Below are 225,291 nucleotides of genomic sequence, written 5' to 3'. Positions count from 1 at the left end.
GCGGTCGACCCCGAGACCCTGGACGAGGCGCTGGCCCGCCTCGCCGAGGCCGGCGTCGACCCGGCCGGCGCGACGGTCGTGCAGCGGCGGGTCTCCGGCCAGGACGCCGACCTCGTCGGCGCATTGGGCAACATCAAGGTCGACGGCGCCCAGCACGACGTGCTGGTCCTCGACCGCGGGCTGGTGCTGATCGCCGACCCGGGCAAGGCGAGCAAGGGCGAGGAGCGGCTGCGGGCGCTGCTCGGATCCGTGCCGGTGGCCGAGCTGGCGGCCCGACACACCTTCCTGCCGTACGAGGAGATCACCTCGGTCGCGGTGAAGCGGGAGGTGCCGCTGAAGGCCGAGCTGGCCCTGCACGGCGGGCGGACGATGGAGATGCAGGAGCTGTTCTCCAGCGAGCTGCTGGGGAAGCACAGTCGGGACGCGCTGCTGACGGTGTTCCGCCGGATCGGCGGGTGACCTCCGCCGGTGCCCCGGCCGGCCGGGGCACCGGCGTACCCGCTCGACTCAGGGCAGGGCGAGGCGCGCGGCGACCGCGGCGATGTGCTCGTCGGACTCGGTCAGCGCCGCCCGGACGTGCTGCGCGCCGCCCGGGCCGTAGAAGACGCCGGCCGCGACCAGGATGCCCCGGCGGGCCAGCCAGTCCACCGTCGCCCAGCAGTCCTCGCCCCGGGTCATCCACAGGTAGAGCCCGGCCTCGGAGTGCTCGACCGTGAACCCGGCGCCGGTGAACGCGGCCAGCAGTTGCTCCCGCCGGGCCCGGTAGCGCTCCCGCTGGGCGTCGGCGTGCTCCTGGTCGCCGAGCGCGGCGATCATCGCCGCCTGCACCGGGGCGGGCACGATCATGCCGGCGTGCTTGCGCACCTTCAGCAGCTCGGCGACCAGGGCGGGGTCGCCGGCGACGAGGCCCGCCCGGTACCCGGCGAGGTTGGAGCGCTTGGACAGCGAGTGCACCGCCAGCAGCCCGTCGTACGACCCGCCGCAGACCTCGGGCGCGAGCACGGAGACCGGTTCGGCGGCGGCCGACCAGCCCAGCGGCAGGTAGCACTCGTCGCTGGCCACCACGGCGCCCCGCTCGCGGGCCCAGTCGACCACCTTGCGCAGGTGGTTGGCGGGCAGCACCCGGCCGGTCGGGTTGCCGGGCGAGTTCACCCAGACCAGGCGGACCCGGGGGTCGGGGCCGAGCGCGGTCAGCGAGTCGGTGCGCACGGTGGTGGCACCGGCGAGCCGCACCCCGTCCTCGTACGTCGGGTAGCAGACCGACGGCACCACGACGACGTCACCGGGGCCGAGGCCGAGCAGGGTGGGCAGCCACGCCACCAGCTCCTTGGAGCCGATGGTGGGCAGCACCCCGAGGCCGTCGACGCCCGCGCCGCAGACCCGGGCCACCCAGTCCGCGATGGCGGCCCGCAGGGCGGGCGTGCCGGCGGTCAGCGGGTAGCCGGGGGCGTCGGACGCGTCGGCCAGGGCCTGCCGGATCACCGGGGGCACCGGGTCGACCGGGGTGCCGATCGAGAGGTTGATCAGCCCGTCCGGATGCGCCGCGGCCACTGCGGCCGCGGCTTCCAGGGTGTCCCAGGTGAAGTCGGGCAGCCGTGACGAGATCGGCGCGGGCCGGTTCAGTGGCCTTCTCCGCGCGGCGGCTGGCCCGCGACGAAGGTCGCGTCCTTCTCCACCTTGCCGATCTTCGAGGCGCCACCGGGCGAGCCCAGGTCCTCGAAGAACTCGTAGTTCGCCCCGGTGAAGTCCTTCCACTGCTCCGGGACGTCGTCCTCGTAGAAGATTGCCTCGACCGGGCACACCGGCTCACAGGCACCACAGTCGACGCACTCGTCGGGGTGGATGTAGAGCATCCGGTTTCCCTCGTAGATGCAGTCGACCGGGCATTCCTCGATGCATGCCTTGTCGAGCACATCCACGCATGGTTCGGCGATGATGTAGGTCACCGGTCTTCTCCTCCGCAAGACACGTCGCGATCACCCGCGACGGTTAGAGCCTAGTATCTCGCCGGGGAGGGGGTCGATCGTGCTCCGACAGCAGGATGTGGGACACCGGATCGTGGTTCGCCGGATTGTGGGGATTCGCGAAGGCCGGCCGCTCTTCTCGGACGCCCTCGGCGAGTTGGTCGAGCTGACCGAGACCCATCTCACCCTGACCACCGCGCAGGGGCGGCTCCGGGTTCCGGTGGGCGAGGTGCACCGGGCCAAGCGGGTGCCGCCGACCCGCCGGCCGACGGCCGCCGCGGTGGTGGCGCTGGAGCTGGCCGCCGACGCGGCGTGGCCGGCCCCGACCCGGGGCCGGCTCGGCGACTGGCTGCTGCGCAGCGCCGAGGGCTGGACCGGCCGGGCGAATTCGGCCCTGCCGGTCGGCGACCCGGACCGGCCGCTGCCGGCCGCACTGAACGCCGTCGAGCGCTGGTACGCCGACCTCGGGCAGCCCGCCATGGTCAACACGCCGCTGCCACTCGCCGCGCCGGTCGGCGCCGAGCTGGACGCACGGGGCTGGGGCGCCCGGCCGCCGGTGCTGGTGCAGACCGTGCCGCTGGCCACGCTGCGGGCGGACCACGCCGGACTGCCGCCGGTCGAGCTGACCGCCGCGCCGTCCGACGACTGGCTCGCCGTCGCCGCCGGGCGCAAGGGCGGCCTCCCGGACGCCGCCCGGCACGTGCTCACCGCCGTGGAGCAGGTCCGCTTCGCCCGGGTGTACGCCGACGGCGAACTGCTCGCCGTCGGCCGCGGCACGGTCACCGGCGCCCGGCGGCTGCTCGGCCTGACCCTGATCGAGGTCCTCCCGCACGCCCACCGGCAGGGCCTGGCCACCCGGGTCATCCGGGCCCTGGCCGACTGGGGCGCGGCCCTGGGCGCCACCGACGCCTTCCTCCAGGTGGAGCAGAGCAACGCCCCGGCGGTGGCCCTCTACCGCTCGCTGGGCTTCACCACCCACCACACCTACCTCACCCGCGTCGCCCCCTGACCGGACCGGCGCGGGCCGAGGGGGCGGCCGGGGCGGGTGGTCAGCGGCGGACCGGGCGGTGCGGCTTCGCCGCCTTGATCTCGGCGTACCGCTTGAGCATCAGGGAGCGGTGGTCGCGGCCCAGCGTGGTGAGGGTCAGGTAGCCGACGAGCACGCCGGCGGCGGCGGCCAGCAGGTAGAGCCCGGCCTGGGCCAGCAGCGTGCCCGCGTCGCCGTCGAACGGGTTCTGCCCGACCAGCAGCGGCCCGACCAGGACGGTCAGCAGCAGCGCGACCCCCACGGCGGCGGCCATCTCGCCGGCCCAGCGGGCCACCGGGCGCTCCTGCCCCCAGCGGAACGCCAGCGCCGCGAGGATCGCCCCGATCACCAGGAACATCGCCAGCGAGACCCGGTCGGCCGCCGCGTCGTCGGAGTCGAGACCGAACTTGATGACCACCCGGGCGATCACGTTGACCACGAACAGCGCCGCCGCGAGCACCCCGACCGACAGCCATCGATTCTTCATCGCACGCCTCTCGCCGCACCGCCCGCCGCGACGGCGAGCCTCCTGGCAGGAATATCTACCACCGGAAGCTGAGCGCTGTCATCACCCGTCCCGGCGGACCGGCGGCGGAGCCAGGACCTGCCGGAACCCCAGCACCGCGAAGGTCATCGCCCCCACCACGATCATCGCGAGCCCGACCCAGTTGTCCCCGGCGAGCAGCAGGTCCCCCTCGCTGGTCCGGACGGCCGCCGCGCCCATCAGCACGAACCACGGCGTCGCCGGCAGGACCACCGCCCACCGGCGGCCGACCGCCGCGTACGCGAACCAGCCCAGCGCGATGTTGGCGACGATGGCCACCAGCACGGACACCCCGATCAGCTGCCCGCCGACCCGGGCGGTCGACAGGATCAGCTCCAGCAGGCCGGTCGCCACCGCGCCGACCACGGCCACCAGGCCGCCGACGACCCGCAGGGCGACGTCGAGCAGCCGCTGCGCCCGGCGCGGCGGGGTCGGGGCAGGGGCCTGGGGCGGGACGACCGACATCGGCGCGGCGGGCAGGGTCACCGGACGCCGGCCGCCGAGACCGGGGCGCGGCCGGACCCGCCGTCGTCGAGGTCGAGCCCGGCGAAGAGGTCGTCCTCCCAGCCGTACGGGCCGGCACCCGGCCCCTTCTCCCCCACCGCCAGGGTGAAGTACTCCACCCCCATGAACTCGGCGCCGAAGTTGCCGGCGATCGAGTAGAGCCAGGAGGTGGCCGGGATCTGGGTGGCGTGCGCCCGCATCGCCGCCTCCTTGGCGGCGTGCTGCTCGGTGGCGTCGATCCGGGCCGCGATCTCCGGATCGGGGGTGCCGAAAGGCAGGTCCTCGATGCTCTCGATACCGTCGAAGGGGTTGTCCGACGACTCGGTGAAGTGGCTCAGGCCGGCCTCCAGCACGCTGCGCGGCATGGCCGTCCAGTAGACCTTGGCCGGGGCGATCCCCTCCACGGCGGCCAGCTCCACCGCCCGCATCGCCACCCGGTGCGCCTGGATGTGGTCGGGGTGGCCGTAGAAGCCGTTCGGGTCGTACGTGATCAGCACCTGCGGGCGTACCTCCCGCATGACCTCCACCAGGTACCCGGCGGCGGTGTCGAGGTCGGCCTGCCAGAACGCCCGGGGGTGCTCGTTGGTGGCCAGGCCCATCATCCCGGAGTCGCGGTAGCGACCCGCGCCGCCGAGGAAGCGGTGATCGGCGACGCCGAGCGCGGCGCAGGCGGCGGCCAGCTCACCGATCCGGAACCCGCCGAGCTGGTCGGCCTCGGCGGCGGCGAGCTGGGCCAGCTCCGGCACGTGGATCTCGCCCTCCTCGCCGAGGGTGCAGGTCACCAGCGTGACGTGGGCGCCGGTGGCTGCGTAGTGGGCCATCGTCGAGCCGGTGCCGATGGCCTCGTCGTCGGGGTGCGCGTGGACCAGCAGGAGGCGGTGGTCGGGCAGCGTCGTCACGACGGTCACTCTAACCGGCGGTGGATTCCCCGCCGTTCCCGACGCGTCCGCGCAGGTCGGCCACATCATCGCCGGCCCCGCTCTACGATCCGACGTGTGGACTTTCCGGAGCTGGCCGCCCGTACCCGCCGGTTCTCTCACGGGGCGCCGCGCGCCGTCTCCGTGGCCGGCGACGGCGCCCGGGTGATCTTCCTGCGCTCGGCCGGTCCGGAGGATCCCGCCGACGCGCTCTGGCTGCTCGATCCGGCCAGCGGCGAGGAGCGGCTGGTCGCCGACCCGGCGAGGCTGCTCGGCGCCGGCGCCGACCCGTCGGCCCTCTCCCCCGGGGAGCGGGCGCTGCGCGAGCGGCGGCGGCTCAGCGCCGCCGGCATCGGCTCGTACGCCCTGGACGGGGCCGGCCGGGTGGCGGTGTTCGCGCTGGCCGGCCGACTGTTCCGGGCCGACCTGGTGCACGGGGACGTGGTCGAGGTGGCCGTCGCCGGCCCGGTCATCGACCCGCGGCCGGACCCGACCGGCGAACGCCTGGCATACGTCACCGACGCCGCCGACGGGGTACGCCGGGGCGAGCTGCGGGTGGTGTCGCCCGACGGCACCGACACCCTGCTGGCCGGCGAGGACGCCGGGGTCACCTGGGGGCTGGCCGAGCACGTGGCGGCCGAGGAGTTCCACCGGTTCCGGGGCTACTGGTGGGCGCCGGACGGGCGTGGCGTGCTGGCCGCCCGGGTCGACGAGTCCCGGCTGCCCCGCTGGCACCTGCACGACCCGGCCGACCCGGCGAGCCCGCCGACCAGCATCGCGTACCCGCAGGCCGGCGGGCCGAACGCCGAGGTCAGCCTGCACCTGCTCGACCTCGACGGCGGCTGGGTCGACGTGCACTGGGACCGGGAGACCTACCCGTACCTGACGTCGGTCGACTGGGCCGACGGCAACCCGCTGATCACCGTGCTGCGCCGCTCCCAGCAGCACGGCCTGGTGCTCGCGGTGGACCCGCGCACCGGGGAGACCCAGGTGCACGCGGAGCTGGCCGACCCCCGTTGGGTGGAGCCGATCCCCGGCACCCCGGCGCACCTGCCGGACGGCCGGGTGCTGGTCGGCGGCGAGCTGGCCCACGACGGGTACGACGCCCGCTGCCTGTTCGCCGACGGCACCCTGCTCACCCCACCCTCGCTGTACGTGCGCCGAGTGGTGGGCCGGCTCTCCACCGGCAACGGCCCGGCCGATCTGCTGGTCGAGGCGAGTGACGGGGAGCCGAGCCAGCGGCACCTGTACCGGGTCCGGACGCTGATCGGCGGCGGGGTGGACGCCCGTCGGATGAGCGGCACCCCCGGCTGGCACACCGGCGCGGTGGGCGGGGACACGCTGGTGGTCGGCACCGCCTCGCTGGAACAGCCGGGGACCACCTGGTCGGTGTGGCGCGGCGACCGGGAGGTGGCGCAGCTCCGCTCGTCGGCCGCGACCCCGCCGTACGCGCCCCGGCCGACGATGGTGCGGGTGACCGACCGGCGGCTGCCGAGCGCGGTGCTCTACCCGACCGACCACGTCAAGGGCACCCGGCTGCCGGTGCTGCTGGACGTCTACGGCGGCCCGGGGCACCAGGAGGTGGTGGCGGCCCGGTCGGCCTGGTTGGAGCGGCAGTGGTGGGCCGACTCCGGCTTCGCGGTGGTGACGGTCGACAACCGGGGCACCCCCGGGGTGGCCCCGTCCTTCGAGAAGGCGGTGCACCGGCGGGTGGCCGACGTGGTGCTGACCGACCAGATCGACGCGCTGACCGCGCTCGCCGGCAAGCACCCCGACCTGGACCTGGGACGGGTCGGCGTGCGGGGCTGGTCGTTCGGCGGCTGGCTGGCCGGGCTGGCGGTGCTGCGCCACCCGGAGCTGTTCCGGTGCGGGATCGTCGGCGCCCCGGTCACCGACTGGGCGCTGTACGACACCGCGTACAGCGAGCGCTACCTGGGGATGCCGGAGGACGGGGTGGACGTCTACGCGCACCACTCGCTGCTGGAGCTGGCCGCCGAGCGGCCGGTGTCCGGCGAGCCGGCCCGGCCGTTGCTGCTGCTGCACGGCCTGGTCGACGACAACGTGGTGGCCGCGCACACGCTGCGGCTGTCGGCGGCGCTGCTGGGCGCGGGCCGGCCGCACTCGGTGCTGCCGCTGGCCGGGGCCACCCACCTGGCCGCGGGCGGCCTGGCGGAGCGCCTGCTCCGCCTGGAGTTGGACTTCCTCCGCACCCACCTCGGGTGACGGCGGACGAAAGGGCCCCCTCGCACGGCGCTGTGCGAGGGGGCCCGGCCGTCGGCGGTCAGCCGAGGGTCACGGCTTGACGTGTGCGTTCACGAAGGACGGGTACCCGAAGACGCTGGAGACGAAGACCCCGCCGGCCTTCGAGCCGTGCACGAGGAAGGCCACGTCGACGTAGAGCGGCACCACCGGGGCCTGCTCCTTCATGATCCGCTCGTCGAGCTTGGCCCACTCCGGTCCCTGCTTCGCCGGCTCCAGGGCGAGGATCCGGTCGAACTCGGCGTTGATCGCCGGGTCGTTCAGGTACGACTGGTTGCTGTTGCCCTCGGCCTTGATGGTCCGGCCGTCGTAGAGCACCGGCAGGATGGACGCGCCGCTGGGCCAGTCCGCCGCCCAGTTACCGATGTACAGGTCCCAGGGGTTGTCCTTCTTCTTGATCTCGTCGAGCTTCGCGTCGTCCGGGATGTTCCGGACGGTGATCTTGAAGCCGGCCCGCTCCAGGTTGCCCTTGAGCTGGATCGCCATCTTCTGCTCGCCCGTGTTGTCGGCCACCCCGAGGACCAGCTCCGGGGTCTGGCCGCCGAGCAGCTCCTTGGCCTTGTCGACGTTGCCGTTGGCCCCGGCCGGGTACACGTCGAACGCCTTGAAGCCGATGGTGGACGACGGCATCAGCGTGGTCATCGGCTGGGCCACGGTCTGCCCGCCGACCGCCTTGATCAGGCCCTCGCGGTCGATGGCGTAGTTCAGCGCCTGGCGGATCTTCAGGTCCTTGACCCGCTGGTTGTTGATCACGAGCTGGTTGGCGCTCGGCGTCGGGGAGAGGATGGTCCGCGACTTCAGCGCCTGGTCCTGGGCCACCTTGGCGACCAGCGAGGACGGCACGTAGTTGAAGGCGAGCGCGCTCTGGTCGGCACCGTTGTCGGCGATCACCCGGTTGTTCGCGGCGTCGGCGGTCGGGCCGAAGCTCCAGACGAACTGGTCCGGGTACTGGTGGCGCACCGGGTCGGTGTTGGCGTCCCAGTGGGGGTTACGGTCCAGGGTGAGCTGCACGCCGGCCTGGTTCTTGGCGACCTTGTACGGGCCCGAGGAGAACGGTCGCTGGTCCAGGTTGACCCCGGTGTCCTTGTCGGCCTTCAGCGGCGCGCTGGTCGGCAGCGACACCGCGAACGGCAGGTCGCAGCGGGGCTTGGCGAACTCGAAGCGCAGGGTCTTCGGGTCCGGCGCGGTCAGCCCCGGCGGCAGCGAGGCCTGGTTCTTCTTGAAGTCCCACTTGGTGTCGTACTCCGGGCTGTCGGCCAGCCACTCCTGCACGTAGGTCGGGCCGCCGGCGAGGTCCGGGTTGAAGGACCGGGCGATGCCGTACGCGATCTCCTTCGAGGTGATCGGGCTGCCGTCCTCGAACTTCACCCCGTCCTTGATCTTGAACTCCCAGACCTTGCAGTCGGAGTTGACGTTGGTGCCCGGGGTCTCGGCCAGGTCGCCGACGAGGACCAGGCCGCCCTTGCCGTCGTCCTTCCAGGTGGTCAGGTAGCGGGAGAAGAGCGGGTTGGCCATCAGGCCCGCGAACGAGTACGTCCGCTGCGGGTCCAGGTGGGAGATCGGGGTCTCCCGGATGATGGTGAAGGTGCCGCCCTTCTGCGCCCCGCTCACCTCGGCCGCCGGGCCCTTCGAGTCCTTCGGGTCGGTGGCGATGACCCCGGTCTGCTGCCGGGTGTTGTCCACCGTGGTGCCCTCGCCCGTGTTCTCCGAGCACGCCCCCAACGTCACCACCAGTGCGATGGCGCCGCCTGCGGCGACCGCTGCGCGTGGTCTCATCTGCTACCCCCTCCACCCGGTGCCGCCGGGCGGAAACGCCGACGTCCCGAGGATCGTAAAGAAGAAAAACTGCGAATTGTGTAACGGTTTTCGATAACTTCTGCCGCGGTCGGGGAAGCTGACCCGCCGGGGGTCAGCGCAGCCGCACCCGGGGGTCGATCACGGCGTAGAGCAGGTCCACCAGGACGTTGGCCAGCACCACGAAGACCGCGGAGATGAGCACGGTCGCCATGATGGTGGGCAGGTCACCGTCGCTGACCGCGTTCACCGCGGTACGCCCCAGCCCCTGGATGCCGAAGGTGGTCTCGGTGATGACGGTTCCGCCCAGCGCCCCACCGACGTCCAGCCCCGCGATGGTCACCACCGGGGTTATCGCCGCGCGCAGCGCGTGCCGCCCGTACACCTTGGGTTTGGCCAGGCCCTTGGCCCGCGCGGTGCGGACGTAGTCCTCGGAGAGCGTCTCCAGCATCTGCGCCCGGGACAGCCTCGCGTAGATGGCGGAGTAGAGGAAGGCCAGCGCGACCCAGGCGAGCACCAGGCCGCTGGCCCACTTCGCCGGACTGTCGAACAGTGATGTGTAGCTCGGCACCGGTAGCAGCCGCAGGTTGTAGACGAAGACCAGCAGCAGCACCGCGCCGACGAAGTAGAGCTGCAACGACGCGCCGGTCAGCGAGAAGCCGATGGCCACCCGGTCCAGCCAGGTGCCCCGGCGCAGCGCCGAGATCATGCCGAGGCCGACGCCGAGCAGCAGCCAGAGGATCGCCGCGGGGATCACGATGCTCAGGGTCACCGGCAGCACCCGGGCGATGGTGTCGCTGACCGCCTCGTTGTTCACGTACGACCAGCCCAGGCAGGGGGCGTCGCACCGGCCGCCCTGGGCGCTGCCCAGGTCCCGACCGGTCACGATGCCCTTCATGTAACCGGCGTACTGGCTGACCAACGGATCGCGCAGGCCCAGTTCCTGACGGACCCGCTCCAGTCGCTCCGGGTTGCAGTTCTTCGGGCACATGCCGGTGACCGGGTCCCGGGGCAGGGCGAAGAACATCAGGAAGCTGAGCACGCTCACCGCGAACAGCGTGACCACGGCGGAGAGCAGCCGCTTGACCAGGAATCGCGCCATGGTAAACCCCTACCGGGACGACTTCGGGTCGAGCGCGTCGCGCAGCGCGTCCCCGAAGAGGTTGAAGGCGAGCACCAGCGCGAAGATCGTGATGCCGGGAAAGAAGACGTACGCCGCATCGGTCTGGAGGTAGTCCAGGCTGCGGTAGATCATCCGGCCGAAGCTCGGCGTCTCGTCGGTGAGGCCGACGCCGATGAACGACAGCGCCGCCTCGCTGGTGATGTACGAGGGCACCGCGAGGGAGAACGACACCAGGATCGGCGCCCAGATGTTCGGCAGGAGCTGACGGAAGAGCATGTGGCCCAGCCCGGCCCCGCTGGCCCGGGCCGCCTCCACGAACTCCCGCTCGCGCAGCGCGATGACCTGCCCCCGGACCAGCCGAGCGGTGCTGGTCCAGCCGAACAGGGCGAAGATGGCGATCAGCACGCCGATCTGGAACGCGGGCGGCACCGCCTCGCGCTGGCCGTAGAAGCGCAGCGCGACGGTCGGGGTCAGGGCCAGCGCGATGACCAGGAACGGCATGGCCAGCGTCAGGTCGGTGATCCAGTTGATCACCGCGTCGATCCAGCCGCCCAGGTAGCCGGCGAGGGTGCCCAGCAGGATGCCGAACGCGGCGGTGATCACGGCGGCGGCGAACGCGATGAACAGCGACGTCCGCAGGCCGTGCACCATCCGGATGAAGATGTCCCGGCCCAGGCCCGGCTCCAGCCCGAACCAGTGCTCGCCGGTGATGCCCCCGGCGTAGCCCAGCGGCATGCCGAAGCCGTCGAGCCGGTCCTGGAACTGCTCGCGCGGGCCCACGCCGTACAGCGCCTCGATCAGCGGCACGGCGAGCGCGAGCAGCACGAAGAAGACCAGCATCGCGGCACTGATCATGGCCGTGCGGTCCCGCCGCAGCCGGACCCAGGCGAGCTGGCCGGGCGACCGGCCGACGAAGCCCTTCGCCTTCGGCGCGTCGCCGTCGCCGGTGGACTCGATCTCCGCCAGCGCCACACCCTCGACCGGGGACAGGCTCACCTCGTCACCTCCGCACCACTCACGCCGGCCCGCTCGGACTCCGGGAAGTGGCAGGCCGTCGACTGGGCGCCGCCGTCCCGGGGCTTCAGGGCCGGTTCCTCGGTGGCGCAGACGTCCTGCGCCTTCCAGCAGCGCGTGCGGAACCGGCAGCCCGACGGCGGGTTCAGCGGGGTCGGCACGTCGCCGGTCAGCCGGATCCGGCCGCCCGGCCCGAGCGTCGTCACGTCCGGGATCGCCGACAGCAGGGCCCGGGTGTACGGGTGCTGCGGGCGCTCGTAGATGTCCGCCCGGTCGCCGATCTCGACGATCCGGCCCAGGTACATCACGGCGACCCGCTGGCAGAAGTGCCGCACCACGGCCAGGTCGTGGGCGATGAAGACGAACGCCAGCCCGAGATCCCGTTGCAGGTCCCGCAGCAGGTTGACCACCTGCGCCTGGATCGAGACGTCCAGGGCGGAGACCGGCTCGTCGGCGACGATCAGCTTCGGTCGCAGGGCCAACGCCCGGGCGATGCCGATGCGCTGCCGCTGCCCGCCGGAGAACTCGTGCGGGTAGCGGTTGTAGTGCTCGGGATTGAGCCCGACCAGCTCCAGCAACTCCTGGACCCGCTTGCGCACCCCGCCCGGCGGGTTGATCCCGTTGACCTGCAACGGCATCGCCACGATCCGGCCCACGGTGTGCCGGGGGTTCAGCGAGGCGTACGGGTCCTGGAAGATGATCTGGAGGTCCTGCCGCAGCGGGCGCAGCTCGCGCCGCCCGGCGTGGGTGATGTCCCGCCCGGCGAACTCGATCTTCCCGGCGGTCGGCTCCAGCAGCCGCACCAGCATCCGGCCGGTGGTGGTCTTGCCGCAGCCGGACTCCCCCACCAGGCCCAGCGTCTCGCCGGGGCGCACCTCGAAGTCCAGGCCGTCGACCGCCTGGACCAGACCGGTGCTCCGGAACCCGGCGCGCACCGGGAAGTGCTTGGTCAGCCCGCTGACCCGCAGCAACGGCTCACTCACCTGAGCCACCTTCGTTCGCGACTGCGGGACTCCGCTTCGCTACGTTCCTCGCGCTCACCGACGCACCCTCGTTCGCGACTGCGGGACTCCGCTTCGCTACGTTCCTCGCGCTCACCGTGCCACCCCCACATGTGCGACGTCCTCGCGGTACAGCTGGGTGCGCTCCCGCGCGGACAGGTGGCAGGCGACCAGGTGACCCGCCTCGCCGGCCGGGCCCAGCGTCGGGGCCTCGGTGCGGGAGCGGTCGCCGTTGCGGTCGGCGTACCGGCAGCGGGGGTGGAAGGCGCAGCCCGACGGGAGGTTGATCAGGCTGGGCGGGTTGCCCGGGATGGGGATCAGGTCCGCGTCCGAGTCGCCGTGCAGCGACGGCACGCTGGAGAGCAGACCCCAGGTGTACGGATGCTGCGGGCGCCGGAGCACCTGCTCCACGGCGCCGTGCTCGACGGCCCGTCCGCCGTACATCACCAGCACCTCGTCGGCGACCTGGCTGACCACGCCGAGGTCGTGGGTGATCAGGATGATCGCGGAGTGGAACTCGGCCTGGAGGTCGGCGAGCAGGTCGAGGATCTGCGCCTGCACGGTGACGTCGAGCGCGGTGGTCGGCTCGTCGGCGATCAGCAGGTCCGGGTCGTTGACCAGGGCCATGGCGATCATCGCCCGCTGCCTCATGCCGCCGGAGAACTCGTGCGGGTACTGGTCGTACCGCTTCGCCGGCTGCGGGATGCCGACCCTGCCGAGCATGTCCACGGCCCGCCGCCGGGCCTCCCGCCTGCCGGCCCCCGGGTGGTGCACCCGGAACGCCTCGGCGATCTGCTTCCCCACGGTGTAGTACGGGTGCAGCGCGGACAGCGGGTCCTGGAAGATCATCGCCATGTCCCGGCCGCGCAGTTGGCGCACGTCCTCCTCCGGCAGGCCGATGAGCTGCCGGCCGCCGACGGAGATTCCGCCGGTGATGGTGGCGCGCTTCGGATCGTGCAGGCCGAGGATCGCCAGCGAGGTGACGCTCTTGCCCGAGCCGGACTCGCCGACGATGCCGAGGGTGCGCCCGCGCTCGACGGCGAAGGAGACGCCGTCCACCGCGCGGACCGTGCCGTCGGAGGTGGCGAACCGCACCCGCAGGTCACTCACCCTCAGGTACGGACCGTCTCCGCGCTGCTCCGGCACGCCGGGACGGTCGCCCGGTTGCCCGGACGGCGCTGGTGCTGGCTTGTCCACGACCGCCTCCCTCAGTGACGAAGAGAACCTACAACAGATCACTGAGGCTGAAAATAAGCTACAAAACGGGAGCTGTCAGCGGGGGTCAGCGTAACGACTCGGCATCTACCTCCGACACCCCTCACCAGGACATCGAAGTGATGCGTACCCCCCGGTCGCACCTCGGGTGCGACCATGGTGGCGGCAACCGGGAGACGATCCGCGCCGGATCGAGGTGGAGGTGACCATGACCGCGGCGGTGTTCGACCACGACGGCCCGTGGACCGAGGAGGAGTACCTCGCCCTCGGCGAGACATCCCAGCGGGTCGAACTCTTCGACGGGAGCCTCCACGTGACCCCAGCCCCCACCCCCCGGCACCAGAACATCTCAGGCGAACTGCGGGCCGCCCTACGGACGCCGGTCCGCAAAGCTGGCCTGCGCGTGCTGGAAGCCGTCAACGTCCGGCTGAAGCCAGGTCGCATCCCCATTCCGGACCTGGTGATCACCGGCGAGATCGACTTCGACGATCCCAACATCGAGGCGCGCGACGTGCGGCTGGTCTGCGAGATCATCTCACCGAGCAACGCGGCCACCGACAAGGTGCTCAAGATGCACTACTACGCCGCCGCCGGCATCGAGTGGTACCTGCTGGTCGAACAGGAGAACGGGACGCTGCACCTGTACCGCAGGCAAGGCCGTCACTACATCGAGCAGTCGGTCACCAGGATGGGCGAGGTGCTGGAGCTGATCGAGCCCGTCCAGGCGACGGTCCGGCCGGAGGATCTCGTCCCCTGACGGATGTCGGTCCCGTCACCTAGGGTCGGGCCATGACCGGATTCGACGCGGCGTCCGCGGCCGTGCAGGCCGCCCTGGACGCGGGGGCCCGGTACGCCGACGCCCGGGTGATGCACCGCCGGTACGAGTCGATGTCCGCCCGCAACGGCGACGTCGAGGAGCTGACCCAGGACGAGAGCCTCGGGCTGGGCGTCCGGGCGCTGGTCGGGTCGAGCTGGGGCTTCCACGCCGTGCCCGACCTGTCCGACGCGGCGGCCCGCGACGCCGGCCGGCGGGCCGCGCGGACCGCCGCCGCGAGCGCGCGGGTCCCCGGCCCGCCGATCGACCTGGTGCCGGCCGAGCCGACCGTCGCGAGCTGGTCCTCGCAGTGCGAGGTGGACCCGCTCGGGGTGGCCCTGTCCGACAAGGGCGACCTGCTCGTCGGCGCGACCGCCACGATGGCCGCCCACGGCGCGGACGTGGCCGAGGGGCTCTACCAGGTCTGGGACACCACGAAGTGGTTCGTCTCCAGCGAGGGCCACCGCATCGACCAGCACATCCGCGAGTGCGGCGGCGGCATCTCGGCCACCTCGATCGGCGACGGCGAGACCCAGCGCCGGTCGTACCCGAGCTACCGGGGCCAGTACGGCACCACCGGTTGGGAACTGGTCACCTCGCTCAACCTGGCCGCGCACGCCGCCCGCATCGCCGAGGAGAGCCGGGCGCTGCTCACCGCCCCGCGGTGCCCGGCCGGCGAGACCGACCTGATCCTCGGCGGCGAGCAGCTCGCGTTGCAGATCCACGAGTCGGTCGGGCACGCCATCGAGCTGGACCGCATCCTCGGCTGGGAGGCCGCCTTCGCCGGCACGTCCTGGCTGGACCTGGCCCAGCTCGGCTCGCTGCGCTACGGCTCCGAGCTGATGAACGTCACCATCGACCCGACCATCCCCGGCGCGCTGGGCAGCTTCGGCTTCGACGACGAGGGCTCCCCGGCGGTGCGGCGGGACGCGGTGCGCGAGGGCCGGTGGGTCGGGGTGCTCGCCGGCCGGGACTCGGCCGCCGTCGCCGGCCTGGACCACGGCGGCAGCGTACGGGCCGACGGCTGGGCCCGGCTGCCGATGGTGCGGATGACCAATGTGGGCCTGGAGCCCGGCCCGCACACCCTCGACGAGATCGTCGCGGCCACCGACGACGGCGTCCTGATGGACGTCAACCGTTCCTGGTCCATCGACGACAAGCGGCTCAACTTCCAGTTCGGCTGCGAGATCGGCTGGGAGGTGAAGCGGGGGCGGCGGGGACGGATGCTGCGCAACCCCACCTACACCGGCATCGGGCCACTGTTCTGGCGCTCGATGGACATGCTCTCCTCGGAGACCGTCGCGTGGGGCACGCCGAACTGCGGCAAGGGCCAGCCCGGCCAGACCGGCCACACCGGCCACCCGGCCGCGCCGGCCCGATTCCGAAACGTCCGAGTGGGGGTGACCGCATGAGCGAGCGCAGCGAGCGAATCATTGGTCGCAGTGCGGTAAGGCCTCATGCGGACGCCGAGCGAAGCGCGGTGACCGCATGAGCGAGCGGCACGCGCTCGACCTCGCCGGCCGGGTGGTCGACCTGGTCCGCCGGCTGGGCGGTCCGGGGGCCGAGGCCGAGGTGGTGGTCACCCGGTCCGAGCTGGCGCTGACCCGGTTCGCCAACTCCTTCATCCACCAGAACGTGGCCGAGTCGGGCACCGGGGTGCGGCTGCGGCTGCACGCCGACGGGCGTACGGCCGCCGGCAGCGGCAGCGTGGTCACCCCGGACGGGCTGGCCGCCCTGGTCGAGCGGACCCTGGCCGCGGCCCGGCTCTGCCCGCCCGACCCGGCCTGGCCGGGGCTGACCCCACCGACGTCGGTGCCGGCCGTCCCAACGTGGGACGAGGCCACCGCGTTCGCCGAGCCCGACGAGCGGGCCGAGCGGGTACGCGCGTTCGTGGCCGCCGTCGACGGGCTGGAGGCCGCCGGTTACTGCCGCACCGCGTACCGGGCGGCGGCGTTCGCCAACTCGGCCGGCCACTCGACGCAGGGCAGCGCGGCCGAGGCCGCGATGGACGGCATCGCCCGGGCCGGCGCGGCGGACGGGGTGGCCCGGCTCTGCGCGGACCGGCTCGCCGACCTCGACGGGGCGGCTCTGGGGCTCCGGGCCGCCACGAAGGCCCGCGCAGCCGTGGACCCGGTCGAGCTGCCGCCCGGCCGGTACGAGGTGGTGCTGGAGCCGGCCGCCGTGGCCGACCTGCTGCACAACTTCGCCATGTGGGGCTTCAACGGCAAGCGGTTCGCCGAGCGGCAGTCGTTCGCCGAGCCGGGCGTCGCCCAGTTCGACCCGGCGGTGACGCTCGTCGACGACCCGCTCGGCGGTTCCGGGCTGCCGTTCGACGCCGAGGGCACCGGCCGACGGGCGCTGACCCTGGTGGACGCGGGCACCACGGTCGCCGTGGCGCACGACCGGCGCAGCGGCGCGCAGGCCGGCGCGGGCTCCACCGGGCACGCGGAGCCGGGGGCGGCCACCTTCGGCCCGACGCCCAACAACCTGCGGCTCACCGGCGCCAGCGGGGCGGTCGGCGCCGGCGCCACCCGGGCTACGGGCACCACTGTGGCGGGTGCCACTGCGGCCGGCGGCGGGGCGGAGACGCCGGGCGGGCCGGTGCTCGATGCCGAGACCGCCGCCCTGGTCGCCGGGATGGAACGTGGCCTGCTGGTCAGCGACCTCTGGTACACCCGAGTGCTGGACGCCAAGAGCCTGGTGGTCACCGGGCTGACCCGCAACGGGGTCTGGCTGGTGGAGGGCGGCGTGCCGGTCCGGGCGGTACGGGACTTCCGGTTCACCGAGTCGTACCCCCGGGCGCTGGGGCCCGGGGCGGTGCTCGGGATCGGCCGCCGCCCGGTCCGGCAACCGGACCGGGTCGACGGCGTCTGGTGGGATGCCCCGGCGCTGCGGCTGGCCGCCTGGAACTTCACCGGCGGGGCCTCCGGCTGAGCCCACGCCGCGACGGGTCGGCCGGCGTGGTGCGGTTCTTGACACCCGGAAATCGCACGTGTTGCGAGGGCTTTTCGGGGCCCAGGACACCCAGGACACTCCCTTGCGCGGACGGCCAGCGGAGATCGGCGTAACGTGTGTCATTTAGCTGCGCCGGCACACCGGCGCGGTCGTTGGCTTGCGCGCGACGTGGCAGCGGGTACGAGGTTCGCCGGTCCGCGTGCCGGCCGGAACATGATGCCGCCCGTCAGGGCCCCGTCAGGGAGACGACTCGAATGACATCAACGGCAACGAGGCCGCGGGGAGCGCGAGCACGCGCCGCCATAGCGGCGAAGACGTTGCGGACCGACCGCTGGTGGCTCGCCCCACTGATCACCGTCGTCGGGCTCAGCGCCTGGATCGCGTACGCGACGGTCCGGGTCTTCATGCACGACAACTACTGGGTCGACGAGTACCACTACCTGACCCCGTTCTACTCCCCCTGTGTGACCGAGCGGTGCGCCGAGGCGGCCTCGCACTTCGGCCGCTTCCTGCCCGGCTGGTGGATCATCCCGGACGCGGCGCTGACCCTGCCGTTCCTGCTGCTGTTCCGGCTCACCTGCTACTACTACCGCAAGGCGTACTACCGGTCGTTCTGGCTGTCGCCGCCGGCCTGTGCGGTCCCGGACGGGCACCAGACCTACTCCGGCGAGACCCGGTTCCCGCTGCTCGGCCAGAACCTGCACCGCTACTTCTTCTACGCCGCCGCGGTCATCTCGCTGATCAACACCTGGGACGCGATCCTGGCCTTCCACTCGCCGAAGGGCTTCGGCTTCGGGCTGGGCAACATCGTCCTGCTGGTCAACGTGATCATGCTGTGGGCGTACACGATCTCCTGCCACTCCTGCCGGCACATCATCGGCGGGCGGCTCAAGCACTTCTCCAAGCACCCGGTGCGGTACAAGGCCTGGACCGGCGTGTCCTGGCTGAACGTCCGGCACATGCAGCTCGCCTGGATCACCCTCGGCACCCTGGCGCTGACCGACTTCTACGTCATGGCGGTCGCCGCCGGCTGGTTCAACGACCTGCGGTTCATCAACTAGAGGGCCTGACATGACCACCACGAATCGTATCGAACGACACCACTACGACGTCGTCGTGATCGGGGCCGGCGGCGCCGGCCTGCGCGCGGCGATCGAGGCCCGGCTCGCCGGCAAGAAGACCGCGATCATCTCGAAGTCGCTGTTCGGCAAGGCGCACACGGTGATGGCCGAGGGTGGCGCCGCCGCCGCCATGGGCAATGTGAACAGCCGGGACAACTGGCAGGTGCACTTCCGCGACACCATGCGCGGCGGCAAGTTCCTCAACAACTTCCGGATGGCCGAGCTGCACGCGAAGGAGTCGCCGCAGCGGATCTGGGAGCTGGAGACGTACGGGGCGCTCTTCGACCGCACCAAGGACGGGAAGATCTCCCAGCGCAACTTCGGCGGCCACGAGTACCCGCGGCTGGCACACGTCGGCGACCGGACCGGCCTGGAGCTGATCCGCACCCTCCAGCAGAAGATCGTCTCCCTCCAGCAGGAGGACAAGGCGAAGCTGGGCTCGTACGACGCCCGGATCAAGGTGTTCGACGAGACCACCATCACCGAGCTGCTGCTCGACGGCGAGAAGGTCGCCGGGGCGTTCGGCTACTACCGGGAGTCCGGCGAGTTCATCCTGTTCGAGGCCCCGGCGGTGGTGCTGGCCACCGGCGGCGTCGGCCGGTCGTACAAGGTCACCTCGAACTCCTGGGAGTACACCGGGGACGGGCACGCGCTGGCGCTGCGCGCCGGGGCGACGCTGATCAACATGGAGTTCCTCCAGTTCCACCCGACCGGCATGGTCTGGCCGCCCTCGGTGAAGGGCATCCTGGTCACCGAGTCGGTGCGCGGCGACGGCGGCGTGCTGAAGAACTCCGACGGCAAGCGGTTCATGTTCGACTACGTCCCCGACGTCTTCCGCAAGCAGTACGCGGAGACCGAGGAGGAGGCGGACCGCTGGTACACCGACCCGGACAACAACCGGCGCCCGCCGGAGCTGCTGCCCCGCGACGAGGTCGCCCGGGCGATCAACAGCGAGGTCAAGGCCGGTCGGGGTACGCCGGCCGGCGGCGTCTACCTGGACATCGCCTCCCGGCGCTCGGCCGAGGAGATCCGCCGTCGCCTGCCGTCGATGTACCACCAGTTCAAGGAGCTGGCCGACGTCGACATCACCAAGGAGCCGATGGAGGTCGGCCCGACCTGTCACTACGTGATGGGCGGCGTCGAGGTGGACCCGGACTCCGGGGCCGCGTTCGGCAGCGTGCGCGGGCTGTTCGCCGCGGGTGAGGTCTCCGGCGGCATGCACGGGTCGAACCGCCTCGGCGGCAACTCGCTGTCCGACCTGCTGGTCTTCGGCAAGCGGGCGGGCGGCCACGCCGCGTCGTACACCGATCAGCTCACCGCGCGCCCGAAGGTGGCGATCAGCGCGGTGGAGGCCGCGGTGGAGACGGCGCTCGCGCCGTTGCAGCGCGACACCGGGGAGAGCCCCTACCACCTCCAGCAGGACCTCCAGGCGGTGATGGGGGATCTAGTAGGAATCATCCGGCGTGAGGGCGAGCTGGCCGACGCGTTGGGCCGGCTGGCCGAGCTGCGCGAGCGGGTGGCGAAGGTCAGCGCGGTGGGCGGCCGGCGGTACAACCCGGGCTGGCACCTGGCGCTCGACCTGCGCAACATGCTGGTGGTCTCGGAGTGCACCGCGAAGGCGGCGCTGGAGCGGCAGGAGTCGCGCGGCGGGCACACCCGGGAGGACTTCCCCGCGATGGACCCGATGTGGCGGCGGGTAAACCTGGTCTGCTCGTTGAACGGCGACGCCGTGCGGCTGACCCACAAGCCGCTGCCGAAGATGCGGTCGGAGCTGATCGGCCTCTTCGACCGCGCGGAACTGGCCAAGTACCTGACCGACGAGGAGCTGGCAGACTTCGACGCCCTCGCCTCGGACGCCGACGCCGAGGAGGCGGGGAACTGATGGGCACCAAGCGTCACTTCAGGGTCTGGCGCGGCGACGAGAGCGGCGGCGACCTTCAGGACTACCAGGTCGAGGTCAACGAGGGCGAGGTGGTCCTCGACATCATCCACCGGCTCCAGGCCACCGACGCGCCGGACCTGGCCTGCCGGTGGAACTGCAAGGCCGGCAAGTGCGGCTCCTGCTCCATGGAGATCAACGGGATGCCCAAGCTGGGCTGCATGACCCGGATGTCGACCTTCGAGGAGACCGAGACCGTCACGGTCACCCCGCTGCGCACCTTCCCGGTCATCCGGGACCTCGTCACCGACGTCTCGTTCAACTACGAGAAGGCGCGGGAGACCCCGGCGTTCGCACCGCCGGCCGGGGTGGCCCCGGGCGACTACCGGATGCAGCAGGTGGACGTCGAGCGCTCGCAGGAGTTCCGCAAGTGCATCGAGTGCTTCCTGTGCCAGAACACCTGCCATGTGATTCGGGACCACGACGAGAACAAGCAGGCCTTCGCCGGCCCCCGGTACTTCATCCGGGCCGCCGAGCTGGACATGCACCCGCTCGACGCGCGGACCGACCGCAGGGAGTACACGCAGGCGGAGCAGGGGCTCGGCTTCTGCAACATCACCAAGTGCTGCACCGAGGTCTGCCCCGAGCACATCAAGATCACGGACAACGGGATCATCCCCATGAAGGAGCGGGTCGTCGACCGCAGGTACGATCCCCTTGTGTGGCTCGGTAACAAGATCTTTCGGAGGGGTCAGGTGCCTCAGACCTTCGTGACCAGCGCGAAGCACGGCGATGCGGTGCACTCCCACGCCGCACACGGCGGGGTGCACTCGCACGCGGGCGACTCGCACGACCCGGCAGCCGAGGCCCAGGCCCAGGCCGGCGTCAATTGGCACCGCGAGGTGCCGAGGCCGACCGCCCCGGCCGTGGACGACAACGGCAGGCTCCCGCTGACGGAGCTCACCTTCGACCGGGCCGCCGCACCGTCGCCGTTCGGCGACGACGTGACGTTCCCACTGCCCCCGGAGCACCTGAACTTCGCCCACCCGGAGCAGGACAAGCACTGAGCACGGCGACACGGACGGGGGCCACGGCACACGCCGGCGGCCCCCGTCCGCATTTCGCCCGTACGCCCCGCTACCGCCGGTCAGTCGGCGGTGAGCAGCGGGCGCAGGGCGGCGACGATCGGGGCGTCGGCGGGGAGCCAGGTGACCGAGTCGAGTTCGTGGGCGGCCAGCCAACGCAGGGCGGAGTGTTCCAGGGCCTGCGGCTGGTCGCCGTGCAGCAGGCTGGCGGCGTACACCTTGAGCACGGAGCGGCCGTGGGCCATCCGCACGTTGCGGCCGACCCGGTCCCCGACCGCCACGCGTACGGCTAGTTCCTCGGCGCACTCGCGGACGAGCGCGGCGGTCTCGCTCTCCCCCGGCTCCACCTTGCCCCCGGGGAACTCCCACATCCCGGCGACCTCGGGCGGGGCGGACCGGGCGCAGGCGAGCACTCGCCCGCCCTCGATGATCGCCGCGCCGACGATCACCTTTGGTTCCTGTCGTTCGGTCTGTCCGCCCTCGCTGGCCCGTTCGGTCTGCACGGGCATCCAGGGTGCCAGATCAATCGGCGGTTTGGGTACCGTGACCGTCCGCCAGGCTAGTAGAAGTAGGAAGTGTGGGCGTGGACACACCGTCAGTCGGACGACAGACTTAAGCCACCGGCATAGACACGGGACGGCGACGATTTGGCCACAAGCCGGCAACGACGCCTGGGAGGTGCAGTGATGCGCGTGCTGTTCAGGGGGCGGACCAAGCACGACTACCTGAGCGACGCACTGACCCTGTTGACCGGATGGACCCGGGAGGGTGAACAGATCCGGCGCACGCTGGTGATGGACGACACCCAGCACGCCGCGCTCACCGAGCGGGTCAAGGTGGTCGCCGACGCCCTGCACCTGCGTCCCGAGATCAGCCGCCGGGACGACCGGACCCAGATCCGGGTCGGGCACGGCGACGGCGAGCCGCTCACCGAGGGCGAGGTCCTGCTGGCGGCCCGCATCGAGGACGTGTACCGGGCCGTCACCAGCGCCTGAGAGCTTCCTGAGAACCTTTGTTTCGCCCGAAGGGTGCAGGGGTAATGAATCGGTGCGGGACGAGACAACTTTCCCGCAAAGGTTCAACCTGACGAATCGCATTTATTCGGGAGCTAATATGACTGCGCCGACCACCAGCACCAAGCACGTGACAGACCACGCCGACCGGCACCCGGGCCACGACGTCCACCACGCCGCCCGGCACGGCGACGAGACGAAGCCGTCGTGGAAGACCACCGAGCTGGCCGTCTACCTGCTGGCGGTCATCGGCGTGCTGATCGCCTCGCAGACCGTCGGTGACGGCGCGGCCAACAACGGCGCGGACTACTTCGCCGCCGACAAGGCCTGGTGGTACATCACCCTGCTGACCATCGGTTACCTGGTCAGCCGGGGCCTGGCGAAGTCCGGCAGCCGCACCCACGACAACGACCCGCGCACCAACCGGTAAGCACATTCGTCACGGAGCCCCGCCGACGCATCGACGATGCCCGGCGGGGCTCCGTCGCGTCCGCGCCCCGCCACTACCATTCCCGGATGCGGCACGGCGAGTTCCTCGATCCTCTGCTGGTGCCGGTCTACGACGCCGAGTGCACCTGGGGCCCCGACGACGACTTCTTCCTGTCGCTGGTGGGCGACACCCCGGCCGCCCGCGTGCTCGACCTGGGCTGCGGCACCGGCCGGCTCACCGTCGCCCTGGCCGCCGCCGGGCACACCGTCACCGGCGTGGACCCGGCCGGCCCCGCCCTCGCGGCGGCGCGGCGCAGGCCCGGCGCGGACCGGGTCACCTGGATCGAGGGGACGTCCGCCGGACTGCCCGCCGGGGCGTACGACGTGACCGTCATGACCAGCCACGTGGCGCAGGTGTTCGTGACCGACGAGGAGTGGAACCGTACCCTCGCCGATCTGGCGCGGGCGCTCGCGCCCGGCGGCCGGCTGGCGTTCGACTCTCGTGACCCGGCGGCGCGGCGGTGGGAGCGCTGGAACCGGACCGACTCGTCCCGGCCGGTCCGCCTGCCGGGCGGCCGGACGGTGCGGGCCTGGACGGAGGTGACCGGGGTACGCGACCGGACGGTCAGCTTCACCCACCACTACGTGTTCCCGGGCGGCGAGGAGCGGCTCAGCTCGGCGACCCTGCGTTTCCGCAGCGAGGCGGAGTTGCGCGGATCCCTGCGTGACGCCGGCTTCACCGTCGAGCGGGTCCACGGCGGCTGGGACGGGCAGGCCGTGGGCGAGGGCGACGGGGAACTGGTCGTCGTCGCCCGGACGTAGGCACGGCGGGGCCGACCGGGGTCGGATCGGTTGGCCGGGGCGGCGGGCACGGCGCAGAAGGCGGTGGAGGGCGGGGGCGACTGACAGCGGCGGGGCGGGCTGGCGCGACCTGCCTACCGTGGGACGCATGGCCAACGCGACGTACGACCGCAAGGAGCAGTTCCAGCAGATCCAGAGCGGACTCCTCGACGGTGAGCAGATCATCTCCGTCTACGACGCCGTGGGCACCGGTACCGGGTTCATCGGCCTCACCGACCGACGCGTGATCATCCAGGACCGGTCCTTCGTCGGCAAGCGGTACGCGATCACCAGCATCCCGTACTCGAAGATCACCAGCGTGAGCGTGGTGAGCAACAAGTCGTGGGGTGGGTCGTTCTTCTCCACCGGCGCGATCGCGATCCACGTCGGCACGCACACGTACGAGGTCGAGTTCCGGGGCGCGGAGAAGAGCCACCACGTGCACAACGTGATCCTGCACTACATCTCCTGACCCTCGCCGGGCGCAGAGCACGAGCGACCTGCCGGTGGCGGGGCTCGCCCGCAACCCGCTAAGCCTCGTCGTCGAGCCACAGTTCCCGGCATACGCGACACCTGCCGCCCCACTCATCCCGGTCCCAGTCGTGCTCGGTCCGAACCTGGGTCACCTCGTCACAGACCTCGCAGACCTGTGCGTAGTCGCAGGGCTCGGGAGAATGAAACCGTCGCTGGGGTGCGGGCAGATCAGCCACCAGCACGGAACGAGTCCGGTTGTGCTGGCGCCACCTCGACTCGTGCCCGCACCGGACGCAGTCGGCAATCCGCTCGCAGGGATCCGTCGCACTACGGGCCCGGCCGTACGTGTGTACCACCTCGGCGGAAAAGAACTGCCCGCAGTGCCGGCACCGCCGCTCGTGGCGGCACGGGTCGTCGGAGTCGGTGAACTCGGACGGGATGTGCAGCCTGAGCCGGCAGAGGGCCCGTCGAACCCTGCCCGTCCGCTGCGGAACTGGCATCGCGCGTCCTAACCTCGGAGGCGAAAAGGTGTCGATGACACTACGCCCCACCCATTGCATGACGACAGTGATGGTTATCTTCGGGTCGGCCCTGGCGCTGGCCGTGGCCGCGTTCGTCGTGGTCACCTGGCTAAGCGCTGCCGGCGCACCCGTTCGTCGAGGGTCAGCGGCTCGGCCGGCGGGTGCAGGGGCCGTCGTGGTCGGCCCGGAGCAGGCAGCGCCGACCGCCCGACAGGCGCAGGTCGCAGAAGACCCGATGCCGTACGCCCTGCTCGTCCTCGGCCGACACGGTGGTCTCCCCCGGGTCCGCCGAGGAGAGTACGCCCGCCCAGCGCGCCACCACGCGGGCGAGCCGCACCGCGCCGGCCAGGTCCGGGGCGAGCACCGGCAGGTGGATGACGAACCGCCCCCGGGCCGCCATCATTGCCGGCCCGCGTTGGGTCGGCGAGCCTGCTCGGCCCGCAGCCGCCGCAACTCGGAGCCGAGCCGCGCCGTCTCCAGCCGGGACGCCCGCAGCGCGTCGTAGTGGACGGCCAGCTCGGTGGCCAGCCGGTCCATGAACGCCTGCACCTCCCCCGGGTCCAGGCCACGTCGGCCGAACCGTGCCGACCGGAACCGCTGCGTCCGCACCTGCCAGGGCAGCAGCGACACCGATGTCGAGGAGCGCGGGCAGGGCGACGCCCCGCGCCTCCACGACGCCCACCCCGGCCCGCCGGACCACCTGAAGAAACCCCGCACCACCGACCACCCCTCCCCGCATCGGACCAGCGTCATTCGGTCGAACTCGGCGCACCTCAGCGTTTCCGCCCAGACACCCAATGCAACTGGAACCATAAGCGTAATGCCCTTAAGGCATTAAGGCCTTATAGCCACATAGCCACAAGCCACCCTGGCCACGAGGCCATCACGCTGATGCCATGACCATCGATCCGCGTTCTCACACGCCCGTCTACGTGCAGCTCGCCGACCTGCTGCGGGAGCGGATCGAATCCGGTGCCCTGCCGGCGGGTTCGGCCGTCGGCAGCGAAGCCCGGCTGACGCAGGAGTACGGCATCGGACGTGACGCCGTCCGCATGGCGATCTCGGTCCTTCGCTCCGAGGGACTCGTCACCACCAATCGCAGCAGGGGCAGCGTCGTCCGGGAGGCACCTGAGCGGCGGCGGGTGGAGTTGCCGCCGGGAGCTTCCGTGATCGCGCGGGTGCCCAGCGTGAACGAGCGCCGGGCCATGCAGCTCGACGAGGGCGTACCGGTCCTTGAGGTGCGCGGCCCGGATGGCGACGTGGAGGTCCTGCCCGGCGACGAGGTCGAGCTGACCCGCCCACCGTCCTGACCCGCCGGCGGCACCGCCGCCGCCACGGGTGGATCAGCGATCGCCCTCGTCGGAGCCCGAGGGCCGGTAGCGGTCGAACACGGACGGGTCGGCGAGCCACGCGGCGACCATCCGCTTGCCGTTGCGGTGGCGGAGGTAGTCCTCCGCGTCGATCCGGCTTCCCCCGTGCCGTTGGAGCACGGCGAGCACCTCCTCCGGCGGGACCGTAAAATCGTCCAGGTCCAACAGGGTGTAGACGCGTTGGCCGTTCTTCCTGGTGGCCCAGCGGCCCCCCAGCCGCGTCCCGGGGGCCAGCCGGATCTCCAGGGGCGGATGCGTCCATCCCTCCCCGACCTTGACGACGTTGATCGATTCGACCGATGCCCACGGCAGGACGGTGGTGGACCCCCTCGCCAGGACGGTCAGGCCGTCCGCGTCGACGTCGAGCCGGAACGGCCACAGCAGCGACACCCACGCCGCCCCGGCGAGCAGCACCATGAGGTACGCCAGGATCTCGTAGAACGAGACGGTGTCGGGCCAATGGTGGCCGGACTTGGACTCTCTCGCCTGCGCCGCCGCCCAGACCCCCACCCCGAACACACCCCATGTGAGGCAGGTGTTGCGTAGCCCGCCGGTCTTCCGCAGGAATCGCACGCCCTGATCCACCTCGTCATGGTGATGCTCTGCGGCAACCTGGCAGGCGCGGGCCGGCAGCGGCCGGACACGACCGGCGGGCAAGATCGGTTGTTGGCGGCCCTGGGATACTTGCCCCATGCGCGTTCGGCTCTCCACTCTGATCCGTCGGCTGCGCCCGGCCGGCGGCAGGCGTACGCGCTGGCTGCGCCGCGCCGTCGTCGCGGCCCTCGTCGGCGCGGTGCTCCTGACCGGTGGCACCGTGGCCAGCGTGCAGTGGATCCGCGGCGGTGCGGAGGGGCACATCTTCGCCGAGCAGGACGTCCCCGACGCGCCGGTCGCCCTGGTGCTGGGCACCAAGGTCCACCCCGACGGGACTCCCTCGCCGTTCCTCACCGCCCGCCTGGAGATCGCGCGGCGGCTGCTCGCCGCCGGCAAGGTACGCGCCGTCCTGCTCTCCGGCGACAACATGAACCCGGACTACGACGAGCCGACCGCGATGCGGCGCTGGCTGCTCGACCAGGGCGTGCCGGCGGAGCGGGTGGTGCTGGACTACGCCGGCTTCGACACGTACGACTCGTGCGCCCGCGCGAAGCGGATCTTCGGGGTGGAGCGGGCGACGGTGGTGACCCAGTCCTTCCACCTGCCCCGCGCCGTGGCGGTGTGCCGGCAGCTCGGCGTCGACGCCAGCGGCGTCGGCGACGAGACCGCCCGCGAGTACGACCGGACGTGGCGGATCAGCTCCACCCGCGAGTACGGCGCCTGCCTGAAGGCCGCCGTGGACCTGCTGTCGGGCCGCGACCCGGCCCACCTCGGCAGCCGGGAGACCGGCGTCGAGGACGCGCTGCGCCGCACCTGACCCGGTGGATCGAGCACGATCTTGCACTCCTGGACGATCGCCGGTGGCTCCCGGGAGACCGCCCGGCCCCGGCAGGCTCCTGAGCTGGTAGGTCTCCGCTCGTCGTCAGGGCAGCGGTCGGTTTCGGTTGGGGGCGATGGCGCTTGCCTGCCGCCGGAGACGTGGCCGTGCGTCTCCCGCACCTCGAAACACGCCTAACCGGCGGGCAGCAGGGCGTCGAGCCAGCTCAGCATCGTGGCGGCGTACTGCGGGCTGATGCTGTCGAGATCCTCGCCCTCGCCGAGGGTGGGAAAGTGCCCGCAGCCGTCGAGCCGGCAGACGGTGGGCGGGGTGGCGGCTCCGGCGGCGGCCCGCCGCCAGGCGGCGACGCTGGCGTCGATCGGGACCCACGCGTCAGTCGTACCGTAGAAGAGCAGCACCGGGCAGGTCACCCGGGCGAACACCGGAACCGGGTCGAAGTCCATGTCCCGCCAGGTGCCCGGCTCGTCGGGCAGTTCGCGCGGCAGGTAGACCAGCGGGAACCAGGGGCGTTCGGCGGCCCGGTCGATGGCCGCCTGCGCGGGCGCACGGTCGAGGTCGCCCCGCAGGTACGCCTCCATCGTGGCCCGCACCCGGCCCAGTTCGGTCAGGTCGACGTCGCCGTAGCCGTGCAGGCGGAGCTGCTCGGCGGTGCCGTAGCGCATCTGGGCGGCGGGGCTGACCCCGCTGGAGGAGACGAGCACGAGGAAGGCGACCAGGCCCGGACGGAGCGCGGCGGTCAGCGGCGCCGCCCAGGCGCCCTGGCTCAGCCCCCACAGCCCGACCGGCACGTCGCCGACCTGCCGACGCAGGACACCGACGGCCGCCGCCGCGTCGGCGGCCTGGTCGGCCAGGGGAACGTCGTGGCCGTCCAGCCGGGGCCGGCGGTCGAAGCGCAGCACCGCGATCCCCGCGCGGGGCAGCAGCCGGGCCAGATGCTCGTAGCAGAAGTACGACCGGTGCCCGGCCTCGGCGCCGTGCAGGACCACGATCCCGCCCCGGACCGGGCCGACCGGCAGGTCCAGCGTGGCCGCCAACCGCACCCCGCCACCGTCGAACTCAAGCTCCACGCAGACACCCAACCACACGCAGCCGCCCCCGCCGCCTGTCGCCCCCGCCGCTTTAGTCGCCCCTAGCGGAGACCTTGGACGGTTACCGTCGGCACGCGACGACAACTGTCCGACATCGCGACTCGGCAGGTGGGGTGGGGTGAGTGTCGCTGACTCGGGCGTCAGGAGACGTCGCTGAAGCGGCGCAGGGTCCACCGGGCCGGCGGCCAGCCGGTGGGGTCGTCGTCGGTGGTCCACTCAGTGATCGAGGCCGGGGCCACCGCCACGTCGAACGCCCGGAACATCGGCTGGGCGGCGAGGGCGTGGAAGGAGCCCTCGACCGTCTCGGTGTGCCCGACCAGCACGACGGTGCCGCCCCGGTGCCGGTGCGCGATGTCCATGATCGCGCGGCTGACCCTCACGATCAGCTCCGCCCAGGTCTCGTTGCCCTCCTCGAACGGCCGGAACACCCCACCGCCCGCCGTCGCGTGGTCGGTTTGGAACCGGGTAGTCGACAGCCCGTCGGCGTACGGCGGCGTGTGCCAGGCGCACAGCCCGCAGTCCGCCACCGGGCTGACGCCCAGCGCCGAGGCGATGGGCCAGGCGGTCTCGACCGCCCGGCGCAGCACGGAGGAGTAGACGGCCACGGGGCCGGAGACCGCGAGTTCGTCGGCGAGCCGCCCGGCCAGCCTGCCCGCCTGCTGGTGTCCCACCTCGGTCAGTCCCCGGCAGCCGTGCGGGCCGCCCACCACCCCCTCGACCTGGTGTACCGACTCACCGTGTCGGACGAAGAGCAGCCGAGTTCGCATCAGGTCATCATGCAGCGAGTTCGCTGACCTGTCGATCAACGAATGCGTATCGGTCGGAGTCGGACACCGGAAGCGGGCCGCGCCGGCGGCCCCGACGACGCCGAAGCCCCGGCTCGTCCGCTGAGTACGCCGACTCATGCCCTCGGGGGCGTTCCGGTCCAGGCTGGGCACCATGGCGTCCTCCACCCCCACCCCGACCGCGCGGCACAGCGGTCCCGTCGTCGGGCTCCTGACGCTGCTCTGGGTCGGGGGCCTGCTCGCGCTCATCTACCGGTGGTTCGCCATCGGCATGGAACGGTGGGGCACCTCGTCCTCCTCCCCGAGCAGCGAGATGGAGTACCTGGGCCGCCAGATGTCCCAGGCGGTGATGGCCGCGCTCCTGCTGGCGGCGACCGGGCCGGCGGTGATCGCCGCGGTGGCGTACGGGATGCGGCTGGCCCGCACCGCGATCGTCTTCCTGGTGCTGGCCGTCGTCCTCGGTGTCCCGGCGCTGACGCTGGCCGCGCACGCCTACCGCGACCTGAACCCGCCGCCCCCACCGCCGGCGCCGGTGCCCGGATGCCACGAACACAGCGGGGGCGACACCCGTTGCCCGGGCGGCTGAACCGCCGCCGGCCAGATCGGGTACGGCATCCGGCCGTCCGCACGGCGGCGGTGCCGGGCCACCTGGGCGCTGGGCCGGATGCCCGGCACGGCGCGAGGGCTCGGCCTGAAGATCAGACGGTGGACCGCGACCGGACTACACGTTGAAGCGGAACTCGACCACGTCGCCGTCCTGCATGACGTACTCCTTGCCCTCGATGCGGACCTTGCCGGCCGACTTCGCCGCCGCCATCGATCCGGCCGCGACCAGGTCGCCGAAGGAGACCACCTCCGCCTTGATGAAGCCGCGCTGGAAGTCGGAGTGGATGACCCCCGCGGCCTCCGGGGCGGTCGCCCCGACCGGGACGGTCCAGGCCCGCGACTCCTTCGGCCCCGCCGTCAGGTACGTCTGGAGCCCGAGCGTGCGGAAGCCGATCCGGACGAGCTGGTTGAGGCCGGGCTCGGCCTGACCGATCGACTCCAGCAGCTCGCGGGCCTCCTCCTCGGGCAGGTCCACCAGCTCGGACTCGATCTTGGCGTCCATGAAGACCGCCTCGGCCGGGGCGACCAGCGCACGCAGCTCGTCGAGGAACTCGGCGTTGGCCAGCTCGGCCTCGTCGACGTTGAAGACGTACAGGAAGGGCTTGGTGGTGAGCAGGTGCAGCTCGCGGAGGTGCTCCAGCTCGATCTTCGCGGCGGCGGCGCCCGCGTACAGCGTGGTGCCGCCGTCGAGGACCTGGACCGCCTGCTGCGCCGCGGCCACGGCGGCAGCCCGGTCCTTGCGGAGCTTGGCCTCCTTCTCTAGCCGGGGCAGCGCCTTCTCCAGGGTCTGGAGGTCGGCCAGGATCAGCTCGGTGTTGATCGTCTCGATGTCGTCGGCCGGGGAGACCTTGCCGTCGACGTGCACCACGTTCGGGTCGGAGAAGGCCCGCACCACCTGGCAGATCGCGGACGCGTCGCGGATGTTCGCCAGGAACGCGTTGCCCCGGCCCTGCCCCTTCGAGGCGCCCCGGACCAGGCCGGCGATGTCGACGAACGACACCGGCGCCGGCAGCACCTTCTGCGAGGAGAAGATCTCGGCCAGCTTGTTGAGCCGCTCGTCCGGCAGCCCGACGACGCCGACGTTGGGCTCGATCGTGGCGAACGGATAGTTCGCCGCGAGCACGTCGTTCTTGGTCAGCGCGTTGAACAGGGTGCTCTTGCCGACGTTGGGCAGGCCGACGATCCCGATGGTGAGGCTCACGGGCGGCCAGTCTACGCGGCCGGCACCGGCCGTCTGCGGTCAGCTCAGCAGACGCGGCTCGATCCGGGTCTCCCGGACCCCGCCGTCCCCCGACCGGGCGACCTCGTACGCCGCGACGCCCTCGCGGTCGGCGACCGCCTCGACCAGCCGGGTGCCCCGGTAGACCAGCCCGACCCCGTCGTCGGTGCAGTGGCTGGTCGGGAGCGTGCCGTCGGCGACCAGCGCGTGCATCAGCGGTCGCCGCTGGTCCTCGCTGTCGTAGTGCACCCCGTTGCCGTACGGCAGCCAGCCCAGGCCGTCGGTGAAGCCGCGCAGCCGGGGGCCGAAGCTGTCGGTGGCGCCGCCGAGGTGCCAGCAGATCGAGCCGGCGGAGACCCCGGCCAGCACCACCCCGGCCTGCCAGCACTCGTGCAGGATCTCGTCGAGGCCGTGCACCCGCCACACCGCGCACAGGTTGGCCACGCTGCCGCCGCCGACCCAGATCACGTCCTGGGCGAGCAGGTGGGCCCGGACGTCGTCGACGTTCGGCATGGGGAACAGCGCCAGGTGCGACGCCCGGAACCGGGTGCCGGCGAACGCCGCGTGAACGGCGGCGATCGAGGCGTCCCGGTCGCCGACGGCCTGGCCGAGGTAGCACAGTCGCGGCTCGGGGCCGGCCTGGGCCAGCTCGGCGGCCAGCTCGAACACCGGCCCGGGGCGCAGGTCGTTCGGGCCGCGACGGCGGCTGAAGAAGCCCATGCTGGTGGCGACGATGGTCGGCTCGCTGGCGGGCACGGCGGTCCTCTCCTCAGGGTTCTACCCCGGCATTGTGCCCCACCTCGCACCGGGTCAGCCGGCCAGCAGGCGTCGCTCCCCGGCACCCGGCCCGACGGCTCCCCGCCCGGACCCGGCCGAGCCGGGTGCGGTCCCGGGCCGCTCCCCGGTGGGCAGCTCACGGCCGGTGGCCCCGGACAGCTCGTGGGTCGTGAACTCACCACGGGCCGTCGGCGGCAGCTCGCGGGCCGCCGACGCCGGCAGCGTGAACCGGTACGCGGCGGACGGGCCGGCCGCCGCGGACTCGCCGAGCATCCAACGCACCTCGTCGACCGTCCAGCCCAGCCCGGAGCGGCCGGCGATCTCCCGGACCAGGCGCAGCCCCACCCGCGTGTCGTCGTCGTAGAAGCGCATGCACCAGTGGTGCGCCCACATGCCGAGTGCGCGCAGGCCAGCGGCGTCGAGCGACGCGGCGAGCCGGCCGCAGGCCGTGTCCCGGAACGCCCGCCCCGGGTCACCGGCCCGGTCCCGCTCGATCGCGCCGTACGCCGCCGGGGCGACCGCCCGCATCCGGTCGTAGAAGCCCTGAACCACCGTGCGGTCGAGCCTCGCCCGCCCCGACCGCATCAGCGGACACCTCGCCCGGCCACGCTCGCCATCGCCGCACCCTTCTTGAGTTGGTGGCGGAGACCGTACCGGCGCCTACCGACACTTTCGGCCCGGATATCCGTTCCCGGGCCGGGACGGGCCGGCCGAGGTGGAGCGATGTCGCGAGGGCTCCTGCCCACCCGCACGGCCAGGTCCGATTTCCGCGAGCCGGAGGGTCGGCCGGCGGGGCAGTATCGGTGTCGTGGAATTGGACTTCGAGCGGTGCTACCGGGCGGTCGACAGCCGTGACCAGCGATTCGACGGCTGGTTCTACACGGGCGTGACGTCGACCGGGATCTACTGCCGGCCGTCCTGCCCGGCGATGACGCCCAAGCGGCACAACGTCCGGTTCTTCCCGTCGGCCGCCGCCGCGCAGGGAGCCGGGCTGCGGGCCTGCCGCCGCTGCCGGCCGGACGCCGCCCCGGGCTCGCCCCAGTGGGACGTCCGGGCGGACGTGGTGGGGCGGGCCATGCGGCTGATCGCCGACGGGGTGGTCGACCGGGACGGCGTGCCGGGGCTGGCCACCCGGCTCGGCTACACCGCACGTCACCTGCACCGGATGCTGCGCGCCGAGTTGGGCGCCGGGCCCCTGGCGCTCGCCCGGGCGCAGCGTGCGCAGACCGCCCGGATCCTGATCGAGACGACCGACCTCGGGATGGCCGAGGTCGCGTTCGCGGCCGGGTTCGGCAGCGTCCGGCAGTTCAACGACACGGTCCGCGAGGTCTATGCCGCCGCCCCGTCGGAGCTGCGCGACGCCCGGGGACGGGCACCGGTGGCCGGAGGGCCGGGCACGATCGCGCTGCGGTTGGCGTACCGGCCGCCGTTGCACGCGGCGGCGCTGCTGGACTTCCTCGCGCTGCGGGCCCTGCCCGGGGTGGAGGAGGTGCGCGACGGGACGTACCGCCGGGGGTTGCGGCTGCCGCACGGCGGCGCGGAGGTGGCGCTGACCCCGGTGGCCGGGCACGTGGCGGCCACGCTGCGGCTGGCCGACATGCGCGACCTGGCCCCGGCGGTGGCCCGCTGCCGCCGGCTGCTCGACCTCGACGCCGACCCGGCCGCCGTGGACGGCACACTCGCCGCCGACCCCGCCCTCGCCCCGCTGGTGGCGGCGGAGCCCGGGATCCGCGTCCCGCGCGCCGTCGACGGCTTCGAGATGCTCGTCCGCGCGATCGTCGGCCAACAGGTCTCGGTCACCTCAGCCCGAACCACCCTCACCCGGCTCCTCCTCCCCACCCCGGCCCCCCTGTCGGTTGATCAAGAGGTTCATGTCGCCGAACCCGCTCCTCCGGGACACGAACTTCTTGATCAACGCGGGGAGCCGGGTGGGGCGGCCGGTTGGGTGGGGTGGGGACGGGGGTTTCCTACGGCGGAGGAGGTGTTGGGGATCGCCGACGGCGGGTTCCGGATGCCGGTGGGGCGGCGGGAGACTATCCGGGCGGCGGCGCGGGCCGTCGTCGACGGGGAGTTGGACCTCGACCCCGGCGGGGACCGGGAGGAGACCGTTCGGCGGCTGCTCGCCGTCCCCGGGATCGGCGCGTGGACGGCCGGCTACGTGGCCATGCGCGCCCTCGGTGACCCCGACGTTCAGCTCCACACCGACCTGGCCGTGCGGCGCGGCGCCGCCGCGCTCGGCCTCCCCGACGACCCGAAGACCCTCGACGCGTACGCGGCACGCTGGCGCCCCTGGCGCTCGTACGCGGTGATCAGACTATGGAGAGCAGCATGAACATCACCCTCGACGGCACGGTCACGGACACCCCCGCCGGCCCGCTGAGCATCCTGACCGGCCCCGACGGCGCGGTCCGGGCCGCCGGTTTCACCCCCGAACCGGAGACGTTGCTACCGCTGGTGCACTCCGGCCTGCGGGGGCCGGTCCGGCGGCGGACGGAGCTCGGCCCGGTCACCGCGGCGGTCGCCGCCTACCTGGACGGGGAGCTGACCGCGATCGACACGGTGCCGGTGGAGCAGCACACCGGCGGCGCGTTCATGGCGCACGCGTGGCGGGTGCTGCGCGAGGTCGGTCCCGGCCGGCCGGTCACCTACACCGGGTACGCCGGGCTGGCCGGCCGGCCGGCGGCGGTCCGTGCCGCGGCGGCTGCCTGCGCGCGCAACGCCGCCGCCCTGTTCGTCCCGTGTCACCGGGTGCTGCGCACCGACGGCGGCCTCGGCGGCTACCGCTGGGGGCTGGACGTGAAGCGGTGGCTGCTCGCCCACGAGGCAGCCGCCGGACGCTGAGCGCACCGGGCGCGACCGAACCGGCCTGGGCCGAGGGCGGGCAGGGTTCAGACGTGCCGAAGGACGTGCTGAAAACTGACAGCGGCGACAGTCCCGTTTGACGCTACCGTCGGGAAGTGCCTGCCGAGAGCGACGGCGACCCCGCCCAACCGGCCGACCGCGCTCGCCCGCTGCGCAACCTCTGGCGGTTCCGCCCCTACCTGCGCCCGTACGCCGTCCAGTTCTACTGGTTGCTGGCGGCGGCCCTGGCCGGCACCGGCGCGAGCCTCGCCGTGCCGCTCGTGGTGCAGCGGGTGGTCGACGGCCCGATCGCCCGGCACGACCCGGGCGGCCTGGTCCGGCTCGGCGGCCTGGCCCTGCTGCTCGGCCTGGCCGAGGCGCTGCTGATCTTCATCCGCCGGTGGACGCAGTCCTCGTCGTCGGTGGGCATGGAGGCGGCGATCCGCGCCGACGTCTACGCCCACCTGCAACGACTGCCGCCCGGCTTCCACGACCGGTGGCAGACCGGGCAGTTGCTCTCGCGGGTCACCAGCGACCTGTCGGTGATCCGCCGGTTCCTCTCCTTCGGCCTGCTGTTCCTGGTGCTCAACCTGGTGACGTACGCCGCCGTGGTGGTGCTGCTGATCCGGCTGCATCCCGCGCTCGGGGCGCTGGTCGCGGCCAGCGCCGTGCCGCTGTTCCTGATCAGCCGCAGGTTCGGGCGGCACTACCACGACACGTCGCGCCGGATGCAGGACCAGCAGGGTGACGTGGCCACGCTGGTCGAGGAGACCGCGCAGGGGCTACGCACCATGAAGGCGTACGGCCGGGGGCCCGAGCTGGCCAGCCGGTTCGCGGCCGGCGCCCGGGCGCTGCACGACACCGGGGTCGCCAAGGGGCGGCTGCTGGCCCGTACCTCCGCGCTGTTCGACCTGGTGCCGAACCTGACCCTCGGCGTGGTGCTGGTCGCCGGGGCGATGGCCGCCGCCCGGGGCGCGCTCACCATCGGCGAGCTGGTCGCCTTCGTCAGCCTGCAACTGATGCTGATCTGGCCGGTGCAGTCGCTCGGCTGGATCATCGCCAACGGCCAGGAAGCGGCGACCGCCGCCGACCGCATCCAGGAGGTCCTGGACACCCGGCCGTCCATCGTGGACGCGCCGGACGCGGTCGCCCTGGCCCGGCCGGCGGTCCACGGCCGGCTGGTCTTCGACCGGGTGTCGTTCCGCTACCCGGGCACCCCCGCGCCGGTGCTGCGGGAGATCGACCTGACCGTCGAACCGGGCGAGACCCTGGCCCTGGTCGGCGCGACCGGCACCGGCAAGAGCACCCTGCTCTCCCTGGTCCCCCGGCTGCACGAGGTGACCGGCGGGCGGATCACCCTGGACGGCCACGACCTGCGCGAGCTGCGGCTGGCCTCGCTGCGCCGGCTCGTCGGGGTGGCCTTCGAGGAGCCGACGCTGTTCTCCATGTCGGTGTGGGAGAACCTCACCCTCGGCCGCCCGGACGCCGACGAGGACGACGTCCGGGCGGCGCTCGCGCTGGCCCAGGCCGACTTCGTGCACGAGCTGCCGTGGGGGTTGGCCACCCGGGTCGGTGAGCAAGGGCTCACCCTCTCCGGCGGGCAGCGGCAGCGGCTGGCGCTGGCCCGGGCGGTGCTCGGCCGGCCCGCGCTGCTGGTGCTCGACGACCCGCTGTCCGCCCTCGACGTGCACACCGAGGCACTGGTGGAGACCGCGCTGCGGCGGGTGCTGCGGGACACCACCGCGCTGCTCGTGGTGCACCGGCCGTCGACCGTGGCGCTGGCCGACCGGGTCGCGCTGCTGGAGCGGGGCCGGATCACGGCGATCGGCACCCACTCGCGACTGCTGGCCGAGGTGCCGGCGTACCGGGCGGTCCTCTCCGCCGCCCCGACCAATCCCTCCGATGCCGCGACCGCCCCGACCGCGCCCTGCGCCGGCCCGGCGGTGTCGGCTGCGGGCCCGGCCGGGCCGGCAGCCGGACCGGACGAGCGAGGGCTGGTGCTGTCGTGACCGCCGCCGACCCCACGGTCCGCCACGCCGGGGACGATCCCGCCGACGGGCCGGGCGGCCCGCCGGGCGCGACCGGCCGACGCGGCCGACGCGGCCGGGGCGCGGCGGGCCGGCAAACACGGGGCGCGGCGGACCGGCCGGCGCGGACCGCGCCGGACCTGGACCGGTGGCGAGGGCGGGCCACCGACCCGGAGGCCGACCGCAGCCGGGCGGAGGAGGCAACGCCGGAGGCGCTCGCCCGGCTACGCGTCCGCAGCCGGGCGCTGCTGCGGGGCCTGCTGCGCCCACACCGACGCCGGCTCGGGGCGGCCGTCGGGCTGCTGCTGGCGCAGAACGCCGCCGCCATGGCCGGGCCGTACCTGGTGATGCTCGGCATCGACCGGGCGATCGTTCCGCTGCGGTCCGGGGACAACGGGCCACTCGTCGCGATCGCCGGGGCCTTCGCCGCCGCCGCGCTGGCCGAGTACGCGGCCCGGCGCGGCTTCCTCGCCCTCTCCGCCCGGATCGGCCAGGCCGTCCTGCTGGAGCTGCGGCAGCGGGTGTACGGCCACTTCCTGCGGTTGTCCGTCGGCTTCCACGAGCGCTACACCTCGGGCCGGATGATCTCCCGGCTGACGAGCGACCTGGACTCCATCGCCGAACTGGTCAACGGCGGCGCGGACAGCCTCGTCCTCGCCGCCCTGTCCATCCTCTCCGTGGCCGGCATCCTGCTCTGGCTGGACCCGCCGCTGGCCGCGGTGACCCTGCTGGCGTTCCCGTTCCTGTTCTGGCTGTCCCGCTGGTTCGCCCGCGCGTCGGCCGGGGCGTACCGGCGGACCCGGGAGGCGGTGGCGCTGCTGATCGTCCACTTCGTGGAGTCCCTGCGCGGCATCCGCGCGGTGCAGGCGTACCGGCGGGAGCCACGCAACCAGCGGATCTTCGCCGCCGTCAACGACGACTACCGGCGGACCAGCCTGCACGCGTTCCGGCTGATCGCCACGTACTCGCCGGGGATCAAGGTCATCGGCAACGTGACCGTGGCGGTGGTGCTCGGCTACGGCGGGGCCCGGGTGCTCGGCGGCGGGATGGAGGTGGGGGTGCTCGCCGCGTTCCTGCTGTACCTGCGCCGGTTCTTCGAGCCGATGCAGGAGCTCAGCCAGTTCTACAACTCGCTCCAGTCGGCGACGGCGGCGCTGGAGAAGCTGGCCGGGGTGCTCGACGAGCGGCCGGCGGTGGCCGAGCCGGCCCGCCCGACGCCGCTGCCCGACGGCCCGGGGCGGGGGGCGGTGGAGTTCCGGTCGGTCTCGTTCGGGTACCGGGCCGACGCGCCGATCCTGACCGGCCTGGACCTGACGGTGCCGGCCGGACAGACCATCGCGATGGTCGGCCCGACGGGCGCGGGCAAGTCGACGGTCGCCAAGCTGTTGGCCCGCTTCCACGACCCGGACGCCGGCACGGTCCACCTGGACGGGGTCGACCTGCGGGACCTGGCCGACGCCGAGCTGCGCCGGGCGGTCGTGCTGGTCACCCAGGAGAACCACCTGTTCAGCGGCTCCGTGGCGGAGAACATCCGGTTCGGCCGGCCGGGCGCGGACGACGCGGCGGTGCGGGCCGCGGCCCGGGCGATCGGCGCGCACGATTTCATCACCGCCCTGCCCGACGGGTACGACACGCAGGTGCGCCGTCGCGGCGGCCGGCTCTCGGCCGGGCAACGCCAGCTCGTGGCGTTCGCCCGGGCGTTCCTCGCCGACCCCCGGGTGCTGGTCCTGGACGAGGCGACGTCGTCGCTCGACGTGCCCACGGAGCGGTTGGTGCAGCGGGCGCTCGCCACCGTGCTGCGGGACCGGACGGCGCTGGTGATCGCGCACCGGCTGTCCACCGTGGAGACCGCAGACCGGGTGCTGGTCCTCGACGGCGGCCGGATCGTGGAGGACGGCCCGCCGGACCGGCTGGCCGGCGCCGACGGCCGGTACGCGGCGCTGCACCGACAGTGGCGCGACTCCCTGGTCTGACGGCACGGCGACGGGCCGCTGAGCGGCCGGGCCGGGTGAGGGAGGCGTCGACGGGGTGCCCGTCAGGGCGGGCCGGGGCCTGTCACACGCTCCCGCCCGGCCGCTGCCCCCCCGTCGACGGTGGGTGAGCGGGGGCGGCGGCAAGGCCCCTGGGCCGCTAGCTGGCGAATCCGCCCTTGGGCTGGATGATCTCCAGGTTCGTGCCGTCCGGGTCGTTGAAGTAGGCGACCCTGGTGCCGAGCGCCTCGTCGGGGGTGACCTCGCCCGCGGTGAATGTGTAGTCGTCGCCGAGGAAGTCGTAGCCGGCCTCCTCCATCCGCTGGTACACGGCGTCGAAGTCGTCGACCCTGAAGCACAGATGCATGGAGCCGGGGCGGTTCGCCTTGCCGTTCGTGCGTTCACCGACCGGTTCCTGGAACTGGATGAGGTCGATGCCGAGGCCGTCCAGGTTGATCGTGGCGTACCGCAGCTTCGCGGCAGACAGCCCCTGCGCCGTGCCGAACGGCACACTGCTCATGGTCCCCTCCGCGACGGGCTCCCGCCCGGTGAGAGCCGTGTAGAACGCGATCGAGGCGTCCAGGTCCGAGACCGAGATCCCGACATGGGCGGCCCGGGTGAGGTTCATCGGAGTGGCGGAAACGGTCATGACGCAGCCCTTCTCCGTGCGCCCTGCCACCCCGGCGAAACGCTCGCGCGCGCAGGGCTCCATGAGGTACCGGACGAGACGATTCGGCGGTCGGGCGGCGGAGCGCGCACCTCGCCGACGGTCCGCCCGACCCGGGGCGGGAGCTGCGCCGGGTACCGGAGGACATGAAGCACCGCTACGGCCACTGGGTGGGCGGCCTGACCGATGACTGGCTGGTCAGGCCGCAGCGCTTCCTCGGCGTGCCGGGCCGGTGTGGTGCCGGCTCGACGACACTGGCGAGCCGGACCTTTCCCACCCTCTCACACCCGACCAGTCGGCGCTGCCAGTCGACCCGACCAGCACGCCGCCGCCCGGGTACGACGAGTCCCGGCGTGGCCGGCCCGGGGGTTTCGTCGGCGACCCGGACGTGCTGGCCACCTGGGCCACCTCGTCACTGACCCCGTAGATCGTGGGCGGCTTCGCCACGATCGTCCGTTCGCACCTGGAACTCGGCGTGCTGCCCCGGCGGGACCCGGTGTTCTCCGGCTGGATCCTCGACCTGAACCGGAAGAAGATGGCCGACTCCACGGGGAACGTGGTCACCGCCCGGCATCACCAGCCGCGCAGCATGCGGACGCCGAGCAGGGCGGCGACCACGGCCGGCCCGACCAGCAGGGTGACCGCCTGGAGCCGGTACGGCATCCGGTGCCGGGCCAGCTCGACGGCGTTTCCGCAGACCACCACCCCGGCGAGCAGCACGTACCCGCCCCACCAGTGGGTCTGCCCCGGGTCCACCAGCCGGGCGCGGATGAGGAACAGGGTCACCCCGACCAGGGCGCCGGCCAGGGCGAGCAGGGCGACCGTCCGGTGCAGCCCCCGGGCCAGCGGGTCGGCGGACCGCCACAGGTAGGTGCCGGCGACCGCCAGGCAGGGCAGCGTGACCAGGGCCGGCCAGCCCCGGCCGGTCGTGCCGGTCATCAGCAGCGCCCCGACCGTGAAGATCAGTAGGCCGACGCAGGCCACGACGTACCCGACGAACGCCCGCCCGCCGCCGCGGGCCAGCAACACCCCGCCGCCCGCGGCGGTCAGCGCCCCGGGGACCAGGACGAAGCCGGCCCACCAGTGGTAGTCGCCGATCGACTGGGCCACCGTGGTGGCCGCCGCCGCGGCCGTCCCGGCGATCGCCAGGCTGGCCCCCCAGTGCCGGGCACTCTTCGGGTACCGCCGGGGCGTCGCCCGGCCTGTGTCCGCCACCATGGCCCCCAGCCTGCCGTAGCGGGCCCGGCCGGGTCCATCCGGCCAGCCCTACCATTCCGCGACCAGTCCTATCATTCCGACCGCCCCGGGGAAGGCCGACGGACGGGGGCGGGGCCGCCCGGGTACGGAGGGCCGCCGCCGGGGGCGGCCCGGACCCGACGGCGGCGGGTCCGGCGTGCTGCCCGCCGGACCCCGCCCCGTCGGGTTCAGCCGCCGGTGATCACCTCGTTGTCCCGGAGGCTCTCCGTCCGCTGCTTCACGAGGGTGCGCAGCCGGTCCGCGTCGACGTCCACGGCCGTCGCGTCGGCCCCGTCCACCGTCTTGAGGACCGTGGTGATCGCGTCGAGCGACCCGGTGGCCCGCCCGCCGGCGTACACCTGCTGGTAGAGCGCGCGGTACGCGTCCTCGTAGACGCCCTTGAAGGCGTCGCTGGCCAGGAAGCGCTCCTTGAGCTTGTGGCCCGACATCATGCCGCCGGGCCGGCCCCGCTCGGCGTCTCCGCCCTCCCGCCCCGCGTCCGCCCCGCCCGGCGGCTGCGCGCCACCGGGGAGCCCCGCCCCACCGGGCGGCTCCACCCCCTCAGGAGCCTCCACCCCCTCAGGAGCCTGCGCGCCCTCGGGCATCCGCATCCCGCCCGGCATGCCGCGGCCGCCGCTGTCGTGCGGCCCCTGGGCGGCGTCGCCGCTGAAGGTGAGGTTGTGGTCCCAACTGATCACGCTGAACTTCTTCGTCTCCAGGTCGTACCAGAGGTAGTAGTTCTTCCCCGGTCCGGACATGTCGTCGAAGTTGAGCAGCAGGTTCTGGAGGGCGACATAGCGGGCGAACGACTCCACGTCGACCCGGTCGGCGAGCTGCGCGTCGAACTCCTCGTCGCTCGCCGAGTTCACCCATTTGATCAGGTTGATCACGGGTTGCAGGTCCTGACTGCCCTGCATGGTGATCTGCTTGAAGTCGTCCTGGTAGTCGGTCTGGTCGTCACCCTGATCGGTGAAGCTGCTGCTGGCCAGGGACTTGTAGAGCACCCCGGTGCCGTCCAACTGGTCGGCGAAGTGCTCGTCGGGGTGCTCGACCAGCAGCCGGGCCGTGGTCGGCCGGCCGTTCACCGTGAACGAGGAGTACGCGTACCGCTGGGCCGCCTCGCCGACGCCGGCGAGCAGGGACAGCGACAGCGCCTCGTTCAGCACGGTGGAGCCGCCGCCCATGCCGGAAACCCGGACGGCCACCTCGCGGTGCCCCTGGTACCGGCGGCCGTCGACGAACTCGTCGAAGCTGATCAGCCAGGGCAACGTCTCCGGCTCCTCGGCCTTCAGGGAGGTCCGGGCCATCCCCCCGCCGGGAAACCCACCCCGAGCCGGCTGCTGACCCTGACCCTGGCCCTGCTGACCCTGCGGCTGGCCGGCGCCCGGGGCGGGGCGTCCACCGCCGGGGGCGGCGCCCCCACCGGGGACGTCGCCGCCGCCCTGTCGCGGCTTGCTCTCGCCCTTCCAGGTCAGCGCGCTCAGCGTCGAGTTGCCCTTGAGCCGGATGCCGACGCTGGGGACCGTGGTGCCGTCGACGGTCAGGTCCGCCTCGACGTACTCCTTCTCCCCCTCCTTCCAGTAGGTGTCGAGCATCCGCTCGTAGTCGACGTCCCGGAAGGTGAGCCGGATCGAGTGGGCGACGGTCGCGTCGAAGAGGTCCGTCGCGCCGGCGATGTCCACGGTCACCGCGTCCGCCCCGGTGTCGCTGGCGCTGGTGACGTACGGACGGATCCGCGCCGTGCCCAGCACCAGGGTCAGGACGGCGACGAACGCCACGCAGGTGGTCAGCAGCTTCCAGTTCTGCCGCACCCGCACCGGTAGGCGTCGCCGCAGGGCGCGGGGCAGCAGGGACCGGGTGCGCAGCGGCTCGGACATCACAGGTCCGTCTGGTCGTAGCCGGTCAGCACCGTCACCCGCTGGCCGGAGGTCCGCTCGCCGAGCGCCGAGATCAGTTCGCCCGGCTCGCTGCCCTTCTTGAGCCGGACCGTGTACATCAGCTCGGTGAGCGCGCCGGCCCGGATCGTCTCCAGGCTGACCAACTCGAACTCCGTGGTGTAGCGGACCAGCACGTCCTGAATGGCGGCGGTGTGGTCCCCGCCGGCCGGGACCTGGACCTTGACCACCTGACGCTGCACGTTCAGGGCGAACCAGTTGAACCGGTACATCACCACGATGATCAGGCTGATCGCGACGGCGGCGACGACGGCCAGGGTGTAGAACCGGGTGCCGCAGGCCATCCCGACGCCCATCACCAGGAAGATGAACCCGACGTCCCGGGTCTCCTTGATCGCGTTGCGGAACCGCACCACCGACAGCGCCCCGACCAGGGCGAACGCCCGCGCGATGTTGGAGCCCACCACCAGCATGATCAGTGAGATCAGCATGCCGAGGATGATCAACGTCTGCACGTACGACTGGCTGTACGACACGTTGCGGTGGGTGGCCCGGTAGACCCAGCCGATCATGGCGCTCAACAGGAAGGACAGCGACAACACGAGGGCGATGTCGCCGACGCTGAACGTGCCGGACAGGTCCTGGAAGGTGATGTCCATCGGTGCTCAGGCCTCACTTCTCGTGGGGGTGACCGCCGCCAGGCCGGCGGCGGGGTCGTCGTCCTGGACGTGGAAGACCGAACGCGGCGCCCGGCCGAACGCCTCGACGCTCTGGCAGTACTTGGAGACCCGCACCACCTGAAGCTCGGCGCGGGCGGCGAGGTCGGTGAGCCAGTACGGGACCCGCTCGTTGGCCTTGATCTCGACGATCGACAGCCCGGCCGGGACGATGAGCCGGTTCTCGGCGTCGGCCCCGAGGTGGAAGTCGCGGTCCCGGCCCCGGATCCGGTGGTCGAGGGTGACCCGCAGCCCGAGGTCGGCGTCCTGGCCGACGAACGCCTCGCGCTGGTAGCCGGTCATCGCCACCGGGCGCAGATCGAGGCCGGCGACGAGTTCGAGCACCTCCTCGACGAACGCCCGCTGGGCGGGGTCGTGCTCGACCGCCACCCGCTCGTCGCAGAGCCGCCGGGCCAGCCGGTACGGCAGGGCGATCCGGCGCTTCTGGGTGACCCGGTTGACCCGCTGCTTGATCTCGACGTACACGGTGGTGTCGTCGTCGACGGTGGAGCGGTCGCCGTAGTGGCGTACCCGCAGCTTGCGGCGGAACCGCAGCCCCTCGATCTTCTCCCAGTAGAACCGCAGGTCGGTGGTGTCGTAGTAGACACTCCACACCCCGTACCCGCCGTCGTCGCCGTGGCTGTCCGGGGCGAGCCGGCCGGCCAGTTCACGCCGGAGCGCCGGCACCTTCGTCGTCGCGACCAGGTACTTGATCTCGTACCGGTTGAACGCGTGCAGTTTGCTCGGCGCCCGCAGGGCGTGCCCCGCGTGGTCCGGGCCGGCCGTCGAGGGGCCGGGATCCGGTGTCGGGTCGCCTCGGTGGTCAGCAGCCGGGTCTGGGGGACGGGCTCGGCGGTTGAACCGTAGACGCATGGACACGCTTCCTCCGGTCGGGTTCCTCGGGTGACGGAACGGCTGGAGGCCAAGGAAAGCGAACGGTCATGGAAACGGCGTATGAGCAAGCTGTGGATGAGCTTTGGACCGCAGGTGAACGGCAGCGGGGATCGCCGCCCCGCCCGCCTCGCGCCGTCCGTGACCGACGGCACCTCGGCGCTTCGCCGGGGGCGCCGGCCGAGCGGTCCCGGCATACTCCACCCCCGGTAGGGGGAATGGCGCTCTCGACCGATCGCCGGTCGACTGAGAAACTGTGTGCCGGCCAGTAGTGGGGGGTGCGATGAGTAACGGGTGGGTGCTGCCCGAAGAGGTGCTGCGGGACGCTCCGGCGTACACGCCGCGGCCCGGGGAACTGGCCGATCTGGAGTTGCTGCTGACCGGGGCGTACACGCCGCTCGCCGGCTTCATGACCAGGGCCGACCTGATCGGCGTCGGCCGGCGGGGTCGGCTCGCCGACGGCACGCCCTGGCAGGTGCCGGTGACCCTCCAGGTGCCCGCGGCGCTCGCCGACGGCCTGGACCCGGCCGACCCGCAGCGCCGGGCGCTGGTGCTGACCGACGGCGAGGGCGCCCCGATCGCCGCGCTGGAGGTCACCGACGTCTGGCCGGCCCGGGACGGCGTCGCCGGAATCGGCGGCCCGGTACGGCGGCTCGGCGACGGCGGCCACGGCCCCTTCCAGCGGCTGCGCCGCAGCCCGGAGGAGATCCGGGCGCTGCTGCCCCCGGGCCGGGTGCTCGGCGTCCTCGCCGACCGCCCCCTGCACCGCCCGCAGCTCGCCCAGATCGCCCACGCGGTCCGCACCCTGGGGGCGCACCTGCTGGTGATGATTCCGGTGGGCGAGGGAACGACCAACGGGCTGCCCTCCGAGGCGCTGGTCCGGGCGGTCTTCGCCGCCCGGGACCGGATGCCCCCGGCGACCCTGGTCGCGGTGCCGCTGTCCCGCCGCCGCGACGAGATCAGCGACGCGCTGATCCAGGCCCGGGTGGCCGCCGCGTACGGGGTGACCCACCTGCTCTCCACCGGCGAGATGCTCTCCGGCGCCGGTCTGCGGGTGCTGGTCCCCCGCGATCTGGCCTACGACAACCGGGACGGGCAGTGGCGCTGGCGGGAGGACATCCCGCCGCGCAACCGGCGGCTGGCGCTCAGCCAGGCGGAGCTCGATGACCTGCTCGACCGGGGTTTCCCGCTGCCGGAGTGGCACACTCCCCCGGCGGTGGCCAAGGAACTCGCCCGGGCCCGCCCGGCCCGGCGGCACCGGGGGCTCGTGGTGTTCCTGACCGGCTTCTCCGGCTCCGGCAAGTCGACCATCGCCCGGGGCCTGACGGACGTGCTGCGCGAGGGCGGGGACCGGACGGTGACCCTGCTCGACGGCGACGTGGTGCGCCGGGAACTCTCCGCCGGGCTGACCTTCAGCAAGGCGGACCGGGACCTCAACGTCCGGCGGATCGGCTGGGTGGCCGCCGAGATCGCCCGGCACCGTGGCGTCGGCGTCTGCTGCCCGATCGCCCCGTACGCGGCGGCGCGGGCGACCGCCCGGGAGATGGCCCACGCAGCCGGGGCGGGCTTCGTGCTGGTGCACGTGGCGACCCCGATCGAGGTCTGCGAACAGCGCGACCGCAAGGGCCTGTACGCCCGGGCCCGAGCCGGCCTGCTCACCGGGATGACCGGCATCGACGACCCGTACGAGGTGCCGGCGGACGCCGACGTGGTGGTCGACACCACCGACCTGTCGATCGACGAGGCGGTGCACGCGGTGATGCATCACCTGACCGAGACCGGGTGGGTGGAGCCCCGCCTCCAGTCCACCTGACGCCGGCCGCGCCGACGAGAAGAGGAAACGGCGGAGTGAAGCGCACGACGATCGAGCTGGCCGACGGTCGGGAGCTGATCTACTTCGACGAGCGGGACGACGCGGTCCGCGACCAGCCGGACCGGCGGGAACTGCCGCCGCCCCCGCCCGCGTCCCAGCTCCGGTACGACCCGCTGACCGACGAGTGGGTGACCGTCGCCGCGCACCGGCAGACCCGCACCTTCCTGCCCCCGGCCGACCAGTGCCCGCTCTGCCCGTCCCGGGGCGACCGGCTCAGCGAGATCCCGGCGCCGGACTACGACGTCGCCGTGTTCGAGAACCGGTTCCCGTCGCTGAGCCAGCGGACCGCCGAGGAACCTGCGGAGATCACCCCGTTCACCCCGGTCCGGCCCGGCCGGGGGCGGTGCGAGGTGGTGTGCTTCACCGACGACCACAACGCGTCGTTCGCCGGCCTCCCGCCGCACCGGGTCCGCACCGTGCTGGACGCCCTCGCCGACCGCACCACGGCGCTGGCCGAGCTGCCCGGGGTGGAGCAGGTGTTCTGCTTCGAGAACCGGGGCGTGGAGATCGGGGTGACCCTGCACCACCCGCACGGCCAGATCTACGCGTACCCGTTCGTCACGCCACGCACCCGGGCGATGCTCGGCGCGGCCCGTCGGCACGCGGGGCGCACCGGCGGCGGCAACCTCTACGCCGACGTCCTCGCCGCCGAACGCGCCGCCGGGGCCCGCGTGGTCACGAGCAACGAGCACTGGACGGCGTACGTGCCGGCGGCGGCCCGATGGCCGTTCGAGGTGCACGTCGCCCCGCACCGGCCGGTGCCGGACATCCCCGCCCTGACCGACGAGGAGCGGGACGCCTTCGGCCCGCTCCACCTGGACCTGCTGCGCCGCTTCGACGGGCTGTTCGAGCTGCCGATGCCCTACATCGCCGCCTGGCACCAGGCCCCGGTACGGATCGACCGCGAGCTGGGGCACCTCCACCTTGAGCTGTTCAGCATCCGGCGTGCCGCGGACAAGCTGAAGTACCTGGCCGGCTCGGAGTCGGGCATGGGGGTGTTCATCAACGACATCGCCCCGGAACGCGCCGCCGAGTTGCTCCGCGCCGCCTGACCGGAGATTCGGCAGGGACACAGGGCGCGGGGGGCCCGGAACGGGCCCCCCGCAGGGAAGGGACGGCTGGCTGTGTGCGACAGCCGGGAAGGCTGGCTTATCGGCACTCGCGCCGCGAGGCGACCCGCGGTCAACCTTCCTGGACGCGACTGGCACCACGTCCACCAGGCTCAACGAGCAATCTCACGCACGGTGACGGCAGGCGCACAGGGAAGGCCGCCGCCCGGACACCACGGAGCCCGGACACGATCGAGCCCGCCGGCACGGGGCCGGCGGGCTCGGTCGGTGACGCACTCCCCGCGCGGGGACGGACGGTCAGGCGGCGAGCCGACGCGCCAGGTTCTCGTCCAGCGCGTTCATGAACTCGTCGGTGGTCAGCCACGGGGCGTCCCGCGAGATGAGCAGCGAGAGATCCTTGGTCATCTGGCCGCCCTCGACGGTGTCGACGATGACCTGCTCCAGGGTGTTGGCGAACTCGGTGACCGCCGGGGTGCCGTCCAGCTTGCCCCGGTGGGCCAGGCCCCGGGTCCAGGCGTAGATGGAGGCGATCGGGTTGGTCGAGGTCTTCTCGCCCTTCTGGTACTGCCGGTAGTGCCGGGTGACGGTGCCGTGTGCGGCCTCCGCCTCGACGGTGCGGCCGTCCGGGGAGAGCAGCACCGAGGTCATCAGGCCGAGCGAGCCGAAGCCCTGCGCGACGGTGTCGGACTGCACGTCACCGTCGTAGTTCTTGCAGGCCCAGACGTACCCGCCCTCCCACTTGAGGGCGGCGGCGACCATGTCGTCGATCAGCCGGTGCTCGTAGGTGATGCCGGCGGCCGCGAACTCCGACTTGAACTCGTTCTCGAACACCTCGGCGAAGAGGTCCTTGAAACGACCGTCGTACGCCTTGAGGATGGTGTTCTTGGTGGACAGGTAGACCGGGTAGTTGCGGTCCAGGCCGTACCGGAACGAGGCGCGGGCAAAGTCCCGGATCGACTCGTCGTAGTTGTACATGCCCATGGCGATGCCGCCGCCGGGGAACTTGGCGACCTCCATCTCCACCGGCGCGGAGCCGTCGGCCGGGGTGTAGGTGATGGTCACCGTGCCCGGGCCGGGGACGACGAAGTCGGTGGCCTTGTACTGGTCACCGTGGGCGTGCCGGCCGATGATGATCGGCTTGGTCCAGCCCGGGACCAGGCGCGGCACGTTGGACATGATGATCGGCTCGCGGAAGACGACGCCGCCGAGGATGTTGCGGATGGTGCCGTTCGGCGACCGCCACATCTTCTTCAGGCCGAACTCCTCCACCCGGGCCTCGTCCGGGGTGATGGTGGCGCACTTGACGCCGACGCCGTGCTCCTTGATGGCGTTGGCGGCGTCGATCGTGACCTGGTCGTCGGTCTCGTCGCGGTGCTGGATCGAGAGGTCGTAGTAGTGCAGGTCGACGTCGAGGTAGGGCAGGATCAGCTGCTCCCGGATCTGCTTCCAGATGATCCGGGTCATCTCGTCGCCGTCGATCTCCACGACCGGGTTGTTTACCTTGATCTTCGCCATCGACCGGCGCTCCTCTCAGGGGACACGTGCTCAAGCAGTACGAGCGTACTGGAAACTGGCCGGCAGTCCCCAGCCGGCCTCGGTGGGCCGGCGAAAACGGGGTGCACGGCACGGGAGATCACTGGCACCATCACCGGATGCCGCCGCGCCGCACCCTCGGGTCTATCACGGTCACCGCGCTGGCCGACGGGGAGGGCCCGTTCTTCCAGCCCCGTGAGGAGGCGTTCCCGGGCGCCACGGCCGAGCACTGGCGCGCGGCCGACGATCGGGATCCGGCCGCGGTCACCGACGACGGGCGGTGGTGGCTGCAGTTCCGCTGCTTCGCCCTGCGCGCCGGGGACGGCCCGGTCACCCTGGTCGACGCCGGCATCGGCCCGGCCGGCTCCCCCGCCGCGAGCTGGGCCCCGGTGCCCGGTCGGCTACCGGCCGAGCTGGCCGCCGCCGGCATCGACCCCGCCGACGTCCGCACGGTGGTGCTGACCCACCTGCACACCGATCACGTCGGCTGGGCGGTCACCGGCACGGCCGGCACACCGTGGTTCGGCAACGCCGACTACCTGGTGCAACGTGCCGAGCTGGACGCCCTGGGGTCGGTCAATCCGTGGCTGGTCGCCGGGCTGGTCGCGCCGTTGCGCGCCGCCGGCCAGCTCCGGGTCCTCGACGGCGACACCCCGCTGACCCCGGGGGTACGCGTGCTGAGCACGCCGGGGCACACCCCCGGTCACCAGTCGGTGCTGGTGGACGCGGGCGACGAGCGGCTACTGGTCACCGGCGACCTGCTGGTGCACGCGGTCCAGCTCGTCGACCCCGGCCTGGCGTACGCCCACGACGAGCAGCCGGCCACGGCGCGCGACACCCGCACGGCCCTGCTGCGCACCCTGCTCGCGCACCCCCCGACCACCCTGGCCACCCCGCACCTGGGCGAGCCCTTCCTGGCGCTGCCCCACCGGCAGCGTTGATCAGGAAGTTTCCGTCGGGATCCGGGCTTGGTGGGACACAAGCTTCTTGATCAACGGCGAAAGGGGCCGCGGGCTGGGTTACATGTCGGTGATGTCGGACTGTTTGGTGCGGACGGCTTCGGCGGCGGACTTGAGGCTGGCCAGTTCGTCGGGGTCCAGGTCGGTCTCGATGATTCGCCGGACGCCCCCGGCGCCGATCTCGGCCTCGACGCCGAGGTACACGCCGGAGATGCCGTACTCGCCGTCGACCCAGGCGCAGACCGGCATCACCTCCCCGGAGTCCTCCGCGACGGCCCTGGCCATCCGGGCGGCGGCGGCCGACGGGGCGTAGTACGCCGAGCCGGTCTTCAGCAGGGCGACCACCTCGGCGCCGCCGTTGCGGGTCTTGACCACCAGCTCCTCGATCTGCTCGGCCGGCATCGCCTCGCGCAGCGGCCTGCCGTCGACGGTGCTCCTCGACGGGACCGGCACCATGGTGTCGCCGTGCGAGCCGAGGGTCAGGGTCTTCACCGACCGCACCGGCACGGCCAGGGCCTCGGCGACGAAGTTGGTGAACCGGGCGGAGTCGAGCATGCCGGCCTGGCCGAGCACCCGGTTCTTCGGGAACCCGGTGGCGAGCTGGGCCAGCGCGGTCATCTCGTCCAGCGGGTTGGACACGACGATGACCACGGCGTCCGGGGCGTGCCGGGCCACGTTCTCGGCCACCTGGCGGACGATCTTGGCGTTGGTCTCCAGGAGGTCCATCCGGCTCATGCCCGGCTTGCGCGGCAGGCCGGCGGTGACCACCACGACGTCCGAGCCCGCGATGGCCTCGTACCCCTCGCCGTTCCGGCCGGTGGTGACACCGACGACCGTGGTCTCGAAGCCCTCGACGGGGCGCGACTGGTTGAGGTCCAGGGCCAGGCCGGCCGGCTTGCCCTCCACGATGTCGGTGATCACCACGGTATCGAAGACGTCGTACTCGGCCAGGCGCTGCGCGGTGGTGGAGCCGTAGAAGCCGGCCCCGACGACAGTGACCTTCTTACCCATGGTCATCCCACTCCCTGATACCCGGCGGATTACCGGCCCGCATCAGTCATCCTGGCACCGATCGGGGCATAACCGGCGACCTTTCGACAGGATGGGTCGAGGCCCCGCCGCCGGCCCCGGACGGCAGCCACGGACCGGACGGTGGCCACGGGACCGGACGGTGGCCACGGGACCGGACGGTGGCTCAGTTGCCCTCGGCGCGCTCGACGACGTTGGTGAGCAGCATGGCGCGGGTCATCGGGCCGACGCCGCCGGGCATCGGGACCAGCCTCCCGGCCACCTCGGCCACCTCGGGGGCGACATCACCGGTGTAGCGGCCCTTGCCGTCCTCGCCGATCACCCGGGTGATGCCGACGTCGACCACCGTCGCGCCGGGGGTGACCAGGTCCGCGGTGAGCAGCCCCGGCACCCCGGCCGCGACGATGACGACGTCCGCCGCCCGGGTGTGCGAGGCCAGGTCGAGGGTGCCGGTGTGGCACAGGGTCACCGTGGCGTTCTCGCTGCGCCGGGTGAGCAGCAGGCCGAGCGGGCGACCCACGGTGTTGCCCCGGCCGACGACGGCGACATTGGCGCCGCGCAGCGCCACGTCGTGCCGGCGGAGCAGCTCGACGATGCCGCGCGGGGTGCAGGGCAGCGGGCCGGGGTAGCCGAGGACCAGCCGACCGAGGTTGACCGGATGCAGCCCGTCGGCGTCCTTGTCCGGGTCGATCATCTCCAGCGCGCGCTGGGTGTCGAGGTGACCCGGCAGCGGGAGCTGGACGATGTACCCGTGGCAGGCCGGGTCGGCGTTCAGCTCGGCCAACGCGTCGTCGACCTGCTGCTGGGTGGCGTCGGCGGGCAACTCGCGACGAAGCGAGGCGATGCCCACCTCGGCGCAGTCGCGGTGCTTGCCGTTGACGTACGCCTGGGAACCGGGGTCCGCCCCGACCAGGACGGTACCCAGTCCCGGGGTGATGCCGCGCTCCGCCAGTGCTTTGACCCGCGTCCGCAGCTCGTCCTTGATCTCCGCCGCGGTCGCCTTGCCGTCCAGGATCGTCGCCGTCACGTCCAGATCGTCTCACGCCCCGGACACGCCGACCCGGGGACCCGCGCCCGCCGCGACGGGCGGCCGGCCCGGCCGGCGCCCGGGGCCGACCCACCACAGTCCGTGACGATGAGACCACGTGGGCATTGTCACTGATCGTGACGATCTGTGGACCGCGTCACCGGCCGATCCGGGCGGCCTGGCCATCGGGGCCACAAACCGGACTCTCGGCGGTCGGCGGACACGGGTCGCGTACTGGTGCCATCTCGGCTCGATCCGCACCCCCGAGGGCTGTTGACAGCCCATTTCTCCGACAGGACGTAGCAGGGCCGGCGGCTGCGGGCAAGGCCGGAGACCCCGCTCCGTTACCGGTTCGCCACGGCTCCGTTGCCGATCGCCACTCCCGCGACCTACCGTTACCGATCGTTGCGCAGCGTTACCCAGCGCCGGGCCTGACCGCGCAGCGTAATGGAGATGAGGAGACCGAATGCGAGTTCGTAGGCTTGCCGCCTGGACCGCCCTCCCGCTCGCGGTGACCCTGGGCCTGGTGGCCTGCGGCTCGGGCGGCGACGGCGGATCCGGCGAGAGCGACCCCAGTGCGGCCGTGCGGATCGAGATCGCCGAGCCGCAGCACCTGGTGCCGACCAACACCAACGAGACCAGCGGCTCGCAGGTGCTCAGCGCCCTGTTCAGCCCGCTCGTCGACTACGACGAGGCGAACAAGCCGTACGAGGTGGCCGCCGAGTCCGTGACGTCGTCGGACAACAAGGTCTGGACGGTCAAGCTCAAGGACGGCTACACCTTCCACAACGGCGAGAAGGTCACGGCCGAGAACTACATCGACGCCTGGAACCACGGCGCGTACGCCCCCAACGGGCAGAACTCCAGCTACTTCTTCGAGAAGATCGCCGGCTACGACGACCTCCAGGGCGAGCAGCCGAAGGCGAAGACGCTGACCGGCCTGGAGAAGGTCGACGACCTGACCTTCACCGTGACGCTGGCCCAGCCGTACAGCGAGTTCCGGACCATGCTCGGCTACACAGCGTTCTACCCGCTGCCGAAGGCCGCGTTCTCCGCCCCCGGCGTGCTCGCCGAGGGGTACGAGCAGGCCCCGATCGGCCAGGGCCCGTTCCGGATGAAGGGCTCGTGGCAGCACGACGCCAAGGTCGAGGTGGAGAAGTACGACGCCTTCCCCGGCCAGCAGCCGAAGGTGGCCGGCGTCGAGTTCCGGATCTACCAGCAGCTGACCGCCGCGTACGCGGACGTGCTGTCGGACAACCTCGACGTGATCAAGACGATCCCGACCGAGAACCTGTCGACCGCCGGCACCGACCTCGGCGACCGGTTCAAGCAGAGCCCCGCCTCGTCGCTCCAGGTGCTGGCCTTCCCGACGTTCCAGGAAGAGTTCAGCAAGCCCGAGGTGCGCAAGGCGATCTCCATGGCGATCGACCGGGACGAGATCACCAGGTCGATCTTCAAGGACTCGCAGCAGCCGGCCCGCTCGTTCGTCTCGCCGGTCGTCGCGGGCTACCGGGAGGACACCATCGGCGCCGCCGGCGAGTTCGACCCGGCCAAGGCCAAGGCGGCGTACGAGGCCGCGGGCGGCCCGAAGAAGATCGAGCTGTCGTACAACGGCGACGGCGGCCACAAGGACTGGGTCGACGCGACCTGCAACCAGCTCAAGGCCAACCTGGGCGTGGATTGCGTGGGCAACGCCGAGCCGAAGTTCGCTGACCTGCTGACCAAGGTCAAGGCCAAGCAGCCGGTCGGCCTGTTCCGGATGGGCTGGGTCATGGACTACCCGTCGATGGAGAACTACCTGGGCCCGCTGTACAGCACCAACGGTTCGTCGAACTACTACGGCTACAGCAACCCGGAGTTCGACAAGCTGCTCGCCGAGGGCGCCAAGGCCGCGAACGAGGAGGAGGCCGTCAAGAAGTACCAGGCCGCGGAGGACCTGCTGGCCGAGGACATGCCGGTGATCCCGCTCCGGTACGGCCAGAACAACCTCGGCCACTCGACCAAGGTCACGAACGTGGAGATGGACCTCTTCGACCGCATCGACCTGCTGAAGATCGAAGCCATCAAGTAGCTCCCCCGGGAAGACGGGTCGGGTCACCGCGAGGTGACCCGACCCGCCACCGCTTTGCCCCTTTTCAGGAAGACTGCTCAGTATGCTCCGCTTCATTCTGCGGCGACTGCTCCAGATGGTCCTCGCCTTCTTCGGGACCACGCTGATCGTCTACGCGCTGATGTTCGCCGGTCAGGGCGACCCGATCCAGGCGCTCGCGGGGGAACGCCCGGTCACCGCCGCCCAGCGGGCATACCTGACGGAGAAGTTCCACCTCGACCGGACCGGTGTCGGCGGCTTCTTCTACCGCTACTTCGACTACCTGAAGAACCTGCTCCAGGGCGACCTGGGACAGTCGCTGACCGGCCGGCAGATCGGCGACATCCTCGCCGCCGCCTGGCCGGTCACCGTCAAGCTCGCCCTGATCGCCATGGCGGTGACGGTCGTCTTCGGGGTCACCGCCGGGGTGATCGCCGGCATCCGGCGGGGCAGCGTCTTCGACAACGCGACGCTGGTGCTCACCCTGCTGGTGCTCGGCATCCCCACGATCGTGCTGGCCCCGCTCGCCCAGTACCTCCTCGGCGTCAAGTGGCAGCTCTTCCCGGCCACCGCCGGCGCCGATCCCGACCTGTACGCGCTGCTGCTGCCCGGCATCGTGCTCGGCTCGCTGTCGCTGGCCACCGCGCTGCGGCTGACCCGGACCTCGGTCGCGGAAAACCTGCGCGCCGACTACGTCCGCACCGCCCGGTCGAAGGGCCTGGTCAAGCGGCGGATCGTAAGCGTGCACGTGCTGCGCAACTCGCTCATCCCGGTGATCACCTTCCTCGGCGTCGAGCTGGGCAACCTGATGAGCGGCGCGATCATCACCGAGGGCGTGTTCAACATCCCCGGCGTCGGGTTCAACCTGTTCCGTGGCATCCGCACCGAGGACGGCCCGCTGGTGGTGGGCATCGTCAGCGTGCTCGTCGTGGTCTACCTCGTCTCCAACCTGGTAGTGGACGTCCTGTACGCCGTACTCGATCCGAGGATCCGCTATGAGTGAGCGCAGCGAACGAATCATCGGCGCAGCGTGCACAAGTGAGCGCAGCGAGGTGGCGTCATGAGCGACTTCGAGACCGTGGCGGCCACCGAGAACCAGGCCGCGCGACGGGGGCCGTCGGGCGAGCCCGGGGCGCCCAACCAGGTCGGCGTGCCGCGGAAGCCGCGCAGCCTGGCCGGTGACGCCTGGCGCGACCTGCGCCGCAAACCGATCTTCTGGATCAGCCTGTTCCTGGTCGTCCTGATCGCCGCGATGGCGGTCGTCCCGGCGCTGTTCACGGCCAACGATCCGCGCGACTGCGTGCTCTCCCGCCAGCACGCCGGGCCGTCCGGCGGGGCCATCTTCGGGTACGACTTCCAGGGCTGCGACACGTACGCCCGGGCGGTCTACGGCGCCCGCGCGTCGCTGCTGGTCGGCGCGCTCTCGGCGCTGTTCACCGGGCTGATCGCGGTGGTCGTCGGGATGCTCGCCGGGTACTTCGGCCGGTGGGTCGACGCGGTGCTCTCCCGGGTGATCGACATCGTGCTCGGCATCCCGCTGCTGCTCGCCGCGATCGTACTGCTCAAGCGGGTGAGCGCCAGCAGCGACAACGTCCGGCTGCTCGCGGTGATCTTCGTGCTCGCGGTGCTCGGCTGGACCACGGCGGCCCGGGTGATCCGCTCCTCGGTGATCACCGCCAAGGAGCAGGACTACGTCGCTGCCGCCCGGATGCTCGGTGCCGGCAACGGCCGGATCATGTGGCGGCACATCCTGCCGAACGCGCTCGCCCCGGCGATCGTGGTGCTCACCATCGCGCTCGGCTCGTTCATCTCCGCCGAGGCGACGCTGAGCTTCCTCGGCATCGGCCTCAAGGCGCCGACCATCTCCTGGGGCATCGACATCGACGCCGGTCGGGTGCACATGCGGGAGTCCGCCACCCCGCTGGTGGTGCCCTCGACCTTCCTCGCGCTGACCGTGCTGGCCTTCATCATGCTCGGCGACGCGATCCGTGACGCCTTCGACCCGAAGCTGCGGTGATCCCCTCATGAGCCACTCCGCCGTCAGGCCGACGCCGGCCTCCCCGACGCCCGAGGGCGGCCACCTCCTGGATGTCCGGGACCTGCACGTCGAGTTCCGCACCAGCGAGGGGGTGGCCCGGGTGATCAACGGCGTCTCGTACCACCTGGACGCCGGCGAGACCCTGGCCGTGCTCGGCGAGTCCGGGTCCGGCAAGTCGGTCACCGCGCAGGCGATCATGGGCATCCTGGACACTCCCCCGGCGCACGTCCGCTCCGGGCAGATCCTCTACCGGGGCCGGGACCTGCTCGGCCAGTCGGAGGAGCAGCGTCGCCAGGTGCGCGGCAAGGAGATCGCGATGATCTTCCAGGACGCCCTGTCCGCGCTGAACCCGGTCTTCCCGGTCGGCTGGCAGATCGGCGAGACGCTGCGCCACCGGGAGGGGATGTCCCGGGGCGACGCCAAGGCCCGGACCGTCGAGCTGATGGACCTGGTACGGATCCCGGCGGCGGCCAACCGGCTCGGCGACTACCCGCACCAGTTCTCCGGCGGGATGCGGCAGCGCGTCATGATCGCGATGGCGCTGGCGCTGAACCCGAAGGTGCTGATCGCCGACGAGCCGACCACCGCGCTTGACGTCACCGTGCAGGCCCAGATCATGGACCTGCTCGCCGACCTGCGGCGGGATCTGGACATGGCGATGATCCTGATCACCCACGACCTCGGCGTGGTGGCCGGCGTCGCGGACCGGATCGCCGTCATGTACGCGGGCCGGATCGTCGAGCACGCCGACGTCCGCTCGCTGTACCGGGCGCCGGCCCACCCGTACACGAAGGGGTTGCTGGAGTCGATCCCGCGCCTGGACGTGCGCGGCCAGGCCCTGTCGACGATCAGGGGGCTGCCGCCGAACCTGATGCGGATCCCCTCCGGCTGCCCCTTCCACCCCCGGTGCCCGTACGTGCAGCAGGTCTGCGTCGACGTGGTGCCGCACGACCTGGTCCTCGGCGACGGCCGGACCAGCGCGTGCCACTTCGCGCAGGAGGTCCGTGATGACAGCGCCCGCTAGCCCGGCCAAGGTGCGGGGCGAGACCGTCCTCGCCGTCGACAGCCTGGTCAAGCACTTCCCGATCACCAAGGGGGTGCTGTTCCAGCGCCAGGTCGGCGCGGTGCGTGCCGTCGACGGGGTCAGCTTCGAGCTGCGCCGGGGCGAGACCCTCGGCGTGGTCGGCGAGTCCGGCTGCGGCAAGTCCACCCTGGCCCGGCTGCTGATGCGGCTGGAGACGCCCACCTCCGGCCGGGCCACGCTGGAGGGGAAGGACCTGTTCAGGGCGTCCGGGGCGGAGCTGCGCCGGCTGCGACGCAACATGCAGATGGTGATGCAGGACCCGTACACCTCGTTGAACCCGCGGATGACGGTCGGCGACATCATCGGGGAGCCGTTCGACATCCACCAGGACGCCGCGCCGAAGGGCAGCAAGCGCAGGCGGGTGCAGGAACTGCTGGACGTGGTCGGGTTGAACCCGGAGCACGTCAACCGGTACCCGCACCAGTTCTCCGGCGGCCAGCGCCAACGTATCGGCATCGCCCGGGCGCTCGCCCTGCGCCCGGAGATCATCGTCTGCGACGAGCCGGTGTCGGCCCTGGACGTCTCCATCCAGGCCCAGGTCATCAACCTGCTGGAACAACTCCAGGACGAGTTCGGGCTGTCCTACATTTTCATCGCCCACGACCTGTCCGTGGTGCGGCACATCTCCGACCGGGTCGCGGTGATGTACCTCGGCAAGATCGTCGAGGTCGGCACCGAGGACGAGATCTACGAGCGGGCCACCCACCCGTACACCCAGGCGCTGCTGTCGGCGGTGCCGGTGCCCGACCCGGACGCCCGCGACGACCGGACCATGATCCGACTCGTCGGCGACGTGCCCAGCCCGGCGGATCCGCCGAGCGGCTGCCGCTTCCGCACCCGCTGCTGGAAGGCCCAGGAGGTCTGCGCCCGCGAGGAACCCCACTCGGTCCCCCGGGCGGCCGACCCCCACCCGTCGGCCTGCCACTTCGCCGAGCTCCGCCCCACCGCCTGACCCGCCGCCGCCTGCGGGCGGCGGGCGGGCGGGCGGGAAGGGTCAGTGGAAGAAGTGGCGGGTGGCCGTCAGGTACATGGTGATCCCGGCCTCCTTGCAGGCGGCGATCACCTCCTCGTCGCGGATCGAGCCGCCCGGCTGGACGATCGCCTTCACCCCGGCCTCGATGAGGATCTTCGGGCCGTCGGCGAAGGGGAAGAACGCGTCCGAGGCGGCGACCGAGCCCCCGACCCGTTCGGCACCGGCCCGGGTGACCGCAAGCTGCGCCGAGTCGACCCGGTTGACCTGGCCCATGCCGACCCCGACGGTCGCGCCGTCCTTGGCCAGCAGGATCGCGTTGCTCTTCACGGCGCGCACCGCCCGCCAGGCGAACGCCAGGTCGCGCAGCGTCGCCTCGTCGGCCGCCTCGCCGGTGGCCAGCCGCCAGTTGGCCGGGTCGTCGCCGTCGGCGTCGATCCGGTCGGCCAGCTGGACCAGGATGCCGCCGGTGACCTGCCGCCACTCCGCCGGCAGCGGGGCGTACGCCGGGGCGCGCAGCAGCCGGATGTTCTTCTTGCCCTGGAGGACCTCCACCGCGCCGGGCTCGAACTCCGGCGCGACCAGCACCTCGGTGAAGATGTCGGCGACCTGCCGGGCCAGCTCCACGGAGACGGGCCGGTTGACCGCGATCACCCCGCCGTACGCCGACACCGGGTCGCAGGCGTGCGCCCGGCGGTGCGCCTCGGCCACGTCGACGCCGACCGCGATCCCGCACGGGTTGGCGTGCTTGATGATCGCCACGGCCGGCTGGTCGGCGAAGTCGTTCGCCGCCCGCCACGCGGCGTCCGCGTCGACGTAGTTGTTGTACGACATCTCCTTGCCGTGCAGCTGCTCGGCCTGGGCCAGGCCCGCCGGGCTGCTCGGGTCGGCGTAGAGCGCGGCGGCCTGGTGCGGGTTCTCGCCGTAGCGCAGCACCGATCCGCGGCGCAGCGCCAGCCCGGCGAACTCCGGCCACCCCCCGGCGTCCGGCGCCAGGGTGACGGCGCACCACTCGGCCACAGCCACGTCGTACTCGGCGATGGCGGCGAACGCGCGGGCGGCCAACGCCCGGCGCTGGGCCAGGGTGAATCCGCCCTCGCCGAGGGCCGCCAGCACGGCCGGGTACCCGGCCGGGTCGGTGACCACGGCCACCGAGGCGTGGTTCTTGGCGGCGGCGCGGACCATCGCCGGGCCACCGATGTCGATCTGCTCCACGCACTCCTCGACGCCGGCGCCCGAGGCGACCGTGGCCTGGAACGGGTAGAGGTTGGACACCAGCAGGTCGATCCCGGCGATGCCGTGCTCGTCGAGCTGGGCGGCGTGCGAGTCCTTGCGCAGGTCGGCCAGGAGGCCGCCGTGGATCGCCGGGTGCAGGGTCTTCACCCGGCCGTCGAGGATCTCGGGGAAGCCGGTCACCGACTCGACCGGGGTCACCGGCACCCCGGCGTCGGCGATGGTCGACGCGGTGCTGCCGGTCGAGACGAGCTCCACGCCGGCCGTGTGCAGGGCCCGGGCCAGCTCGACCAGGCCGCTCTTGTCGTAGACGCTGACCAGCGCCCGCCGGATCGGGCGGCGCTCGGCCTCAGTGGCACTCACGGAAAGGTGACCTTTCGTCCGGTGATCGTCCAACCTTCGCGGACCAGCCGACCGACCTGCTCGACGAGCTGGCGCCGCTCGGCGGACTTGATGCGCTCGGTGAGCGCGTCCTCGTCGTCGTCGTCGAGCACCGGCACGGCGACCTGGGCGACGATCGGGCCGGTGTCCATCCCGGCGTCGACGAAGAAGAGGGTGGCCCCGGTGATCTTCACGCCGTAGGCGAGGGCGTCCCGGGGGCCGTGGATGCCGGGGAACGCCGGCAGCAGGGTGTTGTGCGTGTTGAGGTAGCGGTCGCCGAACGCGGCGAGGAAGTCGGGGCCGACCAGCTTGAGGAAGCCGGCGGAGACCACGAGGTCGGGGCGGTGCGCGGCGACCTGCGCGGTGAGCGCGGCGTCCCAGTCCGCCCGGGTCGGGTGGTCGGAGACCCGCTCGACGAAGGTCGGCACCCCGGCGGCAGCGGCCCGGGCCAGGCCGGCGATGCCGTCCCGGTCCGCGCCGACGGCGACAACCCTTGCCCCGTACGCCGGGTCGACGGCGGCGTCGAGCAACGCCTGGAGATTGCTGCCGGAGCCGGAGACGAGGACGACGATGCGGGCGACGGGCGCGGGCTCGGTCACGCCGCCACCCTATCGGGCAGGTCGGGGCCGCCATCGTGTGGGCGGGCAGGCCGGACGCCCGTCGGCACGGGCGATCAGGATCCGGACAACGACGAATTGCTGACCTCCGTTGTCGCCCCCACCCTGTACGCTGCCGGTCGCTCGGTGCCCGGCACAAGCCTGGCCCCGCACCCGTCAGTGACCCGACATGCGCGTTGTGTCGATGGATTAAGGAGCAGGCCGCGATGCAGCCCGACTACAAGTCCCCCCAGCCGCAACAGATCAATAACAACATGACGATGTCCATCGTGGCCATCTTCCTCTTCTGGCCGTTGGCCATCCCGGCGATCATCAACGCGTCGAAGGTCAACCCGCTCATCCAGCAGGGCAACTACGCGGGGGCGCAGGCGGCGGCCGCCGAGTCGAAGAAGTGGTCCAAGTGGGCCCTGATCGTCGGCATCGCCTGGTACGTGATCACCATCGCGTGCTGCGCGCTGGGCGGCATTGGGGCGATCATGGGTGCGGATACCAGCACCACCAGCTACTGACAGCAGCCTCAGGCAAGGAGCGCCAGCGAATGCAGCCCGGTCAGGACCCGTACGGCCAGCAGCCCAACGACCCGAACCAGCCGCAGTACCACGACCCGTACGCCCAGCAGCCCCCGCAGGCGCCGTACGGGCAGCAGCCCACATCGGGGCAGCCGTACGGGCAGGACCCGTACGGCCAGCAGCCGCAGGCGCCGTACGGTCAGCAGCCCGCCGCCGGTCAGCCGTACGGCCAGCCGACGTCGGGGCAGCCCTACGGTCAGCCTGCCTCGGGCCAGCCGTACGGGCAGGACCCGTACGCCCAGCAGCCCTACGGAGCCGCGCCGGGCTACCCGAACGCCGGCTACCCGCAGGCGCAGGGCCAGCAGAACACCCTCGGCCTGGTGTCGATGATCCTCGGCATCGCGTCGATCCCGCTGGTCTGCTGCCTGTACCTGGGCGTCCCGGTCGGCATCGCCGCGGTGGTCACCGGCTACCTCGGCCGGCAGAAGGCGAACCAGGGCCTGGCCAGCAACGACGGCCAGGCCAAGGCCGGTCTGATCTGCGGTGCGGTGGGTGCCGGGCTCGGCATCGTGCTGTTCATCCTCGGCATCGTGGCGAACGTCAACCTGCCTACCACCTGAGCCGACAGCACCACCGAGGGGCGCTCCGGGACCGTTCCCGGGGCGCCCCTCGGCGTCAGGAAGGCGTCCGGCCCTTGGACAGGGAGCGGGTGGCGGCCGCGCCGAGCAGAGCACCGGCCGCGATCACCGCCGTGGCCGTCCCGGCCACCTGCCACGGGACCGGGCCGATCTCGGCCAGCCGCCCCCCGCCGAGCGGCCCGCCGGAGGCCCCCGCGAGCACCCCGAGCAGCAGTCCGGCGACCGGGCCGGCGAGGGCCGCCGGGATCAGCAGGGCCCGCCAGGTGACCTCCGTCCGGTCCTCGGCGGCCCGCCGCAGCAGCCGCCGGGCGAGCAGGCAGCCGGCAGCCATGCCGGCCAGGACCGGGATCGCGAGCAGGGCCGCCCCGAAGTCGTCCACCGGCCCGCTGGGCAGGCCGGCCAGCAGCGGTACGGCCGGCAGCGCGCCGAGCGAGACCTCGCTGGTGCGTACGGCGGTGTCGGTGCCGACGGCGAACCCGGGGCCGAGCAGATAGCTGGTGGACCAGACCGTGGCGTTCGGTGCGTAGGCGAGGCTGACCAGGGTGATCCCGGCCTGACCGGCCACCCCCGTGCGGTACGCCCCGATCATGTCCGCGGCGTCCCCGCCGCCGGTGGCGATCGCCAGCCCGGCTACTCCCGCCCCCGCCCCGAGCAGCAGCAACCCGGCGACCAGGCCGGTACGCAGCCCGTCCCGCACCGGGGCGGGCGCCCGCTCGACGAGCAGGCCGGCCACGCCGGTGGTGCGGGCCGCCCCGGCCAGGGCCGCGAACGCGCCGAAGACCGCGAAGGTGCCGCCGGCGCGGATCGGGGACACCGCCGGCCCGCCGACGCCGGCCAGCACCGCGGCGAGGGTGCCGAGCAACGCGTACCCGACGCCGACCGCGCCCGCGGCGGTGAGCGCCTGGCGCGGCGACCGCCCGCCCCTGGCCCCGATCGCCCGGCTGGTGTGCACGCCGGCCCGGAACAGCCGCCAGACCGCCAGCACCGTGAGCGCCACCGGGGCCAGTCCGACCGGGCCGGCGTCGGTGTTCAGCGGGACCCCGTGGCCGAGCAGCCAGCCGCCCAGGCCGGCGCGCAGCGCCCCGGCGACGGAGCCGGCGTCCTCGCTGAGCTGGGCGAGCCCGAGCACCAGCGCGACCGGTAGGTACGACGTGAGCGCGGCCCAGGCGGCGGCTACCCCGGCGGCGACCGCGAGCGGGGCCCGGCTGCGGCGGGCCTCCCCGGCCCGGGGTGCGGGCACCCGGGGACCCGGTGGGCGGCCGGCGGACCGGTCGTCGGCGCCCACCCCGGTGGCCGGACGGCGGGGCTGATCAGGGGTGACGGAGGACATCGCGTCTACTCTGGCACGCCGCGCCGTCGGGGGCAGTCCGATACCGCACCCGATCGGCCGCAAGTTCGTGATCCACCGACTTGTCGCCCGCGATCCGGTCTAGCCTCGGCCCAGGACACGAACTTTTCCTGTCGCGGCCTCTTCCGGGTGCCGGTCTGTGTCGGCCGGCTGGAGCCGGCCGACACAGACCGCTCGGAGGTAGCCGTGAACGCTCCGTATCCACCGCCGCCGCCGGCCGCCGGCCGGGACCGCACCACGCTGTGGGGCGTGCTCGGCATCGTCCTGGGCCTGATCTGCTGCGGCGTCCTCGGCATCGTCTTCGGGTACCTGTCTGTCCGGGACGCCAAACGGTACGGCCAGTCGCCGGTGCTGGGCTACCTCGCCATCGCGTTCGGCGTGATCAACATCATCGGCAGTCTGATCCTGCGGGCGAGCGGCAACTACCCGTTCTGGAACAACGACTGATCTACATGACACGAGGGGGCCGACCGCCCGGTCGACCCCCTCGGCGTCTCAAGCGGCTCAGCCGGCGGACATGATCTCCCGCATCAGCTTGGCGGTCTCGGTCGGGGTCTTGCCGACCTTCACGCCGACGGCCTCCAACGCCTCCTTCTTCGCCTCGGCGGTGCCCGCCGAGCCGGAGATGATCGCGCCGGCGTGGCCCATGGTCTTGCCGGGCGGGGCGGTGAAACCGGCGATGTAGCCGACCACCGGCTTGGTCACGTTCGCCTTGATGAAGTCGGCGGCCCGCTCCTCGGCGTCGCCGCCGATCTCGCCGATCATCACGATGGCGTCGGTCTCCGGGTCGGCCTCGAACGCGGCCAGGGCATCGATGTGGGTGGTCCCGATGATCGGGTCGCCGCCGATGCCGACGCAGGTCGAGAAGCCGATGTCACGCAGCTCGTACATCATCTGGTACGTCAGCGTGCCACTCTTGCTGACCAGGCCGATCCGACCGGTGCCGGTGATGTCGGCCGGGATGATGCCGGCGTTGGAGGCGCCCGGCGAGGCGATGCCCGGGCAGTTCGGCCCGATGATCCGGGTCCGCTCCCCCTTGGCCACGTTGTACGCCCAGAACGCGGCGGTGTCGTGCACCGGGACGCCCTCGGTGATCACGACGGCCAGCGGGATCTCCGCGTCGATGGCCTCGATCACGGCGGCCTTGGTGAACTGCGGCGGGACGAAGATCACCGTGACGTCGGCACCGGTCTGGGCCATGGCCTCGGCGACGGTCGCGAAGACCGGCAGCGCGGTGCCGTCGAAGTCCACGGTCTGGCCCGCCTTGCGCGGGTTGGTGCCGCCGACGACGTCGGTGCCGGCGGCAAGCATCCGCCGGGTGTGCTTGGAACCCTCGGAACCGGTCATCCCCTGCACGATGACCTTCGAGTCCTTGGTCAGCCAGATAGCCATGATCAGACCCCCGCAGCCGCCAGCTCGGCGGCCCGCTCGGCCGCGCCATCCATGGTGTCCACCCGCTGTACCAGCGGGTTGTTCGCGCCGTCGAGGATCGCCCGACCGGCCTCGGCGTTGTTGCCGTCGAGGCGGACCACGAGCGGCTTGGTGACCTTCTCGCCGCGCTGCTCCAGCAGGGCGAGCGCCTGCACGATGCCGTTGGCGACCTCGTCGCAGGCGGTGATGCCGCCGAAGACGTTGACGAACACGCTGCGCACCGACGGGTCGGACAGGACGATCTCCAGCCCGTTCGCCATCACCGCGGCGCTGGCGCCGCCGCCGATGTCGAGGAAGTTGGCCGGCTTGACGCCGCCGTGCCGCTCGCCCGCGTAGGCGACCACGTCGAGGGTCGACATGACCAGACCCGCGCCGTTGCCGATGATCCCGACCTCGCCGTCGAGCTTGACGTAGTTGAGGTCCTTCTCCTTGGCGGCCTGCTCCAGCGGGTCCACCGCGGCCTGGTCGATCAGGGCCTCGTGGTCGGGGTGCCGGAACCCGGCGTTCTCGTCCAGGGTCACCTTGGCGTCGAGCAGCAGCAGCTTGCCGTCGCTCGTCGTCGCCAGCGGGTTCACCTCGACCAGCGTGGCGTCCTCGGCGACGAACGCCTGCCACAGCCGGACGGCGACGTCGACGACCTGGTCGGCGACCCCGGCGGGGAAGTTGGCGGCGGTGACGATCTCGCGCGCCTTCGCCTCGTCGACGCCCTTGACGGCGTCGATCGGGGCCTTGACGACCTTGTCCGGGGTCTCGGTGGCGACCTGCTCGATGTCCATACCGCCGGCGACGCTGGCGATGCAGAGGAAGGTGCGGTTCGCCCGGTCGAGCAGGTACGAGAAGTAGTACTCCTCGGCCACGTCCGCGGTCACCGTGATCATGACCTTGTGGACCGTGTGACCCTTGATGTCCATGCCGAGGATGTCGGTGGCGCGGGCCACCGTCTCACCCGCGCCCTCGGCCAGCTTGACGCCGCCGGCCTTGCCTCGGCCGCCGACCTTCACCTGTGCCTTGACGACCACGCGACCGCCGAGGCGTTCGGCGATCGCGCGGGCCTCCTCCGGGGTGTTGGCGACGCCGCCGGCGAGCACGGGCAAACCGTGCCGCTCGAACAGGTCCCGCCCCTGGTACTCGTACAGGTCCACGATTGCGCGTCCCGTCCCGTCTCCGCGGCGCGCCGTCGCGCCGCCACCAGCGTGTGAAAACAGTTTGATGCCTGTCATCAGTTGAAACAGGCCATTGGGCGCAGCCTAGCGAGGTCGGCACGGCCGGCAACCGAGCGGGTGCACGGTGTGCCCTAATCCACAACCGGCCCAGCGCTCCCCCGTGCGCCCCGGATCCGGGCAGCCCCGCACGGTCGGCCGGCTCGTTCCGTCGGGCGGCCGTGCGGGGCCGACGGGCGGGTGGGGCCGGCTGTGGGATTCCTGTCGACGATGTTCGGCGGGCCGCGTAACCCCCTGGCCAGGGCCTCGTTGAGTCAGATGTCGGAGCGCTGCTGGTCAGCGCGACGGCGGGAGACGGCCGATGCCCTGTCGGTCGAGGGGTGGCGGCGGGGCATCGTGCATAGAGGGGCCGGACGTGTGAGGGGTGCGTCCGGCCCCTCCCCCGTGTCCGGGGGAGGGTGGCGACCGCCGGGTCAGGCGACCGGCTGGGCGACGTTGGCCCGGACCCACTCCACGATCGACCGGGTGGTCGCGCCCGGGGTGAAGACCTTCGCTACGCCGAGCCGCTCCAGCTCGGGCAGGTCGGCGTCCGGGATGATGCCGCCGCCGAAGACGACGATGTCGCGCGCGTCCCGCTCACCGAGCAGCTCGATGACCCGCCGGAACAGCGTCATGTGCGCCCCGGACAGCACGGAGAGCCCGACAGCGTCGGCGTCCTCCTGGATGGCGGTCTCCACGATCTGCTCCGGGGTCTGGTGCAGGCCGGTGTAGATGACCTCCATGCCGGCGTCCCGCAGGGCACGGGCGACCACCTTGGCCCCTCGGTCGTGGCCGTCGAGGCCCGGCTTCGCGACGACGACCCGGATACGAGAGCTCATCAGCGGACACCTTTCGAGGCGCTACGACTGTCACCTGAACGAACGGTAACCCGACGGGCCGGGACCGGGGAATCCGGGCGTCCGAACCAGGAGAAGCGTAGGGGTGCGGGCCGGATTCGGATATTCGGTGGGCGACGTCACCCTGCGCGACGAACGGGCAGCTACAGGGGCATACGTCGACCGTGACGAGGCATGACAATAGCGGACACAAACGGACGGATCGACACGCCAATTACCCCGTCTGGCTTGTGACCGGCGTGGTGGTTGGCTAACGTGACCACGGTTGTCATCAGGTCCACCGACGGGTGACGACGCGGCCAGCCGACGTTCACCACCGCTTCACGGGGTGTCGGCCGACCGCTTCGGAACCCCGACAACGGAGGGTGTGCGTGCGCCAGCGCCTGTCGTCTGAGCCCGATCGATATCGCGGCCGCCGCCGCGTACCCACCCCCCCGCGCAGCCGCTACGCAGCCGTCGTCACCACCGCGTTCGTCGGTGCGGGCATGGTCGCCCTCGGCGCGGCCGCGCTGCCGGACGCCAAGAGCGTCAGCCCGTCGGTCCTCGACGAGCTCAAGCAGGCGTCCATCACCAGCCAGGACGTCGCGGCCCGCACCGACTCCGCCGAACCGGCCTCCCGGGACAGCCGGGCGGAGACGAAGGTCGCCACCGAGCAGGACGTCTGGCTCCTGCCCCTGCAGGACTACGACTTCAACACGCCCTACGGCATGCGCTGGGGCAAGCTGCACACCGGGGTCGACCTGGTCGCCCCGGAGGGCACCCCCTACGTCGCCATCCACGGCGGCACCGTCACCAAGGCCGGCTGGTTCGGCGGCTACGGCTACACGGTCATCGTCAAGCACACCGACGGCAGCGAGGCCATCTACGGCCACTCCTCGACGGTGACCGTCAAGGAGGGCCAGCAGGTCAAGGCCGGGGAACAGCTCGGCCTGGTCGGCAACACCGGCCACTCCTACGGCGCGCACCTGCATCTGGAGATCCATGTCAACGGGGAGCCACGGGACCCGGTGCCGTGGCTCCAGAGCCGCGAAGTGGACATCAAGATGCAAATCCAGGCGCTCTACAGCGACGTGACCACGCCCTGACCCTGAGCATCGCCCGTTGACCGCCCGGATCAGTCGATCCGGGCGGTTTTTTCGTCGTCCGGTGGGCCGAATGTCTGCTAGGCCACACCGACAGCTGTGACCGGCGACACGTCGACCATGATCAGTTATCGGGACGAAGTCCTGCTAAGCGGGAGGGAACGGGCGGGATCCGGCTGCGGACGGGCCGGCGGAACCCCGCCCCCTACCCACCGCCCACCAGCGCAAACACCAGGATTTCGAGGTCCCTGCCCCTCGAAGACGTGAAGGTCCCCCCGTGCAGGAAGAGAACATCCGCAACGAGAGCACCCCCGACGCGCCGCTCCGCCGCCGACTGCGCCCCCGGCGCGGCGGACGGGCCCTGGTGATCGGCGCGGCGGCCCTGGTCGGGCTCGGCCTAGCCGGCGTCGCCGTCGCCACCACGGGCGGCGGGAACGAGCCGACCCCGGCCGCCGTGGCGATCGACGCCGAGGCCCGCGCCGAGGCCGCCGAGCGCGCCGACCGGGCCGTCCGCGGGTCGGTCGCCCCGGTCACCCCGTCCGCCAGCCCCACCACCCCGTCGCCGAGCCCGTCGAGCGCCAACGCCAGCGCCAGCGCCAGCGCGACGAAGCAGGTCACCACGAAGCCGAAGCCGAAGCCCACGCCGAAGAAGACCAGCAAGCCCGCGCCGGCCTGGGTCATCCCGATGTCGGGCGCCCAGATCACCTCCTGCTACGGCCAACGGTGGGGCACCCTGCACGCCGGCATCGACTTCGCCCTGCCCGCGGGCACCCCGATCCGCGCCGCCGCCGCGGGCACCGTGGTCAAGGCCGGTGACGTCGGCGACGGGTACGGCATCTCCGTCTTCGTCGACCACGGCAACGGCTACCTGACCCACTACGCCCACCAGAGCCGCACCGCCGTCGGCGTCGGCGCGAAGGTCAAGGCGGGGCAGGTCCTCGGCTACGAGGGCTCCACCGGCGACTCCACCGGCCCGCACCTGCACTTCGAGGTGCACCAGGGCGCGATGTGGAACCAGATCGACCCCGCGCCGTTCCTGCGCGCCCGGGGCATCGACGTGGCCTGCTGACGGCTCGCCGCCGGGCGCGCCCGGGCCCGGGGGCCCAGCCGCCCGGCCCGGCAGCGCAACCCGCCCGCCGGCCCGGCCCGGCAGCACGCACGCCGGCCCGCAGCACGCCGGGCGGGCGGGCCGGGCGGGTTGCGCTGCCGGGCGGGCCGGCGGGTCAGAGCTTGTCGACCGGGGCGTGCCGCAGCACCAGCCACATCGTCTGGTCGCCGAAGTCGATCTGCGCCCGCGCCCCGGGGCCGTGCCCCTCGACGGCGAGCACCCGGCCCAGGCCGTACCGCTGGTGGTTGACCCGGTCCCCGGCCGCCACCTTGGGCCCCTGGGGCAACTCGCTGGCCGTGGTCAGCCGGCTGCCGTCCACGCCGAGCCGCTTGGCCAGCTGGGCCGCCTTGGGCGTCCCCCCGGCGAAGCCGCCGGGGCGGTCCGCGCGACCCCCGACGCCGCCGCCACCCCCGGCCCACGAGGTGTACGTCCCCTCGGTGCGCTCCCAACGGACCAGCTCCGGCGGCAGCTCCTCCAGGAACCGCGACGGCGGGTTGTATGCCGGCTGCCCCCACGCCGAGCGGGTCACCGAGCGGGACAGGTAGAGCCGCTGGCGGGCCCGGGTGATGCCCACGTACGCCAGCCGACGCTCCTCCTCCAGCTCCCGGGTGTCGCCCAGTGAGCGCAGGTGCGGGAAGACGCCGTCCTCCAGCCCGGTGAGGAACACCACCGGGAACTCCAGCCCCTTGGCGGTGTGCAGGGTCATCAGGGTGACCACGCCCTGGTGGTCCGGGTCGTCGGAGGGGATCTGGTCCGCGTCCGCGACCAGCGCGACCTGCTCCAGGAAGCCGGCCACGGTGGCCCGCTCGCCCTCGGCGCCCAGCGCCTCGATCCGCTCGGTGTACTCCCGGGCGACGCTGACCAGTTCCTGGAGGTTGTCCACCCGGCCGGCGTCCTGCGGGTCGAGGCTCTCCTCCAGCTCGCTGAGGTAACCCGAGCGGGTGAGCAGCGCCTCCAGCACCTCCTCCGGGGTGCCGGTCTCGGCCAGCTCCCGCGCCCCGTCCAGCAGCGCGATGAAGTCGCCGATGCCGTTGGCGGCCCGGGTGGAGATGCCCGGGGCGTCCTTCGCCCGGCGCAGCGCCGCGCCGAAGGAGACCCGGTCCCGGCCGGAGAGCGCCTCGACGCACGCCTCCGCGCGGTCGCCGATGCCCCGGCGGGGGGTGTTCAGGACGCGGCGCAGGCTGACCGTGTCGTCGTCGTTGACCACCGCGCGCAGGTAGGCCAGCGCGTCGCGGACCTCCTTACGCTCGTAGAAGCGCACCCCGCCGACCACCTTGTAGGGCAGGCCGATGCGGATGAACACCTCCTCGAAGACCCGGGACTGGGCGTTGGTGCGGTAGAAGACCGCCACGTCGCCGGGGCGGGCGGCCCCGTCGTCGACCAGCCGGTCGACCTCCCGGCTCACCCAGTCCGCCTCGGCGTGCTCGGTGTCGGCGACGTACCCGACGATCTGCTCGCCCGCCCCCGCGTCGCTCCACAGCCGCTTGGGCTTGCGGGAGGTGTTCCGGTCGATCACCGCGTTGGCGGCGTTCAGGATGGTCTGGGTGGAGCGGTAGTTCTGCTCCAGCAGGATCGTCCGGGCGTCGGTGAAGTCCCGCTCGAACTCCAGGATGTTGCGGATCGTCGCGCCCCGGAACGCGTAGATCGACTGGTCGGCGTCGCCGACCACGCACAACTCGGCCGGCTCGATCCCCTCGGTGCCGGAGACCAGCTCCTTGATCAGGGTGTACTGGGCGTGGTTGGTGTCCTGGTACTCGTCGACCAGGACGTGCCGGAACCGGCGGCGGTAGCTCTCCGCGACGTGCGGGTGCGACTGGAACAGGTGCACCGTGGTCATGATCAGGTCGTCGAAGTCCAGCGCGTGCGCCTCGCGCAGCCGCCGCTGGTAGAGCGTGTACGCCTCGGCGAGCGCCCGCTCGTTGGGGCCCTTGGCCCGCCCGGCGAACTCCTCCGGGTCGACCAGCTCGTTCTTCAGGTTGGAGACCTGGGCGGCCAGCCCGCGCGCCGGGTAGCGCTTCGGGTCGAGGTCCAGCTCGCGGGCGACCATCTGCATCAGCCGGCGGGAGTCGTCGGCGTCGTAGATCGAGAAGGTCGACTTCAGGCCGGCGTGTTCGTGCTCGGCCCGCAGGATCCGCACGCAGGCCGAGTGGAACGTCGACACCCACATCAGCCGGGCGCGCGGGCCGACCAGGTGGGTCACCCGCTCCTTCATCTCGCCGGCGGCCTTGTTGGTGAAGGTGATCGCGATGATCTCGCCGGGGTGCACGTCCCGGGCGGCGAGCAGGTACGCGATCCGGTGGGTGAGCACCCGGGTCTTGCCCGAGCCGGCGCCGGCCACGATCAGCAACGGCGAGCCGGCGTGGGTGACGGCGTCACGCTGGGGCCCGTTCAGGCCCTCCACCAGCTGCTGTGGGTCGAGCCGGACCGGCGGGCCGGCGCGGCGCGGCGGGGCCGACGCGGGCTCGGGCTCGGGCGGGGACGCGGGGATGTCGAAGAGAGGCTGCATCGCAGGGCGAGTCTATGCCGCCCGCCGGACACTTCCCGAGTCACCGCCCCGCCCGCCGCCGCCCCGTGGCCCGGCGCGCGGCCCGAAGAGACCAACCCGTCACCCGACCGGCTCTGGCGTCTCCGTCCCCGATCCACGACGATGGCCGGGAAACCCCGGATCCCTCCCCCGTACACGATTTGGGAGAAAAACCATGAGTCAACCGCGCTCGCGCGGTCGGGCGGTGCTGCGTCACCTCGCCGCACCGGCCCTCGCACTGGCTGTCGTCGCCACGCTGCCGGCCGCCACGCGGCCCGCGCCGGCCCCGGCCACCGACCCCTGGGCGGCTCTCGCCCCGGTCTCGGTCTCCTACGCCAAGCCGCTCGGCGGCGAGGTCAAGGGCAACTTCCTCAGCTACAACGACTTCCACGGCGCCATCGACCCGCCCGCGGGCAGCGGCGCCACCGTCAACGGCACCCCGGCCGGCGGCGTGGAGTTCCTCGCCACCTGGCTGAAGAAGCTCCGCGCCGAGGCGAAGGCCGAGGGGCGGACCAGCACCACCGTCGGCGCCGGCGACCTGGTCGGCGCCTCCCCGCTGGTCAGCGCCGCGTTCCACGACGAGCCGACGATCGAGCTGATGGACGAGATCGGGCTCCAGGTCAGCTCGGTCGGCAACCACGAGTTCGACGAGGGCGTCAACGAGCTGATCCGGCTCAACAAGGGCGGCTGCCACCCGGTCGACGGCTGCCAGGACGGCGACGGCTTCGCCGGCGCGAAGTTCACCTACCTCGCGGCCAACACGGTCAGCAAGAAGACCGGCCTGCCGATCCTGCCCCCGGTCGACGTCAAGTTCGTCAACGGCGTGCCGGTCGGCTTCGTCGGGGTCACCCTGGAGGGCACCCCGGGCATCGTCAACCCCGCCGGCATCACCTCGGTCACGTTCAAGGACGAGGTGGAGACCGCCAACAAGTGGGGCGGGCTGCTCAAGCTCTTCGGCGTCAAGGCGATGGTGCTGCTGGTGCACGAGGGCGGCGCGCAGTCCCCGCCGCCGAGCACCCCGGGCGTCTCCGACTGCGCCAACTTCTCCGGCCCGATCGTGGACATCGTGCGCGGCCTGCGGCCGGAGTTCGGCCTGGTCGTCTCCGGCCACACCCACCGCTTCTACTCCTGCTCGCTGCCGAACTCGGCCGGCCAGCAGAGCGTGGTCACCAGCGCCGGCACCAACGGCCAGTTGGTCACCGACGTGGACTACTCGCTGGACCGCCGCTCCGGCCGGTTCACCGGGATCTCCGCCCGCAACGTGGTCGTGGAGAACGGCGTCCGCAACGCCGACGGCACCTGGCAGCAGAGCGCCCCCGGCGTGTTCGCCCGCAACCCCGCGCTGGTCGACGCACGCGCGAAGGCGCTGTCCGACAAGTACCGCACGGCGGTCGCCCCGATCGCCAACCGGGTGGTCGGGAGGATCAGCGCGGACATCGTCCGGGACGTCCGGCCCAACGGCGAGAGCCCGCTCGGCGACGTGATCGCCGACGCGCAGCTCGCGTACACGGCCGGCGACGGGGCGCAGATCGCCCTGATGAACCCGGGCGGCGTTCGGGCCTCCCTGTCGTACGGTGCGTCGGCCGGCGGCGAGGCGCCGGGTGAGGTGACCTACGGCGAGGCGTTCAGCGTTCAGCCGTTCAACAACCTGGTGGTCACCCAGACGTTCACCGGGGCCCAGCTCAAGAACGTGCTGGAGCAGCAGTTCCCGGGCTTCAACGGGCAGACCGCCCAGCGGATCCTCCAGGTCTCGGCCGGGCTGACCTACTCGTACGACAGCACCGCCCCGGCGGGCTCCCGGGTGAGCGCCCTGGCGCTGAACGGGACCCCGGTCGACGCGGCGGCCAGCTACCGGGTCACCACGAACGACTTCCTGGCCAACGGCGGCGACGGCTTCACCGAGCTGGCGGGCGGCGCCGGCCGTACCACCGCCCCCGGCTTCGACGTCGACGCCCTGGTGTCGTACGTGGGCGCGGGTGCCCCGGTGGCGCCGGGCCCGGCCGATCGGATCACCCGCCTCGGCTGAGGTGCGCGCACGGACCCCTTCTCCCCGCCTGGCACCCGCCCGGAGAAGGGGTCCCCGCACCGCGGATCCCCGTGGACCCGGCGCGAATCCTTGCGGATCGGGTCGGCGGGTGGGCATACTCGACGACGTGTTCGGTCAGCGCTTCTACTTTTACTACGGCACCGGGAGTCCGGCAGTCGTGGGTCGCGCCTGATCAGATCAGACCTACGAAAAGCCCCGGGCTCTGGAGAGCCCGGGGCTTTTCCGTCCCGGGATCCGGGCACCGGGCCCGACGTCCGAGGGGTACGGCGATGATGGCAGACGTGGTGGAGCAGAGCGGCAGCGTGGCACAGTCCCGGCCGGGCGACGAGCACGAGGCCGGCGGGTCGGCCGGCGATGGCAGGACGGAGCCCGCGTCGGCGGCCGGCGCGACGCCCCGGACCGGGACCGACGACTCGGCGGCGGCGGCGCGGATCGTCGCCATCCGGGAACGGATCGACGAGATCGACCGCACCCTGATCGAGCTGTGGCAGGAGCGGGCCGCCCTGTCCCAGGAGGTCGGGGTGACCCGGATGGCCTCCGGCGGCACCCGGCTGGTGCTCAGCCGGGAACGGGAGATCCTGGAGCGGTTCCGCCAGGCCCTCGGCGCCGACGGCACCCAGCTCGCCCTGCTGCTGCTCCGCGCCGGCCGCGGCCCGCTGTAGCCCGGCCGTACCCCCGAGGCGCCCGCCACCGGTCGCGTGGGCGGGGGACGGTCGGGAGACGGAGGACCGCCTGCCGATGTCGCTCGGACGCCGGCAGGCGGTCGGGGGCGGTCAACCCGGGAGGCTCAGGCCTCGTGGATGGCGAGGATCTCGCGCTTCTCCGCGAAGTGGCAGGCGCTCGCGTGGTCCGAGCCGGAACGGATCTCCAGCAGCGGAACCTGCTCGGCGCAGACGTCCTGCGCCTTCCAGCACCGGGTGCGGAACCGGCAGCCCGAGGGCGGGCTGACCGGCGAGGGGACGTCACCGGTGAGCCGGATGATCGCCTTCTGGTCGCGCAGGGTCGGGTCCGGCACCGGCACCGCCGACAGCAGCGCCTGGGTGTACGGGTGGGTCGGCCGCTCGTAGATCTCGTCCTCGGTGCCGACCTCGACGATCTTGCCGAGGTACATCACCGCGACCCGGTCCGACAGGTGCCGGACCACCGACAGGTCGTGGGCGATGAAGACGTACGACAGGCCGAACTCGTTCTGGAGCTTCTCCAACAGGTTCATCACCTGCGCCTGGATGGAGACGTCCAGGGCCGACACCGGCTCGTCGCAGACGATGATCTCCGGGCGCAGGGCGAGCGCCCGGGCGATGCCGATGCGCTGACGCTGGCCCCCGGAGAACTGGTGCGGGTACCGGTGGATGTGCTCCGGGTTCAACCCGACCAGGTCGAGCAGTTCCTTGACCTTCTGCCGCCGGCTGCCCTTCGGGGCCACCTCGGGGTGGATCTCGAACGGCTCACCGATCAGGTCGCCGACCGTCATCCGCGGGTTCAGCGAGGTGTACGGGTCCTGCATGACCAGCTGGATCTGCCGGCGCAGCCGGCGCAGCGCGCCGCCGGACAGCTTGGAGATGTCCTGCCCCTTGTAGAGCACGCTGCCGGCGGTCGGCCGCTCCAGGTTCATCAGGACCCGGGCCAGCGTCGACTTGCCGCAGCCGGACTCGCCGACCAGGCCGAGCGTCTCGCCGGACTTCAGCTCGAACGAGACCCCGTCGACGGCCTTGACCTGACCGATGGTCTTCTTGAAGACGATGCCCTGGGTGACGGGGTAGTGCTTGACCAGGTCACGGACCTCGAGGATGTTCTCAGTCACGGTTAACCAGCTCCTCGGCGAAGTGGCAGGCGCTGGCCCGGTTGCTGCCGATCTGCAGCAGCGGCGGCACCTTCTCCCGGCAGACCGGCTGCGCCATGGGGCAGCGCGGGTTGAACGGGCAGCCCGGCGGGATGTTCATCAGGTTCGGCGGCAGACCCTTGATGGTGCGGAGCTGCTGCCCCCGCTCGTCCATCCGCGGGATCGAGTCGATCAGGCCGATGGTGTACGGGTGCGCCGGCTTGGCGTACAGCTCGAAGACGTCGGCTTCCTCGACGATCCGCCCGGCGTACATGACGGCGATCCGGTCCGCGACGTCAGCGACCACGCCGAGGTCGTGGGTGATCAGGATCAGGCCCATCTGCCGCTCGCGCTGAAGCTCGGCGAGCAGGTCCATGATCTGGGCCTGCACGGTCACGTCGAGCGCGGTGGTCGGCTCGTCCGCGATCAGCACCTCCGGGTCGAGCGCCAGCGACATCGCGATCATCGCGCGCTGCCGCATGCCGCCGGAGAACTGGTGCGGATAGTTGCTGAACCGGCCCTTGGCGTTCGGGATCTTGACCTGGTCGAGCATCTCGATGGCACGCTTCTTGGCCTCGGCGCGGCTGAGGCCACGCCGGACCCGGAACTGCTCGGCGATCTGGAACCCGATGGTGAAGACCGGGTTCAGCGCGGAGAGCGCGTCCTGGAAGATCATCGCGATGCCCTCGCCGCGGATGCGGCGGCGCTGCTCCCCGGACATGGCGAGCATGTCCTTGCCGTGGAAGCGGACCTGGCCCCCGGTGACGAACCCGGGCGGCGTGTCGAGGATGCCCATGACGGCCTGGGCGGTGACGCTCTTGCCGGAGCCGGACTCGCCGAGCACGGCGAGGGTCTCCCCCGCGTCGACGTGGTAGGTGACCCCGTTGATGACCTTGGCGACGCCGTCCCGGGTGCGGAACTCCACCCGCAGGTCCTCGACCTCGAGGAGACGGCCTGAGGGGCGGCCGGATCCGTCGGCGCCCGGCTGGGACTGCTCGGTCACGAGAATGTCGGACAACTCAATCTCCCCTAGCGCAGTTTCGGATCGAGGGCCTCGCGGACCGCCTCACCGAGCATCACGAAGCTGAGGACGGCGGTGACGAGGAACGCGGCGGGGAAGAAGAGCAGGAAGGGCGAGACCCGGATGTAGTTCTGCGCTTCGCTGATCATGATGCCCCACGAGACCACCGGGCTCTTCAGGCCGATGCCCAGGAAGGACAACGTCGCCTCCGCGCCGATGAACGACCCGACCAGGATGGTGCCGTAGACCAGCAGCGGGGCGAGGCAGTTCGGCAGCAGGTGCTTGATGATGATCCGGCCGGTGCCGGCTCCCAGCGCCCGGGCCGCCACGATGTAGTCGGCCTCCCTGGTGGCCAGCACCGAGGAGCGCATCAGGCGCATCACGACCGGCCAGCTCAGCACGACCAGGGACATGATGACCAGACCCATGATGTACCACTCGTTGTTGCTCGACCCCGCCCCGTTGAAGGTGGTCAGGATGACGATCGCACCGAGAACGAAGGGCAGGCCGAAGAAGATGTCGCCGAAGCGGGAGAGCAGGGAGTCCACCCAGCCGCCGCGGTAGCCGGCGATCATGCCGATCGTGCCGCCGATCAACAGCGTGCCGATGGTGGAGACCAGGGCCACGATGATCGAGGCGCGGGCACCGTAGATGACCCGGGCGAAGACGTCCCGGCCCTGCACGTCGTACCCGAACCAGGCGTCGCCCGACGGCTCGACCCGGCTGTTCGCCAGCGCGCCGTTGACCGCGTCGCCGTTGGTGAACAGCGACGGGAAGGCCGCCATCAGGATGAAGATCAGGATGAACGTCGCCGAGATCCAGAACAGCGGCTTGCGGCGCAGGTCACGCCACGCGTCGCCGAGCAGGCCGCGGGGCTTCTCCCTGCGCACGTTCTCCGGCAGGCCGGCGTCGACGGGGGCGCTGGGCTCGGCCTCGGTGGACGTGGTCGCTGACGGGGTCGAGACGATCGATGCGGTACTGGGGTCACTCATGCCGCCACCTCGCTCCGCTGGGTGCCGGGACGGTGGTCACGGCACGCTGCGTTCAGAATTCGTTCGCCACGCTGCTCACTCATAGCGGATCCTTGGGTCCAGGGCGGCGTAGAGCAGGTCCACCACCAGGTTCATCAGGAGGTAGACGAGCACGAGGACCACCACGATGGAGACAACGGTAGCGCTCTCCTTGGTGACGATCGCCCGGAGGACGGAGCGGCCGATGCCGTTGATGCTGAAGATGCCCTCGGTGACGATGGCACCGCCCATCAGCGCGCCGAGGTCGGTTCCGAGCAGGGTGACCACCGGGATCAGCGAGTTGCGCAACAGGTGCACGCCCACGACACGGCGCATCGGCAGGCCCTTGGCGATCGCGGTCCGGACGTAGTCGGCCCGGCGGTTCTCGGCGATGCTCGTCCGCGCTACCCGGGCGACGTACGCCATGGACGCGCTGCCCAGGACGAAGCCCGGCATGAGCAGCTCCGACAGCCGCATCTCGCTGGAGACGGTCGGGTTGACGATGCCCCACTTCACGCCGAGCAGCCACTGCAGGATGAAGCCGACGACGAACACCGGCAGCGCGATCAGGAACAGGGTGGAGACGAGGACCAGATTGTCGAGGAAGCCGTTGCGCCGCAGGCCGGTCAGGACGCCGGCGGACAGGCCGATGATCGCCTCGATCGCCAGGGCCACCACCGCGAGCTTCAGCGTGTTCGGGTACGCGGCGGCGATGATGTCGCCGACAGCGATGTTGTTGTACGTGACGCCGAAGTCCCCCTGGAACAGGTTCTTCATGTAGGTGGCGTACTGCACCCAGATCGACTCGTCGAGCTGGTACTTCTCGGTCATGAAGTTGATGTACGTATCCGGACACCGGCGGTCGCCGCACTTGCCGGCGAACGGGTCGCCCGGCACGGACCAGACGAGCCAGTAGATCAGGAAAGTCGTACCGATGAAGACCGGGACGAGTTGCAGTAGCCGTCTCAACAGGTAACGGCCCATGGGGTGGTCCTCCTGACAGGGGGCGCGTCGGGCGAGGGGGCCGACACGGATGGCGTCAACGTGGCGAGGAGTGTTGTACACCCCTCGCGAGACGGCCCCGGGCCGGACCCACCTGTAGGTGAGCCCGACCCGGGGTCAGACCGTACGGATCAGAGCTCGACCGAGGTGATGTCGAGCTCGCCGACGTTGGTCAGCTCCATCTTCTTGATCTTGTCCGAGCGGCCGGACTGCTGGCCGCTGAAGTAGACCGGGATCGACGGGGCGTCAGCGTCGATCAGCTTGACGGCCTCGGCGAACTTGGCGTGCGAGGCGTCCAGGCTCGGCGCGGCGCTGGCCTCCTTGGCCAGGGCGTCGACCTGCTTGTTGCTGTACAGGCCGTCGTTCGAGGAGCCACCGGTCACGTAGAGCGGGTTGACCCAGTTCTCGACGTCCGGGTAGTCCTGCTGCCAGCCGGCGCGGTACGGGCCCTTCATCTTGTGGGCGTTGATGTTCTGCCGGAACACCGCGAAGGTCGGCACGCCCTCGGCGCGGGCGTTGATGCCAAGGTTGGTCTTGACCTGCTGCGCGACGGCCTCCATCCACTCCTTGTGGCTGGCGTCCGCGTTGTAGTAGAAGACCATCTCGCCGCTGAAGCCACCGGCCTCGGCGAGGAGCTTCTTGGCCTCGTCGATGTTGAACTGGCAGGCGGTGCAGTTGCCCGGCGCCGCGCCCGGGGCCAACGGGTTGGCCCAGCTGTCGGCCGGCTTGCGGTTGCCGAAGAAGATCTTGTCGGTGACCTCCTGCCGGTTGATCGACAGGGAGACGGCGCGACGCAGCTTCGGGTCGGCGAAGCGCTTGTCGTAGATCGGGAAGGCGATGATGCCGGTGACCGGAGCGACCGACGAGATGGCCCGGTCGCCGAGGTCGGTCTTCCACTTGTCACCCGCGAGGGAGGAGACCGGAACCTGCTGCTGGAAGTCGATGTTGTTGGAGACCAGCTCGCTGTAGACGGCGTCGTCGTTCTGCGAGAGCTTGACGTTGACGTCCTTGATCTTCATCTTGTCGCGCAGCTGGTAGTCGTCGAACCGCGTGAGCTTGATGAGGACGTTGTTCTCCCACGACACGAACTTGACCGGGCCGTTGCCGATCGGCTTCTTGCCGAAGTCCTCCGCGGTGCCCGCGAAGAACGCGTCCGGCAGCGGCATGAAGGTGCTGTAGCCGAGCTTGGTCGGGAACACGGCGGTCGGCGCGGCAAGCGTGACCTCGAAGTTCCAGTCGTCGACGACCTTCAGGCCGGACATCTCCTTGGCCTTCGGCTCCGGGGCCTTCTGCGGGCCGTCCGCGCCGTCGGGGTCGGCGGTGTTGACCTCGTCGAAGCCCTGGATGTCCGCGAAGAAGCTGGAGTTCTGCGCACCGTTCGGCGAGTAGGCACCCCAGTTCCAGGCGTCCACGAAGTTCTTCGCCTTGACGGCGGTGCCGTCGTGGAACTTCGTGCCCTGCTTGATCTTGATCTTGTAGACCTTCGAGTCGGTCGTCTCGATCGACTCGGCGAGGGCGTTCCGCGGGGCGCCACCGTCGTTGGGGTACTCGACCAGGCCGGTCCACAACCAGTCGATGAGCTTGCCACCGTTGGTCTCGGTGGTGTTCGACGGGACCAGCGGGTTCTCCGGCTCACCGCTGTCGATCGTGATGACACCGTCCGCGCTATTGCCGGCGTCGCCGCCGTCGTCGCTGCTGGAGCAGCCGGACACGACGAGCGCGAAAGCCGCACCCAACGCGATCGCGCCACTCGCCCGCTTCGAGACTCTCATTCCGAGGGGCCTCCTCTTTCTAGCCTGGTTCCGTCGTGAGTTCTCACGTACGTATGGGGGTGACACCGCCGGCGACCGCAACCGCTCACCGCCGGTTTAACGCAGAAAAATCGGGACACCCCTGATGCACCGATCCGCCGGGCCACCACACCGCACCGGGCTCGGCTCCGCGCAGGGCCGGGCGGCCACGAACCGTGACTGCTCAGCGGCTTCCGTGGTCGCGGGGCCATGCGTGGGTGCCTCACGCCGGGGGTGAGGTGCTGCAACTGTGACACCTACCGGCCCGTTACGTGAAGGTGCCGTTATCAAGCCGTTAGTTGGTCGCAGCGTTGCCGATACTTGAGAAAAGATCATGATACGACATGACAGCATCGCTCTGACCAGGGAAAACGTGCTCGACTCCCCTCGCCCAGGTCGGCGCGTAGGCTCGGCTCTGTGAGCTTCCCCGCCTCCGCCCCGGCGCTCGCCGGCATCCACCGTGCGCTGGCCGTATTTGCCCATCCGGACGATGTCGACTTCGGCTGTGCGGGCACCGTAGCCGGCTGGGTGGACGAGGGGACGGAGGTGGCCTACCTCATTGTCACTCGGGGTGACGCCGGCGGGTTCGACGACGACACGCCCCGCGCGGAGGTGCCCCGGCTGCGCGAGGAGGAGCAACACGACGCCGCCGCGGCCGTCGGGGTGCGCCGGGTCGAGTTCCTCGACGGGTACGTCGACGGCGCCCTCGCCCCGACGACCGCGCTGCGCCGGGACATCACCGCGGTGATCCGCCGGTTCCGACCCGACCGGGTGCTGACCAGTTCCCCGCTGCGCCGCTGGGAGCAACTGGCCGGCCCGAGCCACCCCGACCACCTGGCCGTCGGCGAGGCCACCACCTGCGCGATCTACCCGGACGCGCGCAACCGGTTCGCACACCCCGAGCTGCTGGCCGTCGGGCTGGCGCCGTGGGTGGTCCGCGAGGTCTGGTACGCCGGCGGCCCCGGCCCGGACCACGTGGTCGACGTCACCGACCGGTACGACCGCAAGGTCGCCGCGATGCGCGCGCACCGCTCGCAGACCGCCCACCTGGACGTGGAGACCTGGGTCCGGGACCGGCTCACCACGGTCGCCGACAACGCCGGGCTGCCGCCGGGCCGGCTGGCGGAGGCGTTCACCGTCCTGCGGACGGAGTGACCGGGCCGACCCCGGCCGGCGTCAGACCAGGCGGCGGTCCGCCGCCCAGCGGGACAGCTCGTACCGGTTGGACATCTGGAGCTTGCGCAGCACGTTCGACACGTGTGTCTCGACCGTCTTGATCGAGATGTAGAGCTCCTTGGCGATCTCCTTGTACGCGTACCCCCGGGCGAGCAGGCGGAGCACCTCGCGCTCCCGGTTGGTGAGCAGGTCCAGCTCCGGGTCGGCCACCGGGGCGTCCGGTCGGGCGGCGAAGGCGTCCAGCACGAACCCGGCCAGCCGGGGGCTGAACACGGCGTCCCCGTCGGCCACCCGGCGCACCGCCGCGGCCAGATCGTCCGGGGAGATGGTCTTGGTGACGTAGCCCCGGGCACCGGCCCGGATGAGGCCGATCACGTCCTCCGCCGCGTCGGAGACGCTCAGCGCCAGGAACCGCACCTGCGGGTGGGTCCGGCGCATCGCCTCCAGCACCGCCCGACCGCCGCCGTCGGGCATGTGCACGTCCAGCAGCACGACGTCGGGACCGGTGGCGGCGATCCGAGCAACCGCCTCGGCCACCGTGCTGGCCTCGCCCACCACCTCGACGTGGGCGCCCAGCTCGGCGCGGACCCCCGCGCGGAACATGGCGTGGTCGTCGACGAGGAAGACGCGCAGCCGCTCGGGGCGGCCCTGTGCCCCCTCGACCGGCCCGTGCTCGGCCATGGTCATCTCTCCCTTTCCGTCGTGGACTGGTCGCGGGGGATCGGCAGGATCAACCGGACCTCGGTCCCCTCACCCGGCTCGGAGCGAATCTCCGCCCGGCCGCCGTGCCGCTTCATCCGTCCGATGATCGACCCCCGGACGCCGTGCCGGTGGTCTCCCACGGTATCCGGGTCGAAGCCCTTGCCCCGGTCCCGGACGAAGGCGCTCACCTGGTCCGGCTCCACCTCGGCGTACAGCGAGACGGTCCGCACCCCGGCGTGCCGGGCCGCGTTCACCAGCGCCTCCCGGGCCGCCGCGACCAGCGCGCTGATCCGCTCGTCGGTGTCCCGGTCGCCCACCACCACCGCTTCCACGGTGATCGCGAAAGTGTCCTCGACCTCGGCCGCGGCCTGCTCCAGGGCCGCCGCGAACCGTTCCGTGGGCGAGGCGGCCGGCTTGTAGAGCCAGTTGCGTAGCGAACGCTCCTGGCCACGCGCCAGCCGCTGCACGGTCGTCACGTCGGCGGCGTTGCGCTGGATCAGCGCGAGGGTGTGCAGCACCTGGTCGTGCACCATGGCGGCCAGCTCCGCCCGTTCCTGCTCGCGGATGCGCCCCTCGCGCTCCGAGCGGAGCTGGTTGTACGTCCGCCAGAGCACCGGTGCCGCCACCACCCCCACGCCGGCCAGCCCGACCAGCGCGAAGATGACGCCGTTGAGCACCGCGTCGAAGTTCTGCACCGGCGAGTAGACCGCCACGACGCCGATGATGCCCACCGCGACCAGCACCCCGCCGCCGATGAACCGCAACACGAAGGCCCGCCGGTCGCTCTCCTCCACCACCGCGCCCAGCCAGGGCACCGGCATCGACTCGCCCCACTGCCGGCGGCGCTCCGGCGCGGCCTGGTGCCAGATCACCCCGGCGCCCACCGCGATGATCGCGACCAGCCAGCCGGCGGTGCCCGCCGCGCCGACCGAGTCGAAGACCATCACCTGCACCAGCAGCACCCCGAGCCCGATCGCCACGAATGGCAGCAACTGCCCGATGTCCCGCCGGGGCGGGACGGCGGTGTCGCCCGGCCGAAGCGGGACGACCGCCCAGAAGGCGGCATAGAGCAGCATCCCGAGCCCGCTGAGGCCGAGCAGCACCGTGAAGGCGATCCGTACCCGCACCACCGAGATGCCCAGGTGGTCGGCGATGCCGGCGGCGACACCGGCGGCCATCCGGTGCTCGGGCACCCGGTAGAGCCGGGGCGGCTGGATCACGGTGCTGATCGGATACTCCCTGTTCAGGTGCGACGGGCAGGCGCCGGACCGGCGTGCCGGTCTCGATCGTCACACGCGGGGGCCCCAACGGACCACGGGGACGCCCCCGACATCCCGGCCGCCCGGATCTCAGGGTGGGGTCAGGGTCGGGTCCTGAGGCCACCCAGCCGGTCGGGGCAGCAGGATCGAGGCATGACCGAGGAAGCTGCCCCGCCGCCCCGCCCCGGGGCGGCCTGGCCGGACGGGCCGCCACCGGCGGATCCGGCGCCCACCACGCCCGCCAGCTGGACCGCACCGACCGTCTTCGGGCCGGCGAGACCCGCCGGGCCGGGGCCGGGCGCGACCGGCTCCCCCACGACACCGGATGCCGCCGCGACCGGAACCCCGGCGGGACCGGGCACTCCCGGCGCCGCCGACCCGAGGGCATCCGCGCCGGGCGGCTGGCCGCCGCCGACCGCCGGCGGCGACCCGGCCTGGTCGCCGCCGGCCGGGGAGGTCCCCGGGCCCCACGGCCCGGGACCGGGCGGCCCGCCGCCACCACCCCCCGGGGGGTACGCGGTGCCACCCCCGCCGCCCGAGGGCGCCGGCTTCACCTCCCGGTACGGGCTGGTCCGGCCCCGCGAGGGCCGCTACCTGGCCGGCGTCTGCGCGGCGATCGGCCGGGCCACCAACACCGACCCGGTGCTGTGGCGGGTGCTGCTGGCCGTGCTCGGCTTCTTCGGCGGTATCGGCATCCTGGTGTACGTCGCGGCCTGGCTGATCATCCCAGGCGAGGGCGACAGCGCCTCCCCGGTCGAGTCCATGCTGGGCCGGGGCCGGTCCAGCATGTCCCCGCTCACCGTGATCGTCCTGAGCATCCTGGTGGCGGTGAGCTTCGGGTACATCGTCACCGACGCGTTCCGGGCGGTGCTGCTGGGCGCGGCCATCCTGGTCGGCGGCGCGCTGCTGCTCAACCGCGAGCGCGGGACGTTCGGCCGGGGCGGCCCTGGCCCGGTGCCCGGCGCACCGCCCGCCAGCCCGCCCGGCCCGGTGCCGCCGGTCGCGTGGCCCGCGCCCGGCCTCTTCACCCCGCCCGCCGGCCCCGGGCTGCCGCCGGTCGGGCCTCTGGTCCCCGGTCAGCCCTCCTGGGCGCCGTTCGCCGGGCAGCGGTCCGGGACGTCGGCGCCCGGGCAGCCCGCCGCCGCGTGGACGGCCGCCCCGGTCGCGCCGACCGTCGGGCTCCCCGCCTGGCCGCCGGCGGGCACGTCGACCGGAGCCCTCCCCCCGGTCGGCTTCCCCGCGACCGGCTACCCGCCGGTCGCCGCGCCCCAGCCGCCGGCCGGCTACCGGCCGCCGTTCGCCCCGCACGGCCCGTACGCCAGGGCCCCGCAGCCGGCTCCCCCACCGCCCCGCCCGGCCAAGCCCCCGAAGCCGCCCCGGGAACGTTCCCCGCTGGGCGCCGTGACCTTCTCGCTGGTCTTCCTGGCGCTCGGGGTGGTCGCCGTGCTCGACCTGCTGGACGTTGTCCACGTGGGCGCGGCGGCGTACTTCGCGGCGGCCCTGGCGACGATCGGGCTCGGCCTGCTCGTCGGCGCCTGGTTCGGCCGCGCCCGCTGGCTGATCGCCCTCGGGCTGGTCACCGCGGCGGCGCTCGGCATCGCGACCGTCGCCGAGTCCTACGACCGGATCCGGGGCATCGACGGGAACGTCACCTGGGCCCCCACCGACCGTCGTGACCTGGCCGACCGGTACGAGAACAACTTCGGCGACGCCGTGCTCGACCTGCGCGGAATCGACTTCGACAAGCAGGACACCCAGATCACCGTCGAGATCAAATTCGGGACGGCGACCGTGGTGGTGCCGGCGAACGTCGACGTCACGACGATCGCCGAGGTCAACGCCGGGGACGCCAAGATCTTCGGCAAACGCTCCGGAGGGCTGGACGGCCGGCTCCGGGAGAGCACCGACCTCGGCGCGGACGGCGCCGGGGGCGGGAAGCTGCGCCTGTACGTCCACATCAACGCCGGCAACCTGGAGGTGACCCGGTGAAGGCCCACCGCACCGATGTCGTGTCGCTGGGCTTCGGCCTGGTCTTCGTCGCCCTGGCCGGGTGGTGGCTGCTCGCCCAACTGCTCGGCCTGGACCTCCCGCCGGTCGGCTGGTTCCTGGCCGGCGGGCTGATCCTGATCGGCGCGCTGGGCCTGGTCGGCGCGCTGCGCTCCGGCCGGGGCGACCGGCGCGACGCCGAACGGCCGGCACAGGCGGACGCCGTGGACGCGGGCTCGGGCGACCGGCGCGACGCCGATTGGCCGGCACAGGCGGACGCCGTGGACGCCGGCTTCGGCGACCGGCCGGGCTCCGAACGGCCGTTCACCGAGGCCGGGGCGCCCTCGGCCGACGAGTGGCCCACCTCGGCGGTCACCGACGAATGGCGGGGCGCAATCGAGGACCGGCCGGTCAGCGACGGCGGGCCGGCCCGCTGGTCGCCGGCGGATCCGCTGGATGCCGACCCCGCCGGCGGGCCACCGCCCGGCCCGGCCGCCGAGCGGGTCACCGAGCCGCTGCCCCGGTCGACGGCCGATCCGACCGGCGTGGGGCCGACGTCCGACCCGGCCGCGCCGTCCGACCCGTCCGACCCGGCCGCGCCGTCCGACCCGTCCGACCCGGCCGCGCCGGACGCGCCGCGCCGCGGGTCGCAGCGGGCGGACGGCTGACCACGGCGGTGCGGTCGTCCGCGCCGGGCGCATATGCTGGCCGGTGGAGAGCTTCGCCTCCGCCGGCCGGCACGGGCCGCGCCCGCGGCCGCTTCGGCAGGTCGCCGGCCCGTTCTGCGGCCGACCCGACCGGGTCGCCGTGGCGGTCCCGCCGCGATTCCGTCTCTACCCCGTCAGGAGCCCGTCCGAGATGACCCAGTCCCCCGCCGTGCGAACCTCCGGCCAGCCTGGTCCGGTCCGCATCGGCGAGCGCGCCGCCCGTACCCTCGTCACCGAGCTCGCCCGGCGCAACGACCCGAAGGGCGCCCTGCTGGTCGGCGCGACCCCGGCGTCCGCGGTGCTGGCCGCGGCGATCGACGCCCTGTTGCCCGGCGACTCCCTCACCGTGGTGCCGTCCGCGACGGCCACGCCCGCCGCGCTGCGCGAGCACGTGACGGCCCAGGGCCGTTGGGTCGCCGACCGGGTTCGGGTGGCGGACTCCCTCGCCGAGGCCGACACCGCCGAGGTGGTGATCGCCGCCGAGCCACTCACCGGCACCGCCGAGGAGGCCCGCTCGACCATCGACGGCCTGACCAAGTACCTCGCCGACGGCGCGGTACTCAGCCTCGCCGCGCCCGCGGCCCCGGGGCGCACCGCCGGCGCCGCCGCCGAGATCGAGCGGCAGGGCGCGCTGCACGGCGTCGGGGCGGACCTGGTGTTGCGCAACTCCCCGCCGGTACGGGTGCACCGGCTCCGCTTCACCCCGGCCAGCACGGCCGTCGCAGCCCGGCTCGCCCCGGCCCACCGGCCGTCCAGCGTCCCGCTGACCAGGGGCATGCACATCGACTCCAACGGCGTGGCTGCGGCCGGGATCGCCCTCGGGCTCGCCGCGCTGACCCGGGCCGTCCGGCCGAAGTCGAAGCTGTGGCTGCTGCCGGCGCTGGCCGCCGTCCCGGTGGCCGCGTTCTTCCGGGACCCGGAGCGGGACGTCCCCGAGGACCCGTCGGCCGTCGTCGCGGCCGCCGACGGGCAGGTGCTCTCGGTGCAGCGGCTGCACGACGAGCGCTTCGGCGACGGCGAGTGGCTGCGGGTCGCGGTCTTCCTCTCGGTGCTGGACGTGCACGTCAACCGGGCCCCGGTGGCCGGCAAGGTGGTCGACTACTTCGTCGCCGACGGCGGCTTCGTCAACGCGATGAAGCCGGACGCCGAGCACAACGTGGCGGCGTACACGGTGCTGGACACCGGGCACGGCACGGTGGTCGTCGCGCAGCGCACCGGGCTCATCGCCCGGCGGATCGTGCAGCGCGCACCGATCGGGTCGCTGCTGGCCAGGGGCGAGCGGTTCGGCCTGATCCGGTTCGGCTCGCGGACCGACGTCTACCTGCCGGCCGACGCGGCCGACCCGCTCGTCGGGCCGGGCGACAAGGTCATCGGCGGTTCCACGGTCATCGCCCGCTGGCGCTGATCCCGAGGACGACGAAAGGGGCGCCGCTGTCCGCGGCGCCCCTTTCGGGTAGATCGGTCGGTCAGGCGGTGCGGCGCTGGTGCAGCCAGAGCAGCGGGCCGCTGACCAGGTAGCCCATCACGACCAGGGCGAAGGTCAGCCGGACGTCGACGAGCCCGCCGATCACCGGGGCCAGCCAGAGCCACGGCGGCAGCTTGAGCAGCCGGGCCAGCTTCGCGTAGGGGAAGCTGGAGACCATCGCGACGGCCAACAGCGCGACCCCCGCGATCTGCACCAGGCCGGGCAGGGGCAGCCCGATGGCGACAGTCAGGGCGAGCACGGCCGCGGCCATCGTGGTCGGCACGCCGCAGAAGAAGCGGCCGTCCTTCGGCGAGACGTTGAACCGGGCGAGCCGGATCGCCGCGCAGGCGGCGACGAGCGCTGCGGCCACCGCGGCGGCGGCGGGCGGGGCCTCGCCGGCCAGCGAGGCGTAGACCACCACCGGGGCGGCGAGGCCGAACGAGCACATGTCGGCCAGCGAGTCCATCTGGGCGCCGAACGGGCTGGCCACCCCGAACTTGCGGGCGAGCGCGCCGTCGAGCCCGTCGAACACGACGCAGGCGATGAGGAGGAGCGCGGCGATGCGCACCTCACCCTGCATGGCCAGGAAGATGGCGTTGATCCCGAGCACCAGGCTGGCCAGGGTGCAGGCGTTGACCAGCGCGAACTTGGCCCGGCGGGCCGCCGTCCGGTCGCCCGGCAGCAGCGGGATCGACATCGCCGCCCCGTCGTCGACCGGGGTGCTGGGGGCGAGGGCCGGGCTCACCGGCACGATCGCCGAAACCTCGGTGCGCTCGTACCGGTCGAGGCCGTACCGGCGGCGCTGCCGGTCGAGGTAGCGATGCTCGGGCGAGGCCAGGTCGGTGCCGGCGGCGGCGACGCCGTCGCGGCGACCCACCCGGACCAGCAGCACCTGGCGGGCGAACGTGCTGCTGCGGCGCAACGGGCCCGCCCAGCGACGCCCTGCGGGGCGCGGACTATCAGTCGTACGACGCCGGCGCCATGGGGCTCTCGGCACGTTTTCCTCCATCACCGGATCGACTGGCCGCCACGGGGGCGGGCGTCCGGCTGTCTCGTGCCGGACCGCTTCTGGCCCGGCAGCCGTTCAAGCGGAGTACACCATTGCACAGGGGAGTGGGGCTTGGCGATAGCTGCCGGCGGTACTTGCATCTTGGCAAACCGCGCGAAACGCCTTGTTATTCCTGTCTCGGGCTTCATCGCCCGTTTCTCCACCAACCCTGCTCCACAGACTACCGGAGCCGGTCGATGTCGGCTGAGCGGGCGGGTGCTATACGGCGTGATGTCCGGTTGCCAGGGCCGCGACCTCGGTCATGGGCAGCCCTTCGAGCCGGCCGGGCGGGAACCAGGCCGCCGCGGCCGTCGATCCCCCGGCCAGCTCGGTGACCCGCGCCTCGGTCGGAATCTCGACCTGCACCCGGTAGACCACCCGCACCCCGTGCCAGTCCAGCGGCCGGCCCTCCGGCCCCAGCGCGGCGGGATTGTGCAGGTTGTGCACCATCAGCAGCTCCACCACCCGGCCGAGCTGGCCGGCCTCCTCGACCAGCTCGCGGAGCAGCCCGCCGGTCGGCTGCTCGCCGTGGTCGGTGCCGCCGCCGGGCAGGTGCCACCGCCCGGCCCCTGGGTAACCGTCCGCGATCATGGTGAGCAGCACCCGGCCGGCCGGGTCGGTGACCAGGCCGTACGCCGCGAAGCGCTGGCACCGGTCGGCCGCCGGCGGCGGGTACGACGCGCGCGGCGCGGCGCCGGGCGCAACCCGCCGCAGCGGGGTGACCGGCAGGCCGAGCGCCTCGGCGGTGAACGGCAACAGCGGCAGCCCGGCCGCCTCCTCGATGCTCGACCAGCGCACCAGGTCGGTGGTGCCGTCGGCCTCGTCCCGGAGCGCACCGCCGCTCACCCGCACGGCGAACACGATCCGGTCGGTGTGCAACTCGACGCCCGCGCCGGGTAGCGGTGTGACGTCCGCGACAGCGGCGAGCAGGCCGGTCACCTCGACGGCGAGGCCGGTCTCCTCGGCGAACTCCCGCAGCGCGCCGGCCTCGGGGTGTTCCCCGTGTTCCAGACCGCCCCCGGGGAGCTGCCACACCCCCGGGAAGTCGGCCCGGTCGGACCCCCGCACGAGCAGCACCCGCCCGGCCCGGTCCCGACAGACCCCGTACGCCCCGACCCGCCGCCGCTGTTCCATCGCCCACCCCGTCCGCCCGGACCGCGTACCCGGTCGATCATGAAGCTATCGCCTCCCGCGACGACGTGTCGCGGCGACAACCCGACGAGCGACCGGCCCGCGTGGGCGCGGCCGGGCGGCCGACCTCCGTCAGCGGGCGCGCGGCAGACGGACCGGGCCCGCGCGGGCGGGGACGGGAGGAGGGACGCTCAGGTGAGCTGGGCGGCCTGGACTGCCTCGGCCGTGACCTCGGTGAGCCGGTCGGTGGGCAGGGCGCCGAGCTCCTCGCGGGCGAACCAGCGGGCCTCGCAGGTGGAGCCGCCGACATCGGTCACGGTGGGCGGGGCTGGCTGGTCGACCGCCACCCGGTAGAAGGCGCGCACGCCGTGCCAGTCGATCGGGTAGCCCTCGGGGCCGAGCGAGGCGGCGTCGCGGTGGCTGGCCACGCCGAGCAGCTCGACGAGGCGGCCCCGCTGGCCGGTCTCCTCGACCAGTTCCCGGATCAGCGCCGCGCCCGGCTGCTCGCCGTAGTCGGTGCCGCCGCCGGGCAGGTGCCAGCAGCCGGCGCCCGGGTACCCGTCGGAGACCCGGGTGAGCAGCACCCGACCCTCGGGATCGGTCGCCACCGCGTACGCGGCGAAGCGCTGGGCCCGGTGCAGCCCGTCCGGGCCCGGGACCGCGTAGAAGGAGGGGAACTCCGGCGGCTCGTCGGGCACCACGTCGGCCGAGGAGGCTGGCAGTCCGAGGGCGCGCGCGGTGAACGCGCGCAGCGGCAGCTCGCGGGCCTCGGTGCGGGTGAACCAGCGGGCCAGGTCGGTGGGCCGGTCGACCCGGTCGGTGAGCGTGCCGCCCCGCACCGAGACCTGGTAGATGAGCCGGTCGGTGTGGATGGTGATGCCCCGCTCGGGCAGGGCCCGCATGTCCGCGAGCACGTCGTCCAGCCCGGCGACGGCGACCGAGAGCCCGGTCTCGGCGGCGGTCTCCCGGACGACGGTGTGGTTCGGGTCCTCCCCGTGGTCGACCGCCCCGCCAGGGAGGGACCACGTTCCAGGGGTGCCGGAGCGCTGCGACGCGCGGACCAGCAACAATCGGCCGACTGAATCAGCACAAACTGCGTATGCCGCGATCCTGCGGAGCGGCTCCAGCATGGTGGTCACGGGGGGGAATTCTCCTCGGCCGGCGTTACCTGGATCGAAAAGAGTCAGATTCCTGACTGATGACTGGATCATCAGGGATCGGTCAGGGTAATGATCCGGGCCGTCACCGAGGTCGCCACGCCGCCCGGCGCGGAACCTGGGGACATGACCTCGACACCGCCGCACCAGGCCCCGTACAAGCAGCTCCGCCGCCCCACCACCGACCGGATGGTGGCCGGGGTGGCCAGCGGCGTCGGCCGCTACTTCGCCGTCGACCCCACCCTCGTCCGGGTGGCGTTCGCCGTCGCGACCGTGCTCACCGGCGGGCTCGCCGCGCTGGCGTACCCGATCATGTGGTTCCTGATGCCGGAGGAGCCGGCCGGCGCCCCGGCCTGGCCGCACCCGGCGGGCCCCGCGACGCCCGGCCCGTCGCCCACCCCGGGGTACGGCCCGCAGCCGACCTGGCCGCCGGCCCCGGCGACCGCGCCCGGGGCGGGCGGGGCGCCGGACGGGCCGGTGCCGCCGACGGCCGGCTGAGCCGGCGTCACTCCCACTCGATGGTGCCCGGCGGCTTACTGGTGACATCCAGGACCACCCGGTTCACCTCGGCCACCTCGTTGGTGATCCGGGTGGAGATCCTGGCGACCACCTCGTAGGGCAGCCGGGACCAGTCGGCGGTCATCGCGTCCTCGCTGGAGACCGGGCGCAGCACCACGGGATGCCCGTAGCTGCGCCCGTCGCCCTGCACGCCGACGCTGCGCACGTCGGCCAGCAGCACTACCGGGAACTGCCAGACGCCCCGGTCCAGGCCGGCCGCGGTCAACTCTTCGCGGGCGATCAGGTCGGCCTGACGCAGCAGTTCGAGCCGCTCCCGGTCGACCGCGCCGATGATCCGGATGGCCAGGCCGGGGCCCGGGAACGGGTGCCGCCAGACCATCGCCTCGGGCAGGCCCAGCGCCAGGCCGAGCGCCCGGACCTCGTCCTTGAACAGCGTGCGCAGCGGCTCGACCAGGGCGAACTTCAGGTCCTCCGGGAGGCCGCCGACGTTGTGGTGGCTCTTGATGTTGGCGGTGCCGGTGCCACCGCCGGACTCCACCACGTCCGGGTAGAGGGTGCCCTGGACCAGGAACTCGACGTCGCCGTGCGAGGCGATCTCCCGGGCGGCGGCCTCGAAGACCCGGATGAACTCCCGGCCGATGATCTTCCGCTTCTGCTCCGGGTCGATCACCCCGGCCAGCGCGCCGAGGAACCGGTCCTGCGCGTCGACCACCTTGAGTTTGATGCCGGTGGCGGCGACGTAGTCCTTCTCCACCTGCTCGGCCTCGCCGGCTCGCAGCAGGCCGTGGTCGACGAAGACGCAGGTGAGCTGGTCGCCGACGGCCTTGTGCACCAGCGCGGCGGCGACTGCCGAGTCCACCCCGCCGGACAGGCCGCAGATGACCTCCTTGTCGCCCACCTGGGCGCGGATCCGGGCGACCTGCTCGTCGATGATGTTCGCGGGGGTCCAGGTGGGCTCGATGCCGGCGATGTCGTACAGGAACCGGGTAAGCATCTCCTGGCCGTGCGCGGTGTGCCCGACCTCCGGGTGGAACTGCACCCCGGCCCGGCGGCCGGCCAGGTCCTCAAACGCGGCGACCGGTGCCCCCTCCGACTCGGCGGTGACCGTGAAGCCGGCCGGGGCCTCGGTGACGCAGTCGCCGTGGCTCATCCAGACCGGCAGGTCGGCCGGCAGGTCGCGGAGCAACACACCGGGTTCGAGGAGGCGGGGGCGCAGCGGGGTGCCGCCGTACTCCCGGTTGCCGGTGCGTGCCACGGTGCCGCCGAGCGCCTGGGCCATCGCCTGGAAGCCGTAGCAGATGCCGAACACCGGGACGCCGGCGTCGAACATCCCGGCGTCGATCTGCGGGGCATCGGGGGCATAGACGCTGGCCGGGCCGCCGGACAGGATGATCGCGGCCGGATTCTTCGCCAGCATCTCGGCCACCGGCATCGAGTGCGGCACGATCTCGGAATAGACCCGCGCCTCACGCACCCGGCGCGCGATGAGCTGGGCGTACTGGGCTCCGAAGTCCACCACGAGGACGGGACGAGGCGTGCTCATACGCAGGAAGCCTACCGACAGTCACACTCGCTCCGGTGCGCGGGCGGCCCTCCCGCGCGGATGTTCCGGCGACAGGGGAGCCATTCCCTGCCGGGGGCGTCGAGAAGGTGTCCTTCCGCTCACGCCCGCAGGGCGCCGGGGGCGTCCGCCGGGACGGCCGGATGGGCCGGCGGCACCGGGCCGAGGCGCCGGTACGGCTCCCCGAGCGGCGGGCGAGGGTCGGCCTCGCCTTTGTTGGGCCAGAGGGACATCGCCCGTTCCGCCTGGGCGGTGATGGTCAGCGAGGGGTTCACCCCGAGGTTCGCCGAGACGGCAGCGCCGTCCACCACGTGCAGCCCGGGATGGCCGTGCACCCGGTGGTACGGGTCGATCACCCCGTCGGCCGGGGTGACGCCGATCACCGCCCCGCCGAGGATGTGCGCGGTCATCGGGATGTTGAACGGCTCGGTGAGCGCCCCGCCGGGCGTGCCGCCGATCTCCTCGGCGAGCAGCCGGGCGGCGGCGTTGCCGGCCGGGATCCAGGTCGGGTTGGGCTCGCCGTGGCCCGCGACGGCGGCCAGCCGCCGGCCGAACAGGCCGCGCCGCCAGCGGGTGGTCAGCGAGTTGTCAGCGGACTGCATGACCAACGCGATGACCGTCCGCTCCGACCAGTTGCGGACGGTGAGCATCCGGGCGGCGGTCCCGGGCTGGCGCAGCAGGGTGGCCACCCAGCGCCGGGCCCGGTGCGGGCCGCCGTCGACCAGTAGCGACTGGAGCAGCCCCATCGCGTTCGAGCCGCGCCCGTAGCGGACCGGCTCGATGTGGGTCTGCGGGTCGGGGTGGAACGAGCTGGTGATCGCCACCCCCTCGGTGAAGTCCAGCCCCTCGGCGCGGGCCCGCCCGGGGGGCACCGACGCGCCGAGGATCGCCTCGGAGTTCGTCCGGGTCAGCTCGCCGAGGCGGGGCGACAGGGCGGGCAGCGCCCCGGTGGCCTTCATCTCGTGCAGCAGCCGCTGGGTGCCGAGCGACCCGGCGGCGAGGACCACCTGGTCGGCGTGGAACACCTGGCGGCGCCGGCGCAGCCAGGCCCCGGTGCGGACGGTCTCCACCCGGTAGCCGCCGCCGTCGGCCGGGCGGACGGCGGTGACCGTGGTCAGCGGGTGCACCCGCGCGCCGAGCCGTTCGGCCAGCCACAGGTAGTTCTTGACCAGGGTGTTCTTCGCCCCGTGCCGGCAGCCGGTCATGCACGCCCCGCAGTGCGTGCAGCCGGTGCGCTCCGGGCCGGCCCCGCCGAAGTACGGGTCGGCGACCCGCTCCCCCGGCCGGCCGATGTGCACCCCGACGGGGGTGGAGTGGTAGGTGTGGCCGACGCCCATCCGGTCGGCCACCGCCCGCATCGCCCGGTCCGCCCGGGTCTGCACCGGGTACGTGGTGACGCCGAGCATCCGCTTCGCCTGGTCGTAGTGGCGGGCCAGCTCGGCACGCCAGTCGGTGACGTCCCGCCACTGCGGGTCGGCGTAGAACGCGTCGAGCGGCTCGTAGAGGGTGTTCGCGTAGACCAGCGAACCGCCGCCCACCCCGGCCCCGGACAACACCAGCACTCCGCCGCCGGCCCCGCGGCCGGCGGACCGGAGCAGGGTGATCCGTTGCAGCCCGTAGCAGCCGAGGCGCGGGGCCCAGAGGAACCGGCGCAGCCGCCACGAGGTCTCCGGGAACTCGTCGTCGGCGAAGCGCCGCCCGGCCTCCAGCACGCCGACCGAGTAGCCCTTCTCGGCCAGCCGGAGCGCGGTGACGCTGCCGCCGAAGCCCGACCCGATGACGAGCACGTCGTACCGCATGGAGGCATCATTACCGACGGGTAGCTATCGCGCCAGGGCCCGTTTTCGCGGCATCATGCACCCCGCCGCCGGCGATCCGTCGCTCAGCGGCCGCAACCCGGCGACTCGGTCGGAGCGTTGTACGAACGGGGGTGTGACATGGCCGGACAGGCGGGAACCGGACGCCGGAGGTGGCGGCTGGGGCTGGCTGTCCTCGCGGCCCTGGTCCTGGTGGCGGGCGGCGCCACGGTGGCCGTCCGGCTGGTCGCCGACCGGCAGCCCGAGCGCGGGGCGGGGCGGGTCAGCGCCGCGCCCACGCCGTCGGCGGCCGCGCCGAGCCCCACCCCGCCGCCGGGGGCCGACGTGACCGGGCCGCTGAACCTGCTCATGGTCGGCGTGGACACCCGGGTCAGCGTGCCCGGCTGGGAGCCGCACGGCGACGCCGTACTGGTGGCGCACGTGACGAAGGAACTGGACCGGGCGTACGTCTTCTCGCTCCCCCGCGACCTGCTGGTCGACATCCCCGCCTTTCCGAAGGCCGGGTACAAGGGCGGAAAGACAAAGCTCACCCACGCGATGAGCTACGGCAGCCGGGTGCCCGGCAAGCCGAAGGAGCCGAGCGCCGCCCAGGGGTACGAGCTGCTGCGCAGCACCGTCAGCGGGTACACCGGGCTGCGCTTCGACGCCGGGGCGGTGGTCACCTTCCAGGGCTTCGAGCGGCTGGTGAACGCCGTCGGCGGCATCGACGTCTACATCGACCAGCGCACCGTCTCGCTGCACCGGCAGCCCAACGGCCGGCACCGCGACCCGGCGCCGGGCGGCGGCGGCTACGTCGGCCCGCAGATGGTCTACGAGAAGGGCGAGCGCCACCTGAACGGCTGGCAGGCGCTGGACTACTCCCGGCAGCGCTACGGCCTGGACGGCGGGGACTACGCCCGGCAGCGCCACCAGCAGCAGCTCATCCGGGCGCTGGTGACGAAGATCCAGGGCGAGGGCCTGGCCCGGCAGCCGGACCGGGTCGAGCAGGTCGTCGGCGCGCTCGGCGACACCCTGATCTACGCGGGCGGGCCGAGGATCGTCGACCTCGCGTACGCCCTCGGCGGGCTGCCCGCCGACCGCCTCGTCCTGGTCAGCCTGCCCGGCGAGGGGGTCGGCAAGGGCAGCGCCTACCGCGGCGAGCAGCTCAAGCCGGTCGGCCGGGAGTTCCTCACCGAACTGAAGGCGGGCCGCGCCGAGAAGTACCTGGCCGCCCACCCCGAGCTGGTGGTGAAGAAGTAACCCGGCGACGAGCTGCCCGACGGTGATCGAGCTGAGGGGCGGCTCGTCCAGCGGCGGCCGGGGCGACCGGTGTCCACCGGCCCGCCGCGCGGGCGGGCCGGGTCAGCGGGCCGCGGGTCGCGCCGGCCGCTCCGTGCCGTAGAGCCACGCGTCGAAGAGCGTGTCGAGCTGCTTGCCGGAGACCTGCTCGGCGAGGGCGACGAACTCTGCGGTGGTGGCGTTACCGTCGCGCTTGTCCGCCGCCCAGGTCTTCAGCAGCGCGAAGAACGCCCGGTCGCCGACGGCGACGCGCAGCGCGTGCACGGTCATCCCCCCGCGCTGGTACACCGACTCGCTGAACAGGTTCGCCGTCCCCGGCTTCCCCGGCGGGGTCCGCCAGACCTGACCGGACGCGCCGAGGTACGCCGCGTCGAACGACTGCCGCGCCGTCCGCCCGCCGCGGTGGTCCTCCCACAGCCACTCCGCGTACGTGGCGAGCCCCTCGTTGAGCCAGATGTCCTGCCACCCGGCCAGCGCCACACTGTTGCCGAACCACTGGTGGGCCAGCTCGTGCGCGACCACCCCGGTGTTCTCGCCCCCACGGAAGAAGTTGGCCGAGTAGACCGGCCGGCTCTGCGTCTCCAGCGCGTACCCGATGCCCGGCTCCGAGACGACCACCCCGCCGTACGCGCCGAACGGGTACGGCCCGAAGACGCCCTCCAGGTAGTCGGCCACCTCGACGGTGCGGGCGATCGACGCGTCCGCTGCCCCCTTGGGCAGCTTCGTGGTGACCGCGCTGAACACCGGGCGGCCCTTGTGCTCGGCGCGGGTCACCCGGAACTCGCCGATCGCCAGAGTGCTCAGGTAGCTGGCCATGGGCGAGCGCTCTGCCCACTTCCAGGTGGTCCAGCCGGCCCGGGTGGTCTTCCCCAGCGGCACCCCGTTGCTGATCGCGGTCAGCCCGTCCGGCACGGTGATCTCGAAGTCGTACGCGGCCTTGTCCAAGGGGTGGTCGTTGACCGGGTACCAGGTGCTCGCCGACTCGGGCTGGCCGAGGGCCACCGCGCCGTCGGAGGTGGCCCGGAACCCGCCCTCGCCGAGGGCCTCGTTGCGCAGCAGCTTCGGCTCGCCGTCGTAGCCGATCTCGGCGGTGAAGCCGTTGCCGGAGGTCAGCCCGACGGCGGGGGTGACCACCAGTTCGTCGTCGGCGCGGGCGTGCCGGGCGGGGACGCCGTCCACGGTCACCTTCCGCACGGTCAGCCCGGCCAGGTCCAGGTTGAACGAGGACAGGTCGGCGGTGGCCGTGGCCTGCACGACGGTGGTGCCGGTCAACCGGTCCTTCGCCGGGTCGTAGCGGACCCGCACGGTGTACCGGGTCACGTCGTACCCGGCGTTGCCGTACCGGGGGAAGTAGTCGTCGCCCACCCCGGCCGCGCCGGGCCTGAACTGCCGGGCCGAGGTCGCCGACGCGGCGGTCTCCGGCGCGGACGGCTCAGTCGGCGTCGAGGAGCAGGCGGCCAGCCCCAGCGCAACCGCCAGCAGCAGCCCGGTGCCGGGGCGCAGGCCCCGCAGGGTCAGCGTCATAACGTCGTTCCTCCCGGCGGAGGTCCCCGGACCGCCCGACCCCGGCCGGCCGCTCCGCCCGCGGCAGCCTACCGACCGCCGGCCACGGTGCGGTCACGCCGGGTGGGATCAGGGCAGGGCGGGAGCGGTGCCGCCGACGAGCCAGGCGTCGAAGAACGCGCCGAGCCGCCGGCCGGAGACCCGCTCGGCGAGGGTGACGAAGTCCGCGGTGGTGGCGTTGCCGCCGCGCCGCTCGGCGGTCCAGGTGCGCAGGGTCCGGAAGAACACCTCGTCGCCGACGGTACGCCGCAGCGCGTGCACCGCGAGCGCGCCCCGCTGGTAGACGGCGGCGCCGAACATGTCCGCCCGGCCCGGGTCCACCGACGGCCGCGACCAGTCGGTCGCGGCGTGACGCAGCTCGAAGGCGCGCTGCGCGGTCCGGCCGCCGCCGTGCTCCGTCCAGAGCCACTCGGCGTACGTCGCGAAGCCCTCGTTGAGCCAGATGTCGCCCCACCGGTCCAGCGAGACGCTGTCGCCGAACCACTGGTGGGCCAGCTCGTGTGCGACCACCTCGGTGTTCGGGCCGCCGGCGAGGAAGAAGCCCGGCCCGTAGACCGGGCGGGACTGGGTCTCCAGCGCGTACGAGATCCGCCCGTCGGCGAGCGCGATCCCGCCGTACGAATCGAACGGGTACGGCCCGAAGCGGTCGGCCAGGAAGTCGGCGATCTCCCCGGTGCGGGCGATCGAGGCGGCGGCCGGACCGTCCGCCGGCAGGCCCGCCGCGACGGCGGTGACCATCGGCTTGCCGGCGTGGGTGCTCGTGGTCACCCGGTAGTCGCCGATCACCAGCGTGCACAGGTAGCTGGCCATCGGTGCCCGCTCGGCCCAGCGCCAGGTCGTCCAGCCGTCGCTGCTGCTCCGCCCCGCCGGCACCCCGTTGCTCAGCGCGGCGAGCCCGTCCGGCACGGTCACCTCGACGTCGTAGGTGGCCTTGTCGGACGGGTGGTCGTTGACCGGGAACCAGGTGGCCGCCGAGTCGGGCTGGCCGAGGGCCACCGCGCCGTCCGGGGTGGCCAGGAGGCCGCCCACGCCCAGCTCGCTCTCGACCGGTGCGGGCACCCCGGCGTACTCCACGTCGACGGCGAACCGGGCACCCCTCGCCAGGCCGCGCGCCGGGGTGACCACCAGCTCGCGCCCGGCCCGGGCGTGCCGGGCGGGAGTCCCGTCGACGCGGACCGCGGTGACGGTCAGGCCGGCGAGGTCCAGGTCGAACCGGGACAGGGCGGTGGTGGCCGTGGCGGTGACCGTGGCGTGGCCGGTGAGCCGGTCGTCGGCCGGGTCGTAACGGACCCGCAGCCGGTACGCGGCCACGTCGTAGCCGCCGTTGCCGTAGCCGGGGACGTACGGGTCGCCGACGTCGACCGGGCCGGGGCGGGGGCGGTCGGGGTCCGGGGGCGCCCCGGTGCAGCCGGCGAGGGCGACCACGGCGAGACACCCGGCCCACAGCCCCCGCCCCGGCCACCTCCCCGTTCGAAACACCCCTCACCTCGCCCTGCTTCGAAACACCCCCGCCCCACCCCACCCCGCCGCACCCCCACCCCGGGCACTTTTACGGAAAGAGTGGCCATCCCGGGCGGAATGACCACTCTTTCCGTGGAAGTGCGAGCGGGTGCGGATGCGGGGGTGCGGGTGGGTCAGCGGTCGAGGACGAGGCCTACCTTTTGGAATTCCTTGAGGTCGCGGTAGCCGCACTTGGCCATCGCGCGGCGTAGGCCGCCGAACAGGTTGAGCTGGCCGTCCGGTTCGTCGGCCGGGCCGAACAGCAGTCGCTCCATCTCGCCGAGCGGCTCGCCGGCCACCTCGAACGCCCCGCGCGGCAGGGACGGGTGGCTCGCCGCCGAGTGCCACCACGCGCCGCCGGCCGGGGCCTCGTCGCACAGCGTCAGTGGCTCGCCGAGCATCACCGCGTCCGCGCCGCAGCCCAGCGCCTTGGCGATGTCGCCGGAGGTCTGGATGTCGCCGTCGGCGATCAGGTGCACGTACCGGCCGCCGGTCTCGTCCAGGTAGTCGCGACGGGCTGCGGCGGCGTCGGCGATCGCGGTGGCCATCGGCACCCGGATGCCGAGCACCGACTCGGTGGTCGACCAGTCGTCGCCGCCGATGCCGACGATCACGCCCGCCGCGCCGGTGCGCATGAGGTGCAGCGCGGTCTTGTAGTCGGTGCAACCGCCGACGATGACCGGGAGGTCGAGGTCGGCGATGAACTCCTTGAGGTTCAGCGGCTCGTCGGTGGTGGAGACGTGCTCGGCCGACACGATGGTCCCCTGGATCACCAGGATGTCCACGCCCGCGTCGAGGATCACCGGGGCCAGCGCCAGGGTGTGCTGGGGGGAGACCCGGACCGCCACGGTGCCGCCGCCGGCCCGCAGCTCGCGGACCCGCTCGGCGATCAGGTCCGGGCGGATCGGCTCGGCGTACACCTCCTGGAGCCGCTTGGTGGCGCGGGCGTCCTCGCCCAGCGCGGCCAGCTCCTCAAGGATCTTGGTCGGGTTCTCGTACCGGGTCCACAGGCCCTCGACGTTGAGCACGCCGAGCCCGCCGAGCTGGCCGAGCCGCACGGCCGACTGCGGGCTCATCGTCGCGTCGGAGGGATGCCCCACGCACGGGATGCCGAACGGGTACGCGTCGAGCTGCCAGGCCGTGGAGACGTCGTCGACATCCCGGGTGCGGCGGCTCGGCACGATGGCGATGTCGTCCAGGTGGTAACCGCGCTGCGCGGTCTTCCCCTGGCCGATCTCGACCACATCACGCATGGGGGCTCCAGGTGTCTTGAGGGGATGGGGTCAGCGGGAGTGGTAGTTCGGCGCCTCGACGGTCATCTGGATGTCGTGCGGGTGGCTCTCCTTGAGCCCGGCCGCGGTGATCCGGATGAGCTGGCCGCGCCGGTGCAGCTCGGGGATGCTCTCCGCGCCGACGTACCCCATGGCGGCGCGCAGCCCGCCGGTGAGCTGATGGGCGACGGCGGACAGCAGGCCCCGGTAGGGCACCTGACCCTCCACGCCCTCCGGGACCAGTTTGTCCTCGGCGAGCACGTCCTGCTGGAAGTAGCGGTCCTTGCTGTAGGACTTGGCCTGGCCCCGGGACTGCATCGCGCCGAGCGAGCCCATCCCCCGGTACGCCTTGTACTGCTTGCCGTTGATGAAGATCAACTCGCCGGGGCTCTCCTCGCAGCCGGCCAGCAGGCTGCCGAGCATCACCGTGTCGGCACCGGCCACCAGCGCCTTGGCGATGTCGCCGGAGTACTGGATGCCGCCGTCGCCGATCACCGGGACGCCGGCCGGGCGGGCGGCCCGGGCCGCCTCCATGATCGCGGTGATCTGCGGGACGCCCACCCCGGCGACGATCCGGGTGGTGCAGATCGCGCCCGGGCCCACCCCGACCTTCACGCCGTCGGCGCCGGCGTCGACCAGGGCCTTCGCCCCGGCGTACGTGGCCACGTTGCCGCCGACGATGTCGATCCTGACGTCCTTCTTGAGCTGGCGCACCATGTCCAGCACCGCCCGCTGGTGACCGTGCGCGGTGTCCACGATGATCACGTCCACGCCCGCGTCGACCAGGGTCCGGGCCCGCTTGTACGAGTCCTCGCCCACCCCGACGGCGGCGGCCACCCGGAGCCGGCCGGCGTCGTCCTTGGTGGCGTTCGGATACTGCTCGCTCTTGGTGAAGTCCTTGACGGTGATCAGCCCGCGCAGCCGGCCCGAGTCGTCGACGATCGGCAGCTTCTCGACCTTGTGCTGACGCAGCAGCGCCAGCGCTTCGTCCTTGCGTACCCCGACGGGCGCGGTGACCAGCGGTGTCCGGGTCATGATCTCGTGGACCGGGGTGGCCGGCTCGGAGACGAAGCGCATGTCCCGGTTGGTGACGATGCCGACGAGCTGGCCGTCGGCGTCGACCACGGGCACCCCGGAGATCCGGTACCGGCCGCAGAGCGCGTCGACGTCGCGCAGGGTGTCCTGCGGGCTGGCCGTCACGGGGTTGGTGATCATGCCGGACTCGGAGCGCTTGACCAGGTCGACCTGGAGCGCCTGGTCCTCCAGGGAGAGGTTGCGGTGCAGCACGCCGATGCCGCCCTGGCGGGCCATCGCGATCGCCATCCGCGCCTCGGTGACCGTGTCCATCGCGCTGGACAGCAGCGGGATGGCCAGCTCGACGTTGCGGGTCAGCCGGGTGCGGGTGTTGACCCGGCTGGGCACCACGTCCGACTCGCCGGGCTGGAGCAGCACGTCGTCGAAGGTGAGGCCGAGCGGGACCACGCGGGCCGACCCGGCGGGCAGTTCCGGCAGGTGGCCGCCCAGCTCGCCGTGATCGGCGCCGGCCGGCGGAACGGTGCTGGGCGAATTGTCCACGAAAGGCTCTCCTGAGCTGGTCGGGCGGGCTTCAGCGGGGCGGCGCGCGCGGGCATCCGGCGCACGCCGGGTTACGGCGCGTCGGTGTCATCGTACCCATCGGCCCGGGCCGACCCCTCCGGAGCCGGCCCGATCGTCGACGCTGCGTGACGGCGGCCCCCGTCAGCCCCGACGCCGGGTGACCGGGCGGACGGGGGCGGGCGGCACGTGGTCGCGGGGTCTACGGTGAGGGGGTGCACGACGAGCCCATCGACCCGTTCAACGGCGACCCGGCCGATCCGGCGGCGGAGCTGCACGACCCGGACGGCGACGCCGCACTCGACCCGCTGACCGAGGTCGAGCGGCAGGACGTGCTCGAGGACCTCGCCGACCTGGAGATCTACCAGGCCCTGCTGGCCCCCGTCGGGGTGCGCGGGCTGGTGATCGAGTGCGAGGACTGCCGGGAGCCGCACTACTTCGACTGGGACCTGCTCCGGGGCAACCTGCGTCACCTGCTCAGCTCCGGCCGGCCCCGGGTGCACGAGCCGGCCTACGACCCGGACCCGGACCACTACGTCACCTGGGACTACGCGCGCGGCTATGCCGACGGTGTGCACGACACCCTGACCGAGGGCACCGAGGACGACACCGAGCCGGGCAACTGAGCTGTCCCGCAGGTCCTGCGCGTCGCTGACGTACGGGTGGAGGCGCGCGGCGACCGTCCGGGCAGCGCGGCGTCGCACCGGGCGTGATCTGCGAGATCCGACCCGGCCGGGCAGCGGGCCCGACGGCGCGCTCAGGCGACCAGGCCGGCGCGGAAGCCGGCGGCCACCGCGTGCGCGCGGTCGCGTGCGCCGAGCTTGCGAAACAGCCGGCGGGCGTGCGTCTTGACGGTGTCCTCCGAGACGAACAACTCCCGGCCGATCTCGGCGTTGCTCTTGCCCTCGGCCATCCCGAGCAGCACCTGGAGCTCCCGCTCGGTCAGGCCGACCGCCCCCCGGCCCCCCCGGGCCGGGGCGGCCCGCCGGGGGTTTGCCGGCTCCTCGGTCTCGCCGCCGGTCGGCTCCGGCTCGTCGTCGCCCCGCTGCACGGGCACCACCGACGGCACGCCGCCCGGCCCCTCCTGGGTCGCCGGCCAGGCCGGGCCGGGGTTGTTCGGGGCACGGCCGGCCGGCGCGGGGCGCTTCTGGCCGCCGACGGCTGCGGCGTCCCGGGCCGGGTCGGCCACCCGGTGCCGGGTCGCCCGGCCCGGCGCGGAGAGCAGCAGCAGGGCCTTGGCCACCGCGCTGGTCAGGTCGTGGTCGGTGCCCTGGATCAGCCCCCGGGCCCCGGCGCCGATGCTGGCCGCGGCCGCGTCGGATTCCTCGGCCCCGAGCAGCAGCACCGCGGCCTGCGGGGCGCGGGCCAGCACCCGACGCACGAAGCCGGCGCTGTCCGGCCGGGTGAGCGCCGTGTCGGCGAGCACCACGTCGGGCGGGCCCTCCGCCAGCCGCAACATCACCTCGGGATCGGAGACGGCGGTACGGACGGCGGCGGACAGTCCGAGCCGGGCCGCCGCGGAGTTCAGTTGCTGCGCGGCGAGCGGTGTCCGAACGCACACGAGAACAGTACGCACTGTGGTCTCCTCTCCGACCCGAAGCAGACCACGGCGGGGTGTGGTCGGGTGGGTGTTCCCAGCAATCCTTCGAACTTTTCCGACAGATGGGGCATAAGCCGCGCAATGTCCGAGGTTTTCGATCACAGGAGTGTGAGCCCGCGCGAGCCGGGGTACCGGGATCCCGAGCCGGAAATCGGTGCGCCAGCGCGGCCGCCGCCCGGACATCCGGTCAACTGAGAGTCTCCGCGGTGCCGCGGGAGGAGGGGTGCTGATGTCGAACGTACGCAGACTGCCCGGACCCATCGTCGACCTCTGGGACTGGCAGCGGCTCGGTGCCTGCCGGGGCCGCGACAGCGCCCAGTTCTTCCACCCGGACGGGGAGCGCGGCTCCTCCCGCCTGCGCCGCGAGTCCGGTGCCAAGGCGGTCTGCCGGGCCTGCCCCGTACGCGCCGAGTGCGCCGCGCACGCGCTGTCCGTCCGTGAGCCGTACGGCGTCTGGGGCGGCTTCAGCGAGGCGGAGCGGCTGCGGCTGCTCGCGGTCGGCTGGGAGGACCTGGCCGACCGCCGGCACAGCCGCGTCGACGTGGCCCGCCTGGAGTCCCGCCTCGGCCGCCCGCACAAGTCCGCGATGTCCGCCCAGCGCAGCGTCGCCTGACGACCGCGCCCACCGCACGCCGACGCCGCGCCCCGGCCGCCCGGGGCGCGGCGTCGTGTCACGTCCCGGCCAGGCGGATGTCCCACCGTTCTGCCAGGATCCTCGGATGCTGATCGACATCGCGGATCCGGACACGCTCTGGGCGCGGTGGGGCGCGCTCGCCTCGGCGCTCGCCACCCTCGGCCACGACGACGTCTACTGGCACGACGCGGAGGGTGCCCACCACGACGACCACGGGGGCAACTGGGCGCGGCTGGTGCGTGTCGAGGGCGGTCGGGCGGTGCTCTTCGGCTACGACCACGAGTACAGCGACACCGTCGACGTCAGCCCGCCGCTCGACCTGCTCGCCGGGGCCCCCGCCTGGTTGCCCTGGCCGGAGCTGATCCGGCATGCCGAGGCCGACCAGCTCGGCTACGCCTACTGGTACGACGGCGGCTGGTCCCGGGTGCCGTACCCGGAGCCGCTGCTGCCCGACGGGCTGCGGGCCACCGCCGGGGCGGTGCTCGACGACGACCGGGCCCGGCGGGAGCTGGGCGAGGTGGTCTTCGAGTGGGGCGGATACCAGCCTGCGGACGAGGCGACGGAGCGGGCCGAGGTGGCGGAGGCCGCCGGCCGGCTGCTCGCCGCCGCTGCCGGCCGCGCCCTCGACGCGGGCGCGCTGGACGGGCTGCTCGGCCGGCTCCGGCCCGGCCCGGTCGACGTGCCCGCCGGCCTGGCGATGGCGGCCCGGGCCGGGCTGACCCCGGGCGAGAGACCACCGGCGGTGGCGGCGGCGGCAGGGGCCCCGCCCCGGCGGGTCCGGGTGCTCAGCGACGACCAGCACGACCGGCTGGTCTGGACTGCGATGCGGCGGGCCACGGAGGCACCCCGCCCGGCCCCGGCACCCACCCCCGAGCTGACCGAGCTCGTCGACTGGGCACGCGGCCGGGCCCCGGCCGGCGACGGCCGCTGCTCGCTGCTCATGCAGGTCACCGACGCCGCGCTCAGCCAGCACCCGGGCGAGGCTCCCCCGGCCGGCCGCCCGGGCGAGGACGGCTGGGCGGCCTTCCGCCAGGCTGGTGACCTGGTCCGCCGGCTCCGGGCGGCCGAGGCCGACCCGGCGCACGGGCAGTGGATCTTCCTACGGCTGGAGACGACCGCCGGCGGCTTCACCCTCGAACGGCGCTACGACTCGTGGCCCGGTTGGCTGGCCGACCACGGGCACGGGCCCTGGCGCAGCCACCTCCAGCCGGAACTGGACCGCCGGGCACCGGCGTTCCGGCCCGCGTGGGCGGTGCTGCTGGCGCCGGAGGTCGCTTACCTCGGCCCGCCGCCGCCCTTCGACACGCCCACCATCGGGTGATGGGCTCCCGGCGCGCGCCCGCCACCGTCAGGGGGCGGGAAGGGCGGCAGGGCACGCCGTCGAGGTGAAGGCGTGCCCTGCGCGGTGTCGTACGGCGTCGGTCAGAAGCCCGGGCCGTGCTGGTGGCCGTGGCCGTGCGAGTGGCCGTGGCCCCCGGCGGCCGGCTCGGCCTTCTCCGGCTTCTCCACCACCAGGCTCTCGGTGGTGAGCAGCAGGCCGGCGATCGAAGCGGCGTTGGAGACCGCGCTGCGGGTCACCTTCACCGGGTCGATGATGCCGGCCTTCGCCATGTCGACGTACTCGCCGGTGGCGGCGTTGAGGCCGTTGCCCCACTCCTGGTCGGCGACCTTCTGCACCACGACGTAGCCGTCGTGGCCGGCGTTCTGCGCGATCCAACGCAGCGGCTCGACCAGCGCCTTGCGCACGATCGAGACGCCGATCTTCTCCTCGCCGGTCAGGCCGAGGTCGTCGTCGAGAACCGACCGGATCTGCGCCAGGGCGGCACCACCACCGGGCACCGTGCCCTCCTCGACGGCGGCCTTGGTCGCGGCGATGGCGTCCTCGATGCGGTGCTTGCGCTCCTTCATCTCGACCTCGGTCGCCGCGCCCACCTTGATGACCGCGATGCCGCCGGAGAGCTTCGCCAGCCGCTCCGCCAGCTTCTCCCGGTCCCACTCGGAGTCCGAGGCCTCGATCTCCTTGCGGATCTGGGCGACCCGGTCGGCGACCTCACTGGACTGCCCGCCGCCGTCGACGACGGTGGTGTTCTCCTTGTCGACCACGACGCGCCGGGCGGTGCCGAGCACCTCCAGGCCGACCTGGTCCAGCTTGTAGCCCAGCTCCGGGGCGACCAGCTCGGCGCCGGTGAGGATTGCCATGTCCTGGAGCATCGCCTTGCGCCGGTCGCCGAAGCCGGGGGCCTTCACCGCGCAGACCTTGAGGGTCTTGCGGATCGAGTTGACCACCAGGGTGGACAGGGCCTGGCCCTCGACGTCCTCGGCGATGATCAGCAGCGGCTTGCTGTTCTGGAGGACCTTCTCCAGCAGCGGCAGCAGTTCCTCGATCGCCGAGATCTTCTGCGTGGTGATCAGGATGTAGGGGTCCTCCAGGACCGCCTCCTGCCCCTCCACGTCGGTGACGAAGTTCGGCGAGATGAAGCCCTTGTCGAACTGGAGACCCTCGGTCACGTCCAGCTCGGTGGCGAGGGCGGAACCCTCCTCGACGGTGATGACACCGTCGCGGCCGACCCGCTCCATCGCCTCGGCGATCAGCTCGCCGATCGTGGCGTCCTGCGCGGAGATCGTCGCCACGTGCGCGATCGACTCCTTGCTGGCGACCTCGACGGCCCGTTCGAGCAGGGCCTCGGAGACCCTGTTGGCGGCCAGGTCGATGCCGCGCTTGAGGCCGGCCGGGTTGGTGCCGGCGGTCACGTTGCGCAGGCCCTCGCGGACCATCGCCTGGGCCAGCACGGTCGCGGTGGTGGTCCCGTCGCCGGCGACGTCATTGGTCTTGGTCGCCACCTCCTTGACCAACTGCGCGCCGAGGTTCTCGTACGGGTTGGTGAGCTCGATCTCCTTGGCGATGGTCACGCCATCGTTGGTGATCGTGGGCACACCGAACTTCTTGTCCAGGACGACGTTGCGCCCGCGCGGGCCGAGAGTGACCTTGACCACGTCCGCGAGGGCGTTGACACCGTGTTCCAGCAGGTGCCGGGCGTCATCCGAAAAGCTAAGGATCTTCGCCATTAATGTCCCTTCGAAGCGTCACTGCCCCGGCCCGGCGAACCGGACCGGGGCAGTGACACTGATCGGTTGCCTACTTCTCGATGACCGCGAGAACGTCGCGGGCGGAGAGCACCAGGTACTCCTCGCCGGCGTACTTGATCTCGGTGCCGCCGTACTTCGAGTAGATGACGGTGTCGCCGACGGCGACGTCAACCGGGATCCGGTTGCCCTTGTCGTCGATCCGGCCCGGGCCGACAGCGAGGACAGTGCCCTCCTGCGGCTTCTCCTTGGCGGTGTCGGGGATCACGATGCCCGACGCCGTGGTGGTCTCAGCCTCGTTCGCCTGGACCAGGATCCGGTCCTCGAGCGGCTTGATCGCAACCTTGGTCGCGGTAGTCACGGGCATACCCTCCTGGGGTATTGGTTTCGTTGCTGGTCGACGGGGCCGACCAGCGTCAATCTGCCACATGCCACCGGGCGGGGCCGTCGTCGCGGGTGCCGGTCCGCCTGGCGTTCAGCACCCGGGCACGGGCCCGGGAGCTGGCACCCTCCATGGGAGAGTGCTAATCGCAGGTTAGGCCGTGGCTAGCACTCCGTCAAGGAGAGTGCCAGCGCGCCACCCGTCGTGTCGCCACAGTTCCGCCAGTCGTAGCCGCGACACGCCGACAGCGCCTCGCCACACCGTAGCCGGCTCCCTACCGTCGGTGGCCTCCATCGGAGGCCGTTGAAAGGGGAGAACGAGTGTCCCGGATACCGACGCTGACGTTCCTGCGGGCCCAACTACGCCGGGCCCGCCAGGCTCGTGGGCTCAACCAGGAGGAGCTGGGCAGGCTGATCAGCTACTCGTCGTCGATGGTGAGCGGGGTCGAGACCGGGCAGACCCCGGTCAGGCCCGACTATCTGGCCCGGTTCGACGCGGCGCTCGACACCGGCGACCCTCTTCAGCACCATGCTGGAGCTGATCCGAATCCACGCCGCGCCGGATCTCACCTTCGCCCCGGCGAGTTGGCGGGCCTTCGTCGCCGCCGCCCCCGCCCGCTGACACCGCCGTCCGGACCCTTGACGGCCCTTGACGGCCCTTGACGGACCTTTGACGGACCGCAGCCGAGCGGCCCGGCCGGAGCCGGGACAATGGGCGGGTGGATCTCGACCAGTTCGCCGCCCTGCGTACCCCCGAGGGGTCGGCCGCGCTCGACGCGGCGACCGAGAGGGCCGGCGGCGACCCGCTGACCTCGGCGGGCGCGCTCCGTTCGGCCGGCATCCCGGCCGGGCTCGCGGCGGCGGCGCTCACCCAGGCGGAGCTGCGCCGTCGGGCGGTCGGCAAGTTCGGGCCGGAGGCCGCCGGCATGTTCCTCACCCGCGCCGGCCTGGAGCAGGCCACCCGCCGGGTGGTCGCCGACCGGCGGGCCGAGCGGCTGCGCGCGGCCGGGGTGCGCACCCTCGCCGACCTGGGCTGCGGCCTCGGGGCCGACGCGCTCGCCGCCGCCCGCGCCGGCATCCGGGTGTACGGGGTGGAGGCCGACCCGGTGACCGCCGCGATGGCCGCCGCGAACGCCGAGGCCGCCGGGCTGGCCGACGCGTTCACCGTGGAGTGCGGCGACGCCACGGCGTTCGACGTGTCCCGGGTCGACGCGGTCTTCTGCGACCCGGCGCGGCGCAGGGCCGGCACCGGGCGGCGGATCTTCGACCCGAACGCCTACTCGCCGCCGTGGGACTTCGTCACCGGCCTGGCCGAGCGGGTGCCGCACACCGTGGTCAAGGTGGCCCCCGGCCTCGACCACGCGCTGATCCCGGCCGGAGCCGAGGCGGAGTGGGTGAGCGTGGCCGGCGACCTGGTCGAGGCCGCCCTGTGGTGCGGCCGGCTCGCCGAGGTCCCCCGCCGCGCCACCCTGCTGACGGAGAAGCCGCCCGCCGGGGTGGCGCGTCACCAGCTCACCGGCTCCGGCGCGGTCGAGGCCACGGTCGGCCCGGTCCGCCGGTACGTCCACGACCCCGACCCGGCGGTGGTCCGCGCCCACCTGGTCGCGGAGCTGGCCGACGCCATCGACGCCACGCTCGCCGACCCGAGCATCGCCTACCTGTACGCCGACACACCGGGCGCGACGCCGTTCGCCCGCTGCCTGGAGGTCACCGACGTGCTGCCGTTCTCGCTGAAGCGGCTGCGCGCCCTGCTGCGCGAGCGCCGGGTGGGCCGGGTCGAGATCCTCAAGCGCGGCTCGGCGCTGGAGCCGGAGAGGCTGCGGCGGGACCTGCGACTGGCCGGCCCGGAGGCGGCGAGCCTGGTGCTGACCCGGGTCGCCGGCGCACCCACCGTGCTGCTGTGCCGGCCGGTGGGCTGACCCCGCCGGCCCTCCCGCCGCGCCGTCGGCCGTTTCCGGTGGCCCGCCGGGCGACGCCGGGTTAGCTTGTCGGGCATGGCGGGACAGGGCACTCCGGCGACGGCGCTGCTGAACAGGCGGAAGATCCGGCACAGCACCCACCCGTACGACGTCTCGCCGGACGCGCCGGACTACGGCGCGCTCGTCGCGGCGGCCCTGGGCGTACCCCCGGAGCGGGTGTTCAAGTCGCTGGTCACCGAGGTCGACGGCGCGCTCGCCGTGGCGGTGGTGCCGGTGACCGGCGAGCTGGACCTCAAGGCGCTGGCCGCCTCGCTCGGCGGCAAGCGGGCGACGATGGCGGACCGGGCGGTCGCCGAGCGGGCCACCGGCTACGTACGCGGCGGGATCAGCCCGATCGGCCAGCGCAAGCGCCTGCCCACGGTGCTGGATGTCTCCGCCCTGGCCCACGACACCGTCTACGTCTCGGCCGGCCGGCGCGGCCTCCAGGTTGAGCTTGCCCCGGCCGACCTGATCGCCCTCACCGACGCCGCCACGGCCCCGATCGCGGCCCACTGACCCCACCGCCCACCCGCCACCCGCGCACCCGGCCCGAATCGGCGGTCCGGGGCGCGTCCGGGCAGCACAGGGCCGGGATGCCCGCCCCCGGCGGGTGGCGGCGGGGTGTCGTGGGCGTTGCCGAATTGTTACTGCGGCCGACAAGACTTCAGACCGCGACGACCTTGTGTCGGACCTGCGGCACGAAATACGTTGCCGGACACAACAAAAGCCGTCCCGCCCTCCACCCCCGAAAGGACCGCACATGCGCAAGGGCCTCCTCACCCTCGCCGTCGTGGGCGTGCTGGCCACCGGCGGCACGGCCGCCTGCGGCCCCGGCAACGCGGCGGTCGGCGGCAGCGACAGAAAGCCGAAGATCGGGGTGATCCTGCCCGACAGCAGGACCAGCGCCCGGTGGGAGGGCGCGGACCGCAGGTACCTGGAGGAAGCGTTCCGGGCCGCCGGGGTCGACTACATCATCCAGAACGCGCAGGGCGACAAGTCCAGCTTCTCCACCATCGCCGACGGCATGCTCACCGCCGGCGTCACCGCGCTGATGATCGTCAACCTGGACTCCGGCACCGGCAGGGCCGTGCTGGACCGGGCGAGGTCGCAGGGCGTCGCCACCATCGACTACGACCGGCTCACCCTGGGCGGCTCGGCCGAGTACTACGTCAGCTTCGACAACGAGGCCGTCGGCAGACTTCAGGGCGAGGGCCTGAGCCGGTGCCTGGCCGACCAGGGCGTCGAGCACCCGGTGGTGGCGTTCCTCAACGGCTCACCGACCGACAACAACGCCACCGAGCTGAAGGCCGGGTACGACTCGGTGCTCGGCCCGAAGTTCGCCTCCGGGACGTACGTCAGGGGCCCGGACCAGCCCGTGCCGGACTGGGACAACGCGCAGGCGGGGGTGCTCTTCGAGCAGATGCTCACCCGGACCGAGGGCCGGATCGACGGGGTGCTCGCCGCCAACGACGGCCTCGGCAACGCCGCCGTCTCGGTGTTGAAGAAGAACAAGCTCAACGGCAAGGTGCCGGTGACCGGGCAGGACGCCGACGTGCAGGGCCTGCGCAACATCCTCGCCGGCGACCAGTGCATGACCGTGTACAAGGCGATCCGGAAGCAGGCGGACGCCGCCGCCGCGCTGGCCGTCTCGCTGGCCAACGGCGTCCGCCGGGACACCGGCCAGACGGTCCGGGACCCGGAGAGCGGCCGGGAGGTGCCGGCCGTGCTGCTGGAGCCGAAGGCGATCTACCAGGAGAACGTCAAGGACGTCGTGGCCGACGGCTACGTCGCCCGGGACAAGCTCTGCGCCGGCCCGTACGCCGAGCGGTGCGCCGCCGCCGGGATCAGCTGACCCGCCCGCCGACCGTCGTACGGAGGAGACCCTGTGTCCGCAACCCCCCTGCTGGAACTGCGCGGGATCGACAAGAGCTTCGGCCCCGTCCAGGTCCTGCGCGACGTCGCCCTGTCCGTCCACGAGGGCGAGGTGACCGCGCTGGTCGGTGACAACGGCGCCGGCAAGTCGACCCTGGTCAAGTGCATCAGCGGCATCCACCCCACCGACTCCGGCGAGTTCCTCTTCGAGGGCCGCCCGGTGAGCGTCAACAGCCCCCGGGACGCCGCCACCCTGGGCATCGACGTCGTCTACCAGGACCTCGCCCTCTGCGACAACCTGGACATCGTGCAGAACATGTTCCTCGGGCGGGAGCGGAGCAACGGCCTGGTCCTGGACGAGTCGGCCATGGAGCAGATGGCCGCCGAGACCCTGGTCAGCCTGGGCATCCGGACGGTGCGGTTCCTGCGCCAGCACGTCGCCAGCCTCTCCGGCGGGCAGCGGCAGACCGTCGCCATCGCCAAGGCGGTGCTCTGGAACAGCCGGCTGGTCATCCTCGACGAGCCGACCGCCGCGCTGGGCGTCGCGCAGACCGCCCAGGTGCTGGAACTGGTCCGCCGGCTGGCCGACAACGGCCTGGCCGTGGTGCTCATCTCGCACAACATGAACGACGTCTTCGCCATCTCCGACCGGATCGCCGCGCTCTACCTCGGCCAACTGGTCGCCCAGGTGCGGACCACCGACATCACCCACGCCCAGGTGGTCGAGCTGATCACCTCCGGCCGCTCCGGCGCCCTCGGCCGCGCCGAACCGGGCGTCCACGGCACGGGACCCGACGCCACCACCTGGGGAGCCGTCCGATGACCGCCACCGTCGTCAAGCGGGAAGGGTCCACGGACGTCGCCCCGGAGCCCTCCGTCGGCAGCCACGTCCGGGACTACCTCGCCCGGCTGCGCAACGGCGACCTGCGCCTGCTGCCGGCCGTGACCGCCCTCGCCGTGCTCTGCCTGGCGTTCGCGGTCGTCCGGCCGGTCTTCTTCTCCGCCGCCAACTTCGCCAACCTGTTCACCCAGGGGGCCGCGGTCACCGTGATCGCGATGGGCCTGGTCTTCGTCCTGCTGCTCGGCGAGATCGACCTCTCGGCCGGCGTCGCCAGCGGGGTCTGCGCCACCGTCCTGGCCAAGGTGGTCAGCGACCTGGGCCACCCCTGGTACGTCGCGGTGCTCGCCGCCGTCGCCACCGGCGTCCTCATCGGCCTGACGCTCGGCTTCCTGGTAGCGAAGGTGGGCATCCCGTCCTTCGTGGTGACCCTGGCCGGCTTCCTGGCCTTCCAGGGCGTGGTGCTGCTGCTGATGCGGGAGGGCACCAACATCGCGATCAACGACGAGGTGATCATCGCGATCGAGAACCGGTGGGTGCCGCCCCCGGTCGGCTGGCTGCTGGCGGGGGTCGCGGTCGCCGGGTACGCCGTCACGCAACTCCTGCGGCACCGCGACCGGACGGCCCGGGGGCTGGTCACCGAGCCGGTCACCGTGGTCGCCGGCCGGGTCGCGGCGTTGGCGCTGCTCCTCGGCCCCGCCGTGTACGTGTTCAACCAGGAACGCAGCATCAACCCGCTGATCAGCTCCAACAAGGGCATGCCGATCGTGGTGCCGCTCATCGCCGTCCTGCTGGTCTTCTGGACCTTCGTGCTCGACCGCACCGCGTACGGCCGGCACCTGCTGGCCGTGGGCGGCAACCGGGAGGCCGCCCGACGCGCCGGCATCAACGTGGACCGGATCCGGATCTCCGCGTTCGTCGTCTGCTCCGCGATGGCGGCGGTCGGCGGCATCATCGCGGCAAGCCGGGACAGGTCGGTGGACCCGAACACCGGGGGCAGTAACGTGCTGCTCTACGCGGTCGGAGCGGCCGTGATCGGCGGCACCAGCCTCTTCGGCGGCAAGGGCCGCATGATCAACGCGGTGCTGGGTGGGGCGGTGGTAGCGGTGATCATCAACGGGATGGGCCTGCTCGACCTGAGCTCCGGCCTCAAGTACCTCTTCACCGGGCTGGTGCTGATGCTGGCCGCCGGGGTGGACGCGCTGTCCCGCCGACGGTCCGCCAGCACCGGCGCCCGCTGACGACGTGCGACACGGAGTGCCGGTGGCGATGCGCGCAGGACCCAGCCAGGACGAGATCCGTCGGCAGAACCTCGGTGCCCTGCTGCGCTACGTGCACGTCCACGGCGCGACGACCCGCGCCGAGCTGACCACCGTGCTCGGGCTCAACCGCAGCACCATCGGCGCGCTGACCGCCGACCTGACCGGCGCCGGCCTGGTCAGCGAGGGGACGCCGCGGGAGACCGGCCGGGCCGGCCGGCCGTCGCTGGTCGTCCGGCCCGAGTCGGAACGGGTGTACGCGTACGCGTACAGCGTGGAGGTGGACCGGCTGCGGGCCGCGCGGGTCGGCCTGGGCGGCGCGGTGCTCGACCGCCGGGAGCTGGACCGGCCCCGCAACCTGCTGGCCGGGGAGGCCGCGCCGCTGCTGGCCGGCGCGGTCAAGGAGATGCTCCCGGCGGTGCCGGCCGACGCGGTCTGCGTCGGGGTCGGGGTGGCGGTCTGCGGCATGGTCCGCCGCGACGACGGCCTGGTCCGGCTGAGCCCGCCCACCGGCTGGGTGGACGAACCGATCGGCGCGGCGCTGGCCGCCGAGCTGGGCATCGACGTACCGATCACGGTCGGCAACGTGGCCGACGTGGCGGCCTTCGCGGAGCACGCCCGGGGCGTCGCCGCCGGCTGCGACAACATCATCTATCTGTACGGGGACGTCGGCGTCGGCGCCGGCATCATCGCCGGCGGCCGGCGGCTCACCGGGCACGGCGGGTACGGCGGCGAGGTCGGCCACATGGTGGTGGTCCGGGAGGGAACCCCCTGCGAGTGCGGCTCCCGGGGCTGCTGGGAGACCGAGATCGGCGAGCACGCCCTGCTGCGGGCCGCCGGCCGGCACGACGCCCGGGGCCGGGACGCGCTGCTGGCCGTCTTCGACGCCGCAGGTCGGGGCGACGCCCGGGCCCAGACGGCGGTCCGCCAGGCCGGCGACTGGCTCGGCTTCGGCGTGGCCAACCTGGTCAACATCTTCAACCCGGAGATGGTCATCTTCGGCGGCACCATGCGTGACCTGTACCTGGCCTCGGCGGCCCAGGTGCGCAGCCGGCTCAACTCGATCGGGTTGTCGGCCTGCCTGGAACACGTCCGGCTACGCACCCCGAAGCTGGGCGCCGACGCGGCCCTGGTCGGCGCGGCCGAGCTGGCCTTCGAGCGGCTGCTCGCCGACCCCCTCGACGCCGGCTGACCGGCTTTCCGCCCGGTGCGGCCCGCCCCGGGCGGCGCGGCTGCGTACCCTGTCCACCGTGGACGTCGAGCTGCGCGCCTCCGACGACGACCGGCACCGGGTGGTCGCCGAGCTGCAACGGCACACCTCGGCGGGCCGGCTCAGCCTGGACGAGTTCTCCGAGCGGGTCGGGGTGGTCTGGTCCGCCCGTACCCTCAACGACCTGGCCGCGGTCACCCGGGACCTGCCGGTCGAACCGGCCCCCGCCGGGCCGGCCGCCGACCACGGCCGGCGGGACCTGCTGGTCGTCTTCGCCGTCGCCGTCGCCACCCTGATCCTGCTCGGCCTGCTGATGGCCCTCACCCGCTGAACCCGGCCGCCGGCCGGCCGGGTTCAGCGGTCGACCTGGGTGAAGTCCCACGAGTGCGGCGGGCGGGCGACCAGCGTCGCAGGCGGGTCGGGCAGCGGCCGAGGGCTGCTGCGCCACTTCGAGATCACCACCACCCGGTGGTCGGTCGAGCTGAACACCTCGCTGGACAGGTGCAGCGGGTCGTGCTCGAACTCGGGCAGGGCGGTGTCGCAGACCCAGGTGATCAGGTCGGCGAAGCCGTAGGCCTCCGCCCGCGCCTCCCACATCCGTACGATCACGTCGTCGTTCCCCTCGCCGTCACGTCGAGCCGTCACACGCTCACCGTGGTCAGCGGCAGGGCCGAGTCGGCCGGCAGGTCGAGCCGGCTCGGCGCGACCCCGGCGGCGACCAGGTGGGAGCCGAGCGCGGCCACCATCGCCCCGTTGTCGGTGCACAGTTGCGGCCGGGGCACCCGCACCCGGATGCCCAGCTTGGCCGCCCGGTCCTCCGCGAGCACCCGCAGCCGGGAGTTCGCCGCCACGCCCCCGCCGATCACCAGCGTGTCGATCCCGTGGGCCCGGCAGGCGGCCAGCGCCTTCGTGGTGAGCACGTCGCAGACCGCCTCCTGGAACGACGCGGCCACGTCGGCCACCGGCACCGGCTCGCCGGCCCGCTGCCGGGCCTCCACCCAGCGGGCCACCGCCGTCTTCAACCCGGAGAACGAGAAGTCGTACCGGTGCGCGGCGAGGTCCTTCGCGGCGGTGAGCCCGCGCGGGAAACCGATGGCGGCGGCGTCGCCCGCCCGGGCCTCCCGGTCGATGTACGGCCCGCCGGGGAACGGCAGGCCGAGCAGCCGGGCCACCTTGTCGAACGCCTCCCCGGCGGCGTCGTCGACCGTCGCCCCGAGCGGAGTCACCCCCCGGGCCAGGTCGTCGACGAGCAGCAGCGACGAGTGCCCGCCGGAGACCAGCAGGGCGATCGCCGGCTCGGGCAGCGGCCCGTGTTCGAGGGTGTCCACGGCGACGTGCGCGGCGAGGTGGTTGACTCCGTACACGGGCTTCTCGGCCGCCAGCGCGTACCCCTTGGCGGCGGCGACGCCGACCAGCAGCGCGCCGGCCAGCCCCGGTCCGGAGGTCACCGCGATGGCGTCGATGTCGCCGATGGTCACCCCGGCCTCCCTGAGCGCCCGGTCCATGGTCGGCACGATGGCCTCCAGGTGGGCCCGGCTGGCCACCTCGGGCACCACGCCGCCGAACCGGGCGTGCTCCTCGACGCTGGAGGCCAGCGCGTCGGCGAGCAGGGTGTGCCCGCGTACGATGCCGACCCCGGTCTCGTCGCAGGAGGTCTCGATGCCGAGGATCAGCGGTTCGTCAGCCATGTCTCCTCAGTCCTGCTCGCGCCGCATAATCAGCGCGTCGGTGTTGCTCGGTTGGTAGTAGCCGCGGCGGACCCCGATCGGCTCGAAGCCGTACGTCGCGTAGAGCCGCTGGGCGGGGGCGTTGTCCGCCGCGACCTCCAACAGCGTGCTGCGCGCGCCGCGACGGGCCGCCTCGGCGAGCAGCGCCTCCAGCAGGGCCCGGCCCACGCCGCGCCGCTGGGCTCCCCGGCGGACGGCGATGTTCTGCACCCACGCCTCGTCCGGCGCCGCCACGGCCAACCCGGCGTAGCCGAGCAGGGAGCCGTCGTCGTCGGTGGCGACCAGATAGAAGTGGCCGTTGGCCAGCTCGTTCCAGAACATCGCCGGCGACCACTGCTCGGCGCCGAACAGGTCCGCCTCGATCGGCAGCACGTCGTCGATGTGCCACCAGCGGAACGGTTCCAGCCGCACCCCGGCGGGGCTCACGGCATTACCTCAGCTCGCGACTGCGGGGCTCGCAAACCCGGCCCACTCCTCGCGCTCACGGCGCCACCTCGGCTCGCGACTGCGGGGCTCGCAAACCCGGCTCGCTCCTCGCGCTCACGGCGCCACCTCGGCTCGCGACTGCGGGGCTCGCAAACCCGGCTCACTCCTCGCGCTCACGGCAGAACCGGTTTGCGGGCGGTGGCCGCCACGGCGTCGGGGCGGCGCAGGTACAGCGGGGTGAGCGGATCACCCGGGGCGCCGGAGCGGATCCGCTCGGCCGCCAGCGCGGCCAGCACGACCGGGTCCGGGTAGCGGGGCTCGGCCCGCAGCGGCAGGTCGAACACCTCGGCGTACCGGTGCGCGCCGTCGCCGACGGCGGCGGTGACACCGAGGTCGCGGGCGCGCCGCGCGGCCACCACCGGGGTGTCCACGTCCGGGCCGGCGATCCGCTGGCCCGCGCCGTCGTACACCGCCCAGTAGACCTCCCGGCGGCGGGCGTCGCTGGCCGCCAGGACCGGCTCGCCGGCCGCCGCCGGGTGGCCGATCCCGTCGAGCGAGCAGACGCCGTACGCGGGAACGCCGAGCACCTGGGCCATGGTGGCGGCGGTGACCAGCCCCACCCGCAGCCCGGTGAACGGGCCGGGGCCCAGCCCTGCCACGATCGCGGCCAGGTCGGCCGGGCGGGCGCCGACCTCGGCGAGGACCGCGTCGACCTGCGGCGCGAGCAGCTCGCCATGCGCGCGGGCGTCGACGGTGCGGCGCTGCGCCCGTGCCGTCACGCCCTCGGCGGTGACCTCCACCAACGCCGCGGTCACCGCGGGGGTCGAGGAGTCCAGCACCAGTACGAGCACGAACGCCACCCTAACCGCCCCGCCACTTCCCCCAGCGACCCCCCGCCGCCGGTGTGGGTTGGGTGGGTCAGCTTGGGGCTCGGAGGACTCGGAGGAAAGGAAAGAGGAGCCAGGGGCGGGGGCCCCCGAGGGCGAGCTTGCCGGCGAGCACCGTGCGGACCCGGCTGACCCGGCCGAACAGCATCAGGTTGAGCGCCGCCGGGTCGAACCGGACCCGGACGTCCGGCGGGGTGCCCGGGGCGGCGACCGTCACCACCCCCCGGTGCAGGACGAGGGTGACGTCGGCGCAGTACGCGGACCGGAACTCGACGGTGATCGGGCGTTCCCGGGGCGGCTCGTCGTTGTCGAGCAGGTGTCCGTAGCCGGCACGGAGCACGTTGACCAGGAAGACCTCGAAGAAGAGCACGGCCTCCGCGCCGGGCATCTTCCACGGCCGGCCGGTCGCTCGGGCGATGTCCCAGCCATGCACGAGCAACTCGTTGACCAGGTGGCCGAAGAGGCCGGCGAGGGGCGCGCGGGCGTCGCCGAACCAGCTGAGCAGTTCGTCCGGTCGGCGGTCGGCGGTGATTCGGAGGATCTTGTCCACGTCTGCCTGGAACCGATCCAGCAGCGGCCGGGGCGACCGGTCGGTCAGGTGCCGCAGTATCAGGTCGTTGACGTCGGCGATGGTGTCCACGGTGACGGTCGGGAGCTGGGCGCCGAGGCCGGGGATCGGCAGCGGCGGGTGATCGGGGTCGAGTTTGGTCGCGTACCACCAGGCGACCGAGACCAGGTGGACGACGGTGTCCGCCACGGACCAGTGCGCGGTCACCATGGTGTCCGGCCGGTCGACCGTCTCGACCAGCCGGACGAACCGGGCGGTGGCCTGCTCCAGCGCCTCCCTGGCCGTCTGCCACTGCCGGGGGCTGATGGTCGCCGTCGTCGCCATGGGACGCCTCCGCTCGGGGTCACCGGGTCCCGGGAAGTCTACAGCGGACAGTGATCACCGAGTCACTTCACACGTGCCCTCGTGGGGGACGGCAGGTCGACCGGCCGGGCTCCACACGGAGGCTGACGAGCGATCCGGTGCGGTGCGGTTCAGCCGGCGGACCGCTCCCAGTCGATGGTCGGCAGGCCGGCGTCGGCGAGGGCCTTGTTGGTCGCGCTGAACGGACGGCTTCCCAGGAAGCCGCGCGGGTTCATCGGGCTGGGGTGGCCGGCCTCCAACACCACGTGCTGCGGGTTGGTGACCAGGGCGGCCTTCTTGCGGGCGTACCCGCCCCAGAGCAGGAAGACGACCCGCTGGTCGAGGGCGTCGAGGGCGCGGATCGTAGCGTCGGTGAACTCCTCCCACCCCTTGTTGGCGTGCGAGCCGGGGGTGGCCTGCCGAACGGTCAGCACCGAGTTCAGCAACAGCACGCCCTGCGCCGCCCAGCCGTCGAGGTTGCCGCTGCGCGGCTTCGCCACGCCCAGGTCCTCGCCCAACTCCTTGAAGACGTTGCGCAGCGACGGTGGGACCGACACCCCCTCACGGACGCTGAAGCTCAGCCCGTGCGCCTGCCCGGCCTTGTGGTACGGGTCCTGCCCCAGGATCAGCACCCGACACTCCTGCGGCCCGCACAGCCGGTAGGCGGAGAACAGGTCCTCCACCGGCGGGAACACGGTCTGGGTGGCGTACTCCCCGGCGACGAATCCGGCCAGCGCAGCGGTGCGGGCCGGGTCGAGGTGGGGGGAGAGCGCGGCGCGCCACTCGTCGGGCAGCAGCGCGAGCAGGTCGAGGGCGGGGGCGTCGTCGGGCATCGGCAACCTTTCGCAGTCGGTCGGCCCCCTTCCTACCAGCCCCGTCCGACATCCCGGCACGGGAGTACGGCCTCCCGTCGCTGCCCGTCGACGGGCAGCGGGAGCAGTTTCCTGGAAAGAGTGGCCTCACGACGGAGGATGGCCACTCTTTCCAGGAAACTGCACGATCTCGGGGGCGGGGCGGGGCGGGGCGGGGCGAGGGCAAAGCGGGGGCGGGGCGAGGCGAGGCGGGGGCGAGGCGGGGGCGAGGCGGGGCAGGCGGAGGGCCCGAGCGGGAGGGTGGGAACGGGAGGGCGGGTCAGCGAAGGGTGGCGAGCCGGGCGCGCCAGTCGCCGCCGACCGGGTCAAGCTCGACGATCCGGGTGTCGTCGTCGCGCCGGTCGATGCGGACCCGCAGGTGGGCGTCGACGAGTTGCTCGACCAGCCCCTCCCCCCACTCGACCACGGTGACCGAGTCGTCGACGGAGGCGTCCAGGTCGAGGTCGTCGATCTCCGCGCGCGGATCCGCGGCGTCCCCGAGCCGGTACGCGTCCGCGTGCACCAGCGCCACCGCGCCACCGCGCGCCGGGTCGGGGCGGTGCACCCGGGCGATCACGAAGGTCGGCGAGGTGATGTCGCCTCGTACCCCGAGGCCCGCCCCGATGCCCTGGGTCAGCGCGGTCTTGCCGGCGCCGAGCGGGCCGGTGAGCAGCAGCAGGTCGCCGGCGCGCAGCACCCCGGCCAGCCGCCGGCCGAACGCGTGGGTGTCCTCGACCGTCGACAACGTGACGCCGACGCTCACCGCGCCACCACCGACGACACGACGACGCTCACCGCGCCACCCCGAGGGTGCCCGACGGCACGGCCGTCCCCGGCGGCGCTCACAGCGCCGCCAGGAAGTGTTCCAGGGCGGCGTCCACCTCGTCGGCGTGCTCCAGCATCACCACGTGCCCGCTGTCGTGAATCTTGAGAAACTCGGCGTGCGGCAGCCGCCGGACGATCTCCTCCGAGTGCGTCACGGGCGTGATCATGTCCTTGTCGCCGACCACCACCAGCACCGGGGTGCCGCCCAGCGCGGCCAGTGCCGGGAACCGGGAGTGGGTGGCCAGGGTGCGCAGGTAGCGGGTGACCGTGTCGGCGGAGGTGCGCGAGTTCATCTCCTCGACGTACGACACCAGGGTCGGGCTCGGCTTCGGGGTGCCGAAGCCGTACTGGCGGGTGAGCAGCCAGGCGATGTTCGAGGCCGACTTGCGGGCCTTGTCGATGGCCGTGCCGCCGTACCGGGTGGCGTTGTTCATCACGTAGAGCACCGGCGAGCTGACCCGCCCGAGCAGGGCCGGGGCCACCAGCTTCGTCTCGGCCAGCAGCCCGCCGGAGGTGGCCATCAGCACCGTGCCGACCACCCGGTCGCCGAACAGCTCCGGGTACAGCTCGGCGAACGCCATGATGGTCATCCCGCCCATCGAGTGGCCGACCAGGACCAGTGGCCCCTCCGGGGCGGTCCGGTCGATCACCCGGCGCAGGGTGCGGCCGAGCGCGGCGAGGTCGTACTCGCCGGTCTCCAGCCGCCCGGACCGGCCGTGGCCCGGCTGGTCGTACGCGACGATGCGGTGCTCGCCGCGCTCGGTGAGCATCTTGCGTTGGAAGTGGAAGGTGCCCATGTCCAGGCAGAAGCCGTGCACCAGCACCACCGTCGGGTGCCCGGCGACGGGGCGGGTCGGCTCGACCACCTCGACGTGGATGTCGGTGCCGTCGGCCAGTTCCAGCCGGAACGCCTCGTCGTACGGCTGCGCGCCGAAGACCTCGTCGGCGTACGGATCGGTGGGGTCGGTCTTGAGCCGGCGGACCAGGGCGCGTTCACTCACCACGCCCGCCGCGAGCCCGGCGGCGGCCACGCCGACCGCGGCCCCGAGCACGCCGGCGACCCGGCCGGCGGCGGTACGCGGCCGGGGGATGCGGAACCTGGTCACGCCGCCGCCCCGGTCACGGCCGCTCGCCGTCGTAGACGCGGGGCACCCGGACCCCGCCGAACCGGGTGACGATCTCGTAGTTGATGGTGCCGACCGCGGCGGCCCAGTCGTCGGCGGTCGGCTCGCCGTCGGTGCCGGGGCCGAACAGGGTCACCACGTCGCCGGCGGCCACCGGGTCGTCGCCGCAGTCGACCACGAACTGGTCCATGCAGATCCGGCCGGAGACGGTCCGCCGCCGGCCGGCGAGCTGCACCGGGCCGGCGTTCGAGGCGTGCCGGGGCACCCCGTCGGCGTAGCCGAGCGGCACCACGGCCAGGTTGGCGTCGGCCTCGGTGAGGTAGGTGTGGCCGTACGACACGCCGCTGCCGGCCGGGACCCGCTTGGTGAGCATGACCCGGGCCCGGGCGGTCATCGCCGGGCGCAGCCCGAACCGCTCGCCGGCCACCGGGGAGAGCCCGTAGATCGCGATCCCCGGCCGGACCAGGTCGAAGTGGGTGTCGGGGCGGGTCAGGGTGGCGGCGGAGTTGGCCAGGTGCCGGTAGCGCGGGCGCAGCCCGGCCCGCTCGACCATGCCCAGCCCCTCGTGGAAGACGGCGAGCTGGCGGTCGGTGGTGGGGTGGCCGGGCAGGTCCGCGTACACGAAGTGGCTCCACACGCCAACCACCTCGACCAGACCTTCGGCCTGGGCCTTCGCGGCGGCCTCCAGCAGCGCCGGCCAGTCCGCGACGGTGGCCCCGCCGCGCGCCAGACCGGTGTCGATCTTCAGGTGCAGCCGGGCCGGGCTGCCGGCCCGCCGGCTCGCCTCGATCATCTCGTCGAGCTGGGTCAGGCTGGCGGCGGCCAGGTCCACCCCGACCGCGACGCCCTCGTGCAGCGGCAGCCCCGGGGCGAGCAGCCAGGCCAGCACGGGCGCGGTCACGCCGGCCCGGCGCAGGGTCAGCGCCTCGTCCAGGGTGCAGACGCCGAGCCAGTCGGCCCCCGCGTCGAGCGCCGCGCGGGCCGAGGGGAGCATGCCGTGGCCGTACCCGTCGCCCTTGACCACCGCCATCAGCTCGCCGCTGGTCCCGGCCCGCAGCCGGGTCACGTTCTCCCGGATCGCGTCAAGATCAACTCGCACCTCGGACTGCCACATGCCCCCAGCCTACTGACCCCGGTGATCAAACCGGGCCGGAGCCGCACCGGACGGCGCGGCGGGCCCGAGGTCAGGGCAGCCGGGCGACGACCGGGCGGAGGGCGGCGGCCACGTCGGGCGCGGTCACCGGCCCGCCGAGGGCCGCCTCCCGGCCGGCCAGCCCGTGCAGGTACGCCGCCGCGGCGGCCGCCCGCTCCGGGGCCAACCCGGCGGCCAGCAGCGAGCCGAGCAGCCCGGCGAGCACGTCGCCCGTGCCCCCGGTGGCCAGCGCGGGGGTTCCGGTCGGGTTGACGTACGCCCGGCCGTCGGGGGTGGCGACGATCGTCCGGTCCCCCTTGAGCAGCACCACCGCGTTCATCCAGGCGGCCAGCCGCAGCGCCGCTGCGACCCGGTCGGCTCCGGGATCCTCGCCGCAGAGCCGGCCGAACTCCCGATCGTGCGGGGTGACCACGATCGGGGCGTCCCGGCTGCGCAGCCGGTCCGCCATCGACCCGTCGACCAGCAGGGTCAACGCGTCGGCGTCGAGCACCACCGGCACCGGGGCGGCGAGCACCGCGCGCAGCTCGGCCGCCGCCTCCTCGCCGGTGCCGAGGCCGGAGCCGCAGACCCACGCCTGCACCCGGCCTGCGTCGGCGACCCGCCCGCTGGCGATCACCGAGGGATGCTGGCGCAGCACGTCGTCGCGGGCGCTCCCGGCGTACCGGACCAGGCCCGTCGGCCCGGCGAGCGCGCCACCGACGGAGAGCACCGCCGCCCCCGGGTACGCCGCCGAGCCGGTCGCCAGGCCAACCACGCCCCGGGTGTACTTCTCCGAGGCCGGGCCCAGCTCCGGCCACCACTGCTCGACGTCGGACCACTCGGTGACCCGTAGCGCGGGGGTGCCGCGCAGCCAGGGCCCCAGCCCGATATCGACCAACTCGACCTGACCGGCCAGCGCCACGGCCGGGCCGACCACCAGCGCCGGCTTCAGCGCGCCGAACGCCACCGTCACGTCGGCGCGGACCGCGTTCGGCCGGCCGGAGGCGGCCGGGGGCACATGACCGGTGTCGACGGCGACCCCGCTCGGCACGTCCACGGCGACCACGGCGGCCCGCACGCCGTCCCGGCCGCGCAGCCCGGGCAGCTCGGCGGCGATCCGGTCGGCCGCCTCGCGCAGCCCGCCCGTGCCGCCGATCCCGACGATCCCGTCCAGCACCAGGTCCACCTGCGCGGGCGGGCGGTCCACCAGCCGGCCCCCGGCGGCGCGCAGCGCGGCCAGCCCCTCGGCGTGCGCCCGCCCGGGGGTGAGCAGCAGGACCGACACGGCGGCACCCCGGCGGGCCAGCCGCTGCCCGGCGTACAGGGCGTCGCCGCCGTTGTCGCCGGTGCCGACCAGCAGCAGCACCCGGGAGCCGTACACCCCGCCCCGGTCGGCGAGCAGCAGCGCGCAGCGGCGGGCCAGCCCGGCGGCGGCCCGCTGCATCAGCGTCCCGGCCGGGAGGGTGGCCATCAGCCCGGCCTCCGCCGCCCGTACGTCCGCGACCCGCCACACCGGTTTCATGCCACCCCGTCCCGTCCGTGCCGGTCGCGTCCGTACCCGTGTCGGTCCCGGGTCCACGGGTTGCCGGCGGCGGTGCGCCGCTCGGCCTCGGTGAACAGCCGGTCGACGAGCAGCGGCGCCGCACCAACGCCTTGGCGAACCGTTCGACCAGGACGACGTGGATTGCCGACAGCGACGATCACCGTTTCACCCTACCGGCGGGGCACGCCGCAGATTAGCTACCGGGTCGGCTGTGGGCAACGCCTGTGGACAACCGGGGGTACGGGCCGACGCCCGTTGTCCACAGGGCATGCCGGCCCGCACCGGGGCCACCTAACGTCGTCGCCATCGTCCGTCGTGGTGGCGGCTCACCCGTCGCCGTTCGCGTCGAGGAGTCCCCGTCGCCTGTCGACGGCACCGAGCCGGAGGAGTGCGCCGATGCGCGAGGAGCCGTTCACCGTCCGCCCCGAACTGCTGCGGGAAGTGGCCCGGGCGCTCGATGCCGACGCGTACCGGCTGGGGCACGGGCTGGCCGGGGAGCCCGGCCTGGTGGTGCGGGCGCCCGGATGGCGGTCGGCGCCCGCCCTGGCCGCCCTGGAGTCGGCGGTGCACGCGTGGTGCGGCGGGCTCGGCGCGCGGGTGGCCGCCGCCGGACATGCGTTGTCCGCCGCCGCCGAAGGCTACGAGACGGCCGACGAGCGGGCGGCCCGCCGGCTGACGGTCCTGCCCCGGTGAGCGCGCCGGCGGGGCACGGCGTGGTGGGCGGCCCCGCCGGGGACGGCGGTTACGCCCGGCTGTGGGCGGCCGACCCGGCCGGCTGGGCGGCGGCCGGGACTGCCTGGCGAGGGCTGACCGGGCTGGTCGACCGGCGGTCGGCGGAGCTGGCCGGGGCTGCCGGGGCGCTGCGCGCCGGGTGGACGGGCGCCGCCGCCGGGGCGGCCGGCGGGCGGATCGCCGCCTTCCGGGCCGACCTGGCCGCCCTCGCACCGGCGCTGATCGAGACCGACCAGGTGCTCGCCGAGCTGGCCGGGCGGCTGCGCCGGGCCAGGGCCGGGCTGGAAGAGGCGGTCGCCCTGGCCGAGGCCGGTGGGGTGCGCATCGACCGGCGGGGGCGGGTGAGCGCGGGCCCTTCGGCCGTCCGGCCGGGCGTCCCCGGCCCCCCGGTGGCGCGGGTGGCCGCCGCCGTGACCGCCGCCCTCGCGCTGGCCGACGCGGCCGACCGGGAGGCGACCGGCCGGCTCGACGAGCTGGCTGCGGCGGCCCGGGCGGGCTGGGCCGCCCCGCCCCCGCCCTGGCGGCCGACGCCCGGCGCCGACCCGTCGGCCGTCCGGGCCTGGTGGGCCGGGCTCACCCCGGCGCAGCGCCGCTGGCTGGTGGCCCGGGAGCCGGAGCTGGTCGGGCGGCTCGACGGGGTGCCGGCGGCGGCGCGGGACCAGGCGAACCGGCTGTTGGTCGGCCGGTGGCGGGAGGTGCTGCTGGCCGAGCGCCGGCGGCTGGTGGCCCGGTGGCCGCACGGGCCGGTGGAGACTGCCGGGCTGGCGCGGGTGGGGGCGGCCCTGGCCGGCCTGGACGCGCTGACCGCCCGGCTGGCCGGCGGCGGGCAGCCGCGTGCGTATCTGCTGGGGCTCGACCCGGGCGGCGAGGGCCGGGCGATCGTGGCGCTGGGCGACCCGGACCGGGCCGACCGGGTGCTGACGTACGTCCCGGGAATGACCGCCGGCCTCGCGGACGCCACCGGGGAACTGGGCCGGGCGGGCCGGGTGCAGGCCCGGTGCGCGGCGCTGGACCCGACGGGGGCGACGGCGGCGGTGCTCTGGCTGGACTACGACGCGCCGGACTTCCTGCACGAGGCCGTCCTGCCCGGCCAGGCGCGGGACGCCGGCCCGGCGCTGCACCGGTTCCAGGAGGGCCTTCGGGCCACCCACGACGGCCCGCCGGCCCGGCAGACGGTGCTCGGGCACAGCTACGGCTCGCTGGTCGTGGGCACCGCCGCCCGGGACCACGGTCTCGCCGCCGACGCGCTGGTGTTCGTGGGCTCCCCCGGGGTGGGCGTGGACCGGGCCGACGGGCTGCGCCTGCCCTCGGGCGAGGTCTGGGCGAGCACCGCGCCGGACGACGCGATCCGGCTGGCCCCTGCCCCCGACGAGCTGCCCCGCCGCGTGCTGCGCGGGCTCAGCCCGCTGGCGGCGGTGCTGACCGCCCGGGAGGACCACGCGCTGTGGTTCGGGCACGACCCGGCCGACCCGGGCTTCGGCGGCCGCACCTTTCCCAGCGGCCGGTACGGCCACACCGGCTACTGGGACCAGGGCAATCCCGCCCTGGACGGCATGGCCCGCGTCGTCCTGGGCCGGTGACGTGCCGACGTGTGCCCCGGAAGCCGCAGCGGCCCCCTGCCGCCGGCGGGCGCAGGGGGCCGGTTCCGGCGGGCGGCTACTCGACGGTGACGGACTTGGCCAGGTTGCGGGGCTGGTCGACGTCGTGGCCCCGGGCTGCGGCGATCTCCGCCGCGAGCACCTGCAACGGCACGGTGGTCACCAGCGGGGCGAGCAGCGTCGGCGTGCGCGGCACGCGGATCAGGTGGTCGGCGTAGCGCACCACGGCCTCGTCGCCCTCCTCGGCGATCACGATCGTCCGGGCGCCCCGGGCCCGGACCTCCTGGATGTTGGAGACGACCTTGTCGTGCAGCATGCCCCGGCCGACCGGCGACGGCACGATGCAGATCACCGGGGTGCCCTCGTCGATCAGGGCGATCGGGCCGTGCTTGAGCTCTCCGGCGGCGAACCCCTCGGCGTGCATGTACGCCAGCTCCTTGAGCTTGAGCGCGCCCTCCAGGGCCACCGGGTAGCCGACGTGCCGGCCGATGAAGAGCACCGTGGGCTCGTTGCGGATCTCCCGGGCCAGCTCGCGCACCGGGGCGATCCGGTCCAGCAGCTCGCGCAGCTTGGCGGGCATCTGGTGGAGCTGGTCCACCACGGCGGCCACCTCGTCGGCGAACTTGATCCCGCGCACCTGGGCCAGATGCAGCCCGATCAGGTAGCAGGCCACGAGCTGGGTGAGGAACGCCTTGGTGGAGGCGACGGCGATCTCCGGCCCGCCGTGGGTGTAGAGGACGGCGTCGGACTCGCGCGGGATGGTCGAGCCGTTGGTGTTGCAGATGGCCAGTACCCGGGCCTTCTGCTCCTTGGCGTGCCGCAGCGCCATCAGGGTGTCCATGGTCTCGCCGGACTGCGAGATCACCACGATCAGCGTGGACCGGTCGAGGACCGGGTCGCGGTAGCGGAACTCGCTGGCGAGTTCCACCTCGCAGGGAATCCGGGTCCAGTGCTCGATGGCGTACTTGGCGACCAGGCCGGAGTGGTAGGCGGTCCCGCAGGCGACGATGAAGATCTTGTCCACGTCGCGCAGGTCCTGGTCGCTGAGGCGGACCTCGTCGAGCATGATCTCGCCGCTGGCGGTGAGCCGGCCGAGCAGGGTGTCGGCGACGGCCTGCGGCTGCTCCTCGATCTCCTTGAGCATGAACCAGTCGTAGCCGCCCTTCTCGGCGGCCGAGGAGTCCCAGTCGACATGGAAGTCCTTGCCGGTCGCCGGACGGCCGGCGAAGTCGGTGATCTCGACGGCGTCGGCGGTGATCAGGACGATCTGGTCCTGGCCCAGCTCGATCGCGTCGCGGGTGTGCTCGATGAACGCGGCGACGTCGCTGGCGAGGTAGTTCTCCCCGTCGCCCCGGCCCACCACCAGGGGGGAGTTGCGGCGGGCGCCGACCACCGCGCCGGGCACGGCGGCATCGACGGCCAGCAGCGTGAACGCCCCTTCGAGACGCTGGCAGACCGCGCGCATCGCGGCGGCGAGCAGCCCTGGCCCGTCCGGCTCACCGGCGGCGCGCAGCTCGGCCAGCGCGGCGGAGAGCAGGTGTGCGGCGCACTCGGTGTCGGTGTCGCTGCTGAACTGGACGCCGGCGTCCTCCAGCTCGGTGCGGAGCGTGGCGAAGTTCTCGATGATGCCGTTGTGGATCACGGCGACCCGGCCGTCGGGGGCGACGTGCGGGTGGGCGTTGCGGTCGGTGGGGCCGCCGTGGGTGGCCCAGCGGGTGTGGCCGATGCCGGTGGTGCCGTCGCCGATGCCGATCGGGCTGGAGGCGCAGCCCTCGGGGTCGACGGCGGCGCGCTCGGCCAGCACCTTCTCGAGGTTGGCCAGCTTGCCCGCTTTCTTCTCGGTCAGCAGCTCTGCATCGCACACGACGGCCACGCCGGCCGAGTCGTAGCCGCGGTACTCCAGGCGGCGCAAGCCGTCGAGCACGATGCCGAGCGCCGGGCGCGCGCCGGCGTAACCCACGATTCCACACATGACCCGCAGCCTAACTCAGTTTCGCACAGCACGCGTGCGCGGAAGCCGGGTAAACAAGCACTGGATTTGAGCGAACGGGTAAGTGCGGTGCTCCCGGGGACGAACGCGGCGACCGGACACCGACGGCCCCACAGGGGATCCTGGCGGGCGGCTGGACGGCGTACATTGAGGGCCCGTTTCCCCCGGGAGAACAGCCGCGCCCAGCGGTCTCGACGTCCCCATCCCCCCTTCGCGGCCGTGCCCGTGCCCCTCCCCGGAGCCCCTGATGTCCGAGGCGTCGTCGCCAACTCCCGATCCGATCCCGTCCGGCGGGGCCGACCCCGCCGGCCCGTCAACGCCCCAGTCGCCCCAGTCGCCCCCGGATGGCCCGGGAACGCCGGACGGCCCGGGGGCACCGGCGGGCGGCCCCGCGTGGTCGCCGCCCGACCCGCTGGCCCCGCCACAGCCGTGGGCCGCCCCGGAGCCCTGGGCTCCGTCGGCGTCGGCGGCAGCAGCGAGCGGGCCGGACAGCCCCGCCTCCCCCACGGCAACGCCGATCAGCCCGGCCACGCCGCACCCCGCCGGGCCGCCCTGGCCCGGGTACGGCCAGCCCGGTTGGCCAACGGGCCAGCCGGGCCAGCCGGGTTGGTCCGGGCACCCCGGCGGGCCGGGGCCTGCTGGGCAGGGCGGGTGGACAGGGCAGGGCGGGTGGCCCCCGGCGGGCTACCCGCCGCCGTTCACGTATCCCGGGCAACCGGCGGTCCGGCCCGACAACACCGCGAAGGTGATCGGCCTGGTCATCGGCCTCGTGGTCGTCCTGGTCATCGGGTTCTGCGGGTGCGCCTGCGTGGCCGGCTTCTTCACCAGCGTCGCCGAGGACCGGGCGAGCGCCACCGACCCCTGGTACGACGACCCGTCCGCCCCCGACGAGGACGGGGAACCGGCTGAGGCCTCCCCCGGCCCGGAGCCCACCCGGAGCCCGGCCACCCGCCCGTCGAACGGGGCGGGCCGGGTCACCGTGGTCTACGAGGTGACCGGTCAGGGTCCGGTCTACCTCCAGTACTACGACGCCGACGGTGACCTGATCCAGACCGAAAACGTGAAGCTGCCCTGGCGCAAGAGCTTCCGGATGGTCGACGCCAGTCGTGTGATGGTGTTGGCCAGCAACAACGACAGCCCGTACGGGGTCGACTGCCGGATCACCGTCGACGGTCGCACCGTCGCCAGGGACGACAGCGGGTACTGGGTCAACTGCACCGGCTGAACGTGGGGTTGAACCCGCGCGGCCGGCCCGTAGGCTGGCCGACGTGACGACGACCGCGAATGTCGACCCGCTGGTGGCCCGGATGCGGCCGTTCGGGACGACCATCTTCGCCGAGATGTCCGCCCTGGCCGTGCGCACCGGCGCGGTCAACCTGGGCCAGGGCTTCCCGGACACCGACGGCCCGCCGGAGATGCTCGCCGCCGCCGCCGAGGCGCTGCGCGGCGGGCAGAACCAGTACCCGCCCGGGCCGGGCATCCCCGCGCTGCGCGCCGCCGTAGCCGGTCACCAGCGCCGGTTCTGGGGCCTGGAGTACGACCCGGACGGCGAGATCGTGATCACCGCCGGGGCCACCGAGGCGATCGCCGCGAGCATCCTCGCCCTCTGCGAGCCGGGCGACGAGGTCGTCTGCTTCGAGCCGTACTACGACTCGTACGCGGCCTCGATCGCCCTCGCCGGGGCGGTGCGGCGGCCGGTGACCCTGCGCCCGGGACCGGACGGCCGGTACGCCTTCGACCCGGATGCCCTGCGCGCCGCGTTCGGGCCCCGGACCCGGCTGGTGCTGCTGAACTCGCCGCACAACCCGACCGGCAAGGTCTTCACCCCCGACGAGCTGGCCCTGGTGGCCGCGCTGTGCCGCGAACACGACGCGTACGCGGTGACCGACGAGGTGTACGAGCACCTGGTCTTCGCCGACGCCGCCGCGCCCCACGTGCCGCTGGCCACCCTGCCCGGCATGCGGGAGCGCACCCTGCGGATCTCCTCGGCCGGCAAGACGTTCTCCTGCACCGGCTGGAAGGTCGGCTGGGTCAGCGGCCCCGCCCCGCTGGTGTCGGCGGTGCTGCGGGTCAAGCAGTTCCTCACCTTCGTCAACGCCGCCCCGTTGCAGCCGGCGGTGGCGGTGGCCCTCGCCCTGCCGGACGGGTACTTCGCCGACTTCGCGGCCGGTATGCGGGCCCGGCGGGACCAGCTCGTCGCCGGGCTGACCGACGCCGGCTTCGACGTGCTCACCCCGGAGGGGACGTACTTCGTCACCGCCGACGTCACCGGGCTCGGCGGGCGGGACGGGGTGGAGTTCTGCCGGTCGCTGCCGGAGCGCTGCGGGGTGGTCGCCGTGCCGACCCAGGTGTTCTACGACGACGCCGAGGCTGGCCGGCGGCTGGTCCGGTTCGCCTTCTGCAAGCGTCCCGAGGTGCTCACCGAGGCGGTGGCCCGGCTACGTGGGATGGGGGCCGCCGGATGACCGACGCGTACGCCGGCCGGGTCCGCCGGATGGCGGCCATGCGCGGCTGTGACCGGATGCTCTCCGGCGTCCGGCCGGTGTCGATGGCCGAGCATCTCGACGCCGTACGCGCCACGCTCGACCCGGACGCCCTGCCCGACTTCTACGGCGAGGGCGGCCCGGTGGAGGCTCTGGAGCTGCGGGTCGCCGAGCTGCTCGGCACGGAGGCTGCCGTCTTCTTCCCCACCGGCACGATGGCCCAGCAGGTCGCCGTCCGGTACGGCGCGGAGCTGACCGGCAGCACCGCCGTCGGCCTGCACCCGCTCAGCCACCTCGTGCTGCACGAGCGGGACGCGTACGCGGTGCTCGGCGGGCTGCGGGCGGTGCGCACCACGACCGCGCCGCGCAACCCGACCGCCGCGGAGGTGGCGGAGCTCGCCGAGCCGATCGGCACCCTGCTGCTGGAGCTGCCGCTGCGCGACGCGGGCTTCGTGCTGCCCACCTGGGACGAGTTGGTAGACGTGGTCGGCGCGGCCCGGGACGCCGGGGCCCGGGTGCACCTCGACGGCGCCCGGCTGTGGGAGACGACCCCGCACCTGGGGCGCCCGCCGGCCACGGTCGCCGCCCTCGCCGACAGCACGTACGTCTCGTTCTACAAGTCCATCGAGGGCATCTCCGGGGCGGCTCTCGCCGGGGACGCCGGGCTGGCCCGGTACGCCCGGGAGTGGCGGCACCGGTACGGGGGCACCCTGTTCCAGCAGTGGCCGGCGGCGGCGGCCGCGCTGGTCGGGCTGGACCGGGAGCTCCCCCGCCTGCCCGGGTACGTGGCACACGCGACGGCGGTGGCCGCCGCCCTGGCCGGGTTGCCCGGCGCCCGGGTGTATCCGACGCCCCCGCACACCCACCAGTTCCGGCTCTGGCTGCCGCATTCGGCGGACCGGCTCAACGCGGCCAACCTCGCCCTCGCCGAGGAGGAGGGCGCGTGGTTCGTCGGCGGCTGGCAGGACACCGAGGTCCCGGACCTGGCGATGGCCGAGGTCACCGTGGCGGCCCCGGCCCTCGACCTCGACGCCGCCCAGGTCGCCGACCTGGGCGCCCGCTTCCTGCGCCGGCTGCCGCCGACCTGACGCCCCACCACCCGCCAGCCTGACGCCCCTTTACCAGCGGGGCGCGAGAGCTTGGAAGATGGTGGCCTCCGGAGGGGCCATTTCCTTCCAGGTCTCAGCGCGCCGGCACCCCGAGGCGCTGTGGCGGACCGGCGGCGCGGCGTCAGCCGGCCGCGCGGGTCGTGGTGGGATCCGACCCGGGCGGCGCCGTGCCTGAACCGCTCCCGTCGAGCCCCGGAGGGCTTCCCGCGAGCGTGGCGAGCAGCGCGCCACTGTCGGCGAGCAGCGCCGTCTCGGCGTCGTCGACGAACGCGAGATCGGCCTCGACGTGCCGGCTGGCGGCGGAGAGCAGCAGGGCCACCACCGGGTCGGCGGTCCGGCGGCGGAGCCCGTCGAGGTTGCGCAGCTCGCGCATGAGGTGCCCGCGCTGGTTGCCGAGCACCGTCCGTACCGTGTCCGACGCGCCGGAGCGGGCCGCCGCGGTGACCTTGAGGAAGAAGTCGTCCCGGAATCCGCCGCTGCGCGGGCTGGGCTCGTTGAGCCAGCCCTCCAGCGCGGCGCGGCCGTCGGGGGTGATCTCGTAGACCACCCGGTCGGGTTTGACCGGCTGGGCCTGCCGCTCGGCGACGACCAGGCCGTCGCGGGAGAGCCGATCGAGGATCTGGTAGAGGTGCCCGATGTTCAGCGGCCCCCACTGCGGGCCCACCGCCTCCTCGAACGCGCCCTTCAGGTGGTAGCCGTAGCTGGGCCCCCGGGCGAGCAGGGCCAGGACCGCGTGCTGGATCGCCACCGTCTCCTCCGTTCCGTTCCGCTCCGCCCGGTCGGTACGTTTCCGGACCCGGCCTTGCATTGTCACAATGTATCCCGCAGAGTGGGCAGCAGCACACGGGGAGGCGCGACATGTTCCACTTCATCTGGAGTCAGCTACGCGGCCGTGCGGGACGGTCGGTGGCACTGTTGGCCGGCGTGCTGGTGGCGACCACCGGTTTCGTCGTCCTGACCGGTGCCACCACCACCTCCCGGCTCGACGTCACCGGCACCGTCGAGCGGGGCACCGACGTCGCCTACGACATCCTGGTCCGCCCGAAGGGCGCGCGCACCCCGCTGGAGGCCGAACGCCGGCTGGTCCAGCCCAACTACCTCTCCGGTCTCTTCGGCGGCATCACCACCGCACAGTACGACCAGGTGAAGGCGGTCGCCGGGGTGGACGTCGCCGCCCCCATCGCCATGCTCGGCTACTCCACCGCCCCGGTGCCGACCCCGCTGGACCTCACCGGGGCGGTGGACCGGTCGCTCGACCGGCAGGTCATCCGCGTCGATCCCCGGTTCGTCGCCGAGCGCGGGCTCTCCGGAGCGCCGGGCCGGCCCCGCTACGTGTACGTCACCACCCACCCGTTGATCTACCCCCGCACCGACGCGCCCTACTCCAGCGACGCCACCCCGTACACCGACGGGCGCAGCTATCCATGGGCCGACGTGTGCGGGCCCGCGCCGCGGGAGGTACTGCCCGACGGCCGCACCCGGGCCGTCTGCGACCCCCGGCACGCCCTGGGCAGCCCGGGCGCGTACTCCGAGCGCGAGGAGTGGTCGCTGGTGGCCGTGCGGATGCTCCCCGACGGCCGGTTCGAGGCCGGCACGGGCGTCTTCGCCGACGGGGGGTCGGGCCCCTCGTCCACCTCGGACCGGCTGCGGATCGCGGTCAGCCTGACGGTGCCGCTCCTGCTCGCCGCCGTGGACCCGGTCGCCGAGGACCGCCTCGTGGGCCTCGGCGGGACAGTGGTCGACGGGCGGGCGCTGGGCCCGGACGACACGGTGGCCGTCAAGCAGATGGACGGGGCGGAGATGCTCTCCGTGCCGGTGCTCGCGACCAGCAGCCCCTTCGTCGACGAGGAACTGCGCGCCAGCTTCACCCGGCTGCCCGCGGCCCGCCCGGCCGGCGTCGAACTCGCCGAGTTGGATCGGGCCCTGCGGCGCGGCCCCGAACTCCCCGCCGGCGACGCCCGCCACGACGTGTCCGCCGGCTGGCGCACCCGGATCTCCGCGGGCCTCTCCCCGGACGGCTGCTGCTTCGGCCAGCTCCAGGCGATGGTCCAGGCCGGGCCCACGCGGTACGACCGGCTGCCCGACGGCACGCTGCGGGTCGGCGCGCTCCCGGCGGCCGGTCCGGAGGTGCACGGCGACCAAATCACGGTCAACCCCTTCCCGCGTCCCTGGCTGGCCGACGACACCGGGGCACGGTCGCTGCGCAAGCTCCCGCTGAAGAAGGGGGATCCACGCAACCTGGTGTACCGGAGCTGGCGGGCCGTGGGGGTCTTCGACCCGGAGAAGCTGACCGGCTTCAGCGACCTCGGGCGGGTGCCGCTGGAGACGTACGAGCCGCCGTCGGCGCAGGGCGCGGACGCCCGCAGCCGGGACGCCCTGGGCGGCCGTCCGCTGGAGCCGGGCGGCAACCCGGCCGGCCACCTCTCCGCCCCGCCGCTGCTGCTCACCAGCCTGGCCGCCGTGCCGAAGCTGCTGGCCGGCGGCGGCAGTCCGCAGCTCACCGCCCCGATCAGCGCGATCCGGGTCCGGGTCGCCGACGTGGGCGGCTACAACGAGCGCGCCGCCGAACAGGTCCGGCTGGTCGCCGAGCGGATCGCCCAGGCCACCGGGCTCGACGTCGACATCACGCTCGGCTCGTCCCCCGCCCCGCAGGCCGTGGAGCTGCCCGCCGGGTCGTTCGGCCGGCCGGCGCTGCGGCTGACCGAGAACTGGTCGGCCCTCGGGGTCGCCTCGGTGATCACGAAGGCCGTGGACCGCAAGAGCGTCGCGCTCTTCGTGCTGGTGCTGGTGGTCTGCGCGCTCTTCCTCGGCAACGCGGTCGCCGCCGCCGTCCGGGACCGCCGGTCCGAGCTGGCGGTGCTCGCCTGCCTGGGCTGGCCGGCCCGGCGCATCGGCGCGCTGATCCTCGGTGAGGTCGGCGCGCTCGGGCTGGCCGCCGGGCTGCTCGCGCTGGGCCTGGCGGTCCCGCTCGGGGCCGCGCTCGGCATCGACGTCGACTGGTGGCGGGCGCTGCTGGCCGTACCGGTGGCCCTGCTGCTGGCGCTGGTCGCGGGCCTGGCGCCGGCCCTGCGGGCCGCGCGCGCCCACCCGGCCGCCGCGCTGCGCCCAGCGGTGGCGACGGCCCGCTGGGTACGCCGGCCGCGCACCCTGGCCGGCCTGGCCCTGGCCAACCTGGCCCGCACCCCCGGGCGCACCCTGCTCGGCTCCGGCGCGCTGGCCATCGGGGTGGCCGCGCTGACCCTGGTCACCGCCACCGGCTACGCGTTCCAGGGCGCCGTCGTCGGCAGCCTGCTCGGCGACACGGTGTCGCTGAGCGTGCGGGGCGCGGACACCATGGCCGCCGTCGCGACGGTGCTGCTCGGTGCCGCCGCGGTCACCGACGTGCTCTACCTGAACATCCGGGACCGGGCCGCCGAGCTGGCCACCCTGCGGGCGGTCGGCTGGACCGACGCCGCGCTGACCCGCCTGATCGGGTACGAGGGGTTCCTCCTCGGCGCGCTCGGCGCCCTCGCCGGGGCGGCGCTCGGCCTGGGCGGGGCGGCCTGGCTGGTGGACGACCTGCCGGCGGCGCTGGTGCTGGTGGCCGCCGCGGTCGCCGCCGCCGGGGTGCTGGTCACCTGCGCGGCGGCGCTGGTCCCCGCCGCGCTGCTGCGCCGCCTCCCGACCGCACGACTACTCGCAGAGGAGTGACGATGGACGCGACCACGGGCAGCACCGTCCGGACGGCCGGGCTGGTCCGGCAGTTCCGCGCCGGCACCGAGCGACTCACCGCCGTCGACGGGGTGTCGTTGGAGATCGCCGCCGGGTCGGTGGTGGCGCTGACCGGGCCGAGTGGCTCCGGCAAGTCGACGCTGCTGCACCTGGTCGGGGCGATCGAGCAGGCCGACAGCGGCACCGTGACGGTCGACGACGTGGAGATCACCGGTCTGCGGCGGGCGGCCCTCGCCCGGTACCGGCAGCGGGTCGGCTTCGTCTTCCAGCGCTACCACCTGCTGCCGGCGCTGACCGTGCTGGACAACGTGATCGCCCCGGTGCTGCCCCGGCGGGGCCGGTCCGACCAGGTGACCCGCGCCCGGGAACTACTCGACGCGGTCGGCCTGGCCGGCCGGGAGCGGTCGCTGCCGGCGCAGCTCTCCGGTGGCCAGCAGCAGCGGGTCGCCATCGCCCGGGCGTTGATGGGCGAACCCCGGCTGCTGCTCGCCGACGAGCCGACCGGCAACCTCGACTCGACCACCGGCGGGCAGATCCTCGACCTGCTGCTGAACCTGCGCGACCGGCACGGGATGACGATCCTGCTGGCCACCCACGAGCGCGCCATCGCCGCCCGGTGCGACCGGCTGATCCGGCTCGGCGACGGACGGGTCGTCGAGGACGTGGACCTCACCGACGGCGAGGACCCGGCCGAAACCTACGACCGGGTCGCCCGCCTGCGCCTGTGAGTTTCGCCAGCCCCCAAGGGCCGGCCCGGGTCAGGCGGTCGGGCTGGCGGCGCGGACCCGCTCCGCGATGCGCTCGGCGACCTCGCGGGCGGTCTGCTCGGTGGCGGCCTCGACCATGACCCGCACCAGGGGCTCGGTGCCCGAGGGGCGCAGCAGCACCCGACCGGTCTCGCCCAGCTCCGCCTCGGCCCGTTCCACCTCGGCCCGGACGGCCGGCGCGGCCGCACCCACCGAACGGTCCCCGACCGGCACGTTGATCAGCACCTGCGGCAGCTTGGTCACCACGGCGGCCAGTTCCGCGAGGGACTTCCCGGTGGCCGCCATCCGGGCCATCAGGTGCAGCCCGGTGAGCACGCCGTCGCCCGTGGTGGCGTGGGCCGGCATGACGATGTGTCCGCTCTGCTCACCCCCGAGGGCAAGGTCGGAGGCGCGCAGCTCCTCCAGGACGTACCGGTCGCCGACCTTGGTCTCGATCAGCCGGATGCCCTGCGCGGACATGGCCAGCCGCAGGCCGAGGTTGCTCATCACGGTGGCGACCAGGGTGTCCCCGGTGAGCGTGCCCGCGTCCCGCATGGCGAGGGCGAGGATCGCCATCACCTGGTCGCCGTCGACCTCGACCCCGTCGGCGGTGACCGCGACGCACCGGTCGGCGTCGCCGTCGTGGGCGATGCCCAGGTGCGCGCCGTGCTCGACCACGGCCTCGCGCAGCGCGTCGATGTGGTTGGAACCGCAGTCGTCGTTGATGTTGAGCCCGTCCGGCTCGGCGTGGATGGCGACGACCTCGGCGCCGGCCTCCCGGTACGCCACGGGCGCGACCTCGGCCGCGGCGCCGTTGGCGCAGTCGACCACGACCTTGAGCCCGTCGAGCGGGTGCGGCACGGTGCCGGCCAGGTGCTGGACGTAGTGGTCGGCGCCGTCGAGCAGGTCGTGCACCCGCCCCACCCCGGCGCCGGTCGGCCGGTCCCACGCGGTGACCGCGTTCGCCTCGACGGCCGCCTCGATCCGCTCCTCGATCTCGTCGGGCAGCTTGTGCCCGCCGGCGGCGAACAGCTTGATGCCGTTGTCCGGCATCGGGTTGTGCGACGCCGACAGCATCACGCCCAGGTCGGCCTTGACCTCGGCGGTGAGGAACGCCACGGCCGGGGTGGGCAGCACGCCGACCCGGACCACGTTGGCGCCGGCACTGGTGAGACCGGCCACCACGGCGGCCTCCAACATCTCGCCGCTGGCCCGGGTGTCCCGGCCGACCACCGCCAACGGCGGATGGCTCCGGTCCGTCTCGGCGAGTGTGTGGGCCGCGGCGACCGCCACCGCGAGCGCCAGCTCGGGAGTGAGATCCGCGTTCGCCCGCCCGCGTATGCCGTCCGTGCCGAACAACCGACCCATACCCGCCAACCTCCGAGGAAATGGTGCACAACAGGAAAGCGAAACGGCCGGGCCACCTCCCGTCGGGGGGAGGCGGACCCGGCCGTCCGTCAGAAGTACAACGTGCCGCTGAAGATCAGCGCTTCGAGTACTGCGGAGCCTTACGGGCCTTCTTGAGGCCGTACTTCTTGCTCTCCTTGACCCGGGCGTCACGGGTCAGGAAGCCGGCCTTCTTCAGAGCCGGGCGGTCCTCCGGCTCGTTGATGATCAGCGCCCGGGCGATGGCGAGCCGCAGCGCACCGGCCTGGCCGGTGGTGCCGCCGCCGCGCAGGTTGGCGATGACGTCGAACGCCTCGGGCTTCTCGGCGGTGACCAGCGGGTCCTTGATGAGCTGCTGGTGCACCTTGCTCGGGAAGTACGCCTCAAGGTCGCGACCGTTGCAGGTGATCTTGCCGCTGCCCGGGACGATGCGCACCCGGACGATGGCCTCCTTGCGGCGGCCAACGGTCTGGATCGGCCGGTCGCCACGAGGCGCGCGGGCGACGGGCGCCGGCGCCTCGGCGGCCTCGGTGGCCTCGGGGGCAACCTCGGTCTCGGTGATGTCCGTCATGCTGCTTCCTTCGCCCGCGCTCACTGCGCGATCTGCTTGATCTCGAACGGCGCCGGCTGCTGCGCGCCGTGCGGGTGCTCGGCACCGGCGTAGACCTTCAGCTTCTTGATCAGCTGACGGCCGAGCTTGTTGTGCGGGAGCATCCCCTTCACGGCCAGCTCGACGGCCCGCTCGGGACGCTTGCTGAGCAGCTCCTCGTAGCCGACCTGCTTCAGGCCACCCGGGTAACCGGAGTGGCGGTAGGCAACCTTCGTCTGACGCTTGTTGCCGGTCAGCGCGACCTTGCCCGCGTTCACGACGACGACGAAGTCGCCCGTGTCGACGTGCGGCGCGAAAGTCGGCTTGTGCTTACCACGCAGAAGCGTGGCGGCGTGGGTCGCCAGGCGGCCCAGCACGACATCAGAGGCGTCGATGACGTGCCACTGACGCTCGATCTCACCCGGCTTCGGGCTGTACGTACGCACAGGTCTACCTTGTCTCGTCGTCGGTCTGGGGTCGCGCGCCGAGGTGACCAGGCGCGCACGAACGACCAAGCGTACCTGATGCGGCACGCCTCTGGCTGTCGTACAACAGCAGGCAACGATACCCGGGGGCACCTCCGCTGGTCAAAACGGGGGGCATTCCCGCCCACCCCGCGCCACTATCATGATCTAGGTCACACGCCGACCGGCCCCACCGGCGGAGTTCCCGGCGGCTGCGGAGTTCCGGTCAGAGTGCCTGGAGGATGCGCAGCGCGCGCCCGACCCGGAGCATCGTGTCGGTGTCGGCCACCTCCACGCACTCGGTGAACCACTTCTTCATCGGCGAGGAGAGCCGGTCGGGCATCACCACGTACCCGCCCATCGGCACGGCCAACGGGGAGTCGCGCAGCAGTACCGTCTCGACCACCTCGGCCACGATCACGATCGGCACGTCGGTGGAGTTGTAGACGTCCGAGCTGATCACCAGACCGAGCCGCTCCCGGGCGCCTTCGACGCGCCAGACCTCTCCCCTACGCAGCACGCGGACGCCCGCCGAACATCGCGTCGTCGACCATCTCCACCTCGCGGGCGTCGGCCAGGGCGGCCGTCTCCAGGTCCAGCCCGGCGCGGCCGACGGCGACGGCGTGCGCGGTGAAGACCTCGCGCAGCGCCTTTTCCCGGGCGGCCTGGTCCATCCAGGCGGAGAGCGACAGCCCTTCCCGCTTGGCGAACCGTCGCGCCTCCTCGATCGTCTCGTCGGAGAACGACAGAGTCACCTTGGCAGTCATGCCACCCAAACTACCTGCGGTATGACCACCGGTCATCCCACCTGACGTCCACTGCTGAACCACCCAAAAACCCGCAGGCCCCCGGGCGGTCGGTCGGCCCCGGGGATCCGCCTGCGCCAGGGCCTGGAGTTCGGGTCGCCCCCGTCGTGTGGGGCGCTCTTGACAGGGCCGAAACAAACGGGACCCGGGGCCGAAACTGCCCGGCGGCACGCTTTTCTGACATGACAGAGGGTGCACGTACGGCGACTCGACCGGGGCGTACGCCCCACGAACTGGCCGGCTTCACCATCGGGGTGACCGCCGACCGCCGACGCGACGAGCTGGCCGCGCTGTTGCAACGGCGCGGGGCCCGGGTGGTGGTCGCGCCGGCCCTGCGGATCGTGCCGCTGACCGACGACACCGAACTGCGCGAGGCGACCCACGCCTGCCTGAACCGCCCGCCGGACGTGCTGATGGCCAACACCGGCATCGGGATGCGCGGCTGGCTGGAGGCGGCCGAGAGCTGGGGGCTGAACGGGCCGCTGCGTGGCGTGCTGTCGCGGGCGTACGTGGTGGCCCGGGGCCCGGAGGCGCGGGGCGCGATCCGCGCCGCCGGCCTGCGCGACCGGTGGTCACCGGACTCGGAGAGCTGCGAGGAGGTCGTCGAGCACCTGGTCCGGCGCGGGGTGGCCGGGCAGGTGGTCGCCATGCAGTTGCACGGTGACCGGCAGCCCGAGTACACGACCGCGCTGGAGGAGGCCGGTGCCGCGGTCATCGAGGTGCCGGTCTACCGATGGGCGCCGCCGACCGACCCGGCGCCGCTGCACCGGCTGATCGACCTGGTCGCCGGGCGGCTGGTCGACGCGGTCACCTTCACCTCCGCCCCGGCCGCCGAGGCGCTGCTGCACGCCGCCGGGGACCGCACCGAGACGGTGCTGGAGGCGCTGCGGGGCCACGTGCTGGCCAGCTGCGTCGGCCCGGTCACCGCCGAGCCGTTGGTCCGCCGCGGGGTGCCGGTCAGCGCGCCGAGCCAGGCGCGACTCGGCGCGCTGGTACGGACAATCGTGGACGAGCTGCCCCGGCGCACGGTCACCATCAGGGTGGCCGAGCACCTGCTGACCCTGCGGGGGCACGCGGCGGTGATCGACGGGGAGCTGCGTCCGCTGGCCCCCGCCCCGATGGCGGTGCTGCGGGCGCTCGCCACGTCACCGGGGCGGGTGCTCTCCCGTACCGCCCTGCTGCGGACGCTGCCGCGCGGCGCCGACGAGCACGCGGTGGAGATGGCGGTGGCCCGCCTCCGGGCCGGCCTGCGGGTCCCCCGGGTGGTGCAGACGGTGATCAAGCGCGGCTACCGGCTCCGGGTGGACTGACCCCCGCCGCCACCGGTGACCCGGATGAGTGGAGGGACGCAACGCCCGCCCCCGAACAAGCTTCCGGTAGCAGTGGCCTCCCTCTCCCAGGACGGCCACTGCTTCCGGGATCGGGCTCGATCCTGCGGAGCCCAGCGCGCCCACGGCGCGTGGTCGGCAGCCGGGCCGTGGACGACCACGTCGGCGGCGGCCCTGACGACCCCGGGCCACCGCCGACGTACGTCAGCCGACCGGGGTCGGGTAGCCGCGGCCGTGCTCGGCCTGGAGTCGCAGCATCGCGTGCTCGACGACCGTGACCAGTACCTGCTTCACCGAATCCCGGTGCCGGGCATCGGTCATTATCAACGGCACGTGGGGCGAGATGGCGAGGGCCTCGCGGACCTCCTCCAGCTCGTACTGGGGCGCGTTGTCGAACCGGTTCAACGCCACCACGTAAGGCAGGCGGCGGTTCTCGAAGTAGTCCAGCGGGGCGAACGCGTCGGCGATCCGGCGGGTGTCGACCAGCACCGCCGCGCCCACCGCGCCTTTGATGATCTCATCCCACATGAACCAGAACCGGGTCTGGCCGGGTGTGCCGAAGAGATAGAGGATCAGGTCCTCGGCCATGGTGATTCGGCCGAAGTCCATGGCGACCGTGGTGGTCTGCTTCCCCGGCACCTTCGACGGGTCGTCGATCCCGACACCGGCCGCGGTCATCACCGCCTCGGTGGTCAGCGGAGTGATCTCCGAGACCGCGCCGACCAGGGTCGTCTTGCCCACGCCGAAGCCGCCCGCAACCACGATCTTCGCGGAGGTGATCCCGCGGTTGCGGCGTGCCCCGGCGGGGTCATAGCCTGCGAAGTCCACTTAGCACCCTTCCAAGAATTTCCATCCGCTCCTCGTACCCTTCGGGCGGAGCGGCAGCGTGTAGCGTCAACAGGCCCTCGGCCACCATGTCGGCGATGATCACCCGGGCGACGCCCAGCGGCATCCGGGTGTACGCGGCGACCTCGGCCAGCGACTGGGGCCGGCCCTCGCAGATCGTGGCGATCCGGTGCTTGTCGTGGCCGGCGAACCGGGACTCGGCGACCGCCGTGGGGCTGGCCGTAAGCACCGCCTCCAGCGCGATGGCCTGCCGCGGCTCGGTACGGCCACGGGTGACCGCGTACGGACGCACCAACGCGCCGCGCGGGTCTTCCCGTCGTTGGTCCATCCGCGATCACCTCCTCCGGTGGGTGCCGTCCCTCGACACCCGGTCAGTCCGTCCGCATGGCCAGGCGCGCTAGGAGCGCACCGCGTCCCGGCGCAGCGGCACCAGTGCGGCGCCCACCCGTTCGACCAGCAGTGCCATCTCGTACCCGACCTGGCCGACGTCGCAGCTGCGGGCGGCGAGCACCGCCATCGACGAGCCGTCACTGATCGACATGAGGAACAGGTAGCCGCTGTCCATCTCGATGACTGTCTGGAGCACCCCGCCGGCGCTGAACATGCGGGCCGCGCCCTCGGTCAGGCTCACCACACCAGAGGTGATCGCCGCGAGCTGGTCGGCCCGGTCCGTGGGGAGGTCCCGCGACGAGGCAAGCAGCAGCCCGTCCGCGGAAACCGCCACCACGTGAGCGATGCCCGCCACGCTGTCGGCGAAGTTGGTGAGCAGCCAACCCATGTCCTGCATGGCCGCTGGCCTGTTCATCGGCTCGTCTCCTTGGTCGTGGTGCTGTTCTGGTCCGCGCCGACCGTCCGTCCGCGCTGTACGCCGCGGTGGTATGCCGACAGCAGGCCGCGTACTTCGTCCGGGGTGCGCCGGCTGCGGTCCTTGCCGCTCTTCTGTTCGATCCCGCCGGGAACGAGCTGCGCCTGCGGGACCCGCTTCGGCAGACCGGAGCGGGTGGTTCCGGACGTGGTCGGTTCGGCTGCCCGACTGGCCCGCGACCAGCCATCGTCCGCGGCCGTCCGCCAGGCCTCGGGGTCGGTCGCCGGCGGGGTGGCTGCCGCCGGCCCGCCCGGTCCGGTCGCGGCCGGTGCCGCGGGCGGGGCCACCGGCGGGGTGTACGCCGGCGGCGGGGTCGCCGCGGTCGTGCCGTCCGCCGGGGTGGCCCCCGGCGTACGGGTGGGCAGCGGTGGCCGGGGCGCGGCGGGGACCTTGGCCGGGGGCGGCTCGTCGTCGAACTTGGGCCGCTGGAAGATCGCGGTCACGTCGTCGCCGTGCGACCGGAACCAGACCGCCTCCATCTCCCGGAAGATCGGCGCCTCGGCCGGCAGGCCCGGACGGGCGACCACCGGGGTTGCCGGGGCTGCCGGCACGGCGGGTCCGGTCGGCGTCATCCCGGCGACCGGACCGCCGGGCAGCGCCGGCGTGGCGGGGGCCGCCGGCGTGGCGGGGGCCGAGGTGACGGGGGTGGCCGGCTGGGCGGCCTCCCCGCCAGGTGTCCGCCGGGGCAGCGGATCGATCGTCGGGAACGCCACGGTCGGGCTGCCCACCGAGAACCCGCCGCCGGGCGTGAACGCCGGCTGGGTCGGGGCGGGTGGCTGTCCCAGGGGTGCCGGCGCGGCGGCCGGAGCCACCGGCTGGGCGGCGGCCGGAGCGCCGAACGAAGTCGCCGGAGCGCCGAACGGACTGGCCGGCGCGGCCTCCCGGGAGTCACCGGGAACCTGCCAACGGGCCGGCGTCGGGGCGGAGGTCCGCCACTGGTCGGTCAGCGTGGCGGCGCGACCGGCGCCGGTGAGCGGCGAGTCGAGGCCCATCGGGGTGAGCGGCGTCTGCTCGATCGGGGCGGGCTGGCGCGACGGGGTCAACGGCGCCGGGGCCGGCTCGCGACCGCGCAGCGACGGCAGCACCACGGTCGAGCTGGGCAGCGTCACCTGGGCGACGGTGCCGCCCTCCACGTTGCGCCGCAGCTCCACCCGGATGCCGTACCGGGACGCGAGGCGGCTCACCACGGCCAGACCCATCAGCCGGAACGCGGCCACGTCGACCGTGGACGGGCCGGCGAGCCGGTGGTTGAGCGAGTCGAGCTGCTCGTCGGTGAGCCCGAGGCCCCGGTCCTCGACCTGGATCAGCACGTAGTCGCGGATCCTCCTGCCGTCGGCGACCACCACCGTGTTCGGTGGCGAGAAGCGGGTGGCGTTGTCGAGCAGCTCGGCGACCAGCCGGACGACGTCGTTGACGGCGTGCGCGGCCACCGAGATGTCGGTGTCGACGGTGCCGAACTCGATGCGGTTGTACTGCTCGACCTCGGACTGGGAGGCCCGCAGGACGTCGATCAGCAGGGCGTCGTCGCGGCGCGGCACCGCCGAGTCCGCACCGGCGAGCACCAGCAGGTTCTCGTCGTTGCGGCGCATTCGGGTGGCCAGGTGGTCGAGTTCGAAGAGCTGAGCGAGGCGCTTCGGGTCCTCCTCGCCGCGCTCGATCGCGTCCAGCTCGCCGATCATCCGGTCGACCAGGGTCTGACTGCGTCGGGCCAGGTTGAGGAACATCGCCGAGACGCTGGTCCGCAGCGCGGCCTGTTCGGCGGCGACCCGGACCGCCTCCCGGTGGACGACGTTGAACGCCAGCGCGACCTGGCCGACCTCGTCACGGTTGTTGAGCTTGATCGGGTCGCGGACCTGCCGGACGATCTCTTCCACGCCGCCGTCGCCGACGCTGCCGATGTTCTGCAGCCGGGCGACCGCGTCGGGCAGGTCGTGGTTGGCCACCGACAGGGCGCCCTCGCGCAGCCGGCGCAGCGAGTGGTTGAGCGACCGGGCCAGCACCACGGCGAGCGTGATGGCGACGATCAGGGTCAGCAGCACCAGCGCCGACTCGATGATCGCCTGCTGGATGACGTTGGAGCGGGCCTCCTCCGTCTGGGCGAGCAGGCGGTCCTGGAGCCGGATCTCGGCCCACCGCATCAGGTCGTTGACCGCGCCGATGGAGGCGGCGGCGGCGGCGGCGGAGACCAGCGGGGCCTGCCCGACCGACCGGGTCAGGTCGGCGGCCACCCGGTCGGCGAGGGTCACCGCGTCGCCGGAGACCGTGCTGTCGACGAGGGCCCGCTGGGTCGGGTCCGCGGCCAGCGAGAAGGAGAGCAGGGCCTCCTGCTGGCTGGTCAGGGTGGCTACGAACGAGGAGAACTGCTCCTCGTCGAGGCTGCCGGCGGTGAGCGCGGTGAAGGCGACCGCCTCCTCCTCGGCGACCGCCGCCTTGGCGTGGGCGAACGCGGCCAACGCACGGCGGGTGTCCGCCAGGCTCTCCTGACCGGGGAGCTGGGCCAGCGTGTCCCCGTAGGAGACCAGGTCGGTGAGGATGACCCCGTAGCGCAGCGCGGCCTCGGCCACCACCATCTGCTTGCGGTCCAGAACCTCCTGCCGGGTGCTGTTCAGCGTCGTCAGGTGGTCCTCGATGACCTTGAGCCGGTCCCGCACTGCGGCCGGGACGTCGCCGATCCGCCCGCGCTCGGCCTTGTACTCCTCGATCCGGGCGTCCGTGCCGCGCACCCGCAGGTTGTACGCGTCGGGCCCCTGCCCCGGCGTGGCCAGGTAGCGGGCTGCGGCCATCCGTTCCTTGTGCAGGTCCTGGGTGAGTGCGGAGATGTCGATCGACAGCTCGGTCAGCGACCGCAACCGGGTCGCCTCGAGCGCGCCCTCACCGGTTGAGATCAGCCGGACGGTGGCGAGCGCGATCACCGCCGCGACCGGCACCACCAGGATCAGCGCCAGCTTCGAGCGGATCCGGGCGTCGCGTAGGCGCGGCAGCCGACGACGCCGACTCCGCTCGTCCGACTCGCCGCTCTCGGGCAGGGTCGTAGGTCCGGTGCTCACGACATCGCCTCCGTCGTTTCTTCCACGCCTGAACCGCCGACCCTTGGCCGGTGCAGCGGACAGCGCCGCGCGCGGCACGGCCGCGATTTCATCAGAGATGATCGTGTTTGGGAAGCCGCGGTGAGGTTGGAAACGGTCGCACGGCACTCATCGCGTGATCCGATCAACTAATACCTTCATTTTCTCAAGCCCCTGATCAGGGCATGTAACTCCATGGTGGTCACGCGCTTATGCAAAGTAAGCGTTTGCAAAGATTGGGTTACCCCAGCATGTGGGACGCCCGTCCCGAAACGCTTCGACGCATCCTCGCTTGACCACAGGGCCCGGCATTGGCAAGGTTTTGCAGGCTTCGCGCACACCGTACGGCAGACCAATCCCGTTTCTCCACTGAGGACGGAACAAGCGGCGGTGACCGGGCAGTCGCCCGCGCCGCACCTGGAGGACTGAGTTGATCACCATCCGCTCCGTGACCATCACGGCGCTCGCCTCGGCCGTCCTGGCCACCACGCTCACCGGCTGCCAGTTCGGCACGGCGGAACAGGACACGAGCCCCATCGTGATCGCCGTGGACCTGGAGCTGTCCGGCTCGGCGGCCCCTGTCGGCAAGGCGTACCAGCGCGCTCTGGACCTGAAGGTCGAGCAGCTGAACGCCTCGGGCGCCCTGGGCGCCCGGAAAATCGAACTCAAGGTGAAGGACAACCGCTCCGACGCGGGCGAGTCGCTACGCAACGTGGACGACTTCAGCAAAGATTCTCAGGTCAGCGCGCTCATCATGGGCGGCTGCAACGAGTGCGCCGAGAACGCCGTCCGCACGATCAACGAGAAGAAGCTCCCGACCATCGCGCTCGCCCCGTCCAGCGCCATCGCCAGCCCGGTGGCCGACCGCCGGTACGTGTTCAAGCTGGCCCCGAACGCGCTGGACAGCGCCGCCGCCCTCACCGGTGAGCTGCGCCGCCGCAAAGTCAAGAAGGCCGCGGTGCTCAACAGCGAGGACAGCTACGGCCAGGAGGGGCTCGCCGCCCTGCGCAGCGAGTTCACCAAGGCTGGCATCCGGCTGGTCAGCGACCAGGGGGTCAAGGCCACCGACACCGACGTCAACCAGCAGGTCAGCGCGCTGGTCGATCGTAAGCCGGGGGCGCTGGTCGTGTGGACCCCGCCGGAGCAGGCGAGGCTCGCCGCCACCGCCGCCCAGCAGGCCAAGTTCAAGGGCGAGCTCTTCTTCGACGCGATGGCCGCCGAGGACCTCTTCCTCGGCGCGTCGGCCGGGTCGACCGAGAAGGCAACCCTGATCTTCACCCAGACCATGGTGATCGACGACGTCATCGCCACCACCCCCGCCAAGGCGGCCCGCCGCCAGTGGTTCCAGAACTACACGGCGCGATTCGGCGGTTACAACGGCTTCTCCTCGTTCGCCGCGGACGCCGTGCAGCTCATCGCCGACGCCGAGCTGAGGGCCGGCGGAAAGCCCGGCCAGGACGGCCGGGACGGCCTGCGCGACGTGCTTGAAACGTCCCAGATGGACGGTCTGTCGGGCCCGATCCGGATGACCCCGGACAACCACTCCGGGCTGATGCCGCAGGCCCTGACCACCCTGGTCGCCCGGGGTGGTCGCTGGCGGCTCGCCAGCTGACGAACGGTCCGCCGTGACCGGCGTAGTCGGGCCCGGGCCCGCGCCGGTCACGGCGGCCACCGGTCGGCCGACCGGACGAACCGGTCGGCCGACCGGGCTCACCTGGTCGAGGTGGTCTCCCGGACCCATGGCAGGGCCAGCCGCTCCAGGAAGACCAGCGCCGAGTAGAGCAGGATGCTGATCAGCGCCACCAACATGATGGCCGCCCACGCGGTGGCGGTGTCGCCGATACCGGCATACTGGGTGACGACGTATCCGAGCCCGCTCTCCCCGGCCTGGAACTCGCCGATCACCGCGCCGATCGCGGCCAGCGGCATGGCCACCTTCAGGCCGACGAAGATCTGCGGCAGCGCTGCCGGGAACCGCACCTTGCGGAACGCCTGCCACCAGGACGCGTTCCAGGAGCGGACCAGCTCGGCGAGGTCCGCCGGGGTGGTGGTCAGGCCGGTCGCCGTGGACAGCACGATCGGGAAGAAGCACAGCAGGAAGACCATGGTCAGGATCGGCTTCTGACCCCAGCCGAGCGCCACCACCAGCAGCGGCCCGAAGGTGATCTTCGGAACCGCGTTGACCGCGACGAGCAGCGGGGTGAACATCCGCTCGACCGTCCGCGAGGCGGCCAACGAGAGCCCCATCAGGATCCCGGCCACGGCGGAGAGCGCGAAGCCGATCAGGATCTCCAGCAGGGTGGCGACGGCGTGTTCGAGCATCTTGGCCGGCTTGTCGGTGAACGCCGACAGCACCGAGCCGGGGGTGGGCAGCGCGGCGGGGTGCACCAGCTCCAGCCGGGCGGTGACCCACCACACCGCGAACGCGATCAGCAGGCCGGAGGCGGGCAGCAGTGCCCCGTTGATTCCGAACCGTACCCCGGCATCGAGGCCGGAGCGACCGGGTGTGGGTGTGGGGACGGGAGCGGCGGGCCGGTGCGCGACTGCCGGCTCCGGTGACCGGAGATCGGTCATCTTCTCCTCCTCTCCTACCGGCGCGGTGGCCGGGGATGGAACGGGGGTACGCCCCGCCGGAGGCCGGCGGGACGTACCCCCGAGGACGGTCGGACCGCTCAGGCCTTCGGCGCGAGGTCGAAGTCGATGATCTGGTCGGGGGTGAGGTTCTGCTTGAGCGAGCCCGCGCCCTGGAGGATCGCGATGCTCTTGGCGACCCGCCCGCTGTCCAGCGTGCCGATCTGGGTGCCCGAGTTGCTGGACCGGACGTATCCGGCCATGAGCTGGAGCTCCGCGGCGGCGGCCACGGGGTTGCTGGCGTCGACGTTCTTCTTCAGGATGTCGGCTGCCTCCTGCGGGTTGGTCAGCGCGTGCTCCAGGCCCTTCATCAGGGCGGCGGAGAACCGCTTGACCATGTCCGGCTTCTCCTTGGCGATCTTGCTGGAGGTGATCAGCACGTTGCCGTAGAGGTCCTGCATCACGTTGCTGTACGGCAGCATGACGGCCTTCTTCTTGGTCACCGCCTCGATGGTCGGCTGACCGACGACGAACTGGCCGATGCCGTCGACCTGGCCGCTGGCAAGCGTGCCCATCAGGTTCTGCGCCTCGCCGTGGACCCACTTCACCTTGCTGGCGTCCACGCCGGCCAGCCGGGCGTACGTCGGGAAGAGGTTGAGGACCACGGAGCTGGCGGTGTCGGCGAGCGTCTTGCCCTCCAGGTCCTTCGGAGAGGCAATGCCGGTGCCCTCGACGGTCGCGATGCCCGCCATCGTGCGCTGCTGGATGGCGGCCACGGCGACGAAGTCCTTGGCCTGGCCGTTGCCGAGCTGGAGCAGACCACCGGTGAGGTCGATGGGACCGAAGTCGGCCTGGCCGCCGACGATGGTCTGGATCACGGCACCGGTGCCCTGACCGGCCTTGATCTCGACGTCGAAGCCGGCCTCCTTGAAGAAGCCCTTCTCCTTCGCCACCCAGGCGTAGGAGTCCCGGCCGAAGTTACCGAAAGAAGTGAGGTACGTCACCTTTTCCAGCGCCTTGCCGTCGCCGCCCTTGGCGCCGGACGAGTCCGCGTCACTGCTGCACGCGGACACCAGGGTGAGTGCGGTGGCCAGAGCGGCCGCGGCGACCGTGCGGGTCAGCCTTTTCATCTGTGCACCATGTCCTTTCCGACCAGGGGCGATGCGCCTCCGGAGGGGTTGTCGAGAGGGACGGCGTCGACAGAGGGGGGAGCCGACGCCACCGTCGTGAGGGGACTTCTCGCCGGCACAGACTACGCAAGGGACCAGCCGGTGTAGCAAGGAGTGTCGGTTGCGGAACGGAAACGAACTGTCGTCCACCCCGGACCCCCCGGGCTGCGCCGCAGCGGGCTACCCTAACTGCGCTCCTGACCGCTTACTCAGGGAGGACACCGGCGATGATTCGACTGTCCGGGGTGTCCCGCACCTTCGACGGCCGCTCCGGTCGGGTCGAGGCGCTGCGGGGCATCGACCTCGACGTGACCGAGGGCGAGTTCGTCGCCGTGCTCGGCCGCTCTGGCTGCGGCAAATCCACCCTGCTGCGCATGATCGCCGGGCTGCTGCCGGTCACCGCCGGGCAGATCACCGTCGCCGGTACGCCGATCACCCGCCCCCGCCGGGACATCGCGATGCTGTTCCAGCGGCCCGCCCTGCTGCCGTGGCGCTCGGTGCTGGACAACGTCCTGCTGCCGGTGGAGATCTTCGGCTGGAAGCGGGCCACACACCGCGCCCGCGCCCGGGAGCTGCTCGAACTCGCCGGGCTGGCCGGGTTCGAGAAGCGGCTGCCGCACGAGCTGTCCGGCGGCATGCAGCAGCGGGTGTCGCTGTGCCGGTCGCTCATCGGCGACCCCCGGGTGATGCTGATGGACGAGCCGTTCTCCGCCCTCGACGCGCTCACCCGCGAGGAACTCTCCGGCGAGCTCCAGCGGGTGCACATGACCAGCGGAGCCACCATCGTCTTCGTCACCCACTCGATCGACGAGGCGGTGCTGCTCGCCGACCGGGTGGTCGTGCTGAGCCCCCGCCCCGGCCGGATCCGCTCGGTGGTCGAGGTGGACATCCCGCGTCCCCGCACCCTCGGCCGCAACGCCCACCTGGCCGACGTGGCCCGGGTCAGCGCAGAGCTGCACGAACTGCTGATGGAACGTGACGCACCAGCCGGGCCGGCGCCGCTCGGCCCCGGCGCCCACCGGCAGCCCCCGGTACGGGCCGGCGCGGGGGCGCGCTGACCGGGCGGGATGGTCGACCAGGTCGACCAGATGAGCGGCGGCCGGGCGGAACTGGGCATCGGCGCCGCTGGTGCTCTCCGCCGGGATCGTCGTGGCCATCGGGGGCACCGACGCCGAGGTGCGGGAGCGGGCCGCGCCGCTGCACCGTATGAGCGCCCTGCCGCCCGGAGGACCGGTGATCGGCTCCCCGGCCCACCTCGTCGACCGGATCGGCGGGTTCGCCGCGGTCGGGGCCGAGCCGGGTGGACGACGTCCGGCGCCGAGGAGCCGGCCGGTGGGGCGGTCCACCACGGCCCCCCGGGGCCCGTCCACACGCTCGCCGCTGTCGGAGACACGACGTACCTGGCCCGGCCGGTCGAGCTGAAATAGTCGCAGGTCGGGCGCGTCGCCGCGCCGCGCTGCGCCAAGGTGGCGATCGGGGGCACCGGGCCGTAACGTGCCCGACATGGCCTTTCGGACGTGGGGCAAGCTACTGCTCACCGCGCTCGGGGTGAGCGTGCTGGCCGGGGCCGGCCAGCTCGGCGTCGCGTACGGGTTCGGCATCGTCCGGCTCGTCGGCGACTTCACCGACGCCACCGTCAACCGGTGGCCTGCCCAGCTGGTCTGGGTGAGCTGGTTCGCGGCGGTCGCCGCCGTGGTCGGGGCCGTGGTGGTCGAGCGTATCGCCCGTGCCGAACCCCTCGTGGCCACCACGACGGGGCAGCTCGGGGTGGCCGGCGCGGCGGCGCTGGGCGCGACCGTCGTCGCCCTGCTGTGCATGCAGCCGGCCCGCGCCGCCGCACTGAGCGGCGTCGACCCGGTCTGGGCGGCCGGCATCTGTGCCGTCCTCGGCGCGGTGGCCGGCGCCGGGGCGGCGTTCGCCGTGCTGCTCCGCCCGCCGTTGGGCTGGAACCTGGCAATGATGGCCGGCGCCGTGTGGCTGGTCGCCCTGTTCTCGTCCCTGCCGGCCCTGGTCGGCACCGGCCCGCTGCCGACCGTGCGGCTGGGGGTGTTCGAGCCGGGCTGGCTCGACGCCGCCGCGGCACAGCGGCTGGCCATGCTGCTACTGCCGCTGGTGGCCCTGCTCGCCGGCGCGGCCTCGGGCGCGCTGGCCCGCTGGCGGGGCCAGCCGCCGCTGATCGGCGGCGCGTCCGGCGCGGCGGGTCCCGTGCTGGTCGCCTTCGCCTACCTGGCCGCCGGCCCGGGGGACTCCGGCGACCGGTACCAGCTCGCCCCCTATTACGGCGCACTGATCGCGGTCGCCACTGGCGCGCTCGGCTCCGCCGCCGCGACCCTGGCCCGTTGGCCGCTCGTCACCTCCGGCCGCCCCGCCGACCAGCGGGCCGACCGGCCCGCGACGCCGGGCGAGGCCGTCGGCGACCCGGCGATCGAGCCCACGGACATCCTCCGGCCGCTACCGATCGGCCCGACCGTGCCGGTCACCGGCGACCCGGACGGCACCGACCCCGTCGGCCCGCCCGCCCCGGACACCGCCTCGGCCCGTCGGATCCCCGCGACCGTCGGCGAGCCGCTGCCGGACGGCCGTGCCGCGACGGGCACGCCGGCCGGGAGCACCCCGGCGCACTGGGAGTGGCCCATGCCCGCCGGCGCGACGCCCTCCCCCCAGGGCGCCGCCCCGCGCCCCACCGACATGGGGGCCACCGTCGACGCACCCCCCGCCCCCCGCACCGCCCACGCATCCCCCACCGCCGAAGCCTTCCCCACCGCCGAGGCTCTCCCCGCCGAGGCGTCCCCCGCCACCGGTGCCTCCCGCCCCGGCGACGAGGACGCCGCAGCCCCGGTCACCCCGGTTCCCCGGCCTAAGCGGGCCCGGAAGCCAAGGGGCGGCACCGCACCCGCGCCGGCCGCCGAAACACCCCCGCCCGCCGGCACCCCCGACCCTGCCAGTACCCCCGACCCGGCCGGCGTCTCCGACCCGGCGGGCACCCCCGACCCGGCGGGCACCCCCGACCGTGCCGGCACCTCTGACCCGGCAGCCGCGCCCGGTCGCAGCGCCGCAGGCAGTGCGGATGCGAGCCGCCCCGGCGCGGCCAGCACCGCCGACGCGATGGCCAAGGGACGCCCCGACAGCCCTCGGAACGAGGGAACCGCCGCCGACCCGACGGGTCCGACCGGCCCCGAGGGCGCTCCGGGCACGCAGGAGGTCGCCGACGGCGCCTCCGGAACCGCCGTGCCGGCGGCCACCCCCACCCGGCGGCGAGCCGGGCCCGCGTTCTTCGAGGCGCCCTCGTTCGCCGACGTGGTACAGCCCGCCCCGCCGGAGCCGACCTGGACGAGCGACGCCACGGGCGACTGGTCGACCCCGGCCGGACCGGACAGCCGGCCGGCCCCCGTCGACCCCGAACCGCGGCCCCGGCCCCGGCGGCCCCTTCCCGACCTGGGCCGAGTGACGAGCTGGGACGCCTTCGGCAACAGCGTCAGGCGGGCCGGCCCCACGGCGGCCGTCGACCGCGGCGAGGTCGGGCCGCAGCCTCACGACCCCCGGCCGGCCGAGCCCGGACCGAGCGAGCTGAGCCATACCGACGACGACCGTGGGCAGACCGCCGGCGGCGGACAGAGCGACCCCGGACAGACCGCCGGCAGCCCTTCTGTCGACGGCGACCGAGCCGACCCCTTGTCGGACAGCGGGTCGGGCACCGCGACCCCGGTGGCGACCGATGACCCGACAGAGGAGGCCAACGGCCGATCCCGCCTCCGGCGCGCCCTGTTCCGACGCAACCGGGCCCGGACCCCCGACGACGCGGCGCCCACGGTCGAACGGGACGACCGCCGGGAGCAGCAGCCACTGCCGGAGCAGGACGAGGAGTACGTCGACTGGGTCACCGGCCTGGCCCGCCCCGCGCCGGACCAGGACGGCGGGCCGGAGGGCACCGGGCAGCGGTCGCTGCGTTCCTCCGGCCGCCACCACCGGGACTGACGGCGCGGGTCGGCGACGGACCGCCGACGGGGCGGGTCTCGTTTACCGGGTGCCGCCACGTCGCCGGCCCGGGGGGTGACCCGGGCCGGTCGCGGCTCAGAGGATCGCGTCGAGGGCGTCGAGGTCCGCGTCGGTGGGCTGCCAGACGCCGGCCTCCGCGTTGGCCCGCACCTGCTCGGGCGTGGTGGCCCCGGCGATCACCGAGGTCACCGCCGGCCGGGCGGCCAGCCCACCGATGGCCACCTGGAGCAGGGACAGCCCCCGCTCGGCGGCGTACGCCTCCAGCGCCTCGATGACGTCCCACCGCGCGGCGGCCAGGCGCTCGGCGTACCGGCCGCCCCCGGAGAGCCGGCTGCCGGCGGGTGCCGCCTCGCCGCGCTTGTACTTGCCGGTGAGCAGCCCGTTGGCCAGCGGGAAGAACGGCAACATGCCCAGGCCGAACCGCTCGCAGGCTCCGATGACCTCGGCCTCGACGCCCCGCTCCAGCAAGGAGTAGTGGTTCTGCGCGCTGATGAACCGGGCCCGCCCGCTGGAGGAGGCGACCCAGTCGGCGTCGGCGATCTGCCAGCCGGCGAAGTTGGAGTTGCCGAGGTAGCGCACCTTGCCGGCGCGGACCAGGTCGTCCAGGGCGGCGAGGGTCTCGTCGATCGGGGTGCCCGGGTCCGGCTCGTGCATCTGGTACAGGTCGATGTGGTCGGTGTCGAGCCGGCGCAGCGACGCCTCCACCGCCCGGGCGATGTACCGCCTGGCACCCCGGGCGCCGTGGTCCGGGCCGTTGTGCCCCTGCATGTCCATGCCGAACTTGGTGGCCACCACCACGTCGTCCCGGCGGCCCTTGAGGGCCTGGCCGAGCAGTTCCTCGGAGCCGCCCGGCTCGTTGCCGTAGATGTCGGCGGTGTCGAAGAGGTTGATGCCGGCGTCGAGGGCGGCGTCGACCACCGCCCGGGTGCCGTCAAGGTCGAGCTTACGGCCGAAGTTGTTGCAGCCGACGCCGACCACGGACACCACGAGCCCGGAGTCGCCCAGCCGTCGATACGTCATCTCAGTCACGAGATCCACCCTATGCCCGCCCCGACGCGGCCACCGGCCGGACGCCCCACGGCCCCGGCGCAGCCCACCCCGCCCCGACACCGGCGGTCCACCCCGGGCGCCGACCCGCCGCCCGGCAGGGCGGACCGGGCACGGCCCGCCGAGTGGCGGATCAGCGGAGCGCCTCGGCGACCAGCCGGTGCGCGTCGGCGACGGTGGCGGAAAGCTCGGCCGGGGTGCGGCCGACCGCGCCGAGCAGCCCCTGCGCCCGGTGGGTGAAGTCCACCGGGGCGTCCGGCAGCCTGCCGGCCGAGGCGATCATGCCCTTCTCGTTCACCAGCCACCGCCCGGCCCGGCCGTGCAGCGCCCGGACGACCACGCCGACCGCCCTGAACAGGCAGCCAGCCACGTAACCGCCGTCCCCCGCCGCCGCGCCCTTGGCGGCTGCGTCGAGCAGGAACCCGGCCTCCCAGCCGCTGGCCAGCAGGGCGGCGGCCAGCGCCGGCGGGTAGCACCCGGTCTCCGCCCGCAGCGCGGTCAGCTCCCCGGTCGGGTCGCCGAGCACCCGGCACAGCGCCACCTCGCCGGCATAGGCGTGCGAGTAGAAGCCCAGCGGGTGACCGGCCTGCGCCTCGACGGTGTACCGGCCGGCCCGGCAGTCGGCCCAGACCCGGCCCACCCGGTCGAGGTCGCGGTAGATCCAGTCCACCGCCACCCCGCCGACGCGCAGCCAGCCACCGCCGTCCACCCACGGCCCCCAGCCGCCCGGCTCGGTCAGTTCCACCTCCGCCCCGGTTACCGAGGCGGCGATGGCGCGCAGCGCCGGCACGTCCAGGCCACCCCGGTAGTAGAGGCCCACGTCCCAGTCGGAGTCGGGCCGGTGTTCGCCCCGGGCCCGGCTGCCGCCGAGGACCACCGCGACCACCCCGTCCACCCCGCAGAGCCGGTCGACCAGCTCGTCGCCGATCATCCGACGTCCCAGACCGGCTCCGACGTCTGCACCACCTCGCCGTCGCCCCGGAACAGCACGAACCTGTCGAACGACCGGGTGAACCACCGGTCGTGGGTCACCGCGACCACCGTCCCGGCGAACGCGGTCAGGCCCGCCTCCAGCGCCTCCGCGCTGGCCAGGTCCAGGTTGTCCGTGGGCTCGTCGAGCAGCAGCAGCGTCGCCCCGGACAGCTCCAGCAGCAGCACCAGGAAGCGGGCCTGCTGGCCGCCGGAGAGGGTGCCGAACCGTTGGTCGCCCTGCCCGGCCAGCTCGTACCGGCTCAGCGCCGCCATCGCGGCGTGCCGGTCCATCCCGGCCCGGTGCTCGTCGCCGCGCCAGAGGATGTCGACGAGCGTGCGGTCCACCAGCTCGGGGCGGTCGTGGGTCTGCGAGAAGTGGCCGGGGCGGACCCGGGCGCCCAGCCGGACCGTCCCGCCGTGCGCCACCGGGGCGAGCGCGGCGGCCCCGTCGACCGGTCCGTTGGCCGGCTCCGGGTCGGTGCCGCCGCGCGCCAGCAACCGCAGGAAGTGCGACTTGCCGGTGCCGTTCGCGCCGAGGACCGCGACGCGGTCGCCGTACCAGATCTCCAGGTCGAAGGGGTAGGTCAGGCCGTCCAGCTCAAGCTGCTCGGCGACCACCGCGCGCTTGCCGGTCCGCCCGCCGGTCAACTTCATCCGGATGTCCTGGTCCTTCGGGGGCACGGGCGGCGGCCCGGCCTCCTCGAACTTGCGCAGCCGGGTCTGCGCGGCCTGGTACCGCGAGGCCAGCCCGTCGTTGTACGCCGCCTTCTGCTTGTACATCAGCATCAGCTCGCGCAGCTTCTGGTGCTCCTCGTCCCAGCGGCGGCGCAGCTCGTCGAGGCGGGCGTGGCGGGCCACCCTGGCCTCGTGCCAGCTCGCGAAGCCGCCCGGGTGCACCCAGGCGCTGCCGCCCTCCACGGCGACCACCCGGTCGGCGGTGCGGGCCAGCAACTCCCGGTCGTGCGAGACGTAGAGCACCGACTTCGACGACTCACGGAGCCGGTCCTCCAGCCACCGCTTGCCGGGCACGTCGAGGAAGTTGTCGGGCTCGTCGAGCAACAGCACCTCGTCGGGGCCGCGCAGCAGCAGTTCGAGGGCGAAGCGCTTCTGCTGGCCGCCGGAGAGGGTCCGCACCGGACGGTCCCGGGCGGCGTCCCAGGGCAGGTCGAGCACGATGATGGCGACGGTGTCGAACAGCACCTCGGCGTCGTACCCGCCGGTCTCGCCCCAGGCGGCGAGCGCGTCCGCGTACGCGAGCTGGGCCCGGCCCGCGGCGGTGCTGAATCTGCCGCGGGTCTCGGCCGCCCGCATGGCCGCCTCGGTCTCGGCGAGCCGGCGACCGGCGTCGCGCAGCCCCGGCGGGGCCAGCGACAGGGCCAGGTCGGCGAGGGTGGAGTCGTCGCCGATCATGCCGATGAACTGGCGCATCACGCCGAGGCCCCCGGAGCGGGAGACAGCCCCGGTCCGCACCGGCAGGTCACCGGCGACCATCCGCAGCAACGTCGTCTTGCCGGCCCCGTTCGGCCCGACGAGGGCGACCTTGGCACCCTCACCGACCCGGAACGACACGTCGGTGAAGAGTTCCCGGCCATCGGGCAGGATGTGCCCGACCATCGCCACGTCCACATATCCCACGTCGGCATCCTGCCCGAGCGGGTGGGCCGGGCGACACTCGATTACCGGGTGACCCGCAGCACCCGGAAGCCCTTCTGGCTGGCGTGCCGCCGCACCTGCCAGCCCTGGTCGACCAGCCAGCGGTGCAGGGAGTCGCCGCCGAGGTGGCGGGCGACCACCAGCCAGGCCACGCCGTCCGGGGCGAGCCGGGGCAGCCAGCGCAGCAGCAGCTCGTGCAGACCGTCCTTGCCGATCCGGATGGGCGGGTTGGACCAGATCTGGGCGAAGGCCAATCCGGTCGGCACGTCGTCCGGGGCGACGACCCGGACCCGGTCCGCGGCGCCGACCCGCTCGGCGTTGGCGGTGGTGAGCGCCCGGGCCCGTTCGTTGACGTCGACCGCCCAGACGGTGGCCGCCGGGGCGCTGTCGGCCAGCACACAGGTGATCGGGCCGAAGCCGCAGCCGAGGTCGAGCAGCGGGCCGGCGACGGCAGGCGACGGCAGGTCCGCCTTGCGGAGCAGCACCGCCGTGCCCGGGTCGAGGCGGGCGGCGGAGAAGACCCCACCGGCCGACGTCAGGGTGTATTCGCGCCCGACGGCGGTGAACTCGACCTCCCGGGGACGGGCGTCGGTTCCGGGTTCAGCGCTGAAGTAGTGGTCGCCGGTCACGTCCGGCATTCTCGCACCGCCGGGTGGACCGCCGGTGGCGCGGTGGGCGGTGGCGACGACCCGGCACCGCGATATCCCGTTATTACCCCCTAAAGGGACAATAGGCCCTACTCTGGGCGGCATGGTGTACCGGTACGAATCCGATGAGGACGCATTCGAGGGACGCCCTCGGCCCGGCTCGGAACTGTCGACGATCGGCGACGTCGGCCCCGCTCATGCCGGCCCCTCCCCGTCCCGCTTCCCGACACCGTCCCTGCCCCGGACCGCCCGGGTCACCCGGGTCGTGCCGCCCACCCCGCCGGGCCCGGTCCCGCCCCGCGACGCACCCCCGTTCCCCCCGCCGGCCACCCGGGCTCCCGCCACCACCCAGCCGCTGGACCTGCCCCGGAACCGGCGGGCCCCGGAGCCCGGCCGAAGTGGCGGCCGGCTCTGGCAGGTGCTGGTCGGCGGCGCGGCGGTCCTGGTGCTCCTCGCCCTCTGCGGGTTGGCCGGCGCCGCCCTGTTGCCCGACGGGATCTCGCAACCGAAGGTCACCCCGAGCCTGCCGGCCGCCGCCCCGTCGCCGTCACAAACCGAACGGCAGGACATCGACTCCCGGGACACCGACCCGGCGCCGCTGACCGCCAAGGAGGTCTTCGCCGGCCGGAAGCTGACCATCGGCGACGGCGAGGAGCCGTACGCGGTGCTCAAGACCCAGTCCAGCGCGAGCTGCCCGACCGCGGCCACCGACGAGGTGGCCGACCTGCTCGTCCGGCTCGGCTGCAACCAGGTGGTCCGCGCCACCCTGCGCTCCCCCGACGAGGAGTACCTGCTCACCGCAGGGCTGTTCAACCTGACCGACCTGGCCACCGCCCAGCGCGTCCGGGACCGCCTGCGGGAGCTGCTCGACGGGCGGGAGGGCCGGTTCCGCGGCATGCCAGCCGGCGACGACACCGAGGCGCTCACCGAGGCACCCTCCCGGGTCGGCTGGCAGGTACGCGGCCACTACCTCGCGTACTGCCTGGTGGTCCGGGCCGACGGCAAGCCCGTGAAGGCCGGCGACCCGAAGGTCCGCGAGGTCCTGTACGACCTGATCGAGCTGCACCTGGACAAGAAGGTGCTGGAGCGCCGCGCGACCGGCGGCTCGACCGGCCAGGCCACAGCCGCCCCCGGCGGAACCGACTGACCGGCCGCCCGGGAACCTGCGGCCCTCATGCCTGCGTGGGGACGCGAAGCCGGCGGGTGAGGTCGGAGCGGCGGGCGTACTCGGCCGGGTCGTCGGGGTAGCCGACGGCGACCAGGGTCAGCCCGTGCGCCGGGGCCACCGTCACCTCGCTGGACCGGTCCCGCCGGGTCAGCAGGCCGCCCGGCCAGTCCACCGGGCGCCGGCCGTCCCCGGCGACCAGCATCGCCCCGACCAGGCTGCGGACCATCGCCTGGCAGAACGCGTCGGCCTGGACGGTGGCGACCAGGACTCCGTCCGGGTCGCGCCGCCAGTCCAGCCGGGTCACCTCCCGCAGCGTGGTGGCGTTCTCCTTACGCCGGCAGTACGCGGCGAAGTCGTGCTCCCCCACCAGCCCCGCCGCTGCGGCGTTGAGCAGGCCCGGGTCGAGCGACCGTGGCCAGGCCAGCACCTCGTGCCGGCGCAGCGGCTCGGCCCCGAACGGCGCGTCGGTCACCCGGTACTCGTAGCGGCGGAAGGTCGCCGAGAACCGGGCGTCGAAGGCGGCCGGCACCTCGGTCATCGCCCGCACCCGCACGTCGGTGGGGAGCAGCCGGGCCAGCCGGCGCAGCAACGAGCCCTCCCACTCGCGCCACGCGGCGGCGGGCAGATCGAGGTGGCACACCTGGCCGGCGGCGTGCACCCCGGCGTCCGTCCGCCCGGCCACGGTCAGCCCGGTCGCCACGCCCGCCCCGAGGACCAGGTCCAGGGTCTGCACGAGTACGCCGGCCACCGTCCGCCGGGTCGGCTGGGCCGCCCAGCCGGAGAAGTCCGTGCCGTCGTACGAGACGTCCAGCCGCAGCCGGGTCCGCTCGTCCACCTCGCGTACCTCCTCACGGGTCGGGCCCGGCATCCCCGTGGGGGTGCCGGGCCCGAAGGTGCCGTTGGTCAGGCCTTGTTCTCGGTGGCCTCGTCGCTGTCCTCGCGGGCGGCGTCGGTGTCGCCGGACGCCGACACCGGCGCCTCGGCGTCCTGGTCGCCGGACTTCGCCTGCGGGGTCTCCTCCGCGGGGGCGAGCGCCTCGACCTTGTCCTGCTGTGCGGCCTTGCGAGCGGCGGTCTTCTTGTTCGCCTTGGGCTCGGCGACCTGAAGCTCCTCGACCAGCTCGATGACCGCCATCGGAGCGTTGTCACCCTTGCGCGGGCCAGTCTTCACGATCCGGGTGTAGCCACCGTTGCGGTTGGCGTACCGGGGCGCGATCTGGTCGAACAGGGAGTAGACCACGTCCTTGTCCTTGACGACGCCCAGCACCCGCCGCCGCGCGGCGAGGTCGCCCCGCTTGGCCTTGGTGATGAGCTGCTCGGCCAGCGGACGCAGCCGCCGGGCCTTCGTCTCGGTGGTCTTGATCTTGCCGTGCTGGAACAGCGCGGTGGCCAGGTTGGCCAGCATCAGCCGCTCGTGCGCGGGGCTGCCGCCGAGGCGGGGGCCCTTGGTGGGCGTGGGCATCTTTGGTGCTCCTCAGGTGTGGCGGCAGCGGGGACTAGAGCTGCTCGGTCTCGCGGTAGTCGTCGGTGTCGTAGTCGGCCTCACCGAAGGCGTCCACGACGTTCGCCGGGTCGAAGTTCGGGGCCGAGTCCTTCAGCCCCAGCCCCATCCCGGCCAGCTTCATCTTGACCTCGTCGATCGACTTCTGGCCGAAGTTGCGGATGTCGAGGAGGTCGGCCTCGGTGCGCCCGATGAGCTCACCGACGGAGTTGATGCCCTCGCGCTTCAGGCAGTTGTAGGAGCGGACGGTGAGGTCCAACTCCTCGATCGGCAGGGCCAGGTCCGCCGCCAGCTGCGCGTCCTGCGGGGACGGCCCGATGTCGATGCCCTCGGCGGTCTCGTCCAGCTCCCGGGCCAGCCCGAAGAGCTCCACCAGCGTCGAACCGGCGGAGGCCAGCGCGGTACGCGGGCCCATCGACGGCTTGGTCTCGACGTCGATGATCAGCCGGTCGAAGTCGGTCCGCTGCTCGACCCGGGTCGCCTCGACGCGGTATGTCACCTTCAGCACCGGCGAGTAGATCGAGTCGACCGGGATGCGGCCGATCTCGGCGCCGGACTGCTTGTTCTGCGCCGCGGTCACGTAGCCGCGACCCCGCTCGACGGTCAGCTCCATGTCGAGCCGGCCCTTGCCGTTGAGGGTGGCGAGCTTCAGATCCGGGTTGTGCACCGAGACGCCGGCCGGGGGCTGGATGTCGCCCGCCGTCACGTCGCCTGGGCCCTGCTTACGCAGGTACATGCTGACCGGCTCGTCGTGCTCGGAGCTGACGCACAGCTCCTTGATGTTCATGACGAGTTCGACCACGTCCTCCTTGACGCCGGGGATCGTGGTGAACTCGTGCAGCACGCCGTCGATCTTGATGGAGGTGATCGCCGCACCCGGGATGGACGACAGCAGCGTACGCCGCAGCGAGTTGCCCAGGGTGTAGCCGAAGCCCGGCTCCAGCGGCTCGATGGTGAACCGAGACCGGGTCTCGTTGATCGACTCTTCGGACAGAGACGGTCGCTGGCTGATGAGCATGTCTTCTCTTCTCTTCCGGGACGCCCGCTATTTGACGTCCGCGACACAAACTGTTCCGGTGGTCCGCCCCGCAGGGCGGACCACCGCAACGAGCCCGACTACTTGGAGTAGAGCTCGACGATCAGCTGCTCCTGGACCTGGGTGTCGATCACCTGGCGGGCCGGGAGCGAGTGCACGAGAACCTTCATCTGGCTCGGGATGGCCTCCAGCCACGCCGGGACCGTCTTCGAGCCGGCCTGAGCCTGCGCCACGATGAACGGGGTGAGCTCCTTGCTCTTGGCCCGAACCTCGATGATGTCGTGCTCCTTCACCCGGAACGACGGGATGTCGACCTTCTTGCCGTTCACCGTGAAGTGGCCGTGCTTGACCAACTGACGGGCCATGTCACGCGAGTGCGCGAAGCCGGCCCGGTAAACGACGTTGTCCAGCCGCGACTCGAGGATCTGCAGGAGGACCTCACCGGTCTTGGCCTGCTTGCCCACGGCTTCCTCGTAGTAACCGCGGAACTGCTTCTCCAGCACGCCGTAGACACGGCGGGCCTTCTGCTTCTCGCGGAGCTGGAGCAGGTACTCCGTCTCCTTGGTGCGGCCGCGGCCGTGCTGCCCGGGCGGGAACGGCCGGGACTCGAACGGGCACTTCGGGCCATCGCACTTGCTGCCCTTGAGGAACAGCTTCATCTTCTCCCGCCGGCAACGGCGGCAGTCAGCACCGGTGTAACGAGCCATCTCTCTCTACCTCTCAGACCCGGCGACGCTTCGGCTGACGGCATCCGTTGTGCGGCTGCGGGGTGACGTCGGCGATCTGGCCGACCTCCAGCCCGACGGCCTGCAGCGAACGGATCGCGGTCTCCCGGCCGGAGCCGGGGCCCTTGACGAACACGTCGACCTTGCGCATGCCGTGCTCCATCGCCCGACGCGCGGCGGCCTCGGCGGCCAGCTGCGCGGCGAACGGGGTCGACTTGCGCGAGCCCTTGAAACCGACCTGGCCGGCGGAGGCCCAGGAGATGACCGCACCGGTCGGGTCCGTGATGGACACGATGGTGTTGTTGAAGGTGCTCTTGATGTGCGCCTGCCCGTGGGCGACGTTCTTGCGTTCCTTGCGCCGGACCTTCTTAACGGCGGCTCCGGCACGAGCCTTCGGTGGCATAAGTCTGTGCGCTCCTAGTTACTTCTTGCCGGGCTTCTTCTTGCCGGCGACGGTCCGCTTCGGGCCCTTGCGGGTCCGCGCATTGGTCTTGGTCCGCTGGCCACGCACGGGCAGACCCCGGCGGTGCCGGATGCCGGCGTAGCAGCCGATCTCGACCTTGCGGCGGATGTCAGCGGCGACCTCGCGGCGCAGGTCGCCTTCAACCTTGTAGTTGCCCTCGATGTGGTTCCGGAGCTGGACCAGCTCCTCGTCCGTGAGGTCCCGAGCGCGCTTGTCCGGCGAGATGCCGGTGGCAGCGAGCGTCTCCAGTGCGCGGGTACGACCCACGCCGAAGATGTAGGTGAGCGCGATCTCCATCCGCTTTTCGCGGGGAAGATCCACGCCGGCTAGACGTGCCATGTGCGGGCGTACTCCTTGTGGTGTTCTGCGGAGGTCTGCACCCGCCCCACCCCGCTCCGGTCGGCCCGGCGCCGTGGCGCCGGGAGGATCGACCGCTGCCCGAGCGGGCCCCGGCCTCCGACCGGGGGTCAACCACGCAGAGGTACGCGCTACGCGTACCGCTCGCGGCTGGGACGAGCTAATGATGTGTTGCTGGACCTGCGGCCCGGGCCGGTTCGACTGGCCGTGATCAATAGGTCACGGTCGATCGGACTGGTTCAGCCCTGGCGCTGCTTGTGGCGCGGGTCGCTACAGATGACCATGACCCGACCGTGCCGACGGATCACCCGGCACTTGTTGCAGATCCTCTTGACGCTCGGCTTGACCTTCACGGTTGCCTTACTTCCCATCTGGCCCGGAGACGCGACACGCGCGACGCCGGACGTCGAAGACGGACACGGGGACTACCCGGCCGCCGTCAGGTCGCTTACTTGTAGCGGTAGACGATGCGCCCGCGAGTCAGGTCGTACGGGGAAAGTTCCACGACGACCCGGTCCTCCGGCAGGATGCGGATGTAGTGCTGCCGCATCTTGCCGCTGATGTGAGCCAAAACCTTGTGACCGTTCGCGAGCTCCACCCGGAACATGGCGTTCGGCAGGGGCTCGATGACTCGACCCTCGATCTCGATGGCTCCGTCTTTTTTCGGCATGTCCTCCGCTGTCCTGACGTCGGTTGCTCCGGACGGCCCACAACGTCTTACACGGGCCCCGGAACGCTGTTTCGGGACCCGCGCCAGCCGCGGCTCCGACTCCCACCGAAGCGCAGGATGGGCATGCCGGAGTGGACGCTGTGCGCCGATCAGAAAGTCTACGCCCGCTTGCAGGCCACCGCCAAACCGGGCGGGAATCAGTGCGTCGGACCGGACAGACCAGGCCATTCAGGCCTCGGCATCGGCCTCGCTCCGCCGGCGTTCCCGCTCGTCGGCCGGCAGCTCCCCCAGCGGCCCCCGAGGGTCATCCCCGTCCGGCGGGACCGGGTCCGGGCGCTGCCGCTCTTCGGCGGCCGGCAGCGCCCGCCGCTCGGGCTCCTCGGCGGCGGCAGCCAACTTCCGCGCCCGCTTGCGCGCCCGCTTCGCGAGCCGGCGTTCACGCCGCCGCTCCTGCTCCGCCGCCCACCGCCGCGGCTCCCCCGAGGTCAGACCGGCGACCGTGCGCACCAGGAGCACCGCCCCCCACGGCCCGGCCACCCAGGCGGGCCACAGATAGAGCAGGTCGGTGGCGAGCATCGAGGTCACCGCCCAGACGGTCGCCACGATCGCGACCACCCGCAGGTACGGAAGCCAGACCTCGGCCAGCCACCGGGCGGTCACCGACGACCGGGCGCGTTCCACCGCTGGCGGGACCGCGTCCGGCACCGTCGCCAGTTCCGACGCTGCCGGGGCCGCCGGCACCGGCAGATCGGTCACCAGCGCGTCCAGCTCGCCGTACGTGCGCGAGGCGTACGCCCGCTGCAACCGCTCGTCGTACTCGTGCAGGTCGAGCCGGCCCTCGTCCACGGCCACCCGCAGTTGGTCCGCCACTACCTGCCGGTCCGCGTCGGCGGCCCGCATCCCGTCGCGTCCCTCCATGCCAGCAAGCATGCCACCGTCCGGCGACCACCGGCTCCTCGCGTCCGCTGGAGCCGGGCCGGCACCGCGTGCCGGTGTCCGGATACCTCGGGAGACCTCAAGAGCCCGCAGCGCGGGCCTCAGGCGGGGCGGTGGGAGCCGCAGCGGGCCGGAGGCCGGGCGTGCAGACGCCAGCGGGACGCGGCGGAGGCTCAGCGGGTCGGTGAGTCCGCAGGTTGGCGGGAGGTGACCAGGTCGCCGAGGCGCCCCCGGCCCCCGTCGAACGCCGTCAGCACCCACACACCATCCGGCAGCAGCGCCATCGTGTGCTCGACGTGCACCGCCATCGAGCCGTCCCGGGTGACGACCGTCCAGCCGTCGGCCAGCTCGGCCGTGCGCGGCGAACCCTTGGTGATCATCGGCTCGATGGCCAGCGCCATGCCCGGTACCAGCCGGGGGCCCTTGCCGGGCCGGCCATGGTTGAGCACGTGCGGGTCCTGGTGCATCTCGGTGCCGATGCCGTGCCCGCCGTACCCGTCGACGATGCCGTACCGGCCGCCCCTGCGGACCGCGCTCTCCACCGCGTGCGAGATGTCGGTCAGGCGGCCCCTACCGCTGGCCGCCCCCCGCGCCGCGGCGGCGATCCCGGCCCACATCGAGTCCTCGGCCACCGCGGCCATCTTCAGCAGTGCCGGGTCGACCTCCCCCACGCCGGCGGTGATCGCCGCGTCGCCGTGCCAGCCGTTCAGCACCGCGCCGCAGTCGATCGAGATCAGGTCGCCGTCCCGGAGCACCTGGGCGGGCGACGGGATGGCATGTACGACCTGCTCGTTGACCGACGAGCAGATCGAGGCGGGGAAGCCGTGGTAGCCCTTGAACGAGGGAACCGCGCCGGCCTCCCGGATCGTCGACTCGGCGATCGCGTCCAGGTCGGCGGTGCTGACCCCGGGAGCGACCGCCTCTCGCATCCGACGCAGCGCCTCGGCGACCACCAGACCGGCGGCGCGCATCAACTCGATCTGGTCGGGGGTCTTCAGCTGGATGTCCAGCTGGGGACGACGCATGGAGCCGTTACCTTTCGTCGCGCGGAACAGCGGAGCACGTCGCACGTACCCCGCTGTTCGCACTCTATCCGCCGGAGCCCCGGCGGTCGTCAGCCGCCGTATGAGCGGAGGGCGTCGATGGCGCGGACGGTGACGTCCTCCACCGGGCCTGTGGCGTCGATGCCCACCAGCTTGCTCTGGGCGCCGTAGTAGTCCACCAGCGGCGCGGTCTTCTCGGCGTACTCCCGCAGCCGGGCGGCGATGGTCTCCGGCTTGTCGTCGTCGCGCTGGAACAGTTCCGCGCCGCAGCGGTCGCAGATGTCGTCCCGGGTCGTCGCGTCGAACTCGACGTGCCAGATCTTCCCGCAGCCCCGGCAGGTACGCCGGCCGGAGAGCCGCCGGATCACCTCGTCGTCGTCGACGACCAGCTCCAGCACCAGGTCCAGCGCGGTGCCGAGGTCGGCAAGCAGCTTGTCCAGCGCGGCGGCCTGCGGCGTGGTGCGCGGGAAACCGTCGAGCAGGAAACCCTCGCTGGCGTCCGGCTCGGCGAGCCGGTCCCGGACCATGTTGATGGTCACCTCGTCCGGGACCAGCTTGCCGGCGTCCATGTACCGCTTGGCCTCGATGCCCAGGGGCGTGCCCTGGGAGACGTTCGCCCGGAAGATGTCACCGGTCGAGATCTTAGGCACCGAGAGGTGAGCGGCGATGAACTCCGCCTGTGTGCCCTTGCCCGCGCCCGGCGGGCCAACCAGAACGAGTCGCATCTACCGCAGGAACCCTTCGTAGTTCCGCTGCATGAGTTGGCTCTCGATCTGCTTCACGGTCTCCAGACCGACGCCGACCATGATGAGCACAGCGGTGCCGCCGAACGGGAAGTTCTGGAACTGCTGGTTGTTCAGCCAGATGAAGAAGAAGTTCGGCAGGACCGCGACGATACCCAGGTAGAGCGCACCCGGCAGGGTGATCCGGCTGAGGATGAAGTCGAGGTAGTCGGCGGTCGGCTTGCCGGGGCGGATGCCCGGCACGAAGCCGCCGTACTTCTTCATGTTGTCCGCGACCTCGGTCGGGTTGAACGTGATCGAGACGTAGAAGTACGTGAAGAAGATGATCAGCATGAAGTAGATCACGATGTGCGCCGGGCTCGACGGGTTCACCACGTTGTTCTGGATCCAGGCCTGGGTCTTGCCCGGGTTGTTCGGATCGAAGAACTGGAGCGCCAGCTGCGGCAGGTAGAGCAGCGACGAGGCGAAGATGACCGGGATGACACCCGCCTGGTTGACCTTCAGCGGGATGTAGGTCGAGGTGCCGCCGTACATCCGCCGGCCGATCATCCGCTTGGCGTACTGCACCGGGATCCGGCGCTGTGCCTGCTCGATGAAGGTGACGGCGGTGATGACCACCAGGACCAGCGCGAGCACCAGGAAGAACTTGCCCCAGCCCTGCTGAGTCTTGATCTTCCAACCCTCGGCGGGAAGGCGCGCCGCGATCGAGGTGAAGATCAGCACCGACATGCCGTTGCCGACGCCCCGGTCGGTGATCAGCTCGCCGAGCCACATCACCATGCCCGTGCCGGCGGTCATCGTCATGACCAGGATGGACAGCGTCAGCCAGTTCGGGATGCCGGTGCCCTCGGGGACGATCGGGAACTGGTCGCACTTGTTCTGGAACAGCTGCCCGGAGCGGGCCAGCGCCACGAACGCCGACGACTGGAGGATGCCCAGGCCGAGGGTGAGGTAGCGGGTGTACTGGGTGATCTTCGCCTGGCCGGCCTGACCCTCCTTGCGGAGCTGCTCCAACCGCGGGATGACCACGGTGAGCAGCTGCAGGATGATCGACGCTGTGATGTAGGGCATGATCCCCAGCGCGAAGACCGAGAGCTGGAGCAGCGCCCCGCCGGAGAAGAGGTCGAGCAGGTTCAGCACCCCGGTGGTGTCCCCCTGGATGCTGTCGAGACACTTCTGCACGTTGCCGTACGAGACACCCGGGCTGGGCAGTGTCGCGCCGAGCCGGTAGACCGCAATGATGCCTACCGTAAACAGCAGCTTCTTGCGCAGGTCAGGCGTACGGAACGCACTGAGAAAGGCGGACAGCAACTTTCTTCCTCCTGCGCGAGGCGGGCCGCCGGTGGTGGTCCCTGGCGGTCGGGGTGGGTGCCGGGCGAGCGCCCGATATCCATAGCTGGGATGGGACTCTAACAGCCCGATCCCGGTCCGGGCAGGTGTGCCCGGCTACATAAACCGAATCCGATATTACCCGGTGCACACGTTCGGGGTAGACCGTGGCGCCCGCCCAGTCACAGACAACTGAGCGGGCGCCACGGGTTCTGCCCTACAGCTCGGTGACGGAGCCACCGGCGGCGGTGATCTTCTCCTTGGCCGACGCGCTGAACGCGTGCGCCGACACCTGGATGGACACGCCGCTCAGGTCGCCGGTGCCGAGGACCTTGACCGGCTGGCCCTTGCGGACCGCGCCGGACTCGACCAGCTCCAGCGGGCCGACCTGGCCGCCGTTCGGGAACAGCTCGGCGAGCCTGTCCAGGTTGACCACCTGGAAGACCACCTTGAACTTGTTCTTGAAGCCCTTCATCTTCGGCAGGCGCATGTGGATGGGCATCTGCCCACCCTCGAACGCCGCCGAGATGTTCTTGCGGGCCTTGGAGCCCTTGGTACCGCGACCGGCGGTCTTGCCCTTGGAGCCCTCGCCGCGACCCACACGGGTCTTCGCGGTCTTGGCACCGGGTGCCGGGCGCAGGTGGTGGACCTTGATCGTCATTACTCGACCTCCTCGACCTTCACGAGGTGGTTGACCGCGAAGATCATGCCCCGGATCTCCGGCCGGTCCTCCTTGACCACCACGTCGTTGATCCGCTTGAGACCGAGCGAACGCAGCGACTCACGCTGGTTCTGCTTGGTCCCGATCACGGACCGGAGCTGGGTGACCTTCAGGCGAGCCATCAGGATGCCACCCCCGCCCGCGACGCCAGCATGGCGGCCGGCGCGACGTCCTCGACCGGCAGGCCACGACGGGCCGCGACAGCCTCCGGGGACTCGAGCCCCTTCAGCGCCGCCACCGTGGCGTGCACGATGTTGATCGGGTTCGACGACCCGAGGCTCTTGGAGAGCACGTCGTGGATGCCGGCACACTCCAGCACGGCACGCACCGGCCCACCGGCGATGACGCCCGTACCGGCCGAGGCCGGCTTGAGCAGCACCACGCCGGCGGCGGCCTCACCCGTGATCGGGTGCGGGATCGACTTACCGATCCGCGGCACCTTGAAGAAGTGCTTCTTGGCCTCCTCGACGCCCTTGGCGATCGCCGCGGGCACCTCCTTGGCCTTTCCGTAGCCCACGCCGACGTTGCCGTCGCCGTCGCCCACGATCACCAGGGCGGTGAAGCTGAAGCGACGACCACCCTTCACGACCTTGGCGACGCGGTTGATCGCGACGACCCGCTCGAGGTGCGGGGTCTTCTCGACGGGCGCGTTTCCGCGGCCGCCCTCACGGCGGTTGTCGCGGCGACCACCCTCGTTGCCACCGGACCCGCCGCCACGGCGCTGTTGACCTGGCATCAGCAGCCTTCCTTCTCTCTCGTGACGGGGTTTCTAGAACTCGAGCCCGGCTTCGCGGGCGGCGTCGGCAAGCGCGGCGACCCGCCCCGCGTACCGGTTGCCACCGCGGTCGAAGACGACCTTCGAGATGCCGGCAGCCTTGGCCCGCTCGGCGAGCAGGGTGCCGACCTTGCCGGCCAGGGCGCTCTTGTCGCCCTCGGTGCCGCGCAGCGAGGCGTCCAGGCTCGAGGCCGACGCCAAGGTGTGACCCTTGGTGTCGTCCACGATCTGGGCCACGACGTGGCGCAGCGACCGGGTGACGACCAGACGGGGACGCTCGGTGGTGCCGCTGACGTTCTTGCGGACCCGGAAGTGTCGACGCGCACGGCCGACGGCGCGCTTGGCGGCAACGCCGCGGCGGCGCTTGAGCAGCGTGGCGCTCACTTCTTACCTGCCTTTCCAGCCTTGCGGCGGATGACCTCGCCCTGGTACTTCACGCCCTTGCCCTTGTAGGGCTCCGGCGGGCGGATCTTCCGGATGTTGGCGGCAACCTCGCCGACCTGCTGCTTGTCGATGCCGGCCACGTGGAACACCGTCGGCTTCTCCACCGTGAAGGTGATGCCGTTCGGCGCGGGGACCAGCACCGCGTGCGAGAACCCGAGCGCGAACTCCAGGTCCTTACCCTTGGCCGTGACCCGGTAACCGGTGCCGGCGATCTCCAGGCTCTTGCGGTGGCCCTCGGTCACGCCGACGATCATGTTGGCGACCAGCGTACGGCTCAGGCCGTGCAGCTCCTTGGCCTTGCGCTCGTCGTTGGGCCGGTTGACGTGCAGCTGGCCGTCCTCGGCGCGCTCCGCCGTGATGGGCTCGGCGAGCGTGTGCGACAGCTCGCCCTTCGGGCCCTTGACCTTGACGGTCTGGCCGTCGATCGTGATGTCGACGCCGGCAGGCACCGGGATCGACTTACGTCCAATACGCGACATTTCTACCTGTCTCCCGTTACCAGACGAAGGCGAGGACTTCCCCGCCAACGCTCCGCTTGCGGGCCTGCCGGTCGGTGAGCAGCCCCTGGGACGTCGAAATGATCGCCACGCCCAGCCCGCCGAGCACCCGCGGGAGCCCGTCCGACTTGGCGTACACCCGGAGACCGGGCTTGGACACGCGCTTGATGCCGGCCAGGCTCCGCTCGCGGCTCTGGCCGTACTTCAGCTCGACGACCAGTCGCTTGCCGACGGCGCCCTCCTCGGGCTCCTCGACCGACCAGGTGGCGATGTAACCCTCGGCCTTCAGGACCTCGGCGATATTCGCCTTGATCTTGGAGTAGGGCATCGTCACCCGGTCGTGGTACGCCTGGTTGGCGTTACGCAGACGCGTGAGCATGTCTGCGATCGGGTCGGTCATCGTCATGGATTTCGTCAGCCTTTCTCGCCGGGGTTCCCGGGGCGGTGAGCCCCGGGCCTACGGCGAAGAGCAATACATGATCGGTGCAAGGGGCCCCGGCCGGCAGCCGGGGCGCGGTCGCCCTTACCAGGAAGCCTTGGACACGCCCGGCAGCTCACCGCGGTGGGCCATCTCCCGGATGCAGATCCGGCAGAGCCCGAACTTGCGGTAGACCGCCTTGGGACGCCCACACCGCTGGCAGCGGGTGTACGCGCGAACCGAGAACTTCGGCTTCGCGGCCGCCTTGAGGATCAGCGCCTTCTTGGCCATCTCAGTTCTCCTTGAACGGGAAGCCCAGGAGCTTGAGCAGCGCCCGGCCCTCGTCGTCGGTCGTGGCGGTCGTGACCACCGTGATGTCCATGCCCCGCTGGCGATCGATCTTGTCCTGGTCGATCTCGTGGAACACCGACTGCTCGGTCAGACCGAACGTGTAGTTGCCGTGCCCGTCGAGCTTGCGACCGTCCAGACCGCGGAAGTCGCGGATACGAGGCAGCGCGATGGACAGCAGACGGTCCAGGAACTCCCACATCCGGTCGCCGCGCAGGGTGACCTTCGCGCCGATCGGCATGCCCTCGCGGAGCTTGAACTGCGCGATGGACTTGGTCGCCCGCCGCACCTGCGGCTTCTGGCCGGTGATGGTGGCCAGGTCCCGGACGGCGCCATCGATCAGCTTGGCGTCCCGGGCGGCCTCGCCGACACCCATGTTGACGACGATCTTGACCAGCCGCGGCACCTGCATGGGGTTGCCGAAGCTGTGCTGCTCCTGCAGCTTGGCCACGATCTCGTTGCGGTACCGCTCCTTGAGGCGCGGCATGGTCTTGGCTTCGGTAGCCGTGGTCATCACAGGTCCTTACCGGTGCTACGCGCGATGCGGACCTTCTGGCCGTTGTCGTCGAAGCGGTACCCGACGCGGGTCGGGTTCCCCTCGGAATCCAGGACCTGCACGTTGGAGACGTGGATCGGGGCTTCCTGGGTGACGATGCCACCGGTCTTGGCGCCACGCTGGGTGGTGCTGATACGGGTGTGCTTCTTGACCCGGTTCACGCCCTCGACCAGGATCTTGTCCTGCCGCGGGTAGGACGCGATGACCTTGCCCTTGGCACCCTTGTCCTTGCCGGCGATGACGACGACCGTGTCGCCCTTCTTGACCTTCACGGTCACAACACCTCCGGCGCGAGGGAAATAATCTTCATGAACCGCTTGTCCCGCAGCTCCCGGCCCACCGGGCCGAAGATACGGGTGCCGCGCGGGTCCCCACCGTCCTTGATGATGACGGCGGCGTTCTCGTCGAAGCGAATGTACGAGCCGTCCGGCCGCCGCCGCTCCTTGGCGGTGCGGACGATGACAGCCTTGACGACGTCGCCCTTCTTCACACCGGCACCCGGGATCGCGTCCTTGACCGTGGCCACGATGACGTCGCCGATGCTCGCGTAGCGCCGACCGGAGCCCCCGAGAACCCGGATGCACAGGATCTCCCGGGCACCCGTGTTGTCGGCGACGCGCAGTCGCGACTCCTGCTGAATCACGTCTATCTCCTATGTCTGCCGGTTCTCCGGCCGCCTGCCGCGGCCGGAGCCTGGCGGAACCCGCGCCCGACTGAAGCCGGGCGAGATCGAGCCTTCGCTACTTGGCCTTTTCCTGGATCTCCACGATCCGCCAACGCTTCGTGGCGGACAGCGGCCGGGTCTCCATGATCAGAACCCGATCGCCGATGCCGGCGGCGTTCTGCTCGTCGTGCACCTTCAGCTTGCTGGTACGGCGCATGATCTTGCCGTACAGCGCGTGCCTGACCCGGTCCTCAACCTCGACCACGACGGTCTTGTCCATCTTGTCGCTGACCACGAGGCCCTCGCGCACCTTGCGGCGGGCCCGCGCCTCGGCGGTGGTGGTGTTCTCGCTCATGATGCAGTCACCTCAGTCGGCGCGGCGGAGAGACCCAACTCGCGCTCACGCATGATCGTGTAGATCCGGGCGATCTCCCGACGGATGACCTGCAACCGCCGGTTGTTGTCCAGCTGCCCGGTTGCGCCCTGAACGCGGAGGTTGAACAGCTCCGCCTTGGCCTCGCGCAGCTTCGTGACCAGCTCCTCGTCGGAGTGCTCACGCAGCTCGGAGGCCTTAACGCCCGCTGCCATCAGGATTCACCCACTTCGCGCGTAACAATCCGGCACTTCATCGGGAGCTTGTGGATCGCGCGACGCATTGCTTCTCGCGCGATCTGCTCGTTAGGGAAGGACATCTCGAAGAGGATCCGCCCCGGCTTGACGTTGGCGACCCACCACTCGGGCGAGCCCTTACCGGAACCCATCCGGGTCTCGGCCGGCTTCTTGGTCAGGGCCTGGTCCGGGAAGATCGAGATCCAGACCTTACCGCCACGCTTGATGTGGCGGGTCATTGCGATACGCGCCGACTCGATCTGCCGGTTGGTCACGTACGCCGGCTCGAGAGCCTGGATCCCGAACTCGCCGAACACCACGCGGTTGCCACCCTTGGACGCGCCACTGCGGTCCGGGTGGTGCGGCTTGCGGAAGCCCTTCGGGGGCTTGCGCGGCATCAGCATCTGTCAGCCCTCCTGCTGCGTTTCTGCCGGAGTCGAAGCGACCGAGGCGACAGCAGCGCTGTCGATCGGCTCGCCGCTCGGCGTCTCAGCCTGCTGCGCGATGGTGGTCGCGGCAGCCCGGCCGGCCTCGGTGCCACCGGCGGTCGTGCCGGACGAACCGGACCGACCACGGCGCGGACGCTCGGGGCGGTCGGCACGCTCACGACGCGGGCGGGACGGCGCCTCGGCCGGGGTCTCCCGACCCGGCACCGCGTCACCCTTGTAGATCCAGACCTTCACGCCGATGCGGCCGAAGGTGGTACGGGCCTCGAAGAAGCCGTACTCGATGTTGGCCCGCAGCGTGTGCAGCGGGACGCGACCCTCGCGGTAGAACTCGGTCCGGCTCATCTCGGCGCCGCCGAGGCGACCCGAGACCTGGACCCGGATGCCCTTGCATACCGGGTTCTTCATCGCCGACTGCATCGCCTTGCGCATCGCCCGACGGAAGCTGACCCGGCTGGAGAGCTGCTCGGCGACGCCCTGGGCGACCAGCTGCGCGTCCGACTCGGGGTTCTTCACCTCGATGATGTTCAGCTGTACCTGCTTGCCGGTGAGCTTCTCCAGCTCGCCGCGGATCCGGTCGGCCTCCGCACCCTTCCGGCCGATGACGATGCCCGGCCGGGCGGTGTGGATGTCGACGCGGACCCGGTCCCGGGTGCGCTCGATGTCGACCTTGGAAATGCCGGCACGCTCGAGGCCCTTGGACATCATCCGGCGAATCTTGACATCTTCGCCGATGTAGTCCTTGTAGAGCTTGTCCGCGAACCAGCGGGACTTCCAGTCGGTCGAGATGCCGAGCCGGAACCCAGTGGGGTGAACCTTCTGACCCATTACTCGGCGCCCTCCGTCTTGCTCTCCGTCTCAGCGGCCTCGGCCTGCTTCGCCGGGGCGACCTTCTTCGCCGTGGACTTCTTCGGCGCAGCCGGCGCGACCGCCTCGACCGCCACGGTGATGTGGCAGGTCCGCTTGCGGATCCGGTACGCCCGGCCCTGCGCGCGCGGCCGGAACCGCTTCATCGTCGGGCCCTCGTCGACGAACGCCTCGCTGACGAGCAGCGCATCGGGGTCCAGCCGCTCGTTGTTCTCCGCGTTCGCGATCGCGCTCGCGAGCACCTTGTACACCTGCTCGCTCGCAGCCTGCGGCGCGAACTGCAGCACCGTAAGCGCCTCCTTCGCGGGCAGGCCGCGGACGAGGTTGACCACCCGGCGCGCCTTCATCGGCGAAATGCGCACGTGCCGCGCAATCGCCCGCGCGCCCGGAAGCACCGGAGCGTCGCCCTTTCCTGGCATCGCTGTAACCCCTTGTTCCTCTATCCGTATGCCCGCGGCGTCAGCGCCGGCGGCTCTTCCGGTCGTCCTTCTCGTGACCCTTGAACGTGCGGGTCAGCGCGAACTCGCCGAGCTTGTGCCCGACCATCGCCTCGGTAACGAACACCGGGACGTGCTTGCGTCCGTCATGCACGGCGATCGTGTGGCCGAGCATCTCGGGGATGATCGTCGAGCGCCGCGACCAGGTCTTGATGACGTTCTTCGAGCCCTTGTCGTTCTGCGTCTCCACCTTCTTGAGCAGGTGGTCGTCGACGAACGGGCCCTTCTTCAGGCTGCGAGGCATGTCTTATCTCCCTCAGCCGCGCTTACGCGTGGCGTAGCGGCGGCGAACGATCAGCCGGTCACTCGGCTGGCCCTTGCGACGGGTGCGGCCCTCGGGCTTACCCTGCGGGTTGACCGGGTGACGGCCACCTGAGGTCTTACCCTCACCACCACCGTGCGGGTGGTCGACCGGGTTCATGGCGACGCCTCGGACGGTCGGGCGCCTGCCCTTCCACCGCATGCGGCCGGCCTTGCCCCAGTTGATGTTCGACTGGTCGGCGTTGCCGATCTCGCCGACGCTGGCGCGGCACCGCACGTCGACCCGCCGGATCTCACCGGACGGCAGACGCAGGGTGGCGTACACGCCCTCCCGGCCGAGCAGCTGGACGCCGACGCCGGCCGAGCGGGCCAGCTTGGCACCGCCGCCCGGACGCAGCTCCACGTTGTGGATGGTGGTACCGACCGGGATGTTGCGCAGCGGCAGGTTGTTACCCGGCTTGATGTCGGCGCCCGGTCCAGACTCGACCGCGTCGCCCTGCTTCAGGTCCTTCGGCGCGAGGATGTAGCGCTTCTCGCCGTCGGCGTAGTGCAGCAGCGCGATGCGCGCGGTGCGGTTCGGGTCGTACTCGATGTGCGCGACCTTCGCCGGGATGCCGTCCTTGTCGACCCGCTTGAAGTCGATCAGACGGTACTGGCGCTTGTGGCCGCCACCGTGGTGCCGGGTGGTGATCCGGCCGTGGACGTTACGCCCACCCTTCTTCGGCAGCGGCGCCAGCAGCGACTTCTCGGGCTTCGACCGGGTGATCTCGGCGAAGTCGGCGACGCTCGAGCCACGCCGGCCCGGCGTCGTCGGCTTGTATTTACGGATAGCCATTGTCTACACCCCTCAGCTGACCGGGCCGCCGAAGGCCTCGATACGGTCACCGTCAGCCAGCTTCACGATCGCCCGCTTGGTGGCCTTGCGCTGACCGAAACCGGTCTTGGTGCGCTTGCGCTTGCCCTCACGGTTGAGCGTGTTCACCGTCAGGACGCGGACGTTGAAGATCTGCTGGATAGCGATCTTGATCTCGGTCTTGTTCGCGTCCGGGCGCACCAGGAAGGTGTACCAGTTCCGGTTCAGCTCGCTGTAGCTCTTCTCCGAGACGACCGGCGCGACGATGATGTCCCGCGGATCGGCGATCGTGCTCACTTGCCACCCTCCTCGGTGGTCTCGGCGGGAACACCCAGGAACTCGTCCAGGGCGTCCTTGGTGAAGACCACGTCGTCGGCCACCAGCACGTCGTACGTGTTGAGCTGGCCGGCCTCGATCAGGTGCACCCGCGGCTCATTGCGCAGCGACACCCAGTTCAGCTCGTCGGTGCTGCTCAGCACGACCAGGACCCGGGTGGCCTCGGTCAGCTTGACCAGCGTGGCCAGGGCGGCCTTGGTCGACGGCTTCTCGCCCGAGACGAACGCCTCGACGACGTGCACCTGGCCAGCGCGGGCCCGGTCGGAGAGAGCGCCACGCAGGGCGGCGGCCTTCATCTTCTTCGGGGTCCGCTGGCTGTAGTCACGCGGCACCGGACCGTGGACCACGCCACCGCCGGCGAACTGCGGCGCGCGGATCGAGCCCTGACGGGCCCGACCGGTGCCCTTCTGCTTGTACGGCTTCTTGCCGCCGCCGGCGACCTCGCCGCGGGTCTTGGCCTTGTGCGTGCCCTGGCGGGCTGCCGCGAGCTGGGCCACCACGACCTGGTGCATCAGCGCGAGGTTGGCCTGGACGTCGAAGATGTCGCCGGGCAGCTCGACGGAGCTGCTCTTGGCGCCTTCGACGTTGAGGACGTCAACGGTGGTCACTTGGCCACACCGCCCTTCTTCACCTTGGTCTTGGCCGCGCTGCGGACCAGGACCAGCGCGCCCTTGGGACCGGGAATGGCCCCACGAACGAGCAGGAGGTTGTTCTCGGTGTCGACCGCCTGGACGGTCAGGTTCTGGACGGTGTAGCGAACGCCACCCATCCGGCCGGCCATCCGGGTGCCCTTGAAGACGCGACCCGGGGTGGCGCACGCGCCGATCGAGCCCGGTGAGCGGTGCTTGCGCTCGACACCGTGGCTGGCGCGCAGGCCGTGGAAGCCGTGCCGCTTCATCGGGCCGGCGTAGCCCTTGCCCTTGGTCCTGCCGGTGACGTCGATGCTGACGCCGGCCGGGAACTCCTCGACCGTGACCTCCTGGCCCAGCGAGTAGTCCGCGGCGTCCGCGGTGCGCAGCTCGACGATGTGTCGGCGCGGCGCCACGTCCGCCTTCGCGTAGTGCCCGCTGACCGGCTTCTTCACCTTGCGCGGGTCGATCGTGCCGTAGGCGAGCTGGACTGCGGAGTAACCGTCCTTCTCGGCGCTACGAACCTGGCTGATGACGCACGGGCCGGCCTGAACCACGGTCACCGGGACAACACGGTTGTTGTCCCAGACCTGGGTCATGCCGAGCTTTGCGCCCAGGATCCCCTTGACTTGCCTGTCCATTTGTCCGGTCCCTACAGCTTGATCTCGATGTCGACGCCAGCCGGCAGGTCGAGGCGCATGAGCGAGTCGACCGTCTTCGGAGTCGGGTCGATGATGTCGATCAGCCGCTTGTGAGTGCGCATCTCGAAGTGCTCGCGCGAGTCCTTGTACTTGTGCGGCGAACGGATGACGCAGAAACGGTTGATCTCCGTGGGCAGCGGCACCGGGCCAGCGACCTGCGCCCCGGTACGCGTCACCGTCTCGACGATCTTCCGCGCCGAGGAGTCGACGACCTCGTGGTCATAGGCCTTGAGCCGGATGCGGATCTTCTGTCCCGCCATGGTGGCTTCTGTTCCTTCTCTCGATGCCGCTGTGTTGCGGGCACCTGCACCGGCTGGCACAGGCCCACTTCCGCCGACCCCCGCGGTCGGGCGTGTCGCGCCCTCGGACCAGGCTCCGCCCCGGGTCTCCGGAGCTCTGCTGACCGCGCGGTGGGTCATGGCGCCGATCGCGTCCCCGCGACCTGAACGCCGTGCGAGGGTGGTTGGCCGCCAGGGACAAGCCAACCACCCTACGCGCGACTGTTCAACGACCCGGAGGTCCAGCGGACGCCGGACGCGGGCGACGAACTGTCGTTACGCAACCTGACTAGTATGCCGCAATACCGACGGCAACGCTAATCGGGGTTACCCAGGTCACTTGATGATCTTGGTGACGCGACCAGCGCCGACCGTACGGCCACCCTCCCGGATCGCGAACTTGAGGTTGTCCTCCATCGCGATGGGCTGGATCAGGTTCACGGTCATCGTGGTGTTGTCGCCCGGCATGACCATCTCGGTGCCCTCGGGCAGCGTGACGACGCCGGTGACGTCCGTGGTCCGGAAGTAGAACTGCGGACGGTAGTTCTGGAAGAACGGGGTGTGCCGGCCGCCCTCCTCCTTGGAGAGGATGTAGACCGTCGCCTCGAACTCCGTGTGCGGGGTGTTCGAGCCCGGCTTCACCACGACCATGCCGCGCTCGACCTCGTCGCGCTTGGTGCCACGCAGCAGCAGGCCGACGTTCTCGCCTGCGCGGGCGTCGTCCAGGGTCTTCCGGAACATCTCGATCGCGGTGACCTTGGTCTTGAAGCCCTTCTCCTTGATACCGACGAGCTCGACATCCTCGTTCGGCAGGAGAACGCCGCGCTCCACGCGACCGGTGACGACGGTGCCACGACCGGTGATCGTGAAGACGTCCTCGACCGGCATCAGGAACGGCTTGTCGATCTCGCGCTCAGGCTGCGGGATCGCGGTGTCGACCGCGTTCATCAGCTCGAGCAGCTTCTCGGTCCAGACCGGGTCGCCCTCGAGCGCCTTCAGCGCGGAGACCTGGACGACCGGCAGGTCGTCACCCGGGTACTCCTGCGACGAGAGCAGCTCGCGGACCTCGAGCTCGACGAGCTCCAGGAGCTCCTCGTCATCGACCATGTCGCTCTTGTTGAGCGCCACGACGATGTACGGCACGCCGACCTGGCGGGCCAGCAGCACGTGCTCGCGGGTCTGCGGCATCGGGCCGTCGGTCGCCGCGACCACCAGGATCGCGCCGTCCATCTGCGCGGCACCGGTGATCATGTTCTTGATGTAGTCGGCGTGCCCGGGGCAGTCGACGTGCGCGTAGTGCCGAGACTCGGTCTGGTACTCGACGTGCGCGATCGAGATCGTGATACCGCGGGCCTTCTCCTCCGGCGCCTTGTCGATCTGGTCGAACGGCGTGTAGGGGTTCAGGTCGGGGTACTGGTCGTGCAGGACCTTGGTGATGGCCGCCGTCAGCGTCGTCTTACCGTGGTCGATGTGACCAATGGTGCCGATGTTGACGTGCGGCTTAGTCCGCTCGAACTTCGCCTTCGCCACTGGTGTCCTCCTGTGGACTTCTTGGTTCGTTCGCCCCGGCGCGCCAGGTCGGCGCTTAGGACTCTGTCGACAGCCTTTCCGACCTCGCGGCCGGAGAGCTTTGGTGGGTTCTGCGGCGATGAAGCCTACAGGCCCGGTCTCACGCAACCCGACCGAGGTGGCCGCCGGCGGGGATACCCTCCCGCGACCAGCCCCGGTTCATCCATCAGCTCAGGTGAGCGTCACTCACCCGTAGCCTTGGCGATGATCTCCTTCGCCACGCTCTGCGGGATCTCGGCGTAGGAGTCGAACTGCATGCTGTAGCTAGCCCGGCCCTGGGTCTTCGACCGCAGGTCGCCGACGTAGCCGAACATCTCCGACAACGGCACCAGGGCCTTCACGATGCGGGTGCCGCTGCGCTCCTCCATCGCCTGGATCAAGCCACGGCGGGAGTTGAGGTCGCCGATGACGTCACCCATGTTCTCCTCAGGAGTGGTGACCTCAACGGCCATCATCGGCTCGAGCAGTGCGGGGTCGGCCTTGCGGGCCGCCTCCTTCATCACCATCGAGCCGGCGATCTTGAACGCCATTTCCGAGGAGTCGACCTCGTGGTACTGGCCGTCCAGCAGCGTCAGCTTGACACCGACCAGCGGGAAGCCGGCCAGGATGCCGTACTGCAGCGCGTCCTGGGCGCCAGCGTCCACCGACGGGATGAACTCCCGGGGGATACGGCCGCCGGTGACGGCGTTGGCGAACTCGTACGTCGGGGAGTCGTTGCCCAGCGGCAGCGGCTCCACGCTGACGATGACCCGGGCGTACTGGCCGGAGCCGCCGGTCTGCTTCTTGTGGGTGTACTCGATCTTGTCCACCTTGCGGCGGATGGTCTCGCGGTACGCCACCTGCGGCTTGCCGATGTTCGCCTCGACGTTGAACTCGCGGCGCATCCGGTCGACCAGGATGTCCAGGTGCAGCTCGCCCATGCCGGAGATGACCGTCTGACCGGTCTCCTCGTCCAGCTTGACGCGGAAGGTCGGGTCCTCCTCCGCCAGCCGCTGGATGGCGGTGCTGAGCTTCTCCTGGTCGGCCTTGGTCTTCGGCTCGATGGCGACCTCGATGACCGGCTCCGGGAAGGTCATCGACTCCAGGATGACCGGATTCGCCGGGTCGCACAGCGTGTCACCGGTGGTGGTCTGCTTCAGACCCTGCACCGCGATGATGTCGCCAGCCTGGGCCGAGCCGCGCTCTTCCCGCTTGTTGGCGTGCATCTGGTAGATCTTGCCGATCCGCTCCTTGCGGTCCTTGGTGGAGTTGACCACCTGGTTGCCGGTCTCGATCACGCCGGAGTAGACCCGGACGTAGGTGAGCTTGCCAAGGTGCTTGTCGGTCTGAATCTTGAAGGCGAGGCCGGCGAACGGCTCCGCCTTCGACGGCTTCCGCTGCAGCGGCGTCTCGCCGTCGGTCGCGGTGCCCTCGATCGCCGGGACGTCCAGCGGCGACGGCAGGAAGTCGACCACGGCGTCGAGCATCGGCTGGACACCCTTGTTCTTGAACGCCGAGCCGCAGAGCACCGGGTTGGCCTTGCTGGCGATGGTGGCACGCCGGATGGCGGCCTTGATCTCCTCGACGGAGATCTCCTCGCCCTCCAGGTACTTCTCCATCACCGCGTCGTCGACGTCGGCCAGGGTCTCCACCAGCTTCTCGCGCCACTCCGCGGCGGAGTCGGCGAGGTCGGCCGGGATCTCCTCGATCGCGTAGTCCTCACCCTTCTGGGTCTCCCCGCGCCAGGTGAGGGCGCGCATGCCGATCAGGTCGACGATCCCGATGTGGTCGCCCTCGAGCCCGATCGGGATCTGGAGCACCAGCGGGGTGGCGTTGAGCCGGTCGATCATCATCTGCACGCAGCGGAAGAAGTCCGCGCCGGTCCGGTCGAGCTTGTTGACGAAGCACATCCGCGGGACGTCGTACTTGTCGGCCTGACGCCAGACGTTCTCCGTCTGGGGCTCCACGCCGGCCACACCGTCGTAGACCGCGACCGCACCGTCCAGCACCCGCAGCGACCGCTCGACCTCGACCGTGAAGTCGACGTGACCCGGCGTGTCGATGATCTGGATCGTGTGGCCCTTCCACTCACACTTGGTAGCAGCGGAGGTGATGGTGATACCACGCTCCTGCTCCTGCTCCATCCAGTCCATGACGGCACCGCCATCGTGGACCTCACCGATCTTGTACGTGATACCGGTGTAGAAGAGGATCCGCTCGGTGGTGGTGGTCTTACCGGCATCGATGTGAGCCATGATGCCGATGTTGCGTACGTTGGCGAGCGCGTCTGCGGCGGCCACTTCAATCCCTACTTATCGTCGTCTCGACACAACTGGTGGCGGTTCCGGCGCCCCGAGAGGCGCCGGAACCAAGTGTGTTACCAGCGGTAGTGCGCGAAGGCCTTGTTCGACTCGGCCATCTTGTGCGTGTCCTCGCGCCGCTTGACGGCGGCACCCAGGCCGTTGCTCGCGTCCAGCAGCTCGTTCATGAGCCGCTCGACCATGGTCTTCTCGCGCCGGGCCTTGGAGTACGTCACCAGCCAGCGCAGACCGAGGGTGGTCGCGCGGGTCGGACGGACCTCGACCGGCACCTGGTAGGTGGCGCCACCGACGCGACGGCTGCGCACCTCGAGGGTCGGCTTGACGTTGTCCATCGCCCGCTTGAGGGTGACGACCGGGTCAGTGCCGGACTTCTCGCGGCAGCCCTCCAGAGCGGCGTACACGATACGCTCGGCGAGCTGACGCTTACCGCGCATGAGGATCTTGTTCACCAGCTGGGTGACCAACGGCGAGTTGTACACCGGGTCAGCGACCAGCGGCTTCCGCGGAGCGGGTCCCTTACGCGGCATCTCAGCTCTTCTCCTTCTTCGCGCCGTAACGGCTGCGCGCCTGCTTGCGGTTGCGGACACCCTGGGTGTCCAGCGAACCGCGAACAATCTTGTAACGCACGCCGGGGAGGTCCTTCACCCGGCCGCCGCGGACGAGCACGATCGAGTGCTCCTGCAGGTTGTGACCCACGCCCGGGATGTAGGCGGTCACCTCGATCTGGCTGCTGAGCTTGACGCGGGCGACCTTACGGAGCGCCGAGTTCGGCTTCTTGGGGGTGGTGGTGTACACGCGGGTGCACACACCGCGCCGCTGAGGGGAACCCTTCAGCGCCGGGGTTTTGGTCTTGGTCGTCTTGGCCTTGCGGCCCTTTCGGACCAGCTGCTGAATCGTGGGCACCGGGTTTCTCCGCTCCCTTCGGCCGCCATCCGGCGGCCGCGCCGTCTACTCGTAACCGCCCCTGGTGGGAAGGCTCTCCTACATTCCGGCCAGGGCCACCTTGCGGAGGTCCCGGCACCCGCGGTCGGGCGTGTCGCCCAGCTCACGGTCCCGGTGCCGCCGCTCACGCGCGCACCGGATTTCTGTCACCGGCCCGCGATCACCCGCGCCGGGTCTTTGCCATGTCATGTCGCCGCATGATCACCAGGTCGCCCGGGTCCAGCGCACGCACGAGTCGCCCGGGCAGGCCCGGGCGCAAGGGGAAAGAGTACCTATCACAGCCGCACAGGTCAAAACGGAGAGGTCCCGGAGAACAGCGTCACCGCCCTGCCGGCCGAACCGTCGTGCCTGCCCATCCGCGATGGGCCTACGGAAACAAGTGTAACGGCCCCCGCCGGAGACGACCCGGTCGCCCCCGCAGGAACCCGGCCGGCCCGCGCTGCCCCGCCCCCGCCACCTCGACGGGGCCCGGGAGACCGAACGCCTCGGGCCGGCCGCCTGACGCCGTCGATCACCGGGCCCGCCGGACCACCGGCTCAGCCGAGGCCGAGGAGCAGCGCCAGGCCCAGACCGAGCAGGCTGAGCGCCAGGCCCGAAGCGCCGCAACTGATCCCGGCCAGGGCCAGGCCCCGGCCGGTGAACTGCACCGCGGGCGGCGACGCGGGTCGCCGGATCTGTCGCGTGCTGAGCAGACCGGCCACCACGGCCGCCGCCCCGGCCAGCACCCCGAGGAACGCGAACACGCCGGCGGCCCAGACCCCCTGCGAGGCCGCGGTCGCCCCCAGACAGATCACCAGGAGCGAAACCAGGGCCGAGGCGATCCCGGCCACCAACGAGCCGACCGCGAGCCCTGAGGTGACCGGGGGGACGTCGAGGTGCACCACGCCGAACGGGGTGCCGGGCACCGGGTCGACCCGCTTCGGCGGCCGGGGGGCCTCCCGCGGCGGCGGGGGCACCCGCCCCCAGCCGGGGCCCGGCCCGCCCCAGCCGGGGCCCGCCTGCTGGCCCGGGAAACCCACCGGTCCGGCTGTGGGGTGGGCCCCGACCGGTTGCCCGGACCAGGGCGCCTGCGTCGGGTACGGGCCGGACGGCCGCTCGCCGCCGGACGGACCCGCCGGCGACGGCCAGCCGACCTGCGGCGCGGCCCCCGGGTGCGACGCGGGACCGGCCGGCGGGAACGGACCCGGAGGAGATTCCACGTTCCCGGCCGGTGGGGGCGGCGGGGAGACCGGCGGCGGCGCGTACTCCACGGAGGCGACCTCCGGGGCGATGCGGGGCCCGGCGTCCGGCCTGGCCCACGGGCTCTCCCCCGCCGATGCGGGGGGCCCGGCCGGATCCGGGGGCGCGGCGGGTCGCTCCGCCGGATCGCCCGAGGGCCGCGCCGGTTCCGTCACGAGGGCCTCCAGTCGCCGGTCGCTGTCCACCGCCGCGCGACGGACACCGGTCAGGCTACCGCCGCCGCCCCAGCCCTCGTGGGTGGGCGGGGACGCATCCCCCGGGACGGTCAGTCCACGTTCGGCGCGTAGTCGTGCCCGAACGGCTGCCCGGTTAGCCGGACCAGCCCGATCACCACCGCCACCACCACGGTCGTCGCGACCAGGACCAACCCCGCCCAGGCGAGCCGCTCCCCCCGCCGCAGCCAGGCCCCGCCGGTGAGGAAACCCCCCGAGGCGTACGCCTCCCGCCGGGCCTGACGGGCCAGCACGAGGGCGAGCGTGGCCGGCACCACCCCACCGACGAAGAGCCCGGTGAGCGCGCCCATCAGGCCGAGAGCGAAGACCGCGCGGGCCTTGCTGGACCGGACCGGGTCAGGATCGAGCGGATGGCGCGGCCCCGGCCGCGCGGCGGGCACCTGCCCGGGTGCGGTCGTCATGCCCACCATCATGCCCCTCCGGCCCGGTCGGCGACCCGGCCCCTCCGACCTCTTCCCCGCCCCGAACCACCCCGCCGCCCGGACGGGGGTTCGGCACGCACGGCACCCAGCCGGGAGATCTCTCTCATCGGTTCTGTCCGAACCGAGATGCGACGAGGCCCCCGGCACCTGCCGGGGGCCTCGTCGTTCCTACTGCTTAGCGGTACGACCCGAAGTCGAAGTCGTCCAGCGGCACGGCCTGCCCGCTGGCCGGCCCGAAGCCGTAGTCGGTCTCCGGGTAGCCGGTCATCGAGTAGACCTTGGCCTTGGCCTCCTCGGTCGGCTCGACCCGGACGTTGCGGTACTTGCTGATGCCCGTACCGGCCGGGATGAGCTTACCGATGATCACGTTCTCCTTGAGGCCGACCAGCGAGTCGCTGCGCGAGTTGATCGCCGCGTCGGTCAGCACCCGGGTGGTCTCCTGGAAGGAGGCCGCCGACAGCCAGGAGTCCGTGGCCAGCGAGGCCTTGGTGATACCCATCAGCACCGGGCGACCGGCGGCGGGCTCGCCGCCCTCGGAGACGAGCCGGCGGTTCTCCGACTCGAACAGCGCCCGGTCGACCAGCACGCCCGGCAGGAACTCGGTCGAGCCGGAGTCGATGACCGTCACCCGCTTCAGCATCTGGCGGATGATGATCTCAATGTGCTTGTCGTGGATGAGCACACCCTGCGAGCGGTAGACCTGCTGGACCTCCTGGGTCAGGTGGACCTGGACCGCGCGCGGGCCGAGGATGCGCAGCAGCTCGTGCGGGTCGATGGTGCCCTCGGTGAGCTTCTCGCCGACCTCGACGTGGTCGCCGTCGTGGGCCCGCAGCCGGACCCGCTTGGAGATCTTGTCGTAGACGATCTCCTCGCTGCCGTCGTCCGGCACAACGATGATCTTCCGCGACCGCTCGCCGTCCTCGATCCGGATCCGGCCCGGGGTGTCGGCGATCGGCGCCTTGCCCTTCGGGACCCGGGCCTCGAAGATCTCCTGGACGCGGGGCAGACCCTGGGTGATGTCCTCACCCGCGACACCACCGGTGTGGAACGTACGCATCGTCAGCTGCGTACCGGGCTCGCCGATCGACTGGGCGGCGATGATGCCGACCGCCTCGCCGACGTCCACGGTCTTGCCGGTCGGCAGCGAACGGCCGTAGCACGCACCGCAGACGCCCAGCTTCGACTCGCAGGTGAGCACGCTGCGCACCCGCACCGTCTCCACCCCGGCAGCGACGATCCGGTCGACTCCGATGGAGTTGACGTCCTGGCCGCGCTCGGCGACAACGTTGCCGTCCGGCCCCTTGATGTCGTCCGCCAGGGTACGGGCGTGCACGCTGGTCTCGGCGTGCTCGTGGACGTACAGCTTGCCGTCGCGCCGCTCGCCGATCTGCATCGGGATGGCCCGGTCGGTGCCGCAGTCCTCCTCGCGGATGATGACGTCCTGCGACACGTCCACCAGACGACGGGTCAGGTAACCCGAGTCGGCGGTCCGCAGCGCGGTGTCGGCGAGACCCTTACGGGCACCGTGCGTGGAGATGAAGTACTCCAGCACGGACAGACCCTCCCGGTAGCTGGCCTTGATCGGCCGGGGGATGATCTCGCCCTTCGGGTTGGCCACCAGACCACGGATCGCGGCGATCTGACGGAGCTGGAGCAGGTTACCGCGGGCACCCGAGTGGATCATCTTCCACAGGGGGTTCTCCTGCGGCAACGCGGTGTCCATCTCCTTGGCGACCTCGTTGGTCGCCTTGGTCCAGATCTCGATGAGCTCGCCGCGACGCTCCTCGGCGGTCATCAGACCCCGCTGGTACTGCTTGTCGATCCGGTCGGCTTCCTTCTCGTACTTCTCCAGGATCTCCCGCTTGCGCGGCGGAGCGATGACGTCCTCCATGCCGATCGTCACGCCGGACCAGGTCGCCCAGTGGAAACCGGCCTCCTTGAGGCCGTCCAGGGTGGCGGCCAGCGCCACCTTCGGGAAGCGCTCGGCCAGGTCGTTGACGATCGCGGAGAGCTGCCCCTTGCGGATCTCGTAGTTCACGAAGCGGTAGCCCTGCGGCAGCGTCTCGTTGAACAGCACCCGACCCAGGGTGGTCTCGACGGTGAGCGGGTCACCCTCGACCCAGCCCTCCGGCGCGACCCACGGCTCGGCCCCGACGCCGTTGTCGACCCCGACCAGCCCGCGCAGGCGGATCCTCACCGGCGCCTGCAGGTGCAGCTCGCTGGCGTCGAAGGCCATCCGGGCCTCGGCGTCCGAGCTGAACGGCCGGCCCTCGCCCTTCTCACCGGCCCTGAGGTGGGTGAGGTGGTAGAGGCCGATGACCATGTCCTGGGTGGGCATGGTGACCGGCTTGCCGTCGGCCGGCTTGAGGATGTTGTTCGACGACAGCATCAGGATCCGCGCCTCGGCCTGAGCCTCGGCGGACAGCGGCACGTGCACCGCCATCTGGTCACCGTCGAAGTCGGCGTTGAACGCGGTGCAGACCAGCGGGTGGATCTGGATCGCCTTGCCCTCGACGAGCTGCGGCTCGAAGGCCTGGATGCCCAGTCGGTGCAGGGTCGGCGCGCGGTTCAGCAGCACCGGGTGCTCGCCGATGACCTCTTCCAGCACATCCCACACGACCGGCCGCTGCCGCTCGACCATCCGCTTGGCGGACTTGATGTTCTGCGCGTGGTTGAGGTCCACCAGCCGCTTCATCACGAACGGCTTGAACAGCTCCAGCGCCATCTGCTTGGGCAGGCCGCACTGGTGCAGCTTCAGCTTCGGGCCGACCACGATGACCGAACGGCCGGAGTAGTCGACGCGCTTGCCGAGCAGGTTCTGCCGGAACCGGCCCTGCTTGCCCTTGAGCATGTCGGACAGCGACTTGAGCGGGCGGTTACCCGGGCCGGTGACCGGCCGGCCGCGGCGGCCGTTGTCGAACAGCGCGTCGACGGCCTCCTGGAGCATCCGCTTCTCGTTGTTGACGATGATCTCGGGCGCGCCGAGGTCGATCAGCCGCTTGAGGCGGTTGTTCCGGTTGATCACGCGGCGGTACAGGTCGTTCAGGTCGGAGGTCGCGAAGCGGCCACCGTCGAGCTGCACCATCGGGCGCAGGTCCGGCGGGATGACCGGGACGCAGTCCAGCACCATGCCGAGCGGCGAGTTGCGGGTGTTCAGGAACGCCGCGACGACCTTGAGCCGCTTGAGCGCCCGGATCTTCCGCTGGCCCTTGCCGGAGCGGATGGTCTCGCGCAGGCTCTCGGCCTCGGTGGCGAGGTCCATGTTCTGGACCAGCGCCTTGATGGCCTCGGCGCCCATCGCGCCGGTGAAGTACTCGCCGAACCGGTCGCGCAGCTCCCGGTAGAGCAGCTCGTCGGTGACCAGCTGCTTCGAGTCCAGCTTGCGGAAGGTGTCGAGCACCTCGTCCAGGCGGTCGATCTCGCGCTGGGCCCGGTCGCGGATCTGGCGCATCTCGCGCTCTCCGCCCTCCTTGACCTTGCGCCGGACGTCCGCCTTCGCGCCCTCGGCCTCCAGCTCGGCCAGGTCGGCCTCGAGCTTGGCGGCCCGCTTCTCGATCTCCGAGTCACGGCTGTTCTCGGCCTGCCGCTTCTCGGCCAGGATCTCGTTCTCGATGGTCGAGAGGTCGCGGTGACGCGACTCGGCGTCCACGCTCGTGATCACGTACGAGGCGAAGTAGATGATCTTTTCGAGGTCCTTCGGGGCGAGGTCCAGCAGGTAACCCAGCCGGCTCGGCACGCCCTTGAAGTACCAGATGTGGGTCACCGGAGCGGCCAGCTCGATGTGACCCATCCGCTCCCGGCGGACCTTGGAGCGGGTCACCTCGACGCCGCAGCGCTCGCAGATGATGCCCTTGAACCGGACCCGCTTGTACTTACCGCAGTAGCACTCCCAGTCCCGCTGCGGGCCGAAGATCTTCTCGCAGAAGAGCCCGTCCTTTTCCGGCTTGAGGGTGCGGTAGTTGATCGTCTCAGGCTTCTTGACCTCGCCGTGCGACCACTGACGGATGTCGTCGGCGGTGGCGAGACCGATGCGCAGCTCGTCGAAGAAGTTGACGTCGAGCACTATGTCCCCTATGTCGTCGTCTGTACTGCTTAGCTAATGGGTAGGGTCGGGAGCCGGCGAGTCGGCTCCCGACCGCTCACCTCAGACCTCTTCGACCGAGCTCGGCTCGCGCCGGGACAGGTCGATGCCCAGCTCCTCCGCGGCCCGGAACACCTCGTCGTCGGTCTCGCGCATCTCCAGGGCCACACCGTCGCTGGAGAGCACCTCCACGTTGAGGCACAGCGACTGCAGCTCCTTGAGCAACACCTTGAACGACTCCGGAATGCCCGGCTCCGGGATGTTCTCGCCCTTGACGATCGCCTCGTAGACCTTGACCCGGCCCAGGACGTCGTCCGACTTGATCGTGAGCAGCTCCTGCAGGGCGTACGCGGCGCCGTACGCCTGCATCGCCCAGCACTCCATCTCACCGAAGCGCTGGCCACCGAACTGCGCCTTACCACCCAGCGGCTGCTGGGTGATCATCGAGTACGGGCCGGTCGACCGGGCGTGGATCTTGTCGTCGACCAGGTGGTTGAGCTTCAGGATGTAGATGTAACCGACCGCGATCGGGTCCGGCAGCGGCTCGCCCGAGCGGCCGTCGAACAGCTGCGCCTTGCCGGTGGAGCCGATCAGCTGCTTGCCGTCCCGGTTGGGCAGGGTCGACGAGAGCAGACCGGAGATCTCCTCCTCGCGGGCGCCGTCGAAGACCGGCGTGGCCACGTTGGTGTCCGGCTCGGACTCGTGCGCCTCGATGGAGCGCAGCTGGCGCTTCCAGTCGGTGTCGTCGCCGTCCACGCTCCAGCCCGTCTTGGCCACCCAGCCGAGGTGCGTCTCCAGCACCTGGCCGATGTTCATCCGGGACGGAACACCCAGCGGGTTCAGCACGATGTCGACCGGGGTGCCGTCCTCCAGGAACGGCATGTCCTCGATCGGCAGGATCTTCGAGATGACGCCCTTGTTGCCGTGCCGGCCGGCGAGCTTGTCGCCGTCCTGGATCTTCCGCTTCTGGGCGACGTAGACCCGGACCAGCTCGTTGACGCCCGGCGGCAGCTCGTCGCCGTCCTCGCGGGAGAAGGTACGCACGCCGATGACCGTGCCGGTCTCGCCGTGCGGCACCTTCAGCGAGGTGTCCCGGACCTCGCGCGCCTTCTCGCCGAAGATCGCGCGGAGCAGCCGCTCCTCCGGGGTCAGCTCGGTCTCACCCTTGGGCGTGACCTTGCCGACCAGGATGTCGCCGGGGACGACCTCGGCGCCGATCCGGATGATGCCGCGCTCGTCGAGGTCGGCGAGCATCTCCTCGCTGACGTTCGGGATGTCGCGGGTGATCTCCTCCGGGCCGAGCTTGGTGTCCCGGGCGTCGACCTCGTGCTCCTCGATGTGGATCGAGGTGAGCACGTCCTGCTGCACGAGGCGCTGCGACAGGATGATCGCGTCCTCGTAGTTGTGGCCCTCCCAGCACATGAACGCCACCAGCAGGTTGCGCCCGAGCGCCATCTCGCCCTCGTCGGTGCACGGACCGTCGGCGATGACCTGACCGGCCTCGACGCGGTCGCCCTCGAAGACGACCGGCTTCTGGTTGACGCAGGAGCCGGCGTTGGAGCGGCGGAACTTGTGCAGCAGGTACGTCCGGCGATGGCCGTCGTCCTGGTGGATGGTGATGTAGTCGGCGCAGAGGTCCTCGATGACACCGCCGACCTCGGCCACGACCACGTCACCGGCGTCGACGGCGGCGCGGTACTCCATGCCGGTGCCGACCAACGGCGACTCGGCCTTGACCAGCGGCACCGCCTGGCGCTGCATGTTCGCGCCCATCAGTGCCCGGTTGGCGTCGTCGTGCTCGAGGAACGGGATCATCGCGGTCGCGACCGAGGTCATCTGCCGCGGCGACACGTCCATGTAGTCGACGGCGCCGGGGACCACGTCCTCGGTCTCGCCACCCTTACGGCGACACAGGACCCGGTCCTCGGCGAACGTGCCGTCGGCCTTCAGCCGCGCGTTGGCCTGCGCCTTGACGAACCGGTCCTCCTCGTCCGCGGTCAGGTAGTCGATCTGGTCGGTGACCCGACCTTCGACGACCTTCCGGTACGGCGTCTCGATGAAGCCGAACGGGTTGACCCGGGCGAAGGTGGAGAGCGCGCCGATCAGGCCGATGTTCGGGCCTTCCGGCGTCTCGATCGGGCACATCCGGCCGTAGTGGGACGGGTGCACGTCGCGGACCTCGAAGCCGGCCCGCTCCCGGGACAGACCACCCGGGCCGAGCGCGCTCAGCCGGCGCCGGTGGGTCAGGCCCGCCAGCGGGTTGGTCTGGTCCATGAACTGGGACAGCTGCGACGTGCCGAAGAACTCCTTGATCGCCGCCACGACGGGACGGATGTTGATCAGGGTCTGCGGCGTGATCGCCTCGACGTCCTGGGTGGTCATCCGCTCGCGGACGACCCGCTCCATCCGGGACAGGCCGACCCGGACCTGGTTCTGGATCAGCTCGCCCACGGTGCGCAGGCGCCGGTTGCCGAAGTGGTCGATGTCGTCGGCCTCGTAGCCGTCCTCGCCGGCGTGCAGCCGGCAGAGGTACTCCACGGTGGCGACGATGTCGTCCTCGGTCAGGGTGCCGGTGGTGATCGGCACGCCCACTTCGAGCTTCTTGTTGAACTTGTACCGACCGACCTTGGCGACGTCGTACCGCTTCGGGTTGAAGAAGAGGTTGTCGAGCAGGGTCTGGGCGTTCTCACGGGTCGGCGGCTCGCCAGGGCGGAGCTTCCGGTAGATGTCGAGCAACGCCTCGTCGGCGCCGGCGATGTGGTCCTTCTCGAGCGTGGTCATCAGCAGCTCGGACCAGCCGAACTTCTCGCGGATCCGCTCGGCGGACCAACCGATGGCCTTGAGCAGGACCGTGACGGCCTGCCGGCGCTTGCGGTCGATGCGGACGCCGACCGTGTCGCGCTTGTCGATGTCGAACTCCAGCCAGGCACCCCGGCTCGGGATGACCTTGACGCTGGAGAGGTCGCGGTCGGAGGTCTTGTCCGGCTCTTTCGAGAAGTACACGCCCGGCGAGCGGACGAGCTGGCTGACCACGACGCGCTCGGTGCCGTTGATGATGAAGGTGCCCTTCGGCGTCATCATCGGGAAGTCACCCATGAACACCGTCTGGCTCTTGATCTCGCCGGTGGTGTTGTTGGTGAACTCCGCGGTCACGAACAGCGGGGCGCAGTAGGTCAGATCCTTCTCCTTGCACTCCTCGATCGAGGCCTTGACCTCGTCGAAGCGCGGTGCCGAGAAGGAGAGCGACATGGTGCCGGAGAAGTCCTCAATAGGACTGATCTCTTCGAGAATTTCCGCGAGACCCGAGCGTGCGTGCGGGTCGTCCGCCGACCGGCCCTGCCAACCCTCGTTGCCGACGAGCCAGTCGAAGGACTCGTTCTGAATGGCGAGGAGGTTGGGGACCTCGAGGTGTTCGGTGATCCTGCCGAAAGAGACTCGGCGGGGAGCGAAAGCGCTCGACGTACGACTGGTCTTCGCAGGGCGGGAAGCTGCCAAGATGCGTCCTTCCGAGGACCGGTGCTGCAGAACGGCTGGTACGCGTGCACTCCAATATCCCCACCAGAAATACCCGCAATCGGACATTTCTGCGCAGGGGTCAAGTCGGAAGGCAGCGCAAACTAGCAGTGTAGCCGAGAGGCTAACCGCTGTCCAGCCCAGCCCGCAGGTCGTCGCGGAACGCGCCTCGGCGTCCCCCGAAAGAGGGACGACCGGGCCGCTCGGAACGCGGCGGACCTACGGATCCGCTCGGGTGCGGCGGCCGGTGGTGCCGCCGCTGCCAATACCCAAGAGGTGGCCGTTGCAAGCGCGGAAGGTCTTGCAGGTGTCAGGGTGCCTGGCGGCCCAGGGCCGCGTCAAGAGCCGGTCTCGCCGGCGACACGTGTTTCCCACCGACGGACGACCTCCGCTCCGGCCGTACCGCCGGTTGCCGGGCGTCCACGCCCTGCTCAGAACGTTGCTGGCGGTCCCACCACGAACACGGCGGGCGACGATCCAAATTCGAGATCGTCGCCCGCCGTGTCGGAGTACGCCCCGGCTCACGTGAACCTGAGCCGGGCCCGCGCCCGGTCAGCCCCAATTACTTGAGGATGACCGTGGCACCCTCGCCCTCGAGCTTGCCCTTGGCCTTGTCGGCGGCCTCCTTGTTGACCTTCTCCAGGACCGCCTTCGGCGCGGCCTCGACAAGGTCCTTGGCCTCCTTCAGGCCCAGGCCGGTCAGCTCACGCACGACCTTGATGACCTGGATCTTCTTGCCACCTGCGGCCTCAAGGACGACGTCGAACTCGTCCTTCTCCGGCTCGGCCTCGGCGGCGGCCGGGGCAGCGCCCCCGGCGGCAACCGCGACCGGAGCCGCGGCGGTGACCTCGAAGGTCACCTCGAACTGCTTCACGAACTCGGAGAGCTCGATCAGCGTCATCTCCTTGAACGCGTCAAGCAGCTCGTCGGTGCTGAGCTTCGCCATATCTGGCGTCCTTTCCTAATGTTTGACTAAGAACGTGGGTGCGCCGCGGGGCCTCAGGCCGCCTCGGCGCCCTCCTTCTCGCGCTTGTCCTGCAGGGCTGCCGCGACACGAGCGGTCTTCGACAGCGGGGCCTGGAACAGGGCCGCGGCCTTGCTCAGGTTGCCCTTCATCGCGCCGGCCAGCTTGGCCAGCAGCACCTCGCGGGACTCCAGGTCGGCAAGCTTCGTGACCTCGGCCGCGGAAATGGCCTTGCCCTCGAAGACGCCGCCCTTGATGACAAGCTTCGGGTTGGCCTTCGCGAAGTCGCGAAGCCCCTTCGCCGCCTCGACGACGTCGCCCGAAACGAAAGTCAGCGCGGTAGGACCGGTGAACAGCTCGTCGAGCCCGGAGATGCCCGCGTCGGTCGCGGCACGCTTCGCCAGCGTGTTCTTCGCGACCGTGTAGGTGGTCTCCTTGCCGAGCGAGCGCCGCAGCTGGGTGAGCTGGGAAACCGTCAGACCACGGTACTCGGTCAGCACCGTAGCGCCCGCGTTGCGGAAGTTCTCGGTCAGCTCGACGACGGCCGTGGCCTTGTCGGCCCGGATCGGCTTGTCCGCCATGTCCCTCCTCTCTCGTTGCTCCAGGCTGGTCCACCGGGAAGCCGGCAGGCTTCCGCGGTACCGGAGGGCCATGACAACGAGAAACGCCCCGGCGCAGGGCGCACGGGGCGAGGGGCGGCCGGTCGCACCGCAGTCGGCGGACCACGGGAACACGGCCAAGTTTCGCTTGCCGCCCTGCGCGGGTCGCCCGTCGAAGCGGGACCTTCGACCGTGCCGGGGCACGGTGACCAGCGGTCTCTGGGTGTTACTTCGCCCCTAGGCTACGCGACCCGCCCGTGACCGCCAAATCGCCCCCGGGTGCGCCCGGTCACTCCCCCACCGGTGATCGACCCCGTTCACCGTGCACCGGGGCCCTCAGCGGCCCGGGAGGGCGCAGCGTGCGGCACCCCGGACGGTCGCGATCAGACGCGGACCCGCCGGCGCCAGGCGTACGCGGCCAGGGCCGTCGCGCTCCAGGCGACCCCCCACCCGCTGAGCAGGGCCAGGGTCGCGCCGGACGGTCCGGCGGCGGCGGCCCGGGCGGTGGACATCACCGGCGGCGCCAACCACGGGACCACCGAGTCGGAGAGACCCAGGACCAGCGTGCCGACCACGCCGAGCGCCAGCACCGCGACGCCGTACCCGGCGCTGCCCGTGACAGCCCGGCTGGCCAGCGCGCCGAGCGCCACGGCTGCCGGCAGGGCGAGCAGGTGCGCCCAGACGCCGAGGGCGACACCGGCGGCCAGCGACCGGCCGCCCGGCGGCACCTGGCTGGTCACCCCGCCCACCAGCCACGGGTAGACCAGCCCGGTGGCGACCGTACCGAGCCCGGCCACGACCGCCGCGAGCAGCCCGGCGGCCCGTTCCCGGGCCGCCCCGGCGAGCACCAGTGCCAGCCGGCGCTGCACGTCCGGCTCGACGTCGAGCAGGATCTTGGTCTGCCAGGCCAGTACCGGGAACAGCACCACCGCCGAAACGCCGTACGCCTCGCCAGGCTGGGCCCGTCCACCGCCGTAGAGGACGCCGAGGGCGAGCAGGCCGGCCAGCAGGGGCGCGACCGCCCGTCCGGTACGCAGGAAGCCGGCCAGCCTCAGCCGGACCAGCGCACTCACCGGCTCACCCGCCCTGCCGGCCCTGAGGCCGGCACGTCCCCGCCCGCCCCGTCGGCAGGGCCCGGCGGGCCGCTGATCGGGAGCGCGACGGGTACGGCCGGGGCGACGACGACGGGAGCAGCCGGCTCCCCGACGGCAGCAACGCCCGGCTCTCTGACGGCGGAGGCGGGCGGGCCACCGGCGGCGGGGGCGGCCGGATCCCCAGCAACCGTCGCGAGCAGTTCCCCGGCGGCGGGGGCGGCCGGCTTACTGGCGAGGGCGTCGGGCGGGGCGGCGTCGGAGCGTACCCGTAGGACGTGGTGGCCGTCGGCGCGCAACCGGGCGACAGTGCCGGCCACCCGCGCGGCCGGCACCGCGACCTCGACCACGACGAGCGCGTCGGCCTGCGCGTCGGCCGACGCCTGCGCGGTGACGGTGCCGTCGGCGACGGCCCAGCGGGCGGCTCCCGGCAGCCGTGCCGTCTCGCCCCGATGGTCGCTGACGAGCACCGACCCGCCGGCCGCCAGCACCTCGCCGATCAGCCCGGGGACCAGTTCCCGGGCGGCGGCATCGAGGCCTTCCCACGGCTCGTCGAGGATGAGCAGATCGGGCCGCCGCAGCATCGCCTGGGCCAGGCCCACCTTCTGGGCCGTGCCCTTGGACAGCTCGGGGAGGCGCACGCCGCGAAACCGCGTCAGGCCCAGCCGTTCGGTCCACCGGTCGACCGCCAGCTCCGCCTCGCCCCCATCCAGTCCGGCCACCCGGGCCATCCCGGTCAGGTAACGCCCCACGGTGAACGGCTGGTCGGCAGGGAACCGCTCCGGCACCCAGCCGACGTGCCGCGGGCGGTCGACGACCCGGCCCCGGGTCGGCCGGAGCACCCCGGCCGCCAACTGGAGCAGAGTGGACTTGCCGACACCGTTGCGGCCGAGCACCACGGCGACCTCGCCCGGGTCGAGCCGCAGGCTGGTCTCCCGCAGCACCCACGGGCCGCGCCGGTGGTACCGCAGCCACACACCCTCCCACCGCATGCCGCGAGCCTGCCACACCGGAGAGACGGAAAGGGCCCCGCCACGTAGTCGTGGCGGGGCCCCGTCGAGGCAGCGGTGCTCAGGCCTCGGTCACGCCCTCCTGGAGGTTCTTGACCAGGTTCGGGTCGACCGGAACGCCCGGGCCCATCGTGGTGGTGAGGGTGACCTTCTTGAGGTACTTGCCCTTCGACGCCGACGGCTTGGCCCGCAGCACCTCGTCGAGGACGGCGGCGTAGTTGTCGACCAGCTGGGACTCGGAGAACGAGGCCTTGCCGATGATCAGGTGGAGGTTGGAGTGCTTGTCCACCCGGAAGGTGATCTTGCCGCCCTTGATGTCCGAGACGGCCTTGGTGACGTCCATGGTCACCGTGCCGGTCTTCGGGTTCGGCATGAGGCCGCGCGGGCCCAGGATCCGCGCGATCCGGCCGATCTTGGCCATCTGGTCCGGGGTGGCGATCGCCGCGTCGAAGTCGAGCCAACCACCCTGGATCCGGGCGACGAGCTCGTCGGTGCCCACCTCGTCCGCACCGGCGGCGGCGGCCTCCTCGGCCTTCGCGCCGGAGGCGAAGACGATCACGCGGGCGGTCTTGCCGGTGCCGTGCGGCAGGTTGACCACGCCACGGACCATCTGGTCCGCCTTGCGGGGGTCGACGCCGAGGCGCATGGCGACCTCGACCGTGGCGTCGAACTTGGCGTTGGTGGTGTCCTTGGCGATCTTGACAGCCTCGGCCGGGGTGTAGAGCTTCGACCGGTCGATGACCTCGGCGGCCTTGCGGTAGGTCTTGCTGCGCTGCATTTCTTGCTACTCCTGTGGTCTATGGCGGGCCGCGGTGACCGCGCGCCCTCCCACGAAATGACGGGGAAGCGGTGACCGAGGTCAGTCGGAGACGGTGATGCCCATCGACCGGGCGGTGCCGGCGATGATCTTCTGAGCCTGGTCGATGTCGTTGGCGTTGAGGTCAGCCATCTTCTTCTCGGCGATCTCCCGCAGCTGGGCGCGGGTGACGGAGCCGACCTTCTGGCTATGCGGCACGCCGGAACCCTTCTCGGCACCGGCGGCCTTGATCAGCAGCCGGGCGGCGGGCGGGGTCTTCAGCACGAAGGTGAAGGAGCGGTCCTCGTAGACGCTGATCTCGGCGGGGACGATGTCGCCCCGCTGGGACTCGGTCTGCGCGTTGTAGGTCTTGCAGAACTCCATGATGTTCACGCCGTGCTGGCCGAGCGCGGGGCCGACCGGCGGCGCCGGCGTGGCCTGGCCCGCCTTCAGCTGAAGCGTGAACGTCTTGACGAGCTTCTTCTTCTTCGGAGGCATGTCACTTCCTGGGGCTTGGAACTGGGAAAGGTGCCGGCCGGGGGCGCGCACGGTCAGCGCGATGCGACGACCGACGTTCTAGAGTAGCGCAGTGCTCCGCCGCCCCTCCGCCGAGGTCCGGCGAGGGGCGGAACGGAGACGCCGGCGGCGGGCTGCTGCCCCACCGCCGGCGACCGGAACGTCAGATCTTGGTGACCTGGTTGAAGTTCAGCTCGACCGGGGTCTCCCGACCGAAGATCGACACCAGCACCTTGAGCTTCTGCTGGTCGGCGTTGATCTCGCTGATCGTCGCCGGCAGCGAGGCGAACGCGCCGTCGGTGACGGTGACCGAGTCGCCCACCTCGAAGTCCAGCACCCTGATCTCGGGCTTGGCCTTCTTCTGCCCGGTCTCGACCGCCGGGGCGAGCCACTTGAGCACCTCATCGAGGCTCAGCGGCGCCGGCCGGTCGGCCCGGTCGGTCGCACCCACGAACCCGGTGACCCCGGGGGTGTTACGCACGCAGGAGTAGGACTCCGCGGTCAGCTCCATCCGGACCAGGATGTAGCCGGGGAACACCTTGGCCTGGATCTGGGACCGCTTGCCGTTCTTGACCTCGATCTCTTCCCGGGTCGGCACCTCGACCTGGTAGATGTAGTCCTCCATGTCGAGGGAGGTGATCCGGGTCTCGAGGTTGGTCTTGACCTTGTTCTCGTAGCCGGCGTACGAGTGCACCACGTACCAGTCGCCCGGCGCGTAGCGCAGCTTCTGACGCAGCTCCGCGACCGGGTCGAAGTCCTCTTCCGGTGCGGGCTCGGTGGTCGGAAAGTCCGGCTCGCTGGCGGCCTCGACCGACTCATCGTTGGCCGCCGTCGCCACCGCGGACTGCTCGTCCGTGGTCTCGGCGGTCTCGTCGTACTCAGGCACGCTCGCTCACTTCCGTCACTATCGGCTTGAGTCAGCCGGTCAGCTGGGGTTGCCGAAGACCCACAGCACGCCCTTCGCGAAGGCGTAGTCCAAGCCGGCCACGATCGTCAGCATCACCGCGACGAAGGTGACGACCACGGCGGTGTAGGTCAGCAGCTCCTTGCGGGTAGGCCAGATGACCTTACGCAGCTCGGCCACGACCTCGCGGAAGAACCGCGCGATGCGGGCGAACGGCCCCACCCGCTCGGTGTCCTTGCGGGTCTTTCTCTCGTCGGCCGACTCAGCCTTCGCCCGCGCCCGGGTCGCCGTGCCGCCACGGGAGACCGGCTCGTCCGCGTCGGTGGCGTCGTCGGCGGCCACGTCGTCGACGACATCGTCGTTCAGACGGTCGTCGTCGCCGGCGTCCTCGCTGCGCCGCTTATTCTCGGCCACTTCGCCCTCCGTCGCGGGAATCGGGGTCGCACGCCGGTGCGGCGTACGCGGCGCTGGTCACGCCGGCCGGACCAACCGTCCCGCGACGGGCCGCGGCCGGCGGATCGACGGATGGGCCCGATGCCTCGGGACCACCCCGCCGATGCCACCACCACGGGCCGGACGCCGCCGGTTGGCGGCGCGACCCACGGGAACGGTCAGGCCTGAGGCGCAGGGGTGACAGGACTTGAACCTGCAGCCTGCGGTTTTGGAGACCGCTGCTCTGCCAATTGAGCTACACCCCTGTGTGGCGATGCTCCCCCGACCCGGTCGTGCAGCACCGGGCGGGGTCACTTGCCCCACGGCGGACCAGTGTACGGGTAGCGAGGCCACTTTCCCAACTGGTCCACCTCCCCGCGTGGCGGAGCCCCCTCAGCGGGGTGTCCGGATCACCGCCCGGGCCTGCGAGAGAACCTTCTGTCCGCGGCACGTCGCGATGATGTCGATCCTGGTCAGGCCCTCTTCGGTGGTGTCCTTGACCTTGGCGGTCACCTCGACCTCGGTGCCGTCGTCATCGTCGGGAACGGGCACCGGACGGGTGAACCGGACCCCGTAGTCGACCACCGCGTCGGGCGCGCCGGCCCACTCGGTCACCGCCCGGCCGACCAGCGCCATGGTGAACATCCCGTGCGCGATCACCCCGGGCAGGCCGACGCCGGTGGCGAACCGGTCGCTCCAGTGGATCGGGTTGAAGTCGCCCGAGGCGCCCGCGTAGCGGACCAGGTCGGCCCGGGTGACCCGGAAGGTCTTGGTGGGCAGTTCCACGTCAGGCCTCCCCGCGTACGACGAGCTTGGACCAGACGGCGACCACCGGCTCGCCGGCGGCCGTGGTGACGTCGGTGCGGGTGGTCAGGAAGTCGTGCCCGCCCCGGCTGCTGATGTCCTCGATCGTGTTCGCACAGACCAGCTCGTCGCCGGCCACCACCGGACGGGTGTAGGCGAACCGCTGGTCGCCGTGGACCACCCGGCTGTAGTCGACGCCGATCGCCGGGTCGTCGATGATCTGCCGGCTGGCGGCCATCGTCAGGACCACGGGGAAGGTCGGCGGGGCGACCACGTCCGGGTGACCGAGCGCCCGGGCGGCCTCGGGATCGTGGTACGCGGGGTCGGTGGCGCCGATCGCCGTGGCGAACTCGCGGATCTTCTCTCGGCCCACCTGGTAGGGGGCGGTCGGCGGATAGGTCCGGCCGACGAAGGACTGGTCCAAGGGCATGCCGAGAACCTACACGGAAAGCACGAAAGCCGACCCGGGGGCGAACGCGCGGAAGAAGCCGCGCATCCGTTCCGGATCGACGATCGGGTGTCGTGCGGCCGGCTCGCGCCGGCGGCGGGTCAGCGGGTCTCGCGGTGGGCCGTGTGCCGGCCGTCCCGGGGGCAGAACTTCTTCAGCTCGATGCGGTCCGGGTTGTTGCGGCGGTTCTTGCGCGTGATGTAGTTGCGCTCCTTGCACTCCACACACGCCAAAGTGATCTTCGGCCGGACATCGGTAGCCTTCGCCACGGCGGAGTGCCTTCCTCGCTAACGGTCAACAACTACAACGCCTCAGCCTATGTGCTGGGGGCGCGGACATGCAAAGTGGGCGCCTGTAGCGCCCATCCCAACGACCACCGGGAACGAGCCCGAGGGACGAGAGTAGCGGTGGCCGGAATTGAACCGGCGACACAGCGATTATGAGCCGCTTGCTCTGCCATCTGAGCTACACCGCCGCGGCGGGTCCAGCCGGACCCTTTGAGCCCCCTTACGGAATCGAACCGTAGACCTTCTCCTTACCATGGAGACGCTCTGCCGACTGAGCTAAGGGGGCCTGCACGATCACCCGGTGGCCGCGCAGGAGTAAGAGTACACGGCCCCGCCCTGGAGGTGAAATCGGATCCCCCCACCCTCGGGCGGGTGAACGTCCGCCCAGGTGAGCGGCCTTCGGGGCAGCGCCTCAGGGGACGACGCGCAGCCGGCGGACGTCCGGGCCGACGAGCGCCTCGGACTCCAACTGGGCCCCGAACCACGCCTCCAGCCGCTCGTACGGGAGCGGGCGGCTGAACAGGAAGCCCTGGCCGATCTCGCAGCCGATGTCCTGGAGCAGCTCCAGGGTCAGCTCGCTCTCCACGCCCTCGGCCACCACCGCCAGGCCGAACTGCTGGGAGAGGGTCACCACCGCGTTGACGATGGCCAGATCACTCGGGTCCGTCGCCATGCCCTGCACGAACGACCGGTCGACCTTCACCTCGTGCACCGGCAGCCGGCGCAGGTAGGCCAGCGAGGACGATCCGGTGCCGAAGTCGTCCACCGACAGCCGGACGCCGAGGTCGCGCAGCCGGCGCAGGGTCGGGATCGGGCGGTCGGTGCCGTCCAGCACCCCGGCCTCGCGGATCTCGAAGGTGAGTCGCTGCGGTGGGACGTCGTACTCGGCCAGCAGCTCGCGCACCTGGTCGGGGAAGTGCCGGTCGGTGAGCGTACGGGCGGAGAGGTTGACCGCGACGGCGAGCGGCTGCTCGGTGTGCGTCCAGTCCCGGCTGCGCCGCAGCCCCTCCCGCAGCACCACCTCGGTGAGCCGGCCGAGCTGGCCGGTGTGCTCGGCCACCGCCACGAAGTCCTCCGGGGCGACCTCGCCGTGCGCGGGGTGCTCCCAGCGGGCCAGGCACTCCACCCCGACCAGCCGGCGGTCACGCAGCGTCACCTTGGGCTGGAAGTAGACCTCCAGCTCGCCGTCGTCGAGGGCCTTGCGCAGGTCGCCGGCCAGGCCGAGCCGGCGCAGCGACCGGGACTCCAGGGCCGGGTTGAACAGCTGGATGCTGCCGGGCATGGACTTCGCCGCCGATGCGGCCAGGTCGACCCGCTGCAGCAGGGTCGCCGCGTCGCTGCCGTGGTCGGGGTGCACGGCCACCCCGACCGCGGTGTCCACGTCGAGGGTGAACGCGTCGAAGACCATCTCGGCGCGGATCTCCTCGCGCAGCCGCGCGGCCAACTCCAGCGCCACGTCGGCGTTCTCCAGCCGCAGCGTCACCAGGAACTCGTCGCCGCCGGCCCGACCGACCAGGGCCGACGACGGCGCGGAGGCGCGCAGCCGTACGGCGACCTCGGCGAGGACCTGGTCCCCGGCGGCGTGGCCGAGCGACTCGTTGACCTGACGCAGCCCGTCCACGTCGAACAGCAGCACGGCGACCACCTCGCCCGGCGCCCGGATCTTCACGGCCTCGTCGAGCGCGCCGCTGATCCTCCGCCGGTTGGGCAGTTTGGTCAGCGTGTCGTGGTACGCGTCGTGCCGCAGCCGGTCGACCAGCCGGGAGTTTTCCAGGGCCACCGCCGCGTGCGCGGCCACCGTCTCGATCACCGGCACGTCGGCCGGGGTGAAGTGACCGAGGCTGCTGAGCCGGTTGACCACCTCCAGGGTGCCGATCACCGCCTCCCCCGAGCGCAGCGGCACGATGATCGCGTCCTTCGCGGGCGCGGTCCGCAGCATCTCCAGCTGCTCCCGGTCGCCGCCGAGCCGGGCACCGAGCGCGACGGTTTGCCGCTGCTGCACGACCCGTTCCCGGACCGCCCCCGGGATCTTGGAGAAGTCGAGCAGGCCGCGCCCGTCGACCCGGGCGGTCAGCAGCACCTCCGGGTGGCGGCCCTGGGCGGGCAGCCACAGGGTGGCGTACTCGGCCTGCATGAGGGCGCGGACCCGGCCGAGCAGCGCGTCCGGCAGCGTGCCGTCCTGGCCGCTGCGGGTCATGGCCCGGGTCAGCTCGTAGATGTCGGCGAGGGTGCGGTGCTGGCGGAGGAAGTGGGCGTAGGCCCGGTAGACCACGGCCACCGTCACCGCGAGCGCCCCGAGCACCAGCAGCGACCAGTAGGTGGCGGTCAACGCGAGCAGGATGATCAGGCCGACGGTGGCGTTCACGCCGGCGACCAGCAGTGGCACGGTGGACGTGCGGACCACCTCGAGCCCGGCCTGCGAGCCCTGGAGCAGGGTGATCACGCCGACCACGGCGGCGAGGGTGACCAGGGTGATGGTGCTGACCGCCGCGAAGAGGATGCCCCAGGTGCCGGGCCCCACGCCCCTGATCGGGGGGAGCGCCAGCAGGACCAGGGCGGCAAGGGAGGTCGCCGCGGCGGAGCGGGCGACGTTGAAGGCGAACTTGGCCGGGCCGAGTCGGCGCCGGAGCTGGGCGATCAGCGCGGCGAGGGTGGCAACCAGCACCAGGGTCAGCGGCGGCAGGTAGTACAGCGCCAGGACCAGCGGGATCTCGGTGATCGTGGCCGAGAACGTCTGCCGCCGGACGACGAAACTCAGGACCGGCAGGTGGGCGGCGACCAGGGCGGTGAGCAGCAGCAGACCCAGGCCCCACTCGCCGTACGGCTCCCGCTCGACCAGCGCGATCAGCAGGCAGCAGATGACAGCCAGGAACGCCAGCGGCCCGGTTATCAACCAGGCGAGGTCAGTCCCGGGTCGTCGCACGGCTGTCGCACGGCTCGTCATCCTGCTCCCTTGTCGTCACCGAGAGTGAACTCCGCGCCGATGCCCGGTCGCTACCGCCGTCGCCCGGTGACCCGAACGACGGCGGGTGTCAAACGAACCGCGAAGAACCTAGTTCCACTCGAACTCGAGGGTCGCCCGGTCACCGGCGACCGAATCACCGGCAACCGAGGCGACGCCGGAGGCGAGCGCGAAGAGCATCAGGGTCATGCCGAGCAGCCGACCCAGCTTTTGAGTAGGCATCTGTGGGGCTCCTGTCACGAAACGGGCAGCACGGGGGGCGTGAAGATTCCATGATGGTGCCACACGCACTGAGGGCAACAAAGCCCTCGGTGGCCTGGCTCCGCCTGGACGGCAGCAAGTCCGACCGATCGGCAGGACGCCCTGCCTGGCGGGGTGATACCCCCGCGTTCCCGGGTTCCACGCCCTGCTTCATTTGGCGAACACTCGGACCAAGCGCGCCAATCACGGAAACTCATTGAGTGCGTCTAAAGTCGCATGGCGCAATATCCGGGGCGGCACAGCACAGTAGAGCGGATATCGAAAGGGAGCTTCATTTCCGGATCCCCACCCGGCCGTTCCCCACCCCGCGTCGGCGGTCCGACCCCTTGAAGGTGCCGACGGGCCGTCGACGCGATCGCCCCGGCCGCCCGGCTGGCGTCCCCATGCTCACCCCGGCCGGTCGACCGCGTACCGGACCTGGCGGGCACCGAACTCCTCGAACGCGTCGACCCGGGTCATGCCCAGACCATCGAGCAGGCGCACCGACCGGTCGCTCGCCTCCTGGGTGACCGCGATCAGCCGGGCATCGTCCGGGAACCGCTCGAAGGCCGGGCCGACGGCCGCCGCGCACGCCTCCCGGGCGTACCCCCGCCCCCACCACTCCGGCAGGAAGACGTACGACAGTTCGAGCTCACCCGTGCGGTACCGGCCCAGACGACACCAGCCGACGACCGCACCGAGGCGCAGCGTCACCATGAACCCGTCGATCCCGCCGCCCGCGTCCGCCCGACTTGGGAAAGCCCAGCGGGACGGCGGATCGCGCTAGGGCGGGCCGATGGCGAAGGCATCGATATCAGCCGACATCCCGGGCGTCGAGCACGCCGCCGGCGCGCGGACGGTCGCCTTCACCGGCCGGGACGTCGCCGAGGCGTACGACGTGGTCCAGCTCCTCGTGCAGCTCGCCCAGGTCAAGATCGGCTGACCGGGTACGTCGGTGGCACGTACCAGCTGCGGGATCAGCCCCTGGTCAGGGCCGAGAGCGGGTCGCCGCCCGGCCACCGTCGGCCTAGGCGGATGTCGGGGCGACCCTCATCGATACGGACGCGGTGAGTCATCCGAGCGCGCCGCCGATCTTGCCGTCCAACAACGCCTACGGAAAGGTGTGGCGGGATACCGGGAAAACGTGCTCACCCGGCGCAGCACCGCTCCCACGCTGGCCCGGCGTCCGTACGACCTCCGGCACGCCGCCGTGTCGCTCTGGCTAAACGCCGGAGTACCGGCAAGGACGGCGACGTCGCGGCAAGGCGCCGGGCGACCTCGGCCGGCTGAACGCCGGCGTTCAGCCAGAGCGAGGCCGCCGCGCGGAACGTACGTAGATCCGTGCCTCTGCAAGAGCAGGACAGACAAGAGTTCCCAACCAAAAAATGCCAGAGCGCGAAGTTCCCGCCGACCCGGGGCTTGCAGCTCCTGGACGAGATGCAACGGCACCGTGACGTCGCCGGGCGCCACGCCCACGATCGCCCCCTGCCAGTGACGCGTAGCGGACAGCGAGACTGTCGGCCATGTGACGGCACTCTGGAGGAGCAGCGGGACGCGCCTACGCTGAGCGCACGTTTCGCCCGGCGACGCTGCGGAGGAAGCCGTCCCATGCCATCCATCCTCGTCACCACTCTCCTCGCGGCCGCCTTGACGGCCGCACCCACCCTCGCACCAACCGCCGCCGCATCCGCCGCGCCTGGCGCCCTGGCCGGCTATCGCATGGTGGACCTCGGCACTCTCGGTGGCGACAGCAGCTACGCCAGCGCCATGAACGACCGCGGCGACGTGGTCGGCCGCGCCCAGACCGCCAACGGCACCTACCACGGGTTCCTCTGGCGCCACGGCCGGATGATTGATCTCGGTGCCTTCAACCCGACCGACGTCAACGACCGCGGCCAGGTCATCGGCAGCCGCGATGACGGCTCCGGCGGATACGTCTGGCACCGCGGGGTCCTGCGGCAGCTGGGCGACCCGTCTGCCCTGCCCGTGGCGATCAACGACCGCGGCCAGGTCGTCGGCCGCACCGACGCAGGCCCCGTCCTGTGGACGAACGGCCGCGCCCGGCCCTTGCCCCTCAACGAGGTGTCCGACGTCAACGAGCGAGGCCAGGTCTCCGGCGGGGTGTCCGTGCCGGACGGCTTCCACGCCGCCCTGTGGCACAGTGGCCGGGTCACCGACCTCGGCGCCGGCCCCTTCGACCGCAGCAACACGTACGCCCTTAACGACCGCGGCTGGATGATCGGCTGGCAGTTCTCGGCCGAGCAGTTCCAGCGCGGCATCCTCTGGCGGCACGGCCGAGCCCTGGATGTCGGCACCCTCGGCGGCAGCTTCACCCAGCTACACGCGATCAACAACCGCGGCGAGATCCTGGCCAGCTCCCAGGCCACCGATGGAAGCGCCCGCCCGGCACTGTGGCGACACGGCGTCCTGCACGACCTCAGCCTGGCCGGGGTCAGCACGGACGGCGAGGTCGTCGACCTCGATGACCGCGGCCGCATCGCCGCATCGATCCGCCCGGTCTGGGGTGTCAGCCGCGCGGTCGTCTACCACCCGCGCTGACGGGGCCGGTCCCGGGCGGCGACCGGTCGCGGTCGGCCGTCCGGTCAGACGCGGACGGTCTCCCGCTCCGGCTCGGCCGCCAGGAGGCGGCGGAGACCCTCGCCCTCGATGTCGACGTTCGGCAGCAGCCGGAGGACTGAGCGAGACTCACAAGAGCGGCCCCTGACCAGCGCGAGCGCTGGTCAGGGGCCGCTCTTCGCACCTGGTGGCGGGTAGAGGATTCGAACCTCTGAAGCTTCGCGACGGATTTACAGAGCGCCACGCCCAGCCCTCTGACCAGGGCGAATGCCAATCAGCCGTAGCGCACCGACACGCATAGGACACAACACCCTCTACTGCCGACTAGCCGTCACGGCTCAGCGGCCCCTGCCGCCACTACGTCAGTCCATGATGGACAAGCGTTCTGGATCATCTCCGCCATCTTTCGGACATCCTGAACGCCAGGGCCTGTCACTCCCTGTCAAGATCTCCTAGCATCTGCGTTACCAGCGATGACAGGGAGGCTCAGTGGCTTCAGGGACGCCGCGCGGCACGCTTTGGGAACTCGACCATCACACCAAGGCGAAACACGACATCCTGCGCCAGTACCTGGCGGGGTGGTTTCCAGTCCTGTCCAGCTACCAAGGACGAGTGGTCTTTCTTGACGGCTTCGCCGGTCCGGGTAGATACAAGAACGGCGAGCCGGGCTCCCCATTAATCGCCCTCTCCACGCTGCTGGACCACAGCTACTTCCCACGCATGACCAAATGCGAGTTCCTATTCATCTTCTGCGAGCAAGGACGGACACGCGCGGACAATCTCAAGGAAGAGATCCAGAAATTCGCAGACGAACGGGGCACGTGGCCGGAGAATGTAAAAGTTTCCATAAAAAACAGCGAATTCGAACGAACGGCTCAAGATATTCTGGAAACATTGAAGGCGCAGAAGGCTCAATTGGCTCCCACCTTCGCCTTCGTTGACCCTTTCGGAATCTCCGGTCTTCCCATGGATCTGCTCGCAGATCTCCTTTCTTTCAACAGGTGCGAACTATTTGTTAATTACATTGTCAACACAGCCGTGCGTTTCGCAAATTCAGGAATGATCGACGAGCGACTCCGAGAGCTTTACGGAACAGACGACTTCCTTAAGGCTGAAGGGCTGCAAGGGCAGGCCCGACTTCAATTTCTGCATGACTTGTACGAGCGGCAGCTAAAAGCGCGTTGCGGGTTTGACTACGTTCAGTCCTTCGGCATGCTAAACAAGACCGGCAACGTGATCTACTACCTGTTCTACGGCACCCGAAACCCGAAGGGTCTCCAACTGATGAAGGACGCCATGTGGAAAGTGGATGCCGGCGGGGGGTACAAGTTCTCAGACAGATTGGCAGGGCAAGATATCTTGTTCTCCGAGGAGGACCTAGTGCCTGAGCCTCTGCGCTCCGCGCTCCTCACCCATTTTGCTGGCCGAACGGTGCTTGTGGACGAGCTAGAAACGTTCGTGCTCGTCCACACGCCATACCGTCCCGCTCACTTGAGGAAGTACGCCTTAAGCCCGCTTGAGAAAGACGGCAAAATTTCGGTTGACCGCCCAGGGCGCTCCGGTTTCCCAGCGGGAAGGACTCGAATCACTTTTCGCCGTGCCTAGACAAGAGTCGGGACAGGGCTCGCAACTACTGGGAGGACCGGCGCTGGCATTTGGTCCCAAACCATGCCGTCAAGGGTGCGTCCGCCAGCTTTCGGGGTCACACCCCCCCACTGCTTAAAGAAGAAAGGAACATCCGCACCTACACAAAGGTCTCGGAGAGAGCGAACCGCCTGCGGTTCGACAGGCCGAAATTGCGGCCCGCTCTCTCCCCCGGCAATGACCCAGTGTATTCCGTCTAGCTTGAGCGAGTCGAGGCGACCAAGAAGTGGCTCACATGAAAGGAACCGAACAGCGGCAGGAACCTGCCTCAGGTGGTCGACCCTGTCAGATACCAAGGAGTCCTCCACCGAGACCCCCATCCAAACGTTCGGAGGCCAGTCGAGCGCGTCTGCAATCCGGCGTAGACGCATTGAGCGCTTCGTTAGCACCTGATAGGTGTGTTGAGGAGTTCGCGCCATCGTGTCAAAAACCTTCTTAATGAAGTCGACAGGCACGCGAGCGTGGAAAAGGTCGCTCATAGAGTTGACGAAGACCACTCTCGGCCGCTTCCATTTTTCAGGCAGAGACAAGGTGTCGTAATGCAGGGTGACACCGAACCCAGGCCCGGAAGTACGCGGATCACCGTCATTCTGGTACCTCGGCTGTCCCATCGCCTTCAGGCGCCTAGCCAAGGTTAGTGCATAGCAATTATCACAACCACGTGAAACGCGATCACATCCCGTGGAAGGATTCCATGTCGCTTCGGTCCACTCGATCCGGCTTCGGTCTCCCACGACCCTCAATCCTTCCCGCGTGACCAGCAGTGCCAATCCGCAAACGATCAGTAACTTGAGAACGTCAGACAGTGATCCTAGACCAAAGGTCGACGACTGTCGAACGCTTGTTCGAATATTGGAGATAGTTGAGACATTAGGTATTAAATCAGGTGCCGTGTGTCCACCTGCGAGCAGTCGTGACAGTGGCTGCTTAGTCGGAAGTTCGATCAATCAGAACACGAGCTACTTCCTCCATGCTGGTGATCACTATGTCCGCGTGAGCGGCATGAAAGCCCCTGACCTTCTGTGGCCGATTCGCGTAGCCAACCACCCGCACACCGGCGGCCCGCGCTCCCTCGATATCTGACAGCGAGTCGCCGACGAGGACGCAACCGGCTGGTGCCAGCCCGAGGGCTCGGACGGCTTGCAGGATCGGTTCCGGGTTGGGCTTCATAAGGTCGGGATCGGCGTACGCCCGGCCGACGACCGGCGAGACGTACCCGGCGAGCCGGTGCGCTGCCAGGTAGGCGATCACCGCACCGGCCGAGTTGTTGCTGACCGCCGCCACCGGCATCCCGGCTTGCCGGGCCGCCACGATGACCTCACGGCCGTACGGCGTTGGCTCGGCAGTCTCGACGGCCCGGCGCTCGGCCGCGCAGAGCGCATCCTCTACCGCCCGCGTGACGCCGTGGTCGCCGGCCGCGCCGGTGCGGCGCAGCACCTCAAGCGGGTCCGGCTCGCCAGCAAGGTCCGGCGGCACATCGACGCCGTGCCGCCGCAGCACGTCGACCAACTCGGCGGCTACCTGCGGCGCCGGGTAGCCGGCGAAGATGCTGCACACCGGCCCGTCGAAGTCGAGCAGCACCGCGCCGACCCCGGCAAGCAGCCGGCCAAGGTCGGCGGTCATCCGTCGTACCGGTAGGCGATGGTCGACCACACCGAGTCGAACCACTGGCGGGACGCCTCCACGAACTGCGTGCCGTGCGAAGCGTCGTCATCGGTCACCGCGTAGTGGAACAGCGGCACGTCCTTGCCCATCAGGTCATAGATCGCCATCGGCTCACCCTTGATCGAGACGGTGCGCTCAACTACCGGGTAGAAGCCGTAGAAGACCTCTTCGCTGTTCAGGATGTAGAGCTTGAACAGCGGGGACGCCCGGTGCATCCGTACTTCGACGGTGGTCGACCGGATGAGGCCGAGGTCGCCCAGCTCGGTGACCTGATCGATGATGCCGTCCGCCGCCCGGCGGGTGATTCGCGCCGCGCGCTCGCGTACGGCCGGGTCGTCGGCCTGCGTCTCGGCTCGTGCCGGCAGCGCCATCGGCGTGGTCATATCGGAGATCAGGACCCGCACGGCGATCGTCTCCGGCGCGAGCCGGCCGACGCGCACTTTGTCGAGCGCTTCGGCGAGCGCGTCGCGCAACGTCTCACCAGAGAACCCGGCGAAGTCGATGGTGACGTGAGGTCGGTCGAACGAGGCTTCAATATGCGGACGCAGCTCGACTGCCCGCTGTGTCTGCGCGCGAACAAACGCGCCGCTGCCCTGCCGGGACACGATCAGCCGCTCTGCCCGGAGCAGGTCCAAGGCTCGCTTGACCGTCTCCCGCGCCACGCCGTAGCGGGTGGCTAGCTCAGGCTGCGACGGCAGCTTCTCGCCGGGCGTGAGTCGGCGCGTGAGGATGGCCGCCCGCAGCTTGTTCGCGATCTGCTGCGAGGCCTGTTTGGGGTCGTCGGGATCTAGCTGACCGAGGAAGTCAAGGTTCTCGCTCACCTGCCCACGGTAGCGCTGACTAGCCAAGTTGAGAAAGTTCGCCGCGCCCTCTTGACCTGACTAGCCAAGCCGACCTACGTTCATCCCGTCGAACCTGGCTAGCCAGGGACGACAAGCCGAGCGGAAGCCGGGGAAGGTAGCGCTTTGCGCTGCGCGCTCACGGGCCGGTCGTGTGGTCGTTCATTGAGAACTTCACAGCAGAAGCGCCGCGTAGATCCGTCTGCGGCATCCCCGCCTTGAGCCACACGGTGGCCGACCCCGGTAGATCCCGGGCGAGCGGGGCGAGCGGGCCGGATCTGGCGCGCGGTTGCTTCTGCCTCTTGCTCCTGTTCGTCCCAGGGTGCGGCCGGTCCGGTCGCACCCTGGGCTTTCCCCCACTTCATCGACTCTCCCGGAGGTTTCCCGTGCGGAACCGACTTGCCCTCGTCACCGCCGAGCCGACCGCCGCCGACCTGGCCGCGATCGACACGGAGTGGCCCCTGATCGCCGCTGAGCTGGACGTACTCGACGCCGAAATCACCCTGATCTACGCCGAAGACAAGGGCGGCCCGACCGACCTCGACTGGCGGCGGCTGCGCCGGGCCGAGGCTCGTGTCACCCGCGCCGCCGCCGAGCTGGCCGCCGGCACCCTCGCCGACCCGCACCGCGCGGCCTGATGTCACGCATCCGGGCCGCCTACTGGGACCCGGACGGGACCCGGTACGGCATCCCTACCTACTGGTGGCGGGGTGCCCCGGCCGGCTACGCCACCCGCCGCCAACTACGCGCCGCCGGCCTGCGCCCCGCCGGGCAGCCGGTCGCCGCTCAGGTGCTCTGGCGCGGTGTCGGCGGCACCCGCTCCGCCTACCTGTACCGGGTTGACCTGGCCCGACCGAAGCGCATCGCCACCCCCGCCCAGCTCCGCGCGGTCCGCGCCGCGTTGACCGCCCGCCGCACCTGTCCCACCTGCGGCGTGGTCCGGCCCTACTACATCCCGCGCTCGCTCGGCGAGTGCCTGACCTGCTCCGATGGAGGACATCAGTCATGACCGCCCCGACCATCAACGGCACCAAGTTCCCGCAGCCGGTCGACGCGCTACTTCCGGCCGCCCGCACCCTGGACCTGCCCAACGGCCAGCAACTCCCCTCCCGCAACCGGCTCATGCGAGAGTTCCGCATCGGCGCGGCCAAGGCAGACGACATCCTCGCCCGCCTCAAGGCCGAACACGCCAGCCGCGACCGCGCCGAGACGCTGCGGACCGCCCTGATCCTGCGCGGGTCGCTGCTGACGTCCGAGGCGGACGCCGCCGACCCGGCCGCGCCCCGGCTGGACTACCCCGAGCCGATCGGCCCGGACCCCGCCCCGGCCCCGGCCCCGGTTGTACCCGAGTTCGCCCCGGTGCTCGACCCGACCCCGGGCGACCCGGTGAAGATCACGCCCGCCGAGCCGGGTGGGCAGGTCATGCCGGTCAGTCACCCGGACACGCCCACCCCGACCGCCCCCGACCGCGCGCCGGCCGCGCCGGTCCGGTCGGCGGTCGCGTGGCCGGTGGTGTTGCTCGCCCTGCCCGCGTTCGTCGCGATCTGGTCGGGGTGGGTCGGGCTCGGCGGACTCACCGGGTTCGGGGTGGTCCACCCGCTGCCGGGTATCGCGGACGGGTTCAGCCTAAACACCGCGATCACGCTCCCGATCGGCGTCGAAACGTACGGGGCGTACGCGCTCTATGTGTGGCTTTCCGGGCGGGTGCCGCCCCGGGCGCTTCGGTTCGCCAAGTGGTCCGCCATCGCGTCCCTGTTGGTCGGCGCGCTCGGCCAGGTCGCCTATCACCTGCTCGTCGCCCCGGCCACGGGTGCCCCGTGGTGGATCACCACCGCCGTATCCGTCCTGCCGGTCGCCGTGCTCGGCATGGGCGCCGCACTGGCGCACCTCGTCCGCGCTCACGACTAGCTGTGCCCGGCGGCACGGCCCCTGGCCTCGAAAACCGTGCCGTGCCGCCGGCCCTCACCCCTCAGCCAACCGACCTCGGGAGAGACCACCCATGTTCGCAGACCCCACCGGCCGCCACGCCGCCACGTTCGCCGCCGTGTTCGTCGCCCTCTACGTCGCCCACCAGATCGCCGACCACTGGGTCCAAACCCAACACCAGGCCGACTGCAAAGGCCAGCCCGGCTGGGCAGGCCGCATCGCCTGCGCCACCCACGTCACCACCTACACCGCCACCGCCGGCCTGGCCCTGCTGCTCCTGATCGCCGGCACCGGCCTACGCCTCGACCCGTCCGGCGTCACGGTCGGGCTGGCCATTTCGGCGGTCACGCACTACATCGCCGATCGGCGGACCCCGCTCAAGCGCATCGCCGCCGCCCTCGGCTCGGCCCACTTCTACGCCCTCGGCGCACCCCGCCCCGGCCACGACGACAACCCGAGCTTGGGCACCGGGGCCTACGCCCTCGATCAGTCCTGGCACTACGCCTGGCTGTTCGTCGCCGCCCTGTTCTGCGCGGTCTGACCGCCCCCGTGGGGCATCCGCCCATCACCGGATGCCCACGCGGAGGCCGCCAGACCGACTGGACGGCACAACCCGAGAGGACCGACGACATGGCGAGCTGCGCACACCCCGCCTTCCACTACACCTACGCGGACGGCAAGAAGTACATGGTCTGCACCCAGTGCGGGGCCATGTGGGAGGTCTGACCGCCCCCGTCAACCGAGGTAAGACGTGCCGCTGCTGCGGTGCAGCCGACACGTAGCCCTGCCCGGCGGCGCGGCCCATGGCCTAGGAACCGTGCCGCGCCGCCGGCCCCTCACCGATCCCGTGAGACCTGTTGGAGGAACCCCCATCATGACTTCCCCCCGAGATGAGTTCGACTGGCAAGCCGCCGAAGCCGCCGTGACCGGCGGCCCGGATGCCGAGGTGGTCGACCTGGACGATGCCCGGTCCCGCCGACACGCTTTCGTTACCCCGCCCGGTGACGGTAGCGACCTGGACGACGACAGCGACGCCGAGAGCGTCGACGACGGGCCGGGCCGCGTGGGTGGGCCGGTCGACATGGCCGAGGACATCCCCGCCGAGGTGGTGGCCCGGCAGCGGGAGCGCCGGCCGATCCTGGCCGAGTGGGCGCGCTCCGGCCGTGCGCTGCGGGCCGCCGTGAAGCATCAGAGCAAGGACGCCGGCTACGTGACCGCCTACCACGGGGTTCGCCTGCCGAAGTACGCGGTGAAGGCCCTCGCGTGGGCACCTGTCGGTGCGGTGCGCGGGATCGGGCAGGCGTTGCGGTGGGCGTCGGCTGAGGAAGGTAACTGGCACCTGCGGCAGGCCGCCGCGTCCCGGGGCGACGCCGACACCTGGTTGAAGCTCGACGCCCGCCGGCAGCGCCAGTCCGTGTGGCGGTGGTGGGTGCTCGCCGCCGGCACGGCCGGCACCGGAACCGGCGTGATCGTCCTGGCCGCTGGGCCGTCGTGGTGGCGGTGGGCGGCGGCGGCCGTGGTGGTGCCGTTCCTGGCCACGCGGGGACGCCCGGCGGACAAGCCGCTCACCGACCGGGTCAGCGAAGGCACCCGGTACCGCAAGCTCACCGCCGACCTGGTGCGGCGGGCGCTGACCTCGTTGCAGATGCCGGCCATCAACTCGGCGGTTGCCAAGGATCCGAAGGCGATCAGCTTCCCGGTGGACATTCACCGCGACGGCCCCGGCCACCTCGCGGTGGTCGATCTGCCGTACGGGGTGGAGGCCGCCGAGGTGGTCGCCCGGCGCGGCAAGCTGGCCTCGGCGATGCGGCTGCCGCTGGATCAGGTGTGGCCCGAACCCGCCCCGGGGCACACCGGCCGCCTGGCCCTGTGGGTCGGCTACGAACCGGCGTCGCAGATGAAGCAACCCGCCTGGCCGCTGCTGGCCGGCACCGCCCGGGTGGACGTGTTCAAGCCGTTCCCGTTCGCCACCACCCCACGCCTGGACACCGTGGCCGTAGACCTGATGTTCCGCAACTTCCTCTTCGGCGGTCAGCCCGGCAGCGGGAAGACGTTCGCGCTGCGGGACCTGATCCTTGCCGCCGCCCTCGACCCGCGTACCGAGATCCGGGGCTACGAGTTGAAGGGTGTCGGGGACTTCGCCGTGTTGGAGCCGGTGATGGCCGAGTACGGCAACGGCTTCGACGACGACACCCTCGCGCGGTGCTTCGGGTTCGTGGAGTGGCTGTACGAGGAGTGCCGCCGCCGTTCCAAGCGCATCGAGCACTACGCCCGGATGGGCAAGGCACCCGAGAACAAGGTCACCCCGGAACTGGCCAGCCTCAAGGGATCCGGCCTCCACCCCCTCGTCGCGTGGTTCGACGAGTTGCAAGAGCTGATGACCAGCAAGTACGGCAAGGACGCCGGGGAGATCCTGGAGAAGGTCATCAAGCTCGGCCGGGCGCTCGGGGTGATCATCATGATCGGTACGCAGATCCCCGACAAGGACAGCTTGCCGACCGGCATCACCCGCAACGTCAACTCCCGGTTCTGCCTCAGCGTCGCTGACCAGACGGCGAACGACATGATCCTTGGCACCTCGGCCTACAAGAACGGGCACCGGGCCACGGTGTTTCAGCCGGTCATTGAGGCCGGGTGGGGCATCCTGCGCGGCTTCGGCCCGAAGGCGTCGGCGGTCCGGTCGTACTACGTCGACACCACCGCCGCCGCCCGCATCGTCGCCCGCGCCGTCGCCCTGCGCACCACGGCCGGGACGCTGCCGAAGCTTGATGAGCAGACCCGCGACGTGGCCCCGGTGGCGGACGTGCTCGGCGACCTGGCCCGCGTGTGGCCGGGCGACGAGAAGTCGGCGTTCAACGAGACGCTGTGCGCGCTGCTGGCCGAGCTGCGGCCCGACGTCTACGGCGGTTGGAAGTCGGCGCAACTGACGACCGCGCTCAAGCCGCACCCGGCGATCACGGTCACCGCCGTGGGCAAGCGCATCGACGGAGAGCAGACCACCAAGCGCGGCATCGTCCACACCGAACTACTCACCGCCATCACGCATCGTGACCGGAAGCGGTCCGCCGGCTGACCAATCCGGGGCTGCAATCGATAGCACCCCACCTTGCTATCGATTGCAGCCCTGCTAGCACCCCATCCGAATCATGAGCTGCCCGCTTGCAGATAGCAGCTCACGGCCGTTCACGCTCGAAAACCGGCCCGGGAGGCACTTGTGGACCCCCTGCTCACCCTCGCTATCGCCGTCATCACCCCTGCCATCTTGATCATGTTCGGTTACGTCGGGCTGTGCTGGGTCAGCCCGTTCACCCGGTGCCGGCGGTGCGCCGGAACCGGCCAGACCACCACCCGCGTCCTTCACCGGCCGCGTGGCTGCCGCCGCTGCGACCGAGGCCACCGGCTCCGCACCGGACGACGCGTCTTCAACTACTTCCACCGCTTGCGCACCGAGGCGACCCGATGAACCGGCGGACCGCCGGCCACACCGCGTGGTGCGGCCGGGACCACCGCTGCAACCTCGGCGAACACCGCTCCGAAGAGATCGTGGTCGACCTGCCCGGCCACGGCCGGGCGGTGTTGGTACGGGTACGCACCGCCGCCGGCCGCGACCACGCCGAGATTCGGCTACGGGTCGCCCTGGCCCCCGCCGAGCCGCCCGCCCGCCGGCAACTCGCCGGCCTGCTCGCCGACCTGCGCCACGTCGTCACCCGCGCCGCCCTCGCCGCACGGCCCGCACCCCGCAGGGCCGCGTAGTGGAGGCGTGGTTGACCGGCACCCCGGCCGAACTCGACACCGCCATCCGCACGCTGACCGCCGTCGCGTACGTCGCCCAGGTCAGCGACCGGCACCCGCTCACCGGCACCGACGCCGGCCGGCACCGGGTGTTCCTGCGCCTGGCCCTCACCACCACCACCACGGACACCCCGGCCGCCCGCCGGTCCGACCCGGCCCCCGCCGGCCGTGGCGGGGCGCTGATCGACCTCGACACCGCCCGCGCCGCCCGCCGGCCCGCCTGAACAGGAGACACCCATGCCCGACCTGCTCGCCGCCGCGCTCGCTCACGCCGAACGAGGATGGCTCGTCTTCCCGCTGCGCCCCGACGACAAGCGGCCCGCGTTCCCCGACCACCCCGCCGCCGACTGCGCCGGCCGCGACCCGCGCTGCCGCACCGCCGGCCGGCACCTCGGATGGGAACCCCGCGCCACCACCAACCCCGACCGCATCCGCCGTGCATGGTCGGCCCGCCCCTACGGCATCGGCCTCGCGTGCGGGCCGTCCCGCCTGGTCGTGGTCGACCTGGACACCCCGAAGAACCCCGCCGAGGCGGGCGGGCGTGACGGCCTGGCCGTGCTCGCCGAGCTGGCTGCCGCGCACGCCGCCAACATCGAACCGACGTACACCGTGCGCACCGGGCGGGGCGGCACCCACCTCTACTACCGGCACCCCGCCGACGGGCCGGCGCTACGCAACACCGCCGGCACCCTCGGCCCGATGGTCGACACCCGCGCCAACGGCGGCTACGTCGTCGCCGCCGGCTCCACCGCCGCCGGTCGGCGGTACACCGTCGACCTGGACACCGACCCCGCCCCGCTGCCGGGCTGGCTCGCCGGGTTGCTCACCCCGGCCCCGCTGCCGCCGCAACGCCCGGTGGTGGTCGGCCTGCCGACCGACCGCACCGGGGCGTACGTGCGGGCCGCCGTCACCCGCGAGGTGCAACGGGTCACCGGTGCCGCGCCGGGCGAACGCAACCGCTGCCTCTACATCGCCGCCGTGGCCCTCGGCCAACTCGTAGCCGGCGGCGCGCTGAGCACCGATGACGCTCACAGCGTGCTGGAACAGGCGGGCGTAACGGCCGGGCTGCGCGCCGCCGAGGTGTACCGCACCGTCCGATCCGGGCTCACCGCCGGCTCCCACCGTCCCCGAAAGGTGGCCGCATGACCGCCGCCCGCCTGCACCTCGTCACCGACCCGGCCGACACCACCGGGCAGCCGACCGCGGGCGGCCCGCTGTGGGATGTTCCAGTGCCCTTGACCGGCCCCAACACCGCACCGCCGCCGTTCCCCGCCGACGTGTTCCCCCGCTGGCTCGGCGACATGGTGACCGGCGTCGCCCGGTTCACCCAAACCGATCCGGCGATGGCTGGCACCCTCGCCGTCGCCGTGCTCTCCGCGTGCGCGGGTGGCCGCTTGGAGGTGGAACCGGTCGCCGGGTGGCGGGAGCCGGTCAACGTGTTCGCCGCCGTCATCGCCGGCCCCGGCGAACGCAAGAGCCCGGTACATCGGGCCATGACCGCACCGCTGTTCGCCGCCCAATCGACGCTCGGCGACGCGATGCGGCCGAGGATCGCCGAGGCCGCCGCGCTGCGCGACATCGCCGACCGGCAGGCCGAGCAAGCCAAGACCCAGGCAGCGAAGGCCACCGACCCCGGCAAGCGCGACGAGGCGTCCGCCGAGGCCGTCGCCGCCGCCATCGCCGCCGAGGCCATCACCGTTCCCACCCTGCCGAAACTCATCGTCGACGACGCCACCCCCGAAGCCCTCATCGGCCTGATGGCCGCCAACGGCGGACGGATGGCGATCATCAGCGACGAAGGCGGCATCTTCGACACCCTCGCCGGCCGGTACTCCGGTGCCCCGAACCTTGACCCGTACCTGAAGGGGCACGCGGGGCAGCCGATGAGCAACGAACGGCAGACCCGCGAAGGTGCCTCCGTCGAGAAACCCGCGCTGACCGTGTGCGTAATGGCGCAACCGACAGTGCTGCGCAAGTTCGGCGGAAACGCCGACCTCGCCGGCCGAGGACTGCCGGCCCGGTTCCTGTTCGCCCTGCCCCGGTCGCTGGCCGGATACCGGGCGGTAGACACCGACCCGGTGCCCGAGGCCGTGACCGCCGGCTACGCCCACCGCGTTCACGACCTGGCCGCCACCCTCGCCGAGTGGACCGACCCGGCCGTGGTCACCCTCACCGACGACGCCAGCCGCGTGCGCCGGGCCGCCGCCGAGCAGGTCGAGACCGAACTACGGCCCGGCGGCACCCTCTACGACATGCGGGAATGGGGCAACAAGCTCTCAGGCGCGACGCTGCGCCTCGCCGGGCTGCTCCACGTCGCCCACCACCCCGCCGACGCGTGGCGCCGCCCCATCGACGCCGACCGGATGGCCGACGCCGTCCGGCTCGCCGAGTTCTTCGCCGCGCACTACCGGGCGGCACTCACCACGATCGGCAGTGATGCCGCGATCGAGAACGCCCGGTACGTGCTCGGCGTGCTCACCAGCAAGGGCATGACCACCTTCACCCGCCGGGAGCTGCACCGCCGCGTCTCCCGCCGGCTCCCGAAGTCCGATGAGGTGTCGGCGGTGCTCGCCGAGTTGGCCGCCCTCGGATGGGTTCGCCACGGGCCGGACGGCCGCTACGAACTGCACCCCCGCGCCGTCGCCGAGGTGCCCGAAAGCGTTGACACGCTGACACCCGCCCCTGACAGCAACGTTTCCGCAGCTCAAGACGCCTCCGAAGGTGTCAACGGGCCGCGTTGACAGCCGTTGACAGGCGTTGACACCCCGCCGCCGGCCCGCCCGGTGTCAACGGGTGTCAACGCCTGTCAACGGGAAGCGTTGACAGCCAAACACCGACCCTCACCTGCGGAAACATCCACTTGCCGGCCGATTGTCAACGTGTCAACGCCTCCCGGCCCCTTCCCGCCGCTCACGGCCACCGGCCGACCGGTCGACGCCCCGGGAAACGGCCCACTGAGAGCAACGGAGACGGTTCGGCTCTATGCCTTACCCCAACCCATCCCGGATCTTGCGTCTACGGCGCTCTCGACGGGCCGATCTATGCCGTTCTGCGGCGATGTCTCCCTGTCCTTCCACAACGGTGACCCGCGTCGACCGAAAGAACCTCACCATGCGAATCAGGCTGCATGGCACACCCGCTGGAGCAGCCGCAGCGCTCGACGCCATCGCCCGAGTCTGCACATCCGCTCCGTCTCCCGGCTCTACCCCGACCGCCGATCCCCGGTGTTTCAGCGCATCTACCTCGACGCCACCCCGAGGGAGGACACCCACCCATGACTGCCACCCGCCGCACTCCGACCGGAAATCTGCTCACCCTCGCCGAAGTCCTGGACGAGCTCCGCGTGCCCCGCTCGACCTTCTTCCGCTGGAAGGCCACCGGCCGCGCACCCCGAACCATCAAGTACCCCAACGGCAGCCTGTACGTCCGCCGCCGCGACCTGGACGCCTGGATCAACGATCACGAGGAGGCCGCTTGAGCACCTACGACGTACGCGTACACGGCATCCTCAAGAACCAACTCGCCAAGGGCTACTCCTACGTGGTCCGGTGGAAGGTAGCCGGCCACGCGTTCCGCAAGACGTTCGCGACTCGCGCCCTAGCCGAAAGCTTCCGATCGAAGCTAGTCGTGGCCCAGCGGGAAGGCGTCGCGTTCGATGAGGCCAGCGGCCTGCCCGAACCGATGGCACGAGCGCTCAATACCAGGTCGTGGTACGAGCACGCCGTGACGTACGTCGACATCAAGTGGCCCCGCGCATCGGCCAAGCACCGCAAGGGCATCGCCGAGACGCTGGCCACCGTCACGCCGGCCCTGCTGGCGACAGACCGAGGTGTACCCACCGACAAGGCGCTACGCGCCGCGCTCTACGGGTGGGTGTTCAACAAGACCCGCCGCGACGCCGGAGAACCGCCCGCCGACCTGGCCGCCGCCGTGCGCTGGCTGAAGGCCAACACCGTCGACCTGGCGGCGCTCGCCGACGCCGCGTTGGTCCGGAAGGCACTCGACGCGCTTGCCCTACGAATGGACGGCGCTCCGGCGTCACCAAGCACGATCGCCCGCAAGCGCGCCGTCTTCTCCGGCGCCCTCAAATACGCCGTCGAGCTGCGGCTACTCGATACACACCCGATGTCCATCGTGAGCTGGACCGCGCCGAAGACTGCCGATGAGGTGGACCGCCGGGCGGTAGTCAACCCCGATCAGGCGCGTGAGCTACTCGCCGAAGTGGGGCGCGCCGTGCCTGAGTTGGAGGCGTTCTTCGGGTGCATGTACTACGCCGCGTTGCGGCCCGAAGAAGTGCTCCACCTGCGCGAAGACGAGTACGAACGGCCTGCCAAGCACGGCGGGTGGGGCGTGCTGCACCTGACCGGCTCGACGGTGGCGGTAGGCCGGGATTGGGGCGACGGAGACGACACCACCGAGGAACGCGGACTGAAACACCGGGCGAAGACCGCGACGCGAGACGTGCCGATGCCACCGCCGCTCGTGCGACTACTCGATCACCACATCAAGGAGTACCCGGCGGGATCGAACGGCAAGCTGTTCGTCACCCGGCGCGGCCCCGGCGGGCGGTACGTGCCCACCGCCGGCCAACCGATTCCGAACAACACCTACGGGAAGGCATGGCGGGACGCGCGGGCAAAGGTGCTCACGCCCGCTCAACAGCGCTCACCGCTAGCCCGGCGCCCGTACGACCTGCGGCACGCCGCCGTGTCGCTTTGGCTCAACGTCGGGGTTCCGGCAACGCAGGTAGCTGAGTGGGCCGGACACAGCGTGCACGTCCTGATGCGGGTCTACGCGAAGTGCATCTACGGGCAGGAAGAGGCTGCTCGGAAGCGCATCGAAGCAGCACTTAGGGTCGACTACACGTAGTACGCGTATCAGGTACCAACGGCGACCTTAAGTTCGCGCTGCATGGCAACCGTGATACCTCCCAAGCGCTTTATCGCCCCACTGTCATCGATCCCGCTTCTCTCGGAGAGGCCCTCCCACAGATCGGCGACGAGCCGCAACGTCTCGGCCGCGAGATGCGGGTCTGTCAGAACAGCAATTTCTCCATGCAAGGCACCGAGGCGCTCCAGAGCTTCCTCCGCCGCTTGGAGCTTGCTCTTCCCTTCCTCACTGTTCCGATCGGAGAGGTGACGAACATTCACAACCTTGGCGTACGCACCATGACATTCTCCCAGAAACCTCCCATAGAGTCCCTGCTTGACAGATAGCAACTCTCGCCTGTGCTGAGACTCCAACTCAAGCTTGAGGACACGCAACTGCACCTCTTGTGCTTGGACCTGGCCACGGGCCGCTGCCCGTCCGCTCACGACTCCCGCTAGCGCCCCCACTGCCGCTCCAACTACCGCCCCGACCGGTGCCAGCCATTCCCACGCCACGGGGTCATGGTCGAGCATGGAAGCAAACGACGGACAGTCGGCGACACGTATGCGACACAACCAGCGAGATCGAGCGGGTTGGAACGGGACCGAGCGAGACTCACGAAAGAGGCCCTTGACCAGCGTTTACGCTGGTCAAGGGCCTCTTTGTGCACCTGGTGGCGGGTAGAGGATTCGAACCTCTGAAGCTTTCGCGACGGATTTACAGTCCGCTCCCATTGGCCGCTCGGGCAACCCGCCAGGGCGTCACCACCGCGCCATGCGCGGCAGCGGAGCCAAGGATAGCGGTTACTCCCGGGGGCGGCGCAACCGGGTACCGTCAGGGTGTCGTGCCGCTGGTCGGCGGGCGACGCGTACGAGCACTGACCGCCCGGACAGCAGGAGCATGAGCATGGCAGCGAATCCGTCGTTCGACATCGTGAGCAAGGTCGACCGGCAGGAGGTCGACAACGCCCTCCGCCAGGCGGAGAAGGAGCTCGCGACGCGGTTTGACTTCCGGGGCACCGGCGCGGAGATCTCTTGGTCGGGCGAGGAGGCGATCAGCCTCCAGGCGGAGACCGAGGAGCGGGTCCGGGCGGCCCTGGACGTTTTCAAGGAGAAGCTGGTCAAGCGGAACATCTCGCTGAAGTCCCTCGACGCCGGCGACCCGCGTCCTTCCGGCAAGATCTTCAAGATCGACGCCAAGGTGATCCAGGGCATCGACTCGGACAAGGCCAAGGTGATCAGCAAGAAGATCCGGGACGAGGGGCCCAAGGGCGTCCAGGCGCAGATCCAGGGCGACCAACTCCGGGTCACCGGCAAGAAGAAGGACGACCTCCAGGCCATCATCGCCCTGCTCAAGGGTGATGAATTCGGCGTCGCCCTTCAGTTCACCAACTACCGCTGACGCGGTGGCGACCGGCCGCCGCCCTCGGGGGCCGGCCGCCACCATCGGTGCACGGCGGCAACTGCGCCCGGAAGTCGCCAAGGCGCGGCTCGCGGGTACCGCATTCCCGTCCGATCCAGCCTCTGAGCCAGATCGGGGACGGCGGCTGTAGCCCGTCGCCGGTCCAGGGCCTCGGGGGCTCGGTCCAGAGCTCGCGCTTGAGCTGCACGCCTCTGGTCCGCTGCCGACCGGCTCGCCGCGTACGAAACTCACGCCGCAGGCAGCCGCCTGGGCACCTGGATGGGGCAGCCGGGGCGTTTTGGTAGCAGAAGGGCACCTTTTTCCATCTAGCGGGGGATTTCACCTTCGCCTGCGTGACGCGCATCTTTTACTACTCGTTGCCCCCCTTGTCAACAGTCCACGACACGGGGGAACACATGAGCAAGACCTCTTCGCCGCGCACACGAGCCGGCATCCGCGTACGACTGGCCGCCTTCACGCTGCTGGCCGGCGGCCTGCTGCTCGCGGCCGGCTCGCCGGCCGTTGCGGCACCGCCGATCAACATCAACCCGGGCAACGTGCCGACGACGGCAGCCCAGTTCACCCAGAACTGCGACCCCGAGCTCGGTGGTGGGCCCTTCCCGAACGAGGACGCGTGGGTTTTCAACCTGCCGGGTAACCCGCACACCAGCGGCGCCTTCCAGTCGGTCACGGCGACGTTCAGCACGCCGAGCGGCACTGTCACGAGGACGATCCCCACCGCTCCCAACAGCAAGATCGTCAATGACATGGGCACCAGCAAGGCGTGGATCCGACTCCCGGCCGGCGGGACGCTCACCGGTGCCACCGCTGTGCTGGTGTCCGGAAGCGCACGCTCCTTCGAGCTCATCAGCACCTGTGGGGCGAGGCGACCGGCGGACCTGAAGCTGGGGCTGACCAAGACCGCAACCCCGGCCACCGACGTACAGGCCGGCGACAAGGTCACCTACACCTACACGGTGACGAACCAGAACACGGGCACGACCTACCCGATCACCGTCACCGACATCACCGTCACCGACGACACGGTCACCGGCATCACCTGCGAGGACACGTCACTCGCGCCGGGGGCGAGCACCACCTGCACCGGCACGTACACCGTCACGAAGACCGACGTGACCAAGGGCAAGATCGTCAACACCGCCCAGGCTTCCGGGTTGTTCCACCGGCAGAAGGTGCTGTCCGACTACGCGACGTTCACCGTGACCACCGAGCGGGTCCCGCCGAAGCAGATCAGCCTGTCGATCGACAAGAAGGCCCGGGTCGAGTCGGACTGCCGCAACAAGTGTGAGAACGACGGCTTCGCGGCCAAGGGCGACAAGATCTTCTACACCTACCGGGTGGCCAACACCGGCACGGTCGCCATCACCGACGTGGCCGTCCACGACCGGAAGGCCGGTCGGGTGGTCTGCAACAGCACCACGCTGGCACCGGGCACGAGCACCGACTGCCACGCCGTCAAGCCGCATGTGGTGACCTCGGCCGACGTCAAGGCCGGAAAGGTGGTCAACACGGCCCGCGCCACCGGCAAGTTCTACCGCAGGATCGTGGTCTCCGACCCCGCGACCGTCACCGTCTGCATCCGGGATGGCAAGTACGACCACCGGCACGACGGCAAGGACGACGAGCACGGCAAGGACCACGAGCACGGCAAGAACGACAAGGACGAGGACGACAAGGGCAAGGACGACAAGGGCAAGGACGAACAGGAGCTGCCGGTCACCGGTGACAGCTCCGCCGGTGTTCTCTCCCTGGGTGGCGGCCTGCTGGCCACCGGTGCGCTCCTGCTCGGAGCCAGCCGGATCCGCCGCAAGGTGGGCATCCAGGCCTGATCGGTACATCAGTCAGGCGCTCCGGCCGCCGCAACCCGGTGCCCGGAGCGCCTGCTGAGGTGTCGAATCCGATCGTCCGCTGGGCAGGGGTCAGGCGGCGAGGGTCTGTTCGACGCGTACCGCCGTGGCCTCGGCCCGGGCGATCGGGCCGGCGGGGAGCGCGGCGACCGTGGCCCCGACGGCGACCGCGGCCCCGGCGAAGAGGAACGCCCAGGACACGCCGCCGCTGTGGTCGACGATCAGCCCGGCCACTGCGCCGCCGGCGGCGCTGGCCGCCACCGACATGGTGACCACCCAGGTGTACGCCTCGTTCAGCATGCCGACGGGGGCGATCCGCCCGACCAGGGTGTTCTCCAGGGTCAACGCGGGTGCGATGGTGGCCCCGCCGACGATCAGGGCGACGCCCAGCGGCACCGGCCCGGGCATCACCGCGAAAACGGCGAAACTGCCGGCGACGGCGGCGAGCAGCCAGGCGAACTGGCGGGTCATGTTCGCCGCCGGCTTGCGGACGCCGAACCAGAACCCGCCGGCCGCGCTGCCGATCCCCCAGACCGCGAGCAACAGCCCGGCCAGGCTCTCCGGGTCGTCGGTCGGCTGGCTCCCGGCGAAGGCCGGCACGATCACCCCGGCGGCGCCGAACGCGATGCCGAGGCTGGCGACGCAGAGCAGCAGTGCGGGGAAGCCGCCGACCCGCAGCGGGCCGAGCCCCTTGGCCTGATGCTCGTGCGCGTGCGGGCGCCAGCCGCGCATCACCCGGCCGAACGCCACGGCGGTGGTGCCGGCCAGGGTGACCACCGCCGCGCCGACCAGGGCGGCCGTCGCGTCGGCGAACAGGACGAACGCGGCCACCAGCAGCGGACCGAGTACGAAGACCACCTCGAAGAGCGTGGTCTCCGCGGCCAGGGCGGTGTTGCGTAGGTGGTACCGGCCGGAGGCGGGGCCGGTCAGGTCGTTCCAGGCCCCCCGGATCGCGGCGGTCAGCGGCGGGTACGTGGCGCCGGCGACCCCGGAGGCCACGTAGATCAGGGCCAGGTTGCCGGCGTCGGAGCGGCTCGCCATGAGCAGTCCGGACAGCGCGAGGGGGTGGGCGACGGCGGTGGCCAGCAGCACCGGCGTCGGGCCGACCCGGTCGGCGACCCGGCCGGCGATCGGGCTCAGCGCGGCGCTGGAGAGGGCGTAGATGCCGCCGGCGACCGCGGCGAGGGAGTACCGACCGGTCACCTGTTCCACGACGAGCAGCAGCGCCAGCGGCGTCATGCCGATCCCGAGCCGGCCGATGACGCCGAGGACGAGCAGCATCGGCGCGCCCGGGATCCGCCAGACGCCCAGGTACTGGCGCAGTCCGGCCACGGGGAACCTCCAAGGATGTAATGAGCGGAAGACGTTGCGACCCTAACGCCCTGGCTGCCGGGATTGCACCGGGTATGGCCGGCGTCTCGTCGCGTACACGACGATCCGCCCGGGCCCGGTGGGGACCGGGCGCCGGGCGGATCGGGTGGTACGGGCGTCAGCGCTGGAACTGCACCGGGCCGGCGCTGGCGGCCATCTGCTCCAGCCGGGCGACCCGCTCCTCCATCCGGGGGTGGGTGGAGAAGAGCGCGGCGATGCCGCCGCCCCGCTTGAACGGGTTGTCGATCATCAGGTGGGCGGTGCTGGTGAGCTGTCCCTGGGCCGGCAGCGGACGGGCCTGGGTGCCCATGTGGATCTTCTTCAGGGCGCTGGCCAGGGCCAGCGGGTCCCCGGTGAGCCGGGCGCCGGACGCGTCGGCCTGGAACTCCCTGCTGCGGCTGATCGCCAGCTGGATCACGGTGGCCGCGATCGGGCCGAGGATCAGGGTGAGCAGAAGCACGGCCGGGTTGGGGCGGTCCTCGTCGTCGGAGGAGCCGAGCGGGATGAACCACGCCAGGTTGGCCAGCATGGTGATGATGCCGGCCAGGCCGGCCGCCACGCTGGAGATGAGAATGTCCCGGTTGTAGACGTGTGACAGCTCGTGCCCGATCACCCCGCGCAGCTCGCGGTAGTCGAGGACCTCGGTGATGCCCTGGGTGACGCAGACCGCCGCGTTGGCCGGGTTGCGGCCCGTGGCGAACGCGTTGGGCTGTGAGGTGGGGCTGACGTACAGGCGGGGCATCGGCTGCCGGGCCTCCGTGGCCAGCTCGCGGACCATCCGGTACAGCTCGGGGAACTGTGCCTCGGTGACCGGTTGCGCCTTCATCGAGCGCAGCGCGAGCTTGTCGGAGTAGAAGTAGGTCACGCCGTTCATCACCAACGAGATGACGACGGCGATGACGAGCCCGCCGCTCCCGCCGAACCAGTAGCCGACCGCGAGGATCAGCGAGGTCAACAGGCCGAGCAGCGCTGCGGTCTTCAGACGGTTGTGATGCACGATCGCTCCTTCGGTGCGCGGATCACACGGGACCCGCTGACCGGTCCAACAA

Annotated in this window: 216 protein-coding genes, 4 tRNA genes and 9 pseudogenes (1 of these 229 cut by a window edge); 83 read left to right on the top strand and 146 right to left on the bottom strand. The window is 72.0% G+C overall.

The window, feature by feature from the left end; all coding sequences use genetic code 11:
* On the top strand, positions 1-459 hold the final stretch of the coding sequence (locus ACFYZF_RS03265; RefSeq protein WP_387015359.1) for a M48 family metallopeptidase. Its footprint begins 1,419 nt before the window's first position; the window shows 459 of its 1,878 coding nt (coding positions 1,420-1,878); its start codon lies off the left edge, out of view; it ends in the stop codon at positions 457-459.
* Positions 460-507: 48 nt separating this feature from the next.
* Here ACFYZF_RS03265 and dapC read toward each other — a convergent pair whose 3' ends face one another.
* Positions 508-1,623 (bottom strand): succinyldiaminopimelate transaminase, encoded by a 1,116-nt coding sequence (dapC, locus tag ACFYZF_RS03260; protein WP_387016041.1) that lies wholly within the window; start codon positions 1,621-1,623, stop codon positions 508-510.
* Positions 1,620-1,946 (bottom strand): ferredoxin, encoded by a 327-nt coding sequence (gene fdxA / locus ACFYZF_RS03255; protein WP_387015356.1) that lies wholly within the window; start codon positions 1,944-1,946, stop codon positions 1,620-1,622. Before fdxA ends, dapC begins: the two co-directional genes overlap by 4 nt.
* Before the next feature lie 79 nt (positions 1,947-2,025).
* Between fdxA and ACFYZF_RS03250 the strand changes: the two genes are divergently transcribed.
* Positions 2,026-2,973: a GNAT family N-acetyltransferase gene (locus tag ACFYZF_RS03250; RefSeq protein ID WP_387015354.1), complete on the top strand. Its 948-nt coding sequence runs from the start codon at positions 2,026-2,028 to the stop codon at positions 2,971-2,973.
* A gap of 40 nt (positions 2,974-3,013) precedes the next feature.
* On the opposite strand, the gene ACFYZF_RS03245 is transcribed toward ACFYZF_RS03250, so the two are convergent.
* The 3 genes from ACFYZF_RS03245 to mshB all read right to left on the bottom strand — a co-directional run bounded on the left by ACFYZF_RS03245 (position 3,014) and on the right by mshB (position 4,947).
* Positions 3,014-3,478 carry a hypothetical protein gene (locus tag ACFYZF_RS03245; RefSeq protein ID WP_387015351.1) on the bottom strand — a complete coding sequence of 155 codons (465 nt, stop codon included), beginning with the start codon at positions 3,476-3,478 and terminating at the stop codon, positions 3,014-3,016.
* Positions 3,479-3,559: 81 nt separating this feature from the next.
* On the bottom strand, positions 3,560-4,000 hold the full coding sequence (locus ACFYZF_RS03240; RefSeq protein WP_387016039.1) for a hypothetical protein: 441 nt from the start codon (positions 3,998-4,000) through the stop codon (positions 3,560-3,562).
* A gap of 17 nt (positions 4,001-4,017) precedes the next feature.
* Entirely contained in the window at positions 4,018-4,947 is a 930-nt protein-coding gene (mshB, locus tag ACFYZF_RS03235) for an N-acetyl-1-D-myo-inositol-2-amino-2-deoxy-alpha-D-glucopyranoside deacetylase (protein ID WP_387015348.1), read from the bottom strand.
* Positions 4,948-5,034: 87 nt separating this feature from the next.
* On the opposite strand from mshB, the gene ACFYZF_RS03230 reads away from it, so the two are divergent.
* A complete protein-coding gene (locus ACFYZF_RS03230) occupies positions 5,035-7,179 on the top strand; it encodes a prolyl oligopeptidase family serine peptidase (RefSeq protein WP_387015345.1) in 2,145 nt (714 codons plus the stop codon).
* Between the two features lie 69 nt (positions 7,180-7,248).
* On the opposite strand, the gene ACFYZF_RS03225 is transcribed toward ACFYZF_RS03230, so the two are convergent.
* The 5 genes from ACFYZF_RS03225 to ACFYZF_RS03205 all read right to left on the bottom strand — a co-directional run bounded on the left by ACFYZF_RS03225 (position 7,249) and on the right by ACFYZF_RS03205 (position 13,293).
* Positions 7,249-8,991, bottom strand: coding sequence for an ABC transporter substrate-binding protein (locus tag ACFYZF_RS03225; protein ID WP_387015342.1), 1,743 nt, complete (start codon positions 8,989-8,991; stop codon positions 7,249-7,251).
* Positions 8,992-9,124: 133 nt separating this feature from the next.
* The gene (locus ACFYZF_RS03220; RefSeq protein ID WP_387015339.1) at positions 9,125-10,111 is read right to left on the bottom strand and encodes an ABC transporter permease; all 987 of its coding nucleotides are present in this window, start codon (positions 10,109-10,111) and stop codon (positions 9,125-9,127) included.
* Between the two features lie 9 nt (positions 10,112-10,120).
* Positions 10,121-11,128, bottom strand: a complete 1,008-nt coding sequence (locus tag ACFYZF_RS03215) for an ABC transporter permease (protein WP_387015336.1) — start codon at positions 11,126-11,128, stop codon at positions 10,121-10,123.
* Complete coding sequence (locus ACFYZF_RS03210) at positions 11,125-12,129, bottom strand: ABC transporter ATP-binding protein (RefSeq protein ID WP_387015333.1); 1,005 nt, start codon at positions 12,127-12,129, stop codon at positions 11,125-11,127. Before ACFYZF_RS03210 ends, ACFYZF_RS03215 begins: the two co-directional genes overlap by 4 nt.
* Positions 12,130-12,240: 111 nt before the next feature.
* Entirely contained in the window at positions 12,241-13,293 is a 1,053-nt protein-coding gene (locus ACFYZF_RS03205; protein WP_387016037.1) for an ABC transporter ATP-binding protein, read from the bottom strand.
* 277 nt (positions 13,294-13,570) lie between these two features.
* Here ACFYZF_RS03205 and ACFYZF_RS03200 point away from each other — a divergent pair, with 277 nt between their 5' ends.
* The 6 genes from ACFYZF_RS03200 to ACFYZF_RS03175 all read left to right on the top strand — a co-directional run bounded on the left by ACFYZF_RS03200 (position 13,571) and on the right by ACFYZF_RS03175 (position 21,198).
* Positions 13,571-14,119 (top strand): Uma2 family endonuclease, encoded by a 549-nt coding sequence (locus tag ACFYZF_RS03200; RefSeq protein ID WP_387015331.1) that lies wholly within the window; start codon positions 13,571-13,573, stop codon positions 14,117-14,119.
* 32 nt (positions 14,120-14,151) lie between these two features.
* Positions 14,152-15,588, top strand: a complete 1,437-nt coding sequence (locus tag ACFYZF_RS03195) for a TldD/PmbA family protein (protein WP_387015328.1) — start codon at positions 14,152-14,154, stop codon at positions 15,586-15,588.
* A gap of 76 nt (positions 15,589-15,664) precedes the next feature.
* Positions 15,665-17,110 (top strand): TldD/PmbA family protein, encoded by a 1,446-nt coding sequence (locus ACFYZF_RS03190; protein WP_387015327.1) that lies wholly within the window; start codon positions 15,665-15,667, stop codon positions 17,108-17,110.
* A 275-nt stretch (positions 17,111-17,385) separates the two neighbouring features.
* Positions 17,386-18,192, top strand: coding sequence for a hypothetical protein (locus tag ACFYZF_RS03185; RefSeq protein ID WP_387015324.1), 807 nt, complete (start codon positions 17,386-17,388; stop codon positions 18,190-18,192).
* A gap of 10 nt (positions 18,193-18,202) precedes the next feature.
* Positions 18,203-20,134 (top strand): fumarate reductase/succinate dehydrogenase flavoprotein subunit, encoded by a 1,932-nt coding sequence (locus ACFYZF_RS03180; protein ID WP_387015322.1) that lies wholly within the window; start codon positions 18,203-18,205, stop codon positions 20,132-20,134.
* The gene (locus ACFYZF_RS03175) at positions 20,134-21,198 is read left to right on the top strand and encodes a succinate dehydrogenase/fumarate reductase iron-sulfur subunit (RefSeq protein ID WP_387015319.1); all 1,065 of its coding nucleotides are present in this window, start codon (positions 20,134-20,136) and stop codon (positions 21,196-21,198) included. Before ACFYZF_RS03180 ends, ACFYZF_RS03175 begins: the two co-directional genes overlap by 1 nt.
* Positions 21,199-21,278: 80 nt before the next feature.
* Here the strand turns inward: ACFYZF_RS03175 and ACFYZF_RS03170 are convergent, their stop codons facing one another.
* Positions 21,279-21,719, bottom strand: coding sequence for a (deoxy)nucleoside triphosphate pyrophosphohydrolase (locus tag ACFYZF_RS03170; RefSeq protein WP_387015316.1), 441 nt, complete (start codon positions 21,717-21,719; stop codon positions 21,279-21,281).
* 183 nt (positions 21,720-21,902) lie between these two features.
* Between ACFYZF_RS03170 and ACFYZF_RS03165 the strand changes: the two genes are divergently transcribed.
* The 4 genes from ACFYZF_RS03165 to ACFYZF_RS03150 all read left to right on the top strand — a co-directional run bounded on the left by ACFYZF_RS03165 (position 21,903) and on the right by ACFYZF_RS03150 (position 23,970).
* Entirely contained in the window at positions 21,903-22,211 is a 309-nt protein-coding gene (locus tag ACFYZF_RS03165; RefSeq protein WP_387015313.1) for a 4a-hydroxytetrahydrobiopterin dehydratase, read from the top strand.
* Between the two features lie 118 nt (positions 22,212-22,329).
* On the top strand, positions 22,330-22,659 hold the full coding sequence (locus ACFYZF_RS03160) for a hypothetical protein (protein WP_387015310.1): 330 nt from the start codon (positions 22,330-22,332) through the stop codon (positions 22,657-22,659).
* Positions 22,660-22,745: 86 nt separating this feature from the next.
* Positions 22,746-23,480: a class I SAM-dependent DNA methyltransferase gene (locus tag ACFYZF_RS03155; RefSeq protein WP_387015308.1), complete on the top strand. Its 735-nt coding sequence runs from the start codon at positions 22,746-22,748 to the stop codon at positions 23,478-23,480.
* 127 nt (positions 23,481-23,607) lie between these two features.
* Positions 23,608-23,970, top strand: coding sequence for a PH domain-containing protein (locus tag ACFYZF_RS03150; RefSeq protein ID WP_387015306.1), 363 nt, complete (start codon positions 23,608-23,610; stop codon positions 23,968-23,970).
* A gap of 665 nt (positions 23,971-24,635) precedes the next feature.
* On the opposite strand, the gene ACFYZF_RS03145 is transcribed toward ACFYZF_RS03150, so the two are convergent.
* Entirely contained in the window at positions 24,636-24,893 is a 258-nt protein-coding gene (locus ACFYZF_RS03145; protein WP_387016035.1) for a hypothetical protein, read from the bottom strand.
* A complete protein-coding gene (locus ACFYZF_RS03140) occupies positions 24,893-25,123 on the bottom strand; it encodes a DivIVA domain-containing protein (RefSeq protein ID WP_387015303.1) in 231 nt (76 codons plus the stop codon). The genes ACFYZF_RS03145 and ACFYZF_RS03140 overlap by 1 nt, the downstream gene beginning before the upstream one ends.
* A gap of 266 nt (positions 25,124-25,389) precedes the next feature.
* Between ACFYZF_RS03140 and ACFYZF_RS03135 the strand changes: the two genes are divergently transcribed.
* The gene (locus tag ACFYZF_RS03135) at positions 25,390-25,803 is read left to right on the top strand and encodes a GntR family transcriptional regulator (protein WP_387015301.1); all 414 of its coding nucleotides are present in this window, start codon (positions 25,390-25,392) and stop codon (positions 25,801-25,803) included.
* A gap of 33 nt (positions 25,804-25,836) precedes the next feature.
* Here ACFYZF_RS03135 and ACFYZF_RS03130 read toward each other — a convergent pair whose 3' ends face one another.
* The gene (locus tag ACFYZF_RS03130; protein ID WP_387015298.1) at positions 25,837-26,436 is read right to left on the bottom strand and encodes a hypothetical protein; all 600 of its coding nucleotides are present in this window, start codon (positions 26,434-26,436) and stop codon (positions 25,837-25,839) included.
* A gap of 118 nt (positions 26,437-26,554) precedes the next feature.
* On the opposite strand from ACFYZF_RS03130, the gene ACFYZF_RS03125 reads away from it, so the two are divergent.
* A complete protein-coding gene (locus tag ACFYZF_RS03125) occupies positions 26,555-27,274 on the top strand; it encodes a vancomycin high temperature exclusion protein (protein ID WP_387015296.1) in 720 nt (239 codons plus the stop codon).
* 194 nt (positions 27,275-27,468) lie between these two features.
* Here ACFYZF_RS03125 and ACFYZF_RS03120 read toward each other — a convergent pair whose 3' ends face one another.
* Positions 27,469-28,362 carry an alpha/beta hydrolase gene (locus tag ACFYZF_RS03120; protein ID WP_387015294.1) on the bottom strand — a complete coding sequence of 298 codons (894 nt, stop codon included), beginning with the start codon at positions 28,360-28,362 and terminating at the stop codon, positions 27,469-27,471.
* 161 nt (positions 28,363-28,523) lie between these two features.
* Positions 28,524-29,150: a histidine phosphatase family protein gene (locus ACFYZF_RS03115; protein WP_387015291.1), complete on the bottom strand. Its 627-nt coding sequence runs from the start codon at positions 29,148-29,150 to the stop codon at positions 28,524-28,526.
* Positions 29,151-29,322: 172 nt separating this feature from the next.
* Here ACFYZF_RS03115 and ACFYZF_RS03110 point away from each other — a divergent pair, with 172 nt between their 5' ends.
* A complete protein-coding gene (locus ACFYZF_RS03110; RefSeq protein ID WP_387015288.1) occupies positions 29,323-29,754 on the top strand; it encodes a DUF6234 family protein in 432 nt (143 codons plus the stop codon).
* Positions 29,755-29,889: 135 nt separating this feature from the next.
* On the opposite strand, the gene ychF is transcribed toward ACFYZF_RS03110, so the two are convergent.
* From ychF to ACFYZF_RS03095, 3 genes and pseudogenes are all read right to left on the bottom strand, one after another.
* On the bottom strand, positions 29,890-30,975 hold the full coding sequence (gene ychF / locus ACFYZF_RS03105) for a redox-regulated ATPase YchF (protein ID WP_387015285.1): 1,086 nt from the start codon (positions 30,973-30,975) through the stop codon (positions 29,890-29,892).
* A 39-nt stretch (positions 30,976-31,014) separates the two neighbouring features.
* Positions 31,015-31,749 (bottom strand): Type 1 glutamine amidotransferase-like domain-containing protein, encoded by a 735-nt coding sequence (locus tag ACFYZF_RS03100; protein WP_387015282.1) that lies wholly within the window; start codon positions 31,747-31,749, stop codon positions 31,015-31,017.
* 195 nt (positions 31,750-31,944) lie between these two features.
* Positions 31,945-32,355 (bottom strand): annotated as a pseudogene (locus ACFYZF_RS03095) (hypothetical protein); the annotation flags it as partial.
* Between the two features lie 223 nt (positions 32,356-32,578).
* Between ACFYZF_RS03095 and ACFYZF_RS03090 the strand changes: the two are divergent.
* The 4 genes from ACFYZF_RS03090 to ACFYZF_RS03075 all read left to right on the top strand — a co-directional run bounded on the left by ACFYZF_RS03090 (position 32,579) and on the right by ACFYZF_RS03075 (position 38,611).
* Entirely contained in the window at positions 32,579-34,102 is a 1,524-nt protein-coding gene (locus ACFYZF_RS03090) for a DNA-3-methyladenine glycosylase 2 family protein (RefSeq protein ID WP_387015279.1), read from the top strand.
* Positions 34,099-34,611, top strand: coding sequence for a methylated-DNA--[protein]-cysteine S-methyltransferase (locus ACFYZF_RS03085; protein WP_387015276.1), 513 nt, complete (start codon positions 34,099-34,101; stop codon positions 34,609-34,611). The genes ACFYZF_RS03090 and ACFYZF_RS03085 overlap by 4 nt, the downstream gene beginning before the upstream one ends.
* A 116-nt stretch (positions 34,612-34,727) precedes the next feature.
* On the top strand, positions 34,728-36,620 hold the full coding sequence (locus ACFYZF_RS03080) for an ABC transporter ATP-binding protein (RefSeq protein WP_387015273.1): 1,893 nt from the start codon (positions 34,728-34,730) through the stop codon (positions 36,618-36,620).
* Positions 36,621-36,778: 158 nt separating this feature from the next.
* On the top strand, positions 36,779-38,611 hold the full coding sequence (locus tag ACFYZF_RS03075) for an ABC transporter ATP-binding protein (RefSeq protein WP_387016034.1): 1,833 nt from the start codon (positions 36,779-36,781) through the stop codon (positions 38,609-38,611).
* A 157-nt stretch (positions 38,612-38,768) separates the two neighbouring features.
* Here the strand turns inward: ACFYZF_RS03075 and ACFYZF_RS03070 are convergent, their stop codons facing one another.
* Positions 38,769-39,257 (bottom strand): VOC family protein, encoded by a 489-nt coding sequence (locus tag ACFYZF_RS03070; protein WP_387015270.1) that lies wholly within the window; start codon positions 39,255-39,257, stop codon positions 38,769-38,771.
* Positions 39,258-39,349: 92 nt separating this feature from the next.
* Here ACFYZF_RS03070 and valS point away from each other — a divergent pair.
* Positions 39,350-39,840 (top strand): annotated as a pseudogene (valS, locus tag ACFYZF_RS03065) (valine--tRNA ligase); the annotation flags it as partial.
* An 8-nt stretch (positions 39,841-39,848) separates the two neighbouring features.
* On the opposite strand, the gene ACFYZF_RS03060 reads toward valS, so the two are convergent.
* The 4 genes from ACFYZF_RS03060 to ACFYZF_RS03045 form a co-directional block, all read right to left on the bottom strand.
* Positions 39,849-40,493 carry a hypothetical protein gene (locus ACFYZF_RS03060; RefSeq protein ID WP_387015268.1) on the bottom strand — a complete coding sequence of 215 codons (645 nt, stop codon included), beginning with the start codon at positions 40,491-40,493 and terminating at the stop codon, positions 39,849-39,851.
* A 206-nt stretch (positions 40,494-40,699) separates the two neighbouring features.
* Positions 40,700-42,388 carry a CotH kinase family protein gene (locus tag ACFYZF_RS03055; RefSeq protein WP_387015265.1) on the bottom strand — a complete coding sequence of 563 codons (1,689 nt, stop codon included), beginning with the start codon at positions 42,386-42,388 and terminating at the stop codon, positions 40,700-40,702.
* Positions 42,388-43,065 carry a DUF4956 domain-containing protein gene (locus ACFYZF_RS03050; protein WP_387015262.1) on the bottom strand — a complete coding sequence of 226 codons (678 nt, stop codon included), beginning with the start codon at positions 43,063-43,065 and terminating at the stop codon, positions 42,388-42,390. Before ACFYZF_RS03050 ends, ACFYZF_RS03055 begins: the two co-directional genes overlap by 1 nt.
* Before the next feature lie 6 nt (positions 43,066-43,071).
* A complete protein-coding gene (locus ACFYZF_RS03045; RefSeq protein ID WP_387015259.1) occupies positions 43,072-43,995 on the bottom strand; it encodes a polyphosphate polymerase domain-containing protein in 924 nt (307 codons plus the stop codon).
* Positions 43,996-44,296: 301 nt separating this feature from the next.
* On the opposite strand from ACFYZF_RS03045, the gene cysC reads away from it, so the two are divergent.
* On the top strand, positions 44,297-45,826 hold the full coding sequence (cysC, locus tag ACFYZF_RS03040) for an adenylyl-sulfate kinase (RefSeq protein ID WP_387015257.1): 1,530 nt from the start codon (positions 44,297-44,299) through the stop codon (positions 45,824-45,826).
* 35 nt (positions 45,827-45,861) lie between these two features.
* Positions 45,862-46,938, top strand: coding sequence for a galactose-1-phosphate uridylyltransferase (galT, locus tag ACFYZF_RS03035; RefSeq protein ID WP_387015255.1), 1,077 nt, complete (start codon positions 45,862-45,864; stop codon positions 46,936-46,938).
* 315 nt (positions 46,939-47,253) lie between these two features.
* Here galT and ACFYZF_RS03030 read toward each other — a convergent pair whose 3' ends face one another.
* Positions 47,254-48,471: an NADP-dependent isocitrate dehydrogenase gene (locus ACFYZF_RS03030; RefSeq protein ID WP_387015252.1), complete on the bottom strand. Its 1,218-nt coding sequence runs from the start codon at positions 48,469-48,471 to the stop codon at positions 47,254-47,256.
* 137 nt (positions 48,472-48,608) lie between these two features.
* Between ACFYZF_RS03030 and ACFYZF_RS03025 the strand changes: the two genes are divergently transcribed.
* A complete protein-coding gene (locus tag ACFYZF_RS03025) occupies positions 48,609-49,430 on the top strand; it encodes an MBL fold metallo-hydrolase (RefSeq protein WP_387015249.1) in 822 nt (273 codons plus the stop codon).
* A gap of 78 nt (positions 49,431-49,508) precedes the next feature.
* Here ACFYZF_RS03025 and mdh read toward each other — a convergent pair whose 3' ends face one another.
* Positions 49,509-50,459 (bottom strand): malate dehydrogenase, encoded by a 951-nt coding sequence (gene mdh, locus ACFYZF_RS03020; protein WP_387016032.1) that lies wholly within the window; start codon positions 50,457-50,459, stop codon positions 49,509-49,511.
* 184 nt (positions 50,460-50,643) lie between these two features.
* The gene (locus tag ACFYZF_RS03015) at positions 50,644-51,504 is read right to left on the bottom strand and encodes a bifunctional methylenetetrahydrofolate dehydrogenase/methenyltetrahydrofolate cyclohydrolase (protein ID WP_387015246.1); all 861 of its coding nucleotides are present in this window, start codon (positions 51,502-51,504) and stop codon (positions 50,644-50,646) included.
* Positions 51,505-51,970: 466 nt separating this feature from the next.
* On the opposite strand from ACFYZF_RS03015, the gene ACFYZF_RS03010 reads away from it, so the two are divergent.
* The 5 genes from ACFYZF_RS03010 (at position 51,971) to ACFYZF_RS02990 (ending at position 57,667) form a co-directional block, all read left to right on the top strand.
* Positions 51,971-53,575: an ABC transporter substrate-binding protein gene (locus tag ACFYZF_RS03010; RefSeq protein ID WP_387015243.1), complete on the top strand. Its 1,605-nt coding sequence runs from the start codon at positions 51,971-51,973 to the stop codon at positions 53,573-53,575.
* An 82-nt stretch (positions 53,576-53,657) separates the two neighbouring features.
* Positions 53,658-54,596 carry an ABC transporter permease gene (locus tag ACFYZF_RS03005; protein WP_387015241.1) on the top strand — a complete coding sequence of 313 codons (939 nt, stop codon included), beginning with the start codon at positions 53,658-53,660 and terminating at the stop codon, positions 54,594-54,596.
* 57 nt (positions 54,597-54,653) lie between these two features.
* Positions 54,654-55,610 carry an ABC transporter permease gene (locus ACFYZF_RS03000; protein ID WP_387015239.1) on the top strand — a complete coding sequence of 319 codons (957 nt, stop codon included), beginning with the start codon at positions 54,654-54,656 and terminating at the stop codon, positions 55,608-55,610.
* 7 nt (positions 55,611-55,617) lie between these two features.
* Positions 55,618-56,655 carry an ABC transporter ATP-binding protein gene (locus ACFYZF_RS02995; RefSeq protein WP_387015236.1) on the top strand — a complete coding sequence of 346 codons (1,038 nt, stop codon included), beginning with the start codon at positions 55,618-55,620 and terminating at the stop codon, positions 56,653-56,655.
* Positions 56,639-57,667, top strand: a complete 1,029-nt coding sequence (locus tag ACFYZF_RS02990) for an ABC transporter ATP-binding protein (RefSeq protein WP_387015233.1) — start codon at positions 56,639-56,641, stop codon at positions 57,665-57,667. The genes ACFYZF_RS02995 and ACFYZF_RS02990 overlap by 17 nt, the downstream gene beginning before the upstream one ends.
* A 42-nt stretch (positions 57,668-57,709) precedes the next feature.
* Here the strand turns inward: ACFYZF_RS02990 and purH are convergent, their stop codons facing one another.
* Positions 57,710-59,281 (bottom strand): bifunctional phosphoribosylaminoimidazolecarboxamide formyltransferase/IMP cyclohydrolase, encoded by a 1,572-nt coding sequence (purH, locus tag ACFYZF_RS02985; protein WP_387015231.1) that lies wholly within the window; start codon positions 59,279-59,281, stop codon positions 57,710-57,712.
* Positions 59,278-59,898, bottom strand: coding sequence for a phosphoribosylglycinamide formyltransferase (gene purN / locus ACFYZF_RS02980; RefSeq protein WP_387015229.1), 621 nt, complete (start codon positions 59,896-59,898; stop codon positions 59,278-59,280). Before purN ends, purH begins: the two co-directional genes overlap by 4 nt.
* A gap of 224 nt (positions 59,899-60,122) precedes the next feature.
* Between purN and ACFYZF_RS02975 the strand changes: the two genes are divergently transcribed.
* Both ACFYZF_RS02975 and ACFYZF_RS02970 read left to right on the top strand, forming a co-directional pair.
* Complete coding sequence (locus tag ACFYZF_RS02975) at positions 60,123-60,425, top strand: CD225/dispanin family protein (RefSeq protein ID WP_387015226.1); 303 nt, start codon at positions 60,123-60,125, stop codon at positions 60,423-60,425.
* Between the two features lie 29 nt (positions 60,426-60,454).
* Positions 60,455-61,045 carry a DUF4190 domain-containing protein gene (locus ACFYZF_RS02970; RefSeq protein WP_387015223.1) on the top strand — a complete coding sequence of 197 codons (591 nt, stop codon included), beginning with the start codon at positions 60,455-60,457 and terminating at the stop codon, positions 61,043-61,045.
* Positions 61,046-61,100: 55 nt separating this feature from the next.
* On the opposite strand, the gene ACFYZF_RS02965 is transcribed toward ACFYZF_RS02970, so the two are convergent.
* A complete protein-coding gene (locus ACFYZF_RS02965) occupies positions 61,101-62,393 on the bottom strand; it encodes a DUF6350 family protein (RefSeq protein WP_387015220.1) in 1,293 nt (430 codons plus the stop codon).
* 204 nt (positions 62,394-62,597) lie between these two features.
* Between ACFYZF_RS02965 and ACFYZF_RS02960 the strand changes: the two genes are divergently transcribed.
* Positions 62,598-62,858 (top strand): DUF4190 domain-containing protein, encoded by a 261-nt coding sequence (locus ACFYZF_RS02960; protein ID WP_387015218.1) that lies wholly within the window; start codon positions 62,598-62,600, stop codon positions 62,856-62,858.
* 57 nt (positions 62,859-62,915) lie between these two features.
* On the opposite strand, the gene sucD is transcribed toward ACFYZF_RS02960, so the two are convergent.
* The 3 genes from sucD to ACFYZF_RS02945 form a co-directional block, all read right to left on the bottom strand.
* Positions 62,916-63,803 carry a succinate--CoA ligase subunit alpha gene (gene sucD / locus ACFYZF_RS02955; RefSeq protein ID WP_350881783.1) on the bottom strand — a complete coding sequence of 296 codons (888 nt, stop codon included), beginning with the start codon at positions 63,801-63,803 and terminating at the stop codon, positions 62,916-62,918.
* 2 nt (positions 63,804-63,805) lie between these two features.
* The gene (gene sucC, locus ACFYZF_RS02950) at positions 63,806-64,984 is read right to left on the bottom strand and encodes an ADP-forming succinate--CoA ligase subunit beta (protein ID WP_387015216.1); all 1,179 of its coding nucleotides are present in this window, start codon (positions 64,982-64,984) and stop codon (positions 63,806-63,808) included.
* A 491-nt stretch (positions 64,985-65,475) separates the two neighbouring features.
* A complete protein-coding gene (locus tag ACFYZF_RS02945; RefSeq protein ID WP_161685713.1) occupies positions 65,476-65,880 on the bottom strand; it encodes a cobalamin B12-binding domain-containing protein in 405 nt (134 codons plus the stop codon).
* 389 nt (positions 65,881-66,269) lie between these two features.
* Here ACFYZF_RS02945 and ACFYZF_RS02940 point away from each other — a divergent pair, with 389 nt between their 5' ends.
* Positions 66,270-66,983 (top strand): M23 family metallopeptidase, encoded by a 714-nt coding sequence (locus tag ACFYZF_RS02940; RefSeq protein WP_387015213.1) that lies wholly within the window; start codon positions 66,270-66,272, stop codon positions 66,981-66,983.
* 274 nt (positions 66,984-67,257) lie between these two features.
* Positions 67,258-68,049 (top strand): M23 family metallopeptidase, encoded by a 792-nt coding sequence (locus ACFYZF_RS02935; RefSeq protein WP_387015211.1) that lies wholly within the window; start codon positions 67,258-67,260, stop codon positions 68,047-68,049.
* Positions 68,050-68,203: 154 nt separating this feature from the next.
* Here ACFYZF_RS02935 and pcrA read toward each other — a convergent pair whose 3' ends face one another.
* Positions 68,204-70,594 carry a DNA helicase PcrA gene (pcrA, locus tag ACFYZF_RS02930; RefSeq protein WP_387015209.1) on the bottom strand — a complete coding sequence of 797 codons (2,391 nt, stop codon included), beginning with the start codon at positions 70,592-70,594 and terminating at the stop codon, positions 68,204-68,206.
* A gap of 193 nt (positions 70,595-70,787) precedes the next feature.
* Here pcrA and ACFYZF_RS02925 point away from each other — a divergent pair, with 193 nt between their 5' ends.
* Together ACFYZF_RS02925 and ACFYZF_RS02920 are read left to right on the top strand one after the other, a co-directional pair.
* Positions 70,788-72,638 (top strand): bifunctional metallophosphatase/5'-nucleotidase, encoded by a 1,851-nt coding sequence (locus ACFYZF_RS02925; protein WP_387015205.1) that lies wholly within the window; start codon positions 70,788-70,790, stop codon positions 72,636-72,638.
* Positions 72,639-72,928: 290 nt separating this feature from the next.
* On the top strand, positions 72,929-73,321 hold the full coding sequence (locus tag ACFYZF_RS02920; protein WP_387015202.1) for a chorismate mutase: 393 nt from the start codon (positions 72,929-72,931) through the stop codon (positions 73,319-73,321).
* A 125-nt stretch (positions 73,322-73,446) separates the two neighbouring features.
* Here ACFYZF_RS02920 and ACFYZF_RS02915 read toward each other — a convergent pair whose 3' ends face one another.
* The 5 genes from ACFYZF_RS02915 to ACFYZF_RS02895 all read right to left on the bottom strand — a co-directional run bounded on the left by ACFYZF_RS02915 (position 73,447) and on the right by ACFYZF_RS02895 (position 79,283).
* The gene (locus tag ACFYZF_RS02915) at positions 73,447-74,460 is read right to left on the bottom strand and encodes an ABC transporter ATP-binding protein (RefSeq protein ID WP_387015199.1); all 1,014 of its coding nucleotides are present in this window, start codon (positions 74,458-74,460) and stop codon (positions 73,447-73,449) included.
* Positions 74,453-75,481, bottom strand: coding sequence for an ABC transporter ATP-binding protein (locus tag ACFYZF_RS02910; protein ID WP_387016030.1), 1,029 nt, complete (start codon positions 75,479-75,481; stop codon positions 74,453-74,455). The genes ACFYZF_RS02915 and ACFYZF_RS02910 overlap by 8 nt, the downstream gene beginning before the upstream one ends.
* Positions 75,482-75,507: 26 nt before the next feature.
* Positions 75,508-76,491 (bottom strand): ABC transporter permease, encoded by a 984-nt coding sequence (locus tag ACFYZF_RS02905; protein WP_387015197.1) that lies wholly within the window; start codon positions 76,489-76,491, stop codon positions 75,508-75,510.
* Between the two features lie 75 nt (positions 76,492-76,566).
* Complete coding sequence (locus ACFYZF_RS02900; RefSeq protein WP_387015194.1) at positions 76,567-77,493, bottom strand: ABC transporter permease; 927 nt, start codon at positions 77,491-77,493, stop codon at positions 76,567-76,569.
* Between the two features lie 149 nt (positions 77,494-77,642).
* A complete protein-coding gene (locus ACFYZF_RS02895; protein WP_387015191.1) occupies positions 77,643-79,283 on the bottom strand; it encodes an ABC transporter substrate-binding protein in 1,641 nt (546 codons plus the stop codon).
* 435 nt (positions 79,284-79,718) lie between these two features.
* Here ACFYZF_RS02895 and ACFYZF_RS02890 point away from each other — a divergent pair, with 435 nt between their 5' ends.
* Positions 79,719-80,456 carry a PIG-L deacetylase family protein gene (locus ACFYZF_RS02890; protein WP_387015190.1) on the top strand — a complete coding sequence of 246 codons (738 nt, stop codon included), beginning with the start codon at positions 79,719-79,721 and terminating at the stop codon, positions 80,454-80,456.
* Between the two features lie 21 nt (positions 80,457-80,477).
* Here ACFYZF_RS02890 and ACFYZF_RS02885 read toward each other — a convergent pair whose 3' ends face one another.
* Positions 80,478-81,158 (bottom strand): response regulator transcription factor, encoded by a 681-nt coding sequence (locus tag ACFYZF_RS02885; RefSeq protein ID WP_350882108.1) that lies wholly within the window; start codon positions 81,156-81,158, stop codon positions 80,478-80,480.
* 2 nt (positions 81,159-81,160) lie between these two features.
* A complete protein-coding gene (locus tag ACFYZF_RS02880; RefSeq protein WP_387015186.1) occupies positions 81,161-82,399 on the bottom strand; it encodes a PspC domain-containing protein in 1,239 nt (412 codons plus the stop codon).
* 192 nt (positions 82,400-82,591) lie between these two features.
* Here ACFYZF_RS02880 and ACFYZF_RS02875 point away from each other — a divergent pair, with 192 nt between their 5' ends.
* The 3 genes and pseudogenes from ACFYZF_RS02875 to ACFYZF_RS02865 all read left to right on the top strand — a co-directional run bounded on the left by ACFYZF_RS02875 (position 82,592) and on the right by ACFYZF_RS02865 (position 86,536).
* Positions 82,592-84,427, top strand: a complete 1,836-nt coding sequence (locus ACFYZF_RS02875; RefSeq protein ID WP_387015183.1) for a PspC domain-containing protein — start codon at positions 82,592-82,594, stop codon at positions 84,425-84,427.
* Positions 84,424-84,606: pseudogene (locus ACFYZF_RS02870) on the top strand (hypothetical protein); the annotation flags it as partial. The gene ACFYZF_RS02875 and the pseudogene ACFYZF_RS02870, both read left to right, overlap by 4 nt.
* A gap of 676 nt (positions 84,607-85,282) precedes the next feature.
* Positions 85,283-86,536: a phosphatidylserine decarboxylase gene (locus ACFYZF_RS02865; RefSeq protein WP_387015180.1), complete on the top strand. Its 1,254-nt coding sequence runs from the start codon at positions 85,283-85,285 to the stop codon at positions 86,534-86,536.
* Between the two features lie 61 nt (positions 86,537-86,597).
* Here the strand turns inward: ACFYZF_RS02865 and ACFYZF_RS02860 are convergent, their stop codons facing one another.
* The 3 genes from ACFYZF_RS02860 to ACFYZF_RS02850 all read right to left on the bottom strand — a co-directional run bounded on the left by ACFYZF_RS02860 (position 86,598) and on the right by ACFYZF_RS02850 (position 89,914).
* Complete coding sequence (locus ACFYZF_RS02860) at positions 86,598-87,518, bottom strand: CDP-alcohol phosphatidyltransferase family protein (RefSeq protein ID WP_387015177.1); 921 nt, start codon at positions 87,516-87,518, stop codon at positions 86,598-86,600.
* Between the two features lie 345 nt (positions 87,519-87,863).
* Positions 87,864-88,778: an NUDIX hydrolase gene (locus ACFYZF_RS02855; RefSeq protein WP_387015175.1), complete on the bottom strand. Its 915-nt coding sequence runs from the start codon at positions 88,776-88,778 to the stop codon at positions 87,864-87,866.
* A gap of 188 nt (positions 88,779-88,966) precedes the next feature.
* Complete coding sequence (locus tag ACFYZF_RS02850) at positions 88,967-89,914, bottom strand: NUDIX domain-containing protein (protein ID WP_387015172.1); 948 nt, start codon at positions 89,912-89,914, stop codon at positions 88,967-88,969.
* A 144-nt stretch (positions 89,915-90,058) separates the two neighbouring features.
* Here ACFYZF_RS02850 and ACFYZF_RS02845 point away from each other — a divergent pair, with 144 nt between their 5' ends.
* Positions 90,059-90,430, top strand: a complete 372-nt coding sequence (locus tag ACFYZF_RS02845) for a PspC domain-containing protein (protein ID WP_350881819.1) — start codon at positions 90,059-90,061, stop codon at positions 90,428-90,430.
* Between the two features lie 7 nt (positions 90,431-90,437).
* On the opposite strand, the gene guaA is transcribed toward ACFYZF_RS02845, so the two are convergent.
* Positions 90,438-91,994 (bottom strand): glutamine-hydrolyzing GMP synthase, encoded by a 1,557-nt coding sequence (gene guaA, locus ACFYZF_RS02840; protein ID WP_387015170.1) that lies wholly within the window; start codon positions 91,992-91,994, stop codon positions 90,438-90,440.
* A 119-nt stretch (positions 91,995-92,113) separates the two neighbouring features.
* Complete coding sequence (locus ACFYZF_RS02835; protein WP_387015167.1) at positions 92,114-93,811, bottom strand: FAD-dependent oxidoreductase; 1,698 nt, start codon at positions 93,809-93,811, stop codon at positions 92,114-92,116.
* 138 nt (positions 93,812-93,949) lie between these two features.
* Between ACFYZF_RS02835 and ACFYZF_RS02830 the strand changes: the two genes are divergently transcribed.
* Positions 93,950-95,068: an LCP family protein gene (locus tag ACFYZF_RS02830; RefSeq protein ID WP_387015165.1), complete on the top strand. Its 1,119-nt coding sequence runs from the start codon at positions 93,950-93,952 to the stop codon at positions 95,066-95,068.
* A gap of 102 nt (positions 95,069-95,170) precedes the next feature.
* Here ACFYZF_RS02830 and ACFYZF_RS02825 read toward each other — a convergent pair whose 3' ends face one another.
* The 4 genes from ACFYZF_RS02825 to guaB form a co-directional block, all read right to left on the bottom strand.
* Positions 95,171-96,631, bottom strand: a complete 1,461-nt coding sequence (locus ACFYZF_RS02825) for a M1 family metallopeptidase (RefSeq protein ID WP_387015162.1) — start codon at positions 96,629-96,631, stop codon at positions 95,171-95,173.
* Positions 96,632-96,739: 108 nt separating this feature from the next.
* Positions 96,740-98,149: a M1 family metallopeptidase gene (locus tag ACFYZF_RS02820; RefSeq protein WP_387015160.1), complete on the bottom strand. Its 1,410-nt coding sequence runs from the start codon at positions 98,147-98,149 to the stop codon at positions 96,740-96,742.
* Positions 98,150-98,304: 155 nt separating this feature from the next.
* Entirely contained in the window at positions 98,305-99,423 is a 1,119-nt protein-coding gene (locus ACFYZF_RS02815; protein ID WP_387015158.1) for a GuaB3 family IMP dehydrogenase-related protein, read from the bottom strand.
* Between the two features lie 30 nt (positions 99,424-99,453).
* Positions 99,454-101,016: an IMP dehydrogenase gene (gene guaB, locus ACFYZF_RS02810; RefSeq protein ID WP_387015155.1), complete on the bottom strand. Its 1,563-nt coding sequence runs from the start codon at positions 101,014-101,016 to the stop codon at positions 99,454-99,456.
* 233 nt (positions 101,017-101,249) lie between these two features.
* Between guaB and ACFYZF_RS02805 the strand changes: the two genes are divergently transcribed.
* Positions 101,250-101,660 carry a DUF5319 domain-containing protein gene (locus ACFYZF_RS02805; protein WP_387015152.1) on the top strand — a complete coding sequence of 137 codons (411 nt, stop codon included), beginning with the start codon at positions 101,250-101,252 and terminating at the stop codon, positions 101,658-101,660.
* 131 nt (positions 101,661-101,791) lie between these two features.
* Here ACFYZF_RS02805 and ACFYZF_RS02800 read toward each other — a convergent pair whose 3' ends face one another.
* Positions 101,792-102,610 carry a LuxR C-terminal-related transcriptional regulator gene (locus ACFYZF_RS02800; RefSeq protein ID WP_387015150.1) on the bottom strand — a complete coding sequence of 273 codons (819 nt, stop codon included), beginning with the start codon at positions 102,608-102,610 and terminating at the stop codon, positions 101,792-101,794.
* 253 nt (positions 102,611-102,863) lie between these two features.
* Here ACFYZF_RS02800 and ACFYZF_RS02795 point away from each other — a divergent pair, with 253 nt between their 5' ends.
* Positions 102,864-103,247, top strand: coding sequence for a WhiB family transcriptional regulator (locus tag ACFYZF_RS02795; protein WP_350881838.1), 384 nt, complete (start codon positions 102,864-102,866; stop codon positions 103,245-103,247).
* 106 nt (positions 103,248-103,353) lie between these two features.
* Positions 103,354-104,589 carry a hypothetical protein gene (locus tag ACFYZF_RS02790; RefSeq protein ID WP_387015149.1) on the top strand — a complete coding sequence of 412 codons (1,236 nt, stop codon included), beginning with the start codon at positions 103,354-103,356 and terminating at the stop codon, positions 104,587-104,589.
* 101 nt (positions 104,590-104,690) lie between these two features.
* Here ACFYZF_RS02790 and groL read toward each other — a convergent pair whose 3' ends face one another.
* Together groL and groES are read right to left on the bottom strand one after the other, a co-directional pair.
* Complete coding sequence (gene groL, locus ACFYZF_RS02785) at positions 104,691-106,334, bottom strand: chaperonin GroEL (RefSeq protein WP_387015146.1); 1,644 nt, start codon at positions 106,332-106,334, stop codon at positions 104,691-104,693.
* 70 nt (positions 106,335-106,404) lie between these two features.
* On the bottom strand, positions 106,405-106,719 hold the full coding sequence (gene groES / locus ACFYZF_RS02780) for a co-chaperone GroES (RefSeq protein WP_350881844.1): 315 nt from the start codon (positions 106,717-106,719) through the stop codon (positions 106,405-106,407).
* A gap of 335 nt (positions 106,720-107,054) precedes the next feature.
* On the opposite strand from groES, the pseudogene ACFYZF_RS02775 reads away from it, so the two are divergent.
* From ACFYZF_RS02775 to ACFYZF_RS02740, 8 genes and pseudogenes are all read left to right on the top strand, one after another.
* Positions 107,055-107,243: pseudogene (locus ACFYZF_RS02775) on the top strand (multiprotein-bridging factor 1 family protein); the annotation flags it as partial.
* Between the two features lie 209 nt (positions 107,244-107,452).
* On the top strand, positions 107,453-108,652 hold the full coding sequence (locus ACFYZF_RS02770) for a methyltransferase domain-containing protein (protein WP_387015143.1): 1,200 nt from the start codon (positions 107,453-107,455) through the stop codon (positions 108,650-108,652).
* Positions 108,653-108,727: 75 nt separating this feature from the next.
* Entirely contained in the window at positions 108,728-109,207 is a 480-nt protein-coding gene (gene ybaK / locus ACFYZF_RS02765; protein WP_387015142.1) for a Cys-tRNA(Pro) deacylase, read from the top strand.
* Positions 109,208-109,451: 244 nt separating this feature from the next.
* Complete coding sequence (locus tag ACFYZF_RS02760; protein WP_387015139.1) at positions 109,452-110,543, top strand: sugar ABC transporter substrate-binding protein; 1,092 nt, start codon at positions 109,452-109,454, stop codon at positions 110,541-110,543.
* 33 nt (positions 110,544-110,576) lie between these two features.
* A complete protein-coding gene (locus ACFYZF_RS02755) occupies positions 110,577-111,386 on the top strand; it encodes an ATP-binding cassette domain-containing protein (RefSeq protein ID WP_387015136.1) in 810 nt (269 codons plus the stop codon).
* Positions 111,383-112,642 carry a sugar ABC transporter permease gene (locus ACFYZF_RS02750; protein ID WP_387015133.1) on the top strand — a complete coding sequence of 420 codons (1,260 nt, stop codon included), beginning with the start codon at positions 111,383-111,385 and terminating at the stop codon, positions 112,640-112,642. The genes ACFYZF_RS02755 and ACFYZF_RS02750 overlap by 4 nt, the downstream gene beginning before the upstream one ends.
* Positions 112,643-112,670: 28 nt before the next feature.
* Complete coding sequence (locus tag ACFYZF_RS02745; RefSeq protein ID WP_350881856.1) at positions 112,671-113,852, top strand: ROK family protein; 1,182 nt, start codon at positions 112,671-112,673, stop codon at positions 113,850-113,852.
* A gap of 58 nt (positions 113,853-113,910) precedes the next feature.
* A complete protein-coding gene (locus tag ACFYZF_RS02740; RefSeq protein WP_387015129.1) occupies positions 113,911-114,201 on the top strand; it encodes a DUF1707 domain-containing protein in 291 nt (96 codons plus the stop codon).
* A 23-nt stretch (positions 114,202-114,224) separates the two neighbouring features.
* Here the strand turns inward: ACFYZF_RS02740 and ACFYZF_RS02735 are convergent, their stop codons facing one another.
* The 11 genes and pseudogenes from ACFYZF_RS02735 to ACFYZF_RS02685 all read right to left on the bottom strand — a co-directional run.
* Complete coding sequence (locus tag ACFYZF_RS02735; RefSeq protein WP_117665155.1) at positions 114,225-114,479, bottom strand: hypothetical protein; 255 nt, start codon at positions 114,477-114,479, stop codon at positions 114,225-114,227.
* A 32-nt stretch (positions 114,480-114,511) separates the two neighbouring features.
* Positions 114,512-115,558, bottom strand: a complete 1,047-nt coding sequence (gene tsaD / locus ACFYZF_RS02730) for a tRNA (adenosine(37)-N6)-threonylcarbamoyltransferase complex transferase subunit TsaD (protein ID WP_387015128.1) — start codon at positions 115,556-115,558, stop codon at positions 114,512-114,514.
* Positions 115,559-115,564: 6 nt separating this feature from the next.
* Positions 115,565-116,008, bottom strand: a complete 444-nt coding sequence (gene rimI, locus ACFYZF_RS02725; protein WP_387016028.1) for a ribosomal protein S18-alanine N-acetyltransferase — start codon at positions 116,006-116,008, stop codon at positions 115,565-115,567.
* A gap of 188 nt (positions 116,009-116,196) precedes the next feature.
* The gene (gene tsaB / locus ACFYZF_RS02720) at positions 116,197-116,874 is read right to left on the bottom strand and encodes a tRNA (adenosine(37)-N6)-threonylcarbamoyltransferase complex dimerization subunit type 1 TsaB (protein WP_387015125.1); all 678 of its coding nucleotides are present in this window, start codon (positions 116,872-116,874) and stop codon (positions 116,197-116,199) included.
* A gap of 67 nt (positions 116,875-116,941) precedes the next feature.
* On the bottom strand, positions 116,942-117,802 hold the full coding sequence (locus ACFYZF_RS02715; RefSeq protein WP_387015122.1) for a maleylpyruvate isomerase family mycothiol-dependent enzyme: 861 nt from the start codon (positions 117,800-117,802) through the stop codon (positions 116,942-116,944).
* 149 nt (positions 117,803-117,951) lie between these two features.
* The gene (gene ung, locus ACFYZF_RS02710; protein WP_387015120.1) at positions 117,952-118,653 is read right to left on the bottom strand and encodes a uracil-DNA glycosylase; all 702 of its coding nucleotides are present in this window, start codon (positions 118,651-118,653) and stop codon (positions 117,952-117,954) included.
* Between the two features lie 298 nt (positions 118,654-118,951).
* Positions 118,952-119,434 (bottom strand): tRNA (adenosine(37)-N6)-threonylcarbamoyltransferase complex ATPase subunit type 1 TsaE, encoded by a 483-nt coding sequence (tsaE, locus tag ACFYZF_RS02705; protein WP_387015118.1) that lies wholly within the window; start codon positions 119,432-119,434, stop codon positions 118,952-118,954.
* Positions 119,435-119,513: 79 nt separating this feature from the next.
* Positions 119,514-120,602 (bottom strand): alpha/beta fold hydrolase, encoded by a 1,089-nt coding sequence (locus ACFYZF_RS02700; protein ID WP_387015115.1) that lies wholly within the window; start codon positions 120,600-120,602, stop codon positions 119,514-119,516.
* Positions 120,603-120,615: 13 nt separating this feature from the next.
* Entirely contained in the window at positions 120,616-121,734 is a 1,119-nt protein-coding gene (alr, locus tag ACFYZF_RS02695; RefSeq protein ID WP_387015112.1) for an alanine racemase, read from the bottom strand.
* Positions 121,735-121,804: 70 nt separating this feature from the next.
* Positions 121,805-123,274 (bottom strand): NAD(P)H-hydrate dehydratase, encoded by a 1,470-nt coding sequence (locus ACFYZF_RS02690; protein WP_387015109.1) that lies wholly within the window; start codon positions 123,272-123,274, stop codon positions 121,805-121,807.
* A 56-nt stretch (positions 123,275-123,330) separates the two neighbouring features.
* Positions 123,331-123,446 (bottom strand): annotated as a pseudogene (locus tag ACFYZF_RS02685) (holo-ACP synthase); the annotation flags it as partial.
* A 245-nt stretch (positions 123,447-123,691) separates the two neighbouring features.
* On the opposite strand from ACFYZF_RS02685, the gene ACFYZF_RS02680 reads away from it, so the two are divergent.
* Complete coding sequence (locus ACFYZF_RS02680; protein ID WP_387015106.1) at positions 123,692-123,988, top strand: hypothetical protein; 297 nt, start codon at positions 123,692-123,694, stop codon at positions 123,986-123,988.
* Positions 123,985-125,607 (top strand): alpha/beta hydrolase, encoded by a 1,623-nt coding sequence (locus tag ACFYZF_RS02675; protein WP_387015103.1) that lies wholly within the window; start codon positions 123,985-123,987, stop codon positions 125,605-125,607. The genes ACFYZF_RS02680 and ACFYZF_RS02675 overlap by 4 nt, the downstream gene beginning before the upstream one ends.
* Before the next feature lie 76 nt (positions 125,608-125,683).
* Here the strand turns inward: ACFYZF_RS02675 and glmS are convergent, their stop codons facing one another.
* The gene (glmS, locus tag ACFYZF_RS02670) at positions 125,684-127,597 is read right to left on the bottom strand and encodes a glutamine--fructose-6-phosphate transaminase (isomerizing) (protein WP_387015100.1); all 1,914 of its coding nucleotides are present in this window, start codon (positions 127,595-127,597) and stop codon (positions 125,684-125,686) included.
* A 763-nt stretch (positions 127,598-128,360) separates the two neighbouring features.
* On the opposite strand from glmS, the gene ACFYZF_RS02665 reads away from it, so the two are divergent.
* Genes ACFYZF_RS02665 through ACFYZF_RS02655 form a run of 3 tightly spaced genes read left to right on the top strand, consistent with a single transcriptional unit; the run spans position 128,361 to position 131,186 of the window.
* Positions 128,361-128,840, top strand: coding sequence for an MmpS family transport accessory protein (locus ACFYZF_RS02665; RefSeq protein ID WP_387015098.1), 480 nt, complete (start codon positions 128,361-128,363; stop codon positions 128,838-128,840).
* A gap of 43 nt (positions 128,841-128,883) precedes the next feature.
* A complete protein-coding gene (locus tag ACFYZF_RS02660) occupies positions 128,884-130,080 on the top strand; it encodes a pyridoxal phosphate-dependent aminotransferase (protein WP_387015095.1) in 1,197 nt (398 codons plus the stop codon).
* The gene (locus ACFYZF_RS02655) at positions 130,077-131,186 is read left to right on the top strand and encodes a threonine aldolase family protein (RefSeq protein WP_387015094.1); all 1,110 of its coding nucleotides are present in this window, start codon (positions 130,077-130,079) and stop codon (positions 131,184-131,186) included. Before ACFYZF_RS02660 ends, ACFYZF_RS02655 begins: the two co-directional genes overlap by 4 nt.
* Before the next feature lie 142 nt (positions 131,187-131,328).
* Here ACFYZF_RS02655 and ACFYZF_RS02650 read toward each other — a convergent pair whose 3' ends face one another.
* Positions 131,329-131,955: a PadR family transcriptional regulator gene (locus tag ACFYZF_RS02650; RefSeq protein WP_387015092.1), complete on the bottom strand. Its 627-nt coding sequence runs from the start codon at positions 131,953-131,955 to the stop codon at positions 131,329-131,331.
* 110 nt (positions 131,956-132,065) lie between these two features.
* Here ACFYZF_RS02650 and ACFYZF_RS02645 point away from each other — a divergent pair, with 110 nt between their 5' ends.
* On the top strand, positions 132,066-134,897 hold the full coding sequence (locus ACFYZF_RS02645; RefSeq protein ID WP_387015090.1) for an FtsX-like permease family protein: 2,832 nt from the start codon (positions 132,066-132,068) through the stop codon (positions 134,895-134,897).
* Positions 134,898-134,899: 2 nt separating this feature from the next.
* Positions 134,900-135,646 (top strand): ABC transporter ATP-binding protein, encoded by a 747-nt coding sequence (locus tag ACFYZF_RS02640; RefSeq protein ID WP_387015087.1) that lies wholly within the window; start codon positions 134,900-134,902, stop codon positions 135,644-135,646.
* 30 nt (positions 135,647-135,676) lie between these two features.
* On the opposite strand, the gene glmM is transcribed toward ACFYZF_RS02640, so the two are convergent.
* The 5 genes from glmM to ACFYZF_RS02615 all read right to left on the bottom strand — a co-directional run bounded on the left by glmM (position 135,677) and on the right by ACFYZF_RS02615 (position 138,870).
* On the bottom strand, positions 135,677-137,032 hold the full coding sequence (gene glmM / locus ACFYZF_RS02635) for a phosphoglucosamine mutase (protein WP_387015085.1): 1,356 nt from the start codon (positions 137,030-137,032) through the stop codon (positions 135,677-135,679).
* Positions 137,033-137,147: 115 nt separating this feature from the next.
* A complete protein-coding gene (rpsI, locus tag ACFYZF_RS02630; protein ID WP_387015083.1) occupies positions 137,148-137,621 on the bottom strand; it encodes a 30S ribosomal protein S9 in 474 nt (157 codons plus the stop codon).
* Positions 137,622-137,641: 20 nt separating this feature from the next.
* Positions 137,642-138,085, bottom strand: a complete 444-nt coding sequence (gene rplM / locus ACFYZF_RS02625) for a 50S ribosomal protein L13 (RefSeq protein WP_350881903.1) — start codon at positions 138,083-138,085, stop codon at positions 137,642-137,644.
* A gap of 244 nt (positions 138,086-138,329) precedes the next feature.
* Complete coding sequence (locus tag ACFYZF_RS02620) at positions 138,330-138,623, bottom strand: hypothetical protein (RefSeq protein WP_387015080.1); 294 nt, start codon at positions 138,621-138,623, stop codon at positions 138,330-138,332.
* On the bottom strand, positions 138,613-138,870 hold the full coding sequence (locus tag ACFYZF_RS02615; RefSeq protein ID WP_387015078.1) for a DUF6364 family protein: 258 nt from the start codon (positions 138,868-138,870) through the stop codon (positions 138,613-138,615). Before ACFYZF_RS02615 ends, ACFYZF_RS02620 begins: the two co-directional genes overlap by 11 nt.
* Before the next feature lie 221 nt (positions 138,871-139,091).
* Here ACFYZF_RS02615 and ACFYZF_RS02610 point away from each other — a divergent pair, with 221 nt between their 5' ends.
* Positions 139,092-140,219 carry a uroporphyrinogen-III synthase gene (locus ACFYZF_RS02610; protein ID WP_387015075.1) on the top strand — a complete coding sequence of 376 codons (1,128 nt, stop codon included), beginning with the start codon at positions 139,092-139,094 and terminating at the stop codon, positions 140,217-140,219.
* A 222-nt stretch (positions 140,220-140,441) separates the two neighbouring features.
* Here ACFYZF_RS02610 and ACFYZF_RS02605 read toward each other — a convergent pair whose 3' ends face one another.
* The 4 genes from ACFYZF_RS02605 to ACFYZF_RS02590 all read right to left on the bottom strand — a co-directional run bounded on the left by ACFYZF_RS02605 (position 140,442) and on the right by ACFYZF_RS02590 (position 144,995).
* A complete protein-coding gene (locus tag ACFYZF_RS02605) occupies positions 140,442-141,065 on the bottom strand; it encodes an ATP/GTP-binding protein (protein WP_387015073.1) in 624 nt (207 codons plus the stop codon).
* Positions 141,046-141,411 (bottom strand): DUF742 domain-containing protein, encoded by a 366-nt coding sequence (locus ACFYZF_RS02600; protein ID WP_387015071.1) that lies wholly within the window; start codon positions 141,409-141,411, stop codon positions 141,046-141,048. The genes ACFYZF_RS02605 and ACFYZF_RS02600 overlap by 20 nt, the downstream gene beginning before the upstream one ends.
* Before the next feature lie 69 nt (positions 141,412-141,480).
* Positions 141,481-141,888 carry a roadblock/LC7 domain-containing protein gene (locus ACFYZF_RS02595; protein ID WP_161685846.1) on the bottom strand — a complete coding sequence of 136 codons (408 nt, stop codon included), beginning with the start codon at positions 141,886-141,888 and terminating at the stop codon, positions 141,481-141,483.
* Positions 141,885-144,995: a nitrate- and nitrite sensing domain-containing protein gene (locus ACFYZF_RS02590; protein ID WP_387015068.1), complete on the bottom strand. Its 3,111-nt coding sequence runs from the start codon at positions 144,993-144,995 to the stop codon at positions 141,885-141,887. The genes ACFYZF_RS02595 and ACFYZF_RS02590 overlap by 4 nt, the downstream gene beginning before the upstream one ends.
* 448 nt (positions 144,996-145,443) lie before the next feature.
* Between ACFYZF_RS02590 and ACFYZF_RS02585 the strand changes: the two genes are divergently transcribed.
* Positions 145,444-146,625, top strand: a complete 1,182-nt coding sequence (locus ACFYZF_RS02585) for an ABC transporter substrate-binding protein (protein WP_387015065.1) — start codon at positions 145,444-145,446, stop codon at positions 146,623-146,625.
* A 98-nt stretch (positions 146,626-146,723) separates the two neighbouring features.
* On the opposite strand, the pseudogene ACFYZF_RS02580 reads toward ACFYZF_RS02585, so the two are convergent.
* Together ACFYZF_RS02580 and ACFYZF_RS02575 are read right to left on the bottom strand one after the other, a co-directional pair.
* A pseudogene (locus ACFYZF_RS02580) lies at positions 146,724-147,464 on the bottom strand (ABC transporter permease); the annotation flags it as partial.
* A 221-nt stretch (positions 147,465-147,685) separates the two neighbouring features.
* Positions 147,686-148,714 carry an ABC transporter substrate-binding protein gene (locus ACFYZF_RS02575; protein WP_387015063.1) on the bottom strand — a complete coding sequence of 343 codons (1,029 nt, stop codon included), beginning with the start codon at positions 148,712-148,714 and terminating at the stop codon, positions 147,686-147,688.
* A 266-nt stretch (positions 148,715-148,980) separates the two neighbouring features.
* Between ACFYZF_RS02575 and ACFYZF_RS02570 the strand changes: the two genes are divergently transcribed.
* From ACFYZF_RS02570 to ACFYZF_RS02555, 4 genes and pseudogenes are all read left to right on the top strand, one after another.
* A complete protein-coding gene (locus ACFYZF_RS02570; RefSeq protein ID WP_387015060.1) occupies positions 148,981-149,811 on the top strand; it encodes an ABC transporter ATP-binding protein in 831 nt (276 codons plus the stop codon).
* A gap of 64 nt (positions 149,812-149,875) precedes the next feature.
* A pseudogene (locus tag ACFYZF_RS02565) lies at positions 149,876-150,046 on the top strand (LLM class F420-dependent oxidoreductase); the annotation flags it as partial.
* Between the two features lie 23 nt (positions 150,047-150,069).
* A pseudogene (locus ACFYZF_RS02560) lies at positions 150,070-150,180 on the top strand (cupin); the annotation flags it as partial.
* Between the two features lie 76 nt (positions 150,181-150,256).
* Entirely contained in the window at positions 150,257-152,728 is a 2,472-nt protein-coding gene (locus ACFYZF_RS02555) for a hypothetical protein (protein WP_387015057.1), read from the top strand.
* A 96-nt stretch (positions 152,729-152,824) separates the two neighbouring features.
* On the opposite strand, the gene ACFYZF_RS02550 is transcribed toward ACFYZF_RS02555, so the two are convergent.
* The 4 genes from ACFYZF_RS02550 to ACFYZF_RS02535 form a co-directional block, all read right to left on the bottom strand.
* Positions 152,825-153,787, bottom strand: coding sequence for an aldo/keto reductase (locus ACFYZF_RS02550; RefSeq protein WP_387015055.1), 963 nt, complete (start codon positions 153,785-153,787; stop codon positions 152,825-152,827).
* Positions 153,788-153,929: 142 nt separating this feature from the next.
* Positions 153,930-154,727 carry a nucleotidyltransferase domain-containing protein gene (locus tag ACFYZF_RS02545; RefSeq protein WP_387015054.1) on the bottom strand — a complete coding sequence of 266 codons (798 nt, stop codon included), beginning with the start codon at positions 154,725-154,727 and terminating at the stop codon, positions 153,930-153,932.
* Positions 154,724-156,403 (bottom strand): ABC-F family ATP-binding cassette domain-containing protein, encoded by a 1,680-nt coding sequence (locus ACFYZF_RS02540; RefSeq protein ID WP_387015052.1) that lies wholly within the window; start codon positions 156,401-156,403, stop codon positions 154,724-154,726. The genes ACFYZF_RS02545 and ACFYZF_RS02540 overlap by 4 nt, the downstream gene beginning before the upstream one ends.
* Positions 156,404-156,444: 41 nt before the next feature.
* Positions 156,445-157,050 carry a class I SAM-dependent methyltransferase gene (locus ACFYZF_RS02535; protein WP_387015050.1) on the bottom strand — a complete coding sequence of 202 codons (606 nt, stop codon included), beginning with the start codon at positions 157,048-157,050 and terminating at the stop codon, positions 156,445-156,447.
* 121 nt (positions 157,051-157,171) lie between these two features.
* Between ACFYZF_RS02535 and ACFYZF_RS02530 the strand changes: the two genes are divergently transcribed.
* Entirely contained in the window at positions 157,172-158,215 is a 1,044-nt protein-coding gene (locus ACFYZF_RS02530; RefSeq protein ID WP_387015047.1) for a hypothetical protein, read from the top strand.
* 25 nt (positions 158,216-158,240) lie between these two features.
* On the opposite strand, the gene truA is transcribed toward ACFYZF_RS02530, so the two are convergent.
* The 58 genes and pseudogenes from truA to ACFYZF_RS02240 all read right to left on the bottom strand — a co-directional run bounded on the left by truA (position 158,241) and on the right by ACFYZF_RS02240 (position 203,019).
* Positions 158,241-159,071, bottom strand: a complete 831-nt coding sequence (gene truA, locus ACFYZF_RS02525) for a tRNA pseudouridine(38-40) synthase TruA (protein ID WP_387016027.1) — start codon at positions 159,069-159,071, stop codon at positions 158,241-158,243.
* Between the two features lie 68 nt (positions 159,072-159,139).
* Entirely contained in the window at positions 159,140-159,697 is a 558-nt protein-coding gene (gene rplQ / locus ACFYZF_RS02520; RefSeq protein WP_387015046.1) for a 50S ribosomal protein L17, read from the bottom strand.
* A gap of 34 nt (positions 159,698-159,731) precedes the next feature.
* Positions 159,732-160,754, bottom strand: a complete 1,023-nt coding sequence (locus ACFYZF_RS02515) for a DNA-directed RNA polymerase subunit alpha (RefSeq protein WP_161685869.1) — start codon at positions 160,752-160,754, stop codon at positions 159,732-159,734.
* Between the two features lie 98 nt (positions 160,755-160,852).
* Entirely contained in the window at positions 160,853-161,479 is a 627-nt protein-coding gene (gene rpsD / locus ACFYZF_RS02510) for a 30S ribosomal protein S4 (protein ID WP_350881949.1), read from the bottom strand.
* 13 nt (positions 161,480-161,492) lie between these two features.
* On the bottom strand, positions 161,493-161,900 hold the full coding sequence (gene rpsK / locus ACFYZF_RS02505; RefSeq protein ID WP_161685873.1) for a 30S ribosomal protein S11: 408 nt from the start codon (positions 161,898-161,900) through the stop codon (positions 161,493-161,495).
* A gap of 18 nt (positions 161,901-161,918) precedes the next feature.
* Positions 161,919-162,299: a 30S ribosomal protein S13 gene (gene rpsM, locus ACFYZF_RS02500; RefSeq protein WP_089012515.1), complete on the bottom strand. Its 381-nt coding sequence runs from the start codon at positions 162,297-162,299 to the stop codon at positions 161,919-161,921.
* 257 nt (positions 162,300-162,556) lie between these two features.
* Positions 162,557-162,670: a 50S ribosomal protein L36 gene (gene rpmJ, locus ACFYZF_RS02495; protein ID WP_043965539.1), complete on the bottom strand. Its 114-nt coding sequence runs from the start codon at positions 162,668-162,670 to the stop codon at positions 162,557-162,559.
* A gap of 95 nt (positions 162,671-162,765) precedes the next feature.
* Positions 162,766-162,987, bottom strand: a complete 222-nt coding sequence (gene infA, locus ACFYZF_RS02490; protein WP_007073013.1) for a translation initiation factor IF-1 — start codon at positions 162,985-162,987, stop codon at positions 162,766-162,768.
* Between the two features lie 354 nt (positions 162,988-163,341).
* Positions 163,342-163,905, bottom strand: a pseudogene (locus tag ACFYZF_RS02485) (DUF1707 domain-containing protein); the annotation flags it as partial.
* Between the two features lie 191 nt (positions 163,906-164,096).
* On the bottom strand, positions 164,097-164,948 hold the full coding sequence (gene map / locus ACFYZF_RS02480; RefSeq protein ID WP_387015041.1) for a type I methionyl aminopeptidase: 852 nt from the start codon (positions 164,946-164,948) through the stop codon (positions 164,097-164,099).
* 89 nt (positions 164,949-165,037) lie between these two features.
* Positions 165,038-165,691, bottom strand: coding sequence for an adenylate kinase (locus tag ACFYZF_RS02475; protein ID WP_387015037.1), 654 nt, complete (start codon positions 165,689-165,691; stop codon positions 165,038-165,040).
* Positions 165,692-167,020, bottom strand: coding sequence for a preprotein translocase subunit SecY (gene secY, locus ACFYZF_RS02470; protein WP_387015034.1), 1,329 nt, complete (start codon positions 167,018-167,020; stop codon positions 165,692-165,694).
* 235 nt (positions 167,021-167,255) lie between these two features.
* Positions 167,256-167,699: a 50S ribosomal protein L15 gene (gene rplO / locus ACFYZF_RS02465; protein WP_387015031.1), complete on the bottom strand. Its 444-nt coding sequence runs from the start codon at positions 167,697-167,699 to the stop codon at positions 167,256-167,258.
* The gene (rpmD, locus tag ACFYZF_RS02460) at positions 167,699-167,881 is read right to left on the bottom strand and encodes a 50S ribosomal protein L30 (protein ID WP_387015029.1); all 183 of its coding nucleotides are present in this window, start codon (positions 167,879-167,881) and stop codon (positions 167,699-167,701) included. Before rpmD ends, rplO begins: the two co-directional genes overlap by 1 nt.
* Positions 167,881-168,495, bottom strand: coding sequence for a 30S ribosomal protein S5 (gene rpsE, locus ACFYZF_RS02455; protein WP_387015026.1), 615 nt, complete (start codon positions 168,493-168,495; stop codon positions 167,881-167,883). The genes rpmD and rpsE overlap by 1 nt, the downstream gene beginning before the upstream one ends.
* Before the next feature lie 33 nt (positions 168,496-168,528).
* Positions 168,529-168,918 carry a 50S ribosomal protein L18 gene (gene rplR, locus ACFYZF_RS02450; RefSeq protein ID WP_387015023.1) on the bottom strand — a complete coding sequence of 130 codons (390 nt, stop codon included), beginning with the start codon at positions 168,916-168,918 and terminating at the stop codon, positions 168,529-168,531.
* Positions 168,915-169,457: a 50S ribosomal protein L6 gene (gene rplF / locus ACFYZF_RS02445; RefSeq protein ID WP_387015021.1), complete on the bottom strand. Its 543-nt coding sequence runs from the start codon at positions 169,455-169,457 to the stop codon at positions 168,915-168,917. The genes rplR and rplF overlap by 4 nt, the downstream gene beginning before the upstream one ends.
* A gap of 16 nt (positions 169,458-169,473) precedes the next feature.
* Positions 169,474-169,881: a 30S ribosomal protein S8 gene (rpsH, locus tag ACFYZF_RS02440; protein WP_091242005.1), complete on the bottom strand. Its 408-nt coding sequence runs from the start codon at positions 169,879-169,881 to the stop codon at positions 169,474-169,476.
* Positions 169,882-169,998: 117 nt separating this feature from the next.
* Positions 169,999-170,184 carry a type Z 30S ribosomal protein S14 gene (locus ACFYZF_RS02435; RefSeq protein ID WP_161685895.1) on the bottom strand — a complete coding sequence of 62 codons (186 nt, stop codon included), beginning with the start codon at positions 170,182-170,184 and terminating at the stop codon, positions 169,999-170,001.
* Between the two features lies 1 nt (position 170,185).
* On the bottom strand, positions 170,186-170,755 hold the full coding sequence (rplE, locus tag ACFYZF_RS02430; RefSeq protein ID WP_350881964.1) for a 50S ribosomal protein L5: 570 nt from the start codon (positions 170,753-170,755) through the stop codon (positions 170,186-170,188).
* A complete protein-coding gene (gene rplX, locus ACFYZF_RS02425; RefSeq protein WP_161685897.1) occupies positions 170,755-171,075 on the bottom strand; it encodes a 50S ribosomal protein L24 in 321 nt (106 codons plus the stop codon). The genes rplE and rplX overlap by 1 nt, the downstream gene beginning before the upstream one ends.
* Positions 171,072-171,440 carry a 50S ribosomal protein L14 gene (gene rplN / locus ACFYZF_RS02420; protein ID WP_023358185.1) on the bottom strand — a complete coding sequence of 123 codons (369 nt, stop codon included), beginning with the start codon at positions 171,438-171,440 and terminating at the stop codon, positions 171,072-171,074. The genes rplX and rplN overlap by 4 nt, the downstream gene beginning before the upstream one ends.
* 97 nt (positions 171,441-171,537) lie before the next feature.
* The gene (gene rpsQ / locus ACFYZF_RS02415) at positions 171,538-171,816 is read right to left on the bottom strand and encodes a 30S ribosomal protein S17 (protein ID WP_387015016.1); all 279 of its coding nucleotides are present in this window, start codon (positions 171,814-171,816) and stop codon (positions 171,538-171,540) included.
* Entirely contained in the window at positions 171,813-172,049 is a 237-nt protein-coding gene (rpmC, locus tag ACFYZF_RS02410; protein ID WP_320066523.1) for a 50S ribosomal protein L29, read from the bottom strand. The genes rpsQ and rpmC overlap by 4 nt, the downstream gene beginning before the upstream one ends.
* Complete coding sequence (gene rplP / locus ACFYZF_RS02405; RefSeq protein WP_229400536.1) at positions 172,049-172,474, bottom strand: 50S ribosomal protein L16; 426 nt, start codon at positions 172,472-172,474, stop codon at positions 172,049-172,051. The genes rpmC and rplP overlap by 1 nt, the downstream gene beginning before the upstream one ends.
* Before the next feature lie 3 nt (positions 172,475-172,477).
* On the bottom strand, positions 172,478-173,344 hold the full coding sequence (gene rpsC, locus ACFYZF_RS02400) for a 30S ribosomal protein S3 (protein ID WP_161685905.1): 867 nt from the start codon (positions 173,342-173,344) through the stop codon (positions 172,478-172,480).
* On the bottom strand, positions 173,344-173,802 hold the full coding sequence (gene rplV, locus ACFYZF_RS02395; protein WP_387015011.1) for a 50S ribosomal protein L22: 459 nt from the start codon (positions 173,800-173,802) through the stop codon (positions 173,344-173,346). The genes rpsC and rplV overlap by 1 nt, the downstream gene beginning before the upstream one ends.
* Positions 173,803-173,842: 40 nt before the next feature.
* Positions 173,843-174,124, bottom strand: a complete 282-nt coding sequence (rpsS, locus tag ACFYZF_RS02390; protein WP_007073032.1) for a 30S ribosomal protein S19 — start codon at positions 174,122-174,124, stop codon at positions 173,843-173,845.
* A gap of 12 nt (positions 174,125-174,136) precedes the next feature.
* The gene (gene rplB, locus ACFYZF_RS02385; protein WP_161685911.1) at positions 174,137-174,976 is read right to left on the bottom strand and encodes a 50S ribosomal protein L2; all 840 of its coding nucleotides are present in this window, start codon (positions 174,974-174,976) and stop codon (positions 174,137-174,139) included.
* A gap of 12 nt (positions 174,977-174,988) precedes the next feature.
* The gene (gene rplW, locus ACFYZF_RS02380; protein WP_161685913.1) at positions 174,989-175,291 is read right to left on the bottom strand and encodes a 50S ribosomal protein L23; all 303 of its coding nucleotides are present in this window, start codon (positions 175,289-175,291) and stop codon (positions 174,989-174,991) included.
* Complete coding sequence (rplD, locus tag ACFYZF_RS02375; protein ID WP_387015007.1) at positions 175,288-175,938, bottom strand: 50S ribosomal protein L4; 651 nt, start codon at positions 175,936-175,938, stop codon at positions 175,288-175,290. The genes rplW and rplD overlap by 4 nt, the downstream gene beginning before the upstream one ends.
* Positions 175,935-176,600 (bottom strand): 50S ribosomal protein L3, encoded by a 666-nt coding sequence (rplC, locus tag ACFYZF_RS02370; RefSeq protein WP_387015004.1) that lies wholly within the window; start codon positions 176,598-176,600, stop codon positions 175,935-175,937. The genes rplD and rplC overlap by 4 nt, the downstream gene beginning before the upstream one ends.
* 11 nt (positions 176,601-176,611) lie before the next feature.
* Complete coding sequence (gene rpsJ / locus ACFYZF_RS02365) at positions 176,612-176,920, bottom strand: 30S ribosomal protein S10 (RefSeq protein WP_007073037.1); 309 nt, start codon at positions 176,918-176,920, stop codon at positions 176,612-176,614.
* Between the two features lie 354 nt (positions 176,921-177,274).
* Positions 177,275-178,468, bottom strand: coding sequence for an elongation factor Tu (tuf, locus tag ACFYZF_RS02360; protein WP_387015001.1), 1,194 nt, complete (start codon positions 178,466-178,468; stop codon positions 177,275-177,277).
* A gap of 221 nt (positions 178,469-178,689) precedes the next feature.
* Positions 178,690-180,786 (bottom strand): elongation factor G, encoded by a 2,097-nt coding sequence (fusA, locus tag ACFYZF_RS02355; RefSeq protein WP_387014999.1) that lies wholly within the window; start codon positions 180,784-180,786, stop codon positions 178,690-178,692.
* A 77-nt stretch (positions 180,787-180,863) separates the two neighbouring features.
* Positions 180,864-181,334, bottom strand: coding sequence for a 30S ribosomal protein S7 (rpsG, locus tag ACFYZF_RS02350; protein WP_161685923.1), 471 nt, complete (start codon positions 181,332-181,334; stop codon positions 180,864-180,866).
* A gap of 1 nt (position 181,335) precedes the next feature.
* A complete protein-coding gene (gene rpsL / locus ACFYZF_RS02345) occupies positions 181,336-181,710 on the bottom strand; it encodes a 30S ribosomal protein S12 (RefSeq protein WP_320066535.1) in 375 nt (124 codons plus the stop codon).
* Between the two features lie 575 nt (positions 181,711-182,285).
* Positions 182,286-182,654: a hypothetical protein gene (locus tag ACFYZF_RS02340; protein WP_387016025.1), complete on the bottom strand. Its 369-nt coding sequence runs from the start codon at positions 182,652-182,654 to the stop codon at positions 182,286-182,288.
* 599 nt (positions 182,655-183,253) lie between these two features.
* Entirely contained in the window at positions 183,254-183,622 is a 369-nt protein-coding gene (locus ACFYZF_RS02335; RefSeq protein WP_387014995.1) for a hypothetical protein, read from the bottom strand.
* A 196-nt stretch (positions 183,623-183,818) separates the two neighbouring features.
* Complete coding sequence (locus ACFYZF_RS02330; protein ID WP_387014992.1) at positions 183,819-187,706, bottom strand: DNA-directed RNA polymerase subunit beta'; 3,888 nt, start codon at positions 187,704-187,706, stop codon at positions 183,819-183,821.
* Between the two features lie 81 nt (positions 187,707-187,787).
* Complete coding sequence (locus ACFYZF_RS02325) at positions 187,788-191,219, bottom strand: DNA-directed RNA polymerase subunit beta (protein ID WP_387014991.1); 3,432 nt, start codon at positions 191,217-191,219, stop codon at positions 187,788-187,790.
* 580 nt (positions 191,220-191,799) lie between these two features.
* Positions 191,800-192,183 (bottom strand): 50S ribosomal protein L7/L12, encoded by a 384-nt coding sequence (gene rplL, locus ACFYZF_RS02320; protein WP_387014988.1) that lies wholly within the window; start codon positions 192,181-192,183, stop codon positions 191,800-191,802.
* A 53-nt stretch (positions 192,184-192,236) separates the two neighbouring features.
* A complete protein-coding gene (gene rplJ / locus ACFYZF_RS02315; RefSeq protein WP_350881990.1) occupies positions 192,237-192,782 on the bottom strand; it encodes a 50S ribosomal protein L10 in 546 nt (181 codons plus the stop codon).
* A 401-nt stretch (positions 192,783-193,183) separates the two neighbouring features.
* Positions 193,184-193,873: a hypothetical protein gene (locus tag ACFYZF_RS02310; protein ID WP_387014985.1), complete on the bottom strand. Its 690-nt coding sequence runs from the start codon at positions 193,871-193,873 to the stop codon at positions 193,184-193,186.
* Positions 193,870-194,883, bottom strand: a complete 1,014-nt coding sequence (locus ACFYZF_RS02305) for an ATP-binding cassette domain-containing protein (protein WP_387014983.1) — start codon at positions 194,881-194,883, stop codon at positions 193,870-193,872. Before ACFYZF_RS02305 ends, ACFYZF_RS02310 begins: the two co-directional genes overlap by 4 nt.
* Positions 194,884-194,962: 79 nt before the next feature.
* Positions 194,963-195,679 carry a 50S ribosomal protein L1 gene (rplA, locus tag ACFYZF_RS02300; RefSeq protein WP_350881996.1) on the bottom strand — a complete coding sequence of 239 codons (717 nt, stop codon included), beginning with the start codon at positions 195,677-195,679 and terminating at the stop codon, positions 194,963-194,965.
* Between the two features lie 81 nt (positions 195,680-195,760).
* Positions 195,761-196,195, bottom strand: coding sequence for a 50S ribosomal protein L11 (rplK, locus tag ACFYZF_RS02295; RefSeq protein WP_387014980.1), 435 nt, complete (start codon positions 196,193-196,195; stop codon positions 195,761-195,763).
* Between the two features lie 181 nt (positions 196,196-196,376).
* Positions 196,377-197,099 carry a transcription termination/antitermination protein NusG gene (nusG, locus tag ACFYZF_RS02290; protein WP_387014977.1) on the bottom strand — a complete coding sequence of 241 codons (723 nt, stop codon included), beginning with the start codon at positions 197,097-197,099 and terminating at the stop codon, positions 196,377-196,379.
* A 39-nt stretch (positions 197,100-197,138) separates the two neighbouring features.
* Positions 197,139-197,531: a preprotein translocase subunit SecE gene (secE, locus tag ACFYZF_RS02285; protein ID WP_387014975.1), complete on the bottom strand. Its 393-nt coding sequence runs from the start codon at positions 197,529-197,531 to the stop codon at positions 197,139-197,141.
* A 211-nt stretch (positions 197,532-197,742) separates the two neighbouring features.
* Positions 197,743-197,815: transfer RNA gene (locus ACFYZF_RS02280), tRNA-Trp, on the bottom strand.
* Between the two features lie 127 nt (positions 197,816-197,942).
* Positions 197,943-198,335 carry a MaoC family dehydratase gene (locus ACFYZF_RS02275; protein WP_387014972.1) on the bottom strand — a complete coding sequence of 131 codons (393 nt, stop codon included), beginning with the start codon at positions 198,333-198,335 and terminating at the stop codon, positions 197,943-197,945.
* Position 198,336: 1 nt separating this feature from the next.
* Positions 198,337-198,783 carry a MaoC family dehydratase N-terminal domain-containing protein gene (locus tag ACFYZF_RS02270; RefSeq protein ID WP_387014969.1) on the bottom strand — a complete coding sequence of 149 codons (447 nt, stop codon included), beginning with the start codon at positions 198,781-198,783 and terminating at the stop codon, positions 198,337-198,339.
* Positions 198,784-198,902: 119 nt separating this feature from the next.
* Entirely contained in the window at positions 198,903-199,070 is a 168-nt protein-coding gene (rpmG, locus tag ACFYZF_RS02265; protein WP_387014966.1) for a 50S ribosomal protein L33, read from the bottom strand.
* 133 nt (positions 199,071-199,203) lie between these two features.
* A tRNA-Met gene (locus tag ACFYZF_RS02260) sits at positions 199,204-199,276 on the bottom strand.
* 25 nt (positions 199,277-199,301) lie between these two features.
* Positions 199,302-199,374 (bottom strand) — tRNA-Thr (locus tag ACFYZF_RS02255).
* Between the two features lie 126 nt (positions 199,375-199,500).
* Positions 199,501-202,032 (bottom strand): putative bifunctional diguanylate cyclase/phosphodiesterase, encoded by a 2,532-nt coding sequence (locus ACFYZF_RS02250; protein WP_387014963.1) that lies wholly within the window; start codon positions 202,030-202,032, stop codon positions 199,501-199,503.
* A gap of 108 nt (positions 202,033-202,140) precedes the next feature.
* Positions 202,141-202,272 (bottom strand): hypothetical protein, encoded by a 132-nt coding sequence (locus ACFYZF_RS02245; RefSeq protein WP_350882010.1) that lies wholly within the window; start codon positions 202,270-202,272, stop codon positions 202,141-202,143.
* Between the two features lie 426 nt (positions 202,273-202,698).
* Positions 202,699-203,019, bottom strand: coding sequence for a GNAT family N-acetyltransferase (locus tag ACFYZF_RS02240; RefSeq protein ID WP_387016023.1), 321 nt, complete (start codon positions 203,017-203,019; stop codon positions 202,699-202,701).
* 67 nt (positions 203,020-203,086) lie between these two features.
* On the opposite strand from ACFYZF_RS02240, the gene ACFYZF_RS02235 reads away from it, so the two are divergent.
* The 3 genes from ACFYZF_RS02235 (at position 203,087) to ACFYZF_RS02225 (ending at position 206,472) form a co-directional block, all read left to right on the top strand.
* Positions 203,087-203,233 (top strand): hypothetical protein, encoded by a 147-nt coding sequence (locus ACFYZF_RS02235; protein ID WP_387014961.1) that lies wholly within the window; start codon positions 203,087-203,089, stop codon positions 203,231-203,233.
* Between the two features lie 665 nt (positions 203,234-203,898).
* Positions 203,899-204,849: a hypothetical protein gene (locus ACFYZF_RS02230; protein WP_387014958.1), complete on the top strand. Its 951-nt coding sequence runs from the start codon at positions 203,899-203,901 to the stop codon at positions 204,847-204,849.
* 507 nt (positions 204,850-205,356) lie between these two features.
* Entirely contained in the window at positions 205,357-206,472 is a 1,116-nt protein-coding gene (locus ACFYZF_RS02225; protein WP_387014955.1) for a three-Cys-motif partner protein TcmP, read from the top strand.
* On the opposite strand, the gene ACFYZF_RS02220 is transcribed toward ACFYZF_RS02225, so the two are convergent.
* From ACFYZF_RS02220 to ACFYZF_RS02210, 3 genes are all read right to left on the bottom strand, one after another.
* Positions 206,469-207,245, bottom strand: a complete 777-nt coding sequence (locus ACFYZF_RS02220) for a DUF5131 family protein (RefSeq protein WP_387016021.1) — start codon at positions 207,243-207,245, stop codon at positions 206,469-206,471. The two genes, ACFYZF_RS02225 and ACFYZF_RS02220, sit on opposite strands and share 4 nt — an antisense overlap.
* 193 nt (positions 207,246-207,438) lie before the next feature.
* Complete coding sequence (locus ACFYZF_RS02215) at positions 207,439-208,134, bottom strand: HAD family hydrolase (RefSeq protein ID WP_387014953.1); 696 nt, start codon at positions 208,132-208,134, stop codon at positions 207,439-207,441.
* Positions 208,131-208,997, bottom strand: a complete 867-nt coding sequence (locus tag ACFYZF_RS02210) for a GntR family transcriptional regulator (protein WP_387014951.1) — start codon at positions 208,995-208,997, stop codon at positions 208,131-208,133. Before ACFYZF_RS02210 ends, ACFYZF_RS02215 begins: the two co-directional genes overlap by 4 nt.
* A gap of 404 nt (positions 208,998-209,401) precedes the next feature.
* On the opposite strand from ACFYZF_RS02210, the gene ACFYZF_RS02205 reads away from it, so the two are divergent.
* The 11 genes from ACFYZF_RS02205 to ACFYZF_RS02155 all read left to right on the top strand — a co-directional run bounded on the left by ACFYZF_RS02205 (position 209,402) and on the right by ACFYZF_RS02155 (position 219,602).
* Entirely contained in the window at positions 209,402-209,653 is a 252-nt protein-coding gene (locus tag ACFYZF_RS02205) for a DUF6284 family protein (RefSeq protein WP_387014948.1), read from the top strand.
* Entirely contained in the window at positions 209,653-210,024 is a 372-nt protein-coding gene (locus ACFYZF_RS02200) for an RRQRL motif-containing zinc-binding protein (RefSeq protein ID WP_387014945.1), read from the top strand. Before ACFYZF_RS02205 ends, ACFYZF_RS02200 begins: the two co-directional genes overlap by 1 nt.
* A complete protein-coding gene (locus ACFYZF_RS02195; protein WP_387014943.1) occupies positions 210,021-210,923 on the top strand; it encodes an ABC transporter permease in 903 nt (300 codons plus the stop codon). Before ACFYZF_RS02200 ends, ACFYZF_RS02195 begins: the two co-directional genes overlap by 4 nt.
* Before the next feature lie 91 nt (positions 210,924-211,014).
* Complete coding sequence (locus tag ACFYZF_RS02190) at positions 211,015-211,482, top strand: DUF3307 domain-containing protein (RefSeq protein WP_387014940.1); 468 nt, start codon at positions 211,015-211,017, stop codon at positions 211,480-211,482.
* Positions 211,483-211,815: 333 nt separating this feature from the next.
* On the top strand, positions 211,816-214,014 hold the full coding sequence (locus ACFYZF_RS02185) for a cell division protein FtsK (RefSeq protein ID WP_387014938.1): 2,199 nt from the start codon (positions 211,816-211,818) through the stop codon (positions 214,012-214,014).
* A 386-nt stretch (positions 214,015-214,400) separates the two neighbouring features.
* Positions 214,401-214,694 carry a hypothetical protein gene (locus ACFYZF_RS02180; protein ID WP_387014935.1) on the top strand — a complete coding sequence of 98 codons (294 nt, stop codon included), beginning with the start codon at positions 214,401-214,403 and terminating at the stop codon, positions 214,692-214,694.
* Between the two features lie 11 nt (positions 214,695-214,705).
* Positions 214,706-214,957: a hypothetical protein gene (locus ACFYZF_RS02175; RefSeq protein ID WP_387014932.1), complete on the top strand. Its 252-nt coding sequence runs from the start codon at positions 214,706-214,708 to the stop codon at positions 214,955-214,957.
* Positions 214,958-214,970: 13 nt separating this feature from the next.
* Complete coding sequence (locus ACFYZF_RS02170) at positions 214,971-215,879, top strand: bifunctional DNA primase/polymerase (protein ID WP_387014930.1); 909 nt, start codon at positions 214,971-214,973, stop codon at positions 215,877-215,879.
* A complete protein-coding gene (locus ACFYZF_RS02165) occupies positions 215,876-217,474 on the top strand; it encodes a YfjI family protein (protein WP_387014928.1) in 1,599 nt (532 codons plus the stop codon). The genes ACFYZF_RS02170 and ACFYZF_RS02165 overlap by 4 nt, the downstream gene beginning before the upstream one ends.
* Positions 217,475-218,007: 533 nt before the next feature.
* Positions 218,008-218,211 carry a helix-turn-helix transcriptional regulator gene (locus tag ACFYZF_RS02160; RefSeq protein ID WP_387014926.1) on the top strand — a complete coding sequence of 68 codons (204 nt, stop codon included), beginning with the start codon at positions 218,008-218,010 and terminating at the stop codon, positions 218,209-218,211.
* On the top strand, positions 218,208-219,602 hold the full coding sequence (locus tag ACFYZF_RS02155) for a tyrosine-type recombinase/integrase (protein ID WP_387014923.1): 1,395 nt from the start codon (positions 218,208-218,210) through the stop codon (positions 219,600-219,602). The genes ACFYZF_RS02160 and ACFYZF_RS02155 overlap by 4 nt, the downstream gene beginning before the upstream one ends.
* 8 nt (positions 219,603-219,610) lie before the next feature.
* On the opposite strand, the gene ACFYZF_RS02150 is transcribed toward ACFYZF_RS02155, so the two are convergent.
* Positions 219,611-220,003 carry a hypothetical protein gene (locus ACFYZF_RS02150; protein WP_387014921.1) on the bottom strand — a complete coding sequence of 131 codons (393 nt, stop codon included), beginning with the start codon at positions 220,001-220,003 and terminating at the stop codon, positions 219,611-219,613.
* Positions 220,004-220,273: 270 nt separating this feature from the next.
* A tRNA-Tyr gene (locus ACFYZF_RS02145) sits at positions 220,274-220,357 on the bottom strand.
* A gap of 151 nt (positions 220,358-220,508) precedes the next feature.
* Between ACFYZF_RS02145 and ACFYZF_RS02140 the strand changes: the two genes are divergently transcribed.
* Together ACFYZF_RS02140 and ACFYZF_RS02135 are read left to right on the top strand one after the other, a co-directional pair.
* Positions 220,509-221,003 carry a YajQ family cyclic di-GMP-binding protein gene (locus ACFYZF_RS02140; RefSeq protein ID WP_387014918.1) on the top strand — a complete coding sequence of 165 codons (495 nt, stop codon included), beginning with the start codon at positions 220,509-220,511 and terminating at the stop codon, positions 221,001-221,003.
* 416 nt (positions 221,004-221,419) lie between these two features.
* A complete protein-coding gene (locus tag ACFYZF_RS02135) occupies positions 221,420-222,853 on the top strand; it encodes an LPXTG cell wall anchor domain-containing protein (RefSeq protein WP_387014916.1) in 1,434 nt (477 codons plus the stop codon).
* Between the two features lie 90 nt (positions 222,854-222,943).
* Here the strand turns inward: ACFYZF_RS02135 and ACFYZF_RS02130 are convergent, their stop codons facing one another.
* A complete protein-coding gene (locus ACFYZF_RS02130) occupies positions 222,944-224,203 on the bottom strand; it encodes an MFS transporter (protein ID WP_387014913.1) in 1,260 nt (419 codons plus the stop codon).
* Positions 224,204-224,360: 157 nt separating this feature from the next.
* A complete protein-coding gene (gene htpX / locus ACFYZF_RS02125; RefSeq protein WP_387014911.1) occupies positions 224,361-225,239 on the bottom strand; it encodes a zinc metalloprotease HtpX in 879 nt (292 codons plus the stop codon).
* Positions 225,240-225,291: the final 52 nt, after the last annotated feature.

Origin of the sequence: Micromonospora sp. NPDC001898, from assembly GCF_042891255.1 — a bacterium.
GTDB lineage: Bacteria > Actinomycetota > Actinomycetes > Mycobacteriales > Micromonosporaceae > Micromonospora.
This window is presented reverse-complemented; position numbering and strand designations above follow the sequence as displayed.

Bases quoted from the DNA above. Each gene is read 5' to 3' on its own strand.
- ACFYZF_RS03245 (WP_387015351.1), bottom strand. From the start codon at position 3,478: ATGAAGAATCGATGGCTGTCGGTCGGGGTGCTCGCGGCGGCGCTGTTC.
- ACFYZF_RS03240 (WP_387016039.1), bottom strand. From the start codon at position 4,000: ATGTCGGTCGTCCCGCCCCAGGCCCCTGCCCCGACCCCGCCGCGCCGG.
- ACFYZF_RS03225 (WP_387015342.1), bottom strand. From the start codon at position 8,991: ATGAGACCACGCGCAGCGGTCGCCGCAGGCGGCGCCATCGCACTGGTG.
- ACFYZF_RS03220 (WP_387015339.1), bottom strand. From the start codon at position 10,111: ATGGCGCGATTCCTGGTCAAGCGGCTGCTCTCCGCCGTGGTCACGCTG.
- ACFYZF_RS03200 (WP_387015331.1), top strand. From the start codon at position 13,571: ATGACCGCGGCGGTGTTCGACCACGACGGCCCGTGGACCGAGGAGGAG.
- ACFYZF_RS03195 (WP_387015328.1), top strand. From the start codon at position 14,152: ATGACCGGATTCGACGCGGCGTCCGCGGCCGTGCAGGCCGCCCTGGAC.
- ACFYZF_RS03190 (WP_387015327.1), top strand. From the start codon at position 15,665: ATGAGCGAGCGGCACGCGCTCGACCTCGCCGGCCGGGTGGTCGACCTG.
- ACFYZF_RS03185 (WP_387015324.1), top strand. From the start codon at position 17,386: ATGACATCAACGGCAACGAGGCCGCGGGGAGCGCGAGCACGCGCCGCC.
- ACFYZF_RS03180 (WP_387015322.1), top strand. From the start codon at position 18,203: ATGACCACCACGAATCGTATCGAACGACACCACTACGACGTCGTCGTG.
- ACFYZF_RS03175 (WP_387015319.1), top strand. From the start codon at position 20,134: ATGGGCACCAAGCGTCACTTCAGGGTCTGGCGCGGCGACGAGAGCGGC.
- ACFYZF_RS03165 (WP_387015313.1), top strand. From the start codon at position 21,903: ATGCGCGTGCTGTTCAGGGGGCGGACCAAGCACGACTACCTGAGCGAC.
- ACFYZF_RS03160 (WP_387015310.1), top strand. From the start codon at position 22,330: ATGACTGCGCCGACCACCAGCACCAAGCACGTGACAGACCACGCCGAC.
- ACFYZF_RS03155 (WP_387015308.1), top strand. From the start codon at position 22,746: ATGCGGCACGGCGAGTTCCTCGATCCTCTGCTGGTGCCGGTCTACGAC.
- ACFYZF_RS03150 (WP_387015306.1), top strand. From the start codon at position 23,608: ATGGCCAACGCGACGTACGACCGCAAGGAGCAGTTCCAGCAGATCCAG.
- ACFYZF_RS03145 (WP_387016035.1), bottom strand. From the start codon at position 24,893: ATGGCGGCCCGGGGGCGGTTCGTCATCCACCTGCCGGTGCTCGCCCCG.
- ACFYZF_RS03135 (WP_387015301.1), top strand. From the start codon at position 25,390: ATGACCATCGATCCGCGTTCTCACACGCCCGTCTACGTGCAGCTCGCC.
- ACFYZF_RS03125 (WP_387015296.1), top strand. From the start codon at position 26,555: ATGCGCGTTCGGCTCTCCACTCTGATCCGTCGGCTGCGCCCGGCCGGC.
- ACFYZF_RS03115 (WP_387015291.1), bottom strand. From the start codon at position 29,150: ATGCGAACTCGGCTGCTCTTCGTCCGACACGGTGAGTCGGTACACCAG.
- ACFYZF_RS03110 (WP_387015288.1), top strand. From the start codon at position 29,323: ATGGCGTCCTCCACCCCCACCCCGACCGCGCGGCACAGCGGTCCCGTC.
- ACFYZF_RS03085 (WP_387015276.1), top strand. From the start codon at position 34,099: ATGAACATCACCCTCGACGGCACGGTCACGGACACCCCCGCCGGCCCG.
- ACFYZF_RS03070 (WP_387015270.1), bottom strand. From the start codon at position 39,257: ATGACCGTTTCCGCCACTCCGATGAACCTCACCCGGGCCGCCCATGTC.
- ACFYZF_RS03060 (WP_387015268.1), bottom strand. From the start codon at position 40,493: ATGGTGGCGGACACAGGCCGGGCGACGCCCCGGCGGTACCCGAAGAGT.
- ACFYZF_RS03055 (WP_387015265.1), bottom strand. From the start codon at position 42,388: ATGTCCGAGCCGCTGCGCACCCGGTCCCTGCTGCCCCGCGCCCTGCGG.
- ACFYZF_RS03050 (WP_387015262.1), bottom strand. From the start codon at position 43,065: ATGGACATCACCTTCCAGGACCTGTCCGGCACGTTCAGCGTCGGCGAC.
- ACFYZF_RS03045 (WP_387015259.1), bottom strand. From the start codon at position 43,995: ATGCGTCTACGGTTCAACCGCCGAGCCCGTCCCCCAGACCCGGCTGCT.
- cysC (WP_387015257.1), top strand. From the start codon at position 44,297: ATGAGTAACGGGTGGGTGCTGCCCGAAGAGGTGCTGCGGGACGCTCCG.
- ACFYZF_RS03030 (WP_387015252.1), bottom strand. From the start codon at position 48,471: ATGGCGAAGATCAAGGTAAACAACCCGGTCGTGGAGATCGACGGCGAC.
- ACFYZF_RS03025 (WP_387015249.1), top strand. From the start codon at position 48,609: ATGCCGCCGCGCCGCACCCTCGGGTCTATCACGGTCACCGCGCTGGCC.
- mdh (WP_387016032.1), bottom strand. From the start codon at position 50,459: ATGGGTAAGAAGGTCACTGTCGTCGGGGCCGGCTTCTACGGCTCCACC.
- ACFYZF_RS03010 (WP_387015243.1), top strand. From the start codon at position 51,971: ATGCGAGTTCGTAGGCTTGCCGCCTGGACCGCCCTCCCGCTCGCGGTG.
- ACFYZF_RS03005 (WP_387015241.1), top strand. From the start codon at position 53,658: ATGCTCCGCTTCATTCTGCGGCGACTGCTCCAGATGGTCCTCGCCTTC.
- ACFYZF_RS03000 (WP_387015239.1), top strand. From the start codon at position 54,654: ATGAGCGACTTCGAGACCGTGGCGGCCACCGAGAACCAGGCCGCGCGA.
- ACFYZF_RS02995 (WP_387015236.1), top strand. From the start codon at position 55,618: ATGAGCCACTCCGCCGTCAGGCCGACGCCGGCCTCCCCGACGCCCGAG.
- ACFYZF_RS02990 (WP_387015233.1), top strand. From the start codon at position 56,639: ATGACAGCGCCCGCTAGCCCGGCCAAGGTGCGGGGCGAGACCGTCCTC.
- ACFYZF_RS02975 (WP_387015226.1), top strand. From the start codon at position 60,123: ATGCAGCCCGACTACAAGTCCCCCCAGCCGCAACAGATCAATAACAAC.
- ACFYZF_RS02970 (WP_387015223.1), top strand. From the start codon at position 60,455: ATGCAGCCCGGTCAGGACCCGTACGGCCAGCAGCCCAACGACCCGAAC.
- ACFYZF_RS02965 (WP_387015220.1), bottom strand. From the start codon at position 62,393: ATGTCCTCCGTCACCCCTGATCAGCCCCGCCGTCCGGCCACCGGGGTG.
- sucD (WP_350881783.1), bottom strand. From the start codon at position 63,803: ATGGCTATCTGGCTGACCAAGGACTCGAAGGTCATCGTGCAGGGGATG.
- ACFYZF_RS02945 (WP_161685713.1), bottom strand. From the start codon at position 65,880: ATGAGCTCTCGTATCCGGGTCGTCGTCGCGAAGCCGGGCCTCGACGGC.
- pcrA (WP_387015209.1), bottom strand. From the start codon at position 70,594: ATGCAGCCTCTCTTCGACATCCCCGCGTCCCCGCCCGAGCCCGAGCCC.
- ACFYZF_RS02925 (WP_387015205.1), top strand. From the start codon at position 70,788: ATGAGTCAACCGCGCTCGCGCGGTCGGGCGGTGCTGCGTCACCTCGCC.
- ACFYZF_RS02920 (WP_387015202.1), top strand. From the start codon at position 72,929: ATGATGGCAGACGTGGTGGAGCAGAGCGGCAGCGTGGCACAGTCCCGG.
- ACFYZF_RS02905 (WP_387015197.1), bottom strand. From the start codon at position 76,491: ATGAGTGACCCCAGTACCGCATCGATCGTCTCGACCCCGTCAGCGACC.
- ACFYZF_RS02900 (WP_387015194.1), bottom strand. From the start codon at position 77,493: ATGGGCCGTTACCTGTTGAGACGGCTACTGCAACTCGTCCCGGTCTTC.
- ACFYZF_RS02895 (WP_387015191.1), bottom strand. From the start codon at position 79,283: ATGAGAGTCTCGAAGCGGGCGAGTGGCGCGATCGCGTTGGGTGCGGCT.
- ACFYZF_RS02885 (WP_350882108.1), bottom strand. From the start codon at position 81,158: ATGGCCGAGCACGGGCCGGTCGAGGGGGCACAGGGCCGCCCCGAGCGG.
- ACFYZF_RS02875 (WP_387015183.1), top strand. From the start codon at position 82,592: ATGACCGAGGAAGCTGCCCCGCCGCCCCGCCCCGGGGCGGCCTGGCCG.
- ACFYZF_RS02865 (WP_387015180.1), top strand. From the start codon at position 85,283: ATGACCCAGTCCCCCGCCGTGCGAACCTCCGGCCAGCCTGGTCCGGTC.
- ACFYZF_RS02855 (WP_387015175.1), bottom strand. From the start codon at position 88,778: ATGGAACAGCGGCGGCGGGTCGGGGCGTACGGGGTCTGTCGGGACCGG.
- ACFYZF_RS02845 (WP_350881819.1), top strand. From the start codon at position 90,059: ATGACCTCGACACCGCCGCACCAGGCCCCGTACAAGCAGCTCCGCCGC.
- guaA (WP_387015170.1), bottom strand. From the start codon at position 91,994: ATGAGCACGCCTCGTCCCGTCCTCGTGGTGGACTTCGGAGCCCAGTAC.
- ACFYZF_RS02835 (WP_387015167.1), bottom strand. From the start codon at position 93,811: ATGCGGTACGACGTGCTCGTCATCGGGTCGGGCTTCGGCGGCAGCGTC.
- ACFYZF_RS02830 (WP_387015165.1), top strand. From the start codon at position 93,950: ATGGCCGGACAGGCGGGAACCGGACGCCGGAGGTGGCGGCTGGGGCTG.
- ACFYZF_RS02825 (WP_387015162.1), bottom strand. From the start codon at position 96,631: ATGACGCTGACCCTGCGGGGCCTGCGCCCCGGCACCGGGCTGCTGCTG.
- ACFYZF_RS02815 (WP_387015158.1), bottom strand. From the start codon at position 99,423: ATGCGTGATGTGGTCGAGATCGGCCAGGGGAAGACCGCGCAGCGCGGT.
- ACFYZF_RS02795 (WP_350881838.1), top strand. From the start codon at position 102,864: ATGTCGAACGTACGCAGACTGCCCGGACCCATCGTCGACCTCTGGGAC.
- ACFYZF_RS02790 (WP_387015149.1), top strand. From the start codon at position 103,354: ATGCTGATCGACATCGCGGATCCGGACACGCTCTGGGCGCGGTGGGGC.
- groL (WP_387015146.1), bottom strand. From the start codon at position 106,334: ATGGCGAAGATCCTTAGCTTTTCGGATGACGCCCGGCACCTGCTGGAA.
- groES (WP_350881844.1), bottom strand. From the start codon at position 106,719: ATGCCCGTGACTACCGCGACCAAGGTTGCGATCAAGCCGCTCGAGGAC.
- ybaK (WP_387015142.1), top strand. From the start codon at position 108,728: ATGGCGGGACAGGGCACTCCGGCGACGGCGCTGCTGAACAGGCGGAAG.
- ACFYZF_RS02760 (WP_387015139.1), top strand. From the start codon at position 109,452: ATGCGCAAGGGCCTCCTCACCCTCGCCGTCGTGGGCGTGCTGGCCACC.
- ACFYZF_RS02750 (WP_387015133.1), top strand. From the start codon at position 111,383: ATGACCGCCACCGTCGTCAAGCGGGAAGGGTCCACGGACGTCGCCCCG.
- ACFYZF_RS02745 (WP_350881856.1), top strand. From the start codon at position 112,671: ATGCGCGCAGGACCCAGCCAGGACGAGATCCGTCGGCAGAACCTCGGT.
- tsaD (WP_387015128.1), bottom strand. From the start codon at position 115,558: ATGGCTGACGAACCGCTGATCCTCGGCATCGAGACCTCCTGCGACGAG.
- ACFYZF_RS02715 (WP_387015122.1), bottom strand. From the start codon at position 117,802: ATGGCGACGACGGCGACCATCAGCCCCCGGCAGTGGCAGACGGCCAGG.
- ung (WP_387015120.1), bottom strand. From the start codon at position 118,653: ATGCCCGACGACGCCCCCGCCCTCGACCTGCTCGCGCTGCTGCCCGAC.
- alr (WP_387015112.1), bottom strand. From the start codon at position 121,734: ATGTGGCAGTCCGAGGTGCGAGTTGATCTTGACGCGATCCGGGAGAAC.
- ACFYZF_RS02690 (WP_387015109.1), bottom strand. From the start codon at position 123,274: ATGAAACCGGTGTGGCGGGTCGCGGACGTACGGGCGGCGGAGGCCGGG.
- ACFYZF_RS02680 (WP_387015106.1), top strand. From the start codon at position 123,692: ATGCGCGAGGAGCCGTTCACCGTCCGCCCCGAACTGCTGCGGGAAGTG.
- glmS (WP_387015100.1), bottom strand. From the start codon at position 127,597: ATGTGTGGAATCGTGGGTTACGCCGGCGCGCGCCCGGCGCTCGGCATC.
- ACFYZF_RS02655 (WP_387015094.1), top strand. From the start codon at position 130,077: ATGACCGACGCGTACGCCGGCCGGGTCCGCCGGATGGCGGCCATGCGC.
- ACFYZF_RS02645 (WP_387015090.1), top strand. From the start codon at position 132,066: ATGTTCCACTTCATCTGGAGTCAGCTACGCGGCCGTGCGGGACGGTCG.
- ACFYZF_RS02640 (WP_387015087.1), top strand. From the start codon at position 134,900: ATGGACGCGACCACGGGCAGCACCGTCCGGACGGCCGGGCTGGTCCGG.
- glmM (WP_387015085.1), bottom strand. From the start codon at position 137,032: ATGGGTCGGTTGTTCGGCACGGACGGCATACGCGGGCGGGCGAACGCG.
- rpsI (WP_387015083.1), bottom strand. From the start codon at position 137,621: ATGACGGACATCACCGAGACCGAGGTTGCCCCCGAGGCCACCGAGGCC.
- ACFYZF_RS02615 (WP_387015078.1), bottom strand. From the start codon at position 138,870: ATGACTGCCAAGGTGACTCTGTCGTTCTCCGACGAGACGATCGAGGAG.
- ACFYZF_RS02610 (WP_387015075.1), top strand. From the start codon at position 139,092: ATGACAGAGGGTGCACGTACGGCGACTCGACCGGGGCGTACGCCCCAC.
- ACFYZF_RS02600 (WP_387015071.1), bottom strand. From the start codon at position 141,411: ATGGACCAACGACGGGAAGACCCGCGCGGCGCGTTGGTGCGTCCGTAC.
- ACFYZF_RS02595 (WP_161685846.1), bottom strand. From the start codon at position 141,888: ATGAACAGGCCAGCGGCCATGCAGGACATGGGTTGGCTGCTCACCAAC.
- ACFYZF_RS02575 (WP_387015063.1), bottom strand. From the start codon at position 148,714: ATGAAAAGGCTGACCCGCACGGTCGCCGCGGCCGCTCTGGCCACCGCA.
- ACFYZF_RS02570 (WP_387015060.1), top strand. From the start codon at position 148,981: ATGATTCGACTGTCCGGGGTGTCCCGCACCTTCGACGGCCGCTCCGGT.
- ACFYZF_RS02555 (WP_387015057.1), top strand. From the start codon at position 150,257: ATGGCCTTTCGGACGTGGGGCAAGCTACTGCTCACCGCGCTCGGGGTG.
- ACFYZF_RS02545 (WP_387015054.1), bottom strand. From the start codon at position 154,727: ATGATCGGCGACGAGCTGGTCGACCGGCTCTGCGGGGTGGACGGGGTG.
- ACFYZF_RS02530 (WP_387015047.1), top strand. From the start codon at position 157,172: ATGGTGTACCGGTACGAATCCGATGAGGACGCATTCGAGGGACGCCCT.
- rplQ (WP_387015046.1), bottom strand. From the start codon at position 159,697: ATGCCCACGCCCACCAAGGGCCCCCGCCTCGGCGGCAGCCCCGCGCAC.
- ACFYZF_RS02515 (WP_161685869.1), bottom strand. From the start codon at position 160,754: ATGCTCATCAGCCAGCGACCGTCTCTGTCCGAAGAGTCGATCAACGAG.
- rpsD (WP_350881949.1), bottom strand. From the start codon at position 161,479: ATGGCTCGTTACACCGGTGCTGACTGCCGCCGTTGCCGGCGGGAGAAG.
- rpsK (WP_161685873.1), bottom strand. From the start codon at position 161,900: ATGCCACCGAAGGCTCGTGCCGGAGCCGCCGTTAAGAAGGTCCGGCGC.
- rpsM (WP_089012515.1), bottom strand. From the start codon at position 162,299: ATGGCACGTCTAGCCGGCGTGGATCTTCCCCGCGAAAAGCGGATGGAG.
- infA (WP_007073013.1), bottom strand. From the start codon at position 162,987: ATGCCGAAAAAAGACGGAGCCATCGAGATCGAGGGTCGAGTCATCGAG.
- map (WP_387015041.1), bottom strand. From the start codon at position 164,948: ATGCGTCGTCCCCAGCTGGACATCCAGCTGAAGACCCCCGACCAGATC.
- ACFYZF_RS02475 (WP_387015037.1), bottom strand. From the start codon at position 165,691: ATGCGACTCGTTCTGGTTGGCCCGCCGGGCGCGGGCAAGGGCACACAG.
- rplO (WP_387015031.1), bottom strand. From the start codon at position 167,699: ATGACGATCAAGGTCCACCACCTGCGCCCGGCACCCGGTGCCAAGACC.
- rpmD (WP_387015029.1), bottom strand. From the start codon at position 167,881: ATGGCTCGCCTGAAGGTCACCCAGCTCCGGTCCGTGATCGGGACCAAG.
- rpsE (WP_387015026.1), bottom strand. From the start codon at position 168,495: ATGCCAGGTCAACAGCGCCGTGGCGGCGGGTCCGGTGGCAACGAGGGT.
- rplF (WP_387015021.1), bottom strand. From the start codon at position 169,457: ATGTCGCGTATTGGACGTAAGTCGATCCCGGTGCCTGCCGGCGTCGAC.
- rpsH (WP_091242005.1), bottom strand. From the start codon at position 169,881: ATGACGATGACCGACCCGATCGCAGACATGCTCACGCGTCTGCGTAAC.
- ACFYZF_RS02435 (WP_161685895.1), bottom strand. From the start codon at position 170,184: ATGGCCAAGAAGGCGCTGATCCTCAAGGCGGCCGCGAAGCCGAAGTTC.
- rplE (WP_350881964.1), bottom strand. From the start codon at position 170,755: ATGACCACGGCTACCGAAGCCAAGACCATGCCGCGCCTCAAGGAGCGG.
- rpsQ (WP_387015016.1), bottom strand. From the start codon at position 171,816: ATGAGCGAGAACACCACCACCGCCGAGGCGCGGGCCCGCCGCAAGGTG.
- rpmC (WP_320066523.1), bottom strand. From the start codon at position 172,049: ATGGCAGCGGGCGTTAAGGCCTCCGAGCTGCGTGAGCACTCCGACGAG.
- rplP (WP_229400536.1), bottom strand. From the start codon at position 172,474: ATGCTGATGCCGCGCAAGCCCCCGAAGGGCTTCCGCAAGCCGCACCAC.
- rpsC (WP_161685905.1), bottom strand. From the start codon at position 173,344: ATGGGTCAGAAGGTTCACCCCACTGGGTTCCGGCTCGGCATCTCGACC.
- rplV (WP_387015011.1), bottom strand. From the start codon at position 173,802: ATGCCAGGAAAGGGCGACGCTCCGGTGCTTCCGGGCGCGCGGGCGATT.
- rpsS (WP_007073032.1), bottom strand. From the start codon at position 174,124: ATGCCTCGCAGCCTGAAGAAGGGCCCGTTCGTCGACGACCACCTGCTC.
- rplB (WP_161685911.1), bottom strand. From the start codon at position 174,976: ATGGCTATCCGTAAATACAAGCCGACGACGCCGGGCCGGCGTGGCTCG.
- rplC (WP_387015004.1), bottom strand. From the start codon at position 176,600: ATGGACAGGCAAGTCAAGGGGATCCTGGGCGCAAAGCTCGGCATGACC.
- rpsJ (WP_007073037.1), bottom strand. From the start codon at position 176,920: ATGGCGGGACAGAAGATCCGCATCCGGCTCAAGGCCTATGACCACGAG.
- rpsG (WP_161685923.1), bottom strand. From the start codon at position 181,334: ATGCCGCGTAAGGGACCCGCTCCGCGGAAGCCGCTGGTCGCTGACCCG.
- ACFYZF_RS02335 (WP_387014995.1), bottom strand. From the start codon at position 183,622: ATGACGACCGCACCCGGGCAGGTGCCCGCCGCGCGGCCGGGGCCGCGC.
- rplL (WP_387014988.1), bottom strand. From the start codon at position 192,183: ATGGCGAAGCTCAGCACCGACGAGCTGCTTGACGCGTTCAAGGAGATG.
- rplJ (WP_350881990.1), bottom strand. From the start codon at position 192,782: ATGGCGGACAAGCCGATCCGGGCCGACAAGGCCACGGCCGTCGTCGAG.
- ACFYZF_RS02305 (WP_387014983.1), bottom strand. From the start codon at position 194,883: ATGCGGTGGGAGGGTGTGTGGCTGCGGTACCACCGGCGCGGCCCGTGG.
- rplA (WP_350881996.1), bottom strand. From the start codon at position 195,679: ATGCAGCGCAGCAAGACCTACCGCAAGGCCGCCGAGGTCATCGACCGG.
- rplK (WP_387014980.1), bottom strand. From the start codon at position 196,195: ATGCCTCCGAAGAAGAAGAAGCTCGTCAAGACGTTCACGCTTCAGCTG.
- ACFYZF_RS02270 (WP_387014969.1), bottom strand. From the start codon at position 198,783: ATGCCCTTGGACCAGTCCTTCGTCGGCCGGACCTATCCGCCGACCGCC.
- ACFYZF_RS02250 (WP_387014963.1), bottom strand. From the start codon at position 202,032: ATGACGAGCCGTGCGACAGCCGTGCGACGACCCGGGACTGACCTCGCC.
- ACFYZF_RS02245 (WP_350882010.1), bottom strand. From the start codon at position 202,272: ATGCCTACTCAAAAGCTGGGTCGGCTGCTCGGCATGACCCTGATGCTC.
- ACFYZF_RS02235 (WP_387014961.1), top strand. From the start codon at position 203,087: ATGGCGAAGGCATCGATATCAGCCGACATCCCGGGCGTCGAGCACGCC.
- ACFYZF_RS02230 (WP_387014958.1), top strand. From the start codon at position 203,899: ATGCCATCCATCCTCGTCACCACTCTCCTCGCGGCCGCCTTGACGGCC.
- ACFYZF_RS02215 (WP_387014953.1), bottom strand. From the start codon at position 208,134: ATGACCGCCGACCTTGGCCGGCTGCTTGCCGGGGTCGGCGCGGTGCTG.
- ACFYZF_RS02200 (WP_387014945.1), top strand. From the start codon at position 209,653: ATGTCACGCATCCGGGCCGCCTACTGGGACCCGGACGGGACCCGGTAC.
- ACFYZF_RS02195 (WP_387014943.1), top strand. From the start codon at position 210,021: ATGACCGCCCCGACCATCAACGGCACCAAGTTCCCGCAGCCGGTCGAC.
- ACFYZF_RS02190 (WP_387014940.1), top strand. From the start codon at position 211,015: ATGTTCGCAGACCCCACCGGCCGCCACGCCGCCACGTTCGCCGCCGTG.
- ACFYZF_RS02185 (WP_387014938.1), top strand. From the start codon at position 211,816: ATGACTTCCCCCCGAGATGAGTTCGACTGGCAAGCCGCCGAAGCCGCC.
- ACFYZF_RS02180 (WP_387014935.1), top strand. From the start codon at position 214,401: ATGAACCGGCGGACCGCCGGCCACACCGCGTGGTGCGGCCGGGACCAC.
- ACFYZF_RS02170 (WP_387014930.1), top strand. From the start codon at position 214,971: ATGCCCGACCTGCTCGCCGCCGCGCTCGCTCACGCCGAACGAGGATGG.
- ACFYZF_RS02165 (WP_387014928.1), top strand. From the start codon at position 215,876: ATGACCGCCGCCCGCCTGCACCTCGTCACCGACCCGGCCGACACCACC.
- ACFYZF_RS02160 (WP_387014926.1), top strand. From the start codon at position 218,008: ATGACTGCCACCCGCCGCACTCCGACCGGAAATCTGCTCACCCTCGCC.
- ACFYZF_RS02140 (WP_387014918.1), top strand. From the start codon at position 220,509: ATGGCAGCGAATCCGTCGTTCGACATCGTGAGCAAGGTCGACCGGCAG.
- ACFYZF_RS02135 (WP_387014916.1), top strand. From the start codon at position 221,420: ATGAGCAAGACCTCTTCGCCGCGCACACGAGCCGGCATCCGCGTACGA.